The 230,686-nt window shown below is 57.4% G+C and carries 204 protein-coding genes and 7 pseudogenes (1 of these 211 only partly in view); 116 read left to right on the forward strand and 95 right to left on the reverse strand.

Annotated features, from left to right (window positions below; translation table 11 throughout):
- Window positions 1-265: 265 nt before the first annotated feature.
- From KQ933_RS31685 to KQ933_RS31780, 20 genes and pseudogenes are all read left to right on the forward strand, one after another.
- Window positions 266-597: pseudogene (locus tag KQ933_RS31685) on the forward strand (hypothetical protein).
- A 251-nt stretch (window positions 598-848) separates the two neighbouring features.
- Window positions 849-1,583, forward strand: coding sequence for a hypothetical protein (locus tag KQ933_RS31690; RefSeq protein WP_253958485.1), 735 nt, complete (start codon window positions 849-851; stop codon window positions 1,581-1,583).
- Window positions 1,584-1,594: 11 nt separating this feature from the next.
- Window positions 1,595-2,044 (forward strand): hypothetical protein, encoded by a 450-nt coding sequence (locus KQ933_RS31695; protein ID WP_216761202.1) that lies wholly within the window; start codon window positions 1,595-1,597, stop codon window positions 2,042-2,044.
- Between the two features lie 136 nt (window positions 2,045-2,180).
- On the forward strand, window positions 2,181-3,329 hold the full coding sequence (locus tag KQ933_RS31700) for a lytic transglycosylase domain-containing protein (RefSeq protein ID WP_216761203.1): 1,149 nt from the start codon (window positions 2,181-2,183) through the stop codon (window positions 3,327-3,329).
- Window positions 3,326-3,697 carry a TrbC/VirB2 family protein gene (locus tag KQ933_RS31705; RefSeq protein ID WP_112704615.1) on the forward strand — a complete coding sequence of 124 codons (372 nt, stop codon included), beginning with the start codon at window positions 3,326-3,328 and terminating at the stop codon, window positions 3,695-3,697. The genes KQ933_RS31700 and KQ933_RS31705 overlap by 4 nt, the downstream gene beginning before the upstream one ends.
- Window positions 3,698-3,699: 2 nt before the next feature.
- On the forward strand, window positions 3,700-4,023 hold the full coding sequence (locus KQ933_RS31710) for a VirB3 family type IV secretion system protein (protein ID WP_216761204.1): 324 nt from the start codon (window positions 3,700-3,702) through the stop codon (window positions 4,021-4,023).
- A 3-nt stretch (window positions 4,024-4,026) separates the two neighbouring features.
- Window positions 4,027-6,546: a VirB4 family type IV secretion/conjugal transfer ATPase gene (locus KQ933_RS31715; protein WP_216761205.1), complete on the forward strand. Its 2,520-nt coding sequence runs from the start codon at window positions 4,027-4,029 to the stop codon at window positions 6,544-6,546.
- Window positions 6,524-7,696: a lytic transglycosylase domain-containing protein gene (locus KQ933_RS31720; protein ID WP_216761206.1), complete on the forward strand. Its 1,173-nt coding sequence runs from the start codon at window positions 6,524-6,526 to the stop codon at window positions 7,694-7,696. Before KQ933_RS31715 ends, KQ933_RS31720 begins: the two co-directional genes overlap by 23 nt.
- A gap of 19 nt (window positions 7,697-7,715) precedes the next feature.
- A complete protein-coding gene (locus KQ933_RS31725; RefSeq protein ID WP_216761207.1) occupies window positions 7,716-8,507 on the forward strand; it encodes a conjugal transfer protein in 792 nt (263 codons plus the stop codon).
- A 214-nt stretch (window positions 8,508-8,721) separates the two neighbouring features.
- Window positions 8,722-9,795, forward strand: a complete 1,074-nt coding sequence (locus KQ933_RS31730) for a type IV secretion system protein (RefSeq protein WP_216761208.1) — start codon at window positions 8,722-8,724, stop codon at window positions 9,793-9,795.
- A 55-nt stretch (window positions 9,796-9,850) separates the two neighbouring features.
- The gene (locus tag KQ933_RS31735) at window positions 9,851-10,585 is read left to right on the forward strand and encodes a virB8 family protein (RefSeq protein ID WP_216761209.1); all 735 of its coding nucleotides are present in this window, start codon (window positions 9,851-9,853) and stop codon (window positions 10,583-10,585) included.
- Window positions 10,586-10,605: 20 nt separating this feature from the next.
- On the forward strand, window positions 10,606-11,415 hold the full coding sequence (locus KQ933_RS31740; RefSeq protein WP_253958486.1) for a TrbG/VirB9 family P-type conjugative transfer protein: 810 nt from the start codon (window positions 10,606-10,608) through the stop codon (window positions 11,413-11,415).
- 9 nt (window positions 11,416-11,424) lie between these two features.
- Window positions 11,425-12,762, forward strand: a complete 1,338-nt coding sequence (gene virB10 / locus KQ933_RS31745) for a type IV secretion system protein VirB10 (protein WP_216761211.1) — start codon at window positions 11,425-11,427, stop codon at window positions 12,760-12,762.
- Complete coding sequence (virB11, locus tag KQ933_RS31750; RefSeq protein WP_216761212.1) at window positions 12,759-13,808, forward strand: P-type DNA transfer ATPase VirB11; 1,050 nt, start codon at window positions 12,759-12,761, stop codon at window positions 13,806-13,808. The genes virB10 and virB11 overlap by 4 nt, the downstream gene beginning before the upstream one ends.
- Window positions 13,777-16,569 (forward strand): type IV secretory system conjugative DNA transfer family protein, encoded by a 2,793-nt coding sequence (locus KQ933_RS31755; protein WP_216761213.1) that lies wholly within the window; start codon window positions 13,777-13,779, stop codon window positions 16,567-16,569. Before virB11 ends, KQ933_RS31755 begins: the two co-directional genes overlap by 32 nt.
- A 1,299-nt stretch (window positions 16,570-17,868) precedes the next feature.
- Window positions 17,869-18,216 carry a hypothetical protein gene (locus KQ933_RS31760; RefSeq protein ID WP_216761214.1) on the forward strand — a complete coding sequence of 116 codons (348 nt, stop codon included), beginning with the start codon at window positions 17,869-17,871 and terminating at the stop codon, window positions 18,214-18,216.
- A 370-nt stretch (window positions 18,217-18,586) separates the two neighbouring features.
- Window positions 18,587-19,673 (forward strand): annotated as a pseudogene (locus KQ933_RS31765) (IS3 family transposase).
- Between the two features lie 1,599 nt (window positions 19,674-21,272).
- Entirely contained in the window at window positions 21,273-27,425 is a 6,153-nt protein-coding gene (locus KQ933_RS31770; protein WP_253958487.1) for a hypothetical protein, read from the forward strand.
- A gap of 153 nt (window positions 27,426-27,578) precedes the next feature.
- The gene (locus tag KQ933_RS31775; RefSeq protein ID WP_216761312.1) at window positions 27,579-29,702 is read left to right on the forward strand and encodes a type I secretion system permease/ATPase; all 2,124 of its coding nucleotides are present in this window, start codon (window positions 27,579-27,581) and stop codon (window positions 29,700-29,702) included.
- A complete protein-coding gene (locus KQ933_RS31780; RefSeq protein ID WP_216761216.1) occupies window positions 29,699-31,174 on the forward strand; it encodes an HlyD family type I secretion periplasmic adaptor subunit in 1,476 nt (491 codons plus the stop codon). The genes KQ933_RS31775 and KQ933_RS31780 overlap by 4 nt, the downstream gene beginning before the upstream one ends.
- 213 nt (window positions 31,175-31,387) lie before the next feature.
- On the opposite strand, the gene KQ933_RS31785 is transcribed toward KQ933_RS31780, so the two are convergent.
- Together KQ933_RS31785 and KQ933_RS31790 are read right to left on the reverse strand one after the other, a co-directional pair.
- Window positions 31,388-32,734 (reverse strand): hypothetical protein, encoded by a 1,347-nt coding sequence (locus KQ933_RS31785; protein WP_216761217.1) that lies wholly within the window; start codon window positions 32,732-32,734, stop codon window positions 31,388-31,390.
- A 9-nt stretch (window positions 32,735-32,743) separates the two neighbouring features.
- Entirely contained in the window at window positions 32,744-33,037 is a 294-nt protein-coding gene (locus tag KQ933_RS31790) for a hypothetical protein (protein ID WP_216761218.1), read from the reverse strand.
- A gap of 402 nt (window positions 33,038-33,439) precedes the next feature.
- On the opposite strand from KQ933_RS31790, the gene KQ933_RS31795 reads away from it, so the two are divergent.
- Window positions 33,440-33,781, forward strand: a complete 342-nt coding sequence (locus tag KQ933_RS31795) for a helix-turn-helix domain-containing protein (protein WP_216761219.1) — start codon at window positions 33,440-33,442, stop codon at window positions 33,779-33,781.
- A gap of 23 nt (window positions 33,782-33,804) precedes the next feature.
- Here the strand turns inward: KQ933_RS31795 and KQ933_RS31800 are convergent, their stop codons facing one another.
- The 6 genes from KQ933_RS31800 to KQ933_RS31825 are packed head-to-tail and all read right to left on the reverse strand — an operon-like array spanning window position 33,805 to window position 37,009.
- Window positions 33,805-34,350, reverse strand: a complete 546-nt coding sequence (locus KQ933_RS31800; protein ID WP_216761220.1) for a hypothetical protein — start codon at window positions 34,348-34,350, stop codon at window positions 33,805-33,807.
- Between the two features lie 20 nt (window positions 34,351-34,370).
- Window positions 34,371-34,742: a hypothetical protein gene (locus tag KQ933_RS31805; RefSeq protein ID WP_216761221.1), complete on the reverse strand. Its 372-nt coding sequence runs from the start codon at window positions 34,740-34,742 to the stop codon at window positions 34,371-34,373.
- 7 nt (window positions 34,743-34,749) lie between these two features.
- Complete coding sequence (locus KQ933_RS31810; protein WP_253958488.1) at window positions 34,750-35,061, reverse strand: hypothetical protein; 312 nt, start codon at window positions 35,059-35,061, stop codon at window positions 34,750-34,752.
- Complete coding sequence (locus KQ933_RS31815; protein WP_253958489.1) at window positions 35,062-35,667, reverse strand: thermonuclease family protein; 606 nt, start codon at window positions 35,665-35,667, stop codon at window positions 35,062-35,064.
- An 11-nt stretch (window positions 35,668-35,678) separates the two neighbouring features.
- Window positions 35,679-36,323, reverse strand: coding sequence for a thermonuclease family protein (locus KQ933_RS31820; protein WP_253958490.1), 645 nt, complete (start codon window positions 36,321-36,323; stop codon window positions 35,679-35,681).
- Between the two features lie 5 nt (window positions 36,324-36,328).
- Entirely contained in the window at window positions 36,329-37,009 is a 681-nt protein-coding gene (locus tag KQ933_RS31825) for a thermonuclease family protein (protein WP_216761223.1), read from the reverse strand.
- A gap of 128 nt (window positions 37,010-37,137) precedes the next feature.
- Between KQ933_RS31825 and KQ933_RS31830 the strand changes: the two genes are divergently transcribed.
- The 5 genes from KQ933_RS31830 (at window position 37,138) to KQ933_RS31850 (ending at window position 41,084) form a co-directional block, all read left to right on the forward strand.
- A complete protein-coding gene (locus KQ933_RS31830; protein WP_216761224.1) occupies window positions 37,138-37,536 on the forward strand; it encodes a hypothetical protein in 399 nt (132 codons plus the stop codon).
- A gap of 7 nt (window positions 37,537-37,543) precedes the next feature.
- Complete coding sequence (locus tag KQ933_RS31835; RefSeq protein WP_216761225.1) at window positions 37,544-38,293, forward strand: ParA family protein; 750 nt, start codon at window positions 37,544-37,546, stop codon at window positions 38,291-38,293.
- 101 nt (window positions 38,294-38,394) lie between these two features.
- Entirely contained in the window at window positions 38,395-38,697 is a 303-nt protein-coding gene (locus KQ933_RS31840; RefSeq protein ID WP_253958491.1) for a hypothetical protein, read from the forward strand.
- Window positions 38,698-38,701: 4 nt separating this feature from the next.
- A complete protein-coding gene (locus KQ933_RS31845) occupies window positions 38,702-39,094 on the forward strand; it encodes a hypothetical protein (protein WP_113414333.1) in 393 nt (130 codons plus the stop codon).
- Between the two features lie 106 nt (window positions 39,095-39,200).
- A complete protein-coding gene (locus KQ933_RS31850) occupies window positions 39,201-41,084 on the forward strand; it encodes a relaxase/mobilization nuclease domain-containing protein (RefSeq protein ID WP_253958492.1) in 1,884 nt (627 codons plus the stop codon).
- A gap of 33 nt (window positions 41,085-41,117) precedes the next feature.
- On the opposite strand, the gene KQ933_RS31855 is transcribed toward KQ933_RS31850, so the two are convergent.
- Window positions 41,118-41,651: an HAD hydrolase-like protein gene (locus tag KQ933_RS31855; protein WP_216761227.1), complete on the reverse strand. Its 534-nt coding sequence runs from the start codon at window positions 41,649-41,651 to the stop codon at window positions 41,118-41,120.
- Between the two features lie 282 nt (window positions 41,652-41,933).
- The gene (locus KQ933_RS31860) at window positions 41,934-42,932 is read right to left on the reverse strand and encodes a class I SAM-dependent methyltransferase (RefSeq protein ID WP_216761228.1); all 999 of its coding nucleotides are present in this window, start codon (window positions 42,930-42,932) and stop codon (window positions 41,934-41,936) included.
- 289 nt (window positions 42,933-43,221) lie between these two features.
- On the opposite strand from KQ933_RS31860, the gene KQ933_RS31865 reads away from it, so the two are divergent.
- The 3 genes from KQ933_RS31865 to KQ933_RS31875 all read left to right on the forward strand — a co-directional run bounded on the left by KQ933_RS31865 (window position 43,222) and on the right by KQ933_RS31875 (window position 46,806).
- Entirely contained in the window at window positions 43,222-44,073 is an 852-nt protein-coding gene (locus KQ933_RS31865; RefSeq protein ID WP_216761229.1) for a helix-turn-helix domain-containing protein, read from the forward strand.
- Window positions 44,074-44,185: 112 nt separating this feature from the next.
- On the forward strand, window positions 44,186-45,400 hold the full coding sequence (locus KQ933_RS31870; protein WP_253958493.1) for an MFS transporter: 1,215 nt from the start codon (window positions 44,186-44,188) through the stop codon (window positions 45,398-45,400).
- Window positions 45,397-46,806: a hypothetical protein gene (locus KQ933_RS31875; RefSeq protein WP_216761231.1), complete on the forward strand. Its 1,410-nt coding sequence runs from the start codon at window positions 45,397-45,399 to the stop codon at window positions 46,804-46,806. Before KQ933_RS31870 ends, KQ933_RS31875 begins: the two co-directional genes overlap by 4 nt.
- Window positions 46,807-46,829: 23 nt before the next feature.
- On the opposite strand, the pseudogene KQ933_RS31880 reads toward KQ933_RS31875, so the two are convergent.
- Window positions 46,830-47,053: pseudogene (locus KQ933_RS31880) on the reverse strand (helix-turn-helix domain-containing protein).
- 114 nt (window positions 47,054-47,167) lie between these two features.
- On the opposite strand from KQ933_RS31880, the gene KQ933_RS31885 reads away from it, so the two are divergent.
- Entirely contained in the window at window positions 47,168-47,686 is a 519-nt protein-coding gene (locus KQ933_RS31885; protein ID WP_216761232.1) for a helix-turn-helix domain-containing protein, read from the forward strand.
- On the opposite strand, the gene KQ933_RS31890 is transcribed toward KQ933_RS31885, so the two are convergent.
- The 4 genes from KQ933_RS31890 to KQ933_RS31905 form a co-directional block, all read right to left on the reverse strand.
- Window positions 47,683-48,960, reverse strand: a complete 1,278-nt coding sequence (locus tag KQ933_RS31890; RefSeq protein WP_216761233.1) for a CapA family protein — start codon at window positions 48,958-48,960, stop codon at window positions 47,683-47,685. The genes KQ933_RS31885 and KQ933_RS31890 overlap by 4 nt on opposite strands.
- Before the next feature lie 70 nt (window positions 48,961-49,030).
- The gene (locus KQ933_RS31895; protein ID WP_253958501.1) at window positions 49,031-49,828 is read right to left on the reverse strand and encodes a transporter substrate-binding domain-containing protein; all 798 of its coding nucleotides are present in this window, start codon (window positions 49,826-49,828) and stop codon (window positions 49,031-49,033) included.
- A 65-nt stretch (window positions 49,829-49,893) separates the two neighbouring features.
- Window positions 49,894-50,673 carry an ABC transporter permease gene (locus KQ933_RS31900; protein ID WP_216761234.1) on the reverse strand — a complete coding sequence of 260 codons (780 nt, stop codon included), beginning with the start codon at window positions 50,671-50,673 and terminating at the stop codon, window positions 49,894-49,896.
- Between the two features lie 3 nt (window positions 50,674-50,676).
- Window positions 50,677-51,357 (reverse strand): ABC transporter permease, encoded by a 681-nt coding sequence (locus KQ933_RS31905; RefSeq protein WP_216761235.1) that lies wholly within the window; start codon window positions 51,355-51,357, stop codon window positions 50,677-50,679.
- 223 nt (window positions 51,358-51,580) lie between these two features.
- On the opposite strand from KQ933_RS31905, the gene KQ933_RS31910 reads away from it, so the two are divergent.
- Together KQ933_RS31910 and KQ933_RS31915 are read left to right on the forward strand one after the other, a co-directional pair.
- Window positions 51,581-52,513 (forward strand): LysR family transcriptional regulator, encoded by a 933-nt coding sequence (locus KQ933_RS31910; RefSeq protein ID WP_216761236.1) that lies wholly within the window; start codon window positions 51,581-51,583, stop codon window positions 52,511-52,513.
- Between the two features lie 472 nt (window positions 52,514-52,985).
- Window positions 52,986-53,594 carry a hypothetical protein gene (locus tag KQ933_RS31915; protein WP_216761237.1) on the forward strand — a complete coding sequence of 203 codons (609 nt, stop codon included), beginning with the start codon at window positions 52,986-52,988 and terminating at the stop codon, window positions 53,592-53,594.
- Between the two features lie 1,435 nt (window positions 53,595-55,029).
- Here KQ933_RS31915 and KQ933_RS31920 read toward each other — a convergent pair.
- The 4 genes from KQ933_RS31920 to KQ933_RS31935 form a co-directional block, all read right to left on the reverse strand.
- Window positions 55,030-55,164, reverse strand: a complete 135-nt coding sequence (locus KQ933_RS31920; protein ID WP_216761238.1) for a DUF2474 domain-containing protein — start codon at window positions 55,162-55,164, stop codon at window positions 55,030-55,032.
- A complete protein-coding gene (cydB, locus tag KQ933_RS31925; protein ID WP_216761239.1) occupies window positions 55,164-56,174 on the reverse strand; it encodes a cytochrome d ubiquinol oxidase subunit II in 1,011 nt (336 codons plus the stop codon). The genes KQ933_RS31920 and cydB overlap by 1 nt, the downstream gene beginning before the upstream one ends.
- A gap of 12 nt (window positions 56,175-56,186) precedes the next feature.
- Window positions 56,187-57,614: a cytochrome ubiquinol oxidase subunit I gene (locus KQ933_RS31930; RefSeq protein WP_216761240.1), complete on the reverse strand. Its 1,428-nt coding sequence runs from the start codon at window positions 57,612-57,614 to the stop codon at window positions 56,187-56,189.
- A 375-nt stretch (window positions 57,615-57,989) separates the two neighbouring features.
- Window positions 57,990-58,646 carry a hypothetical protein gene (locus tag KQ933_RS31935; protein WP_216761241.1) on the reverse strand — a complete coding sequence of 219 codons (657 nt, stop codon included), beginning with the start codon at window positions 58,644-58,646 and terminating at the stop codon, window positions 57,990-57,992.
- 310 nt (window positions 58,647-58,956) lie between these two features.
- On the opposite strand from KQ933_RS31935, the gene KQ933_RS31940 reads away from it, so the two are divergent.
- Window positions 58,957-60,405 carry a threonine/serine exporter ThrE family protein gene (locus KQ933_RS31940; RefSeq protein WP_216761242.1) on the forward strand — a complete coding sequence of 483 codons (1,449 nt, stop codon included), beginning with the start codon at window positions 58,957-58,959 and terminating at the stop codon, window positions 60,403-60,405.
- A complete protein-coding gene (gene fumC / locus KQ933_RS31945; RefSeq protein WP_216761243.1) occupies window positions 60,395-61,855 on the forward strand; it encodes a class II fumarate hydratase in 1,461 nt (486 codons plus the stop codon). Before KQ933_RS31940 ends, fumC begins: the two co-directional genes overlap by 11 nt.
- A gap of 338 nt (window positions 61,856-62,193) precedes the next feature.
- Here the strand turns inward: fumC and KQ933_RS31950 are convergent, their stop codons facing one another.
- A complete protein-coding gene (locus tag KQ933_RS31950) occupies window positions 62,194-62,781 on the reverse strand; it encodes a response regulator transcription factor (protein WP_216761244.1) in 588 nt (195 codons plus the stop codon).
- Between the two features lie 616 nt (window positions 62,782-63,397).
- On the opposite strand from KQ933_RS31950, the gene KQ933_RS31955 reads away from it, so the two are divergent.
- From KQ933_RS31955 to KQ933_RS31970, 4 genes are all read left to right on the forward strand, one after another.
- Window positions 63,398-63,781: a hypothetical protein gene (locus KQ933_RS31955; protein WP_216761245.1), complete on the forward strand. Its 384-nt coding sequence runs from the start codon at window positions 63,398-63,400 to the stop codon at window positions 63,779-63,781.
- Between the two features lie 1,247 nt (window positions 63,782-65,028).
- Window positions 65,029-65,841, forward strand: a complete 813-nt coding sequence (locus KQ933_RS31960; RefSeq protein ID WP_216761246.1) for an SDR family NAD(P)-dependent oxidoreductase — start codon at window positions 65,029-65,031, stop codon at window positions 65,839-65,841.
- Between the two features lie 29 nt (window positions 65,842-65,870).
- Window positions 65,871-67,079, forward strand: coding sequence for an FAD-dependent monooxygenase (locus KQ933_RS31965; protein ID WP_216761247.1), 1,209 nt, complete (start codon window positions 65,871-65,873; stop codon window positions 67,077-67,079).
- A 90-nt stretch (window positions 67,080-67,169) separates the two neighbouring features.
- On the forward strand, window positions 67,170-68,201 hold the full coding sequence (locus KQ933_RS31970) for a glutathione S-transferase family protein (protein WP_216761248.1): 1,032 nt from the start codon (window positions 67,170-67,172) through the stop codon (window positions 68,199-68,201).
- On the opposite strand, the gene KQ933_RS31975 is transcribed toward KQ933_RS31970, so the two are convergent.
- The 15 genes from KQ933_RS31975 to KQ933_RS32045 form a co-directional block, all read right to left on the reverse strand.
- Window positions 68,198-68,626 carry a hypothetical protein gene (locus KQ933_RS31975; protein ID WP_216761249.1) on the reverse strand — a complete coding sequence of 143 codons (429 nt, stop codon included), beginning with the start codon at window positions 68,624-68,626 and terminating at the stop codon, window positions 68,198-68,200. The genes KQ933_RS31970 and KQ933_RS31975 overlap by 4 nt on opposite strands.
- A 224-nt stretch (window positions 68,627-68,850) precedes the next feature.
- Complete coding sequence (locus KQ933_RS31980; RefSeq protein WP_216761250.1) at window positions 68,851-69,732, reverse strand: VOC family protein; 882 nt, start codon at window positions 69,730-69,732, stop codon at window positions 68,851-68,853.
- Window positions 69,733-69,806: 74 nt separating this feature from the next.
- Complete coding sequence (locus KQ933_RS31985) at window positions 69,807-70,505, reverse strand: ABC transporter ATP-binding protein (protein ID WP_216761251.1); 699 nt, start codon at window positions 70,503-70,505, stop codon at window positions 69,807-69,809.
- A complete protein-coding gene (locus KQ933_RS31990; RefSeq protein WP_216761252.1) occupies window positions 70,498-71,277 on the reverse strand; it encodes an ABC transporter ATP-binding protein in 780 nt (259 codons plus the stop codon). Before KQ933_RS31990 ends, KQ933_RS31985 begins: the two co-directional genes overlap by 8 nt.
- The gene (locus tag KQ933_RS31995; protein ID WP_253958494.1) at window positions 71,274-72,296 is read right to left on the reverse strand and encodes a branched-chain amino acid ABC transporter permease; all 1,023 of its coding nucleotides are present in this window, start codon (window positions 72,294-72,296) and stop codon (window positions 71,274-71,276) included. The genes KQ933_RS31990 and KQ933_RS31995 overlap by 4 nt, the downstream gene beginning before the upstream one ends.
- A complete protein-coding gene (locus KQ933_RS32000) occupies window positions 72,293-73,171 on the reverse strand; it encodes a branched-chain amino acid ABC transporter permease (protein ID WP_216761253.1) in 879 nt (292 codons plus the stop codon). Before KQ933_RS32000 ends, KQ933_RS31995 begins: the two co-directional genes overlap by 4 nt.
- A 52-nt stretch (window positions 73,172-73,223) precedes the next feature.
- Window positions 73,224-74,399, reverse strand: a complete 1,176-nt coding sequence (locus tag KQ933_RS32005) for an ABC transporter substrate-binding protein (protein ID WP_216761254.1) — start codon at window positions 74,397-74,399, stop codon at window positions 73,224-73,226.
- Between the two features lie 80 nt (window positions 74,400-74,479).
- Window positions 74,480-75,160, reverse strand: coding sequence for a DUF1330 domain-containing protein (locus tag KQ933_RS32010; RefSeq protein ID WP_216761255.1), 681 nt, complete (start codon window positions 75,158-75,160; stop codon window positions 74,480-74,482).
- Window positions 75,161-75,215: 55 nt separating this feature from the next.
- A complete protein-coding gene (locus KQ933_RS32015) occupies window positions 75,216-75,944 on the reverse strand; it encodes a GntR family transcriptional regulator (protein ID WP_216761256.1) in 729 nt (242 codons plus the stop codon).
- Between the two features lie 27 nt (window positions 75,945-75,971).
- A complete protein-coding gene (locus KQ933_RS32020; protein ID WP_216761257.1) occupies window positions 75,972-77,000 on the reverse strand; it encodes a zinc-binding dehydrogenase in 1,029 nt (342 codons plus the stop codon).
- Window positions 77,001-77,019: 19 nt separating this feature from the next.
- Window positions 77,020-77,970, reverse strand: a complete 951-nt coding sequence (locus KQ933_RS32025; protein WP_216761258.1) for a fumarylacetoacetate hydrolase family protein — start codon at window positions 77,968-77,970, stop codon at window positions 77,020-77,022.
- Window positions 77,970-78,452, reverse strand: coding sequence for an SRPBCC family protein (locus tag KQ933_RS32030; protein ID WP_216761259.1), 483 nt, complete (start codon window positions 78,450-78,452; stop codon window positions 77,970-77,972). The genes KQ933_RS32025 and KQ933_RS32030 overlap by 1 nt, the downstream gene beginning before the upstream one ends.
- An 84-nt stretch (window positions 78,453-78,536) precedes the next feature.
- The gene (locus KQ933_RS32035) at window positions 78,537-79,304 is read right to left on the reverse strand and encodes an SDR family NAD(P)-dependent oxidoreductase (protein WP_367882562.1); all 768 of its coding nucleotides are present in this window, start codon (window positions 79,302-79,304) and stop codon (window positions 78,537-78,539) included.
- Window positions 79,295-79,537 (reverse strand): tautomerase family protein, encoded by a 243-nt coding sequence (locus KQ933_RS32040; protein ID WP_216761261.1) that lies wholly within the window; start codon window positions 79,535-79,537, stop codon window positions 79,295-79,297. Before KQ933_RS32040 ends, KQ933_RS32035 begins: the two co-directional genes overlap by 10 nt.
- A gap of 9 nt (window positions 79,538-79,546) precedes the next feature.
- Complete coding sequence (locus tag KQ933_RS32045) at window positions 79,547-80,344, reverse strand: SDR family NAD(P)-dependent oxidoreductase (protein WP_216761262.1); 798 nt, start codon at window positions 80,342-80,344, stop codon at window positions 79,547-79,549.
- 134 nt (window positions 80,345-80,478) lie between these two features.
- Between KQ933_RS32045 and KQ933_RS32050 the strand changes: the two genes are divergently transcribed.
- From KQ933_RS32050 to KQ933_RS32080, 7 genes are all read left to right on the forward strand, one after another.
- Entirely contained in the window at window positions 80,479-81,573 is a 1,095-nt protein-coding gene (locus KQ933_RS32050; protein ID WP_216761316.1) for a cupin domain-containing protein, read from the forward strand.
- Window positions 81,574-81,593: 20 nt separating this feature from the next.
- Window positions 81,594-82,391 (forward strand): maleylpyruvate isomerase family mycothiol-dependent enzyme, encoded by a 798-nt coding sequence (locus KQ933_RS32055; RefSeq protein WP_216761317.1) that lies wholly within the window; start codon window positions 81,594-81,596, stop codon window positions 82,389-82,391.
- 32 nt (window positions 82,392-82,423) lie between these two features.
- Entirely contained in the window at window positions 82,424-83,125 is a 702-nt protein-coding gene (locus KQ933_RS32060; RefSeq protein WP_216761263.1) for a fumarylacetoacetate hydrolase family protein, read from the forward strand.
- The gene (gene maiA, locus KQ933_RS32065) at window positions 83,125-83,772 is read left to right on the forward strand and encodes a maleylacetoacetate isomerase (protein ID WP_216761318.1); all 648 of its coding nucleotides are present in this window, start codon (window positions 83,125-83,127) and stop codon (window positions 83,770-83,772) included. Before KQ933_RS32060 ends, maiA begins: the two co-directional genes overlap by 1 nt.
- A 548-nt stretch (window positions 83,773-84,320) precedes the next feature.
- Window positions 84,321-85,340, forward strand: coding sequence for a CE1758 family FMN-dependent luciferase-like monooxygenase (locus tag KQ933_RS32070; RefSeq protein ID WP_216761264.1), 1,020 nt, complete (start codon window positions 84,321-84,323; stop codon window positions 85,338-85,340).
- Window positions 85,341-85,801: 461 nt separating this feature from the next.
- Window positions 85,802-86,149: a hypothetical protein gene (locus KQ933_RS32075; protein ID WP_253958495.1), complete on the forward strand. Its 348-nt coding sequence runs from the start codon at window positions 85,802-85,804 to the stop codon at window positions 86,147-86,149.
- A 777-nt stretch (window positions 86,150-86,926) separates the two neighbouring features.
- Complete coding sequence (locus KQ933_RS32080; protein WP_216761265.1) at window positions 86,927-87,736, forward strand: NAD(P)/FAD-dependent oxidoreductase; 810 nt, start codon at window positions 86,927-86,929, stop codon at window positions 87,734-87,736.
- A 350-nt stretch (window positions 87,737-88,086) separates the two neighbouring features.
- Here the strand turns inward: KQ933_RS32080 and KQ933_RS32085 are convergent, their stop codons facing one another.
- The 3 genes from KQ933_RS32085 to KQ933_RS32095 form a co-directional block, all read right to left on the reverse strand.
- Entirely contained in the window at window positions 88,087-89,265 is a 1,179-nt protein-coding gene (locus tag KQ933_RS32085) for an ABC transporter substrate-binding protein (RefSeq protein ID WP_216761266.1), read from the reverse strand.
- Window positions 89,266-89,398: 133 nt separating this feature from the next.
- Complete coding sequence (locus KQ933_RS32090) at window positions 89,399-90,499, reverse strand: zinc-binding dehydrogenase (protein WP_253958496.1); 1,101 nt, start codon at window positions 90,497-90,499, stop codon at window positions 89,399-89,401.
- 2 nt (window positions 90,500-90,501) lie between these two features.
- Complete coding sequence (locus KQ933_RS32095) at window positions 90,502-91,521, reverse strand: amidohydrolase family protein (RefSeq protein ID WP_216761267.1); 1,020 nt, start codon at window positions 91,519-91,521, stop codon at window positions 90,502-90,504.
- Window positions 91,522-91,622: 101 nt separating this feature from the next.
- On the opposite strand from KQ933_RS32095, the gene KQ933_RS32100 reads away from it, so the two are divergent.
- The 5 genes from KQ933_RS32100 (at window position 91,623) to KQ933_RS32120 (ending at window position 98,865) form a co-directional block, all read left to right on the forward strand.
- Window positions 91,623-92,549 (forward strand): LysR family transcriptional regulator, encoded by a 927-nt coding sequence (locus KQ933_RS32100; protein WP_216761268.1) that lies wholly within the window; start codon window positions 91,623-91,625, stop codon window positions 92,547-92,549.
- 208 nt (window positions 92,550-92,757) lie between these two features.
- Window positions 92,758-93,477 carry a protocatechuate 3,4-dioxygenase subunit beta gene (gene pcaH / locus KQ933_RS32105; RefSeq protein WP_216761269.1) on the forward strand — a complete coding sequence of 240 codons (720 nt, stop codon included), beginning with the start codon at window positions 92,758-92,760 and terminating at the stop codon, window positions 93,475-93,477.
- A complete protein-coding gene (gene pcaG, locus KQ933_RS32110) occupies window positions 93,467-94,165 on the forward strand; it encodes a protocatechuate 3,4-dioxygenase subunit alpha (protein WP_216761270.1) in 699 nt (232 codons plus the stop codon). The genes pcaH and pcaG overlap by 11 nt, the downstream gene beginning before the upstream one ends.
- 1,361 nt (window positions 94,166-95,526) lie before the next feature.
- Window positions 95,527-97,254, forward strand: a complete 1,728-nt coding sequence (gene poxB / locus KQ933_RS32115) for a ubiquinone-dependent pyruvate dehydrogenase (protein ID WP_216761271.1) — start codon at window positions 95,527-95,529, stop codon at window positions 97,252-97,254.
- 285 nt (window positions 97,255-97,539) lie between these two features.
- The gene (locus KQ933_RS32120; RefSeq protein WP_216761272.1) at window positions 97,540-98,865 is read left to right on the forward strand and encodes a chloride channel protein; all 1,326 of its coding nucleotides are present in this window, start codon (window positions 97,540-97,542) and stop codon (window positions 98,863-98,865) included.
- A gap of 887 nt (window positions 98,866-99,752) precedes the next feature.
- Here the strand turns inward: KQ933_RS32120 and KQ933_RS32125 are convergent.
- The 4 genes from KQ933_RS32125 to KQ933_RS32140 form a co-directional block, all read right to left on the reverse strand.
- The gene (locus tag KQ933_RS32125; RefSeq protein ID WP_216761273.1) at window positions 99,753-100,706 is read right to left on the reverse strand and encodes an AEC family transporter; all 954 of its coding nucleotides are present in this window, start codon (window positions 100,704-100,706) and stop codon (window positions 99,753-99,755) included.
- A complete protein-coding gene (locus tag KQ933_RS32130) occupies window positions 100,703-102,430 on the reverse strand; it encodes an NAD-dependent malic enzyme (protein ID WP_216761274.1) in 1,728 nt (575 codons plus the stop codon). Before KQ933_RS32130 ends, KQ933_RS32125 begins: the two co-directional genes overlap by 4 nt.
- 588 nt (window positions 102,431-103,018) lie before the next feature.
- Window positions 103,019-104,401: an FAD-dependent oxidoreductase gene (locus tag KQ933_RS32135; protein ID WP_216761275.1), complete on the reverse strand. Its 1,383-nt coding sequence runs from the start codon at window positions 104,399-104,401 to the stop codon at window positions 103,019-103,021.
- Between the two features lie 32 nt (window positions 104,402-104,433).
- Entirely contained in the window at window positions 104,434-104,841 is a 408-nt protein-coding gene (locus KQ933_RS32140; protein ID WP_216761276.1) for a hypothetical protein, read from the reverse strand.
- Between the two features lie 470 nt (window positions 104,842-105,311).
- Here KQ933_RS32140 and KQ933_RS32145 point away from each other — a divergent pair, with 470 nt between their 5' ends.
- The 3 genes from KQ933_RS32145 to KQ933_RS32155 all read left to right on the forward strand — a co-directional run bounded on the left by KQ933_RS32145 (window position 105,312) and on the right by KQ933_RS32155 (window position 108,577).
- Window positions 105,312-106,310, forward strand: coding sequence for an NADPH:quinone reductase (locus KQ933_RS32145; RefSeq protein ID WP_216761277.1), 999 nt, complete (start codon window positions 105,312-105,314; stop codon window positions 106,308-106,310).
- Between the two features lie 439 nt (window positions 106,311-106,749).
- Window positions 106,750-107,109: a hypothetical protein gene (locus tag KQ933_RS32150; RefSeq protein WP_216761278.1), complete on the forward strand. Its 360-nt coding sequence runs from the start codon at window positions 106,750-106,752 to the stop codon at window positions 107,107-107,109.
- 571 nt (window positions 107,110-107,680) lie between these two features.
- Window positions 107,681-108,577 (forward strand): LysR family transcriptional regulator, encoded by an 897-nt coding sequence (locus tag KQ933_RS32155; protein ID WP_216761279.1) that lies wholly within the window; start codon window positions 107,681-107,683, stop codon window positions 108,575-108,577.
- A 16-nt stretch (window positions 108,578-108,593) separates the two neighbouring features.
- Here KQ933_RS32155 and KQ933_RS32160 read toward each other — a convergent pair whose 3' ends face one another.
- Both KQ933_RS32160 and KQ933_RS32165 read right to left on the reverse strand, forming a co-directional pair.
- On the reverse strand, window positions 108,594-108,920 hold the full coding sequence (locus tag KQ933_RS32160) for a hypothetical protein (RefSeq protein WP_216761280.1): 327 nt from the start codon (window positions 108,918-108,920) through the stop codon (window positions 108,594-108,596).
- Window positions 108,921-109,208: 288 nt separating this feature from the next.
- The gene (locus KQ933_RS32165; RefSeq protein WP_216761281.1) at window positions 109,209-110,090 is read right to left on the reverse strand and encodes a LysR family transcriptional regulator; all 882 of its coding nucleotides are present in this window, start codon (window positions 110,088-110,090) and stop codon (window positions 109,209-109,211) included.
- Window positions 110,091-110,272: 182 nt separating this feature from the next.
- Here KQ933_RS32165 and KQ933_RS32170 point away from each other — a divergent pair, with 182 nt between their 5' ends.
- Window positions 110,273-111,346: an alkene reductase gene (locus KQ933_RS32170; protein ID WP_216761282.1), complete on the forward strand. Its 1,074-nt coding sequence runs from the start codon at window positions 110,273-110,275 to the stop codon at window positions 111,344-111,346.
- Window positions 111,347-111,691: 345 nt separating this feature from the next.
- On the opposite strand, the gene KQ933_RS32175 is transcribed toward KQ933_RS32170, so the two are convergent.
- Complete coding sequence (locus KQ933_RS32175) at window positions 111,692-112,597, reverse strand: LysR substrate-binding domain-containing protein (protein WP_216761283.1); 906 nt, start codon at window positions 112,595-112,597, stop codon at window positions 111,692-111,694.
- Between the two features lie 655 nt (window positions 112,598-113,252).
- Here KQ933_RS32175 and KQ933_RS32180 point away from each other — a divergent pair.
- The 9 genes and pseudogenes from KQ933_RS32180 to KQ933_RS32220 all read left to right on the forward strand — a co-directional run bounded on the left by KQ933_RS32180 (window position 113,253) and on the right by KQ933_RS32220 (window position 121,936).
- Window positions 113,253-113,828: an isochorismatase family protein gene (locus KQ933_RS32180; RefSeq protein ID WP_216761284.1), complete on the forward strand. Its 576-nt coding sequence runs from the start codon at window positions 113,253-113,255 to the stop codon at window positions 113,826-113,828.
- 112 nt (window positions 113,829-113,940) lie between these two features.
- The gene (locus tag KQ933_RS32185) at window positions 113,941-116,253 is read left to right on the forward strand and encodes an FdhF/YdeP family oxidoreductase (RefSeq protein ID WP_216761285.1); all 2,313 of its coding nucleotides are present in this window, start codon (window positions 113,941-113,943) and stop codon (window positions 116,251-116,253) included.
- Window positions 116,254-116,602: 349 nt separating this feature from the next.
- The gene (locus KQ933_RS33680) at window positions 116,603-116,806 is read left to right on the forward strand and encodes a hypothetical protein (RefSeq protein ID WP_253958497.1); all 204 of its coding nucleotides are present in this window, start codon (window positions 116,603-116,605) and stop codon (window positions 116,804-116,806) included.
- Window positions 116,803-117,153, forward strand: a complete 351-nt coding sequence (gene tnpB, locus KQ933_RS32195) for an IS66 family insertion sequence element accessory protein TnpB (RefSeq protein ID WP_216761287.1) — start codon at window positions 116,803-116,805, stop codon at window positions 117,151-117,153. Before KQ933_RS33680 ends, tnpB begins: the two co-directional genes overlap by 4 nt.
- 418 nt (window positions 117,154-117,571) lie before the next feature.
- Window positions 117,572-118,718: pseudogene (locus tag KQ933_RS32200) on the forward strand (IS66 family transposase); the annotation flags it as partial.
- 112 nt (window positions 118,719-118,830) lie between these two features.
- On the forward strand, window positions 118,831-119,016 hold the full coding sequence (locus tag KQ933_RS32205) for a hypothetical protein (protein ID WP_216761347.1): 186 nt from the start codon (window positions 118,831-118,833) through the stop codon (window positions 119,014-119,016).
- Window positions 119,017-119,344: 328 nt separating this feature from the next.
- Window positions 119,345-120,358, forward strand: coding sequence for a ketopantoate reductase family protein (locus KQ933_RS32210; RefSeq protein ID WP_216761288.1), 1,014 nt, complete (start codon window positions 119,345-119,347; stop codon window positions 120,356-120,358).
- Window positions 120,359-120,392: 34 nt separating this feature from the next.
- The gene (locus tag KQ933_RS32215; RefSeq protein WP_216761289.1) at window positions 120,393-121,277 is read left to right on the forward strand and encodes an alpha/beta fold hydrolase; all 885 of its coding nucleotides are present in this window, start codon (window positions 120,393-120,395) and stop codon (window positions 121,275-121,277) included.
- Window positions 121,278-121,300: 23 nt separating this feature from the next.
- Window positions 121,301-121,936 (forward strand): hypothetical protein, encoded by a 636-nt coding sequence (locus tag KQ933_RS32220; RefSeq protein WP_216761290.1) that lies wholly within the window; start codon window positions 121,301-121,303, stop codon window positions 121,934-121,936.
- Between the two features lie 416 nt (window positions 121,937-122,352).
- On the opposite strand, the gene KQ933_RS32225 is transcribed toward KQ933_RS32220, so the two are convergent.
- A complete protein-coding gene (locus KQ933_RS32225; RefSeq protein WP_216761291.1) occupies window positions 122,353-122,586 on the reverse strand; it encodes a hypothetical protein in 234 nt (77 codons plus the stop codon).
- Between the two features lie 738 nt (window positions 122,587-123,324).
- Here KQ933_RS32225 and KQ933_RS32230 point away from each other — a divergent pair.
- Window positions 123,325-124,911: a GMC family oxidoreductase gene (locus KQ933_RS32230; protein ID WP_216761292.1), complete on the forward strand. Its 1,587-nt coding sequence runs from the start codon at window positions 123,325-123,327 to the stop codon at window positions 124,909-124,911.
- Window positions 124,912-125,206: 295 nt separating this feature from the next.
- Here KQ933_RS32230 and KQ933_RS32235 read toward each other — a convergent pair whose 3' ends face one another.
- From KQ933_RS32235 to KQ933_RS32255, 5 genes are all read right to left on the reverse strand, one after another.
- Window positions 125,207-126,145, reverse strand: coding sequence for a LysR family transcriptional regulator (locus tag KQ933_RS32235; RefSeq protein ID WP_216761293.1), 939 nt, complete (start codon window positions 126,143-126,145; stop codon window positions 125,207-125,209).
- Between the two features lie 298 nt (window positions 126,146-126,443).
- Window positions 126,444-127,328: an ABC transporter permease gene (locus KQ933_RS32240; RefSeq protein WP_253958498.1), complete on the reverse strand. Its 885-nt coding sequence runs from the start codon at window positions 127,326-127,328 to the stop codon at window positions 126,444-126,446.
- 8 nt (window positions 127,329-127,336) lie between these two features.
- On the reverse strand, window positions 127,337-128,350 hold the full coding sequence (locus KQ933_RS32245) for an ABC transporter permease (protein ID WP_253958499.1): 1,014 nt from the start codon (window positions 128,348-128,350) through the stop codon (window positions 127,337-127,339).
- Window positions 128,347-129,942 (reverse strand): ABC transporter substrate-binding protein, encoded by a 1,596-nt coding sequence (locus KQ933_RS32250; RefSeq protein WP_253958500.1) that lies wholly within the window; start codon window positions 129,940-129,942, stop codon window positions 128,347-128,349. The genes KQ933_RS32245 and KQ933_RS32250 overlap by 4 nt, the downstream gene beginning before the upstream one ends.
- Window positions 129,943-129,995: 53 nt before the next feature.
- Complete coding sequence (locus KQ933_RS32255; protein WP_216761295.1) at window positions 129,996-132,863, reverse strand: winged helix-turn-helix domain-containing protein; 2,868 nt, start codon at window positions 132,861-132,863, stop codon at window positions 129,996-129,998.
- 492 nt (window positions 132,864-133,355) lie between these two features.
- Between KQ933_RS32255 and KQ933_RS32260 the strand changes: the two genes are divergently transcribed.
- Both KQ933_RS32260 and KQ933_RS32265 read left to right on the forward strand, forming a co-directional pair.
- Window positions 133,356-134,153: a helix-turn-helix domain-containing protein gene (locus KQ933_RS32260; RefSeq protein WP_216761296.1), complete on the forward strand. Its 798-nt coding sequence runs from the start codon at window positions 133,356-133,358 to the stop codon at window positions 134,151-134,153.
- A gap of 14 nt (window positions 134,154-134,167) precedes the next feature.
- Window positions 134,168-135,010, forward strand: coding sequence for a helix-turn-helix domain-containing protein (locus KQ933_RS32265; protein WP_216761297.1), 843 nt, complete (start codon window positions 134,168-134,170; stop codon window positions 135,008-135,010).
- 55 nt (window positions 135,011-135,065) lie between these two features.
- Here the strand turns inward: KQ933_RS32265 and KQ933_RS32270 are convergent, their stop codons facing one another.
- Both KQ933_RS32270 and KQ933_RS32275 read right to left on the reverse strand, forming a co-directional pair.
- Window positions 135,066-135,455, reverse strand: coding sequence for a response regulator transcription factor (locus KQ933_RS32270; protein WP_216761298.1), 390 nt, complete (start codon window positions 135,453-135,455; stop codon window positions 135,066-135,068).
- Window positions 135,456-135,757: 302 nt separating this feature from the next.
- Window positions 135,758-136,366 (reverse strand): response regulator transcription factor, encoded by a 609-nt coding sequence (locus tag KQ933_RS32275; RefSeq protein ID WP_216761299.1) that lies wholly within the window; start codon window positions 136,364-136,366, stop codon window positions 135,758-135,760.
- 374 nt (window positions 136,367-136,740) lie between these two features.
- Between KQ933_RS32275 and KQ933_RS32280 the strand changes: the two genes are divergently transcribed.
- Entirely contained in the window at window positions 136,741-138,312 is a 1,572-nt protein-coding gene (locus KQ933_RS32280) for an ATP-binding protein (RefSeq protein WP_216761300.1), read from the forward strand.
- A gap of 446 nt (window positions 138,313-138,758) precedes the next feature.
- Entirely contained in the window at window positions 138,759-139,166 is a 408-nt protein-coding gene (locus tag KQ933_RS32285; RefSeq protein WP_216761301.1) for a hypothetical protein, read from the forward strand.
- A 177-nt stretch (window positions 139,167-139,343) separates the two neighbouring features.
- On the opposite strand, the gene KQ933_RS32290 is transcribed toward KQ933_RS32285, so the two are convergent.
- The 3 genes from KQ933_RS32290 to KQ933_RS32300 form a co-directional block, all read right to left on the reverse strand.
- Window positions 139,344-139,769, reverse strand: a complete 426-nt coding sequence (locus tag KQ933_RS32290) for a cupin domain-containing protein (RefSeq protein WP_216761302.1) — start codon at window positions 139,767-139,769, stop codon at window positions 139,344-139,346.
- 782 nt (window positions 139,770-140,551) lie between these two features.
- Entirely contained in the window at window positions 140,552-143,749 is a 3,198-nt protein-coding gene (locus KQ933_RS32295; protein ID WP_216761303.1) for an efflux RND transporter permease subunit, read from the reverse strand.
- A gap of 119 nt (window positions 143,750-143,868) precedes the next feature.
- Window positions 143,869-145,059: an efflux RND transporter periplasmic adaptor subunit gene (locus tag KQ933_RS32300; protein WP_216761304.1), complete on the reverse strand. Its 1,191-nt coding sequence runs from the start codon at window positions 145,057-145,059 to the stop codon at window positions 143,869-143,871.
- 470 nt (window positions 145,060-145,529) lie between these two features.
- Between KQ933_RS32300 and KQ933_RS32305 the strand changes: the two genes are divergently transcribed.
- Together KQ933_RS32305 and KQ933_RS32310 are read left to right on the forward strand one after the other, a co-directional pair.
- A complete protein-coding gene (locus tag KQ933_RS32305; protein WP_216761305.1) occupies window positions 145,530-145,784 on the forward strand; it encodes a hypothetical protein in 255 nt (84 codons plus the stop codon).
- Window positions 145,785-145,857: 73 nt separating this feature from the next.
- The gene (locus tag KQ933_RS32310; RefSeq protein ID WP_216761306.1) at window positions 145,858-146,679 is read left to right on the forward strand and encodes a hypothetical protein; all 822 of its coding nucleotides are present in this window, start codon (window positions 145,858-145,860) and stop codon (window positions 146,677-146,679) included.
- A gap of 770 nt (window positions 146,680-147,449) precedes the next feature.
- On the opposite strand, the gene ilvC is transcribed toward KQ933_RS32310, so the two are convergent.
- From ilvC to KQ933_RS32330, 4 genes are all read right to left on the reverse strand, one after another.
- The gene (ilvC, locus tag KQ933_RS32315) at window positions 147,450-148,469 is read right to left on the reverse strand and encodes a ketol-acid reductoisomerase (protein WP_216760944.1); all 1,020 of its coding nucleotides are present in this window, start codon (window positions 148,467-148,469) and stop codon (window positions 147,450-147,452) included.
- A 46-nt stretch (window positions 148,470-148,515) separates the two neighbouring features.
- Window positions 148,516-149,181: a TetR/AcrR family transcriptional regulator gene (locus tag KQ933_RS32320; RefSeq protein WP_216760946.1), complete on the reverse strand. Its 666-nt coding sequence runs from the start codon at window positions 149,179-149,181 to the stop codon at window positions 148,516-148,518.
- A 225-nt stretch (window positions 149,182-149,406) separates the two neighbouring features.
- Entirely contained in the window at window positions 149,407-149,913 is a 507-nt protein-coding gene (locus KQ933_RS32325; RefSeq protein ID WP_216760947.1) for a hypothetical protein, read from the reverse strand.
- A gap of 91 nt (window positions 149,914-150,004) precedes the next feature.
- A complete protein-coding gene (locus KQ933_RS32330) occupies window positions 150,005-150,457 on the reverse strand; it encodes a transposase (protein WP_253958464.1) in 453 nt (150 codons plus the stop codon).
- A gap of 516 nt (window positions 150,458-150,973) precedes the next feature.
- Between KQ933_RS32330 and KQ933_RS32335 the strand changes: the two genes are divergently transcribed.
- Window positions 150,974-151,987: a methyltransferase gene (locus KQ933_RS32335; RefSeq protein ID WP_216760949.1), complete on the forward strand. Its 1,014-nt coding sequence runs from the start codon at window positions 150,974-150,976 to the stop codon at window positions 151,985-151,987.
- Window positions 151,988-152,696: 709 nt separating this feature from the next.
- Here the strand turns inward: KQ933_RS32335 and KQ933_RS32340 are convergent.
- From KQ933_RS32340 to KQ933_RS32350, 3 genes are all read right to left on the reverse strand, one after another.
- The gene (locus KQ933_RS32340; protein WP_253958465.1) at window positions 152,697-153,200 is read right to left on the reverse strand and encodes a DUF992 domain-containing protein; all 504 of its coding nucleotides are present in this window, start codon (window positions 153,198-153,200) and stop codon (window positions 152,697-152,699) included.
- A gap of 366 nt (window positions 153,201-153,566) precedes the next feature.
- Window positions 153,567-154,517: an amidohydrolase family protein gene (locus tag KQ933_RS32345; protein WP_216760951.1), complete on the reverse strand. Its 951-nt coding sequence runs from the start codon at window positions 154,515-154,517 to the stop codon at window positions 153,567-153,569.
- A 54-nt stretch (window positions 154,518-154,571) separates the two neighbouring features.
- Window positions 154,572-156,074, reverse strand: a complete 1,503-nt coding sequence (locus KQ933_RS32350; protein WP_216760952.1) for an aldehyde dehydrogenase family protein — start codon at window positions 156,072-156,074, stop codon at window positions 154,572-154,574.
- Window positions 156,075-156,346: 272 nt separating this feature from the next.
- Between KQ933_RS32350 and KQ933_RS32355 the strand changes: the two genes are divergently transcribed.
- Genes KQ933_RS32355 through KQ933_RS32365 form a run of 3 tightly spaced genes read left to right on the forward strand, consistent with a single transcriptional unit; the run spans window position 156,347 to window position 160,017 of the window.
- Complete coding sequence (locus KQ933_RS32355; protein WP_253958503.1) at window positions 156,347-157,501, forward strand: VOC family protein; 1,155 nt, start codon at window positions 156,347-156,349, stop codon at window positions 157,499-157,501.
- A gap of 39 nt (window positions 157,502-157,540) precedes the next feature.
- Window positions 157,541-158,659, forward strand: a complete 1,119-nt coding sequence (locus KQ933_RS32360; RefSeq protein ID WP_216761325.1) for an iron-containing alcohol dehydrogenase — start codon at window positions 157,541-157,543, stop codon at window positions 158,657-158,659.
- Window positions 158,659-160,017 carry an amidase gene (locus KQ933_RS32365; protein ID WP_253958466.1) on the forward strand — a complete coding sequence of 453 codons (1,359 nt, stop codon included), beginning with the start codon at window positions 158,659-158,661 and terminating at the stop codon, window positions 160,015-160,017. Before KQ933_RS32360 ends, KQ933_RS32365 begins: the two co-directional genes overlap by 1 nt.
- Window positions 160,018-160,034: 17 nt before the next feature.
- Here KQ933_RS32365 and KQ933_RS32370 read toward each other — a convergent pair whose 3' ends face one another.
- On the reverse strand, window positions 160,035-160,949 hold the full coding sequence (locus KQ933_RS32370; RefSeq protein ID WP_216760956.1) for a LysR substrate-binding domain-containing protein: 915 nt from the start codon (window positions 160,947-160,949) through the stop codon (window positions 160,035-160,037).
- A gap of 106 nt (window positions 160,950-161,055) precedes the next feature.
- Between KQ933_RS32370 and KQ933_RS32375 the strand changes: the two genes are divergently transcribed.
- Together KQ933_RS32375 and KQ933_RS32380 are read left to right on the forward strand one after the other, a co-directional pair.
- The gene (locus KQ933_RS32375) at window positions 161,056-161,793 is read left to right on the forward strand and encodes a TetR/AcrR family transcriptional regulator (RefSeq protein ID WP_216760958.1); all 738 of its coding nucleotides are present in this window, start codon (window positions 161,056-161,058) and stop codon (window positions 161,791-161,793) included.
- A 290-nt stretch (window positions 161,794-162,083) separates the two neighbouring features.
- Window positions 162,084-163,316, forward strand: a complete 1,233-nt coding sequence (locus KQ933_RS32380) for an MFS transporter (protein ID WP_216760959.1) — start codon at window positions 162,084-162,086, stop codon at window positions 163,314-163,316.
- A gap of 322 nt (window positions 163,317-163,638) precedes the next feature.
- Here KQ933_RS32380 and KQ933_RS32385 read toward each other — a convergent pair whose 3' ends face one another.
- Window positions 163,639-164,115, reverse strand: a complete 477-nt coding sequence (locus KQ933_RS32385) for a cupin domain-containing protein (protein ID WP_216760961.1) — start codon at window positions 164,113-164,115, stop codon at window positions 163,639-163,641.
- Window positions 164,116-164,243: 128 nt separating this feature from the next.
- On the reverse strand, window positions 164,244-164,507 hold the full coding sequence (locus tag KQ933_RS32390) for a hypothetical protein (RefSeq protein ID WP_216760963.1): 264 nt from the start codon (window positions 164,505-164,507) through the stop codon (window positions 164,244-164,246).
- A 368-nt stretch (window positions 164,508-164,875) separates the two neighbouring features.
- Between KQ933_RS32390 and KQ933_RS32395 the strand changes: the two genes are divergently transcribed.
- The 7 genes from KQ933_RS32395 (at window position 164,876) to KQ933_RS32425 (ending at window position 168,895) form a co-directional block, all read left to right on the forward strand.
- Entirely contained in the window at window positions 164,876-165,340 is a 465-nt protein-coding gene (locus KQ933_RS32395) for a DUF1348 family protein (RefSeq protein WP_216760965.1), read from the forward strand.
- Between the two features lie 430 nt (window positions 165,341-165,770).
- Window positions 165,771-166,055, forward strand: a complete 285-nt coding sequence (locus KQ933_RS32400) for an SH3-like domain-containing protein (RefSeq protein WP_216760967.1) — start codon at window positions 165,771-165,773, stop codon at window positions 166,053-166,055.
- 1 nt (window position 166,056) lies between these two features.
- Window positions 166,057-166,716, forward strand: coding sequence for a nitrile hydratase subunit alpha (gene nthA / locus KQ933_RS32405; RefSeq protein WP_216760969.1), 660 nt, complete (start codon window positions 166,057-166,059; stop codon window positions 166,714-166,716).
- Complete coding sequence (locus KQ933_RS32410; protein ID WP_216760971.1) at window positions 166,716-167,057, forward strand: SH3-like domain-containing protein; 342 nt, start codon at window positions 166,716-166,718, stop codon at window positions 167,055-167,057. The genes nthA and KQ933_RS32410 overlap by 1 nt, the downstream gene beginning before the upstream one ends.
- The gene (locus KQ933_RS32415) at window positions 167,050-167,814 is read left to right on the forward strand and encodes an aquaporin (RefSeq protein ID WP_216760972.1); all 765 of its coding nucleotides are present in this window, start codon (window positions 167,050-167,052) and stop codon (window positions 167,812-167,814) included. The genes KQ933_RS32410 and KQ933_RS32415 overlap by 8 nt, the downstream gene beginning before the upstream one ends.
- Window positions 167,815-168,007: 193 nt before the next feature.
- Window positions 168,008-168,190 (forward strand): CbtB domain-containing protein, encoded by a 183-nt coding sequence (locus KQ933_RS32420; protein ID WP_216760973.1) that lies wholly within the window; start codon window positions 168,008-168,010, stop codon window positions 168,188-168,190.
- A 9-nt stretch (window positions 168,191-168,199) separates the two neighbouring features.
- Window positions 168,200-168,895, forward strand: a complete 696-nt coding sequence (locus KQ933_RS32425) for a CbtA family protein (protein ID WP_216760975.1) — start codon at window positions 168,200-168,202, stop codon at window positions 168,893-168,895.
- Window positions 168,896-168,974: 79 nt separating this feature from the next.
- Here KQ933_RS32425 and KQ933_RS32430 read toward each other — a convergent pair whose 3' ends face one another.
- The 3 genes from KQ933_RS32430 to KQ933_RS32440 form a co-directional block, all read right to left on the reverse strand.
- Complete coding sequence (locus KQ933_RS32430; RefSeq protein WP_216761327.1) at window positions 168,975-169,520, reverse strand: TetR/AcrR family transcriptional regulator; 546 nt, start codon at window positions 169,518-169,520, stop codon at window positions 168,975-168,977.
- Between the two features lie 343 nt (window positions 169,521-169,863).
- Window positions 169,864-171,936 carry a pyridoxamine 5'-phosphate oxidase family protein gene (locus KQ933_RS32435; RefSeq protein WP_216760976.1) on the reverse strand — a complete coding sequence of 691 codons (2,073 nt, stop codon included), beginning with the start codon at window positions 171,934-171,936 and terminating at the stop codon, window positions 169,864-169,866.
- A gap of 25 nt (window positions 171,937-171,961) precedes the next feature.
- Window positions 171,962-172,573, reverse strand: coding sequence for a glutathione S-transferase family protein (locus KQ933_RS32440; RefSeq protein WP_216761328.1), 612 nt, complete (start codon window positions 172,571-172,573; stop codon window positions 171,962-171,964).
- Between the two features lie 261 nt (window positions 172,574-172,834).
- On the opposite strand from KQ933_RS32440, the gene KQ933_RS32445 reads away from it, so the two are divergent.
- The gene (locus tag KQ933_RS32445) at window positions 172,835-173,026 is read left to right on the forward strand and encodes a hypothetical protein (RefSeq protein ID WP_216760978.1); all 192 of its coding nucleotides are present in this window, start codon (window positions 172,835-172,837) and stop codon (window positions 173,024-173,026) included.
- 179 nt (window positions 173,027-173,205) lie between these two features.
- Here KQ933_RS32445 and KQ933_RS33885 read toward each other — a convergent pair whose 3' ends face one another.
- The 3 genes from KQ933_RS33885 to KQ933_RS32460 form a co-directional block, all read right to left on the reverse strand.
- Complete coding sequence (locus KQ933_RS33885) at window positions 173,206-173,592, reverse strand: hypothetical protein (RefSeq protein ID WP_367882554.1); 387 nt, start codon at window positions 173,590-173,592, stop codon at window positions 173,206-173,208.
- A gap of 277 nt (window positions 173,593-173,869) precedes the next feature.
- A complete protein-coding gene (locus tag KQ933_RS32455; RefSeq protein ID WP_216760979.1) occupies window positions 173,870-174,019 on the reverse strand; it encodes a hypothetical protein in 150 nt (49 codons plus the stop codon).
- A gap of 202 nt (window positions 174,020-174,221) precedes the next feature.
- Window positions 174,222-175,184: an alpha/beta fold hydrolase gene (locus KQ933_RS32460; RefSeq protein ID WP_216760980.1), complete on the reverse strand. Its 963-nt coding sequence runs from the start codon at window positions 175,182-175,184 to the stop codon at window positions 174,222-174,224.
- A gap of 522 nt (window positions 175,185-175,706) precedes the next feature.
- Between KQ933_RS32460 and KQ933_RS32465 the strand changes: the two genes are divergently transcribed.
- The 6 genes from KQ933_RS32465 to KQ933_RS32490 all read left to right on the forward strand — a co-directional run bounded on the left by KQ933_RS32465 (window position 175,707) and on the right by KQ933_RS32490 (window position 184,172).
- Window positions 175,707-176,660 carry an MBL fold metallo-hydrolase gene (locus KQ933_RS32465; protein ID WP_216760982.1) on the forward strand — a complete coding sequence of 318 codons (954 nt, stop codon included), beginning with the start codon at window positions 175,707-175,709 and terminating at the stop codon, window positions 176,658-176,660.
- A 65-nt stretch (window positions 176,661-176,725) separates the two neighbouring features.
- Window positions 176,726-177,703, forward strand: coding sequence for an alpha/beta fold hydrolase (locus KQ933_RS32470; protein WP_216760984.1), 978 nt, complete (start codon window positions 176,726-176,728; stop codon window positions 177,701-177,703).
- Window positions 177,704-178,216: 513 nt separating this feature from the next.
- A complete protein-coding gene (locus tag KQ933_RS32475) occupies window positions 178,217-179,278 on the forward strand; it encodes an alpha/beta fold hydrolase (RefSeq protein WP_253958469.1) in 1,062 nt (353 codons plus the stop codon).
- A gap of 628 nt (window positions 179,279-179,906) precedes the next feature.
- Window positions 179,907-180,632, forward strand: coding sequence for a winged helix-turn-helix domain-containing protein (locus tag KQ933_RS32480; RefSeq protein ID WP_216760986.1), 726 nt, complete (start codon window positions 179,907-179,909; stop codon window positions 180,630-180,632).
- 95 nt (window positions 180,633-180,727) lie between these two features.
- The gene (locus tag KQ933_RS32485; RefSeq protein WP_253958470.1) at window positions 180,728-181,669 is read left to right on the forward strand and encodes a cytochrome-c peroxidase; all 942 of its coding nucleotides are present in this window, start codon (window positions 180,728-180,730) and stop codon (window positions 181,667-181,669) included.
- Window positions 181,629-184,172 carry a two-component system VirA-like sensor kinase gene (locus KQ933_RS32490; protein WP_216760988.1) on the forward strand — a complete coding sequence of 848 codons (2,544 nt, stop codon included), beginning with the start codon at window positions 181,629-181,631 and terminating at the stop codon, window positions 184,170-184,172. The genes KQ933_RS32485 and KQ933_RS32490 overlap by 41 nt, the downstream gene beginning before the upstream one ends.
- On the opposite strand, the gene KQ933_RS32495 is transcribed toward KQ933_RS32490, so the two are convergent.
- Window positions 184,162-185,454: an MFS transporter gene (locus KQ933_RS32495; RefSeq protein WP_253958471.1), complete on the reverse strand. Its 1,293-nt coding sequence runs from the start codon at window positions 185,452-185,454 to the stop codon at window positions 184,162-184,164. The genes KQ933_RS32490 and KQ933_RS32495 overlap by 11 nt on opposite strands.
- A gap of 399 nt (window positions 185,455-185,853) precedes the next feature.
- Here KQ933_RS32495 and def point away from each other — a divergent pair, with 399 nt between their 5' ends.
- Complete coding sequence (gene def / locus KQ933_RS32500) at window positions 185,854-186,363, forward strand: peptide deformylase (RefSeq protein ID WP_253958472.1); 510 nt, start codon at window positions 185,854-185,856, stop codon at window positions 186,361-186,363.
- Between the two features lie 40 nt (window positions 186,364-186,403).
- On the opposite strand, the gene KQ933_RS32505 is transcribed toward def, so the two are convergent.
- The 5 genes from KQ933_RS32505 to KQ933_RS32525 all read right to left on the reverse strand — a co-directional run bounded on the left by KQ933_RS32505 (window position 186,404) and on the right by KQ933_RS32525 (window position 193,639).
- Complete coding sequence (locus tag KQ933_RS32505; RefSeq protein WP_216760992.1) at window positions 186,404-187,369, reverse strand: SDR family NAD(P)-dependent oxidoreductase; 966 nt, start codon at window positions 187,367-187,369, stop codon at window positions 186,404-186,406.
- A 789-nt stretch (window positions 187,370-188,158) separates the two neighbouring features.
- On the reverse strand, window positions 188,159-189,175 hold the full coding sequence (locus KQ933_RS32510; RefSeq protein ID WP_216760993.1) for a ketopantoate reductase family protein: 1,017 nt from the start codon (window positions 189,173-189,175) through the stop codon (window positions 188,159-188,161).
- 130 nt (window positions 189,176-189,305) lie between these two features.
- The gene (locus KQ933_RS32515; RefSeq protein WP_216760995.1) at window positions 189,306-190,547 is read right to left on the reverse strand and encodes a hypothetical protein; all 1,242 of its coding nucleotides are present in this window, start codon (window positions 190,545-190,547) and stop codon (window positions 189,306-189,308) included.
- 406 nt (window positions 190,548-190,953) lie between these two features.
- Window positions 190,954-192,438 carry an aldehyde dehydrogenase family protein gene (locus KQ933_RS32520; protein WP_216760997.1) on the reverse strand — a complete coding sequence of 495 codons (1,485 nt, stop codon included), beginning with the start codon at window positions 192,436-192,438 and terminating at the stop codon, window positions 190,954-190,956.
- A 529-nt stretch (window positions 192,439-192,967) separates the two neighbouring features.
- Complete coding sequence (locus KQ933_RS32525) at window positions 192,968-193,639, reverse strand: peroxiredoxin (protein WP_216760998.1); 672 nt, start codon at window positions 193,637-193,639, stop codon at window positions 192,968-192,970.
- A gap of 272 nt (window positions 193,640-193,911) precedes the next feature.
- On the opposite strand from KQ933_RS32525, the gene KQ933_RS32530 reads away from it, so the two are divergent.
- A complete protein-coding gene (locus KQ933_RS32530; RefSeq protein WP_216761000.1) occupies window positions 193,912-194,835 on the forward strand; it encodes an MBL fold metallo-hydrolase in 924 nt (307 codons plus the stop codon).
- Between the two features lie 113 nt (window positions 194,836-194,948).
- Here the strand turns inward: KQ933_RS32530 and KQ933_RS32535 are convergent, their stop codons facing one another.
- The 6 genes from KQ933_RS32535 to KQ933_RS32560 are packed head-to-tail and all read right to left on the reverse strand — an operon-like array spanning window position 194,949 to window position 200,174.
- Complete coding sequence (locus KQ933_RS32535) at window positions 194,949-195,956, reverse strand: succinylglutamate desuccinylase/aspartoacylase family protein (RefSeq protein ID WP_216761001.1); 1,008 nt, start codon at window positions 195,954-195,956, stop codon at window positions 194,949-194,951.
- A 28-nt stretch (window positions 195,957-195,984) separates the two neighbouring features.
- Window positions 195,985-196,725, reverse strand: coding sequence for an amino acid ABC transporter ATP-binding protein (locus tag KQ933_RS32540; protein ID WP_216761003.1), 741 nt, complete (start codon window positions 196,723-196,725; stop codon window positions 195,985-195,987).
- Between the two features lie 8 nt (window positions 196,726-196,733).
- Entirely contained in the window at window positions 196,734-197,393 is a 660-nt protein-coding gene (ehuD, locus tag KQ933_RS32545; protein ID WP_216761005.1) for an ectoine/hydroxyectoine ABC transporter permease subunit EhuD, read from the reverse strand.
- On the reverse strand, window positions 197,383-198,042 hold the full coding sequence (locus KQ933_RS32550; RefSeq protein ID WP_216761006.1) for an amino acid ABC transporter permease: 660 nt from the start codon (window positions 198,040-198,042) through the stop codon (window positions 197,383-197,385). The genes ehuD and KQ933_RS32550 overlap by 11 nt, the downstream gene beginning before the upstream one ends.
- Window positions 198,043-198,067: 25 nt before the next feature.
- On the reverse strand, window positions 198,068-198,940 hold the full coding sequence (gene ehuB / locus KQ933_RS32555; RefSeq protein WP_216761008.1) for an ectoine/hydroxyectoine ABC transporter substrate-binding protein EhuB: 873 nt from the start codon (window positions 198,938-198,940) through the stop codon (window positions 198,068-198,070).
- A 37-nt stretch (window positions 198,941-198,977) separates the two neighbouring features.
- Complete coding sequence (locus KQ933_RS32560; RefSeq protein ID WP_216761010.1) at window positions 198,978-200,174, reverse strand: PLP-dependent aspartate aminotransferase family protein; 1,197 nt, start codon at window positions 200,172-200,174, stop codon at window positions 198,978-198,980.
- 154 nt (window positions 200,175-200,328) lie between these two features.
- Here KQ933_RS32560 and KQ933_RS32565 point away from each other — a divergent pair, with 154 nt between their 5' ends.
- Entirely contained in the window at window positions 200,329-201,180 is an 852-nt protein-coding gene (locus KQ933_RS32565; RefSeq protein WP_253958473.1) for a LysR substrate-binding domain-containing protein, read from the forward strand.
- 98 nt (window positions 201,181-201,278) lie between these two features.
- Here the strand turns inward: KQ933_RS32565 and KQ933_RS32570 are convergent, their stop codons facing one another.
- From KQ933_RS32570 to KQ933_RS32580, 3 genes are all read right to left on the reverse strand, one after another.
- Window positions 201,279-202,100, reverse strand: coding sequence for a hypothetical protein (locus KQ933_RS32570; RefSeq protein WP_216761011.1), 822 nt, complete (start codon window positions 202,098-202,100; stop codon window positions 201,279-201,281).
- Between the two features lie 132 nt (window positions 202,101-202,232).
- The gene (locus KQ933_RS32575) at window positions 202,233-202,400 is read right to left on the reverse strand and encodes a hypothetical protein (RefSeq protein ID WP_216761013.1); all 168 of its coding nucleotides are present in this window, start codon (window positions 202,398-202,400) and stop codon (window positions 202,233-202,235) included.
- A gap of 281 nt (window positions 202,401-202,681) precedes the next feature.
- Window positions 202,682-203,911 (reverse strand): FAD-dependent monooxygenase, encoded by a 1,230-nt coding sequence (locus KQ933_RS32580; RefSeq protein WP_253958474.1) that lies wholly within the window; start codon window positions 203,909-203,911, stop codon window positions 202,682-202,684.
- Between the two features lie 238 nt (window positions 203,912-204,149).
- Between KQ933_RS32580 and KQ933_RS32585 the strand changes: the two genes are divergently transcribed.
- The gene (locus KQ933_RS32585) at window positions 204,150-204,338 is read left to right on the forward strand and encodes a hypothetical protein (protein WP_216761014.1); all 189 of its coding nucleotides are present in this window, start codon (window positions 204,150-204,152) and stop codon (window positions 204,336-204,338) included.
- 824 nt (window positions 204,339-205,162) lie between these two features.
- Here the strand turns inward: KQ933_RS32585 and KQ933_RS32590 are convergent.
- Entirely contained in the window at window positions 205,163-205,474 is a 312-nt protein-coding gene (locus tag KQ933_RS32590) for a hypothetical protein (protein WP_216761334.1), read from the reverse strand.
- Window positions 205,475-205,754: 280 nt separating this feature from the next.
- Between KQ933_RS32590 and KQ933_RS32595 the strand changes: the two genes are divergently transcribed.
- Window positions 205,755-205,958 carry a hypothetical protein gene (locus tag KQ933_RS32595; protein WP_216761016.1) on the forward strand — a complete coding sequence of 68 codons (204 nt, stop codon included), beginning with the start codon at window positions 205,755-205,757 and terminating at the stop codon, window positions 205,956-205,958.
- Window positions 205,959-206,383: 425 nt separating this feature from the next.
- Window positions 206,384-206,713: a helix-turn-helix transcriptional regulator gene (locus tag KQ933_RS32600; RefSeq protein WP_216761017.1), complete on the forward strand. Its 330-nt coding sequence runs from the start codon at window positions 206,384-206,386 to the stop codon at window positions 206,711-206,713.
- A gap of 69 nt (window positions 206,714-206,782) precedes the next feature.
- Here KQ933_RS32600 and KQ933_RS32605 read toward each other — a convergent pair whose 3' ends face one another.
- On the reverse strand, window positions 206,783-207,055 hold the full coding sequence (locus KQ933_RS32605; protein ID WP_216755658.1) for a LexA family transcriptional regulator: 273 nt from the start codon (window positions 207,053-207,055) through the stop codon (window positions 206,783-206,785).
- 40 nt (window positions 207,056-207,095) lie between these two features.
- Between KQ933_RS32605 and KQ933_RS32610 the strand changes: the two genes are divergently transcribed.
- The 5 genes and pseudogenes from KQ933_RS32610 to KQ933_RS32630 all read left to right on the forward strand — a co-directional run bounded on the left by KQ933_RS32610 (window position 207,096) and on the right by KQ933_RS32630 (window position 209,682).
- Window positions 207,096-208,211 carry an IS630 family transposase gene (locus KQ933_RS32610; RefSeq protein WP_216755657.1) on the forward strand — a complete coding sequence of 372 codons (1,116 nt, stop codon included), beginning with the start codon at window positions 207,096-207,098 and terminating at the stop codon, window positions 208,209-208,211.
- Between the two features lie 64 nt (window positions 208,212-208,275).
- On the forward strand, window positions 208,276-208,449 hold the full coding sequence (locus KQ933_RS32615; protein WP_253958475.1) for a hypothetical protein: 174 nt from the start codon (window positions 208,276-208,278) through the stop codon (window positions 208,447-208,449).
- A 6-nt stretch (window positions 208,450-208,455) separates the two neighbouring features.
- Window positions 208,456-208,745 (forward strand): annotated as a pseudogene (locus tag KQ933_RS32620) (CopG family transcriptional regulator).
- 269 nt (window positions 208,746-209,014) lie between these two features.
- Window positions 209,015-209,278, forward strand: a complete 264-nt coding sequence (locus KQ933_RS32625; protein WP_216761020.1) for a DUF982 domain-containing protein — start codon at window positions 209,015-209,017, stop codon at window positions 209,276-209,278.
- Between the two features lie 20 nt (window positions 209,279-209,298).
- Entirely contained in the window at window positions 209,299-209,682 is a 384-nt protein-coding gene (locus tag KQ933_RS32630; RefSeq protein WP_253958476.1) for a DUF982 domain-containing protein, read from the forward strand.
- A gap of 542 nt (window positions 209,683-210,224) precedes the next feature.
- Here KQ933_RS32630 and KQ933_RS32635 read toward each other — a convergent pair.
- A pseudogene (locus KQ933_RS32635) lies at window positions 210,225-211,432 on the reverse strand (IS256 family transposase).
- A gap of 913 nt (window positions 211,433-212,345) precedes the next feature.
- Between KQ933_RS32635 and repA the strand changes: the two are divergent.
- The 3 genes from repA to repC all read left to right on the forward strand — a co-directional run bounded on the left by repA (window position 212,346) and on the right by repC (window position 216,019).
- The gene (repA, locus tag KQ933_RS32640; protein ID WP_216761022.1) at window positions 212,346-213,554 is read left to right on the forward strand and encodes a plasmid partitioning protein RepA; all 1,209 of its coding nucleotides are present in this window, start codon (window positions 212,346-212,348) and stop codon (window positions 213,552-213,554) included.
- Between the two features lie 73 nt (window positions 213,555-213,627).
- A complete protein-coding gene (gene repB, locus KQ933_RS32645) occupies window positions 213,628-214,626 on the forward strand; it encodes a plasmid partitioning protein RepB (RefSeq protein ID WP_216761023.1) in 999 nt (332 codons plus the stop codon).
- 175 nt (window positions 214,627-214,801) lie between these two features.
- Window positions 214,802-216,019 carry a plasmid replication protein RepC gene (gene repC / locus KQ933_RS32650; protein WP_216761025.1) on the forward strand — a complete coding sequence of 406 codons (1,218 nt, stop codon included), beginning with the start codon at window positions 214,802-214,804 and terminating at the stop codon, window positions 216,017-216,019.
- Between the two features lie 2,188 nt (window positions 216,020-218,207).
- Here the strand turns inward: repC and KQ933_RS32655 are convergent.
- A complete protein-coding gene (locus KQ933_RS32655) occupies window positions 218,208-219,125 on the reverse strand; it encodes a recombinase family protein (protein ID WP_216761027.1) in 918 nt (305 codons plus the stop codon).
- Between the two features lie 308 nt (window positions 219,126-219,433).
- Between KQ933_RS32655 and KQ933_RS32660 the strand changes: the two genes are divergently transcribed.
- Both KQ933_RS32660 and KQ933_RS32665 read left to right on the forward strand, forming a co-directional pair.
- Entirely contained in the window at window positions 219,434-219,730 is a 297-nt protein-coding gene (locus KQ933_RS32660; RefSeq protein WP_216761028.1) for a type II toxin-antitoxin system VapB family antitoxin, read from the forward strand.
- Window positions 219,678-220,079: pseudogene (locus KQ933_RS32665) on the forward strand (PIN domain-containing protein). Before KQ933_RS32660 ends, KQ933_RS32665 begins: the two are co-directional and overlap by 53 nt.
- A gap of 81 nt (window positions 220,080-220,160) precedes the next feature.
- Here the strand turns inward: KQ933_RS32665 and KQ933_RS32670 are convergent.
- The 4 genes from KQ933_RS32670 to KQ933_RS32685 form a co-directional block, all read right to left on the reverse strand.
- Window positions 220,161-221,321, reverse strand: coding sequence for a site-specific integrase (locus KQ933_RS32670; RefSeq protein ID WP_216761030.1), 1,161 nt, complete (start codon window positions 221,319-221,321; stop codon window positions 220,161-220,163).
- Window positions 221,318-221,485 (reverse strand): hypothetical protein, encoded by a 168-nt coding sequence (locus KQ933_RS32675; protein WP_367882555.1) that lies wholly within the window; start codon window positions 221,483-221,485, stop codon window positions 221,318-221,320. Before KQ933_RS32675 ends, KQ933_RS32670 begins: the two co-directional genes overlap by 4 nt.
- A 61-nt stretch (window positions 221,486-221,546) precedes the next feature.
- Entirely contained in the window at window positions 221,547-221,948 is a 402-nt protein-coding gene (locus KQ933_RS32680) for a type II toxin-antitoxin system VapC family toxin (RefSeq protein ID WP_216761032.1), read from the reverse strand.
- On the reverse strand, window positions 221,945-222,202 hold the full coding sequence (locus KQ933_RS32685; protein WP_113182465.1) for a type II toxin-antitoxin system VapB family antitoxin: 258 nt from the start codon (window positions 222,200-222,202) through the stop codon (window positions 221,945-221,947). Before KQ933_RS32685 ends, KQ933_RS32680 begins: the two co-directional genes overlap by 4 nt.
- A 184-nt stretch (window positions 222,203-222,386) precedes the next feature.
- On the opposite strand from KQ933_RS32685, the gene KQ933_RS32690 reads away from it, so the two are divergent.
- The 10 genes from KQ933_RS32690 to KQ933_RS32735 form a co-directional block, all read left to right on the forward strand.
- Entirely contained in the window at window positions 222,387-223,532 is a 1,146-nt protein-coding gene (locus KQ933_RS32690) for an RHE_PE00001 family protein (RefSeq protein ID WP_216761034.1), read from the forward strand.
- Window positions 223,533-223,648: 116 nt separating this feature from the next.
- A complete protein-coding gene (locus tag KQ933_RS32695) occupies window positions 223,649-224,266 on the forward strand; it encodes a hypothetical protein (RefSeq protein ID WP_216761035.1) in 618 nt (205 codons plus the stop codon).
- A gap of 269 nt (window positions 224,267-224,535) precedes the next feature.
- Window positions 224,536-224,973, forward strand: coding sequence for a hypothetical protein (locus tag KQ933_RS32700; protein WP_216761037.1), 438 nt, complete (start codon window positions 224,536-224,538; stop codon window positions 224,971-224,973).
- Window positions 224,970-226,412, forward strand: coding sequence for a helix-turn-helix transcriptional regulator (locus KQ933_RS32705; RefSeq protein WP_216761039.1), 1,443 nt, complete (start codon window positions 224,970-224,972; stop codon window positions 226,410-226,412). The genes KQ933_RS32700 and KQ933_RS32705 overlap by 4 nt, the downstream gene beginning before the upstream one ends.
- A gap of 10 nt (window positions 226,413-226,422) precedes the next feature.
- Complete coding sequence (locus KQ933_RS32710) at window positions 226,423-227,025, forward strand: DUF4186 family protein (RefSeq protein ID WP_216761040.1); 603 nt, start codon at window positions 226,423-226,425, stop codon at window positions 227,023-227,025.
- Window positions 227,022-228,062 (forward strand): hypothetical protein, encoded by a 1,041-nt coding sequence (locus KQ933_RS32715; RefSeq protein WP_216761042.1) that lies wholly within the window; start codon window positions 227,022-227,024, stop codon window positions 228,060-228,062. Before KQ933_RS32710 ends, KQ933_RS32715 begins: the two co-directional genes overlap by 4 nt.
- 2 nt (window positions 228,063-228,064) lie before the next feature.
- Complete coding sequence (locus KQ933_RS32720; protein ID WP_216761043.1) at window positions 228,065-229,399, forward strand: hypothetical protein; 1,335 nt, start codon at window positions 228,065-228,067, stop codon at window positions 229,397-229,399.
- The gene (locus KQ933_RS32725) at window positions 229,396-229,830 is read left to right on the forward strand and encodes an ASCH domain-containing protein (protein ID WP_216761045.1); all 435 of its coding nucleotides are present in this window, start codon (window positions 229,396-229,398) and stop codon (window positions 229,828-229,830) included. The genes KQ933_RS32720 and KQ933_RS32725 overlap by 4 nt, the downstream gene beginning before the upstream one ends.
- Window positions 229,830-230,372 carry an AAA family ATPase gene (locus KQ933_RS32730; RefSeq protein ID WP_216761047.1) on the forward strand — a complete coding sequence of 181 codons (543 nt, stop codon included), beginning with the start codon at window positions 229,830-229,832 and terminating at the stop codon, window positions 230,370-230,372. Before KQ933_RS32725 ends, KQ933_RS32730 begins: the two co-directional genes overlap by 1 nt.
- Window positions 230,369-230,686 carry the 5' end (the start) of a DUF763 domain-containing protein gene (locus KQ933_RS32735; protein WP_216761049.1) on the forward strand. The gene runs 945 nt beyond the window's last position, so only the first 318 of its 1,263 coding nucleotides appear in the window; the start codon lies at window positions 230,369-230,371; its stop codon lies off the right edge, out of view. The genes KQ933_RS32730 and KQ933_RS32735 overlap by 4 nt, the downstream gene beginning before the upstream one ends.

Raw genomic sequence — 230,686 nt, forward strand, 5'->3', positions numbered from 1 at the left:
AGGGGAATGCCCGAATGAGAGAATAGGTGCCATGACTAACGGGAGATATAGCGCATCGGCAGACTGGTTGTTGGCGAGTTTTTAAGTCGATCACGTTCGAAAGGTGACACGTTCGGTTTCGCAAATGGGTCCGCTCTGGAAAACAATGTCTGCCGTTGTTTTGGATAGCAGCATCATCCCCTTGTTCGCGGAGATTTCGATAAGCGAGATCGCCAGACATTCTTCCTTCATTTACACTGCCGCCTTCAACCACGAGGGCCTCTTAATGAAATCCTTCAGCTTTGCGGTGGCGCCAGGGAAGCTTTGGCAAGCCATCAATCCGTGGACGTTCTACCAGCAGGGAGCGCAGTCCGGGTTCATCAACATCGATCTCGGATCGACGCCCGCGCCTCAGACAGAGCAGACCATTCTAGACGAGGTCGGCAGCTATGGCAGGCAGATCGGGCGGCTTGGCGATGCGCTGGAGGTGCTACTCCGCCATGTTCCTTTGGAGAATTTGTCGAAAGACGAGATGCGCTCGATGTCCTCAAGGGCCAGCTCGCCGAGATACGTCAGATCAAGGAGAGAGAGGGACGCAAGCAGTCCCCGCATCCTTGACCATCAACTCTATGATTCATCCCCAAGACGATCGATGTAAAGCATCCGAAATTCTGTAACGACCCACGCTCCAACGAGCTCCGCATGTTTCAATTTTCCCGCTTGAGCGAAACGTGAGGCGCTGATACTTATACTGAAGTATAATTTTCTTCTTCGAGCACTGCGGTCGGTCGGGCGATAGACCATTAAATCAAGAAGCGGGTTTGACTCTGATACACGTTCGATCCCTCCTGACGAAAGAATGGTACAGCGTGCCATTCTCTGCAGACTGCCCCGGCTGTGGTGCGCAGACAAGGTCCGCCGCTATCGTCGTTGGCCCTTCGAGCCTGGTCGGGGACCCAGGGTCCGCATCAGGAACCGATATACTCGCGAAGCCTCGCAAAACGCTTGATGCGTTCGCTTTCGTCGAGGCGCTAGGAGGCGAGACAGAACATATTGAGCGATTCATCGTCAACCGCTTCCACAGCACCTTTGCCTTTCTCGATGGCCAACTGACATCGATCTGCGAACACTGTGCTGAAAACCTTCCGCCCGCAGCAATCCGCTCCGCTGTCATGAACGGCTTTGTTCGGCTTGGCCAGAAGCGCCTTTTGGTGAACGAGCGCTTGCTCTTATTTGCCTCTGACGTGGTGCTGACGGAATTTCGTGGGGAGACGTCGATAGAGGAGAGCGCGATGTGCGATCCGGATTACGCACTCCTGCTCATCTGCGACACCGAGAACGCAATCGGCGAAACCGGCACGATCGAGCTCTGGCATAGCATTGCACGAGACGACTACGCCATCGTGGTCAAAGGGCACGATGGTCGCGAGATGTTGCGGGACGCCTTGAACGATGACTTGAAGGACGTGGTGACAACCATTTTCGATCTTGGACTGGTGCTTACCCAGCTTCACCTAGCTCGGGCATCCTCACCCTATTGTGGGCTTGCCCGCGATCTTTTTCTCGAAGCCCTCGAACATGCCGGTTATCGGCAGGCAAGCTAGAAAGCAACACCATGCGGATTTTCACGAAGCTCTTCGGATCTCTGGCCACGATGATGGTGCTGGCCGGATGTGGTCATCAGAATGAGCGACCACAGCCGCCAGCGCCGTTCGTGTATCTCAGCCTCCCAGCTTGCAAAGCCTATCGGGACAACATCGCCGAGTGCCAGCTGGAGTATGGCACCGAATTCGGACGCCAGCGGCTTGGTCCCGTCCAGGAGAGAGGCCTGTCGATTGCCGGCGGCGGCCAACCCTACCAAGTCGAGTCCTGCTATCAGGTGACGAGGATACAACCGGAATTGCCCAATTTCGTTTGCCGAATCTCGGTTGGCCGCTCGGGCGCTGATGCAGGTTCGGTATTGGTTAAGGGCGGTACCGCCGTGCAGCTCGCACGCATTTTAGGTGACCACGAACAGCTCCGGTATCGCTGGACTTCAGACAAGTGGTCGCGCCTACGCGATTGATTTTTAACGCGAAACGATCCGCCTTAAGTTCTGCTGCGAGCGCATAATTATACTAAAGCTAAAGTTTTGGGTTGATTTCCGTAAAGGAATGCAGTTCAAATTCTTATACCGCAGTATAATTTGCACTGGTTCAGCCATGGATCGCGTCCCGCTTTCGCCTGAAAACAGACAGCACAACACATGGTCGCGAAGCGCATTGTGGATCGCCGGATCGTCCGCCTTATTGCTCACGGGTTTTGCTTCCGGACCAGACGGCGGCGGCGGTGACCTCACTTCGGAAATACCGGCACAGGTCGATCATCGTTCCAGCGGCCTTGAGCCGAAGGCAAACAAAGTTGCGCTCGTACCGCGGGCAAATCCGGCGCCATCTGGCTTCGTTCCTTCGACGCACGATGTGCCGACGATCGATTCCGCCAACTTCGACGAGCGGTTTGGCGGATCAATCGCTGAAGATCCGCTCCGCGCTAGCTCCTCCTCGTTAGATGCGATCAAGAGGTGGGAGAGGGCTGGACGTTCATCCGGAGATGCGGCTGACAACACGAATGCACGGCGCGACAGCGCGGTGCATTCGCTTATCAGCGTATACTCGCATGATCAGAAGTCTGGTCTTCCGGCCAGCGTTTCGGCAACCCAGCCTCATATCGATGTCAGCGCGCCGCCTACCTTGGCCCGTCCTAGTCTTCTATCCGGAATTCCCGAAGCCTATTCCAAGCTCGCATTGGTGATCGCCGGCGACGAGAAGGTTGACCCGAATTGGGTGCTGTCGGTCATGCGAGCTGAGAATGCCAGTTTCGATCCACGCCTCGTTAGTCCCGCTGGCGCCGTCGGCCTGATGCAGGTTATGCCGCGGATTGGTGATGCTTTCGGTGCGAACGATCTGACCGATCCCGAACAGAACATCCGCGCTGGCACGCGTTTTCTTCGCATTCTGATCGCCAAGTACAGAAATCCTGTGCTGGTCGCCGCCGCCTATAATGCGGGTGAGCCCAACGTGGACCTTCGCCATTCTCTGCCGTTGATCCGCGAAACCGCAGACTACGTCACTCGTGTCGTCGGATACTACACTGGCACGGCGGCCGGTCCGACCGTCCCAATAGCCGGCTCTTCGTCAGTGTTCGCGCCCAGTTCCAGGCGCCACACCGGACCTGCAGAGCGGGCCAAATCCCCCATGCTTGTTTTCTCAGTCGCAGCGCCGATCCCGCCAGACGTTCGTCCTCAGAATGAGGAGAAGCGGAAGAACACCGGCGGGCCGCTCAAAATTGTGAAGGAAGAGGTGTCTCAATGAATCCGATCGCTTTGGCACTCCACACGGCCATTCTCTATAGCAGCGTTGCATGGTCCTCGATGGCCCGTCGAAAATGGCTTGGTAACGCGGCTATCGTGCTTGCCGCGAGCCTGATCTTGCTCGTCAGTCAATATGAGCCGGCGGCCGCCCAAAACCTGGATCGTCTCCAGCAGGCCGCTGATCGCCTCGTGCAATTCTTTACTGGGCCCTTCGGTCGATCTGTCGGAGCCATCGCATTCATCGGCATGTTCCTGGCTGCTGCTTTCGGATACTGGTCCTGGGGCGCTCTCCTGCGCGTCGCCGGTTGCCTAGCCGGCATGTTCGCGGCAGCCGAGCTCGTCGACTTCCTCGCCGGTGGGGGAGCGTGACCATGGCGGTAGGCAACGACGCTGACGGTGGCGACGACTATATCGAATCCTATCCAGTCATCCTCGCGTTGACCCGTCCGCCTACGGTCATGGGGATTCCCTATACCTATTTCCTGGCCGAGTGCTTCGTCTCGCTGATGGCCTTCATGATTCTTGGGTCCATCCTCTGGTTCCCGGTCTCGTTCGTCGTCCTGCACGGCATTCTCTACGTTCTGACTGTCAAGCTCGACCTCTGGTTCTTCGAGATTGTGGGACGCCTTAGCATGTGCGGCGTCAACCCTCTTGGTCGCAAGCTCGGTGGCGGCGTCAGAACCTACGGAGTGTAAGCGATGAACACGATGGCGAGATCGCTGAAGGGAAGTCTCACGAAGGGATGGGAAATTTTCGCCGATCGCCGCGTCGCAACGCACGTCCCTTTCTATGTTCCAATCGAAAACGGCATCATCCGCCTGAAGAACGACTGCCTCGTCTCGACGCTGAAGCTCACCGGCTTTTCCTTCGAGACGGCCGATATCGAAACGATCAATATGCTTCAGCGGCAGCGCAACGCCGCCTTCCGTGCGATCTCCTCGATCGGTAGCTTCGCACTCTATTCCCATGTGATCAGACGTAAGGTTGCGCCATCGTTGCCGTCAGTCTTCGCCGATCCCTTCATGGAGCGCCTCGATCACGTCTACCAGTCAAGCATCTCGAAGAACGAGATGTTCGTGAACGACACTTATGTTTCTCTCGTCGTGCGCCCCATGTTCCGAAAGGGATCGGCGCTGTCCCGCCTCATGGGCGCAGGCGGTACGATCGTGCGCAAGGAGCAGTTCCGCGCGATGCGCGACAAGCTGGTCGAGGCAACACGAGCACTTGAGAAATCGCTTTCTGTCTATGGGCCGAAGGTCCTCCGCGACGTCCAACGCGTTCAAGCTGGCCTCGGCGACAACAGAAAAGTCTTCCGCGATGTCTCTGAAGATATGGCCGTCGACGAAGCCGCGCGGAAAATTTGGTTCTCCGAACAATGCGAGTTCTTCTACACACTGCTGAATGGCGGACGCGTCCGGCCGATCCGTCTTGGTAACATTCCGATTGACGAGATGCTGCCGGCGCGCCGAACGTCGATCGGCAACCGTATCATTCACCTGCAGGGCGATAGATCGGACGATGATCGCTACGCAGCGATGGTCTCCTTGAAGGAATATCCGCCAGAGACCGGGGCGGGCATGTTCGACTATATCCTCAAACTGCCATTTGAGCTGGTGCTGACACAGTCGATGTCCTTTGTCGACGATATGGCGGCGCGCAGTCGGATCGAACGGCTGGACCGACAGATGTCGAAGGCCGACGAAGGCGGATCGAGTGTCCAGGCCAATCTCGATATCGCTCGGGACGAACTCGCCCGCAAACGGGTAGCCTTCACCGAGCATCATCTCACGGTGATGCCGGTTGCGAAAACCACTGCCCAGCTTGACGATGCGGTGGCGCTGATCGGCAATGAACTTGGCGCACTCGGCGCCTCCTATGTCCGCGAGGACCTGAATGCGGAGCCTGCTTATTGGGCGCAACTGCCGGGCAACCAGGCTTATATCGCACGCCGCGCACTAATCTCGACACTCAACTGCGCCGGTTTGAGCAGCTTTCACGCCTATCCCTACGGCAAACCTGACGGCAACCACTGGGGGCCGGCGATCACGATCTTCGAAACGACCTCAGGCACGCCCTTCTTCTTCAACTTCCACCAAGGTGACGTCGGGCATACGACCGTCTTCGGTCCCACCGGGTCCGGCAAGACTGTGATCATGGCCTTCCTGATCCTGCAAGCCTATCGCGTCAGTCCGCGCCTGAAGACGATCGTCTTCGACAAGGACCGTGGTCTCGATATCATGGTACGAGCGGCGGGCGGAACCTACATGTCGCTGGAGCCCGGCCAGCCGTCAGGATGGAATCCACTGCTGCTCGACGACAATGAGGAGAACCGAGTCTTCCTCTACGGGCTCCTGAGCTTCATGCTAAAGCCTGCGAAGGAAGGCGAAAGCCTGACGCCGCAGGAAGAGACGATCATCCGCAATGCGATCAAATCCGTTCTCAAAACGAAGGACAGGTCGTATCGCCGCCTCTCGTCGCTCAGGGCACTGCTCGCGGGGAGCGAGCGGACCGAGGGCAGCCTGATCGCCCGGCTCGACAAATGGGTCGACAAGGGACCGTACGCCTGGCTGTTCGATAACGCGGATGACAATCTCGACATCTCCAGGCCGATGATCGGCTTCGACATGACGTCGATCCTGGATGATCCTACGGTGCGCACCGCAGCCCTTCTCTACATGTTTCACCGGCTGGACGCGATCTACGACGGCAAGGCGCCAATCATCAACCTGATGGACGAAGCCTGGAAGCTGCTCGACGACGACGAATTCAAGCGCACCATGAAGGACTATTTTAAGACCATCCGAAAAAGGAACGGTCTGGTTATCTTCGGCACGCAGTCAGCCGACGATGTAGTGCGATCGAACGTCAGCCGCACGATTATCGAACAGACGTCAACGAACATCTTCTTCGCAAATCCAAAGGCTGACGAAAGCTCCTACATGGAGCATTTCGGCCTATCGCGAGCGGAGTTCGAATGGGTCAAGAACGGCGATCCAAGCTCCCGTTTCATGCTGATCAAACAGGCAAAGAACAGCGTGATTGCTCGCGTCGACATGTCCCACATGCCGGAGTTCATCAAGGTGCTTTCTGGCCGCGAGGAGACTGTGCGCGAAGTCGAGATGTTGCTCGACGAGTATGGCGAGGATCCAAAGAACTGGCTCTCGAAATTCTGCGACTGGGATGGGGTGACGGTCGATGAAAAACGCAAAGCGTCTTGAGAAAACCGCAGCCGGCGTCTTGGCCCTCGCTCTCGTCTTCCCCGTCGGCACAAGCCATGCCCAGGTCCCGGTCATTGACCAGGCGCGCCAGAAGATCCAGCAGGAGACCCAGAACTGGCATCAGTCCTATCAGGCCGATACTCGGAAGGTCAAAGGCGCTTCGGGCGGAACGACCGATAGCGTTGCGCCCGGTGGGGGTTCGGGCTCGCCGGCCGATTGCTCCGCCGATGGCATGGGAGGAGGAACCGCGCCGGCAGCGCCATCGTCTCGGACGCCAAGCCAGCAGGAAATTGCCAGCATGGTCCAACAGGAGGCGATCCGGCAGGGCGTCGATCCGAACTTTGCGATGGCGATCGCCGAGCAGGAGTCGCGGTTCCGCCAGTCGGCGCGCTCCGCGGTCGGCGCCACCGGCGTCATGCAATTGATGCCGGGCACCCTCGCACAGCTCGGCGTCAACCCTTATGACACGCGCGACAATATTCGTGGCGGCGTCAAATACATCAAGCAGCTCCAGGGGATGTTCGGAGACCGCTATGATCTCATCGCCGCCGGCTACAATGCCGGTCCGTATCGGCAGTCACTGCAGAACGGTCAGATTCCCAACATTCCGGAGACGCAGGACTACGTCAAAAAGGTCTCGGCCTACTATGCCCGTAACAAGGCCCAGAACGGTGATAACACACCGGCGGAGGGTACAGCCGAGCCGGAAACTGCGAGCTACAGAAACGGCTGCGGCGAGCAGCTGAAGAAGGCGGTCGACCGTAACACGCAGGCACAGATCGAACGAGGTTCGGTTTGGAACGAGCTGCTTGGAAAGTCGCTCGCTGCGAACCAGCAGTATCTGCAGCGCCTTCAGTCTGGCCTGCAATCCTCGTCCGCAAGTCTTCGGGGCAGTGGTGGCGGAAATTCTAAAGACCATGACGGGTCACTTGTCATGGCCGAGATCCGGTGCCCGACCAACATCATCGACACCGGCGGCACGCGCTGCTTCGCTGTTCCGTCCAACGCCACCACAGAACAGATCCAGCACTGGCTGTCCGACCTGCAGGACGAGGCACGTGCAAATGGCGCGGTCGCGACCTTCACGGCGTTGCAGGATCCCGCACTCGGCCTCGTCACGGTCGTTGATTCCAGGCCGACGGAGAATTAGCACAGGAGAGGTTAGGCACATGAAGACAGCAGTGATCGCAGCGGCCGTTGCCATCGTTTTCGTCCCTCAGGCTTATGCCCAAGTTCCGGTCAAGGACGCAGACAATATCGCGGTAAGCAAGGAGATCGAAAAGCTTTCAAACAGCATCCGGGACGACACATCGATCGTCAAGGACAACACCACGAAGACCTTGGCGGCGATCACTGGCGACCGAACGCAGGATGCGAGCCAATTTGCCAAGCTCGCCACCGGCAATGGCTTCACCATGGGACAGGCTCCGGATTTCAACTCGGTGCTCTCCAGCAACGCGGCGGTGTTCGGAGGCATCGGTGGCCAGTTCCAGAATACCGCAGCCAAGCTGATCAATGGCCTCAACCTCGTGAAAATGGTGGTTGATACTGTCAAGGGCGGTGAGCTCTCGGGCGCCAATCAAGCCTATTCCCAAGGAATCAACGCGCTGACGACGCTGACGGCCCTGACCGACGCGATGAACAGCGCCACCAAGGACCGGCAGAATTCATTCATGCAGGCCACACAGCAGATCGGAACGGCGAAGGACCTGAAAGGGGCGCTGGAGCAGAACACCCAAATGGTGTTGCAGGGCAACCAAACTGCCAACGAAGCCGTCGGCTCGCTCAACAACCAGGTCATGCTCCTGAACCAGCAATATAAAGCCGCCCTCGCTACCTCATCGCAGAACCTCAAAACCTTTGCGCCCCTACCCGACAGCGTCATGCGTGACGGCGGAACAGAGCCGCAGGGCGCTTCCGTTCGCGATCAGTTGAAGGCCTTCGAGGATCAGAACCAGTGAGGGCGGTTCTCGTGTTGATGCTCAGCTGCGCGGCGCTTGCCGGTTGCGCCGGGAAATACGAACAGCTGGCAAAATGCTCGGCCGACGAAAATCCGGTGCCGGCCCTTGGTTTCGTATCCGAGCCCGCGACCACGGCCGCTGAGAACGCGCTGGCGGGTCCCGTCAAGGACGATTGCGGCCCGATGCGACCGGTCAATAATTTTCAGGATGACACATGGATCCCGTCAGCTACGCGATAAACTTTTATGGCGACGCGCTTCGATATTTCGACAAGATCAACGAGGCGTCGCTGGAACGCGCCTGGGGGCTGTTTGCCGAAAACAGAAACCTTGTTTCCGCCATCCTGGCGATCTTCCTGATCCTCTACTTCCTTTGGGGCGCGCTCGGGCTATCGAGCGTTTCCCTTCAGGACATGGCGATCACCGCCTTCAAGATCACGCTTGCCTATACTCTCATCATGTCCTGGGCGCTGTTCTACGACAATATCGGCCAGTTCGTGCTGTCGGCGCCGCAGGATCTGGGATCGGCCATATCCTCGGCGATGGGCGGTCAATCGGCTGGTGCGGACATCGCCCAGCAAGTCGCCAGCATGGCCCGCAAGGTCTACGACTTTGCCATGCAGCTCTTCAATTCTTACGAATCCGGGTGGCTGCCGAATGTGACCGGCGCCGTGGTTGTCTTTATCGTGCTGGTGTTCGGCCTCCTGCCGATGCTGCTGATCCTCACCGGCGTCACGCTCTTTGCCAAGATGATCACCGCCGTCATGTTGGCCATCGGTCCGATCGCCATCCTCTGCTATTTCTTCGGCATCAGCCGTTTCGTCTTCGACGCCTGGGTGAGGGGCGTTGCCTACGGCATGTTCATGCTGCTCTTCACTTACATCATGGCCGGACTGTCCTTCGGTTTTCTCATCGGCATGATGGACACGATCAACGGCGATATGGCGATCAAGGAGAACGCACTGGCGATCGTGCTGGCGATGGTGCTCTATCTCGCGCTGATCTCCTATTTCATCTTCCAGGTGCCGGATTTCGCGCGCAGCTTTGCCTACGGGGCAGCCTTCTCTGGCGTCCCGGGCGGCGGTGGCGTGGACACCGCCTACAACACCGCACGCCGGCGCCTCTCTTCGAGCAATTCCCGCGCCGGGCAGGCCGCGGCCATAGCGCTTAGCACGCTGGCCGGACCGAGGGGCGCCGTCACGGCTGCAGCGCTTGCGGGCCGCAGCAGTGTCGCTGGCGTCGGTGCGCTTGGTCGGATGCTCACCAATCGTCGGCGCAACAGCGAATGACGCGGAGGCGGCAAGGATCTCCGATTTTACTCATTGCGAATTCGAGGTTTGAAACTTGGCATTGTTCAAAAGGCAATTAAAGGCGGCGCCGGCCGATCGTGCGCCAGGACCACAAGAGATCTACGATCAGCACCTCTCCTGGGGCGAGAAGAACCGGTCGCTGCGGACTCTGATCGGTCTCATCCTGCTCGTCTTTGCGGTAGCGGGATGGATGGTTGCCGGCGTCCTGTCCTTTTCTGTCGCGCAGCTCTTTCCGCTGGTGCGCACCGAGGTCGTGCCGCTCATCGTCGACAAGAACACGGGCTACATGGAGACGGTGACGACACTCGACAAGGACCGGTCTAACGTTTCGGAAATCCAGGCCGTCCGCGCCTCGTTCGTCGGTAACTACGTCATACGTCGTGAAACCTATGATCCCCGTTATCTGTCGGAGAACTTCGACATGATCGCTCTTTGGTCGGACCCCGATTCGCCAGCCTTCAAGGACTATTCGGAGTGGATGAACCCTTCCAATCCAAGAGGTCCGGTCAAGACCATGGGAACGACGGGCGAGATCCGACCCGAAATCCTGTCCGTCAATCCGCTCAATGCCACCACAATGTCGGTCCGCTTCGAGACGCGCGAGCGACGCCGCGGCGGCGATGTCGTCAATCGCTGGTCGGCGACAATCCGCTACCGCCAGATCAATCTCCCCGCCAGCAACCGGGTCCGGCTTTATAACCCCCTCGGCTTTGTCGTCACTGAATACGTCAAGGTTCCCGAGACCATGCCTTCGGGGCTCACTCCATGAGGCGAGCGAGTGTCGGAATAATGCTGTCACTGCTGCTGACGGCCTCTTCGGTTCATGCGGAATTGACTGCCCGGCCCGGCAGGCTCGATCCGCGCGTACGCACCTTGCCCTATTCTGCCGAACAGGTCTTCGTCGTCACCGGGACTTACGGAATGGTGACGACCATCCTCTTCGGTGCCGACGAAGAGGTTACCCAGGTGGTCGCAGGTGACACGGTTTCCTGGCAGATCCTGACATCGGCCGACCGGCGCTCACTCACGCTGAAGCCGATGGAAAAAGACGCGCCGACAAACCTCTCCGTGGTGACGACAAAACGGACCTACTCATTCGATCTTGAGGTCAACGACAGCAAGTTGATCCAGAACCAGACCTTCAAGCTGCGCTTCATTTATCCGGAAGACGCCGGGCTGAAGGGCACGGCCGAACTGTGGAAGCAGGCGCAGGATGCAGAGCGCAATCCCAACATCAAGAACATCCGCCGCGACAAGGTCAACTATGACTATGGCTTCAAAGGAAGCGATGCCGCCAAGCCCTTGTGGGTGTTCGATGACGGTTTGAAGACCTTCATGAAGTTCACCGGCGACGTGCCGGCGATCTTCATTGTCGATAACAAGCGGCGCGAGAGCCTCGTCAATTATCGCCGTGAGGCCGACTACATTGTCATCGACACCGTCTCGCGGCAGTGGACGCTTCGTTACGGCACCGAGAACGAGACCTGCCTGTTCAATCTGAGGACCGCTCCAGCCGATGTGCCGGCGCCAATCGAGGGTGCTGTGGCGCCGAAGCGGCTCGGTTCGTCAGGTGCTGGCGCACCATCAAAATCACGATAGGGAGGCACGATGTCTGATCCGAACTATCATTCGATAGACAACGACACCGCGATCGGCGGTCAGGTAAGGCGCTCCGGGGTTGGGTTGATGCGGCCAATCGCCGTGGTGGCGGCAATCGCCGGCATTGCTGTGTTCCTCTATCTCCTTCTCTCCGGCGGCGAGCGGGAACCGGCGATCGACAATACGCCGCACGAAGAGTTCCGCCCCGTGCAGGCGCCTAGAAACGAAGGCTTCAATCCGCCAGCGCCGCCACCGTTGCCGACGGTGCAGGTGCCGGAGGCACCACCCCCTCCGCCACCCCCGCCACCGGCGCCCGTCATCCCGGCGCCTGCCCAGGTCGCGCCGCTGGCCGATGTCGACTGCTCGAGGGGTAAAAATCCTGACGATCCCAAATGCATCGAGCTTGCGAGGCAGGCTAAGCTGCTTGAGCGCGTGCGCTCCACCGCTGTCGTTTTCGATCAATCGGAACGCGCAGGCGGGGCGGCAAGCGCTTCGTCAGACGCCACGGGAGCCGGCTTGTTCGGTGCGAACGGCTCAACCGCCACGCCCGCCGGCGCACCGTCGGACGCGGGCGGTGCTGTGGATGGCGATCGTGCCTTCCTGAAGGCCATGGGAGGGCAGGGGGTACAGGTGTCGGTTGCTGCCGAGAACCGCCGTATCGATGCCTGGATCCCACAGGGCACGATGATCCGCGGCACATTGGAAACGGCCATCAATTCCGACCTCGCCGGCATGGTGAAGGCGATTGTCCGGGAGGATGTCTACTCCTTCGATGGCCGGCGCATCCTGATACCCGCCGGCTCCTCGCTGATCGGCGATTATAAATCCGGCGTCGAACGCGGTCAGGAGCGCCTGTTCATCGTCTGGACGCGGATGATCCGGGGCGACGGTGTTTCGGTCCAGCTCGGCTCCTACGGCACGGATCGTCTCGGCCGTTCCGGCATGACGGGTGCGGTCGACCGGAAATATTGGGAACGGTTCGGGCCGCCGGCGCTGATGACGATGATCGGCGGTGTCACGCAATACGTTGCTCAGCTCGGCCAGAAACAGGATCGCAACATCACGATCGTCAACACGGATGGGACGGTGACCAGCATTCCGCAGGATAACGGCACTACGTCACAGGATCGCGCGCGCGAGATTGCCGCCGAGACGATCGCATCGGGTATTCAGCAACTTGCGACCGAGGCCTTCCAGGACACGCGCAATATCCGGCCTACGATCCACATCGCTCAAGGCTCTGACATCACTGTCTTTGTCACCAGGGACCTCGATTTCTCGGACCTTTATCCTGACCCGGTACGCGAGGCTTTCGAACGTCTACGACGAAAGAAGGCGGGCAAATGAACGCGCACCCCTCGATCTCCGCCGAGCAGCATTTCCTGTCCGAGGCGCTTGATCCCATCAGGCAGTTTCTCGACGATCCCGCCGTGGTCGAGATTTCCTGCCAGCGCAGCAACGAGATCTGGCTCGAGCGGATCGGCCAGCTCAACATGATCAGGCAAGAAGTCGATGGGCTCGATCAGGAGGCGATCCGCCATATGGCGTCGCGCGCGGCCTCGTTCACGAAGCAGACCATCAACGCTGAAAATCCGCTGCTCTCGGCAACGCTCACCAACGGCGAGCGCGTCCAGTTCGTGCTCAATCCGACCTCCGCCACGGGCCATGCGTTTTCGATCCGCAAGCAGTTCATCCGGCGCTTCGATCTCGATGACTATGAGAAAGCCGGCGCCTTCCGCTTCACCAAGGTCACGGGTGACGACTATATCGATGATGTCGACATTGAGCTGTCTCGCCTACTGCGGATTGGGAAGGCGCGCGCGTTTCTGGAGCTCGCGGCGATCAACCATCGCAGCATGTTGATCTCGGGCGGAACGTCCACCGGCAAAACGACCTTCCTCAATACGATGCTGACGGCGATCCCGGACCATGAGCGTTTCATCCTGATGCAGGACACGGCCGAGCTGGAGCCGCGCCAGGAAAACGTCGTCTCGCTGCTGGTCTCAAAGGGTGCCCAGGGCGAGGCGCGAGTGACGATGACCGACCTTCTGGCCTCCGCACTGCGCCTCAGACCGGATCGGATATTCATGGGCGAACTTCGTGGGAACGAGGCATTCGACTTCCTGAATGCAATCAACACCGGTCATCCGGGGTCGATGTCGACGATTCACGCAAACTCGCCGCATCACGCTTTCAACCGGCTCTCGACGCTGGTGCTGAACAGCAATGTCCGCATGGAGCGCGACGATATCATCCGCTACATCCGCTCGATCATCCCGATCGTGGTCCAATTAAAAAAAAGCGATGCCGCCGGCGGCCGCGGTGTCAGCGAAATCTATTTTGCCGACGAGGTGGACGAAGATGGCAAGCGTATCCACGGACACAGAGGCTGAGCGCCCCAAGTGGACGAAGCTTCAGGAGGTCTCGGCCTTTACCTTCCCAGTCGTCGTTCTCGGCGCCGTGCTGGTGTGGCTGCTGTTCTTCACGCTGATCTACGACGCCTATGTCACATCCTTCGGGTCGACCTCCTATTACGACTATGTCGGGCAGGCGCCTATTCCAGATGGCATGGCCTACACATGGTCGATCATTCGCACGCGGAACACCATCGGGCTCTCAATCCTGGCGTTTGCTCTGGCATCGCCGTTTCTCTTTTTCCTGCTGAGCCTCTGGATGCTGAAAGCGGGCAGGGCGCTATCGCGCAAAATCCTCTATCTCCTGCATGTCAGGTCGATGTTCACCCTTGTCGCGCATACGGCACTGATATTCGCTGCCGCCTATGCCGCTGTCATTGTGTACGGAACGGTCTTTTATCTCGTTGCAAGCAAGGCCGGTGGGTTAGCCGGAGTTGCGGACTATTATGGCGCTCATCTTGCGGCGATGTATCAGGCACCCTTTGGAGCCACCGACGCGGCCGGTACGTTTCTGCGGCCCTCACGGCAGACTGTGTTCGCCGCTCTCGCCGGTCTGGCGGCGGCCGGAGCCCTCGTTGGATTTCCGATCGGTGCGGCGATCCAGAAGCGCCAACGCATGGTCATGGGCAAGGCACGGCTGGCAACCCTGAAAGATGCCGCCGATTTCCGGCTGCGCGATAAGCACGGCATCGTTCTCGGCCTCAAACAGGGCCTTCTTCTGCGCAATGACGGCGATCAGCATGTGATGGTCATCGGCTCGCCGGGGCAGGGCAAGTCGCGCGGCTTCGTCATCCCGACGATGATGAGTTTTAAGGGATCGCAGGTGGTCCTCGACATGAGCGGCGAGCTCTTCGAGGAAACCTCGGGATATCTGAAGGATAAGGGTTACGAGATTTTCCTGCTGGCGGCAGGCTCCAGATTTACGGACGGCTATAATCCACTTGACCTCATCAGCGCTGACCCGAACCAGCGGATCACCGACCTGCAGAAGTTGACGCAGATGCTGTTGCCCGAGCGTCTGCGCTCTGATTCATCGGATTTCTGGGAGGAGAGCGCCAGAATCCTTCTGACGGCTATGCTTGGCTTCGTGCTCGAATGCCCTGATACCCGCAAGTCGCTGAGCGAACTCTATCGCATCCTCAATTCGATGTCGGACGAGCGCAAGGCGATTATCCAGCTCTTGGAGAACTACGAAGCCGTTCTTTCCGATCAGACCCGCATGCAGCTCACCAAATTCGCGGGCCGGCACGAAAAGCTCGGAGAGGGGATCGCGGCGGAGATCGTCGCCAAGCTCAATTTTTTGCAGAACCCTCTGGTGGAGGCGCTGACCTCCATCACAACGATCCCGATCGACACGATCAGAAAGCGGAAATTGGTGATCTTCGTTCAGGCCGACTGGAATGCGATGCAGATCTACGAGCGGCTGATTTCGATGTTCATCCAGCAGATGGCCGACAAGCTCGTGCAGATGGGACCGTTGCGCAACGGAGAGCACGAAGTGCTGATGATGCTCGACGAGTTTGGTAATGGTGGGCGAATAGATACCGTCCTGACGCTTGCGCCATTGATCCGCAAGAACGGTGTTCGCTTTGTCTTTATCCTGCAGGATGGCGCGCAGCTCGAACGACTGTATCAGCGATCCGGGCAGAAGATCCTGATGGGCGCGTCCACGATCAAGCTGTTCATGAACTTCCAGAACCAGGAAGACGCAGCCGCCGTCTCTGCCGCAGCCGGCAGGACGACCGAGTGGGTCGAGCAGTCCTCTTACTCCCATCGCCATGGTCGGCGGCAACGATCCATCTCGAAGGTGCCGGTGTCCGTGGACCTGCTTCCCGTCAACACGCTGATGATGATGAAGCCGGAGGAGGCGATCCTCCAGGTTACGGGCATGCCGCTCATGCGCATCATGAAGCTCGATTCCGGCGGCGAACGGATGTTTTCGAAAGTGCGGAAGTTCAAGCCGATAACCAAGCCCTGCATGGAGCCGGTCGAGTGGACGATTGGCGATAGTGAGGCTCTCTCGCCGGGCGCGGCGGCACCTGAAACGACCGCGTTCTCAAGAATGGCGAGCCAAATGCAGGGCACTGCAATGGACGTCAATTTAGCTACCGTTGAGCGACTCCGGCAGCCGCAGAGCGTGCGCTTTACCGTCAAGGAGGGCGTACGTCACGTCTATATCTCCTCGCTCGACGAACTGCGACAGCGTCTGGATCTCGATGAAACGCGCGAAGTCAGCGTTTCAGAGGACCAGCCTCGGGAGGAAGACCAGGTTGCGCAGAAAAAGCAATACGGTGCGACGGTCAATACCCAAGCAAAGCGCCCAGCGGCGCGCGCTTCCGGCCCCATTGAGGCCGAGGACGTCCATATCGAGATAGATCAGGCGAAGCTGGATCGTAATGTCTATCAGGGGTCTCCACGACCGCGACGTCGGCTTGATCGCCCTTCGGATCTCCAGCACGAAGCTGGAATTCCCCCTAACTCGGCCATCCTGCGGCGACAGGATGTTCGTGACGCATTCGGAGAGGACATCAAGGCCTTGAACGACGCAATTTTTGACCACGCTGATGCGGTCCCGTTCGACCCGATGGAGTTGAACGCAGATGTCGATGTCTTGATCGAGACCCTCTCGAAGCGCCTGACAGAGGATAGTTCGAAGGCCATCCTGCGCGAATTTGCCGATCTTGCTCGAGATCCGCTCGGCGAAGACAGGGCGAAACACGACGCCGTCCGGGTCGAATAGGCGGTAAGGATGTGCCGAAAAGCGTCATACCGCGCGAGATTAGGAAGCGACATTTGCAAGATCTAATTGCGGCTGACGGAAGGAGATGATGCCATGGGACCTCGCAAAAGGCGTCGTGCGAGCCGGTCACTCACAAAAGTGCCGCTGAGCCCAGAAAGCCAAGATGCTACTTGAGATCGATCAACGCAAGCTCATAGACGACGCGTGCGTGCAGCGCGACTTGCCCGGCAGGCGCCGATCGCAAAATGAGTGCTAGCGGTCACACCGTCCGTCTGGGCCATGAGCGTGCCCGGATGTGCGTTCTCAATTGATCATTCCTAAAACAGCTCTTGCTCAGCGCTTACAGAGATCTTGCGGTCTCGCGGCAATGCAATCTGAAGCGATGCAAAGATCAGTCGCACAATCCCGCCATTTGCTTGTTGTTCAACTCCTAGAAGTTCCAGTTTACTCCGCAGGGGAAGATTATTCTGCTTGAGGCTTGCATTACCCAAATAAGCTATGGAGATCATGTCTCCATATTTCAAACCTCCTCAGATTGTAGAAAAATATTTTTTTGTTTCGAATCTACCATCCGCTGGTTGACATTCTCAACCCAAACTAGCAGTTTTAATAAAAATACAGAACTGGTTTGTTCTTCGATATGAATTTTTAGAAGATGCCTCTTTGGCGAATGAACCTGAAACGGCTGCAGATAGACAAAATGATCTCAAAGTTAGAAGAACGCGATATGCCCATGGTAGGCAAGATCATGTCTCAGCGCCATGCGGCGACAGTTTTTCGCGCTCAAGTTTTCTGGCTTTGGTTGCGGCAGTCAGCAGTGGGCTCATTCATTGAATGTCGGCTGTAGTTTCATCCGCATGATCATCTGTTCGAACATTGAGGCGACGCATCGGCTTATGCTGCTGGGACGAAGTATGTCAGGGGCGCATATGTGTTGGCATGAACGCCTGCGGCGGCGCGTCCTCTCCATTTCGACTAAAATGGTCACTGGCTTTGTCGTCGGAGCATTTTGCTGCTGCTCGGAGACGCACGCAGCGAGTACCTCAAATCTCAGCAACGTCGTTACTGCTGACAAAATCCTCGACTCATACGTCTTGCGCGCCGCAAAGAAAGGTTCATTTGAAGCCGTCCTATCGGTTACGCTTGGCATCGCAAGTATCACGTCGAACCGCGGCAAGCTTCTGTGGGTATCGGGACAGTGGGCTGATTCTACTAGTCAGTTGATGAAGGCCGGCCGCCCTGCTCGCGCAGGCAGCACCTGTTAAACAAATATTTCCTGACAACTTCGAGATCTCAAGCATGTACCAGTCAAGCAACGGCTCATTTATCCCACGCTTTAAAAAGAGCGTTATCACCGAAAGCGGCTTGGTGGAGATGGAAATATCACCCGAAGATCTCGATTCCATAATAAATCACTTCGCCAAAAACGAAGAACTTATCTCTATTATGCGTAGCTATATAGAGTTAACCAGGAAAACAGTAACATCTTCCCTCTCGGAAGCTGAAGAAATCGCAATGGGGAAAAAGATATTTCCAATATTTCACGATTTTTTATTCGTGAGAGGTCTTGCGGTGTTCGCTCCGGACGTCGCGGAGGAGATGTTTCAGCGTATTGAAAAAGGTCTTATTGGGGGCAGCAATGGATAATGCACTAGCGCTTCATTACTATAAATCACTTCTTGTTGATACCAACGTTGTCGTGAACATGATGCGTTCTGACCCGACGGGCCTAACGCTAAATGACTTAATTACCTCGCACGCGACCCTCTACGTAACAGACACAATAGACAACGAGCTTCGGAACAACCTTACTGGGAGGAATTATGCAACATTCTCAAACTGGTTTTATAGCAACTATGCGACAGGACGGGTGGCGGCTCTCGAAACGGGCGTCCCCGCTGGCAGAAATTTAGGAGAGGAAAGTATTCGTACGGCGTTGAGGAAGGGGTAATCCCCCCGCCAATTAACGGGCTTCAAAAGTAGAATTTTCTCGGGCTTTATGAACGAGGAGATTTTGATGAAGACGAGCAGATTTAGCGAACCCCAAATCCTTGCCATCCTGCGCCAGGCAGAAGGCGGCGTTGCGGTGCCGGAGTTATGCCGGGAACATGGAATGAGCACCGCCTCCTTTTACAAGTGGCGTTCGAAGTATGGCGGTATGGACGCCTCTATGATCAGCCAGATGAAGGCTCTGGAGGATGAGAACCGTCGGCTGAAGAAGATGTATGCGGAGATGAGCATGCAGGCGGAACTGCTGAAGGAGGCTTTGGGAAAAAAATGACACGGCCATCTCAACGCCGAGAGATGGCCGGGAAAGCTGTGGCGTTGCGCGGGGTGAGCATTGCACTTGCCTGCCGCACCTTCGAGGTCAGCGAGACCTGCTATCGTTACAGCGCCAAGCTGAACTACGAGAACGAGCAGATCGCCGATCTCCTGATCGGGCTGACGCGGGCAAAGAAGACCTGGGGCTTTGGCCTGTGCTTTCTATACCTGCGGAATGTCCGAGGACATCGCTGGAACCACAAGCGCGTCTACCGCATCTACCGCGAGCTGGAGTTAAACCTCAGGATCAAGCCACGCAAGCGTTTGAGGCGGGACAAACCCGACGCTCTGACTGTGCCGGATGCGCCTAACCTGGTCTGGTCAATGGATTTCATGGCGGATCGTTTGGAGGATGGTCGGCAATTCCGACTGTTGAATGTCCTGGACGACTTCAACCGCGAGGGACTGGGCATCGAGGTGGACTTTTCGCTGCCTGCTGAACGCGTCATCCGCAGCCTGAACCAGATCATCGAATGGCGAGGCAGACCATTCGCCATTCGTGTGGATAACGGACCTGAGTATGTCAGCGGCAAACTGATGGAATGGGCCGAAAAGCAAGGAATTGCCTTGAGCCACATTCAGCCCGGAAAGCCGCAACAGAATGCCTATGTCGAGCGCTACAACCGCACCGTCCGACATGAATGGCTTGATCAACACATCATCGAAAGCATTGAGGAGGCGCAGGAATTCGCCACGCAGTGGCTATGGACTACAACAACGAACGGCCCAATATGGGCATCGGCGGCATCACACCCGCCCAGAAACTGAAAATGGCCGCGTGAATTCTACTGCGAAGCCCCGTTCAAAACGGGGGGATTACCAAGGGGCTTACACCCGGACCTAGCCTTGTACTGTCAGGTGAAACTGGCGAATTTCCTTCCTCTGATGTTATCGATTCAATTGGCTTTGCGAATTCTCTACTTCTTAGTGGAGAAATATCGTACGCAAGGTATCTCGCACTGTCAGGACAACTGGGAATTGTTGCTCCGAAAGAGCTCCTCACTGCGGATGGGACGGCAAGAACTCTGTTGCCTGGCTCGAGTTATCTAGTCAATGGGGTAATGATTGAGATCAGGCCGAACGGTTTGCGCGTTAACAATACATTTGTAAGCATATTTCAGAGATTTGAGATTGATCCCGCTACAAATGTTGTCACAGTTTTGGGCGCACAATGCTTTCCCTCTGACACCCTTATACAAACGACTATTGCCGGCAGGAAACCTATATCTGAAATCAGAGTGGGTGACACCGTTATGGCTTTCGACCCTGATACCGACGCCGGTCGCGGGCTTCTAATCCCGCGACGTGTTACGCGTCTGTTTCGAAATGTGACGACAGAATGGTACAGGCTTAAGTGGAACGCGGCTGGCGAACAGCGTGAACTTGTATGCACACCCGGCCATCATTTCTTGAATGAATTCGGCTACTTCCCTCCTATTGAAGAGATGGTCCGCGCCGGTAGGGCAAAAGTGGTGTTGGCGTCGGGCGACTTTGCAGAAGTTGCTGTTGAGCGAATTATTTATTCGCCCGAGACCGCAGACCTGTTTGAGCGGGCCGAAGTTCATGCGGCGGTTTCAGGAAATGCCGCGCTCAAACCTGTCTGCGTCGACGCCTGGGCAACATACAACTTCGAGGTCGAAGATCTACATACCTATGTCGCGGGAGGTGTTAGAGTTCATAACATGTCCGACCCAATCGCCCACAATGGTATGGGCGTAGACTATGGCATAGGGGTCGCTGTTGCGTTCGATGTCCCAGGTTATGGAACTCGAGCCTTTAGTGGAGCTGCGCTGGACTATTATTACGATTCACTGGGTGGTGCGAATGGTTTTGCGGGCACGGCGCTCGGCTGGGGCTTGACTGCAGCGGCTGCGGCTAACCTCAGCGGCGCCAGTGGATTTTTAACTCAGGCAATCTTCAGCACGGCTTACGCGGAGAACGCAGGGCCATATAGTAACCCTGCAACTGAGCGGTACCTTAGATACAGTGCTACGCAATATGTGCAAACCGTGGAGGCCGCACATGGAAGGGTATCGGAGCATGGCTTTTACGAATCTCTTGGTCCCGCCAGATATGGTGAACAGATAGGCTCCCCTGAGCATGTCGCAGATCGCGCTTTTGCGCGTGGTTACAGCTTTTTAGACGTGTACTCGGCTCAGGCCGGGCTTTCTCGTTATTCCCCAGAAGTCTATGACGCTGTGGATAAACACCGCGCGCAGAACGCGGCAAGATTAGCCGGTTCCTCAAGCTTCTCTTCGACCAACAGTTCGAAGTCCCCGCCACGCAACAGCTCTCGTAGTAGCAGCGATTATGGCCCAAGCCCCAGCGGCAGCTGGAGCTCCTCGACGAGGCCGGTTCTCCTCGATTTGAGCGGCAACGGCTTGAGCGTCGAAACCTTATCGACATCATCCAAATTCCTGGATCTCGACGGCGACGGCTATCAGCATCGAACCGCCTGGGCGGGAGCAGGCACGGGTGTTCTCATCATTGACGCTGACGGAGACGGCAAGATAACTCGGTCGAGCGAGTTTGCTTTCACCGAATGGGATTCCGCTGCAACAAGCGACCTTGAGGCACTGAGGCATATCTTCGACACCAATGGCAACGGCAAACTCGACGCGGGCGATGCCCAATGGTCGAAGTTCCGGGTGGAGCTAAACGGCCAGTTGGTGACCCTGGACAGCCTCGGGATCACTTCGATCGACCTGACGCCGAAGGGCAGCGGTCAGACCTTCGAGGATGGCTCTGCGATTACCGGAACGACTACTTTTACTCGCGCCGATGGCACGACGGGAACTGTCGGGGACGCCAAGCTTGCAAACGATGACGATGCCTATATCGTCAAGACGACCAGTACGACCAAGGCCGACAACTCGGTCGAGAAGACGATCCTTGCCTACAACGCCGACGGTAGCCTTGCCTTCCGCAATGTGGTGACGACCAGCGCCGACGGCCGCAGCATCCAGACGCAGTTCGACGACGACGGCAACGGCACGTTCGATCGCTCGCAGACCAATGTGCTCACTGTCGACGCAACCGGTGTTCAGACGAAGACCGTTTCGAACTTCAACGCCGACGGATCGCTTGCGGATCGCACCTCGACGGTCACCAGTGCCGATCATCTGACGGTGACGACAACGCTCGACCAGGATGGCGACGGCATCATCGACCAGAGGCAAACCTACGTCCAGAACGCCGATGGATCGAATACGACGACCACGGAGCAGCTCAGCATCAACGGGACGCTCCTGACAAGGACGATGGTTGAATCGTCTGCCGACGGACTGATAAAGACGACCCGGTTCGACCTGGACGGCAACGGCGTCTACGAGCATAACGCCACCGCGACTACCACGATCGCGACGGACGGCAAACGCACCACGCAGACCATCGATCGCGCCTCGAATAATACAGTCCTCAACGCCATCGACCAGACAATCAGTGGTGATGGTCGCACCATCACCGTAGGAGTCGACGCTGACGGTAACGGACCCCGCGAAACCAAAACCGTCACAGCATCCTCGACGGCCGCGAACGGCGACGTGACGCTGGTGAGCTCGGTCTACAATACGAACGCGTCCTCCATTCTGCGTTCGAAGACGACGACTGTCACTAGCGCCAACGGCTTGTCGAAGACCACGACGAGCGACGTGGACGGCAATAACGTCATTGATTTTACCGATACTGATGTTACTGTCATCGACGCCACCAACCGGACCCAAACGGTTCAGCATCGCACCAAGACCGGTACCACCGGTACTCTGCTGTCGCAGACGGTCACCACGACCAGCCTCGACGGCAAGTCGATCACCATCGTCGAGGACGCCAACGGCGACACCAAGACCGACACACTGACCACGATCGTGGTCGGCGCCGACGGGACGACGACCAATACGGTCAGCACGCTCAACGCCGACGGCTCGCTGGTCAAAAAGACGGTCAGCGTCACATCGGCTGACGGCCTGTCGAAGACGACGAGCACCGATTTAAATGGCGATGGCGTTAACGATCTCGTGGAGACGGATGTCATCACCGGCAATTCCAGCGGCATGCGCTTCGAAGCCGTAACGACCAAGAGCGCCAACGGGACGCTGATAGCAAAGACTTACACGACCACAACCGCCGACAGCCTGACCCAGACCGTCACGACCGATGCCAACGGCGACGGCGTCGTCGATGATACGACGAAGAGCTACATCATCCTTGACGCCACCGGCAAGCGAACGCAAACGGTGAGGAGCACGAGCGCCGATGGAACGCTGAAGTCCCAGGTCGTCACCGAAGTCAGCGCCGATCGCCACAACACCACCGTCGTGACGGATGCGGATGGCGACGGCCAGACCGATACCCGGCGCGTCGAGACGATCACGGCCAATGGCGATGTGACGACGTGGGAGCGACAATACGCTGCAGATCTATCGACGATCAGCACGACCACGACCACCGCCAGCGGCAATGGCCTGACAAAGAGCGTATCGGCGGACTTGAATCACGACGGCGTCGCCGACCGGATCACGAGCGCCCAGACGGTGCTCAATGCCGACGGAAGCAAAACGCAGACGATATCTTTGACGAGCAGCGATGCCACCCGCCTCGACAAGAAGACCATCGTCACCAGCGGCAATGGCAAGTCGATCACGACCAGCGAGTACATCAACGCCGACGAGGTGGTCGACACCAAGACCACGGATGTGACGACGTTCGACACCTACGGGCTGCAGTTCCAGACCGTCTCGAATTTCCGGGGAACGACGCTTGCAAATTCGACGAAGGTGACGACCAGCCTCAATGGTCTCAACGGGCAGACCGATTACGATTTGGACGGCGACGGCACGATCGACAAGACCTCGTGGTGGAGAAAAACGCCGCTCGACCCGGCCGGATCGGTCACCGCCACTCAAACGGTCAAGGCGACCGACGCGACGCTGATCTCGCAGACGATCACCACCGTCAGCGCCGACCAGAAAACCACCACGATAAGCTCCAAGATCGACAGCGACGCAGTTGTCGATCGCCTGGAAACGATCACCATCGACAATGCCGGAACGCAAAAGGACGACATCAAGCAGTACAATGCTTCCGCCGCCCTCGAAAGCCAGGCCATCGTCATCACCTCCGATGACGGGCTGTCGAAGACGTCAAGCTCCGACCTTGACGGCAACGGCATTTTTGAACTGGTCACCACCGATGTCACGGTGCTGAATGCGGACGGCAGCCGCACGCAGACGATCTCGAAGAAGGGCATCGGCGACGCGCTGATCTCCCGGACGACCGCCAATGTCAACGCCAACGGGTTGAGCAAGACGACGAGCTTTGCCGATGCCAGCGGGGCGACGGTTCGCTCGATGAGCGATGTCACCGTTCTCAACGCCGATGGCGGCACCACGGAAACGTTGTCCTACTTCAAGTCGGATGGGACGACGCTGGAAAGCAAGACCGTAACTGCGGTCGCAGCTCATGGCCTGACGACCACGGTGACCGTGGATGTTGACGGTGATGGCAATGTCGACAAGAAATCGGTCACGGCAAAGCAGACCAACGGCTCGACAATCCAGACCCTCAGCGACTTCGGTGCCGGCAATATTCTGAAGGATGCGAAGACCGTCACAACCTCTGCCGACGGCCTGAAGCAGACGATCGATTATGACAGCGACGGCAATGGCACGGTCGACAAGACGACGACCAGCACGACCGTTCTGAAGGCCAACGGCTACAAGACGACCACGACGAAGGATGTCATCGCAGGCGTCACCAAGAGCATCACGCTGACCGATGTATCGGGAGACGGCCTGACCGTGACCACGAAGTGGGACACGGCCGGCACCGGTGGCGGCACGACGTTCGACAGGAGCCGTACCGATGTCACCGTCCTCAACGCCAATGGTTCGAAGACGCAGACGATCAGCTATCTGACCGGCACGACGCTGACCAGCCGCACTCTCGTCACCACTAGCGCCAACGGTCTGTCCGTCACCACCCAGATCGATCCGACGGGTGCCGGCTCCTATGGTCAGACGGCAACCGATGTCACGGTCTTGAATGCCAATGGCACGAAGACGAGGACGGTGGAAAGCAAGAAGGCCGATGGTTCGCTGATCTCCAGGTCCATCACCACGACCAGTGCCAACGGCCTGGTAGTTACATCCAGCCAGGAGCGTCCGGGCTTCACCAACCAGACCGTCACTGACACGACCACGGTCCTGGCCGACGGTGCCATTCGCGAAACCGTCGCGACGACCGACGGCGCCGGAGCCCTGATCGGCGAGATTGTCACGCTGACCAGCGCCGACAAGACGACCGTCACGATCGACCGCGACGGCAACGGCGACGGCATTGTCGACCAGCACCAGGAGACGGTCACCGCTAATTCCGGTATCCAGACATCGATAATGACGGACTTCAATGCCGACGGAACGGTCAAGGAAAAGTCGACCATCGTCGTCTCCGCCGACGGGCGCCAGACGACCACCACCTGGGATCGCGACGGCAACGGCACGATTGATCGTCAGCGGGTGACGAACGTGACCGCCAATGCGGATGGCAGCAGCACGACCGTCATCTCGGATACCGATCTGCCGGCCAGCACGCTGTCCGCCAAGACGACGATCCAGACGTCCGCTGATGGCAGGCTGAAGACGACCTCGAAGGATATCAACGGTGACGATACAGTCGATCAGGTCGAAACGGTCACCGTCGATCCGACAGGCGCCTCGGTCTCCGTGGTCACCAATAATGCGACGGCGCAAAAGATCTCCAACCTGACGGCGGGTGTCGTTTATTGGAGCCAGGCGATCGCCGCCAGGATCGAGACCACCACGTCGTCCGATGGCCGCTCCAAGGTCGCCAAATACGACTTTGACGGCAGCGGTGTGTTCGAGACCGTCATGCAGTCTACCATCCAGGTCGATGGTTCCGTTGTGACGACGGTGACGGAGAACAACGCCAACGGCACGGTCAAGGCAAAGGGTACGATCGCAACCAGCGCCGACGGCCAGATCACCACGCTGTCCAAGGATGCCGACAATAATGGCACCTTTGATCACACAGAGACGGCGGTGACACACGCGGACGGCTCGATCACACTGACCAAGGCCGATCTCAACGCGAGCGGAGCAATCACGCAGACGATCGTTGATCAGGTCAATGCGTTCGGCTCGCTGTCCTCCAGAACCACGACAGACTCGGCCGGCAGCAGGGTCTCGCAGACCATCTTCACCGCTGACGGAAGCTCGGTGACGACGGATGGGCTCGGCCGCAAGACCGCGCAGACCGTCGTCGCGGCAGACGGTAGCTCTGTGACGACGACCTACGATGGGCCGAGTGGCCAGCAGCTGAGCGTCAGCAACACAACCAAGGCCGGGTTGCTGACGTCAGCTACATTCTACGATCCGCTCAATGCGCAGACGTATACGAAGCTCGAGCAGCAGTATGACACTGCCGGACGGTTGACGTCCGTGAATCAGACCAATGACAACGGCACGCGCTACGCCGTGACTTATGATCCAGCGAACGCCACCGAGTGGACGAATATCCAGTATTCCTATGACACTGCCGGGCGTCTCACCAATCAGACCATCCAGTACGACAGTGGGGAAACGCGCTACTACGTCTACGACGCAACGAATGCGGCGTCCTGGTCCTATTACCTGGTCGTCAATGACAATACCGGAGCGACAACACAGCAGATCAATTACTACGACAACGGTGGATACGACGTCTACACTTATGATCCACACAATACCGCTCCCTACAGCTATACTATAAGTTCATACTATTACAACGGTGCACTTATGTATTGGTCGGATTATAGAGACGACAGTAAGAAATCAATTTATAGCTTCAACGAATACGACTATCTCCAACAATACAACTGGAATAGAATTGTTACGAATTATGATCCATATGGTAAAGTGCGTTCCCGTACCATTTATTACGACAATGGATCTCAGGGCAGCCTTCCAGTATTGCTTGACCTGGACGGTGACGGCCATATCGATCTTCGCCCATTGGATCTGACAGCCAGCAACCCCACCCCGACGTTCGACTGGGACGCTGACGGCGTTCGGGATAAGACCGCTTGGGTCGGCCCGAACGACGGCTTCCTGGCGATCGATCTCGGTGCTGATGGCTCTGCCGGACCTGACGGGGTCATCGATCAGGCGCGTGAATTGGCGTTCTCAATGTGGCCGGAGAATGACGCCACGTCCGACATCTCCGACCTCGAAGGCCTCCGTCTCGTCTTCGACACGAACCACGACAATGTTCTCGACGCAAACGACGCCCGCTGGAACGAATTCCGGATTTGGAGGGACAGCAACCAGAACGGCATCAGCGATGCCGGCGAACTGCTGACTATGTCGGAGGCCGGGATCAAGCTCGTCAACCTGATCCCCAACCCAGGCGGTGCTCAGGCATTTGACGACGGTTCAGCGATCACCGGTACGAGCAGCTACGAGACGACGAACGGTCAGACCCATCTCGTCGCGGACGCAAGCCTTGCATGGCAGAAGAACACCAGCGGTGTCGCTGCGTGAGCCTTGCGATGACCACTCGCAGCATGGCGACGCATCTCCATCAGAGGTGCGTCGTTTCGCCTGACGGCGCACAGGACGGCGTCTGTGAACGTCACCGCTGATCCGGCCGTCGCCGAAACAAACAAAACCGTAGAGCCAGAACCCGCTGCCGAAATCGTCGACAGCGGGCTTGCAGCTCTGTGTGCGATTGCTGGCTATTTCCGGATCGCGGCGCAGCCGTCAACTCTTGCCCGAGACCTGGCCGTCGTGGGCTCTTGCGGATCGAATGATCTGCTGCGTGCTGCCAAGAGCCTCGGTCTCAAGGCTCGCGTTGTGCAGGTGCGCGATGAAGCCAAACTTGCGACACTTCCCGCTCCATCGATCGCGATGCTCGCCGATGGCTCCTTTGGCGTCTTCGGCGGCCCGATGGGGGATGGAACATTCCGGCTTGTCGATCCGGTTGCCTTTTCGGCGCGGAGCGTTTCGGCGGAGGAACTGCTGGCCGAGACCGGCGGGCGATTCATCCTCGTGCAGCGCCGCTTTTCGGGACCAGGCGCATCGCCAAAAAGCTTCGGGCTGCGCTGGTTCCTGCCGGCGATCTGGCGCTACCGGCATGCCTTCGGCCATGTCCTGATCGCCTCGCTGATCGTGCAGATCTTTGCGCTGATTACGCCGCTGTTCTTCCAGGTCGTCGTCGACAAGGTTCTCGCCCATCGCAGCTATTCGACCCTGATCGTGCTCGTGGTGGGGCTCGCCGCCGTCGGTCTCTTCGACGTCGTGCTGCAATATCTCAGAACCTACGCGCTGTCGCATACGACGAACAGGATCGACGTCGAACTTGGGCGGCGGCTGTTCCGCCATCTGCTCAATCTGCCGCTGAGCTATTTCGAGACCCGGGCGACCGGACAAACGATCGCCCGGGTGCGCGAGCTTGAGACGATCCGTGCCTTCCTGACCGGCCAAGGGCTGTTCTCAGGCCTCGACCTCATCTTCACCATCGTCTTCGTCGCGGTTCTGTTTTCCTATTCGTCGAAGCTCGCCTGGATCGTGGTTGCCTCGATCCCGGTCTATATCGCAATCGGCGTGCTGATCCGGCCGCTGCTGAAGGACCGCATCGACGAGAAGTTCGAGCGCGGTGCCTACAGCCAGCAGATGCTCGTCGAAACGGTGGTCGGCATCCAGACGATGAAGGCCGCCGCGGTCGAGCCGGTCGTGGCCGCCCAATGGGAGGAGCGGCTGGCCGCCTATGTTCAGTCCTCGTTTGCCGCGACCATGCTCGCGGCCAAGGGCCAGAACGCCATCCAGTACGTCAACAAGATCACTTCGGCAGCGCTTCTCTTCCTCGGTGCACAGGCCGTCATCGATGGCGAGCTGACGGTTGGCGCACTCGTCGCCTTCAACATGATCGCAGGCCAGGTTTCCCAGCCGATCCTCAGATTGTCGCAGCTTTGGCAGGACGTGCAGCAGGTTCAGGTTTCGATCGACCGGCTATCCGATATTTTGAACGCACCGGCCGAACCGCGTCCTGCCGTTGCCATCAGCCTGCCGAAGCCGAGAGGTGCCATCGCCTTCAAGGGGGTCAACTTTCGCTATACGCCGGAGGGACAGGACGTTCTGAAGAACATCAATTTTGCCGTCCGGCCCGGCGAAGTGATCGGCATCGTCGGACCGTCCGGATCGGGCAAATCGACGCTCACCAAGCTGGTGCAGCGCTTCTACATTCCAAACAGCGGTCAAGTTTTTGTCGACGGCCAGGATATCGCCCAGGTCGATCCTGCCTGGCTGCGATCGAATATCGGCGTGGTTCTTCAGGAGAACATGCTGTTCAACCGGACGATCCACGACAATATCTGCCTCGTCAATCCGGCGATGTCACGGGCGGCCGCCATGCAGATGGCGCGGCTTTCCGGTGCCGACGAGTTCATATCAAAGCTGCCGCGCGGTTATGACACCATCATCGAGGAACGCGGCGCCAATCTGTCCGGCGGCCAACGGCAGCGATTGGCAATTGCCAGAGCGCTCGCCACCAACCCACCCATCCTCATTCTCGACGAGGCGACCAGCGCGCTCGACTATGAAAGCGAGCGGATCATCCTTGCCAATATGCGAGAGATCGTGCGTGGGCGCACCGTCATCATCATCGCCCACCGGCTGGCGACGGTACGCCATTGCGACCGGATCATTGGCATGAAGGATGGCCGCATCGTTGAAGAAGGCACGCATGAGACTTTGCTTGCCCGTGAGAACGGCCTCTATGCCCATCTCTGGCAATTGCAGACGGCACCGGTCCAGCCATGAACCAGACCGTCCGTCCGCCCAAGGTGACAAAGAAGCCGCCGCGTAAGCCGCGCGATCACACCGCGTTCCTGCCGGCCGCACTTGAGATCCTCGAAACGCCGGCCTCGCCGATCAGGGCTGCCCTGATCTGGTTCATCTCCGTCTTCGTCATCCTGGCGATCATCTGGAGTTACTTCGGCCGGTTCGACATCGTCGCAACCGCCCAGGGCAAACTGCAGCCGACGGGACGGGTGAAAGTCATTCAGTCGCTGGAAACCGGCAAGACCGCCTCGATCCCCGTGACCAACGGTTCGAAGGTCAAGGCAGGCGAGGTTGTCGTTGAACTGGATCCGACGGAGACCAGGGCAGAAGTTAATGCGCTGCTGGCAAGCCTTCGATCGCTTCGCGCCGAGGTCATCAGGCGAACCACGGCAAGGACGCAAGTCGAGATCTGGCAGCGCAACGGCATCTGGAACAATCCATCGGCTATCTCCGTGCCGCTTGTCTTCGACATCGATATTCCTCCGTCCATCAGAAGCCGGGAGGAGGCCCAGTTTCGATCCTCGCTGGAGCAACTGGCCTCGTCGCTTGCCAATCTCTCCTCGCAGAGAGAGCAGCAGCTCGCCTCGCTCGGCCGATTCAACCGGATGGTCGCCGCCCAGAAGAACTTGATCGCGACAATGGACGATCGCGTGGCGATGCGATCGCAGCTGATGGAATCGAGCGCCGGTCCGCGCGCCAGCGTCATCGATGCTATGGAAGCCAAGCAGCGCGCGGAAGCGGATCTCGCCGAGCAGATCGGTCAGGCCGATGAAGCGGCGGCTTCCCTTGCGGTTGCGACCAGCGAAGGCGAGAAGGCGATCAAGACGTTCATCGCCGAAAACGTTGAAAAGCAGACTGAGGCAGAGCGGCAGATCGACGAACAGGAACAGCAGCTCATCCGAGCACAGAAAAAGCTGGATGCCATGACGATCAAAAGCCCGATCAGCGGAACGGTGCAGACATCCGCGATTACGACCGTCGGTCAGGTTGTCATGGCCGGCTCGGAGCTGATGCGGATCGTGCCGGAAAACGCCGCATTGGAGATCGAAGCCTATCTGCCGAACCAGGATATCGGCTTCGTCGCGCCGGGGCAGCCGGCGGTGATCAAGGTTCAGGCCTTCCCGTTCACGCGCTATGGGGTGATCGAAGGGGAGGTCACGCGCGTTGCGACGGACGCCATTCCCGAACCGGATGCACAACAGCTCGAGGGCCAGCCGGACAAGCAGTTGCAGAGCACCATGCCGATCGGCAATTCTCAGAGGGTTCAGAACCTGGTGTTTCCGATCACCGTGGTGCCTGACGTCAACAGGATAGATGTGGATGGCACCTCCGTCGCGCTGTCTCCCGGCATGGCAGTCTCCGTCGAGATTAAGACGGGAAGCCGGCGCATTCTCGAATACCTGTTCTCGCCCGTCGCCGAGGTGTCGTCCGAGGCGATGAAGGAGCGGTAAAAGCAATCGGATCCGGCCCGAAGCACAACCAATGAAGCCGGGAGAGGCTTGGTCGCCTCAAGGTCGCGTGCCTTTCTCTCATCGTGTCTGGCGATGAGCCTTTGCTGAACGGGGCAATCTCATGTTCGACCAAGCGGCCGCCCACGTCACCGTAGTACCGGCCGCCGAGGCTATCTCCGGCGTCCGTCATCTACCGGCAATCGCGCCGCAGTTTCAGCCGTCTCGTAATTTGTCGACGACCCACGTCTGCAGCCGGCGCCCAGTGCCTTTAGAATTCGTTTCGGTAAGATCCTCCGGAAAAATCCCGAAGATCGGCCCGAGGTGCTTCATTCGCGGGATGGTTTTTTCCTTGGCCTCCCGATATTCCTCCGTTTCCATCCCGAAGGCCTCAACGAGCAGTCGACGCGGTGGGTGATCTCTAAAGGCAATCTCCAAAATGAAGTCTGGTCGGCAAAGACCGATGGGTGTCTCCGACGCGAAGAGCGGTTTGGTCATCTTTATCCTGAGCTCTGGTGCAGCGTCGAATAGAGATCGCTGTAGCCAGAATAATAAATGGGATACATCCCGCTCAAACCCCGATTCGACGGGGAAGAGCGTATCGCCGTTGTAGACCGGCTGGGCGTAGGCTTGCACTGCTCGAACCGGTCCTTCGTCGTCTTCCTGAAAATCCACGTTCAAAAGGGTCAGAAATGGCCCTCGACTTGCCGGATCGCCCCGCAGCGGCTGGCGCACCTTGGCGAGGATGTCGATTGTTCGCGAGGACGATGCCGGCATGATCGCCTGTGTGGATATGCTGGTCGAAAACAGCAGCATGAACCCGGTACGCCGAAGTCCCTCCGGCCAGTCCGTGCGGGAGGTCGCAAGCAACCGTTGCCAACGGCTGTCCGGATTCCAATAGTCCGCAGCCCAAGTCGATAGAAGCGCATTCAGTGTCCAGGTCCTGAGCACCCTGAGCTCACGGGCGGCCGAGCGCAGCCGGGCGAGTTGATTGGCGAGTGTGAGATCGGGATCGTCCTGCAGCGGCGGGATCACGTTCGTGCCCGCCTTCTCGAGCATCCGCCACAGGACGCCTCCGAGTCTTGATGGCCGGTCGCTTCGTTCCGTCGAGCGGGAGGGATCTTGGCCTGAGACATCGGCGAGGCGGGTGGGAATGGCCGGCAGTGCGTCGATGTAGGTGCGATCAGATCTCGGCAGTGGCCGAAGATGAAAGCCACGATCGAAGAGGGCGGGGTCGGCATTCCTGTCGACATGGAATGGACAGGATGGCGCGTGATTTGGTCTTTCGTCATGTTGACCGGGATCAGCATCCTTCGGCGTCAGCCGCCGCAGGGTAAAAGTGCGTTCCTGCTGGATCGGGGCGAGCAATGGCTGGTGCTGACTGTGCAGGCAGTCGCATTCGATCCAGCCATTCATCACCTTGACGCGTCGAATAACCGTAAGCGCGATTGCCTCATCGTGGCTGGAGGCTGCGTTTCCGTACCAGGCCCGTAACGCCACGGCCTCGCGGTCGCTCAGTTCAGCCAACGCATGGGTCGGGCTGTTGCGGACCACGATACGCATGGCTCGGCGTCAGTACCCGATCGACCAAAGGCTGAAGCCGAGATATCCGACAGCCACGGAGCCACCGACAGCGATGGCCGTCTCCGCCCAACCGCGGATGTCCCAAAAACTGCCTTTCCCGGTCCGAGCACCTTCAATCGCGACCGAGAGGAAGAGATAGGACGGGATGACCATCGCATAGCCCAGGGTCAGACTATCTCTAAAGGCCACCCGAGCAGCGACGAATGCGAGCGCGAGGAATAGGGCCGCTATGCCTAACCGCCGCATGTCAAACCGATAGCCAAACCGTTTGTGCCATCCCATCAGTTTTCTCCGTCACATAGAGCAGATCGAAAATTTAACCGCAGTTAAAGTTTGGCGCAATTGGAGATTGATGTGCAAACCTCGAGGACACATCAATTTCGTCAACAAGGGGAAGCAAGCCCTGAATTGAGGATCCGTCTCGGAGGCCGCAAGCGGTCCCTTGCACGGGCTGTCGGCTGCGGTGTATTGAGGCGTAATGGACTTATGAACAGTCGCATGCAAAAGATGAACAACAAAGCGTTTACGCTTACCTTCTTGGTCTCTGAATAACTCCATGCTTCGAATGAGCGGTAGACCTTTGAAACATTCACACAGCCGTCGCCGGCGCGCCCTTGTGCCGGGTTGTCGGCGTCTACGGATCGGCGATCGGGTCAGAGGATCTCCTGATAAGGATAACATTCGATGCCGAGGCTGAAGGACGATGCGCCAGATGAGCGATCAGACGTCACGGACCTGACGTCGCTCTCCTTCCAGGAGAGACTTGCTATCGGGCTTGACCGCCTGAAGTCCGAGCGAAAACTGACGAACAAGGAATTGGGCGAGCAGCTCGGCGTGTCGGAAGCTTATATGTCGCAAGTGACCCGCGGAATGCGGGACGTGAAGCTGACAACACTCGACAAGATGACACGCATCTGGGATGTCTCGATCGAGGATCTGTTCACGGTCACCGAAGACGACCTTGCCCGGATAGCGGCGAAAAAAGCACGCCGCCGGAAGAGGAAGGCTGCCAAGCCGTCGTCCTGAGCATTTCAGCATCCGTTCCGTGGTTAGTGGTTCAGGTTGAACCAGAACCGTTGCTTCACACCTTGTTCGTCAGGGATATCGAAGAAGTAGGGATCCGCGCGACGCGGCCGTGGCGTTGCGATCTGCGCAATACAACTATCGCCTCGGTCGCCGAAGTTCCGCCGTATGACGGCACCCTTTAGCCCGGCATCGGAAGCGCGCTGACCTGGAGACCGGCAAACATCGACCGTCTTGACGCATTGGTCAGGCTCGCCCCTCCATCCATTCTCCCCTTGCGAGCTGTAGCCGACAGTGGTCCCAGCAGGGCAGTCGTCGTAGGACTCGTGCCCTGGCTTGCCGGCATTAGCCTCGTGGCAGATTGGCCAGGAAAACCCCGGCTCCTTGATGGCCGCAATGAGTTTTGTCATGGGCGGAACGCAGTAGGGAACACCGTGCCAGGACGGGTTCTGTGACGCGGCGCAAAGCAGAACCTGGCATCCCCAGGATGCATCCTCGGCATTCGCCGGAGTCACCGATGGCGCAGAGGCCGAACCAACCATGATTGCGGCCAATATCAAGGTCGATCTCATTGTTCGCTCCTTCAAATTGGTCATTGGATTTGCGCCCAGGCGCCGTCAATTTTCGCGAAGGAGAGCACGCCTGGTTGCCTGGCCCCGGCAAACGAGCCTTTGACCGTTGTAATGATGCCTGTGCAGGTCACACCCGGCACGGCCTGACGCGGTTTGCATTCAGAAATCCGCATTGACCGGTCCGACTTCGCAATTGCGGCGCTAGCCTCCTCGTCGTTGGGAGCGTCAGCGCTCGTCTTCTGTCGCGCTTGGTCCTTCAGCCGAGAGATCTCCTGTTTGAGATCGATCTCCTGGTTGCTCTTGCTCACGTCGTTGATCGCATAGCCGCCGAATGCGCCTACCAGGAAGGCGATCGCCGTTGCTAAGACCGCGCCACCGGAGAGCTTGTTCATCACCACCTCAGTATCCCTCAATCCCAAGGCGTTTCAGGACGGCGGCCGGATTGGTGTCGCAGTCTCTCTTCCAGTCGGGATGCTTGGCGCAGGCATAGGCGTATTGGCTAAGATCGGCTGACGAGAGATCGGCGAGCCTGTTGCCGACTGCCTTCCACCGTTGCACCTCGGCAGGATCGCAACCCGCGCCTCCGGCCCCGCAAAAGTCCGGATCGCGCTGCTCTATCTGCTTCTGTGTGGCGCCGTCCTGTCCGATCGCGACTGAAGCGGATCCGGACAGCAATATGAACACCACAGCGATTCCAGTAATGCGTTTCATTCAACCTCCATGCACTTCGTTGGGGTTCAGTGTCTTCGGACCGACAGGCAAAGGCAGGGGCAGGCCGCTGTCGGGTTCTAGTGAAGAGGCCCTCGCTTTGTCCCCGTTCGCCGTCGAGGCGGTATAGAGCCAGGGAGGAAGAAGATCCGGCGACGACCAGACGCCGTATCCGAGGCCGCGGGCCTTTCGCTCGATATCAAAATAGGCAGAGACCTGGGGTTCGTCGCGGTAGTTGAACGCGTAGCCAATGCCTTCCGCGATCGCCGTGGCGGCGAGGTTCGTCTCACCAACAAAGCAATGGGCGAGGATTACACCGTTGGCGTCACGAGCAATGGGTGCGCAGTTTACGTTCTGTCCAAGGGTACGGAGGATCATCCAGGCCCGCGAAACCTGACCCGCAGGCCAGTCGATGCCATCGCTCGTTGCTGTCTGTTCGAGGCGAGGGGCTTCGTATCCTGCAAGTCGCACGGTCTGCCCGCTCTTCCTGAACTCGAAGGTTGTGGCATCCACGACCTGAACTTTTCCGAAGATCTGCCGGGGAATATCAGCCGGTCGGTTTTGCGCGGGCGCGGCCGTCGCCGTCATCAGCAGCAGCAGTATCGACAATGAAACAACTCTCATTGCTGTGCTCCCGCTTGGCCGGTCAGCACTGCGACGGGATGGGGCATGTCTGAGTAGGCCCACAAGCCGGCTCGTGCCGCTCGCGCACTTTCTTCTGCTACCCTGTAGCCGGGAACGATCAAATGGCCGCTGGTGTCGACGGCGGCGAAGCCCCATCCTTCGGCGATCATATAGGTCGCCAGATCATAGCGCCGCTGGCCTGATGTCGTTTGGCAGGCGACCACAGCATTGTTCTGATCGAGATCCTTGATGGTTGTGCAGACGGGCTTCGTGTCCTTGATCAACGCCTGCGCCATGATCAGGTTGAGCTCTCCGCAGTCCCTCATAACGCCAGGAGAGATCGTGACAGAGGTGCCGCGGAGACACGCTTGCAGGCCGTAGAGACGATATCGCCGCCCGCCGGAAAGCCAGGTGTCACCTGTTTCGAATTGCGCCTGCACCGGAAACGGAACGAATTGGGTTTGATCGCTTTCCTGGTTGTCTGCGGTGGTACCTTCGTTCTTAAGCGCCTGAACAGGGATGATGGGAGCCTGCAGGCGAGCAGGTTGTGGGTGGCTCGGTCCGGCGAGCATCGGCATGATCGATATGCCTGCAAACAGGCCGGAAGCTGCAAGCGTAGACATCAACATCAGCAACCTCATCGCGATCAGTTCATGGAAGGGTTGGCGCGATAGCGCTCACCGTAGGGGTGCGTGAAGTGGGCGTTCGCCCAGATCCCAGTCCTCGTCCTCTTGGCGCTTTCCTCTGCCTGTGCATATTCCGGGAATATCGCGCGGCCGGAATGATCACGGGCAGCAAACGCCAATCCCTTGGCGATAAGCACCTCCGAAAGCGATTGAGCGTGGCCGTCTTTCACGAAAAAGCATTCCGCAAAGCGCACGGTGGGCGTGCCCGTGTTTTGACCAAGGAAATGACACGGAAATGCATTGCCAGCGGCCGCCTTTGCCTCATCGAGCGTGGAGGTCAAGCCAGCGAGTGAAAGCATAGCGCATGTCGTCCGCATGCCAGCGAATTCCACCTGCTCGACCGACAGACAGCCTTGGGCACCCACTAGTTTGACGGTGGTCCCATCGGAAGCAAGAAATGCACTCCCGATCAGGGCGCCTCCCGGCATGACTGTTTGCAGATCGAGCCGCTCGGCTATCGATGACGTATCAAGGATTATGTCGGGAGCGGGAATCAGGTCGCGGCCCTCTGCGTAAGCCTTCTGATAGTAGCTGACGATTCTCGAGGCGGCATCGTCCTCTCCGGCGAGCGCCAGGGCGTTGACCGTGCATGCAATGGTGCAAAAGAGGAGGCGAGTAAGCCGCCGCGCGCCTGGGTTCATGCTTGAATCCGTCATCAATTGGCTGTCGCAAAGCATGCACAAAATTATACTGCAGTGCAAGTCTGGAAAAGCAGGAAAGATTGCGTTATGTCTGGTCTGACACCGAAATGTGCGCACGGAGAAGGTAGATGTCAGCACATCGAAAGGCCGTCAGGATCGTGACTTTCCCCTTCAGGGCAATGTGGTTTCTGGTTTTACTCGCCAACTTTCTTGTCGTCGCGATTGTGTGCGCGGTGATCATCGCTTTCGTCGCCTACGGCCTCGCTCTGACGCTGTCATACCTGTTGCTTCCGACGGAATGGACGCGGGCGCTCTGGCAATGGGCGGCGGACCTATACGCGCACTCCCACTGGTTCAAAGGGGTAACAGTCACCATCTTCGTGATCCTTTTCCTTTCGATCCTGAAGGTTTGGCCGGGGAGCGATCCCAAGGCAGATGCGGCTCGCGAGCGCGAAGCGAAGAGGCTCAACGATGACCTGGTCGCGGCCCGCCAACAGGCGCAAGCCCAAGCGAAACTTCGAGGCTGAGGGATCCATGACAGGCAAACCACTTTCGCTCGCGATCTCGACCTTCAAGGGTGGGGCCGGGAAATCAACCCTGAACGTCAACCTTGCAGCAGAATTCGCCCAGCAAGGACACAGGACACTGCTCATCGATTGCGACGAGCAGGAATCGTCAACCCGGTGGTACAACGTCTCCATGAAACGGGGATTGCTCCCGACCGACGGCACGCTGCTGCATCTGCGGGTCGCACCGGATGACCGGTTTGCTGATCGCCTCGCGGAGGCGCCTGCAGCCGATATCCGGATCTACGATGTCGGCGGATACGTTCACCAACGGGCAATCGAGGTCTATCACGAGTGCGATGCAGTCCTGATCCCGATCATTCCCGAACCGACGGCTGCGACCTCCGCCATCAAGGTGGCGACGATCCTGAAAGAGATCTCCAGGAAGCGAGCACGAGGTCCGATCCCGTATGCGGCCATCTGGAATTACGTGGACATGATCGCGCTTAAACACAATCGCTCTCTTCCGGAGGTCCATGCCATCTTGACGAGCGGCCGAATTCCGATGGTGGACACGGTCATCCGCAAGAGCAACCACTTCAGCGACGTCGGCGCCGGCTTCGGATCGCTCTATTCCAAGCTCGCCAGCATCGAGAGTAATCCAGCGCTAACACCGTCGGCCAAGCGGCGCGCCTCAGAAAGCGTGCTTGACGCGATTGATCTCATAAAAAAGATCAACAACGAGTTTATCGGCCTGCTGCAGGCGGAGGCTGCCTGAGCGCGATGTCGAGGGAAAGGACGCCGGCTGGCAACATTCTCGCTCTTGCCCGATCGAGAGAAGACAAGGCGAGGGACGTGGAGGCGGATGCGACGTCCTACATGCCGACCAGCCTCGATCTCGACAAGCTCATGCCGGAGGATCCTCTCCAGGTGCAGGAGCCCCGCGCCGATCGGGAAACAAGGTCAAAGGTCCGCCGTCCTCCAGACAAAAGCGAAGCTCGAGAAGAGCTGGCGACAAAAGCGGATGATATTGGGGAGTCTGTGAAGAGGAAGCGCATTTCTCTCTACCTCGACGACGACGTGTTGACGAAGATTTTCCGCGTATCGCTGGAACGGCATGAACAGCTCTCGTCGGCGACCCACAGGCTGATCCTCGAAGCGTTGAAGGCGAGGGGTCTGTAGGCAGATGCGCGAGCCGGCCGTCATGTTTCGTCTACCGGCCCATGTCTTAAGCAACGTCGAGCTGCTTGCCAGCCGGCTCGATATTTCCGTCAATCTTGTCGCAAAGCTCATCGTCACCAGGGAGATCATGCACATTCCTGCGATCTTGGAAGAGCATGACCGGCAGCTGGGAAACATGCACCAGTTCCTCCGCGAGCTCGCCTTTCGAAACGAGGAGTTTCTATCGGAAGAGCGCGACCAAGCCATCCTCGCCGCGGCCATCATGACCAAGCTGGATGAGGTGATGGCCGCTCTGGACTCAATCCGCGATGCGGCTTTTGTGAGACCATCCACCTTTATCGCCGACCTGATCAGGAAACACGATGAACGACCTCTCCAGAAGTCGCTTGGGGTCTAGGCCTGAAGGCCGTAGGCTACCGAGCTATTTCGAGCTCATCGAGGATGAGCTTCGACGGCGTGGCGGCGGTGGGGGCGGATCGAAAAAGACGCCGCCGAGGACAAAGTTGAGCGTCGCCTCGACAGGGCGCAACGCCGGCGCGGCGACAGCATTCAGCCGGGCAAGTGGAAATAACGCTGTTGTCGTCAAGGTGTTGTCCTATGGAGCAGGCGCGGCCTCGGTTCGCAACGTGCTTGCTTACCAAAGCAAGGAAGAAAAAGCACACGATCAGGATGGTCGCGAAGTTACCGATCTCAATGCAGAAGTCCGATCGTGGGAGCGGGAGTTCGGAAATCGAAAAGGAAGTAAGGACGTTTTACGGTTGACCTATGAGCTCGAGAGCACCGACCGGGAACATGTTGGCCGCGCATTGAGCGCGCTTGCATCCGACGGGTTCCGCGATGTTGGTGATTCCGATCGGACCTACGCATTCAGTGTCAGCGAGGGCGTAAAGGGACAAACTCGTCTAAACCTGGCGCTGATCATCGCGCATGAGAAGAGGGACCGATCCGATCGGCGCAGCCAGAATCGTATAGCTGCCGACATAGATGACGTGCATGCGATCGACGCGCGCGTGGACAGAGCATTGCGAATGGGGGGGCTGACCCCAGTCTCGCGCTATCCAGCGGAGTTTTCGAGCGGTCCGAAAGGGCTGGCTGCGACACTCCATGCGATGCAGCGGCATGGCGCAGAGGTGACGCTTTCGACGAAGACCCATATCGAAGAGCGCCCGGGCAAGAGCGGTCGCTATTACCAAGCCTCGGACCGGCGCGAGTTGACGACAAGCGATCACAAGCAACTCACGGCGGAGGCCAAGATCGTCGGGGCGCTCATGCAGACGCGCCAGCCTCGCGATTTCATGCACCTGTTGTTGTCGGGGCCTGCCAATGTCGACCGTGGCCGATTTCTCCTGGCCGGCCGCGACTTTCTAAAGGAGCAGTTCTCCGGCCACCGATATGCCTATGCTGTTCACAATCGAAACGACCTTGAGAAGCATCCGCATCTGCATGTGATCGTTGCGTTGCGTAACAGCAGCGACAAGACGCTCAATCCCAATATCCGCGACTTCACCGAATGGCGGGTCCGCTTCGCTGATAAGGCGCGGGAGCGCGGAATAGCTATCGATCGTCAAAAGCGCGTCGAACGTGCCGGTCCACCGCCAGTCAAACGATGGGAATGGGAGATGTTCCGCCGGATGGGCGCAACGGCGCCTGCCAATGTCGTCGAAAAGGTGATCTCAAAGCTTCGTGATACGCCGACCGCGCCGAGGCTTGAAGAGGCAAGAAAGCGGCTCGATCAGAGCCGGCACTCAGTTGGGCGCGTCATTGAAATGCTGGAAAGCATTGCGAAGGACCGAACCGCACCCAGCACGGCACGGGAACTGAGCTACGATCTATCGAACGGCCTGCAGCGCGAGTACCGTCGGTTGGAAATTGCCGTGCGCGAAGGACGTGATCCCACACGAGAGAAAGGTGAAGAACACATGCTGCGATCCACACCCATCAGTGCCGCTCAGGCGAAAGCGGCGAAGGAGACGCTGGCGACCACCGCGATCAGCGTTGCGGCGAAGATTGCCAATCCCTCTGACCGCCTGATCTTTGAACAGGCGACGAAGATCATCGGCAAGGTCGTCGGGCTGCAACTCGACTCACGCGTTGCCAAGAACCGGGATCGCAACGTGATTGGCAGGGAAAAAGGTACCTCGGACAGCCTGGAAACGAAGTCAGCGGCCGGTCGCGACCACCTCGCGGAGCAGGGAATCGTCAACAAGAGTTCCAGTAACCGCCCCGTCGATGCATCGCGCATCGCCCGGTCCAACGCCGAGCATTCTGGGCCGGAAATGGACCGATCGGATCGCGAACGCCAGAAAGCCCACCAGCGCGATCGCGAGATACCAAAGTCGATCAAGCTACGTCCGCCCGAAGAGAAGGACCGGGACCGGAGCCGCTGAATCACCAGCCGCCGTCCTTGATGCTCCACGATGCTAGGCCGTCCGGCGACGATCCAGCTCTAAAATCTGTTCGATCGTGGCGCGAAGCCGTTGGACGTCTGTTATCTCAGGCGAAGAAGTTAGCCGGCGGGCTTCCATTTCCAGACCTTTCGCGGGAGTTTCATTGCTTCGCCAGCCGGAATAGTGGATGCCCATGACACCCGCGTCGTTTGCCGCGAGGATACTTGTCACGGAGGTGCCGACGAATACGGCGTTATCCCTCTCGACCCCGTACCGCTCTATCGCATGTAAGATCATCCCGGTGCCTGGCTTATGCCGCGGATCGTTCCGATATTGAGATTCGGCGCCGGTGCCTAGCGGGAGCTCACTCCATGCCATCCAGAAATCCGGCATTCCACCTCGAATTCTCAGCAGCTCATCGAGTACCCTGATCAGGGCAGCAGATTCTGATCTGCCATGGGAACTAGCGTCCATTCCCCTTTGGTTCGAGATGAAACCGAAGTGAACATTGAATTCTCGCAACTGTTTCAACATTTTGACGAATGCGTCGTTGATATCCCCCAGCATAACATCCCTCGAGGGACGCTTTTGCCTCAGGAGGAGGCCATCTCTCTCGAAAATGACAAGACCCGTAGAACCAATTTTCCGAAATATGCCGTGGACATCGTGCCCGGGACTATTCATAAGCCGACAATCAAAGCTGAAACCAGCTTTGCCTCATATTGCAGATCAAGACCTCGACGTAACACCCGCAGCTGTGAAAGCGTCTCAGCCCCGCACCTGGATTCGGTGTTGTCTCTCGCCGAAACTATGGAGAAACCTTTGGCAAAAGCGAGTAAGCGCGCCTGTTCAGCGTGCTGGCTCCGGCGCCTGCCCTTGAGAGATAAGCTCGCTGGGCAACTCCGCGTAGATATATTCCTTCGGTAGAGCCGGTCCTGCCAATCTGCTCATGAAATTCTGAAGGTTGCCGCGGCTGTTGCTGGCTATCAGGGTGTAGAAATTGCCGCTGTTCCATGTGACGAAGCAGCTTTCGAAAAAGCGCTTCAATACCTGGCCCATGTCCGCCAGGGTGACCTCGTTCTTATCCATCCGCGTCAAAACCGCATCCTCTTTGGACTGGATGTCGGCGCCGGTGAAATAGCGCGCTTTGAATCCGAAGTCCTTCTGTTGTTCTCGAAGCCGGTATTCTGTCTCGTCCTCATGAAGGAATTTCTCGACGAAAACGAAAATCCCGTCATGGCGCAAATGCTGGATAACAAACCGAATCTGGTCGAAGCGGTTTGGCGAGTACATCTGGAATGTCGTGTCTTCCAGGATGAGGTCAAAGCCATCCGCAAACATCCCAAGGTCTTCGGTGTTGCGTATGTGTTCAGGCGTGAGATGGTGGAAAGGACCATGGAAGAAATGCGCGTGTGGCGGGACGCCATACGCATAGAAACTTCTCTGGTTTTCGACATTGGGGCTGCAGGACAGGCTTTCGATCCTGCCATCACCGATTTCTGAAACCGTTCGAGCCATCGTGCCTTCCGCTGTGCCGAGCGAATATAGTTTCAGCGGCTTTCGTCTGCTTCTCGCGTATTTGAGAATAGCGCAACCGAGGCGGCATTCTTCCTCAAGGCGATAGGGGATGCTGCTGAGATAATGCTGATCGAACGGGCCTTGACGCAGCCCATGGATTGCAACGAACTTTTTAAGCGTGGCGTCTCGCGGCAATAACCGCAGATCTAATGAAGGGCGGCGTAAGGGCATGCCCGAACGGCCTGCTGCTGTCGCTGAGAAGAATGGCGCCAGTTCGTTCAGGCGAGGCGCCCGCTCACATTCTTCAAAAAAAGCAGAAAAATCTTGCATGTAGAATCAATCTCCGTCGCACGCATCATCGCGGACCCTGCTTGTCGCGGGTGCGGTGGATCTTGCCGGTGGTTTCGGTGCGGTCGGCGCCTTCAACGGCATTGTGATGATGCAGCCACAACGTCAGCGATCACGCCCGCCTCCCGCATCCATGATCTTGACGGGCTTTCAGAAAATTGATCGAAAATTCGCCTATGGGTTAACCGGAGTTTGATTCGCAACTTTGGGTGAATTAAATAAGGTGGAGATATCAGCCACGTGTGGATACGGGTTCAGCATTGGCCGCGAAATGAATGATTCAGGTAGTCGAGTTCTGCTGCGCAAAGAGGCAAATTGGAGCGGCGTACGAGCCGAACTCGTTCGTCGTGCCGACCTCAAGCGGCAGGAGATCGACTTCCATGCCGACGGCCATTCCATCTTCCTCAATATCCAGGGTGCCGCCCGGCATGGAGAAAGCTATCTGGACGGTCGCCGTATCGGTTTCGTGGCTCGTCCCGAAGGCTCTTTGTCTTATGTGCCGCCAGACTGCACTTGGAGCGGATGGGACGTAGGCGACGCGCTCGCCAGTTACTTGCTGGTTTCAGTGGAGAAGAGCTTTGCGGAGAATCTCTTCGGCGGCCTTGCGGGCACCGAGCGCCCGCTGCCGGAGATCGGCTTCAAGGATTTGTCGATCCAATTTGCGACACGGAAGATTGCCTCAGAGCTCCGCCATGACGATCGCATCAGCGGCCTTATGGTCGAGGGCTACATCACGACGATTTTCGGTCATTTGTTTCGACGGGGACGATCCGTGCGCAGATCGCCAACCGGTGGATTAGCGCCGAGAGCGTTACGGACTGCCATGGATGCAATTGAAGCATCGCTCGATCAAAAGCTTACTCTCTCTGAGCTTGCGCGGGATATCGGGGTGAGTGTTGGGCACCTTTGCCGGGCGTTCAAGCAGTCGACGGGTCTTTCGCCACACGCGTACCTCAATCGGCAACGATTGCAGCGGGCGAGCGATCTTCTTCGAGGGACATCCATGTCGATAACGGAGATCGCCTTTACTTGCGGCTATTCAAGCGCAAGCCATCTATCTTCCAGTTTCCGGTTGGCGATCGGTGTGCCGCCGAAAGAATACAGATCCATCTGGTGCGAATAAAGACCGGCGGAAGCAAAGAAGACATCAATATTGTGAAAGCGGCAGTTTCCTCGACGATCTAGCATCTACCCAGCCAGGCTAGTCAACCGGCGGCAAAGGCATGGATCAACGAATGCGAACACCGAATTTGGCGACGGGCAGCTTGTATATGTCATGCGTGGCGGCGAGCGCGGCCGGCCGCAATGCTTATTACATCATCGCGGCTTGGGCGGCTTTGATCGCGAGCGATACCGCGGCCTTAGTTGCCATTCTACTGGGCGCGGGGAGCATCGCGGAGGTCTTGACGACAAACTTCGGCGGCTCCCTTGTGGACCGGTTTGATCGGAGGATTGTCTGCATCATTTGCGATGCACTCCGGTTGCTTGTCGTGGTCGCAACCGGCGTTGGCATAGCGCTGGGGTGTACGATTCCGGTTCTGCTGACGTCGTGGATCGCCTACTCGGTCATCGATCGTACTTACCTGACCTGCCTGCAGGCATTGATCCCTTCGGTGGCGCGGACTGAGCGGTTGCGTGCCTTCAATTCGCTGTCTTACATGGTGATGCAGGTAGCCAACTTCGTTTCCGCCTTTGTTGCTGGACTGCTCTTGAGTTCGGCGGCTGAAAAATTCTGTTTTCTGCTTCCCGTAGGCTGTTTTGCAGCGTCCCTCTGTCTGATGGCGCAGTTCCGTCATGCACCACCTGAGCCAGGGTCGGGAGAGGAAAGAAAGTGCGACGGGCTAGGAACGGCAGCGATGCTGCCTACGTTGTTGCCGCTCGAACGGCTGAGGAAAAGCGCGGTCGTCTATGCTCTGATTTATACGATGGGAATGCTGGTCACTGTCTTGGCTTCCGCCTTGGTGCGCCAAGAGCTGCACGGACCTGCTCTGCAGTTCGGCTATATCGAGGCTGCCTGGGCCGCCGGCTCCGTGGTCGGCTGTGCATTTCTGCTTTGTCACGGCGGAGATGCCAGACGTACAGACGTAGTGCTTCATCTCGCGCTCAGTGGGCTTGTGCTTAGTGGCTTTCTTATATGGCAGGATATCATTGTCGCACTGATCCAAATGTTTGTCCTGGGTTTCAGCTACAATGCCGCACGAATTCTCATCGACGTGGAAACTCAGCTTGCCGTACCAAGCTCGCAACTGGGACGCACACGGAGCCAGATCCATACGGTCTGCGTCGCAGCCGGCCTTTTCGCCTACAGCCTCATTGCCTTTCTCGGAAGCAGCGTCCTTCCTTCCGTAGTTTTTGGCACTTTCGGTATTCTCATGTTGGCCGTTGCCGGTGGATTGCTCTTCTGGCCTCCCGAGCGCGCAGAACCGATTGAGGGGCTCAGTGAGACATGATCGATAAACTCGCCCCTTCGGTTCACCTACCCAAAGCCGATGTACTCGCCCTGTTATTCCGGCTGTTTCCATGGTCTCAGCGATTTGAAGACGCTCCGGTTCGAGACTACGCAGCAGCTTTGTTCGATGCAGTGCCGCAGAAGGCACGATCCGAATCCCGTGAACATGGGATGTCAGTCTTGCAATCTTGGGTCGGACAAACGGCGAGACGACGAGGGTATGACGACGCTCTTGCGGCAATGTTCGAAAGAGAAATCCAATCGTTCCCGGTAATGCAGATGGGACCTCACCTCCATCTGTTGATTGAACCCGATGCCTTTTATACGCATCTCTTTAGCATCATGGGCCTCTCGGCGCTCGGTAGACGGACATATCTTTCCTACGCATGCTCGACGGTCAAATTCGTCGAGCGAGGCCGCAAGGGACCGGGCTGGCTGAAGCTTGAGGGCCAGTCGATCAATACCTTCGGCTTGAGCCGAAGCAGGATGATCCCCTACAGCGTCCTCGCCGCGAACGATCAGTACGCCTTTCGACTGGTCAATGTCGATAACCCAGGTCATGAGCCGGAAACGATGGCGCGCCTGCGGGCCATACTGCCGTCAGGCCAATTCTCTTCTGCGGCGGAGGCGATCAAGAGCGGGAACGACTGTCTTTGGCGGCACGTCTTTGATCAGAAATTGAGCTTCATGCAGGTGGATGATGCAGATGTCGTCCACCTGCTTATCACACATCTGAGCGACGAGAATTCCTGGATAAAGAAACGGTTGTTCAAGGATTGCTCTTTGGCATGCGAAATCATCGCAGCCATCGAAAAACTGGATGACACCCCCTGGCGAGGTTGGCTTAGAAATACGACCCATTTTTTCTGGGGTTGCTGCGACGGACAGCTCTTTCCGCTCCGGCTACAGGGCGGCAACCTGCGCAGCGGCGGAAAACACGAGTTGACCGTCGACTTTTCACCGTCGAGCATCATCGACGCGCTTGCCGCAGGCCTAATTATACCGAACCTCTTGCTTATGTTCATTGCAACGACAATGATCCCGGGTGTTCGCTCATTGGGGGGCAGCAGGCACACCATCTACTATCCCCTGATGCGCCACGCAGTTTGCACTGCTTTGCGCAGCGTTGAGCCGGAAGACGATTTGCTAGCGGATCTCATCAAAGATCGACGGCCGTCCGCCTGGGGGCACCGCGTTATAATGCGTGATTGGGAGCCATGCTCGCTATCGCTAGAAAGCGGTAGGATCGCCGCTTTGCTTGAGAGCCTGGGAAACGCGACGCTCATCGAAGCGCCGGGACCTCTTTCCGCATTCACAGAGGACATCTTCTGGCGCGAATTGGTCAGGGCATTCGCACTGGGGGAGGCGTCGCTGTCTTCGCCCCAGGGTTTTAGTTTTGGCGCGTAATCGTCTTCTGTTGTCTTACCTGTCTATTTGACGTCTTCAGCGCTATCGAGCACCAGATCGACGTGGCTTACGTTGAGCGCCTGCGCAAGCTCGAAGAGAGTCACATCGTTGGATTACGGCGCCCGCTCTCTAACCCGCTGATATATTGTTGACTAAAGCCAGAGCGCGCCGCCACCTCTTCCTGCGTCAGCCCTCTTTCGTGACGCAGTCGCGCAAAGTTCTTTCCGACCAAGCGACGCATATCCATACGTGATGGATGGCAGTTTGCAGGCTCGGAGTTTATCAACTATAGTATGTAAGCGAGGCTTGGCTGCAGTGGGTCCCGCATCAGGCGGAGCCCCTATATCTTCAAGGTCTGAGTATGGACTATCAACCCAAGGCGCGCCGATCGGAGCTTTCAAAGCGAAGACAGGGAAGAGAAACGTCCCCTAGAGAATCCCATCACCCAGTTGACATGCATGTTGGCCAGCAAATCCGCATTCGCCGGATCCAGTCCAATGTCTCTCAGAGCGATCTGGCCGCCGGGATAGGTGTCAGCTTTCAACAGGTCCAGAAATATGAAAACGGCAGGAACCGGGTCAGCGCCTCGATGCTCTACGAGGTCGCCAGTTGCCTGAAAATGCCGGTGGCAAAGTTCTTCGAGGGCCTGCCGGAGCCATACGCGGAGAACGACAGGCCGATCGTGGCCGATATCGACGAGCGAATTGCCTATATTTCGACAGCGGAAGGCCGCCGGCTGATCGAGGATATTCTTTCCCTTTCGCCTCGGGTCAGAAGCCGGGTCGTGGCCCTTGTGAATTCCCTTGCTGACGAGGATGAGAAAGGGGCCGAGACGAACGCGACGGTTGACGAGACGACCGGTTCATTACGCGAACCTTAGTCGCTCGCTCGTAGCCAATCTGTGTCGTCGCGCCGCATCCCAGGCAAGATAGCGCCGAGGGCGCCTCGGAAAACCAGTTCTGTGCCGAACAGCTCACACCGAAGCGCAAGCCCATCAAGGATGCGATGGGCCGCCTCACCCGGCGCAGGCACCGGAAAGGGAAGGCGGGTGCATTGCGGATTCTCCAAGGCGTCGATACCGCCGACGATGATCGGCGTCAGATCGATTCCCAGAAGTTCGAAGTTGGTGTCGAAAGCACAAGATGCGATGACGCTTTCCCAGACCGCGCGCGGCGACCATTCCTTCTCGTCATCGTCGGTATGGAATATGAAATTCCCAAGACCATAGAAAATCGGCGCACGACGATAGATCTCGATGCCTTGAAGAACCGGTGCCCCATGGCTTACGAACATGCGCGCTCCTGCGTCGATGCAATGGTGCGCGAAGTCGCGGACCCATTCCGGGGCTTCATGCCAATCGGGTTCCCAGTGGTGGTGGTGAAGGTATGCAATCACGAAGCTTTCACTGGCAGCAGCTTTCCTGATTGCGTCCAGTTGAATGTCCGCGCTTCGGGCTTCAACCAAAATCTTCTTTGCGGTCCGATCCGAGCGCCTGAACACCGTTCCGTAGAAATCGAGTTCGTGCGTGCCATTGAGGACCGGCACGTCGTTTGGCTGGGCGTAGTTCGCGCGCTCGAGCGCTGTGCTTTTTAAGCTCCTCTGCAGTTCCTGCAGCCGATCGAAGGCGGGCATCTCCAGCTCGAAGATCCTCGATACATCGAGACGGTTCACGCCAGGTCGCTGAGGTCGGGCATTCCCGTCGTCATCCGCGTACATGAAAGCAGGCCCGGGACCGGCGTCCATTGCGCTCAGGCCAACCTTCCAACGTCCCAAATGTTTTTCGCCGACCCGTGCAGCATCGCGCCTGTTCAGACCGACTCCGGCATACAGAAAATCTTCTGCGGCTGCTTCCTCCATCGTGGACAAAACCCCTGATGGCCCGAGGTCAAAGGCATGGTTGTTCGCCAGCGAAAGTGCGTTAAAGCCCACGTGTTTGAGCGCGGCCATGACCGACGGCGGCGCACATCCGAAGTAGGTTCCTTTGAGCGGCCAACCGCCATGCGGGCCATAGATGGTGGACTCGAAGTTCGTGAAGGCAATGTCAGCAGCTTGGATGAGCCTGATTACTTCTTGGAAGCGATCGTCCAAAACATCGCGAAGGTCATGGCGAATGAGCGACTGGCCGGTCACAGCCACCGTAAGAGTAGAAGCCATTTTTGATCCTGTCAGATTTACTGGTTCGGACGCAGGCCCGAGTGGCCTGCGATCCTTCAGATGTGAACCTTCAGTTTGCTGCCGATGGCGACACGTCGATGCCGAACCAGTGGAGGCTCAGCTTTTTGAGCGTGCCGTCATTTGTTGCGGCTTTAATGGCTTCGTCGAATGCCGCAACGAGGCTTTGGTCATTCTGGCGGATGCCGACGCCGACCCCCGGTCCCCACGGCCCACCCGAAAGCGCCGGTCCGTAGAAGGCGGCGATTTCCCCATCCTTGCTGTCGAGAAATGTTTTCCAGGTGAAGTAATCGGCAAGGCCGCCATCGATTCTGCCGGCGTTGAGATCAAGGTGCATGTTGTCCTGTGAATCGTAGCTTCTGATCGTCGCGACGGAACCGAACAATTCCGTCAGCACGACCTCCGAATTGGAAGATCTCAAAACGCCGAGCGTCTTGCCTGACAGCGCGGTCTTCAGCTGATCCAGAGTCCGTTGTTCGGGCGCGTCGATTGTCGTCAGATCGAGCTTCTGGGAGGTTTCGGTCGGGGGAAGATTGAGGTCCTTTCGGACAACGAGCTGATTGAAGCCGCCGGCGTAGGGTTGAGAAAACGAGACCGACTTCTTCCGCTTCTCGGTGATCGCCATGCCCGACATGATGGCGTCGAATTTGCCGACGGTGAGGGCGGGAATGATGCCGTCCCAGTCCTGGGGTACAAAGCGGCATTCGATGTTCATCCGCCGGCAAAGTTCGCGACCGACGTCCACATCAAATCCGACGAGAGCGCCGGATCCATCGATTGAATTCCATGGCGGCGACGCGCCCTCCGACGCGATCGTGATGGACGTTCGATCCTGTCCGGCTGACGGCATATAACTCGTGGCCACGCAAATGGCGGCCACCAAGAATGCTGCTTTTTTCATTTCTATTCGCCTTTCTAAGTGTGGTTTGAATGGTTCATCGCGGTCGATCTGTGGACTGGGAGATCGACCGGGGCGTAAGCGATGCTCGATGCAACAGCAGCACCGGTGCCGGCGGGCGCACTTTGCCGGTTCCACCGTCTTTCGAGGCGGGCAGACAGATTGGCGATGGCGTAGGTGAGGGCGAGATAGAGCGCGCCGGCCACCAGAAAGACCTCGTAAGGAGCGAAGGTCGCCGAAACGAGCTTGCGTGCCAGCCCGGTGATCTCGAGCAGTGTTATCGTGCTGGCAAGCGAACTCCCTTTCAGCATTCCGATCATTTCGTTCGTATAGGCGGGCAGGCTGATACGCATCATCAACGGAAACGTGATCAGTCCGAAGGTCTGCCTGCGAGACAGCCCCAGTGATTTCCCGGCTTCGATGAGGCCGCACGGGATGGCCTGGATCCCGCCACGAAATACTTCGGTGGTGTGGGCCGTGCTGTTGAGGGTGAACGCCACCAGGGCACACCAAACCGGCTCCCGCAGGATTGGCCACAGGAAACTTTGCCGGATGAGCGGGATCTGTCCGACGCCATAATAAATGATGAAGAGTTGGACGAGGAGCGGCGTGCCCCGGAAAACATAGGTATAGACCAGCACCGCTGTCGACATAGCCCGATTGGGGGCGGCACGCAGCACGGCTAGCGGCACGGAGATGAAAAAGCTCAGGAGGAGAGAACTTGCCGTAAGGCCTATTGTGAGGACCAGTCCCATCGGGAGCGTCGTCAAGGCTTCAACAACCACGGAGCCGTTCATCGCTCATCGACCTCCATATGGAATGGCAAGGCGCCGCTCGATGATGCGGAAGAAGACCAACGCGATGCTCGTAAGCCCGAGGTAGATGGCTGATGCCGCCAGATAGAAGGAGAGCGGTTGGCGCATGGAGCCTGCCCCGATATAGGCAACGCGCATCACGTCCGTCAGGCCGACAACCGAAATCAACGCCGTGTCTTTGATCAATGAAATGCAGAGATTTCCGTACGCGGGCAGGGCAGGTGGGACCATCTGCGGAATGATCACGAAAACCCATGATTGCCAACGAGCGAGCCCCAGGGACTTCGCCGCTTCCACCTGTCCGACTGGAACAGCCTTTATGGCCCCACGGAAGATCTCGGCGGCATAGCCACCGAAGACGAGGGTCAATGCGATCACTCCGGCAGCAAAGGCGTTTATCTCAACATATTGCCCCGAGAGTGCACTCAGGGCCGCCGTGCCCCCGAAATAGGCGATCAGGATGATCAGCAACTCCGGCACGCCGCGGACCGTATTGGTATAAGCCGTGGCGATACGCGAGCCTCTCGCATCCTGTGACACGTTTATGATTGCTACAGTTAGCCCAGCTATGGTTCCAAGAACAACGCTGCAAAAGAATATAGATATCGTGTTCAGCGTGCCGTATATGAACTGACGGTAGAATTCATAGAGATTTGAATCGAACATAGTCGCCCTATAAGGTTCGAAGGTACGCGGACCGAATTATATAGTCCGATATAATAGTTGTTTTATAACCCCAGGATGCATTTATATACGCTGATAACCGCAAGTTAATTCGTCGATAATTCAAAAATATACTTGATCGATGGCGGGTCAATTTATAAGAAAGAAAAAATCGTAATAGGCTCAGCTTATAGTCCCGGCTGTGCCCGATAACGCAGACGGTGAAATGATCATCAGTGCATCAAACGCCACGATCCGGCAGCTGCAGATTCTGCGCGAGGTATTGCGGAGCGGCTCCGAGCGTCAGGCAGCCCGGGCTCTGTGCATCAGCCAGCCGGCTGTCAGCCAGAATGTGAAACAGCTGGAAGCCGCGATCGGTCTCATCCTGTTTAAGCGCGAGACCAATCGCCTCGTGCCGACAGACGCGGCGTGGGAACTCCTGCAGAGCATTGAGCTTGCTTTCGCCGGATTTGACCAGATCGGTAAGTCCATCGCCTTCCTGAAGAACAACGACACGCGTGTCGTTAGCATCGCTGCGCCAGGGGTTTTTTCATTGAAGCTTATCCCGGAGGCGGTCCGGAGGATACGCGAACTCAACGGGTCATATTCTATAAAGCTGAGAACGGGCAGTTATCAGGAAATCTGCGACCACATCCTTCATGGCAGGGCCGACATTGGAATTTCGCGGCTGCCGTTGGATGACAGGATATTCGAGTGGAGGCCGGTCGGCAGCGCTGTCAACGTGTGCCTGTTTCCAAGGGAGCATCGGTTTTCCGAAAAAGAGGTCGTTACGCCTGAAGATCTTGTCGGGGAGGCACTGGTTGATATCGACCCGCAATATGCCGCTCACCAGATGAACGTGAACGCTTTGCGATACATGGGCGTTCAGCCCGATATTGCCGTGGAGTATGATGCGCATGGACACGACGCCGGCTTTGTCGCGGCAGGCGTGGGAGTGTCGATTACAAACGAAATCCTTGCGAGGGAATATGAAAGCTTCGGGCTTGGCTGTCGGCGGTTTGAGCCAGGAGCCACCTATCACTACGTCGTTTTCTGGCAGAAGGATCGGGCGCTAACGGGAGGGCAGAAGCTAGTGATGGAGCAGCTTGTGTCTGCGTTTCGCGGGTCAGAACGGCTTAGTTCCGCAGTTGTTGTATAGGCCTGTGGATTAGAAGAGCGAATTCACCGAAAGATCGCGATCCCAAGGCGCTCATCCGACCCATCAAAATCATAGGTTTGCTCCTATTCAAGTCGAACGGCTCACAGTGGCCGATCGGATATTCTGACGTGGGCAGTTTTGCAGGACGATCCGCAGCTGAGGCCGGATGCGAGTTCGGAGACGGCGTCATCTCGCGTGAAGGAGCGTGGCTTAAGGACGAGACCTTCGTTCGTTTGACCGAAATGGTTGATCTGCTAAACTTCAGGATCGGCAAACGCTTCTTCGGACCTAGATGTGCTCGCCAAGGGAGCGGGAGATACAGCGTCAGCTTTTTCCGGTTATGGGCAGTTGGTAGATCAGTACTGGGGCAGCACAACAATCTAAATACGCAGTATGCAATTTATAGTTGTAAATCGCATAACATGTATTATGGAACTAGAGGAGCCGGGTTATCCCGGTCTTCTTTTTTGTCATGTTAGCGATCTTTTTGCTGCGCCGCATCGACGCGCGGCTTTGCATCATGATGGGACTCACCGCGATTGCCGTTGGGGCCTTCCTGGGGTCACATGTGACTGCGGCTTGGGGGCCATGGAATTTTTTGCCGGTCGTTCTGTTGCAGACTGCTGGCCAGTCGTTCGCATTCCTTGCTACTATTGTCTACTCCATAGCAAATTCCGATCCGAAACGCTCGACTGCTGTCTCAGCCTATATCCAGGTCATCCGGCTCGGAAGTGCTGAGCTTGCTCAGAGCCTTATGAATACATGGCTTCGACAGCGCGAGCAGTATAATTCTAACATCTTGACCGGTCTAATCTCCAACTCCTCGGAGGCGCTCCACCAGCAAACAAACAAACTTCAAGAAGTGTTCGGCGCGAGCCATCGCGGCAACCTTGATGCTCTGGCCGCAATCGCGGCTAGAGTACGCGCCCAGGCGACGGTACTAGCCTACTCTGACATCTTCATCTTATCACTGTGTTTCGCTTTGGCGGCTCTTTGCTTGCTGGCGTTCCTAGGATCCATGCCCTTTGGCCCGTTGCATCCTCGGTTTGCCAAAAACCCGCGTCCAACCGTGACCGATTGATCGTTGTGATCCCGGCCAAGGATGTGTCTGGGATGTCCTCGCCCCGGCCCTGGGGCGTGGTTAATCGAAAGGATCCAAAATGTTATCGCTGCAGCTTGAAGCTTGAGCTTGTAACTTGACGCCGAGTTTGTATTTCGTCCCTAAGACCACGTAATAACTGTCGCTGTTTTTTACCCGACGGCCCTGCAGACACACTGTGCCAGGGTGGTGGTTTACACAGGGACGCCCAAGTTGGGTAGGTTCGAGGCGACGGTGCGACCCGCTACGACATCTTCTTCAATCCCAACGAGACCGAAGCAACCGTCAACGAAGAATTCCTGGATCCTGCGGCGCGACTGGAGCATCTGGCAAATATCGGCGAAAATGCAGCCTGAATGCTCGCGACCGTCGACAGCAAGCGGAGGTCTAGTCTCAATCGGGCTCCCGCAGCTGCGGGGATCAAAATTGGATGATACATAGTTATGGCTGCAGGGGTTTAGCCATGGACTCTCCAAGAGCATTAACCAAACTTCAATCGCCTGCTCGGCTTAGACATTTCGAAACAAATGAGCCGATAAAGCGTGGAGACGAAACATAGGGCTCCCACTCGACGCGCCAACGGCCTTACTATGATGTGATATGTGTAACATCTTCGGTTGATTCTGAAACAGTGCCGTAACGAAACCCTGCGAATGGAACGGCAGGTGCCATCGATGGACATCGGAGAAAGTCTGAAGATCAGGCTTTCATTTTCCAATCCAAGTTCAGCCAGTGTCTATGAAACGACGTTCGCCAAATCCCTACGTTCTTCGGCTTGTCGCCCGTGATGGCCGCTTGGTTGATTCAGAAAAGAACTTAACAGCCGCAGGTACCAGTGACCCGAGCTCGGTGACAAGTCACTTCGATCAACAAGACCATCCGGCCGATAGCCTAAGCAATCGGATGTTGTCAGCTCCCACTTTAATCGACGTCGCGTGTGCCTTCTGGGCTCTCGGCATAATTTTGGCTTTCGGTTGCGGCTATACTCTTGTTATCTCTGGGCTATTGCCACGCCTATGGTACGGACTTCTGCGTTATCTTGAGAATTGAAGACAAACCCGTGCTCTCCTGTTAGTAAGCCCGCTTCGGTGAGTTTGGTGCCAGTTGGGCAAGCTGATTGCACCAGCCCGCGTTAGGAGTTCGTCCTCTTGTCCGATGGGCGCAGCGCTTCTTCAGTTCCGAAGGCCCAACAGAGAGCCCGTCGTTTAACCCCGGTCGTGTCGGAGATATCGGAGTGGAAGCGCGGCCTCGTCCCCTTCTTCTAAAAGACTCCACGGGCTAGCTTCCAGCACTTCTTCGACGTCAAATACAGGCTGTCGTACCATCTTTGATTATCGCCTGCTGCTACCTCGGTGCATGTCTATTGCGACATCGCTCTGGAGCAGAAAGGCTAACCCAGATTTTATGCTGAGCTGGCTTAAGCCATCAGGCCCGCCCACAACATTAGAAGACGGAAGGCCGAGGCGACGACGGCTAATGCAAGTACCGACATGCACCAGATGAATAGCATCCAGCCAAAGCGTTTGATGGCAAGGGATAGGCGTGTGACCATCAATGATACCCCTCGCCGGAAACCGGCTTTCCCCTGAAGACATAATAGGACCACGACGTGTATGCGAGGATGACGGGAATGATGAATAGCGTGCCGACCAGGGCAAACCCCATGCTCTGCGGCGGCGATGCGGCTTGCCAGAGGGATAGCGAGGGCTGCACAACATTCGGCCACATGCTGATTGCCAGTCCTGTATAACCGACAAAAATCAAAAGTAGCGACAGCAGGAAGGGAGCGAGTTGCGACTTCGTCCGCCTCAACGCTAAGAGTTGCAGCCAGACAACCGCGACGACCAGCAGAGGCACTGGCGCAAAGATAAAGAGGTTGGGGAGGCTAAACCACCGTATTGCAACCGTCGAATGTACCAACGGCGTCCATATGCTGACGATCGCGATGATAATAAACAAAGCGACCGACATCATGCGGGCAAAGGAACGCATACGGTACTGAAGGTCGTCCGTGGTCTTCAGGATCAGCCACGTGGAGCCAAGAAGAGCATAGGTGAAGAGAAGAGCGAAACCCGTAAAGAGACTAAAGGGGGTGATGCAGTCGACAGCGGTGCCGACGAACGTGGTACCTTGCAGATCAAATCCGTTGATAAAGGAGCCGAGGATAACACCTTGGGAGTAGGTCGCTACGTAAGACCCCCATGCAAACGCCTTGTCCCAGAACGGTTTTCGGGTCTCATCCGCCTTGAAGCGAAATTCAAATGATACACCCCTCCAAATTAGCCCGACCAACATAGACGCCAGCGGCAAATACAGTGCGCTGAGCAGCAGCCCGTAGGCGACGGGAAAGGCCGCAAATAATGCTGCCCCACCCAGCACCAGCCACGTCTCATTGCCATCCCAGACAGGCGCGACGGTGCTGACCATGATATCTTTGTGACGGCGATCTGCGATGAAGGGAAAGAGGATGCCGATACCTAGGTCGAAGCCATCCATGACAACATACATCATCACGCCGAACGCAATAATGATCCCCCAAATCAGGGGTAGATCAATGCCCATGTGAGATCTCCTTCAAGCTTGATGTTCATGGGGACGGTCAACGTCATCAGGCGTCGCCGATAGCGGCCGCGAAGCACGGCGAACTTGTCCGGAGGTCGGAGGCAACTGCGATATTCCGTACTTGTCCGGTCCATTTGCTACGATCTTCAGCATGAAGCGAATGCCGGCACCGAAGACCAAAAAATAAACGACGATAAACGTGAGCAGCGTCGCACTTAAGGCGAGTGATGAATGGTTTGTCACCGCGTCTTTCGTCCTCAGGACCCCATAGACGACCCAGGGCTGTCGCCCGATCTCGGTGGTGAACCAGCCTGCGAGGACTGCCAGCAATCCGCTTGGCCCCATGCAGAGCGCGAAGAAAAGAAATATCTTCGTGTTGTATAATTTTCCTCGCCAGCGCTGGACTGCGCCCCAAACGCCCAACACAAGCATGGCGATGCCGAGCCCCACCATGATACGAAACGTAAAGAAAATGATAGTGGAATTTGGCCTGTCTTCCGGGGAGAAATCTTTCAATCCAGGAATCTTGCCATGGAGCGAATGGGTAAGAATAAGACTGCCGAGATAAGGTATCTCGATTGCGTATTTAGTTTGCTCCGTTGCCATATCGGGAATTCCAAAGGCGATAAGCGGCAGGCTTTGGGCGTTCGGATCATTTTGCCAATGTCCCTCAATCGCAGCGATTTTGGCGGGCTGGTGTTCCAGCGTGTTAAGGCCGTGCGCATCTCCCACAATCATCTGTAGCGGCGCCACGAGAAGCAACATCCACAGGGCCATCGAAAACATTTTGCGGATCGCAGGCGTGGAGTGACCGCGCAGCAGATGCCAGGCGGCCGACGCGCCGACGAAAAGTGCGGTCGAGAGATAGGCCGCAAGCGTCATGTGCGCGAGGCGGAATGGGAATGACGGGTTGAAGATGACCGCCAGCCAATCGGTAGGAACCACCCGGCCATCGACAATAGAAAAGCCTTGCGGCGTCTGCATCCAGCTGTTCGACGCCAGGATCCACGTCGTCGATATCAAAGTTCCGGTCGCGACCATAGTCGTAGCGAACATATGGAGCGCTGGACCAACCTTATTCCATCCGAAAAGCATGACCCCGAGAAAGCCCGCTTCAAGGAAGAACGCGGTCAGAACCTCATAAAGAAGAAGAGGCCCTGTGATGCCTCCCGCAAACTGCGAGAAGCCACTCCAGTTGGTGCCGAATTCATAGGCCATGACCAGTCCCGAGACCACGCCCATTCCGAAGTTCAGGGCGAAGACTTTCGACCAGAAATGGTAGAGGGTCTGGTAGACCGAATCACGTTTCAATAACCACATGCCTTCGAGTACGGCCAAAAAGCTCGCCAGACCTATCGTGATGGCGGGGAAGATGATGTGGAAGGATATGGTGAAGGCGAACTGGAAGCGCGCAAGCTCGAGTGCACTGAAGCCGAACATAGAGATTGTCCTTCACGTGGATGGGTGATCAGGTCGGCATGGCAGCCGCGCTTGGGGTCATCGGAACCTTGGCTGCTGGATTATTCCGTAGCAATCCTACGCAAGTATAGGGAGTATGACCCTAATGCGTGATCGATGCGGCCGAGGCGGGGCGTCGGAGCCCCTATGCCGCTGCTCGGCATCCTATTCACTGCTGTCCGGCCGCTATCGGGCGTGCACCTACGCAAGGCAGGCCCCACCATCTTGGGCATTTCGAGCCGGAACCATCGAACACCTTATAGCTCTTCGACCGAAACCGGCTGGACCGTTTTCGGTAACAAGTCGCAGGTTTCAAATCAAATGATGACAGGCTATGGCGGTGTCATCGCCGATCAATCACTGTCCGACCGAGTGAAGCTTGCTCGCCAGAAAACTTTTCACATCGGGCGCACGGGACATTCGAGCGTCGAGATCTTCCATCAGCCAGATCGACCGTTTTGAATGCGCGATAATGTGCGCCAAAGATTCTCGAGCACGATCGACATCGGGTTGTGAGCGATTAAGCCATCGTAGGCCCGCATGGGCATGTATCTCAGCAGCCGACAACGGTTGCCGGATCTGGTAAACGACCGCAGTGTCAAGGTCCCGCCCGGGCCTATATCGGGCCACGACCTGGCAGGGTTTTTTGCCCGCTTGAGCGCCGGGCATGATGATCGATGTGCTGACGGGCGGCTGCAGGCGCCGTGGAGTGCTGACGAGCCAGGTCGTTGTTGCGATCGCCAGCATGATTACCGCAAACTCCCCAATCGCAGCACCATCGGAACTGGGTGCGGCTCCCAACAGGAATGATGTAGCACAGAGCCCCCCGCTGATCAGCCCGACGCAGAGGATGCCCGCCTTGGTTAGAAATCGAGCGCAGTAGACGACCACGGGCACGTAGAGGACATTAAGCACGACATCAAATGACCCGGCCAGCTCAAGCGTGAAAATCACGAGAAGGACAAAAAGGACGAGACCATAGATGAGGTACTGCGAGCGTTCAGCGATTTGCATTTTCCATCTCCTCTTCCTGTCGATGTTGGGGTCAGCGCGTGCCATCGATCAATTCTTCTCGATCACCGCCCTCTCTGTGACGATCGAAAATCTACTAGTATGTATCTGTCAAAAATCGCCCCCTGGATTCCAAAAACGCATGGCTTCCTTTGACCGGGGAGTGTGATTCTGGAGAAAGCGAAGGCAATACCATCTCTGCGCGCGCTACTTGTTGGGTAAGGCTGGCGGAAACCGTCGCAAGCCCTCGACGTAATCCTGACCCCGTTCCCGCCATCTTTGGCTCTTCCCAAGATTCGAGTTCAATCTTTGCGTGGGCCCAACCTATACCCAAGCGTTATTGAAAGAATGGCCGATCAAAGTAGATTTTCGGCGTATGCTGCCTGGGAAGGCGGGCAGAGATGATCCCTTCATCAACATATTGGCTTCAGATATGGGCGACAATGGCATGGCCGGCATTTCTGACGCCATTCACGAGCAGTCGTCGTCAGCAAATATGACTGCAGCTCAAGCGGCACATTTGATTGCCCGGCTCGGCCGGCTTCTTCTTCTCAGTGGGGCCGACACGGCTCACACCGTCATGAGTGTCACTAATATTGCCCGTAGGGTCGGACATAACGCCCGGGTGCTTGTTACGCCGCAGGCAATGCTTGTGATGGTGGGCGCCCATGACCGGTACCTCACAAAAGTTGGCCAGAAGGTAGGCGCACCAGGCGTCGACATGGGACGCCTGTTCGCGCTTGAGCGGGTCATCGATGAAGTTGAAATTGACACACTCGATGCGGCCGCGATCGACCGCCGGATCGACGCTGTTGAAACCAGCGGCGGGGATTATCCGCTCGTCGTGGTCACTTTTGGCCTAGCGACCACGACCGGATGCCTTTCAATCCTGTTCGGATCGTCCGCGCCTGTAGCTGCCGCGGCATTCGTGGCGGGGATGGTCAGCGCTTGGTTGCGCAAGCGGCTGCTGGCTTTCGTCGCGAGCCCATTCGTCGTCACTTTTACCGTCGCGGTCATCAGTGGTCTGATAGCAGTAATATCATTGCGACTAACGAGCACCCAATCCCCGATACTCGCTCTGACCGCCGCAGGGATGATCCTCGTTCCGGGCGTGCCCCTTATCAACGCGATCCGCGAAATCGCTTCTGGCCACGCCGACAATGGCATCGCGCGGCTGGCTAACGCTACGGGCTTGATCCTGCTGATCGCTTTCGCACTCTACATTGTCGGGATAATCACTGGCGCTGAGCTGCCTGTCGATAATGGACCGGGCGCCCTGCCTGTTGGTGTTGATGCGTTCTTCGCGGGTCTTGCCGCGGCGGGTTTCGCTCTTCTGTTCAACGTCCCACCGCGAGCGATTATCTTCTGTATCGTAGCCGGGGCGGTCGGCCACGGACTGAGAACGGCGTTACAACAGCTGGACGTTCCCCTCCCCCTGTCATCCTTTGTCGGCGCACTCATGGCTGCAGTCGTTGCACTGCTGGCCGGCAGGTTTCATCGGGTCCCACCGGTGGTGTTTGCCTTTCCGGGCGTGGTCGCGATGATTCCGGGATCCTATGGCTTCCGGGCAGGGATTGCCGGACTGCAGGTCATGGAGCTGGGAAGCGCTGCTTCTGCGACGCTCGTTGCTACGACCCTCGGACTGGCTATTACCACGGCGGTCACGACGATTGCCATCGGTCTTGGCTTGGCGCTCCCGCTTTCAGGTTCCTGGAAGGCAACTTGGTTCAAAAATTCAAGAGGACGAGAGAATGACAGTTGATGGTCAACCTTACCCCACGCTTAAGAATGTGCCAGTCGGTCTTGACGACCGTGGAAATCGAACCGAATTCGACAGCATGGGCAAAGTTCAGGTTCCAGCAGATAAATATTGGGGTGCGCAGACGCAACGGTCGCTTTTGCACTTCTCGATCGGCAGCGACAGGATGCCCAAAGCAGTCTATCGCGCCTATGGCGTGGTGAAAAAAGCGGCGGCGATCGTCAATGGGCAGATGGATCGGCTCCCCCAATGGAAGGTTGATGCAATCGTCATGGCAGCGGATGAAGCCATCGAAGGCAAGCTGGATGACCATTTTCCGCTATTTGTATGGCAGACCGGTTCAGGAACTCAATCGAACATGAACGTTAACGAAGTGCTGTCAAATAGGGCGATTCAGCTCTTGGGGGGCGAACTTGGTTCGCAGCATCCGATCGGCCCCAATGACGACGTCAATATGGGCCAATCCTCCAACGATAGCTTTCCAACGGCCATGCATATTGCAGCTATCTCCATCATCGACGAGAGACTGGTGCCTGAGCTCGAAAAGCTGGCATCGACCATCGAAACCAAGGCCCGGGGATGGATGGACGTCGTCAAGGTTGGCCGGACGCATCTGGAAGACGCTACACCATTGTCTGTAGGGCAGGAATGGTCGGGCTGGGCAGCGCAGATCCGCGCGGTCGTCGCCGAGATAAAGCGCTCGCGCATAGGCCTTCTCGAACTTGCTCTTGGTGGAACTGCCGTCGGCACTGGCCTCAATGCACCGCAGGGGTTCTCAACGCAGGTGGCCGCCAAGATTGCCGACATCACCGGCAAAGACTTTGTCACCGCCCAAAATAAGTTCATGGCGCAAGGCACACTCGACGCGATGGTACGAGCCTCGGCGGCGTTGCGCGGTGCGGCCGTGGCTTTGATGAAGATTGCCAACGACATGCGTTGGCTTGCGTCTGGCCCGCGCTGCGGCCTCGGTGAACTCAATCTGCCTGCAAATGAGCCGGGCTCGTCGATCATGCCTGGAAAGGTCAACCCTACCCAATGCGAAGCTATCGTCATGATTGCCATACAGGTCATCGGCGATGACACGGCAACGGCATTCGCCGGTAGTCAAGGAAATTTCGAGCTGAACGCCATGCGTCCGATCATTATTAACAACTTCCTGCATTCTGCAACCGTCCTCTCCGACGGCTGTGAAAAGTTCAGGGTGTATTCGGTGGAAGGAACGGACATCAACCGGGAACGCATCCGCAGCTACCTTGATAATAATCTCATGCTCGTTACCGCGCTTTCTCCCATTATCGGCTATCAGAAAGCCGCACACATCGCCGAAGACGCAATGGCGACCGGATCCACTTTGAAGGCTGCAGCGCTTGCATCAGGCGCCGTCACGGAAGAGCAGTATGACGCGATCATCGTCCCGAAGAACATGATTGGGGAGGGTCTCGCGGGAGCCTGAACCGACCTTTACACCCCCACAAGATAGTTGAATGAACAGCAAAGCGTCGACATCGTCCGAAGTGTTGGCGCTTTCACCGTACGTTCCGTTGTGGTCGGCAGGGGAACGACCATTTCACGTCATGCTTCAGCAGCGATCTATGGCGCACACGATGACTTTGTTAACGAGAAACAGACGCATCACCACGCGCTTGTCGCTTTGTGTCGTTCGCGGACAGAAAGGCTTCGGGTGCCAAAGACTGGCCCGCGCGGAGCGGCGAGCAGTCGCGCATTGCAACTGGTTGTGCGCACAAATTGGTTCTTGGCGGCCGGACTATCTGCCAGCGGCGATTGTTGCCTCTACAGCCTCGCTATCGGTCCTTCAGGGCGGCTACCCATCAGCTCCGGCTCCTTCTTGATCATTTTCTGAAGGGTGCGCCGATGCATCGAGAGCAGTTTTGCCGTGCGCGCGATATTTGACCCGCACGCGAAGTAAACATCCCGTATATGCTGGCGTTTGAGGCGCTTTGGTGCGGGGAAGGACGACCAATGCGCACTGGCCAGATCATCATCAAACAGGAGTGCGAGGAGATATCGAAAATCGGTTGGTTTCGGCAGTATATCCGCAACACCTAATCTCGACAAAGCAACCGCGACGGGGACGTTGCAAAAGCGGCTGTGGACAATCGTGCGGCATCCATAATGGCGAGACGCGACTTCTCTAACGAATTCAAACGCATCTCCATCCGAGAATTTGAGTTCCATCACCATGAAAGAGATCTCTCGTTCCACCATTATGCCTCTTGCCACCTCCAGACTATCGGCCACCAAGCTCTCGTGGGCGCGCTGCGACAGAAGTCCAAGCAGTTGGGAGTCTGCCGCGAGCTCTGGATCAACCACGAGGACGGTCGGCCGTTTGAGGGAAGATCTTACGTTGTCAGAAGTCATTCATATCTCCTCGACGGCAAGATAGAAGATCTCCTCTTCCTTAGAACCTATACCTGAGGATGAGCCCGCCTATGGCGAATTCCACGTCCTCAAGCCAACCTTCTTTGATGACAACGCGCGTTGCCGGGATCCCGTGCGCAAGTAATGGACGTTGAAAGTTCATGAGCGGCAAAACCAAAGTATGACTGGTTCAGCGTATCTCCAGCAGTAGGATCTGTTCCTGGATATATTAGAGGCGAGGATATGGACGTTCGAAAGGCAAGGTGCAGATCGATGCGAGAAGCCAGTCATCTTATAATGACGGTTTTTGCCGTCGGCCTTTGCCTATTTCTATCGTCCGCCTTTCTTTCCCCTGACGGTGGCGTCCCTAGCGAGCCTCCGACATTGCGTATGATCGCCCGGACGGCCGTCGAGCTGCCGTTTCAAAATGGCTACTGAAATCCCTTGCGAAGACGCCCCGCCAGAAAGGAACAATATCGTGGCCCCAGCCAGTTACACAAAATACGTACTCGCCCTTCGGTCAACGATCATGGAACAACGCAGCGCCCCTCGGGCCAGCGCCAAGCTTCAAGTTGCATTGTGCCGAAATGGTTACGGGTATCGGCGGACAGAAGTCATGGGCAAGGCGTCGATGGTACAATGCTGGCGAGGTCCCCTCACCGCCGATCGTTGGGATTACGACGATGGTGGGCTCACACTTCTGGAGATGGAACGGTTCTTTTCGCTGCCGGAAATTCTCGCTTACTCGGAAGCGGCTCTCGAACGGCCACGCAATCCGATTTCGACGATTCATTGGGACGCAACGGTGGCATTAATCGAGATGTCATTTCGCGAAGGCGGGTGCGTGCGTCACCAGCGGATGATGTTTGCAGGCTTCGCGGATCCGCTCCACGCTGAATTCTCGATCGCCATGGATCGTGACATTATAGTGCGCGAACCTCAGACCGGCGACCAGTTCTTCGAATGGCGGACGCTGTCCCAGCAGACCCCGCAGAGCTGAGGAACTCTCAAGACGTCATCGTCATCCTGAAAGTGGCGTGTCGGGGCTGATTGTCGCTGCCGGTTGCGCGCAGCGAGTCGCCGTTCATATCCTGTTTCCGAGAAACCGACTTCACCCGACATGATAATAGACCTACGAGAGCGCGTTGGGGCGGCGCGCCCAATCGTGCTATGTCTCGTCCTGCGCAGAGCCTATTCGCTTTCGATTCCGTCCAGGGATGTCTGCAGATGCTGACCAGGCCAATCTGCGCGGATTCGCCCTGCGCATACAGCGGACTGAGGATACCTGCAAGCATGCATAGCAGAAGAAGGAGCATAAGAGCTCGCATGAAGTCGATCGTCGCTGTTTGCCCCGAATTCTGGATATACCGGCCCATCCGGGGATACTAATCCCGAAGGCTCTACTGGCCACGGGTAGTGGTGATGTTGAAGGCGGGCGCGAGGCCGGCTTTGCAGCATCCTTGCTCGATGCCCATGTGCGTGACGATCCTATTTATCGAGCAGCCGCTTTGCGAGTTATAGTCGCAGGCAACAATCATATACGATCGTGTGAGCGATCTCAGTTCATCGAGGTTGCCTGGCCACCATCTCGCCTAACTACATCACGATATCGCAGTGCGAATTTTCAACAAAGCGCCACTCGGGATGGCGCTCATTTTGCAGCGCAAGGATTTGCGCGAAGAGTGTGTCCCTGCCCAGTTTTATGCCGGCTACAGCGCCTGTCATAAAACCGTGACGCTAAACACTCCGATGTCGACTGGCAGCTTGGCGAACAAAAAGCCAGGGTTTAGCCGCAATGCTTGTTCGGTTTCCCGCGAGTGCCTCGGTCGAGGCTTGCTGTTCTCCGAGGTCGTCCGTAACGGGCCGACACTCGTCGAATGCGCGACGTTGATCAAGAGATCGCGCAGGGTGCTCAAGCGAAGTCAGCGTCGAGCGGCCTCGGCAGACCCGTAAGCAGGGCTTTGCCGATAAGAAGATCCTTTGGTCGAGATGATGCCGAGGTCTGTCATCATGGCAGCTCTGACAGGGTCAACCGCAGCATCTAGCGGCCAGATGACCGTGCGCTGTGCGGGCACCGTGCCATCGGGGACGCGCTTGCGAGGGCCACCCCTGTCGAGCGCGAGCTTCTTGAACCAACCGAACCTCCAGGCGGAGCCCACAATCTGCGCTCTGTGCATAAAAAAAGGTTGTTTGCATAAAAAGGCTATTCGTGTATATTTGTTGGTGCGCAAGGATGGAGGCTGCTAGATGTCTGACGTCGAACTTGATGGCATTGACTTCGAACGACTAGGGGCCACCCGCGGTTCTCGCCTCTTGATTGTCGGCGGTCACGGAGGAATCGGGCACGCGCTTGCCTTGCGAAGCATCGAGGCGGGCATGGAGGTCATCACTCTGGATATGGCGGAGGCCATCGAGCAGAACCCCCTTCCGGATATTGCAGTCTCCATCGCCCTCAACGTGCTTGACCCAAAACAAGTGGCAGACGCGGTTACCGAGGTGCGCAGCAAATGGGGCAAGACGGTCAACGGTCTGATCTATCTGAGCGGTGTCGGGGAGCGCCCGACCCCGGTTTCAGAGTTCGGCATCGAACAATGGGATCTTGCTCAAGACGTCAATCTTCGTGGCGCATTTGTCGTCTCAAAAGCCTTCCTTCCCTTGATGAGACCGGGCTCCGCATCAATGGTGTTCATCTCGTCCGGCCTTGCGGTAAATGTCGAGCCGGGCTTTGGTGCCTACAGTGCCTCTAAAGCGGGCCTTATTGCTTATGCCAAGGTTCTGGCAAAAGAACTTGCTCCAGGCATCCGCGTCAATGTTGTCGCACCTGGGCTTGTGCAGACCGCCTTCCTGGGTGGCGGGACAGGGCGTGCAGCCGCGGGTAAGGCCACGCTGGAACAGTGGTTCGGGGATGATGGCGCAAAGGCGATGCGCGCAGCGATACCTCTTGGCCGAGTCGCAGTGCCGGACGACATTGTTGCTCCTATCCTGTTCCTGCTCGGCTCGGGCGCGCGGTTCATCACAGGGCAGACCCTTCACGTAAACGGTGGGCGCTACCTTCCATAGTGAGAGCAAATACTGGTCAGGAGAAGAGCATGCAAAAAGAAAAAGTTGTCATCGTTGGCGCCGGACTGGGCGGCATTGCACTCGCCATCGCCTTGCGTCAGAAAGGTTTTCATGTCGACGTTTACGAACAGGCGCCAGCACTTGGTGAGATTGGCGCCGGCATTCAGGTCAGCCCGAACGCATGCCGGGTCCTGACCGCGCTCGGCGCGTTTGATGAGGTGAAGGCGTTGTCGGCGAGCCCGACGGAATATCGGTTCAGGTTGTTTGAAGACGGCGAAATATTGCAAAACATACCGCTCGGCGACAGCTTTCTGGAACGCCATGGTTTCCCCTATCTGACGATTCACCGCGCCGACCTGCACCGGGCTCTCACGAACAGGCTGACTGCCATTGCCCCTGGCGCGCTCCATCTCAATGCAAAGGCGACAGGCTTTACATCGAGCGCGCAGGCCGTGACCGTCGAGTTTGAAGGAGGGCATGTTGCCGTTGGGGATCTCGTCGTGGGCGCTGACGGGATTAAATCAGTCATAAGGCGGCAAATTCTCGGCCTGACTCCCGCCACCTACACAGGCGACCAGGCCTGGCGCGTCATGGTCGATGCCAATTTGCTCCCTGAAAAGTTCAGGCCAGACACCGTCGACATCTGGGTTGGGCCGGGCCGTCACGCCGTTATCTACCCGCTGCGCGGCGGTGAGATCATAAATTTTGTTGGCTTGGTAGAAGATGACAGTTGGGAAGACGAGTCCTGGGCAGCAAAGCGGCCGTGGGAAGACCTCAAGAAGGACTTCAGCGGATGGAGCGATGAAATCCAGGCGATCATCGACGTTGCAAATCGCGACGAGTGTTATCGCTGGGCACTCAACATCCGTCAACCGGTGCGAGGATGGTGTTCCCAACGCGCAGTCCTCTTGGGGGATTCTGCACATGCGACTCTGCCCTACATGGCCCAAGGTGCGGCAATGGCACTTGAAGACGCAATCGTCTTGGCTCGTGCGCTTGACGCAGGTGGCGATATTGCGGATCGTCTCCATGCTTTCGAAGCTGATCGCTTCGACCGCACATCAAGGGTCGTGCTGGAATCGACGGCTAACCGAACAATGTTTCACCTTCCAACTGCCGAACAGTTGCGCGAAGCATTCATGGGCCGCAATGTCGGCGCTGAAAGAAACGCCTGGCTGTATTCCTATGACGCAACCAACGCGCCGCGGGCCGCAGCGTCACCCGAACCTGCAGAATGAGATGCGGCGATGAGGCATCAACCTGTTTGAATGCGAGCTGACAGTCTCGCTTGGTTGCAGGAATGAATCCAGAAATTCTGGACGAGCCTAATGGAAAGTGTGTTTCGTCTAAAACCCAACCCACCTTCTCCAGCGTCCTCCCCTTTTGCTGGCGCGAGCCTGATGCCCGTAGTGCGCTTGAGCAGGATGAGTTGGGCTCGCATCGCTGTGCTTGTGATCGGCATCATGTTCGATCGGGGTGGGTGCGAAGAATGGACGGAGGCGTCGTTAAAGACGTTCCCTTTCGACAGCCGCAAGGGTCCGCAAGCACCTCCCAGTGTAACGGATGCAGAGCGACGGAGCATTTTGGCAGGGAAAAGTTGCGGCGCCTTTCCTTGCTCGTGGACTGCGCAGTTCATTGGAGGTGACATGATCGACCTGTATGGCTCCGGGAGCCCAAACGTAGCGCGCATTTTCATCGCGCTGGAAGAATTGGGCCTCCCCTACCAGGCCCATGCTGTCGATGTCTTCGCCGGCCAACAGTTCGAGGCTTGGTTCGGAGATCTCAATCCCAATCGGAAAGTGCCAGTTATCGTCGATCATGACGGTGCATGCGGGGACTGCACCATTTTCGAATCCGCCGCAATCCTTCTTTATCTTGCCGAGAAGACTGGCGCCCTCCTCCCTTCCCACCCGTCTGCTCGCTACGAGGTCATACAGTGGATGATGGTTCAAGTTACGACCGTCGGACCTATGATGGGTCAGCTCGTTCACTTCACGCGATATGCGCCCGATGGAATTTCCAGCTATTCGCGGGATCGCTATCATGTTCAGGTAGCCCGCGTGTTCGATGTGATCGACAGGAAGCTGACTGGTAGCGAATTTCTTGCAGGGGACATGTTTACGATTGCCGACGTAGCGCTTTTTCCTTGGACGGTTAGGCTGTCGACCTACCTCGGGGACGAACAGGAAGAGAGGCTCGTGAACCTTGCGAGGTGGCGGCACAATGTATCGTTGCGGCCAGCGGTCGGGCGTGCCTTGAGGGCTCAGGATATCCTTCGTCAGCAATCGACGAAACCGGAAGACGCCGATCCCGGCACGCTCGACCGGCTATTCGGGCGTGACGGAGCGAGGAGGACTTAGCGATCGTCCCGTTGCAAGTTTGCAACAATGCTGGTGCAACCCGCGACGTTGCCAATAAGCTTGCTCTCGACGATGATCGATCGCCTATCTGAGGTGAGCTCGACGTAGCAGACGTGCCGATGCTCTTTCAGCTTCACCCCCATGGTCTCCGAAAGAACGGCAGTTCCATCGGCTTTGTCAACGATACGCTTGTTGCTGACACCGACATATTGCTCCACCTCGCTCATTGGCCAGTAGGACACGGTGAACCCGTTCTCAATCGTTGTCCGTCGGGGAAGACCAAAGGCACTTACGGCTCTATCCCGCGGCTCGCCTTCCAAGGATTTGGCAGCGCGCAGTACTGCCTCTTCGTGAGGAGACACGCAGCCTGACAGGATGGCAAGCGTGCTCGCAAGCATTACTCTTGCTGCAGTATTCGGTATCATTGTCGCTCATTATCGCTTCCAGGTAAAATCAACGCTTGGCCGACTGTCGCCTCGCTCTGGTCCAACACCGAATGGCGAGCAATAGCCCGCCACTCGGGTTCCAGCAGTCAGTTAGACCAATGGGCAGAGGCCTGCACCACCACGAATGCCGCACCATTTGCGGCGGTTCGACGTCGACGAAAGCAAGCCAGGTTTGAGGACGTCGACCTTAAACCTGGCTGGTCTCAGTCACGAAAACGATCCGGTGTCGGAATCCCCCACTGGTTCGACGCCGCAATGCCTGGCTCCCACGTCTTTGGACGTTGCGGCTTATCCTTGTGCCACGGCCGCGGCTCGAAATAGCCGAGTTCCTCATTCATCATCTGGTCGAGTTCGGCGTAAAGTTCCATGATCTGACCGTCTGGTGTCAGGTGATAAATGAAAATGTTATGTCCAATGCCGTGCCGTCCCGGTCCCCAGATAAGCGGATAGCCAAGGTCGCTCAGAATGTCGCAAGCCTCTTTGATGTGATCCCAGCCTCGAGTTTCGAAAGCAACGTGATGCATCTTGCGACGCTGTCCGCGCAACAGGTTTATTGTGTGATGATCCGTCCCGCAACGTAGGAAGGCGAAGAAGTCTCCCATCCAGTCAGACACTTTGAAATCAAGCACGTCGACGAAGAACTTCGTAGCCAACTGCGGATCCAGCACATTGAAAGCAATATGGCCGAGGCGATTGGGGATGATCCCGCCGGTCTGCGCGGCGTCGCTGCCCCTGGCGGCAGCGTGAGTGATTTCGATTTGGATATCCTCTGGCCCGTCAACAAGCACCAGATCGGCAGTCCCCGGCGCCGAGTAAGACTTCCGGCCAGCTCTCAGTCCCTTAGCGGTCAGCTCCTTCAAAACGTCGCCAAGGTCGGTCTCGTCGGAGACATTGAGGGAAAGGGCTTTGCAAGCCGCTTCGCCTCGCCGCAAAATTACGGAATGACGGTCCTGCGGGCAAGCCAGGAAAACTGCCCCGTCCGCCCGATCCACCACTTTGATGCCCATCACGTTTTCATAGTATTCGATCGAGCGCTCGATGTCCGGCGTATCGAAAACGACGTGTCCGATGCTTGTGACTTTCATATTATTCTCCCTGTTGACGGCGCGCGCAAGGCTACCTTCCAGGCCAGTCAATGCGTCGCGATTAAGATTTGAAGTCAATGAACATTCAGGCCGATCAGCTCACCGATCTTGGCGTCGTTGCCAACTAAAGCGTGACTTTTGCCTTCGTTGACGATCTTCCCTCGCTCGACGACTACGTAACGATCGGATAGCTCGAGACCGATGTCCGCCCTCTGCTCTACCAGAATGGTCGAGAGCGAACCTGACGTTGTTAGCTCCCTTACAGCTGCCACGAGTTGTTCGACAACAACAGGCGCCAGGCCTTCGGATGGCTCATCCATCAAAAGCAATTTCGGATTGCCGGCCAAAGCGCGCGCTATCGATAACATCTGTTGCTCGCCTCCTGATAGTTGGCTCGCGTAGTTGGCGGAGCGCCTGCCAAGTGATGGGAATAGCTCCAGCAGACGCGTTTCGGTCCAGAAGCCTGGTCGCGTTGCCACCTTCAGGTTCTCACGCACCGTCAAGCTTGGAAAGACCTCTCGTGTCTGCGGCACATAACCTATTCCGAGGTGAGCGCGCCGCTGCGTCTGCCAGGTCGAAATATCCGTCCCACTGAAAATTACCGCGCCCGAATGGCGTCGGCATCGACCGGTAACGAGCTCTAGCAAAGTCGTCTTGCCGACACCGTTGCGACCGAGAATGGCCACGGTCTCCTTCTCTTCAACGGAAATCGACAAATCGTCGATGACAGTGGTCTCGCCCCAACCTCCCTTCAGGCCGATGATCTCAAGCATGCTGAAGTTCTCCAAAGCGCTGCTGGCCAGAGCGGCCGAGATAAACAGTCCTCACCCGTTCAGAGGACATAACGTTCTCAGGTGGACCATTTTCGATAACCTCCCCCTCTGCCATAACAGTCACAGAACGGGCGAAGCGTTTGACGATCTGCATGTCGTGCTCGATCATTAGAACCGCAATTGCGTCATCGAGTTTGTCAATCGCGTTCAGCAGGATCGGGACTTCAGCTCCCGGAATGCCGGCCGCCGGCTCATCAAGCAGCAATACCTTTGGTTCGAGTACCAGCGCGATGGCGATTTCCACCAAGCGCTGGCGACCATAGGCAATCTCGTTGATATGGCGCGCGGCGTCGGAAGACAGGCCAAGCATGTCGAGCACGCGCCAGACCTCGTCTATCGCATCTCTGTGTCGGCCAATCGAGGTCAAAAGGTGCCGGCTGATTGCCCTGTGTTCGCTGATGGCGAGAAACACGTTTTGAAATACCGTCAACTCGCGAAACAGTGAGTTGACCTGAAAAGTTCGGCCGAGCCCTCTTTTAACGCGCGATGCGGGTCCAAGCCCGGTGACATCACTACCGAGAAGAAAGATAGAACCCGAACTTGGCGCGATTGTCCCTGAAAGTAGGCCTATTAGGGTTGTCTTTCCGGCTCCGTTCGGCCCGATCAACGCATGACGTGCGCCGATTGGCAACGCGAGCGTGACATCCCTTGTGACACGCAGGCCCCCGTAGTTCTTGCAGAGGTTCTTTGCCTCGAGTGCCAATTTGCTCACGTCGCTTGCCTCCGTGATACCATCCGTTGCGTCCCGGGAAGAGAGATCAGAAACGCCTTGGGCAGGATGCGCTGCCCAAGTCCGATTAGACCGTTCCTGCCGAACAGCACTACCAAGATGAGGAATAGCCCGATGGCCGCCATCCAATTATAGGGATCCCAGTTCGCCGCAAAGTCCTTGAGAACCATGTACACTGCCGCGCCAAGCGGGCCGCCATAGATACTCCCGACGCCTCCAAGAACCAGCATGATGATGCCGTTGATGGACAGTTCGATCGCGAGAACATCCAGTCCGACAAAGCCCGTAACTTGTGCCGACAGGCTGCCCGCGACACCGGCCATAAACGCGCTGATCGCGTAGACCTTAATCAGGTGGGCAGATACAGGAGCGCCGACCAGACGCATTCGAAGCGCGTTTTCCCGCACGCCTTGCAGCGCCAATCCAAAAGGCGAGCTCACCAGCGACCGGAAAATTGCAAACATCACGAACAGCCAGGCGAGACAGTAGAGATAGCTTGTTTGTCCGAAAACCGACCATGGGAACAGATTCAACACGGGTGCGAACTCGATGCCGCTGAGCCCGTTTTCGCCGCCGGTCAACCAGCCGAATTTATTGGCGGCTTCAAACAGGACAGCGCCGATCGCCAATGTCATCATCATCAGCGGCAAGCCACTTAGACGCAGGACGATCGGGCCCACGACCAAAGCGAGCGCTGCCGCAGCCGCACCGCCCGCAAACGTGGCCGTAATGGGCTCATGCCATCCCGCAAGGGCAATCCAGCCGGTGCTATAGGCTCCAATGCCAAAGAAGGCGGCATGCCCGAGGGTTACAATGCCCGCAAATCCAAGAATCAGTCCCAAAGACATCGCGTAAAGCGCCATAATCAGCACTTGGGCGCCGAAAGACAGATTGTCGGGGAAAACAAAAAACGCAACGCCTGGAAGAGCCCAGAAAACAATTTCCATAAGGCCAACACCGTTGCTGGCTGCCGGATTGTAAAACGATGATTGAGGGTTCATGCGCTTTTCCTCTTGAAGCCGCCTTCGATGCGGAGCAGCAAATAGACGATGAGGAACCCGTAGACGACGAAAGCGCCGTAGGTCGGGAAGAAGTAGCGACCCGCCGTATCCACAATCCCAACAAGAACCGAAACAATTGCGGCGCCCTTCATGTTGCCGAATCCTGACAACGCGACGACGATCATTATGATCGTTAGGTATTTGAACGGATAAAGGGGCTCGATCGGGAGCATCCCGTAGCCTACCGCCCCGCCGAACGCCGCAAGCCCGCTACCGAGAACGAAAGCTTTGGAATAAAGGCTTGCGACGTCAATTCCGATCGCCTGCGCCATAGGCCTGTTGTCCACAGCTGCGCGCAACCGGGCGCCAAAGCTGGTGTTCTCAAAGAGGAACCAAAGGCCTGCCACGACGACAGCGCCAATTGCGACAATAAACAGTCTGTAGACTTGCACGCTTCTGCCAAGAAGATCGATATTGGCTTCCAATGTCGGCGATAGTCGAGATGGCTGCACATTTGGCCCGAACAGGAAATTTAAACCGGCGACGGCAACAAACATCAGACCGATCGTCAAAAGGACTTGATCGAGCTCAGTCGCCTTGTAAATCCTTGTATATATGGCTTTTTCCATTCCAAGACTGATGATTGCGACGGCCGCTGTCGCAAATATGACGGCTGCGAAGAAGGGCACTGAGTGAGTGGTGACGAGATAGGTGCAGAAATATCCGCCGAGTGCCGCAAACGCGCCATGCGCCAAATTTACGACGCGCATCAGACCCATGGTTATCACGAGACCGATGGATATCAGGAAAATCACCATTCCATATGAAATTCCGTAGATGGCGATGAATGTTATTGATCGAGCAACATATTCCATGGTTGCCTCCCGCTTTTCGTGTTGGCCTTCGCGCTTATCGATGGCCCCGACCTTATTCGGGGTGAGCGTCGGCCCAGGGATTTCCGACCATCTCGTAGGTTTTGACGACGACGTTTTGCAGTTTGCCGTCGATTTCCTGAACCTGGCGGATATAGATGTTGTGGTTCATCTCGCGCGTCAGCGGATCTATGCGCTTTGGCCCGCTCGGACTTTTCCATTCATAGCCTTTTATGGCTGCCATCGCCCGGTCGGGATCGAAGTCACCCTTACCCTGCGCCTCTACCATTTTATAGATCAGCGTTACGGCGTCATAGGGCGACGCATTGTTGACACCGACACGATGATCCGCGCCGAATCTTTCTTTCATGACCTGCTTGAAGGCAGCGTTTTGCGGATTGTCTAGGGAGCCCGTATAAAAGATGGCTGAATAGACGCCAACGATGTTCGGGCCAAACAGATGGAGATCCGGATCGTCGGTTTCTGCCACGGCGATGACAGTCGCGCTCTTGTTTACACCTCTGGCCGCCAAGGCATTGAAGAATGAAACGGAAGGTGCCCCGTTTGGCAGGAAAGTGACTACCACATCCGGGTTCGCGTTGGCGATCCGCTCAGCAAACGCAGCGAAATCAACTGTGCTGAGGGGCATTCGATCCTCACCGACAATCTCGCCGCCTTTTTCCTTAAATCGCCGGGTAAAAGCCTCCTGCACTTCGTGACCAGGCGCATAGTCGGCGACCGCTATATAGGCGCGCTTCTTGCCGCTGTCGGCGGCGAAATCGGCCTGCGCGTAAGCTGGCTGCCAGATGTTCTGACCCGCCCGTACAAAATAGGGTGACATCCGCAGAATCTGTGGCGCCGAGGATACGCTCAAGACGGACGGGGTTTTCGTTTCATTGATGACCGGAGCCACCGCGGCGGCCTCAGGCGACAGGAAGAAGCCGGTCAATATCGACACCTTATCCTTGACGATCAACTGTTCGGCGAGGCTCTTTGCGAGCGCCGGATTGGAGCCGCCAATGTCCTTATAGACGAACGTGATGTCATCATTGCCGGCCTTCGTCCCATGTTGGGCGACATAGACATCTATCGATTCTCGCAGCTGCTGACCCGCAAGAGCATAGGGTCCGGAAAACTGGCCGATGACGCCGACCTTGATCTCGCCTGCTAGGGTTTGACACGCCCCAAGGACGATCGCGGCAGCGAATGCCGCTCGCTTCAATACTGACATCTATCTATCCTCCCTTAGATCTCGATAATCCGTAGGAGATATTATGCACAAAATGACCTTTCGTGCAAATAAAAACTTCATTAGGCTCTGTGCAGATGTTCGTATCCGGGCGCGACCACATCGACGATCAGCGCTCGGTTCGTAACGCCTGCGCGCCGGATTTCGATCGCCTGGCGATATTCCGGCGATGCAAACCAAGCAGCTGCCTGGGTTCGCGAACGAAATCCGATAATGCTGATCATGTTTGGCCCTTTGCCAATATCGGGACCTTCGATGATCGTGTTCAGGAAACTGACCGTTTGATAGCGGCCTCCGTATTTTGCCACGCTCGCAGCGGCGACCTTGCGATATTCCGGAACAAAATCCAGATTTCGCTCTTCCAAGCGCTCGAACACGACCCAAGCTGGCGGCTGGCATTGGTTGTCCATGCCGCTATCTTCATGTTCGTGAGCATAGGCTGGAGGCGTGACGTCAATGATCATGGCCCGGTTGGTAACGCCTCTTTCGCGGATCTTCCGCGCCAGCCGATATTCGTCGGATTCAAACCAGCGATGCGCTATCTCCCGCGAGGCAAATTCCTTAATCGCGATCATCCGGGGACCAGAGGCCGGGCCAGGGCCTTCAACCACCGGATTCTCAAAGCTGACGGTCAAGTACCTTCCTTGGTGGAGTGCAACGCTCGCAGCCGCAGCTTCCCGGTAGTCATCGACAAAATCGAGATTACGTTCCTCCAGTCTTTCAAAAATCACCCAGGCCTTCATCCGCGTCCCCTTCCAAAATAAGTACATTGCACCTGCAGGAGCGGATCATCGGCCCCTAGCGACCAGCCTTGGGCAATTGGATTTCAAGAACGTTTTGCGCGGTCAACTGTATATGCTCTTTAAGAAGGGCTGCAGCCAATTCGGCTTGCCGTCCGACAGCTGCCTCCATAAGCTGGCGATGCTCCGCAGCCGTATTGCGTGGCTTAGTACGGTTCATCAGCGAAAACCGACGATATCGCTCGGCATGATCGAAAAGACTTGAGCAGGCAGCCACGATACGCGAAGAAGACGCGGCCGAAACGAGCGCCATGTGGAAGTCCTTGTGTCGTTGCGTCCACTCGTCATTCATCTCGTTCTGGTTTTGGGCGACCTTGGCATCGACCCGCTCTAGCCGATGAAACGCGGCCACAACATGGCCCTCCCACTCGTCAGTTCCGTTGACCACTGATTGCGCGACGGCTGCAGGCTCGATCACCAGACGATAGCTCGTGATGTCGTTGAGATCGGAAGCCGACATATTGGCGGCGCGAAATCCACGGTGGTCGTCAGATGTAACAAGACCTTCTGCCACCAGTCGGTTTAATGCTTCGCGCAGGGGGCTGCTCGACAGTGAGTGTTCTCTTTGCAGCACCTCGATGCGCAACTTTTCCCCTGGAGCGATTTCACCCCGCAGGATCTTCTGGCGTATGGTCCGAAAGGCTATCTCGGAAAGGGGAACCGAACGGTCCGCAGTCTCGGCGTCCGATACAGCGACTTTCAAGTTTTTCTTATCCACAATGCCCATCCGATGTTTCTGTGCACAAAACGACTGCTATCGGTCATACTTGTTACGTTGCGTGACAGTCAACACTATCTTCCCAGTCACCTCTCCCGCCTCCAGCATGCGATGGGCCTCTGCACAGGCTTCCAAGGGCATTGTCGCATGAATGTCAGCGACGATGTGCCCTTGTGCGGCGGCTATCAGGCTTCGCTCCATATCGGAGGGCGTCTGGCCGGTAGAGCCGATCACTGCCAGCTGTTTCATGTAAAGACGGCTGACATCAAGGGGAACCGTGCCTCCTCCATGAGAGCCGGCCGTCACCAAACGTCCGCCTCTTGCCAAGCTCGCAAAGGCTCTCGGAAACAGACGGGCGTCGGAAACGTTTTCATAGACGACGTCGACGCCATGGCCCTGCGTGATGCGCATGACCTCGGCCTCTAGATCGTCTCTTTGGTAGTTTACGCCGTAGTCTGCTCCCAGGGATAGAGCGCGTGCAACTCTTTCGTCGCTGCCGGCACCGGCGATGACCGTGGCTCCGAGCATTTTTGCAACCTGAACTCCGACCCCCCCGAGCCCGCCGGACGCTCCCATCACGAGCACCCACTGCCCCCTCGTCAGGCGGGCTTTTTCGTCCAGGAGGTGAAACGCCATCGGCGCATGGCGCGACACAACAGTTGCTTGTGGAAACTCTAGCCCCGGGGGGATCAAGAACGTGGCCTCCTGCGGCACGGTGACAAATTCGGCGTAACCGCCCCAGCCCTGCACGCCCAGCAAGCGCGTGCCCTCGCCCTGCGTAGTTGGCTTCAAAAACGGCGAGGTGACCACCCGGTCTCCGATTCGCCGTCTGGTCACACCAGCACCCAGCGCGACGATTACGCCGGATGGATCTGCGCCCAACACATGCGGCAACTCAACGGGTCTCGCATATCGGCCCGCTCGCACCGCAAGATCAAGCGTTCGATTGACAGATACAGCATGGACGGCAATCGTCACCCAGCCGGCGCCCGGCTCTGGGGTCGGGACGGTCTCGAGCCTAAGCACCTCAGGACCGCCGAACTCGCGAATGACGATTGCACGCATGCCTCCCCCTTGATCCAGTTCATACCATCGTCGCGCGGAGCTCACCGAGCCCATCGATACGCGCAGACACGACATCTCCCGCCTTCAGGAACTCGCCGCGGCTCGTCCCTACGCCAGCAGGCGTTCCAGTCAATATGACGTCGCCTGGCCAAAGTGTTATCTGCTTGGAAAGATCCCTTATCTGTTCGGCCAGCGAGAAGATCATTTCAGCTGTTGTGGATTTCTGCTTGAGTTCGCCGTTCACCGATAGTTCGATGCCCAGATCCTGAGGGTTGCCGACTTCGCTCGCCGGAACGATAAACGGCCCAATGGGGCAGGAGCCATCGAAGTTCTTATGCGACATCCAGTCCATCTTGAATGGCGATCCATCAGCAACATCCTGACGCCGGCTCAAGTCGCGCGCAGAGAGGTCGATAGCGACCGCGTATCCAGCAACGTAGTCGAGGGCGTGCTCCAGATCCACGTTCTTGCACTTGCGGCCGATAATGGCAGCAAGCTCAACCTCCCAATCGATCTTCGAGGAGTTCGGCGGTAGCTCGACGGACGCATTGGGTCCGACCACCGCCCGCGAGCTCTTGAGAAAATGCCAAGAGCGATCCGACTTTGGGCGGATCTGCGTACCGTTCGCCTTCGCCATTTCGGCGGCATGATCTGCGTAATTGGCACCGGCACAGTAAATCGAACCAGGAGCAGTGATGGGCGCCATGAGTTCGGCACCATGTACGGGCGTGTGCCCGTTCGAAAGACGGGAACGAAGCGCATCTGAGAGGCGAACCACTGCATTGTCCCAGTCAGTCAGAATAGACATGACCGAAAGATCGCGTTGGTCGCCGGTCAAACCAGCAGCATCATAAACCTGGTTTCCCAACAGCAACCCGGCGCGCTCACCGCGATCTGCCTTATAGGTTACGATCCGGATGCCTTCAGCTTTTGCTTTCAATACATTCGTTGGGCTCTGCTGGTCAGCCATCACGCAGCTCCCTCTTGCGCAAAGATTTCTCCACTCTGAACGCGGCGACGAGTCTCGTCGATCGTTCCCTGAATGGCGACGATGTAGCTTGCTTTGACCTCTTCGCCCCGTTTCTTTTCCTCGGCCGAGCCCGCCGCGACGCCCGGAAAGGTAAGGGCGAACGTAAAGGTCAGCAAAAGTCCCTTTTCCGACTCGCTTATTACGTTAGTGATCCAGCCACCGTCGGCCGGATCGATGCGCTCAAAATAAACTTCGACGTCCGGCGTAAAGACAATCCTCTCGCGCATGACAGTACCGCGCAGCTTAATCTCTCTAATAAAACCTCCCTCGAAGCGCTCGATGATGCGGCAATCTTCCATGGCCGGAACGAAGGGAACGGCGTATTCGGCTTTGGACACCAAACCCTGCCACATGGCTTCACGAGAGATTTCGACAGTCGTTCCTGCGGGGTTGACCTCAAACGTTGCTGAAATCGCGAACATAACGCACTCCTTTTGTGCCTAAATACATTTTTTGTGCATAATATGTCACTCGGCTTGATTGTCAAGTTGGCGATCGTGTCAGTGTCAGACATTCTCGCGCACCAGGCCAGCTACCGAAAAGCCGCCGTCAACGGGAAGGACCACGCCGGTGATAAAAGTCGCTTCGTCGCTGGCCAGAAATGCGATCGCGCTTGCAACCTCTTCCGCGGAGCCAGCGCGCCTGAGCGCAGACCGGTCCACCAAATTAGCGGTAAGCCAAGGATCGGCTCTCATACGGTCGGCAGTTCGCGCGGTTTCGATGAGCCCCGGAGCAACCCCGACAACCCTGATCCCCTTCGGGCCATAATCGGTGGCGAGCTGCCGGGTCATACCGCTCACGGCTGCTTTCGATATGGAGTATGCGGCCATGGCAGATGCCCCGGTGTGCCCAAACATTGAACCGACATTGATGATAACGCCGCCATTGACCATGTGAGAAATCGCAAGACGGCACAGCCTGAACTGTGCAACCACATTGACATCCAGAAACTCGGAGAGATCCGCATCGGACGTATCTTCTGCGAGTTTTCCGCCACCTTTCGCCGCGCAGTTGACAAGAATATCGATCCGTGTGGACGCACCAAGCGCGAGCTCGATCTCGGTCGTCACGTTTGCGTCGGCAATGTTGGCGACAAGCGGCTCGATCTCTTCGGCATTGTCGCAGCAAAGCGCATCGAGCAAAGCTTGGTCACGATCGACGGACAAGACCCTTGCACCCTCCGATGCCAATCGCAACGATGTCGCGCGACCGATGCCGGACGCGCCCCCCGTTACGACAGCGGTCTTCCCCGAAATACCCTTCATCATGCGCATTCCTTGGTGGACGCGGCTCGCGCTTTCCGCCTGGCCCTGACCTCCTCTATGGTCAATGGCGTTCCGCCCGTCGCCCAAAGGCCACTTGCGATTTCAGTGATGGTCATGTGTACGGCAGGCCTGATCCCCTCGCCGCCCTGACGCACGAATGCCTCTGTAATGTCGGCGATTAGTGCCCGCTGCTGCTCGCTGGTAAAGGCACCTGCCAAATGTTGAACGCTGATGAATGGCATGTCTTCCTCCTACTCCATGACCGTGAACGAAATGCCGCGAAGCCCGCCATCGATCAGCAGATCTGTCGCGTTGATATAGCTGGCACGCTCAGAGGCCAAAAACACTGCAGCCTCGGCTACCTCTTCCGGCTCGCCCGCCCTGCCGCTCGGGACCTTGGCGATCATAGCCGCTCCAAGCGCCCGCTGCTCGTTGGTTCCCGACCAAAACCGCTGAGTTGCAGGTGTCCGTGTAACGCCTGGACTGAGACTGAGTGCGCGGATACCATGCTCGGCACCTTCGGCCGCCAGCATCCTTGTCAGCCCTATTACGCCTGCCTTGGCTGCACCGTGGGCGGCACTTCGCAGCGGAAAAAGCTCGACGTGTCCCGACACAGACGCGGTATTCAAAATGACACCACCGCCCCGACTTACCAGATGCGTCCAGGCTGCGCGGCATGCCACGTAGACAATGGTCAATTCATCTCGGATAGTACGGTCCCATTGTTCCAGGGTCGAGTCCTCGAACGGCCCGCGCGCATGGAGGGCACCGGCATTGTTGTAAAGAATATCGATGCCACCAAATGCCCTAACTGCCGAATCGACCCAGCGTCCGGCATCGGTTGGGTCTGCTAGGTCGAGCGGCTGCAGCGATATCATCTGCCCCCCTTGCTCCTCGACGAGGCGCACCGTCTCGTTTGCGGCTTCCTCATCCACGTCGCAGCCAACAACGCGCGCGCCCTCCCGGGCGAACGCCAAAGCTGCCGCTCTCCCCTGGCCGCCTCCGGTCCCCGAGATCAGCGCCACCTTGCCGTCAAGAAGCCCCTCCATTTCATATTCCTCCGTTTCCCGTTTAATTATGCACAAAAAAAGCTATTGTGCAATCTTTGTATCGCTGCCATAGTCTTCGGATAGCGCCGGTGACGTACATGTCAGCTCTCACCGAGGCGACGGAGGCAATCTTCATGACGACACACGCTCATCTGCAGGCAATAACACCCGACGAAGAGGCTGCTCTGCAAACGCTCTATGACGATTTCAAGAGCGAGCATTTGATGCCGTTGTGGACGCAGATAGACGACCTTATGCCGAAACATCCTTCGCCCAAGGCAGTCGCCCATGTCTGGAAATGGTCCAAGCTGTATCCCCTGGCCAAGCGATCGGGCGATCTGGTGCCGGTGGGACGTGGCGGCGAGCGACGTGCTATCGGACTTGGCAATCCCGGCCTCGGCGGTCGAGCCTATATCAGCCCAACACTATGGGCTGCCATCCAGTATCTCGGCCCAAAGGAAACGGCACCAGAGCACAGGCACTCGCAAAACGCCTTCCGCTTTGTCGTCGAGGGCGAGGGAGTATGGACTGTCGTCAACGGCGACCCCGTTCGCATGAGCCGTGGCGATCTACTTCTAACGCCAGGATGGAACTTTCACGGCCACCATAACGAAACCGACATGCCCATGGCCTGGATCGACGGTCTGGATATCCCATTCTCCTACCACAATGACGTTGGCTTTTTCGAATTCGGCTCGGAGCGTGTAACCGATTATGCGACCCCGCGTTTTTCGCGATCCGAACGTCTTTGGGCCCATCCCGGCCTGCGTCCGTTGTCGGGACTTCAAGAGGCTGTTAGTTCGCCGATCGCAGCTTACCGGTGGGAGCACACCGACCGCGCGCTTGCCGAACAACTTCTTCTTGAGGATGAGGGGCAGCCTGCGACAGTGGAACAAGGCCATGCGGCAATTCGATATATAAACCCGACCAATGGTGGAGACGTCATGCCGACCATTCGAGCTGAATTCCATCGTTTGCGCCCGGGAACGGCCACGCCTTCTCGCCGCGAAGTCGGCTCAAGCGTATTTCAGGTGTTTGAGGGGGCAGGCGCCGTTCTGCTGGATGGCCGCGAGTACCCTCTCGACGTCGGCGATCTGTTCGTGGTCCCGTCCTGGGTCTCCTGGTCACTGCAAGCTGAAAGCCAGTTCGATCTGTTCCGGTTCTCAGACGCCCCGATCATGGAACGTTTGGGGTTTGCCAGGACCCACGTCGACAATGCTCTTCGCTGACGGAGGCGATCGCGGTGACGATGGACTATTACAATGCGACGGTGCAAGCGCTGAGAGAGCGGCAGGGAAAGGGCGCACGATATGATTCCCCTGCCGCTCCGGCCGAGGAGTTGGCCATGGCCCGGCTGGGCACGGCCTATTTCGCACGTGTGCTCAACGCGATCCCGGACGAGGATCTGGACCAAAGCTCCCTGATCTCAGGATGGAGTCGCCGTCACGTCGTAGCCTATGTAGCCTACCAGGCGCGCGCGCTCGCCCTTTCAGTTGACAGCGTGCATGATGGCGCTGCGCCCGTGTCTTTCGACGACCGCGCGATGATCGACCTTGTGGAACAGGGTTCGACCCTGCCTGCTCGGGCGCTTCGCAATCTCGTCAACCACGCCGAGGTCCACCTGAATGTCGGGTGGCGCGATCTCTCTGCCCCGGCGTGGGACAACGTCATCCGTTGGGAAGGCGCATCAACAGGGCTTCGGCAGACGCCGTGGATCAGGGCTCGCGCGGTCTGGATTCACGCTGTCGATCTTGCCAGCCAGGGTTCTTTCCTTGACTTTCCGCCACCCTTATTGACAGCGATGATCGAAGATCTGCAAGAAACAGCAGGTATAGGTCAGTTGTCGATCAGCAGGCACAGTCCTTCGACATGGACAGTAACGGGCAACGAAAAGCGGTTACTGGCCTCAGGCGCGCCCGCAGACATTCTACGTTGGCTGAGCGGGCGCGGAGCAAGAAGGCTGCAGCAAGCCGCCCCACAACTCCCGGCATTTGACCCGAGGCGATGGCCGTCCCTGCCCGGGAGCAATCGTCAGGCACCATTGTGAATATCGACCACCCCCACTCAAGGATCAATTTAATGACTTCAGTCGTACTCTTCGACATTCCTGCGCCACCAACCATCGCCGTTCAAGGAACGCTTACGCGCTTTCCCGTGAACCGGATTTTCTGTGTCGGGAGGAACTATGCAGAGCATGCCAAGGAAATGGGCGTCGAGGTTGACAGAGAGACACCGTTTTATTTTTTAAAATCGCCGCACGCTATTGTCGAAAGCGGCGCCACGGTTGCCTATCCACCCGGCACCGCAAATTATCACTACGAGATGGAGTTCGTCGTCGCCGTCGGCCAGCCTGGCTTCAAGATCGACGCTGCAAAAGCACTCGACCATGTTTACGGCTACGCTACCGGTCTCGACATGACGCGACGGGATCTCCAACTTGAAGCCCGTGCTAAGGGCAGGCCTTGGGATTTGGGGAAGGATTTCGAGCAATCCGCCGTCATCTCCAGGATTGTCAGGAAAGAAGAGTTTGGTGAAATTGGTCAACAAAGGATCTGGCTCGAAGTGGGCGGCAAAACCCAACAGGACGCACGCTTGTCGGACCTTGTCTGGAAAGTTCCAGAACTGATCAGCCACCTGTCGCAATTCTATCACTTATCGCCAGGCGACCTCATTTTTACAGGCACGCCAGCGGGCGTCGGCGCTGTCGTGGCGGGCAATGGAATGCGCGGCGCAGTCGATGGCCTCCCCGAAGTGCTCCTGACCATCGGACAGCCATCGTGATCAAGTTTTATGGCTATTTCCGGAGCTCGTCGGCTTATCGCTGCCGGATCGCTTTCAATCTAAAAGGCGTCCAAACGGATTTTGCGTCCGTCCACCTACGTCGGGAGGGAGGGCAGCAAAAGCACCCTGACTACCGCTCCATTAACCCGCAGGCGCTTGTGCCGGCTGTCAAGGATGGAGATTTTGTTCTGACGCAGTCCCTGGCAATCATCGAATGGCTGGACGAAATCCACCCTCATCCTCCGCTCCTGCCATCGAATGTTGACGAGCGCGCCTGGGTGCGCGCCTTTGCACAATCGATCGCATGCGACATCCATCCGCTGCAGAACCTGCGTGTTCTGGATTATCTTAAAACAGAGCTCGGCCAAGACCAACACGCCGCAGACCTTTGGTGCCGACGTTGGATTGGTGATGGCCTAAAAGCCTGCGAAGCGCTGCTCGAGCGTCGGCCGTTCAAAGGCCCGTTTGCCAACGGCGACAGACCGGGTCTGGCAGACATCTGCTTGATACCGCAGTTGTTTTCGGCCGACCGGTTTGGGGTCGAGATTTCGGAACTGAAACACCTAAACGCAGTACGTGCTGCTTGCGAGGAGCTCGAAGCATTTGCGGCGGCGCATCCTTCAAGACAGCCTGACAGCGAAGCGTGACCGACCAGGCGCATTTCATTGACCCCATCAAAGCGACTGCACCGAGAGAAGGGAATGGCAGGTCTGCAACCTGCAACAAAGAGGCAGGGGCCGAAGCTGACGGGAAAAACACTTGGAACTACGATCGTACCGCTCTTCCCGCCACATGATTTTAAGATGATCGAGCAGGGCTGCTTCAGGTGCGAGCGTGTCTGCCATCGGCAGGCCTCGCGTCGATACACGGTGTTAGACGTTGACGCATAGTCGATAATGAACCAAGTGCCTAAGATCGCGCAGCTCCGTCGGCAACTGATGAGACCGGAATCCGGCCCATTGCGGCAGTGAAGGTGTGTCGCCATCGTTCCGCTTTGCGCAACGATGCGTTCTCTCGTGTGCTGCTAGTGGTGCAGCGTTCCAGGTGCCATATAGCCTCAGATATGTGCGGTACGGAAATGAGCGGGCCTCGCTGCACCCGCTTCTTGTACAAGCGGTTGTAATGTGTCCCAGACCCAACTGGTTGCCGCAATCATGCCTCAAGAACGTTTGTGATAACAACGATAAGGTTGACAATGCAAGTAGGAATTTTCAGCGTTGGCGAAATATCGGCCGACCCAACAAACGCAACGCGGCCAACGGAACATGATAAGCTACAGTCGATGGTCACGATGGCAGTCCACGCAGATCAAGCAGGTCTCGATGTGTTCGCGATCGGCGAACATCACAACCCGCCATTTGTGCCAAGCTCCCCAACCACGATACTCGGCTATATGGCCGCGTTGACCAAACGCATCACGTTGTCGACGTCAACGACGCTGATCACCACCAACGATCCCGTCAAGATCGCGGAGGATTTCGGCACCCTCCACCAACTTTCCTCAGGGCGGGTCGATCTGATGCTGGGCCGCGGAAACACCGCTGCCGTGTACCCTTGGTTTGGCAAGAACATTGAGGATTCCGTTGAATTGACAATCGAGAACTACGGTCTGCTCCACAAGCTGTGGCGGGAGGAGAACGTGGACTGGGACGGCAAGCACCGGGCACCCTTGCGTCGTTTTACGTCAACGCCTCGGCCCTTCCAGGGCAAGCCTCCCTTCGTATGGCATGGTTCGGTCTCCAACCCTGATGTGGCAGAAATTGCGGCTTATTATGGAGATGGATTCTTCACAAACAACTTGTTTGGGCCGGTTAGCCACTTTGGGAAGCTGGTCAATCTTTATCGCGAGCGTTTCGCTCACTATGGGCACGGCAAGCCACAAGATGCGATTGTCGGTGCTGGCGGCCAGATATTCATGCGCGCAAACTCGCAGGATGCGTTGCGCGAATACCGTCCGTTTTTCGCAAACTCAAGAATTTATCGCGGCGCAGGTTCTGTTGAGAATGTTATGGAAAATACGTCGCTCACTGTTGGCAGTCCCCAGCAGGTCATCGACAAGACGCTGGCTTTTCGGGAACATTTCGGAAATTACGATCGGCAGCTCTTCACGCTAGAAATGGGCGGCGTTCCGCTAAAGACCGTTCTTGAACAAATCGATCTACTTGCTGAAAGGGTAGCACCCGTCCTGCGTAAAGAGGTTGCTAGCGGCGGATGAGCAATCGGTAACGCAAGCTGAAAGGCGGTGGCCCTGTGCTCAACATTCGAAAATATGACTCGCCCAAATATCGTCCAGGCGCGAACACCGCGAATGGCGTCTGGTGCGGGTGAAGCCTATTTTAAAGCACTCGCCCCTGTTTCGATGACGGCGTTTCGCGTTGGTTGACCTGGACATTCTTCCGCTTCGCAGCCGTCAGCATTGCGAAAGGTCAGCCGGAGCGGCCAGCGGCGATTAACCCGTCCGCATGCCTGTCTCTCAGCGGGACGGGGATAGACAATGCCAAGCCGTGGTACATTAAAGCGGTGACGCGTCTATCCTCGACAATGCAAGTTGGATCAGGTCCGCACCGGAATACACTCGAAAGCGTGATGCCAAAGTCATGCAGTTCACTGGTAGCCGTGCGCAGACCGGAAAGCTGGCGGCGATGACCGTCCGGATACTAAACCGCGCACGGCTGCATGGCCAATTCAATAATGCCTTATGTTTCGAGAGATGTCTCTTCAAAAATTCTGCCTGACATGCCACACTGGGCCGTTCCAAGAACCTTTGATCGCCAGCGTCCGCCGCTAAGTATGCCTAGATTTTACTTCCATATCCGGACACGAGAAAGCTTCGACCCTGACTATGATGGGGTTGAAATCCGTGCGGATGACGGAATTGCCGAAGCCATTGCGATCGCACGTAGGATGGTTTTTGAACTCGTTACAAACAACGAACCTATTGACGGTCTATGGTTCGAAATCACGAATTGCCACGGCCTTTTGGTAGCTGAACTACCGTTCCGTTCCTGTGCTCAGTTGCAATAATCGTGGCAGCTTGGTTGTTGTTCCCAGGTCCGAATAATTCGCGTGACCGACAGCCCGAAGCCGCGCGGTTTTGCAACATCATCTGGAAGCTCCGCGGACCGGTAGGAACAGGTATAATGTCTCAAGGGAGCAGCTATGCGCATCGGGCCGAATAGTCAAGCCGAAGCGTGGGGGTGGCGATCGCTAGCGTCTTGGTGTTCTTCGTGTTTACCCAAACGGGTTGGTCTGAGGTGCCCGTCTAGTTGCAAGCGCGCCTCTTCAGCCGGACGCGTAACGGCTGCTGCGATAGCTATACACGCGAATAGGTCGGGCAACGACCGCATGAGTTTGGTGAAACCTTCGTATAAGGGGTCTCGCCTTAAAACAACGGCTATGTTGGCATTGTATTGCTGTTTTAATCGTTGATCGCACAAGAATTCGCCGCGGAACAAGGAGGGGCTGATGTCGGCAAGCTTACGACTATGTGGAGCGAAAGTGTGACCGAGATATGCCCCATCTTCCGCCATTGGGCTTGGCGAGCACGCTGTTTGGAGGCGAAACGCGACAGCCTGCTTCCGTCGCCGCACCCTCGACCGTTTCGGCGCACTTCGAGCTTGCATGACATCGGCTGTGGCACGCGAGCCGCACAGTTCCTCAGGTTTCGATCACCGATAGATCAATGCGAGCGGGTTCTGCAAACGGTGTGATACCCGCTCGGTGTTCCGCCCCCTCGCAGAAGATTAAGCACGCACCGAGCACTTCAATTGCAACGTCCAGATTTGCATGGAAGGAATAGTTATGGACCACCCCTTGAAGCAATCCCAAACCGGACGCTTGCGCGTCGTCGTCATCGGCGCCGGCTTTGGTGGTATTGCGGTGGGCCGATCGCTGCGGAGACTGCCCGTTGACCTTACCATTGTCGACCGCCGCAACTTCCATCTTTTCCAACCGCTGCTTTACCAGGTTGCCACCGCCGCACTTTCGCCGGGTGACATCTCATGGCCGATAAGAAGCATCTTTTCCCGACAGGAGAACGCTCGTGTGGTGATGATGAACGTCAGCTCGGTTGATACGCGGGCGAGGACGATATCGGACGGAGTTGAGGCTCTGGGCTACGATATCTTAGTTCTCGCGACCGGCGCCACCCACGCCTATTTTGGTCATGAGGATTGGGAAAAATTTGCTCCGGGGCTGAAAACGGTCGACGATGCTCGGGCAATTCGAGAGCACATCCTATACGCACTGGAGATGGCCGAAAGAACCAACAATCCTGACGAGCGCCACAAATTCATGTCTGTGGTGATCGTTGGCGGTGGCGCGACTGGAGTAGAGATGGCTGGAGCCGTTGCAGAACTGGCGCACCGAACGCTGGTCGGGCAATTTCGGAACATCGATACTCGTGAGATTCGTATAGTTCTTATGGAGGCAGGGCCGCGCTTGCTGCCTGCTTTCCCCTGCGAGTTATCCGATAAAGCGGAAACCTCACTGACAAGGATGGGCATAGAAGTCCGCACGCGAACACCGGTCGTCGATTGCCACGCGAACGGCGTCTCAGTCGCAGGCGAAAACAAACCCCGACTTCGTCGATCGACTGAGGCGCGGAAGTAGCATGAATTCCCCTGATCGAGCGACATACTACGGCGGTGACGCCCGAGGATATACCGACTGTCCGGCACTAGAGGAGGCTTCAGTCAGTTGAACTAGTTTCGCGTTGATAGGCGCCCCGTGTTTTGCGCCAAGTTCATCCTTGTTGCAGACATCGGGTCGACTGGAAAGCGGGACGTAAGCCTATGTGAATGCCTCCATCTAACTCAACTGTTCTCCTTGACATCCGCCGCTCGCTGTTCGTTCCGTTCGACGTAATGGAATGTCAATGAGTACGGGAAAGACGGCCTCGTGTCTTTTGCGGTGGCAGCCATGCCACTGCAAAAAATTGCGGACAACCCATGTCACGGCCATTATTGCGGGTGGGCTTCGGCCCAAGGATTTCCCACCATTTCATACGTCTTGACCACCACGTTCTGAAGTCTTCCGTTCACATTCTGAACCTGGCGGATGTACATGTTGTGATTCATCTCACGGGTCTGTGGATCGATGCGCTTGGGACCACTCGGGCTGTTCCAAGCAAAGCCCTTGACCGCTGCCATTGCCGTGTCAGGGTTGAAGGGCCCGTCCGTTTGCGCTTCGACCATACGGTAGATCAGGTGGATGCCGTCATAAGGAGATATGTTGTTGTTTCCAACGCGGTAGTCGGCGCCAAACTTCTCGGTAACGACTTTCGTGAAGGCCTCATTTTCAGGATTCTTGAGGGAGGCCGCATAAAAGATCGCGGAATAGACACCTGCGATATCTGGCCCGTAAAGGTGGAGATCAGGATCGTCGGTCTCAGCGATGCCAATTATCATCGTTGACTTTGTCAGACCATGTGCAGCCAATGCGTTGAAGAAGCCGACCGATGGTGCGCCGTTCGGAAGAAAGGTGATAATGACGTCCGGTGCAGCGTTGGCGATCCGCTCCGCAAAGGCTGCAAAATCAACAGTGTTCAGCGGTATCCTATCCTCGCCTACGATCGAGCCGCCTTTCTCCGTAAAGCGCCGCGTGAACGCTTCCTGGACTTCATGTCCGGGAGCGTAGTCTGCGACCGCAATATAAGCCTTCCTCTTGCCGCTTTCGCTCGCGAAATCTGCCTGTGCATAGGCCGGTTGCCAGATGTTTTCGCCTGCACGCACGAAGTACGGAGACATTCGCATCAATTGCGGCGCCGAGGACACGCTGAGAACAGATGGCGTTTTGGTTTCGTTAATTACCGATGCAACAGCTGTCGCTTCAGGAGATAGGTAAAAACCGGTGAGGATCGATACACGGTCCTTCACGATCAGCTGTTCGGCAAGGCTTTTCGCCAGCGCCGGATTAGACCCTCCTATATCCTTATAGACGAATTCAATATCGTGCGATCCTGCTTTTGCCCCATGCTGGGCGACATAGACCTCGATCGATTCCCGAAGTTGCTTGCCAGCCTGCGCGTAGGGACCGGAAAACTGTCCAATCACACCGACCTTGACAGTATCCGCTTTGACGCCACCAGCAGCAAAACCGAACAGCACGGCGGCAACGGCGAATTGCTTGAGTACCCGCATCCCATCCTCCTTGAGTATTCTCAAATGTGAGTAATGCACAATTCATTATTTTGTGCAAATAAATTGTGCTTGTGCGGCGCGACTTCAGACGCGTGACGACGCGCTGTCATCTTTCGGAAGGGCCGATTTGCTTTCAACGAACTGCTGGCAATTGCTCGGCGTCTACTACCAGAACAATTTTGCCGGTCACTTCCCCGGTTTCCAGCAGTTGATGGGCCTCGGCGGCCGCTTCCAGGGGCAACATCAAGGCGATATCAGCCTTGATTCGCCCCTCTGCCGCTGCAGCAAGGCTACGTTCGGTATCGATAGGCCTTTGACCGGTGGATCCGATCACCGTTAACTGGCGCATATAAAGCCGGCTTACATCAAGGGGAACCACGCCGCCGCCGTGTGATCCGGCAGTTACAAGCCGGCCGCCCCTAGCCAGGCAAGCAAGTGCCTTTGGGAAAAGCACGGGATCGGACACGTTTTCGAAGACGACGTCGACGCCGCGTCCATTGGTCAGTTTCATAACTTCGACCTCGAGGTCGTCTTCCCTGTAGTTGACGCCGAAATCAGCGCCACTTTTCACTGCAGACGTCACCCGGGCGTTGCTGCCGGCTCCTGCAATGACGCTTGCTCCCAGTAGCTTGGCAACCTGTACGCCAGCTGATCCCAGTCCGCCTGAGGCACCCATCACAAGAACCGTCTGTCCCTCGTCAAGTTGCGCCTTGTCCGCCAGCAGGTGGAATGCCATGGGAGCGTGGCGCGCAATGACAACCGCCTCCGCCAATCCGAGATTGCCGGGAACGAGGTGGGTCGCCTCTTCGGGCACTGTCACAAATTGCGCATACCCTCCCCACGACTGAACGCCAAGCAATGTTGGCCCTTGCGACCCGGCGGCAGGCTTCAAGATCGGATAGGTAACAACACGATCTCCAACCTTCCTTGACCCGACACCATCACCGACCGCGACTATCACGCCAGCCGGGTCGACGCCAAGCACGTGCGGCAGCGCGATCGGGCGAGGATATCTCCCTGCCCTCACAGCCAGATCCAATGTGCGGTTGACAGACACTGCGGCGACGGCAATCACCACCCAGCCCGGCCGGGGCTCCGGGCGCTCCACCTCCTCCATTGCAAGATTATCAGGTGGACCGAACTCCCTAAGCACCATCGCTTTCATGCGGCGTCCCTCCATTTCACCGTTCAGGCTGTAGCAGGCATTACGCGATGCCTGCAATTTAACCAGCAATGTCAGTCTGCTGGATTCAAGCCAAATAGTTTTTCCGCATTGCGGTAGCAGATTTTTTCCATGTCCTGTTTTGCAAGGTCGAGCGAACCGAGAACCTCAAGCGTGTCGCGTATATATCCAGGTCCCTTTTCGGGATCAAAGGGGGAATCGGACGCGAATAGCACCCGATCGCTTCCATAAAAATCCAAGCCGCAAAGGGTTGCAGGCCTAGACCCGAAAACGGCTGTGTCGGCATAGAAGTCCTTGAAGTAGTCGAGCGGCCGACGTTTCAGTCGCTTGAGGACGAGGGACAGGTCTTCGTCCGTCGTGCGTTTGCCCAGTTGGTCCCAACCAGGGCCTACGCGACCTTCAAAGTATGGGACCATCGCACCCATGTGATGGGCAAGTATCTTCAGATCGGGGAGCTTGTCCATCATACCCGAAAATACTAATCGAGCCATTGCAGCGCTTGTTTCGTAAGGCCAGCCGAAAGTCCACCAGATCTCGTATTTTGACTTATCTTCCGTGGCATAATCCGTCATTGAGGCTGTCCTGGACGGATGAAGCAGCACCGGCTTGCCGTGCTTGGCAGCCATTTCGAATATCGGAAAAAACCGGTCATCGTCGAGTGGCGCACCATTGATGTTCGTATGGATCTGGAGACCGTTTGCACCGAGCTCGGTAAAGGCACGCTCAGCCTCACGTGCCGCTTCTTCGGGTGCGTTCATCGCAAGAGACGCGACGAAGCCCGCAAATCGGTCTGGATGTCTCTCGACAAGCTCTGCCTGGCCGTCATTGCCGATACGCGCGAGCTCGCTCGAAACGGCGCCGCTGCCCATCGCCTCGAGCGGTGGCATGCCGAGCGACAGAACTTGTTGGTAATCGGCGAACTCGTCCATGACCTTAAAACGGGTATCGAGATCGTAAATGCACGGAATACCCTGCATGCGCCGGCCGATATCCTTGCCGGCGCCGTCCAGTTTCTGGACGCGCTCCCAGAGCGCGTGAGGGAAGAAATGGTTGAATGCGTCTATGTATCTCACGGCTGATCCTCCTGTGTGCGACGAGGCTAGACGCGACATGACAGGCCGACAAATACCGTTTACCTTGACGAGCCATAACCAAAACTTAGAGCGAAACGACAATGAAACTCCCGCAGCTCCGTTACTTCGTCGCGGCAGCAAGCCTCGGCAGCCTCACGGCCGCAGCCCGCATACACAACGTTTCGCAGCCCGCACTCGGTTATCAGTTGAAGGAACTTGAAGAAGAAGCTGGCGTTCCACTGTTGCTGCGCCACTCGCGCGGGGTGCGCCTTACCGAGGCTGGGCAGCTCTTCTTCAAAACAGGATCGGCCGCCTTGGAAGCATTTGCCGCGGCCGAGCGTTCACTCCGAGATCTGGCTAAGGATCAAAAACGCCGCCTGCGCCTCGGTGTCGCCTCGACACCCGGCAAGGTGCTGCTACCAGAAATTATGTCGCTGCTGGCCACATCCTCTGCGAACTTGCATGTCTCGGTCAGACAGGGATTAAGCGGCGATTTGGCCACGGGTCTAGAGAGAGGCGATTTCGATGTCGTCATTGGCTACGACCTCGTGCCGGAGGATGGGCTTACCATCATTGAACTCTACCGCGAAGATCTCTATCTGGTGGGCCGTCGCGACGTGATGACGGAGATAACGGACCCGGTTGCAGCCACTGTCCTGGCACAGCTGCCCTTGGTGCTCGATGGGCCAGATCGACCATTTCGTCGGGCAATCGATGCAGTCCTCGCCAAGACCGGTCGCACGCTTGACCTGGTTGAAGTTGAGGCGGTGAATGTCAAGCGCGAGATTATGCTGCGCCATGGGCGCGCAGCTGTCGTCCCGCTTGGGCTCTTCATTGAAGAAATTGAAGACAGCCGATTTGCAGCAAGGAAAATCGACGGACCGGTCATTGAGACTACGGTTTCGCTCGCGATTAGTAACGCCGGATCCGTCGATGCGGTCGCGGTGTTTCGGAACCTGCTCGAACCCTTGATCTCTCGGCTTGTTGAAGCTGGCTCAGTTAAGCCCGCAGCCGGTGAAGACGAATAATGTCGAATCGACCCCGGTCGCTTTCATTGGTTAGAACGATCGATTGATCTGTAACAGGACCGCAAGCGCAGTCTGTCGGAGACATAGATGGACTTGCCATAACGCATTTTTATGCATAAAAATCTACATAATGCACGATAACGTGGCGCCTGCTCTTCGTGTAAAGGGGCTAACGAGACCGTCTGCGAACCTTGAAAGGTATCGGTTTATGAACATCATTTCACCTTATCGGGGCGATGATCCGGCCGCGCCGCGACTGCTCCATCCGGATTACCGTGCGACCATCACGCGGGCGCCGAGCCGCCCGCCTTTGCTCATCCCGCAAACGCTAACGGAGATGACCGGACCGGCGGCCTCGTGGGAGCGATTGATGGGGCCATCGCTCGCAGATCTGACAAGCCAACATCGTTCGCCTCCGCTGGGACAAAGGATCGTTGTATCGGGAAAGGTACTCGATGACAGAAGGCGACCTGTGCCAAACACGGTAATCGAAATCTGGCAAGCCAATGCCGCCGGACGCTATATCCACGCAAAAGATGACTGGGATGCGCCGATCGACGAAAACTTCACCGGCGCGGGGCGGGTAATCACCGATGACGAGGGCCATTACCGCTTTGTCACGATCCGACCGGGGGCCTATCCCTGGGGCAATCACAAGAATGCGTGGCGCCCTGCTCATATACACTTATCGCTGCTCGGACCTGCGTTTGCGACAAGACTGGTGACCCAGTTTTATTTTCCGGACGACCCGCTGATCGAAATCGATCCGATCGCCAATTCTGTGCCGCGAATGTACCGAGAAAGAATGGTTTCACGCTTCGATATGGAAACTACCGTCGCCAACTGGGCACTCGGTTACATATTTGACATCATTTTGAAGGGGCGCGGAGCAACCCCTTTCGAGGAACATGACGATCATGACCACTGAGCTCGAGAGCCGCCGTCCCGCCCTTCGCCTTGACAACAGCCATCCCGACATGTTTGGACAGACGCCGTCCCAGACCGTTGGACCCTACTTCCACTACGGTCTTCCCTGGAAAGGCGGCGCCGATTTGACGGGGCAGCTCGAGATCGGAGCCCGGCCAGATCTTTATCCTGTCAGCCATTACGTCCTGAGAAGCCCCGGCAGCGCCTCCGAAATGCCCATGGGGGAGGTCATCGACATAATCGGGTGTGTGCTGGACGGACGCGGCGACCCAGTGCCCGACGCGATGATCGAGATCTGGCAGGCAAACAGTGTCGGCCGATATTACAGCACGGATGACACGCGGAAGGATCCTCCCATGGACCCTCACTTCATCGGATTCGGTAGGGCTGCGACCGCGGAGGATGGAAGCTATCGATTTCGAACCATATATCCCGGCCGCGTACCGGGAGGGGGAAACATCCTGCAGGCGCCCCACATTGCGGTATCCGTCTTTGCGCGGGGCCTCCTCAACCGTCTGGTAACCAGGATTTACTTCGATGGCGCGGAGGGCAACGGTGAAGATCCGATCTTGAACCTTGTTGAAGAGGAACGTCGCAGCACTTTGCTTGCGGTTCGCTCTGCACCGGACCGATGGAGCTTTGACATTGTGCTTCAGGGAGACAACGAGACGGTGTTTTTCACGATCTAGGCTGGCGGTCGTGCCGCCTTTGGTCTGGTGGTCAAACGGGTGGACATCGCCACTCCGACAGGCGCAGGCGGCACGGCCATGAGGCCGGGGAAACATAGCGATTGTCGGCCGCAGCTAAAAGCCGACATTGATCGACGCCAGACGAGAGAACCCAGGTCGCATCCAGCCAGACGGAAGCCCCCGGCTCGAAGTTGGACGCGTTTCGGGACCGGGTTAACTGGTTAGGCTTTGAATTGCCGGGTCGATCGACGGCTTCGAAAATGCGTATCGTTATGCGGCAGAGCGACAATTTGAAGCGCCAACACAACGGAAACAATCCGCGGACGCCATTTCGCGCGACGTCATGATCGAGACCGGCTTCCAGGACGCTCAAGATGGCGAAGAAACCGGTACAAAGCAACGATTTCAACGACGACAGAGGATCTTGGTGGCTTGATGATAGTCTGAAGGCTTTGGCTGATGGGCACATCCTTGCAGAGCGTCGTAAGATGTCAAATCGAAATTACTCGAGATTAATCTATCGGGATCTCCCAGGGATCGCTGAATTGTGCAATTTTTCAAAGAGCGTCACTCTGTGGTCAAAAGCCTTAGCATAGGGGTGGTTGCCTAAAGAACACCCAATGTCCTGGAATTTTGAGCCCTATCTCCAGTGCCGCTACATGTCGGATCGGAATATACGAGACATGGCGAATGTCTTGCCGGTCGCCATGCGATGAGGGTGAAGAATATAGGGACGCCGAGGGTCTGCGCCCATTATCCTGGATCAAGCTCATGGCCGTAGCGATGGAACTGAATGGGTGCCGTTGAGGATTCCCGCCAACCCGACCTCAAAGTGAGGGTCCTCCAGCGCCGGAATGGCCCGTCCCAGCTGTGTAGGTTTTACCGGAAGATCCGCGAGGATTTCTTTTCTTCACAAACGTTCCGAGCCGGTTCGACAGTCGAGTACATGGCTGAGGAAGAGTAAACGCCCGCGGTAGAGTTTGGTGGCGAATGTAAAGCTGCGGCTAGCAACGGCGACGCCTTCTGGCTCGAGCTCCGACAACGGTTCGATGTGTCGACCTATACTCTCGTACGATTTCAATCTGGGCTCAGGTTTGTAGTTTACCAGTAAGAAGATTGTCAGTTCTAACCGGCCCATTCATGCAAGCCGAAATCACGCGAGTGATCTGCCGTGGTCGATAGCGCCGATAAGGGCGGCGCGATCGATCGCACGATACTCAATCGGGGATACCCTGCAATTTGGTTCCGGTCAAAGATCGGGATGCTTGCCGCTGAAACGAAAGTGTCCCGGAAATGCGCAGCAGCAATAAACACCCATTGTTTCAGGCTCAATCAAATAGCGTCGATCCAGGAGGAATATTATGAAGCCAAACGTCGCCGACATGCTGACCGAAGTTCTTTATGCCGCCGGAGTAAAACGCATCTACGGCGTGGTGGGTGACAGCCTGAATGGCTTAACCGAGGCATTGCGCAAACGCGGCGACATTGAATGGGTCCATACTCGACACGAAGAAAGCGCGGCATTTGCGGCGGGGGCAGAAGCCCACCTCACGGGACAGCTGTCGGTATGTGCCGGCAGCTGTGGGCCTGGTAACATGCATCTGATCAACGGCCTTTTTGACTGCCACCGCTCCGGGGTGCCAGTATTGGCGATTGCTGCCCAGATACCGTCGGCTGAGATAGGAAGGGGCTATTTTCAGGAAACCCACCCCGACCAGCTTTTCAAGGAATGTAGCCATTACTGCGAGCTTGTCAGCCATCCTGAACAGTTACCGGCAGTTATCGAGTCAGCAATCAGGGCAGCCATCGGCAGGCGCGGCGTCGCTGTCGTTGTCATTCCAGGCGACATCGCGCTTATGGAGCACGCTGGCAAGATTTCAAAGGCTGTTAGTCTTTCCCTTGCCCCCCCCAAGGTCATCCCATCCGATGATCAGCTAACCCAGTTGGTCAAACTCCTTGACGCAAGCCCGAAGGTCACTCTCTTGTGTGGGCGCGGTTGCCAGGGTGCTCACGAAGAACTCATTGCATTTGCTGGCAAGCTGAAGGCGCCGATTGTCCACGCGCTCGGTGGCAAGGAACATGTGGAGTGGGACAATCCCTTCGACGTGGGCATGACAGGCCTTATCGGCTTCTCGTCTGGATACAAGGCCATGCTGGACTGCGATACTCTCGTGATGTTGGGAACGGACTTTCCGTATCGGCAGTTTTACCCGACAGACGCAACGATCGCGCAGGTTGATATCCGGCCGGAAAACCTCGGACGCCGCGTAGCCCTCGATCTCGCTGTGGTCGGGGACGTGAAATCAACTCTTGCAGCGGTTTTACCAATGTTGACCGAACGAGCCGACGACAGTCATCTCCAAAAATGTCTGTCGTCTTATAAGAAGGCCCGCGAGGGGCTCGACGATCTAGCAACCGGCAAGCAAGGCAGAAGAATTCATCCTCAATATCTCGCCCACCTCCTTAGCAAATACGCAGCAGAAGATGCTGTCTTCACATTCGACGTTGGGACGCCAACAATTTGGGCAGCACGATATCTGAAAATGAACGGCAAAAGACGCCTGATCGGTTCCTTGGCACACGGGTCGATGGCCAATGCCTTACCGCAGGCGATAGGCGCCCAGGCCGCATTCCCAGGCAGACAGGTTATCAGCATGTCCGGCGATGGGGGGTTCACCATGTTGATGGGAGATTTCCTGACGTTGGTTCAGGAGAACCTGGCGGTAAAGGTGGTGATCTTCAATAATTCCAGTCTCGGCTTTGTTGCGATGGAAATGAAGGCGGCGGGCTATCTCGAAACGAGTACCGGATTGCAGAACCCTGATTTTGCCGCCGTTGCGAAGGCTGCAGGTGTCCACGCGATGCGTGTTGAAGATCCAGCAGATCTTGAGGGTGCGGTTCGAGACTTTCTAATCCGCCCCGGTCCGGCTCTCCTAGACGTGGTGACAAATACTCAAGAGCTGTCGATGCCCCCCAAGATTGAAGCTGCGCAGGTCAAGGGCTTTGGGATGTGGGCTATCCGCGCGGTTATGAATGGTCGTGGGGACGACCTCATTGATCTCACCGTGTCAAACTTCATGGCGCGCTGACGGACGTTACTTGCTACTGCTCGGTGGCCCCTGACGGGGCGGAAACGTGATCGCTGGTGACAAACACTGGCGACCGCCAGACTCTGAAGACAGAAAGCCAGAGCAAGTGGAAGCAGGCTTATATCAAATCGCTCTGGTCGCTCGACATATTTCTTGGCATCCTGATCGATCCGAGTTGCACGTGCGGCTTGAACCGAAACCTGCGGATAGTCTTTGCACTTAAGCGTGTAGCTCCACCTGTGGTTCGTTCGGGGCACGGTATAAAAAACCATCGAGGCGCAGCCCGTGATCATCACCCGTTCCCTAAAGGCAATCGCCGAGGCTGGCGATGATTCAGCCAAACCGAGCTCGCTGCTAGATCTGGCAAAGAGTGGCATGAAGTTACTTACGCTTGCTCTGCTAGCGGGCGGCCTCGCCGGTCTTGGAGGCATGATGCTTGCCCTGCTTCTCCATTGGGTGCAACACCTCGCCTACGGATATGGCCTCGGCGGAATCATCGGACCCGAAACATTCCTCCAGGGAGTATCGGACGCATCTCCGTATCGCCGGCTCACCGTCGTGGCCCTATGTGGAATGGTGGCAGGGATCGGTTGGGCAGGTTTGAGCAGGTTCGGGAGGCCTCTGGTTTCAATAAACAAGGCGATCGCGCACGAGCCGGCTCTTATGCCATTTAGCGAAACAGTTCTTCACGGCTTGCTGCAAATCGTCACCGTTGCCCTTGGCTCACCACTTGGCAGAGAGGTCGCGCCACGCGAGTACGGGGCGCTATTAACGCAGAGGCTTTGCAAGGGACTGGATTGCACAACCGATCAATTACGTATTCTCACTGCATGCGGTGCCGGCGCCGGGTTAGCAGCAGTCTACGATGTGCCATTCGCTGCGACGGTTTTCATCATGGAGGTGCTCCTGAAGCGAGTTGGAGCAACAGTTTGTCTGGCTGCCCTCCTCAGCTGCTTTGTTGCCGCCCGCGTGGCTGCTTTCGGTCTCGGAACTGAAACTCAGTACTCCCTTCCGATGACAATCGCGCAGAATAGTCTTCTGGTTCTCGCGTCGATCACAGGCCCGCTTATCGGCGCTTGTGGGCTTCTTTTTAAGCGTTGGACCGATAGGTGCTCATCCCGGGCCGCCTCCGGCTTTCGCCAGATGATCTATTCGTTGATCGCGTTTTCAAGTGTGGGAGCTTTATCCATGGCTCTTCCGCAATTGCTCGGCAACGGCAAGGGCCCAGCTGAGCTTGCTTTCAGCGACGATCTCACTATCAGTCTTGCGCTAATATTAATCGCCACCAAGATCGTAAGCATTACGATCGTGTTGCGAGCCGGTGCCAGGGGCGGCCTGTTGACCCCGGGCTTCTCGTTAGGATCGCTTCTGGCGATTATCGTCGGCTATCTTTGGAATCTTGTGCTTCCTGTCGTCGATCTTAGCGCCGTGGCGGTGGTCAGGGCAGCGGCGTTTCTCTCATGTTCTATGGCGATGCCGCTGACCGCGATCCTGATTACGATCGAATTCACGGGCGCGTCAGCAAATCTTGTACCCTCCGTTCTGCTCGCGGTGCTGACGGCGTCGGGCATGCGACTCGCAATCGACAGGCGCGAATTACGTATTGTGTGAAATGGTTGCGTGTGCGAGGCATATAATGCCGACGCTTGTCGATCGGAGCGCATCGTTCTGTCGAGAGCCCAAACGGGCATGAAGGAGCCTTGAACACGGGACTGAGCCGCTTCCGACCCATAGCCCACCTGTATGCCGATTTTGGCAACGGACTTCCTTTAGCTGTCGATAGCTGGCTGGCAATAGACATGCTGGCAGCGTTGGCGAATCTCGGGAACAACTAGCTCTCGACATTGCTGAGGTCGGCGACCCAGTCAATCGTCCAGCTGTTGGCTGGAGCGCCTATCACCGCTGCAATCGATGGAGCAAATCGCGATTTGGCCAGCAACGCGAGCATGAATGGCGCTTCAATCGGCCCGGGGCACCTGGCGCGTATGGCAAGGGCAAAATTGCCTGGCAGATAGTGTTTGCAACGGTTGCCTCCCTGAAGACCTGCCGCCGCCTCCTCTTGCGGCAGCCCGATCAGCAGTTTTAGTCTTTCATTGCAAAGCACCGTACTCAACGAGACGTGAAACAAACGGGAAGTAGGGACAGTCGCGACGATCCCGGCGACACATTGAAGTGCCCGCACTGGAGGTCGGACTCCCGTGCGTGGCCCTGATGACATGAGCTTGGCAGCGCCACAGGATCGAAAAATCACCTGCGCTCAGATTTACCGTGTCTGGCCATAAAACGGAACGACATCGCAGTAAGTGGCGCATTGTTTGATAGCGCGAGTTCCTGACAACCGACACCGCCTGTCAAGCTTTGGATATAAACCGGCGAGTTCGATCATGTGACTGATGAGATCCATGACAGGTCCTTAACCGGTGCGTAAAGGCTTCGCGATTCGTCAAGGATTGTATCGCCCGCACCTGGAGCAGGGCTTTCGGAGCCAGGTCGCGCGATCACTTTAACAACCCAAGGGCCGCGATCAATCCTGCAGTGGTGAAGACGCCGACAATTGTGCCTACCAAAATGGTCGCGGTGGCGTCCTTGGTGTATGTCCTTGTTTTAAGGGCAAACATTGCAGCAGCGGTCGCAGTCGGAACTGCACCCGTGATAACGGCTTCACGCGCTGCCATCGGGGTCAAGCTCAACATAATGACACCTATGCCCATCAGGAGCGGCTGAAGGAAATTCTTGATAGCAATATTTGTGACCACGTTCGCATTGAATCGAAACTTCTCGCCATACAACATCAGTCCTAGTGCAAACAGCGATGTTCCTCCTGCTGCTGAGCCAACTATGTGGACTGCAGCAATGATCGGCCCCGGCATGGAAACGCGAAGTGCGCTCTGGACAACACCGAGGAGAGGAACCCAGACAATGGGGTTCGTTGCGGCGCTTGCGAGCGCTCCACCGACCACAGAAACAGCAGACGACGTGTCGCTTTGAGGCTCCGCGCCATCCGGCAGGTGCGTCAGGAAAAGGGTAAGCGGGATCATTATGACACTGGTCACGAGGTTCCCGATCAGCACGGGGAGGAATCCGGCTGGCCCGATCACCGCAATAAGGATTGGAGCGCCAAAATACGCCATATCGGGATAACCGCAGACGAGCGCTTGCATCGTTGCGGTTCGCAGATCGTGCTTGAATATCAGACGCCCCGCTGCGAGCGCGATCAGATAACTTCCCATCAAGCCGAACGTTAGACAGGCCGCAAGCCTGAAGTCGAGGACCTTCTCGATCGGCGTCGTGGCAGCTCCTTCAAAAAGCGCAAGGGGCAAAGCGCAGCGGATAACGAAGGTGGCAAGCACCTCCGCGTCTCCGTGACTGAGAAGTTTCGCCCGCCCTGCCTGCAACCCCAACGCGATCGCGAATACGACAGGAAGCAGCCCGTTTAGGATTGTGACGATCACTGACCCGCCCCGCCCACCAGATCCTGGATTTCCCGCGTGTATGTCACGTAGGCCGGGGTCCAGATTAGTTCGTCGATCTTGCGCCTAATCGCCTCATCATCGAGATGCTGTGCGAGGCCTTCCTCTACCGCTTGCCGCGCAACAGCTTGAGCTACGGCAATGGAGGCCTCCCTCAACGCCGTGACGGGCGGCAGAAGATTGTCCTTCGGATCAAGCGCCGAAGGCGACATTGACGCCAGGGCTTTCGCGGCCGCCATCATCATGCCGTCGGAGACCCGGCGCGACTTCACTGCGATAGTTCCGAGGCCGACACCCGGAAAAATATAGGAATTGTTTGTCTGATCCACTTTGCGGGCTATGCCCTGCCGGACAATTGCCGGGAACGGGCTCCCGGTACCCACGATCGCTTTACCTTGGCTCCATTTTTCAATGTCCTGCGGCGTAGCCTCCGCTCGCGAGGTTGGATTGGACAGAGGAAAAATGATTGGCCTTTCGCTTGCTGCGGACATAGCCTCCACGACAGCCTTGTCGAATGCACCGAATTGACCCGATACGCCAATAAGAACGTTTGGCTTGACGTTTTTGATTACCTCGAGAAGACCGATCGGGTTATTTCTGTCGTTTGACCAGTTTTCGATCGCGTTGGCGGGCTGGGCGAACGGCATCTGGAACGAGGCCAGATCTTTCATCCCTTGAAGAAGAAGGCCGTTCCGGTCGACGAGATAGAATTGCCCGCGGGCCTGATCCTCGGGGAGGCCCGCCTCGATCATTGAACGGCAAATGAGGTCAGCAATCCCGCATCCCGCTGACCCCGCCCCAAGGACTACGATCTTCTGCTTGATCAACGGGCTTCTCGTAACAGCCACAGCCGCCAGAAGCGTGCCGGTCGCGACAGCCGCCGTTCCTTGAATGTCGTCATTGAACGTGCACAAACGGTCGCGATATCGCTCAAGCAGCCTGTTGGCATTGCCTTTTGCAAAATCTTCCCATTGCAGAAGGACGTGGGGCCAGCGCTCAGACACTGCAGCAACAAACTCTTCGATAAAGTCATCATACTCGGTACCGCGAACACGCGCATGTCTCCAGCCGAGGTAGAGAGGGTCCTCCAAACGCTCCTGATTATCCGTACCGAGGTCAAGGACGATTGGTAACGTGGTGGCGGGATGAAGGCCACCGCAGGCGACATACAGAGAGAGTTTACCGATGGGGATGCCCATCCCACCTGCGCCCTGGTCGCCAAGGCCGAGAATGCGCTCACCGTCGGTAACAACGATCGCCTCAACCCCATCAAATCGGTCGTTCGCGAGAATCGACGCAATGCGTCCCTTGTTCGCCAGGCTAAGGAACAAGCCGCGTGGTTTCTTGTAGAGGTGGCTGAATTGCTGGCAGCCTTGCCCGACAGTAGGCGTGTAGACGATCGGCAAGAATTCCTCTAGGTGGCGAATGAGAAGAGCGTAGAAAAGCGTCTCGTTAGTATCCTGAAGATCCCTGAGGAAGGCGTAGCGTTCGATATCAGTCTCGAAAGAACGAAGGACTTCAAGCCGTCTGGCAATCTGCTCGTCGAGAGTGCCGATTGAGGGAGGAAGCAGCCCGTGCAGTTCGAACAGGTCACGCTCTTCTTCGGTAAACGCTGTGCCCTTGTTGAGAAGTGGGTCGGTCAATAGCCGAAAACCTGACAGCTGATTGACTGTGATGCCTACGATTGGTTTGTCAGATAAGCTCATACGATTGCTCCTGGGGTACAACAGGCCGTTAGATTTGCAGTTTGCCGACTCTGAGGAGGCTGGGAAATTATACGGTAGTATGCTCACCGTAGACTTTTGCTTGGCCCAAGTTGGGTTTCCTCGTCTCATGAGCAAAGATCGTAATCGGGCCGTCTCTTGTCACGGCTACCTGGCTTTGCGCGGAGGAGCTGTACTTGCGAGCTGCACATTTCGGTTTGGCGAGCGCTCTACGGCAGGTTTGGACTGGATGTTGTTCACAAATTCGAGTTCATTCTCGGCGCGTGCTTGTTCTTTGGATATCACATCGAGCTCTCTTGGCGACGTCTTCGTGGCAGCGACCTCAACCTGGTGCCTCGCCTCGTAAGTCATGAAAACCTTCATCTGATAATCGGCTATGAGACGAAGTACCGGCCTGAACCCGAATAGCCAGATGAATCGGCGCTGCAGCAGCATTAGAAGTTGTTCGGCTATGTGCCTCCTCTGCGTTCCATGCTGCTGCACAGTCTTATCGTGATTGACGCTCATCTTGATTGTTGTGCTGCACGTGCCAGATGCATGTTGGGAAGGTGCCGATCACCGCGTCTGTAATCAGGCGTTGTCAGGAGGAGGCACTTGCAGGAGAAGCGTATTCAGTCCCTCCGAGATGAGCGGATGAGCAATAATTGCGTCGCGCACACCGGTATAGGGCAATCCGGCTAGCATTGCCATTTGAACCACCGTTGTGACCTCGCCCGCACTGGCTCCCAGCATCGTGAACCCGAGGATCTTATCGGAACTGGCATCGATCAACATTTTCATGAAGCCGCGCGTCGTACCGTTGGTTCGCGCCCTTGGCACCGCAAGCATAGGCATTTTGACCACTCGCACCTTTATCCCCAGTTGAACCGCCTCCGTCTCATTCAGGCCGATCCGCCCGAGCTCGGGATCAATGAACATAGCGTACGGCACGAGGCGATCGTGAGTGGTCTGAGATCCACCCGTCAGTTGCGACTTCAACACACGATAGTCATCGTATGAGGCATGGGTGAACATTGGCGTACCGGCAACTTCGCCAATTGCAAACGTGTCCGCGGCAGTTGTTGCCAGACGTTCGTCAACTTTGATCATCCCACGCTCGTCCAGCTCAACGCCTGCCACGTCCAGGCCCAGCCCAGCAGTGACAGGGATGCGGCCGGCTGCCACCAGAATGTGAGAGCCATTCAACGTATCGCCGTTGTCAAGGGTAACGGCGACCGATTGGCCTGATAGTCCCTCGATTTTCCGTGCCTTCACGTTCGTCAGTACTGTGATCCCATCTTCTTTGAAGGCCATTTCTATTGTCTCTGAAACGTCTCGATCCTCCTTGTCGGCGAGATGAGGCATCTGCTGAACAATAGTGACGGCGCTTCCCAATCGATGGAAGGCCTGTGCCATTTCGAGGCCAACATACCCGCCTCCTATGACAATCAGCTTTTCGGGTATTTGATCCGTTTGTAGTGCCTCGACATGAGTAAGTGGATTGGCAGCCCTTAGTCCGGGTATGTCAGGTACGGATGCTGTTGTACCGGTGTTGATGAAGACGCGGTCCCCTTCCAGCATTCGTCGGCCGCCGCCATTTAGCTCGACCTCTATACGGCGTGGAGCAACGAAGCTTCCCCTGCCGAGAACCAGATCGACGTGAGCCCTGGTGAACCCCTGCATATTGATGTCTACCATCTCTGAGACGACCTGCCGTACCCGCTTCTGTACGGCAGCCATGTCGATGACCCCCGGGGTCATGGAAGAAGACATCGCCCTCGCCGCCTGGATATTGCGCGCACCTTGGATGAGCGTCTTGCTCGGTATACAGGCGATATTGATGCATGAGCCACCGATCAAACCCTTTTCAACCACTGCGACCCGCTTTCCGGCGCGGCCAAGATCCATCGCGAGTGTCTTGCCCCCTTTACCGCCGCCAAGAAACAAGTATTCGTAGCGCTCAATCTCAGTCATCTTGGACTCCTTCGTCGTGTTAAGAACGTGGTTCAATTGCCGTTCAGTAATTCAATTTGGCCATTGGTCTTCGCTTGTGAATGATTGAAGTGCTCAAAATGATGTTCAGCGTATCGAGCCTTGTCGCCTTCGGCGGTTGCTGACTTGCTTGGTAGGATCATCTGGCAGCGCTGCATTGAAAATGATGACAACCCAACCAGGCAACAGTGCTCCAAGAGGGCATTTGGCCGTGCGGGGCATCCAACCAAACTCAATTTATGATGGCTTTGAACGAGCGTACCTAAATATCGCGGACACTCGTCGCGAGTAGCCAGCCTCGCGCAACGAAATGACAAAATATCATCGAAGGCGCTTCTTTCACGGTCGATGGACCCCGTCATGCTGAACGTGGACGTCCCGCTACCACTCGCCCAGCAGCGCATTCCTTCAACAGCTGACATTGCACTCACACTTTCTCGCTGCAGCGAATTTGGTATCGACATTGGCCTCGGCTTCGCACTCGACCGCAAAAAGAGAGCCGTCTCGCGGCGACAAGACGGCTCAATACGCGGACAAAATCCGCCACGCCTGGACACAAAGCATTCAGGCCGTCGTCAGTTGGGAGGATCTGACACAAGGTATCGTGGTCCATTTCCATTCTCTCGGCCAGTTATACGCGGGTATGACGGAGCCCATCGATCCCAGGTGTTTGTCCCATCGTTCCTTACCGTTTTGGAAAGCCGCTGACCTTGTGCTATCTGATTTAGTTTCTCCAACGATGTCTGCACTCTTAAAGGATTGGCAGCGACGCGAAGTCATCACGTCAACGCGCCAATAGTATAATCTTTCTTCCTATGCGCAGAAATTTTGCTTACTTGCGAGGGCGCCTACGCCAGCGATAAGACGGATCGATTTTCATAGGAGACCCACCATGAGAGCTGCATTTTTTGATCGTCAAGGCGCTGCCCAAGAGGTGCTTCAGGTCGGAGCAATGGCTGATCCGGAACCTCGATGCGGCGAGGTTCGTGTAAAGGTCGTGGTATCCGGCCTCAATCCTTCGGACATGAAGACACGCACGGGATTCGCAGGCGCTCCAATGTCCTTTGAACGAATCATTCCACATCAGGACGGGGCCGGCATTATCGACCGTGTTGGACCAGGCGTTCCGAGCAACCGCCTCGGGGAGCGGGTCTGGGTCTATATGGCGCAATTTGGAAGACCGTTTGGCTCCGCCGCCGAGTACGTCGTCGTGCCGTCGGTGCAGGCCGTTCCGCTCGCGGATAGCGTCAGTTTCGAGACTGGTGCGACAATAGGCGTAGCTGGAATGACGGCGCATCGTTGCTTGTTTGCAGATGGAGACATTCGCGGCAAGCGCGTTCTCATACAAGGGGGCGCCGGTGCCGTCGGAAACGCGGCCATTCTCCTTGCAAAATGGGCTGGGGCTTGGGTTGCTGCAACGGTTTCGCGCTCAGAGCAAGCCGAGGTCGCCCGCGCGGCCGGTGCGGATCTTGTGATCAACCGCCACGAGGAAGATGTGGCCCAAAGGCTCAAAGAAGCAACGGCAGGGCGCGGTGTGGACCGCATCGTCGATGTGAACCTGACCACCAACATTGAGGTCGCGATGGGCAGTTTGGCACCCGACGGCGTCGCTGTCGCATACTCTTCCGAGGATCCAACAGGAATGCTGCAGATCCCGTTCATCCCCGCTCTTTTCGGCGGCTTTGCCTTCCGTTTCGTTTACGTTTACAGGATGCCCCAGGCGAGCCTGCTGCTGGCGGCAAACGACATTTCAGCTTGTGCAGCCTCAGGAGCTTACCGTCCCGCGATCGCACTGAGACTGCCTCTTGACCGTATCGTTGAGGCGCATGAAGCACAAGAAAGCGGCAAGATGATCGGCAAGATTTTGCTGGAGGTCCAACCCTGCAAGTGAGACCGGCGAGCTGATGCATCCGTGGCCGGTAGCAAGCGTCAGCCGGGTGATCGAAAGCTCCGCGATTGGCCAGCTCTGAGATGCAGAAGCTCGCGCACCTAGCGAAATGGTTGGCACCCCACTCTGTTGTGCGTTTCATTACTGTCTTCTGAGCATCTGTGCCACGTTCCCGCCCAGGCGAAGCAGGCTTCAGGTGCGCTGTTAAGAGGGCGAGGCGAGCAGGACGCACTGTGAGAGGTGGTTGAACTTGCGTCGGATCCGTCTGGGAATTTCGTCGGCCGGAACAAGTAATCCAAACGTTTAGCTGACCCTACGAGCGTATGATTTCGTTTTTGGCCGATGCCTTTATGCTGCCAACGCGTCCCGAAAGCGGATGCATAAGATCCCCTATCGTCGGCGCTGACAGCGCTTCGTATCTACACCATAAAAAGGACTGACCATGTCTCGTCTCGTAACTCTTGCATTTTTTGCCGCCGTGTCCACGATTTCGCTTGCAGGCTCCGGTCACGCTGACAGCTTGATCATGAACACCGCACCCGAAATCGAAAAGACACTGTCCAACTACAATCGTCCATTCGCTGTTCGTTATCTCGAAGACTACGATAATTCGAAGTTCGACAATACCACTGGCATTGACGCTGAGGCAGCTCGCAGCAACGAGGGCGTTAAGCACATCCGCGCGTCGATTAAGGCGAACAAGCGACTGGCGGAAAAGCTGAAGTCTCGCGGTGTCGACGTAAAGGATATCGTTGATGCGGAGCAAGCAGCCGATGGCAGCATCATCTTCTCCGTAAACTGATCGAGCAATCGTCACCGGGCGCGCGGATGAACGCCATCCCCCGCCTGGGGACAGCCCGGCCCAAACAAAACAAGGAGTATCGCCTGGCCTTCGCGAGCGTCGAAGAAAGCCCCGGATTCACACCGCAGCACATTATGTGGTTTCAAATGTCACGATTTCGATGATGCAGACACGGGCACCTTGCCTCTGAAACTGATAATATGCGGGCGCCTCCGTAATTGGCCATGGATATCCTCGATCGTTCATTTTAATGAAAGCATCTTTCAGAAATGACGCTTTCGTAACGACCGTATCTAAAACACAATGTCCTCCCACCCAACTCCAGGAGCGAGATCGATGCAGGCATCGTTGTTGAATTTTGAGGAAGTCGTAGCTGAGCTTGCTGACACGGTTATTTTCTGCCCTGGACACCGGACTTCTCTCTCAAGCGGCTATCGAGTCGGCCATGCGCGAATGGCACCACATTTGCGCGGCAAGCGCGGCTTGGCGAAGAACGATATCGAGCAGCGACCCGTTGACAAAGGAAAGGATGCATACGGCAGGAGCACAGGCTCGAAGGGACACTGAACTCATGGATCGCTGGCAAGCTATGAAGGTCTTCGTCAAGGTTGCAGAAGCCGAGAGTTTCGCTGATGCAGGCCGCCAGCTGCATATGAGTCCACCGGCGGTAACGCGCATTGTTTCTGCACTGGAGGAGACCATCGGGACGCGTCTACTGACGAGGACAACACGCTCGGTCAAGCTGACGGAAGCTGGAGCGCGGTATGTTTCGGACTGCCAACGGCTTCTTGGTGAGTTGGCAGAGGCGGAAGCTGCCGCAGCCGGTGCATATGCGAAACCCACCGGTACGCTGACCGTGACCGCATCGGTGATGTTTGGTACAGCGTTTATCCTTCCGATCATCACCGAGTACCTGGACAACTATCCCGGGGTCGTGGCCCGCGGGTTGTTTGTCGATCGTGTCGTCAACATAGTCGACGAAGGCGTTGATGTAGCCATTCGGATCGGCCACCTGCCTGATTCAGGTTTTACGGCAATTCGCGTTGGCCAGGTCAAGAGAGTGATCTGTGGCGCGCCAGCCTATTTCGAGGAGTTTGGGGTTCCCACCGCGCCCGCCGACTTGTCTCGGCATCGCATTGTTGCCACGACAAGCGCTTGGACATCTCTGGAATGGCGGTTCGGCTCCGGACAGAAATCATCAATTTCCGTCAATCCGCGTCTATCGACAAGCACCAATGAGGCCGCCATATCAGCAGCAGAGAATGGTTGGGGCTTGACAAGGGTTTTATCCTATCAGATCGCACCACAACTTGAGACTGGTCTGTTGCAGACGGTATTGTCTGATCATGAGGAAGAGCCTTTGCCTATTCATGTCGTCCATACCGATGGTCGCCACGCCTCCGCAAAGGTTCGCAGTTTTATTGACTTTGCGGTAGCAAGGCTGCGTTCCAACAGGCATTTCAACTGATGGCGAGGACGATGATCTAGGCTAGGCCGGTCAGGTGCATGTTGTTGACGATGATGGCAAGTTCTGCAACCGCAAGCGACATCCCGAACGATATCAGACGTTCCTCTGAGACGTTTGCAGTGTCCGAATCCCTGGTTTCCAGCCCGACAGCGTATTTTACCATGGCGTCCGCGATAACATTGAAGCTTGCGCCCCGCTTAGCTGCGTCAATCTCTGCGCCAGTGAGGCCCAGCGCCCCGGCTTTCTCTTCGAGCAGCGACAGCCGCACGGGATCTTGTCGGAAGGACGCGAGCGCAATTTCTACTTGAACGCGCATGACAGTTGTGAGGGTACTTCTCGTCATATTGGCTCCTTTATCCGCTCTTTGTCGGCAGTTCGGCCTCGATCCGTCCAGGAGTCACATTGGTAGACTGGCCGGTGTAAGAACAACATATCTCCACCGCGCATAATGTTTAACGAAGCTTATCGGAAATTCTTTCTTCCCCAACCCGCAACAATGTCGTTGTTGCTTGACAAAACCACGAGGCCCAATCTCCATGGGGATTAGAGACGTTCGTCCCGGTCGGCATGCCATGAAGGTCTTACAGACTGACCCCGAATGGATACTAAGGAGGCATGTGGCAGGAGTTATTTATTCGCAGTCCCTGAGGCCCTCCCTCAAGAACTCGATAAATTTCTGAGTCTTTGCTGGAAGTAACCGCGTCGCTGTGACAACATAAACCAGTCCAGGCTCGCCGATCCAATCGGGCAAAACAGGCATCAATGTGCCAGCCATGAGTTCCTCGGCAACGATCCGTTCAGGGACAAAAGCGAGCCCCTCTCCAAGGACAGCTAACCGCCGGATCATCGCTATGCTGTTCATGCGATACCGGCTCGCGGGCTTTACGATTTCTGTCTTACCAGCCTTGTTGAGAATCCAGCGGGGCGTCGTTGCCATCGCCAGACACTGATGCGAACCCAGTTCTCGAGGATGGGAAAGCTCTCCGACATGTTCAAGATATGTCGGCGAAGCGTAGAGGCGAGGTAGGTATCGAGCAATCACACGAGTAATCAAGCCCGGCGCATCCGGCGCACCCATTCGCACCGCGAGATCAAAAGGCTCGTTGATGAGGTCCACGTTGCGAGGCGTCAAATCAAGCTCGAGGGACAGGCCAGGATGTTGTTTCAGGAAATTTTGCAGTAACGGCGCAAGATACGTGATTCCAAATTCTGCGGAAAGCGACATTTTCAACACGCCCGTCATTTGGCTCGCCAGATCACCGAATTCCTCGTGAACCAGTTGCGCTTCCTCCACGATCGATTTGCTGCGTTCAAAATACCTCCGGCCCGCTTCCGTAAGATTGACCTGTCGTGTGGTGCGGTGGAGCAAGCGCAACCCGATCGATTTTTCAAGTGCATCGATCCGCCTGGATAAAGTTGAGCTCGGGATACCGAGCTTGGCGCCTGCGCCGCGAAAACTGTTGGCTTTCACAACCGCCACAAATAGCGCCATGTCATTGAGGTCGTTCGTCATGGTTCTTAATTGTCCCGTTAATGCATCGGTGTGCTGCAATTGTATATCTACTTAATCAACGAAACGACATCTACATTGAGCACAACAATCAGTTTTCGAACGGAAATTGATTTCGGCCAGAGTTATAGTGGCAGGGGCGCGCCTGCGATATTGTGCGTAATCCTGTAAAAGGAGCAAAAGTTATGTCTTCCATTTGGACGCCAGCTAGATTGGGTGAAATCGAGCTCGCAAATCGCCTCGTCATGGCGCCGATGACGCGCAGTCGGGCTCTGCCGAACGGGGTGCCTGGCCCATTGGCGGCCGAATACTATTCTCAACGTGCCGCCGTGGGGCTGATAGTCAGTGAAGGAACCCAACCGTCTGATGACGGCCAAGGATATGCGCTGACGCCTGGGGTGTACACCGACGCCCACGTGGCGGGATGGAAGAAGATTACGGACGCAGTTCATGAGAAAGGCTCACGAATCTTCGTACAGCTCATGCATGTCGGGCGGCTTTCTCATCCGGACAACACCCCGCACCATCGACAGGCGCTCGCTCCCTCAGCAATCGCTCCGAACGAAAAAATCTTCACCCTTACAGGACTTCAGACGGTTCCGGAGCCGCGGGCAATGACGGCGCAGGATATCCGGCAGACGATTGCCGACTTCGCCAACGCAGCAAAGCGCGCGGTTGAGGCTGGCGCTGATGGTGTCGAAATACATGGGGCGAACGGATATCTTGTCCAGCAGTTCATCGCCCCGAACGCCAATCAACGCACCGACGAGTATGGCGGCAGCGTCGAAAACCGCGCACGCTTTGCCATTGAGACAGCCCGTGCGGTTGCAGATGCGATCGGCGCAAATCGTACGGGCATCCGCATCTCGCCTCACGCGACGCTTGGAGGTCTTCAGGAGGGACCGGAGGGACCGGACCTTTATCGCTACCTCGTCGGCGAGCTCGACAGGGCCAAGCTCGCATACCTTCATGTGATGCAGCTGGGTGATGAAGCACTTCTCGGCGATCTTCGCAAACTCTGGCATCAGTCCCTGATAGTCAACCGACCCGGTCGGGCAGTAGAAGACATCGGCGCCGATGTTGCCAAGGGGAACGCGGATCTCGAGTCGTTCGGACAACTGGTGCTTTGCAACCCCGATTTCGTTGAGCGAGTGAGAAGCGGACAGCCCATGAACACAGCCGACCGCTCGACTTTTTATGGGGGCGGCGAGAAGGGGTATATCGATTATCCATCTGCCCGGGTCGCCGCCGCTCAGTAATCCGCTAATAGCCACTCAAGCTGATGCACTCGACGACGGCTTAGGAAGGGTCGTCGTCCTTGCGTTTGCTTCGGTCGTTGCGGACAACACTGGATTATCGCGGTGTGTAAGCAGCGCGATAATCCTTGCGATCGTCTCCGTCCCCGCATGATCTAGTCGCGGCTGATTTTTTACGGGGCAATGGGACAGCCTTCGATGCTCACGGGCGAACTGTGCGACAGCCCGCGCCATTTGCCTGCATGGGCGACCACCCGCTCGACCTCGTCTACGTAGACCCGGCTGCTTCTACGTCTTGCCCCCACAGACCAGACCGATCAAGCCGCTACGAGATCGCGGATTTATCCGCTACTTGACCGCGCTCGGAAATGACCCAGCCAGATGATCAACAAAGGCCCTCACGGCTGCCCCCATTCCCCGCCCTGTCGACATAAGAGCGGTGATGGTTGTCTCCGCCGCGATCCAGCCTGGCAGGACGTTTTTCAGTTTTCCGCACTCAACTTGTTGCTTGCACACGTAAAACGGAAGCGCGGCAATTCCGAGCCCGTCTTCAGCGGCTATCCGGATCGTGTCCATGCATGCCCCGGCGAGACGAGGGGACAACTCAACATCCTGTTCCCTGCCTGAGGGTAAGTGCCGCAATCTCCAACCCAGACCACCTTTTTCTCGGCGGAAGAACAGGCTCTGATGCCGGGAAAGATCGGCCGGCTTTATAGGTTCTCCTTTTTCGATAAGATAGGATGGTGCTGCAAACAAGCCCCAGGTGACCTTGGCAAGCGGCCGTTGGACAAGCCGTGAATTCGGTAAATCACCGCCATGCGCTCGAATCGCAACGTCATAATTCTCCGCGATGATGTCGACGAAATGGTTGACTGCGTGTTGGACAAGGCTGATCTTCGGATGGTTGACAAGGAAGGAGTTTATCATTGCCGGCATAGCATGCTGGGCGATCGCAGTGGCAGTCGTGTAACGCACCACTCCCGCCGGATCGGTTAGGCGAGATTTCATCGCTATCTCTGCAACATTGGCGCTTTCGACGGTCTCAACGGCGTGGCGGTAGAATTCCAATCCAGCCTCTGTCAAAGAGATCTGCCTGGACGACCGACGAAGCAATGTCACTCCCAGCTGTTGCTCAAGCTGCTTGATCCTGACGCTCAGGGTCGACGTCGGCAAGTCCATGATACGGCCTGCCGCTGTAAAGCCGCCGTTGTCGACGATGGTAACGAAATAACGGAAATCGTTCATGTCGATCATGACTGTGTCCCCTTTCCATCAGGCGCCGAAGCGGACCGGCTGCCCATGACTATGGCAACCCAAGCTCTGCATCGCGTATCCGTTCACCGTAGTCCGAAGCCCAGACACCTCTCGCGCAGCGGTTCTCCCTTCTGCCATCTCAATACAATTCAAACCGACAGGCTGCCCTTCGTGCGCCACAAGCCTGTAGCGTTTCCGACATCGTCGATGGCCGTTTCTCGAACAAGGTCCTGTCGCCCTTGATGGCTAAATACGCGTGTGATTTCATCGCGCTCTTGCGCAGATTAATAGCAAAAGGCGCATCACCAGGGAGCCATGGCCTGCCCTGAAACGAAAGATGTTCCGGACGGGACCACATTCTCCATGAGCCTGTTTGGGTGGTCCGACGGTTTAGCCTTCGTGGCCCCTCAAACTACCAGGATGAAATTCGAAGTTCATACCATTCAATCCTGTGCTTGTTCAGTTTAAACCTTTGCCAACAGCGCTTGCGCTTGCCCTCTGCCTTTGATTGACCGCCAGCGCGAACTCCGAACCAATCGTTGTTCCGCAAAAAGTAATGGTGCCTTTCCCGTTTTGTCGATTAACGCTTGGAAGCTTTTAGGGAAACCTGTGGGAACGGGAGCACAACCCGAGTTGATCATTTTATGGAGCCAAGATGCATAACAAAGCGTTCACCCCGGAGAATTCCGCCTTGTTGCTGATCGATCATCAACTTGGGACGATGTCGTGGACACATTCTCATGACATCAATCTCGTCAAGGCTGCGGCAATCAAACTTGCTCGAATCGCAAAGGCTGCAGGACTACCAACAGTCTTCACGTCAAGCATGGAAGATCACGCACAAGGTCCTCTTTTGCCGGAACTGCGGGAGATACTGCCGGAGGCATTCGATGCACGTATCAAGCGGCCCGGCGTCGTAAACGCCATGCATTATGAAGCTTTCAATCGTGCGGTGCGAGCGACCGGTCGCAACAAGCTGTACGTGGCAGGCATCACCACGGAGATCTGTGTTCTTTTCCCGGTCCTGCAGATGCTTGATGAAGGCTACGAGGTGCAGGTTGCCGCAGACGCGTCGGCTTCCTACACCAAATTTGGTGACGATCTTGCGCTTCGCCGTATGGAAAAGGCAGGAGCAATCATCACAACGCACGATCAGATCGTCTCCGAACTGGCAGTTGACTGGACGACGCCAATTGGTCATGCATTATCGGGTATCCTCGCCTATCACTGAGCAATCACCTGCAGGTATTGCCCGAATTAATGGCGTGCGCTTGTCATGACGAGATCTGCGTCACTCGGGCACGTCTGGCATTAAGCGATCACGACCAAACGAGGACATTGGGATGAGCAGCGATACACCCCCGGGTATTGAACCGTATGAGGCTTCTGCGGGTGGTTGGGGTGCATTGCGCGCGGTCGCACGAACACTAAAGGAGCAGCAGGTCGTCTTCAAAGGCGCCGCTACTCTGTTGAAGGCCAATCAGCCGGACGGGTTTGATTGCCCAGGATGTGCGTGGCCGGACCCGGACCATACGTCAGCATTCGAATTTTGTGAGAACGGCGCGAAAGCGATAACCTGGGAATCGACAAAGAAGCGCGCCGGGCCTGACTTTTTTGCCCACTATCCTGTCTCCCAGCTCTGGACCTGGAGTGATCATCAGCTTGAGGACGCAGGGCGTCTGACTCACCCGATGATTTACGATCATGACAGCGATCGTTTCATCGCAATTGCCTGGGACGATGCGTTTTCGAAGATCGCTTCCGAGTTGCGCGCACTTGCAGATCCAAACTTCGCGGAATTCTATACGTCAGGACGAGCGTCCAACGAAGCTGCTTTCCTTTACCAGCTTTTCGTCCGCGCATATGGGACCAACAATTTCCCCGACTGCTCCAACATGTGCCATGAAGCAACATCCGTCGGCCTTCCGAAATCGATCGGGGTCGGCAAGGGAACGGTCGAACTTGTCGATTTCAATCATTGCGATTTGATCATTTCGATCGGACACAACCCCGGAACCAATCACCCGCGCATGATGACCACGCTGCACGATGCGTCGCGTCGCGGCGTACCGATTCTTGTGTTCAACCCGTTGCGGGAGCGCGCACTCGAACGCTTCACGGCCCCGCAGAATCCGATTGAGATGTTGACCAATTCAGCTACTCCAATCGCGGCTGCCTACCATCAGGTCAAACCGGGTGGCGACGTCGCACTCCTCAAGGGCCTAATGAAGCTAATCTTTGAACGAGACGAGCAGGCTGTCAGCGAGGGGCGCAGCAGCGTGCTGGACCAAGATTTCATCATCGAGCACACGCTGGGCATAGACGCGCTGCGCGCCGACGCTGCCGAGACGGACTGGTCCTTCATTTATCAAAAGTCCGGCCTTGCACCCAATGAGTTCGAGTCCGCGGTTGATGCCTATTTGCGCGCAGAACGGGTGATCATCTGTTACGGGATGGGCATAACGCAACATGCGACAGGAACGGAGATCGTCCAACAGCTCGCCAATCTGTTGATGCTCCGGGGCAACATCGGCAAGCAGGGCGCTGGATTGTGCCCGCTTCGAGGTCATTCGAACGTGCAGGGCGATCGCACGGTCGGGATCACGGAAATTCCTAACGCGGCGTTGCTCGACGGCATGGAGGCTGCTTTTGGCTTCCGGCCCCCTTCGGAAAAGGGACATAATGCGGTAGAGGCGATCGAAGCGATTCGCCTTGGCAAATCCAAGGCTTTAATTTGCCTTGGGGGTAACCTGGCAGTCGCAATGTCTGATCCTGATGTGACATTCCCCGCGATGCGCAAGCTGGACCTTGCCGTGCATCTTGCTACCAAGCCTAACCGCTCTCACCTTCTTACCGCAAGGACGACGATCCTGTTGCCGGTTCTCGGCCGCACGGATCGGGATGTTCAGGAGGCGGGGGTTCAATCCGTCACCGTCGAGGATTCTATGTCCATGATACATGCCTCCAAAGGCTTTCTTGAACCACCCAGCAAGGAGCTGAAGTCGGAGCCTGCCATCATTGCTGGCATGGCCAAAGCAACGTTGGGGGACCGTTACGACATCGATTGGGATGGGCTCGTAGCCGATTATGACCGGATCCGTGAGAAGATCGAAGTTGTTTTCCCCGATTTTCACGACTTCAATATACGCGTGCGCAAGCCAGGCGGATTTCGCCTGGATATCCCAGCGTCACGGCGCGAATGGAGCACGCCTTCAGGGAAGGCTAACTTCATTGTCGCGCGCAATTATGCTGACCCGCGCATGAATGTCGCAGGAGCCCTTGTGCTGACGACATTGCGTAGCCACGGCCAGTACAACACCACGATCTATAACCTGGATGACCGTTATCGAGGTGTGTTTGGCCGCCGGGACGTGCTGATGATGAACAAGAGTGACATGGGGTCACGCGGCATATCGCATGGCGACAGGGTCGTGATCACTTCGATCGCCGAGAATGATGTCGACGAGCAGAAGATTATCGAAGGCTTCATCGCCATCGAGTACAATATTCCAGTAGGCTCGGTTGCCGGATATTATCCCGAGATGAACCGGGTCATTGCACTGTCTGACTTTGATCCGCAATCTGGTACGCCATCTTACAAGGGTGTGCCGGTAACCGTCAGATCAATGTCTACAAGTGCAAATGTCAGCGCTTAGGCTGATCAAAAACGTTGCACGTCCGCCAGATCGGCTGTCAATCTCCGCCTGGAGCGGCAACCTGGAACGCAGAAATCGGCTCAAAGACGCCAGTTCGAGCGGATGATAGGCCTTTTCTCTATGCGCTGCGCTCATGAGGAGTTTGCCGTTGCAGATGCGGAAATATTATGTATCTCTCCGGCAAAGGCCATCTGCCGTGATTTGCTGATTGGCTTTAAGTCCATGCCTTATGTCATGCGCTACGGTGATTTCCCCGATTGAACTCTTGTCCGCCGACGATCTTGGCCGGCGCTATGGAGTGTCTCGATCATTGTTGACGACTTGGCGTCGTCAATATCGAAGCGGTCTTTTGAGCGTTTCTGCATCGACGAGCTTCGTGCCGCTTTCGATTTCGCCGCCGCCGGCGGCGTTCCCCGAGATGACCGCTCCGCTCCGGTCGGAGGGCGACAAGATGATTGAGATCGGCCTGCCGGATGGTCGTCGCCTGACGATCCCGTCCTCGCTTGATCCCACCATCCTCGCCCGTCTTCTACCGGTTCTGGATGCGTCATGATCGCCTTTCCAGCTGGGGTGAAGGTATGGATTGCAGGCGGCGTGACGGACATGCGTTGTGGCATGAACAGCCTGGCGCTGAAGGTGCAACAAGGCCTTGGTCGCGATCCTCATGGCTGTGAGGTCTTCTGCTTCCGGGGGCGCAAAGGTGATCTGATTAAGGTCCTGTGGCATGACGGGATCGACATGTCGCTTTACCTGAAGCGGCTGGAAGCTGGGAAGTTCGTCTGGCCGGTCAGCCAGAGCGGATCGGCCGCCGCGGTTTCGGCAGCACAGCTCGGCTATCTCCTGGAAGGGATCGACTGGCGCAACCCGCGCTGGGCGCAGCGGCCTTCGAAGGCAGGCTGATCGCTTTCATTATACTGTTTTTGTTGGGCGTTCGGCACGCGGCATGGTAGCTTTCGGCCGTGGATGACGCACTTTGGAAATATGCTGTTCATGGAATTGTAATCGAAGGAGCAAAGCTGAAGGTGGCTTGACCGACGAAAAACATACCAATCTCCCGCATTGGTGCTGGCAGATCCAGACAGGACAAACCGAAGGCTGAATTTGGCATTATTCGCCGACGAGAAGAATGGTTTTGTCCTACCGAGCCTCCGCCAACGAAAGCGGGATTTTGGTGCTGCCGATGCGAAGAGCGGCGACCGTATGTGAGTTTGGGCTGGTGGAAGCGACCAGTCAGATATTGAGCTCAAGCCTGGATACTGAAACGAAGGGAGCACTAAACATGCCTATTTGAAACCGCTTTACGTTAATGGGCCCATGTGAGTTCACCTGCCGGGACTGCGAGAGGATTAGCCAGCCGCCGGCTCCCTTCCATGCCACACCGCTCGGATGGGCAGGACCGAACCTGCTGGCGACGATCCTGTTCGAGAAGTTCGGCCAGCATCAGCCGTTGAACCGCCAAGCCGAGCGCTGTGCCCGGGAAGGTGTCGACCTCAGTCTTTCCACGCTGGCCGATCAGATCGGGGCCTGCGCGACGGCGTTGCAACCGATCCCATGACCTGAATCCGTGCTCATGTGCTGGCCGCCGAACGGCTGCATGGCGACGACACCACCGTTCCATTCCTGGCCAGGGGCGCAACAAAGCAGGCAAGGTTATGGACCTACGTTCGCGACGACCGCCCCTTCGCAGGTGTCGCGCCTCCCGCAGCACTCTTCCACTTCTCTCCCGATCGCGAGAAGACCCATCCAAATCGACATCTCGCCGGATGGCATGGCACACTGCAAGCCGATGTCTATGGCGGCTACAACGATCTCTATCGTACCGACCGCAGCCCCGCGCCGGTGCTCAGCGCGCTCTGCTGGAGCCATGCGCGGCGCAAGTTCTTCGAACTCGCTGACATCGCCGGCAACGTGCGCAAGGGCAAACCTGCTCACGAGATATCGCCGGTCGCGCTTGAGGCTGTCGCCCGCATCGACGCACTCTTCGACATTGAGCGCGGTATAAACGGGACGTCCGCCGAGGAGCGACTGGCAGCGAGGCAGTTGCATGCTCGTCCGCTCGTCGAAGAACTGCACGACTGGCTCATGGCCCAGCGCGCTCAGATGTCGAAGCACAATCCCGTCGCCAAGCGATCAACTACATGTTCGAGAAAGAGGGCCGCTGGGAAGCCTTCATCCGGTTCCTCGATGACGGCAAGCTTTGCATCTCGAACAATGCGGCAGAGCGCGCCCTGCGCGGAATCGCTCTGGGAAGAAAGGCCTGGCTATTCGCCGGTTCCCAGCGCGGCGGAGAGCGCGCTGCCTTCATGTATTCCCTGATCGTCACAGCCAAAATGAGTGATATCGATCCGCAGGCTTGGCTAGCCGATATCCTCGCCCGCATGCCCAACCTGCCCGTATCACGGCTGCCGGAACTGTTGCCTTGGAACTGGTCCGCCGTGGGCAGCGCCCGGCAGAGAGCAGCTTGATGGCGCGCCCGACGGATGTCTACACGATCGTTTATGTGCTTCGCTGATCGGCGAGAACCTCGAACTCCTCCAGGAGATCGCCAGCAACTCAGACAACATCGATTACGGCGAGATGATCCATGCCCATGACGGCAGCGAAGAGGGCATCACGATCTTCACCGACCGGGGCATCGAGAGCTTAAAGGAATTCTTCGCCGATATCCGCACCTGCGAGGGCGGTGTCCGGCAATTCCTCGTCGATGAGCAATGTGATCCCGAAAGGGTCGAACGCATCATGGCAGACGAGCCGAGATCATAAACCCGCGGCCTACGCCGGATGGATACTTCCTTCCAACCGACGGCACAAAACATAGCGCTTGGCTGGTTTCCAAAGTTCAAGAGCCGTCGATTTTAGCGGCACCTTGCTCCTTGCCGGAAGGCGTTCAATGATTCCGATTTCTTCTCTCGCTAGTCAGAACGGCGTCCGTCCGCTCCAATCGACGTCCGGGAACACCTGATGCGAGAGCACCTCCCAATGTTACATGGACCAATCGTCTTATTGCGTTTGTGATGATGATGCCTCTCCGCGCAATGACACCGAAATAGGCGGAGCGAAAAATTCCCACGCAAAAGCATGTGGGATATCAATGATCAGAACTATCGAAGGCGATCATGCTAGGAGAAAGCTGGTTGTCGCAGGGGCCGGCGCCATTGGACTGACGCTTGCAGCCCGTCTTGGGCTATCCCGACAAGATGTCCATTTGATTGCCCGGGGCAGCAGTCTGGACACCATACGGCGAGATGGAATCCGCCTTATCGATATGGAAGGACTCCATCACGTCGCGATCAAAACGACGTCGGCCGAGGATGGCGATGCTGCCGAATTCTTGTTCCTGTGCTCGAAGTCGCAGGATCTTCCTGCACTTGCAGCAAGCGTCGCTCATCTTGTAACGCCTGCAACCGCGGTCGTGCGAGTGATCAACGGCATGCCCTGGTGGTATTTTGAAAGATTGGCGGGCAGTTGGGAGGGCATGCAGATCAGGAGCGTCGACCCGGCCGGGGTGCTCAAAGCCTGCATACCCTCCCACAATATCATCGGCACAACGACGATGGTCACGGCCGAGCGCAAAGAACCCGGTGTGGCGCTCACGTTCAACCCACTCCAGATGACGTTGGGCGAGAACAACGACATATTATCGGAAAGAGTCGATCAGCTTGGCTCCATTCTCGAGGGTGCTGGTTTCAACGTGAGCAAGACGGCGCGTATCCGCGACGCAGTCTGGACAAAAGTCGTCCGCAATCTCATCTCAAACCCGGTGACAGCCATTACCGGCGCGACACTGCGTCAGAACTTTGGAGATGCCCACCTCGTCGCCATTAGTCGGCAGATGCTAGACGAGGCGTTGCCGTTAATAGCAGCCTATGAATCCCGCGTTGAGGTCGAACCAGCACAGATCATTGAGAGCGGCCGAAGGCTTGGCGATGTGAAAACATCGATGTTGCAGGATCTGGAACGCGGGAACGAGCTTGAACTCGCTTCGATTTGCGATGCTGTTCTTGAGCTCGCAGACCTTCGTGGCATCCCGATGCCAGTCACTCGAGCGGTAAGCGACCTCGCGCATTTCAAAAGTAATCGAAGCGCAGGCGTGGTCGCGGCGTGAGAACACCCTTAGTGGCAGATAAGGAAGACGAAAAGTGTACGCATCCATCAACGGGACTGAGATTTTCTTCGACATAGAAGGCGGCGGGCTCCGTGAAATCGACGGCAGGCTTTATGAGCATCCGACGATTTTCGTCCTTCATGGGGGGTTAGGCTTCGACCACGGCTATCTTCGTGATGGTCTAAGTCGCCTAAGCGACATAGCTCAGATAGTCTACGTCGACCTACGGGGACAGGGCAGATCCGGTCGCCCCCCTCTTGCAACTTCGACTTTGGAGGCCATGGCGGACGACGTGGCTGAACTGATCAGGTACCTCGGCGTGCGGAAGCCATACCTGTTCGGCCATTCCGCTGGCGGTTTCGTTGCGATGTTGCTTGCATTGCGGAACCCTGGACTTATTGGTGGGCTGATTTTGTCGGGGACGTCGCCCACGGTCGCGCCGGTCCGGGATGAAAGCGGCGAACCTGCTCCCTCTCTCGCCGACAGGGCCTCTCCTGATGCACTAGCGGCGGCCGCAAAAGTCTTCTCCGGAGAGATCACTATGGATACCGTAGCGACGTTCTTCGACAAAGTTGGACCCTACTATGCCGGACCGGACCATCCCGAATTGACCGCGCGTTTGATGCGTCCCACGACACAGAACGTGGATATGATGCGTCATTTCATGACCAAGCTTGCGCCGACCTACGACCTCATGGAGCGGCTTTCGGAAATAGCTCCGCCTGTGCTCGTGCTCGTAGGCGCTTATGACTGGGTCTGCCCGCCACGAGCGGGCCGGGCGATCGCAAACGGCGTACAACACGGCAAGCTGGTCGAATTCCAACATTCCGGGCATTTCGTGTTTTCTGAAGAACCATCAAAGTTCCGATCTGAAATCGAGGACTTTTTCGCAAGCAGCACCGCGCCCGGCTGGTATTAGTCGTCGCGGAAGTGCGCCTGCACTTGCGGGAACGTGACGACCAAAAGGCGGACCGCGTCAGCGACCCGGTCCGCCTCTTGCGTATTTCGAAGATATCGAACTCCATCGAAACGATTCGTCCGACCGTTCGATCTGATAGCCGCGGATGTGGCGACCGTGATAAGCCCGTTACCAAGAGGGATCCAGGGACTCTCACCGGTCACGTTTGCTGGGGATGCAATCCGCTTCGTTATGGATCGCCATCGGTCCAGGCTCGCGTCCTCAAGCTTAGCTGCGAGCCGTTGCTCGAAAAGTTCAACGCGTTCGGCTTCATCTTAATCGTCAAGGATTGCGCCGTCGATCCATTATTCGAACAGATTCATGGCGACGTCGTAAATTCGGCTGTCTTGCACAGTTCGTGGGAACAGTTCGTCCTGATGCGACGCTATGTAATTCGAAAATTTCTCTGCGTATTCGTCAAGCTGCCCGCACGCCGTGTTTCCGAGTTCCGCCCTGAACGACTTGATGATCACCTCCCATGGTACATTATGGATATCACCGGAGTCGAAAATCACGAGACCGACTGGATGGTGGTTCGACAACTGGAAAATCTTGTTATCGCCGGTGAAGTGGCGTTCTTCCCGCCTCCCATCGTAGACACCGGTAGCAGTCGTGGCTGAATCTGCGGCAAGCACGACGGCTAGCCGATTCATGATGCAAATTTCCGATGTCATGCAACCCTCCGGTCAATAACGGGAAGCGCGATTCTAAGTTCGCTTGCAAGTAGTATGAACAACAGATTCAGTCTCGACTGTCCGTCGTTAGTAGCCGTAAGTTCAAACCCATTTTCAAGGTTTGATCGTTTCATCTAAGGAAGAGTCCTGAGCGCGCCATCAGGACCATGAGAAGAAAACCATCCACTACGCTCTACTGTGGCGGGGATGCAAACCCATCTGGATCGCCCACTTCTGAAGAAACGGATTTGATGAGGCTATCCAGCGCTCTCCTGACTCCAGCATTCTTCACCCGAGCGAGGTCGCCGGAGGGGTACATAACGTCTGATCGGCGCCATTTTCAAAAACTCAATCCTCCCTCCTTAATCGACGGGCGGGCCGTCGGGGCTAGTTTCGATAGCGAAGCTCGAAGTCTGCGCGCCTGGTCCGAAGAGCATAAGCCTGTGGATTGCCGACCTGACCTCATCGCACGAACCGAAATGTTGATTGTCCAGATCGTGCACGTGGAACTTCACCGCAATGAACCTCAAACGGTTGTCGTTTGGCACGACGATGCCGACGGGCTCTCCCGCATACTCAATCACTTCTTTCTTCATTAGGACTCCAGCTTGCCAGGGGGCAGGCGATTGATTTGTAAAGGGCTCATCGTCATTGGGTGCTCCTGCCGGATCTCCCCGCCCAATGCAGACGGAGCGTCTGGCACGGGCATGTCGAATACCTGAGGCATAGGCATCCGAGCGTCGAACACATTCTGATTAAGCATTGCGCCGTCGAAAGGGCAGCCGCAATGTTGGCAACTGGACGGCAGACTTGGTCCATCACCGGCTTGACGTCATCTACCATCGATGATGGGCAGCCACCGCTGCCTTTAGACAAGCAGCAAAGCCGAGCCGCCCATCATCGGAAATCTCTGGAACATTGCTCCGGCCGAAATCCACTCAAGGACGCACCCTAAGGATCTGCCGGTGGCTCGAAAATGGTCATAGTTGGCAATGGATCATTGAATTTAAAGGAACGGTCGCGGGCTTTACGCCGGCGATACTCACCTCATATCAACAGGAGAGCTTTGTTCCGCTGGCAGTCCTCCGTTGCCGGTTGGAAAGACAAACGATCGCCCGTCATGGATAACGCGCCAATGACAGGATTAACCCAATTTGGCGGAAATGTCATGGGCCGGAAATGTGCCGTGGCGACTATGGAACATTCCGCGTGGGGTAGCGAACGAGCCGAAGATGACCGCCTCTGTGCCTCGACGGTATCAGACCCGCAAGTGGGCGGGTCAACTTTGTAAGCTCAGAGTCCACATACAGTAACTTCGATTAGAGGTGTCAAACATGACTGAAACGACCGCTACGTTCAAGGCCGGAGACCAGGAGCTTAAGCTAGAGCCTCGGTACGATTTTATCGTTTGCGGCTCAGGGTCTTCTGGATCGGCGCTCGCAGGAAGGCTGGCTGAGAACGGCAATGCAAGCGTTCTAGTCCTGGAGGCAGGCGGCGGCGACAATGTCGACGATATCATGAACCCGGCAGCATGGCCCAAGCTTAGAGGCGGGACCCATGAATGGGGCTACAAGGCTTTGGCCAATCCCGCGCTCCACGGGCGCACGATCCCCATGGCTATGGGCAAGGTCCTTGGCGGTGGTTCCAGCATCAATGTGATGGTGTGGTCGCGTGGACACAAGCAAGACTGGGATCATTTCGCATCAGAAGCCGACGACCCCTCTTGGAGTTATCAGGCAATCCTTCGTCTTTATAAACGGATCGAAGATTGGCACGGGGCGGCTGATGCATCTCGCCGTGGTACATCAGGCCCCGTCTATCTGGGTTCTTCCAAAGCTCCAGCACCGCTGGCACAAGCTGCAACCGAGGCATTTGTCTCGGCAGGCTTGACCCAGTACGACGATGCCAATGGAATTATGATGGAAAAGGAAGGTGGCATAGCACCGACGAATACCATTATTCGCAATGGCAAGCGGCAATCGATATTCCGCAGCTATCTTTATCCGATCCGTGATCAAGCCAATCTTACCTTAGTCACAGGGGCCTTGATGACCAAGGTTGTCATAGACGGGAGGAAAGCCACTGCGGTGGAGTTCCTGCTGAACGGTGACCTGCATCGAGTGGAAGCCAATTGCGAAATTATCCTTTCGCTTGGTGCGATCAACACACCGAAGATCCTTATGCTTTCTGGCGTCGGGAATACGGATCATCTTAAAGCCATCGGGATCGTAGCAAAACAGCACCTTCCTGGCGTCGGAGAGAACTTCCAAGACCATTTCATGGCGCCCTGCGTCTGGCAAGCTCCTGAAGCCCTCGCCTGGAGTGATAGTCTTACCGACGCAACAGCGATCTGGAAAAGTGATCCAAAGCTGGACAGGCCAGATTTCCAGTCATTTGTCGTAACCGCCGGGTATGCAAGTCCTCAAGCCGCGGCTCAGCCGCTCCCCCCGAATTGCTGGTCTTTGACCACAGCGATCCTGCGAACGGCGAGCCCAGGTAGGCTGCGCCTTCAGGCAGAAGATCCCTTCCGGCCGCCTGATATCGACACGCATTTTCTGGCGAGCGACGAGGACAAGCGCCGCCTACGAATGTGCATCGAGTTCTGTAGAGATGTCGGGAACGACCCGGCGCTTGCACCGTTCAGACAGAGAGAAATTCTTCCAGGTTCTTCGGCGGCTGAGGCGGTAGACAACCTGATGCGCAACGGTACGGTCAGCCACTCGCACCAGAGTTGCACCGCGAAGATGGGTCGCGATGATATGTCTGTCGTGGATGGACAGCTGCGCGTGTATGGAATTGACAACCTCCGCGTAGCCGATGCGTCAATCATGCCTCGCATCACCACCGGAAATACGATGGCACCGTGTGTAGTCATAGGAGAACGCGCGGCTGAGATTCTCCAGGCACGTTACTCGATCTAGCAGCAACCGACGGTACCATCAGACGCGTGGCTAGACGGTCAGGCGACCCCGAAAAGCGCATCAATGGATCCGGCCCATTCTCGTGCTGCGACACTATGTGCCCTCAGATGGGAGTGCGCCGCATTCGGGCGGCGCCACGTTGTCATTCGATGACATGTCCGAGATGATGGGTATGACGGTCCCGCCCGTTCGAGCAGGCTGACGCTGTCCGTCAAAGTGCTCGGATCTCGCCACGACAATCGACCATGCAGTTGCCAATCAGTTGCTGCTGGATGGACAGGTCGAAAACGCATGCTCATCCCGAGCATGCCCGAACTGATCTGCATGCGCAAAATCCGTCGTTTGCGCGAGGTCGCCCTTTCGCCGCAAGCGACCAATCCTGCATGCGCATGATTTTCACGAACGATTCCAATGCAGGGGAGTATTTGCGGCCTTGGACAACGAGCAGCCTGACCTGCCGCGTAATCGGATCTGCTTCCAGAGGTACAGAAACGAGCTCGGACAGTCGAGGCATGTGCTCTGGCGCCAAGATTATTCCAAAGCCTGCCGCCGCCAAGTGCTGGAGATGGCTTTCTTGAGGACTGCTTGTAGTTCGGTCCGCAGTGTTGAAGAAAGCTTGGTCATCTTGCGAATCCAAGTCGCAATGCGCCCGGCGGAGTATGGCTGTCGATTGCAAATCTGTCGCGGTGAGTTTGGGTCTGTTGGCCAGGCCGTGATTTGCGGAAAGCACTGCGACGTAACGCTCCTCGAAAAGGACCCACTCGTCGATGCGCGATGGCTTGACCTCCAGCCCCCCGACCAGCGCAGCATGAATATCACCGCGTAGAAGCATGTCCAAAAGAGCGGCACAACGCGCCTCAAGCAACTCCACCTGCAAGCTGGGAAATTGTGAGTTGAGCGTTCGCAGGGGGCCGACGAGAAGCGAGGCGGAAACGCTGGGCACGAGACCGATTTTCAGTTGAGCGATCTCTCTTTGCGTGAATTCGCGGGCACGACCTTGGATCAAGGTTTGTGAGGCGAGCATATCCTCGAACATTGGCAACAGCTCCCTGCCCAGATCTGTCAGGTGCGTCAGCTGTCGCTCTCTATAGATCAGGGGACTGCCAAGCTCCTGTTCCAGTCTCTGGACGCCCTTCGTCAAGGCTGGCTGAGAGACTGAACAGGCTTCTGCTGCGCGTGTAAAATTAAGCGACCTCGCCAGCGCGACGAAATATTTGACCTGGTGCAATTCCATGAAGGCTACAATTCCCTAACTCTACCCGCTGCGGCTTTTCGTCCAGTGATCGATCCAGCATAAGCCTCCGATTGGTATGTTAGAGCCATCAGGACCCATTCAGCTGAGTGACCAGTTCAAGCCCTTCATGAGCAGCAGGTCAGGTCACCGGCTTCAGGCCCCTTATAATGGGTTCACGATACTTGCAGTTAAGTCCCGATCCTTTGCCAAGTTCAAGCCCAAATGCGAGCGTTGGCGACCCAATTTTGGTTGTTCTTCCTCCCCTCACGTCGGTCCACGCATGGAGCAGCCGAGACCGTCATCGCTGCGTTGGGTCGAGAAGGTCTCGCAACGCCTCCCCGAGTTGGTTGAAACCAGCTGAAGCAAGACAGATTGCAATTCCAGGAGCGATTGGAACCCACCACTGTTGAAGAAGCGCACCACGCGATGCTGACACCATTGTACCCCATTCCGGCACGGGTGGCTGCACGCCCACGCCGACGAAACCAAGTGTCGCGACAGTGAGAATTATCCCGCCGGCATCCAGGCTAAAACGGATAACGATGTTTGAAATGCACATTGGCACGACATGACGAAGCACCACTCTACCTGGACCAGCTCCAAGGAGACGGACAGCCGCAATATAGTCCGTTCTTCTGACGGCCCTTGCGTCCGCCCGAGCCATGCGCGCATAGATGGGCCATGTGGTAACGGAGATGGCAATGATCGCGGCTTCTATCCCGGGATTCATCACTGATACAAGAGCCAGGACCAAAGCCAGACGGGGAAACGACATGATCACGTCGGTTGCCCGCATTAGGATCGCGTCCAGAAGACCTCCGATATATCCCGCAAGTGCCCCAACCAACAATCCGGTCGTACATGCAAAGATGCCGACCGTGGCCAGAATCGTGAACGTTATTCGGCCTCCATACAGCAGTCGCGATAATACGTCGCGCCCCAGTTCATCTGTCCCCAGCCAATGCGACGTCGAGGGATATGCAAGCCGCTGGGACAAATTTTGAGCTTCCGGATCGAGGGATACCAGGAGAGGTGCAGCAATCGAGGCGCCTATCATTGTCATGACTAACAGGCTTGCCACAACGCCGGCCCGATTGCGGATGAAGTGAAGGAAAGACTGATGCAGAAAGATAACGTGCGCTTGCGTTCTTGAAGACGGGGGTTCCGCGCGCAGCCAGTTCACAGGACTCTTCAACGCAACCTCGGGTCTACAAGAGCGCCACAGACGTCCGCTGCGCGATTAAGGGCAAGATAGAAGAGTCCTATGACTAATGTTGTTCCAAGAACAGCGTTCATGTCGGCATTCAAAAGGGATGTCGTCAAATATTTGCCAATCCCGGGCCAACTGAAGAGGGTCTCCGTCACCAGCGCACCCTCTAGCAGATTGGCGTAGGCAATGACGATCATGGCGATAAGTTTGCCGGCGACATTTGGAAGCCCGTGTCGCGTGACAGCCTGGACCGGGGACAGGCCCTTCGCAAGTGCTGCCGTCATATACTCGGTGCTCAAAGTTTCCAGGATGAAGGCCCTGATCATCGGAGCAAGCACGGACAGGGCCATGAATGCGAGGAGCGAGGCTGGTAAAGCAATATGGGCCGCACTGTCCAAAAATGCAGCCCAATTGCGCTCCAACAGCGTGTCCACCATCAACAAGCCGGTCACCGGCTCAACCACGCCATCAAACATCACCCCTGATCTTCCCGATCCCGGTGCAATCCCCAATCTGACGTAGAAGAAGAGCAGAAAAAGCATTCCCAGGAAAAAAGCAGGAAAAGACTGACCGATCAGGCATACGGCCCGAAAAGCCCTGTCCCAAGTCGATCGTTGCTGCAATGCCGCCCAGATTCCCGCCGGGACAGCGATCGCGGTCGCGATCAAAAGTGCAGTCGTTGCGAGTTCGAAGGTCGCAGGAAAAAACCTAGCAAGGTCTTCCAATACCGGACGAGACGTCATGACAGACGAGCCGAAATCCCCCCTCCCGATTTTGCCCAGATAACTCATGAATTGCCAGGCCAGCGGCTGATCGAGGCCCAGTTGCTCGCGTATCGCGGCGACAGCGGAAGCGGAAGCGTGGTCTCCCGCGATCGCCAGGGCCGGATCGATCGGCATGATACGGCCGATAAAGAACGTCACGAGAAGGAGACCGAGTATTGTACCGGCGATCGTGGTGAGTGCGTTTGCGGCCGCTACCGCGAATCGTTTCACGTTTTTCGCAAGCCTTCATATCGCGTATAGGCAGGCATCGGACCGAGAACCATTCCACTCGTCTCTTCTCGAACCATAGCGACGGCCTTGCGTTGCAACAAGAATGCGAATGGCGCCCGCTCCCAAAAGAGCCGCTGCATCGACTGATAGCGTTCAATCCGAGCCGCTGCGTCTACTTCCCTTGCGGCAATCTCGACTGATGCGCTCAATTCCGCGTCTTGAAAGTGACTCCGCCAGGCGATCATCTTGAAGGCGCTTTCATCGCGATCATCCGTGTTCTGGCAAAATGCCTGGGCATTCGAATGCGGATCGAAATAATCGGCATTCCAGACGAGGAGCGCGAGTTGATGATTTCGGGCTCGTGTTTTCGTCACGACCTGTTTCTGCTCGCCTGGCAAAAGCGAGACGGTAATGCCAATCTCCCTGAGATTTTGCTGAACGGCCTGGGCGATTTCGGCATAGGGAGACGCGGCATAATGATCCATCGCGATGGAAAAACCTTCGGCCAGTCCAGCTTCCGCCAACAAGGCCTTTGCTTTTGCGACGTCGCGCCTGAAAGGGGTCTCGTTCAACGCACCTGCCACACCGCTCGGAAGGAATGACTGGGAAACATCCCACACGAGCGGCGTGAGATTTTGAGCGATCCCCTCGTAGTCGATTGCCCATTTGACGGCCTGCTGGACGGCGTTCTTCGCGAATTCCGGAACAGAGACGTTCATCGCGATATAAAGGGATGTGAGCTGCGTCTGCGAGACGGCGTGAAATTGGGTTGACGATGTCAAGGATCTCAACCTGTCAGAACCGAGGTCTCTCGCAATATCAACGTCGCCTTGCTGCAGAGCGAGATATTGAGCCTCAGGATCTTTGATGTGGCGCACCACCAGCCTCTTGACGGCGAGGGAGCCAGCAAAATGGGGATTGGCTTCCAAGATAACCCGATCGCTGGCCGTCCACGAAACGAGCCTGAAAGGCCCAGCCCCTGCGGAATTGGTTTTCAGCCATCCATTGCCCAGATCGCCGCCCTGCTGGTTTGCCAAGGCCCGCTCCTTTTCCACGATAGCACATGGATTAGACGTCAAACATGACAGGACGAAACTTGGTGCCTGAGGACTCGGCAGCGTGATCTCGAGAGTATGATCGTCCTTTGCAACAATGAGTTCTTCTACATTAGCGGCGGTGAAGCCGAATTGAGCGATGATGAAGGCAGGCGATTTGTTCAGTACGATCAGTCTTTTGAGAGAGAACACCGCGTCATGGGCCGTCAAAGCTCGGCCGCTATCAAAAAGGCAGTCTTTTCGGAGATTGAAAGTCAACACACGCCCGTCGGGGCTGATTGACCAACTTTCTGCGACATCACCGACGATCTCGCTCGGATTTACCACGTCGGGACGGACAAGTTTGCAATAGCAGTTTCCTTCAAGTTCGTTGGCCGAGGCTTCGAAAGATTCTCCAGGATCGAAGGAAATCATATCGTCAATTTGTTGTGCGATGACGACGACATCGGTCAATGCCTCAGCGTTCGCCCGAGCCAAAAGCGAATATGTAAATGGCAAGGCAGCAGCCGTACCCAGCAGTGTTCGGCGCGAAAGCATGAAATCCCCTCTTCTACTAGCTATTAGTCGATAATCAGATCTGGCCGCACCAATCACGTTTCGGCTGGCGCTAGCTCTTGTATCTGTTTGCGCGCCTTCACCAGCGTCGGGCAATCAAACCCTTCGGCAAAACGTGCATAGGTATCCGATAAGATCGTAAAAGCTTCACCGGATCGGCCCCGGGCAGCGAGAAACTCCGCAAGACAACATGACGTGCGCAATCGGAAGGAGAGTGCGCCAAGTTCATCGGCCAATGCCAAACTATGCGTCAAGGCGGCTTCGATGCCGACATCGTCGCTTCCGGCGGCCCAGAGCAGTTCTCCACGAACCCGAAAAAGCTCAGGAAGAAACCATTGCTCCCCCGTTCCCTCCAACCGTTGGAGTACCTCGTCGACCGCCGCCATACCGCCGGACGGATCTCCAGCCTTCCCCAGCGCCAATGCATGTTCGGCAAAGATGTTCATGTATCTTGTGTTTGCGCGATCGCCAGCGCGGCTCACTGCCGTGGCTAGCTTCACGAGGCCTTGATCCGGAAACCCTTCGCGTATCAACACGATGCCGTCCAGGCCAAGCCCAAAATTCTCCCATCGCTTGAGCCCCAGGCCGCCGGACTGTTCTTTCAGGACCTCGACCCAAGCCCGAGCCTCTCCTATTTCGCCCGTTGAAATAGCGTTGGCAATACTGGTCGTAGCCAGAACACCGCAGATGGTCATGGCGTGTTTTGAATCGATTGCCTCTTGCGCGCTCTGACGGGTCGCCACCATGGCACGCCCATAAAGACCTTGGTAGCAAAGATGCTGGGCGAGCAATCCGCGACCACTCGCAAGCTGGCCAAAGCCGAACCGGGTCATGTGCCCTTCGTGCGAAGTTGCGCTGTATCCAGCTACCATAATCTCCATGTGCTTGCGGCCGCTGGCGACATCACCCAGGTAGAAATGTGATGAACCCAGCATGCGATGCCCGACCAGGACGTCGGCATGCCCAAGCTTGATGGCGATGCTCATAAATTCCTGAGCCAATGCCAGGCTCTGACGCACTTCGCCGTTTGCAAAACAGCCGTTCCAGAGTGCAAGCAGCGCCCGAGCATGATGGCTGTGATCCCCCATCTGTTTTGCGATAACCAGCGCTTTCCGGCAAGCCTCGGTCCCTTCGGACGTCGGGCCGTAAAGATTCACCATCGCGTATGAAAGGGCGGCATAGAGCTTCATCGCCTCGGCGCTATCCGCCAAACCGCTGGCGTCAAGCTGCCCAATGGCGCGAGTGACGCTTTGCTGTAGCTCGTTCAGAAAAGACAGTTGTATCCACACAGGTACCGCGTAGGCGGTTAGGCGTATGGCGCCCGAAATGTCACCTCCAAAGCCAAACTTCCAGTCGAGGGCAGCGCGTATATCATCAATGTAGCGTGCATAGGAGCACATCCAGTCTGAAGGCGAAAGCGCTTCTGACTCCTCGTGCGCGCGCTCTGTTACCGCGATCAGATAAGCCCCATGCGCATGCCTGGTCGCCTCCAATCGCCCGTGATCTTGCGCCTTCTGCCGGGCATATTCGCGCATTGTTTCATACAGCCGATAGTAAGCAACATGGCCGGATAGGTCGACGGTCAAAAAAGATCGGTCGACCAGATCAGCGAGCGCCTCGATGATCTGCCCACGAGACATACCGATCGCGCCTGAAACGGCGACCGCGTCCTGCACACTGAACCTGCCCGTGAAAGCACTGACGTGGTGAAGAAAGCTCTGATCGCTGGCCGTCAGCATATCATAACTCCAGTCGAGCGCACCCGCGAGGGAGGCATGCCGCGCGAGCGAGGAAGCACGCGAGCGCCGCAAGGCGCGGAAGCGGTCCTCCAGCATCGCTGCGATATCGGCAACGCCGAACTTGTCCATTCGGCTCGCTGCTAGCTCGATGGCCAGGGCATGGCCGTCGAGCTGCGAACAAATATCTGCGACGATTGGCGCATTGGTTTCGTCAATGACGAAGCCATTAGCACTTGCTGCTGCTCTTTCCACGAAAAGTTCAACGGCCGAGTACCTTAATGCGCTGGCACCGGTTAGACCGTTGCTATCCGATGGTGATTCCAGGCTGGGCAGTCGATAAGTCCATTCATTCTCCAGCCGTAGCGGCTCGCGACTTGTCGCGAGGATCGTCAGCTTTGCGGCCGCAGACAAAGGACCAACGATGTTGGCAACGTACTCGACCAAATGTTCGCAGTTGTCGAGGATGAGCAACATGTCCCGGTTGATCAACAGCTCCGTCAACCTTGCGACCGACAAGTCGGCCGGACTGGCAACTCCAACAGCCGCAACGATAGCGTCAATCAGATGCCTTTCACTGGAAAGCGGAGCAAGATCGACAAATCGGACATCTTCCGAATACTGCTTCCTGACGTTGTGCGCCAGCGCAAGCGCGACAGTGGTCTTGCCGATCCCGCCAGCACCCACAATTGTGACGCACCTATCCGTCTTGAGACGGTCGCTCAACACGGCGATGTCATGCTCGCGCCCGATTATGCGCGATAATTTCGCCGGCAGCTTTCGGCTCTCTGGCTGAGAATCAATTGTCAGGCTGACGGGTAGGCTGCTGGATGTTGGGACAACCGGAGTGGTGAACTGGTAACCCCTCCCCGGAACATTTATAAAGTCACGGGCTTCGGGCCTACCATCGCCCAAGATCTTGCGCAAAGCTGTAAGGTGGACGCGAAGCGCCACCTCCTCAACATGCGTGTCCGGCCACACCCGGCCAATCAGCTCGTCCTTCGATATCAAGGCGCCGGGTCGCTCCAGCAGCACCGCGAGTATCGCCAACGCCCTTGAACCCAGACCAACCGGTTGGCCATCACGCAAGAGGCTCCGCTGAAGCGGATAAAACTCAAACGGGCCGAATGCCACTCCCGCGCTATGTTCGAACTTGAATTGGTTCACGGCTCTTCTCTAGGCTTTTACCTGCGTTGGCGCCAGAAACGTTTCGCTGGGCAAGGCAGCCCGAAGCGCCGACTTCGGTGCCGCATCGCGAGGTCGATGTCCCACCATGTCATGGTACAGATTACAACGCGATGTCGACCGAATACAGATGCAGGTGCCCAACCTTTGGTTATCGTTTCCATAACATGGGCTCTGGCCCCGAGCTGTTAAACCGCCCCGCCCCAAAGTTAACATCACTTAACAGGCGTTGTTTGGGAACCTGTGGCAAGGTGACCGTCATTAAGGTGAGCCCAACCATCCATGTCCAAGGGACGGTTTCACAGACATATCAGAAGGAGGACAGCCATGGATTGCGCAGCGAAGATTAGTTCGAGGGCCCAACGGATCAAGCCCAGCCCCCCAACCGGCGTTGTCGCAACCGAATCGAACTGGCTGGCGGCACCTTATGAACAAGCCTCCCGAGCCAAGATTACACGGTGGTCGAGAGCCAGCGTGGACCGCGCCTTCGAAATTCAAGCCAATCATGTCGAAAACTGCCATATTATCAGCTTCGGATTGCGCACCGCTCCCGGCACGCTCACGGTGGGAACACGGGAGGTTATCACCAAGGCACTACCACGCCACCGACCGCTGCTGCACGGTCCCACGACAAGCCGTCGATCTGTAGTCTTTAAGGGGCCGTTCGATACGCTGCGGATCTACCTGCCACAGGAGCTAATGAAGGAATGTTACGAGGCGATTTTGGGTAAGCCGGCCCCAACGCAGGTCGAGCTGTTCGATGCTCACTTTACGCGGGATGAACTCGTCGCCAATCTTGCGCATTCTCTGGTTCCCCTCATGGGGGATGATGGTCCCTTTGGACCTACCCTCGTTGATGCAGTGGGCCTGGCCCTTGGGGCACGGCTCGTGACCTTGGCGCACAAGCGCGTGCGTTCCGATTCGCAGACTGACTCAAAGCCACTGGCGACTTGGCGACTTCGCCGTGCACTCGATTATCTCGAGGCTCACCTCAAGGGCGTTCTCTATCTTGAAGATCTGGCAAAGGTTGCGGGTCTCAGCCGCATGCACTTCGCAGCGCAGTTTCGCGCTTCCACCGGGCTTTCACCGCATGCCTACATTTTGAAACGGCGGATCGAGGACGCGCAACATCTTTTGCTCGACGCCGCAAGATCGATTGCAGACATCGCGTTCGAAATGGGCTTCTCGAGTCAAGCTCATTTTACCGGCGCTTTTCGCAAGATCGTCGGTGTTCCTCCCGGGCGGTGGAGACAGAAGTTTCTGCCACGCTAGAATGTGAGGCAAAGATGAAAAAGAGCCGTTCCTCAAACTCGACTTCCTCGACGGCAATGCGCGCGCTAATGCAAGACAAAGGTTCGAGTGTTCGTGCCGTTGCCCGCGATCTGGGAGTTAGCCCGACAACCGTGCAAAAATGGAGACAGCGACAAAACCTCACCGACGCGCCTGCTGGTCCCAAGAGCCGGCAATTGGCCCTTACGCCGAAAGAAGAGGCGATCGTTATCCTCACTCGCTGGTTCGGGCTGTTTTCGCTGGATGACTGCCTGCTCGTGCTCGGTCAGTTTATACCTCGCCTCCGTCGATCAAGCCTGCATCGTTGTTTCCAACGACATGGCATTGCTCGTTCGCCCGACAAGGTCGCGGCAAGATTTCAACATGTCAGACCGGCACATTGTTTCCGCATCGCAGCCACGATGCTTGCCCACGACGGTCACGTTGTCTGGCTGTGTATCGCCATCGATGGGCGGAGCCGTTTCGCGCTGGTGGATTTTTGCGAAAGTCACATGCGTGTCGAAGGCATTCTGCATGAGCTCATCCGCCGCTTTCCGGCCAACCTGACGGGGGTCACCGTCCAGGCCGGTCCAAGCCGTGATGACAACAATATTGTCCAGTTCGACGTCTCCAGCTTTGGTAAGGCAACGGCCAAGCCGTTCAAACCGTGGAAGGGTGCCGACCTGGCGAAGCTGGAGATTGCCATCCAAGCCGGGCTTGGGCCTGTAGCGTGCCGCAACATTTCGACGCTTCGACGGGCAGCAAGACGATACTCACGCGGACTGAACCGAGGAGTGAGCCGGCAAAGCCGCCTCGGTTGCGTCGCCTTGGACACGGAGGAACCCAAATACAAGCCCTAACCCACGCGCATGCAGCTCCGCCAGTTTTTCTCTAGACGTGTTTTGACATAATTCTTTAGATTGGACTACTGGCGACCAAAGTTTCGATATGCGCAATGAGAGCTTCTGCGTTAAATGGTTTCTTGAGGAGGCAGATTGCACCCGCCGTCATCGCAGCATTTTCCATTTGGGTATCGGTGAAAGCGGACATGAGAATGGTGGGCGGGGGACTTGCGCCGCCCTCGACTGCCGAGTTTAAGCGGGCAACCAGATCAATACCAGACATACCGTCCATCCTCACATCGGAGATGATGCAGTCGCAAGTCCTCGCGAGCCGGGAAGTAAGAAATTCTTCTGCGGATGCAAAAATGGCGGTGCGATAGTCAAGGCTGCGGATGAGCGCGTCTATGGCCAGCCGCATCCCAAGATCATCATCGATGATAGCGACTAACGGTGAACCAGTCACAATACATCCCTTTCCCGTCATTCGAGGAACGCTTTTACGCCCTAAGCCTCAGATTGCCAATCATACTACGGGATGGATGTCCCCGTCTTGTCGTTCTAGCGACGTCAACTATTATGACCTCTCTGTCGGCATCCGGCTGCTGAAAGGTAAGTTCAAGCGATGAACTTGCTTCAAAGAGTTCGCTTTGTTGCCATCGCTTCTAGCCAGAGCTTGCCTCGCGACGAAAGCCTCGCGGACTGTTATCAAATTCTGTTCAAGGGCTAGCGCGAATGCGCTGCTACCCGGCGATCGTCAAGTGACAATTAGCTAACGGGCTGGAATGTCTGCGCTATCCTAATGAATTCCGCGAGATTGCGGGTCTCCAGCTTCCTCATGGCATTGCCACGGTGTATTTTTACGGTGATTTCACTGATCCCCAGAGCATGGGCTATCTGTTTGTTCAACAGGCCGCGGGCAACCTGGGCCATGACTTCACGCTCCCTCATCGACAAGCTCTCGTAGCGATCAAGGACCTGGCGTCTGTGACGTTGCGCTTGCCTTTCCACGAGGTCCTTTTCGAGGGCGGCGGCAACTGCGTCGAGCATGTCCTGCTCCCGAAAGGGCTTTGGCAGAAAGTCAATCGCGCCTGCCTTTATGCCTCGCACTGTCATCGGGATATCACCGTGGCCGGTCATGAATACGATTGGCATAGTTACTGCTGCATCCGACAGGTACTTTTGGAAATCCAGACCGTTCATGCCTGGCAGCCGAACGTCGAGCACAAGGCAGCCGGACGATAACGCCTTTCCAGCGTCAAGAAATTCGTGCGTGCTGGCAAACTTGTAGACCTCGTATCCGACGGACCGGAACAAGCTCTCAAGAGCGTCGCGTATGCCACAATCGTCGTCTATGACGTGAACGGCACCGTTCATCGGATTTCCCTTCTTTTATCGCGCACTTGGCGGACGCCAGCGATGGCTTTCTTGGAAGCGATTCCCGCGCAAGCGCGGCGGAGTCGGTTTGATGGACGTCTGTGTGATAGTCGAAGTCCGAAAGGAGAAAGTGACCATCACCATTTGTCACATTAGTATAGAGCAACTTTGTTGTTCTGTGAAGACAATCTGGCTAGTGTTGGACCCAATTGGGACTTGAGATCTCGCCGCAGTGGCGGGGTATGGAGGGCCGACTGGGATTGACCTTCGTGACCGCGATGCGGCGATCGCCAGCAGTTCGCGTGCACGCAGATGGGGACCGGTAGAACAACGGGCGGGTATGCCGCTCAAGCTCGATAGGATCGGATGGAGGCATGGCTTTGACGGATCAAGGCACGAGAGCAGGCTTTACGGGCAGACACATCGCGACGCTGTCGGCGCGTGACGTGCCGATCTTCATTTCCTTTTTCGACAAGTTTCATATCTGCCGCTTCGCCAATGAACATCTTTGTCGGTCCTATGGCAGAAGTCAAAAGGAGTTGGTCGGCCTCCATATGCGAGACTTGCTGGGTGCGGAGGTCTACGCGGCCCGTGGGCCTCACCTGGCAGAAGCTGAGTCAGGCAAGGAGGTTCTGTTCGAGGCGCATGTACCGTATCCGGACGGTCGCTCGCACGATGCAGAGATTCGCTACATCCCGCAAATGAGTGTGGATGGCTTTGAAGGGCTGCATATTCTCGTTGTCGATATAGAACGTCAAAAGCATCGATTTCGAAGTGTCTTCGATGGAACAGCGCTCGGTTTTTTCGAGATCGACCTTTTGAGTCTGCACGCGACCTTGCGCGAATTGCGAGCGACCGGGGTGTCAAATCTTGCAGAATTCGTTCGAGACAATTTACCTTTCATCCGGCAAGTTCTCGATGTGACGCGGGTCGTCGACTTGAATTCCAAGGCAATGGAAATGTTTGGTGTCAAGCGTGATGCAGCCGTTGGGAGAGCGCTCGGCGATTGGTGCCCCGATGCGGGGCTCGCCGTTTGGAACGAGGTGCTTGTTGCCTACCTCTCCGAGCTTGCGAGTTACGAAGGTGAGACCGTTATGACGCGAGAGGACGGAACAACCATCGACGTCCTGGTCAATTGCGCCTTCCCGAAACGCTTGGAGGGGCAGGTTATTGTTGTCGTTGGAGTGGTCGACATCAGCCGAAGACTCGAAAATGAGCGTGCTCTCGTCAAGGTCAGCCAGGATCTGGTCCATGCTGGCCGTATTGCAACCCTTGGGGAACTTACGGCCTCGATCGCGCATGAAGTTAATCAGCCGCTTGGCGCAATCGCGGCAAACGGCCATGCCGCGTTGCGGTGGCTCAACAGGCCGGTTGCAGATATCGAGCAATCGAGCTTGGCCATTCGAAGAATGATCGACGAAGCGACGCGCGCATCTGACATCATAACTCGAGTTCGCAAAATGGCTAAAAACAATACCAGCGAACGGTCTTCGTGTTCCGTCGAGAGCGTGATCAAGGAAGCTCTGGATATCGCGGGGCGTCAGTTGCATGCGCATGGTGCTTCAATCGTTCTCTCACTTTCGTTCGACCAGCCCAGCGTGTTTGCCGATCGGATACAGCTGCAGCAAGTGCTCATCAATCTCCTGATCAATGCCGCGCAAGCAATGTCGGACGCGCATGTGACTAAACGCACAATTTACCTGACCTCGCATCGCAAGCAATCGGTTGTCGAAATCGAGGTGGCCGATACTGGACCGGGCCTTGGTGATGACGCAGATCGCATTTTCAACGCCTTTTACACAACGAAGCCAGCCGGCATGGGACTCGGACTTTCAATATGCAAAACGATTGTCGAAGCCCATGACGGCACTATCATTGCCGGCAGCCACAAGGCCGGCGGTGCAGCGTTCACCTTCACCTTGCCCCTTTACAACCAGTCTCCTTGAACCCTTGGCGATCGCCGACCCTTAATCGTCACCTGCCCCGCGGGCTGATCACGATCGATACCGTGTTTGTAAGGGCAATACGGCGGCGCAGACCAACGATGCGACCGTGAATTCCATCGCTCGATTGCGCAGCGGGCCATGCCAAGGCCCGCAAGAGCATGATTGCTCATTCTGGCGAACTACTGCACCTCCCGTCCGACACGCCAGTTTTTCGCAAGGGCGCGAAACCACCATGGAACCACAGGGTGCGGTTCAAGTCTCGACGATGTGGGCGGAGATATGGCTGCAAGAAGCTCTCGGAAATTTGTAAATTGTGAAGGCGTCCTATTGGCTGTTGCCTGTTGAAAGAAACCTGCAGTCTTTCAGTTACGCGGGTATTTCAGGAGCGGGCGATCATATTAACGCCTGCCACGGCTGTGACGCCGCGATCAATTTTGCGACACGCAATGAGATATCTGCGCCAGCGTCGTTCTTCGCAAAATGAAATTTGTTACGCCTGCAATCAATGCAGGCTCCACCGAAATCAGTGTGCATCCGCTCGTCGTTATGAAGAACAGCACCTTTTGCCCACATGGAGCTTGAAATTGAAACGTCGGCCGAAAGAAATGGAACATCCCGCTCGCAAGGTTGTTCGGCTGGCAAGTGTCGATGGCACAGTGCTACCGGATTTCCTTGCAATGGCAGCAGCGCTGCAGGATGTCGAACGCAGAAAGCCGACATCATTTTTGCGCAAAATTGCTATGGACTTCGCGTTTGCGTGTGAGATGTTCTACCCGCTCAATCAGTTTGGCCGATGCCACCCAAGCCAGACGGATCATGAGTCGGCTTTGACATCCAATCCCAACAAGGAATGACTGGCGGTTGAGGCGTGTGACGGACGCGAGGCGTAATGGCTGCACCAGCCACTGATGCACAAGGCGCCCCCTGTCGGGAACGACATCAGCAGGCGCCGGTCAAGATATGAAAAGGCCGCCTGGTGGCGGCCCTTCCCTGCATCATATTGTCTCTATTACAATATACGTCTTGGACGATTAGTGATCTGTCGACCGCAGTTCCGTGTTGTTGGTGCCTGCGGGCGCCTGATCGATCACAAGAAGCTCAAGGGTGGTTTCTCCTGAGCTTTTCCCCTTGTGCCACTGTTGAACCGCCTCGGTTACAAATTCGCCCTTTCGGAAGGTCTTGCTCTTGTTCGTGACTTCGTTCGTCACAGTGAGTTCGCCTGCCAGGACGTAGCCATAGCGCGGATACTTGTGACGGTGAACCGGCAATTCCAGACCCGGCGGGATCGTGTAGAGACTTGCAGCAACCTCGACACTACCAGTCGGTAGGACGATCGGCTGGTCCGACATCGTGGTTGCAAAACGGCCGATCTCCTTAACGACTGGCTTACTGCCATCATTGGCCATTGCACCGAAACCCACCATCGCCATGCACACACCTAAAATTAAAGCTTTCAAGTCAACCTCCAGATCTTTGGCGTCGGTAAGCTAGGAAGGTTTGGCTACCAGATCATTTCAAACGCGACGAATAACCGTTGCAAGTGAAGCAAACCATTCCCCTCCACTTGCACCGACGGTAAAATACTTTGCAGCGAGAACCTGTTTGAGCGGTGCGTGGGTCCAATCCCTACGGCTGTTTTTAGTTGTAGCCTTTGTTCTTTCGGATTGCGAAAGTTGGAACGGCACAATTGTGGGGAGCGACGAAGTCCAACTGACGATTGGCAGATCGTACAGTTGGGTCTGACATCAAGGTCACGGGATGTCTCTGCGGCCCACCGTGCCATGTGTTAAAGTTTGGGCGTGAAATATATCCTCGTTGTCGACGATGGCAGCAAGCTCCATCAGAAGCCGACGCTAAGCTGTCGGCATGCGAATTAAAGCTATTAGTGGCATTTCTGAAGGTACCACGCGAGGGCGTCCGCAGGAGCAGCCGCTGGCGGCAGATGATGAAGGATACTCCGAGCGCAGCATAGCCGTACTCACCTTGAGTCTCTGACGAAAGGTGGAAGCAGGCACTTCGAGGCCGGTACTTATCCGCATGCCGCGCGCGGCGTGGGTTACAGATTGATGTTGAGGTAATGATTGAGGAACTGGGCGAGCTAGATCGTAATGTACACGCGATCCGGTTCGATTTCGCAGACCGCCGATGACGCGCTATGTTTTCCTGCGGCTGCGTTCCAATTGTGCAAGGGCACCATTACGCGGCCCTTGCGGCTTTGACGGATGAGACCGCATTGCGGTTACTCCGCAGCGACCTTCATATGGTCGTCTTCGTCCTGCGGATGATTGTCATTGTGCTGGATGAGCGGACGGTTGCCCGTCATCCGGCGCAGGAGCACATAGAACACCGGCGTCATGAAGATGCCAAAGAAGGTCACGCCGATCATACCCGAGAACACCGCGACACCCATGGCCGCACGCATTTCCGAACCGGCACCAGTCGAGGTTACGAGCGGCACGACGCCCATGATGAAGGCCATGGAGGTCATGAGGATCGGGCGCAGGCGCAGACGGCTTGCCTCGATTGCGGCTTCCCGCGGCGTCCTGCCTTCGAACTCCAGTTCGCGGGCAAATTCCACGATCAGGATCGCGTTCTTGGCCGATAGACCGACAAGGACGACGAGGCCGATCTGCGTGAAGATGTTGTTGTCTCCGCCGGTGAGCCAGACGCCGGTCAAGGCGGCAAGAACACCCATCGGTACGATCATGATGATCGCCAGTGGCAGCGTCAGGCTCTCATACTGGGCAGCGAGCACCAGGAAGACGAGCAGCAGGGCGAGCGGGAAGACGACGACGCTGGAGTTGCCGGCAAGGATCTGCTGGTAAGTCAGGTCGGTCCACTCGAAGTCGATGCCGGCAGGCAGCGTCTCATTCAGGATCTTTTCGATCGCAGCCTGTGCCTGCCCGGACGAGAAGCCCGGAGCCGGACCACCGTTGATATCGGCAGCGAGGAAGCCGTTATAACGGTTCGCACGCTCCGGACCCGTACTTGCATCCACCTTCAGGAGAGCTGCGAGCGGAATCATCTGGCCCGATGCCGAGCGAACCTTCAGCTGGCCGATATCTTCCGGCTGAGCACGGAACTTGGCATCGGCCTGTACACGAACGCTGTAGGTGCGGCCGAAAGCGTTGAAGTCGTTCACGTAGAGCGAACCGAGATAGATCTGCAGCGTCTGGAAGACGTCGGTGACGGAGACCCCAAGCTGTTCGGCCTTGGCACGGTCGAGATCGGCGTAGAGCTGCGGCACGTTGATCTGGAAGCTGGAGAACAGGCCGGCAAGTTCGGGCGTCTGGTAGGCCTTGGCAAGCACGGCCTTGGTTGCTTCGTCGAGCGCCTGGTTGCCCAAGCCTGCTCGATCCTCGATCTGCAGTTTGAAACCGCCCGTCGTGCCGAGACCGTTGACCGGCGGCGGCGGGAACATGGCGATGAAGGCATCCTGAATGGCACCGAACTTCTGGTTCAGGGCCATGGCAATCGCCCCGCCCGAAAGAGCGGGCGTCTTGCGTTCCTCGAAATCCTTCAGCGTCACGAAGACGATGCCGGCATTCGACGAGTTGGTGAAGCCGTTGATCGACAGGCCCGGGAAGGCGATCGCGTTGGCAACGCCCGGCTGCGCCAGAGCGATGTCGGTCATGCGCTTGATGACGTCTTCCGTGCGGTCGAGGCTTGCGGCATCCGGCAACTGGGCAAAGCCGATCAGATACTGCTTGTCCTGCGACGGCACGAAACCGCCCGGCACCGTATTGAAGATGCCGTAGGTCGCTCCGACCAGCGCAAGGTAGATCACCATGACGATGCTCTTGCGCGACACGAGACCACCGACGCCCTTGCCATAGGCGTTCGAACCGGCGCCGAAAGCGCGGTTGAAGCCGCGGAAGAACCAGCCGAAGATCGCATCCATGAACCGCGTCAGCCAGTCCTTCGGCGCATGATGCCCCTTCAGAAGAAGGGCAGCGAGCGCCGGAGACAGCGTCAGCGAGTTGAAGGCAGAAATGACGGTCGAGATCGCGATCGTCAGCGCGAACTGGCGATAGAACTGACCCGACAGGCCGGAGATGAAGGCGAGCGGCACGAAGACCGCGACGAGTACCAGCGCGATCGCGATGATCGGGCCGGAGACTTCCTTCATGGCCTTGTAGGTCGCCTGGCGCGGACTGAGCCCGGCCTCGATGTTGCGTTCGACGTTTTCAACGACGACGATCGCGTCGTCCACGACGATACCGATCGCCAGCACCAAGCCGAAAAGGCTGAGCGCATTGATCGAGAAGCCGAACATATACATGACCGCGAACGTACCGATGATCGATACCGGAACGGCAATCAGCGGAATGATCGAGGCACGCCATGTCTGCAGGAACAGGATAACGACGAGAACAACGAGCGCGATGGCTTCGAGCAAAGTGTCGATGACCTTCTCGATCGAGGCGCGAACGAACTTCGTCGTATCATAGACGATCTCGTACTTCACGCCTGTCGGCATGGCGAGCTGCAGCTCATCCATGGTCGCTCGGACATTGTCGGCGATCTCGATCGCGTTCGAACCCGGCGCCTGGAGAACGGCGACAGCGACAGCCGGCTTGCCGTCGAGCAGCGAACGCAGCGTGTAGTCGGCAGCACCGAGTTCGATCCGGGCCACGTCGCGCAGGCGGGTGATTTCGCCATTGGCGCCCGTCTTGACGATGATGTTGCCGAATTCCTCGGGCGTGCGCAGTCGGCCCTGGGCATTCACGTTGAGTTGGAGATCGACCCCCGGCTGGCTGGGAGAGGCGCCGATGATACCGGCAGCAGCCTGGACGTTCTGTGAGCTGATCGCGTTACTGATGTCGCTGGCGGCAAGATTATGCTCGGCAGCCTTCTGCGGATCGATCCACACGCGCATCGAATAGTCGCCAGCGCCGAAGACCTGCACCTGGCCGACGCCGGCGATGCGGGCGAGCCGGTCCTTGATGTTCAGCGTCGCATAATTGCGCAGATAGGTGATGTCATGGCTGTTCCCATCGGAAACGAGGTTGACGACCATGATGAAGTCCGGCGAGCTCTTGACCGTGGTAATGCCGAGCGCACGAACTTCGGCCGGCAGGCGGGGTTCGGCCTGCGACACGCGGTTCTGAACGAGCTGTTGCGCCTTGTCCGGGTCGGTGCCGAGCTTGAAGGTGACCGTGACGTTCAAAACGCCGTCCGATGTCGCCTGGCTGGACATATAGAGCATGCCCTCGACACCGTTGATCTGCTCTTCGAGCGGTGTGGCCACCGTTTCGGCAATGACGGTCGGGTTCGCGCCGGGATAGGTGGCGCGCACGACGACCGACGGCGGCACGACCTCGGGATATTCCGAGATCGGCAACGCCCTGAGGCCGATCAGGCCGGCGACCACGATGAGGACCGAAAGAACACCGGCAAACACCGGGCGGTCGACAAAGAATCTGGATATGTTCATTTTAAAGCCCTCTCCGGGGTGAACATGGATGCAAAATCCCTCCCCGGCGGCCTGAAGGCTCGCCGGCGGGTCATGTTATTTCGGCCAATGCCCCCCTCCCTGAGGGAGGGGACTGCATCTTACTGAGCGGTCGCGACCTTCTCTTCCATCTGCGGTGCGACGACTGCGCCCGGACGGATGCGCTGCAACCCATTGACGACGATCTTGTCGCCGACCTCGAGGCCGCCTTCGATCACGCGTTGGCCATCGAACAGCGAGCCGAGCTGGATCTGCCGGTAATTGACCTTGTTTTCACCGTCGACGACGAAGACAAACTTCTTATCCTGGTCGGTGCCGACGGCGCGGTCACTGATAACGATCTTGTTCTCGGCCTTCGGCTGGCCCATGCGCACCCGCACGAACTGGCCGGGGATCAGCCTGCCGCCGGGATTGTCGAAGACAGCCCGCACGGCAATGGTGCCGCTGGCAGCATCGACTTCGTTGTCGACGAGCTGAAGCTTGCCCTTGATCGGCGTTCCCTCATCGGCAAGCGTGCCGATTTCGACCGGGATCTGTTCAACCGCCGGCAATGCGGCGTCAGTTGCCGGAAGCTCCGAAAGAGCCTTCGTGACCATCTCTTCGCTCGCGTTGAAGCTTGCATAGATCGGATCGACGGAGACGAGCGTCGTCAGCTCAGGCGAAGCCGAACCGGCAGCGACAATGTTGCCGACCGTGACCTCGATCTTGCCGATGCGGCCGGAAACCGGAGCGCGCACCTGCGTGTAGTCGAGATCAAGCTGCGCGGACTGGAGGGCGGCCTGCGCCGAACGCAGGCTTGCCTGGGCTTCAGCCAGCGTGCTCTGGCGCTGGTCGAGATCGCTCTGTGAGATTGTGCGGTTGTCCGAGAGACGGCGGCCACGGTCGAGTTCGGTCTGCGCCAGGCTGACCTTGGCTTCGGCCGAAGCGACCTGGCCCTGCGCCTGAGAGACGGCCGCCTGATAGGGAGCCGGATCGATGGCGAACAGCAGGTCACCCTGCTTGACCAAGGCACCTTCACGGAAATGGACCGATTGGATGGCGCCCCCGACGCGGGGACGGATCTGCACACGGTCGATAGCCTCCAGACGACCGGAGAAGTTCTCCCAGTTCGTCACGTCGCGGCTGGCGACGACAGCAACCGTCACCGGCACGGCCGGAGGCTGCGCAGGTTCGGAGGCGGCCGTGGCGGTTGCGCTCATCGGCAGTTCGAAAAAGATGGCAGCGGCCGAAACGGACGCAGCAACACCCAGACCGGCGCCCACCAGGGCCCAGCGCTTATGATGGAAGCTCATGGAAAGTCTCCTGTTGTAAAATTTCACCCAGGCTCGCAACGCGTGCCACATGAGCTCGGACCAAACCGAATTTGCGGTTGCAGATTAAGAGCCTGGGCGCCTGAACAACGGATAGGCCAATGGCGGCGTAGTCGGTACTACCTCAATATACGATCAGCCCAACGGAAGAATAGACAACGGGCCTTGCCTGTCCTCCGTCCCATCCCATCCCGCCAGAAGGTCAAGGGGCTCCAATCCGTCGATGCACACCTCACTTGGCGAACCGAATCGGAATATGCTCTTGAGACGAGCGGTGATGAGCTTGGAACATATTTTCATAGCACGACGATAGAGGGGACACATTGCGTCGCGATTTCATTATCGGAGGCTCGTACTACTATTGTAGCACCCCGCTACGAACTTCCTCGGTCCACGACCGCTCCGGCGTAAACTCTTCGAGTTCACGTGCGGTTGATGGACCACGACTTTGAGTGAACCTCTTTGCCTTGCATGTCGCACCCACGGCAGCGTTAGACATCATGCGGAGCGGCGTGGCTAATGAAGCAGTTGAGCGCAATGCGACGCTCGCCTCGCAGAGTTCCGTCGGGCGCGCCTTGGAATCCAGTTACGCCCCCGTTGGGTTCTTCTTTGGCGTGACGGCTCGTGCTTTAGGATTGATCGCCTCCGATTGCGATTGCAACCTTTTTCCCGCCATTAAAAACGGGCTGTTGACGTTGTTGGGATAGGCCGAGTGCGCGCGCGGTGGCTAGAAGCGACACCTGCGGCACGCCCGAGTCGTCAAATAGTGAGAGGATTGCAATGAGTAACGGAACTGAGGAGCGGACAGAAAGGGCGAATTGGATACGTGAGATCGAGGCCAGGGCTTGGATTGACTTCGTCGCGGCAGCGCCCGCGCCGACTAGACAGGAGCTCGGTCTTTCCTACATCAGGAGCGATCATTGCGTATTGTTGGCTTGCCCTCGCATTCCAGCGGTCCCGTTCAACCGCGCCTTTGCCATTTCACCACGGTGGTACCGGGAGGCATCAGAAGTCAACGCAAACCTGCAGTGGCTTCGACAGCATGCCGCAGCTGGCTGGGTCGTACAGGTTGATGAAGACGATTTAGAACTAGCCTCCCCGCAACTGAAAAAACGCAATCTCTACGACACCAGCAGAGGGTGGATGAAGTTTTTGTCCACGACGCCATCAACTGGGCCGATGATATTCGAGATCAGACGATCCGAAGAAGACGGTGTTGATCTGGATTTCTCGCAGATCGTCCAGCAGGGGATGGGCTTTCCACCTGAGGTGAGGCCATGGCTCATGGCGCTCGCGGCACGGCAGGGATGGCATTGCTATGTCATCTACAAAGACGGGAGGCCTGCAGCGGCAGCAGCAATGTTTCGCCAAGCAACTGGGGCCTGGCTGGGCATCGATGTCACATTGCCGCCGTATCGTGGTCTGGGAATGCAGGCGGCATTGATCCAGAAACGGTTGAGTGACTTGGGGCCTGGCCGGGCAATGGCAGAAACTGGATTACCGGCTGCAACACATCAGGCAGCTGACGCAAGCTACCGCAATTACCAGCGCGGCGGTTTTATTGAAGCCTATCCATCCATCAATTTCGCTGCCTCGCGCTAGATTCAAAGAGGAATGGCACCGCCGCCTGCCTTCTTCATCTCTGTCGCCCTCGCGTCGGCTGGCCAAAGCCATTGATTGCGGCCCGGTGCGCATATGCGGCCTGGCTGCGCTCTCCGTCCGGAATCGATTCCCTTGCCGTTCGTCGGTGGCCATCGCAGCCTACACTCGCTCGCATTTAAAACGCAGCAGCTGGGCCGTATGTGAATCGCAGCTAGAATCGTTTTCATGGTTTTCGGCTATTGCGATCTGATGCTTGTCGCCCGCCGCGTCCTGTATCTCACGCCTATTTCGACTGGTGGCGCACAATGTCTACATCTGTGCTCGGGGTGCTCAATGAGGGTAAATAAGCCGACCATAATCTTTCCTCGCTGAGATAACGAAGCAAGGAAACCTGTCGCTCACAGAGCGTAAGCTGCATGGAGTTGTTGGCATCGTGCCTAGTCCCGGTACGATGCCAATGCCCGAGTGCGTCCTCATCAAGGACGGCAGTAGGCAGCCCGTGCCTGGAGTAAAGTCAATTCGGGAAGCCTGTGGTGCTATCGTGACGGGCCGTTAGCGAACCAGCATCCGCTTGTGTTGGGTGCGGTCGAGAGTTCAACAAGGAGTTTGTTGGATCTCGACAGGAAAAAGGTCGGCGGTCCTGCTTTACCCCCGGCCTCGCTTTGTTCAACGCTTCTCGGTTGACAGACTTGCCGACCCGTTTGCTATGCCAATACCCGCATCGCCACAGGCATGCAGCAAAAAGATGACCTGGATCGGCGGGCAGCGGCTTAGTTGACGGACTTGTCGACGAGCTTGTTCTTGCCGATCCAGGGCATCATGGCGCGGAGCTTGGTGCCGACTTCCTCGATCTGATGGCTGTCGTTCAGGCGGCGGATGCCCTTGAAACGCGAGCCGCCGGCGCGGTATTCCTGCATCCACTCGGAGGTGAACTTGCCGGTCTGGATGTCCTTCAGCACGCGCTTCATCTCTGCCTTGGTCTCGGCGGTGATGATGCGCGGGCCGGAGACGTATTCGCCCCATTCGGCCGTGTTGGAGATCGAGTAGTTCATGTTGGCGATGCCGCCTTCATAGATCAGGTCGACGATCAGCTTCACTTCGTGCAGGCATTCGAAATAGGCCATTTCCGGAGCGTAACCGGCTTCAACAAGCGTTTCGAAACCGGCGCGGATGAGCTCGACGAGACCGCCGCAGAGAACGACCTGTTCGCCGAAGAGGTCGGTTTCGCACTCTTCGCGGAAGTTGGTTTCGATGATGCCCGACCGGCCGCCGCCGACGCCGCAGGCGTAGGAGAGTGCAAGTTCAAGCGCATTGCCGGAAGCGTTCTGGTGAACGGCAACGAGGCAGGGAACGCCGCCGCCCTTCTGGTATTCGCCGCGAACCGTGTGGCCCGGACCCTTCGGGGCGATCATGACGACGTCGACCGAAGCCTTCGGCTCGATGAGGCCGAAGTGAACGTTGAGGCCGTGGGCAAACGCGATGGCAGCGCCGTCGCGGATGTTCGGAGCGATGTCGGCCTTGTAGATGTCGGCCTGCAGTTCGTCCGGGGTCGCCATCATCATCAGATCGGCCCAGGCGGCAGCTTCGGCCACCGTCATGACCTTGAAGCCGTCGGCTTCGGCCTTCTTGACGGTCGGCGAACCGGCCTTGAGCGCGATGACGACGTTCTGGGCGCCGGAATCCTTGAGGTTCAGCGCATGGGCACGACCCTGCGAACCATAGCCGATGACGGCGACCTTCTTCGACTTGATGAGGTTGAGATCGGCATCACGATCGTAATAGACGCGCATTTGAAGTTCCTTCCCTTTGCTTGTCTTGTTGACTGTATAAAACGGGTCAGCCGAGGATCGGCATCTCCGCCAGAACTTTCTCCGTGCCGTAGAGGCGCAGGAAGGCTGTCACCGCCTTCTCCGCCTGACGCGCGGTATCCTTCAGCCCCGGCTCGCCGAGCAGCATGCGCACGTGCAGATCGGAAACAACCAGGCCGTAAAGCGTATGGTAGGTTTCGTCCGCATCATGGAAGCGCAGCAGCCATGCCCTCTTGCCCGCATCGATCAGTGCCATGGCGCGACGGTCGATCTGCCGGCGGCCGCGTTCGAGCAAGAGCTTGCCGAGCTTGGAGCCGTCGCGATGCGAATCATGTGCACTGGCATGGCCGATCGCCAGCCGGTTGAGCGCCAGCGACACGTCGCCGGCCAAAACCTCGAGCAGGTCGCGGGCGAAGATCACGAGATGGTCGTGCAGGCTCGTATAGGTCAGCCGCTCGCCACTGCGCTCGAATGTGCGCACCTTGCTCGCCTGATAGGCGATCATCGCAGACAGCAGACCGTCCCGGTCGCCGAACCACTTGTAGAGGCTTTCCTTGGAGCAGTTGGCCGCGCGAGCCACACCCGAGGTCGTCAGCGCCTTCTCCCCGCCATCGGCGAGAAGCTGCAGCGCCTGCTCCAGAACGGCGTTCTGGCGCGGCGAAAACTTACTCGGCTCTGAGACATTTATCGGCACGTCTTACCGTATTCCCTTAAGGCAGCGTGACAAAATATAGATCCTGCGCGTCATGGCTCGCCGCTCCGATTGCTGGACCGCTATTAACAAGGGGGTCGTTACGCAATCATGTCGCGCCACGCCGATGCTGTTTCAGCTGAAACCAAGGGGCCGTGCCTCGGATGCGAGGTCACGACCCCACAGGGCAAACGGTCGGACGGCGCGATATCAGGGCCCGCGATTCTGTCAGCTATAGCGAGAAAGCATTGAGCGAAGGCGAACGTTCTCCTCACGAAGACGAACTCCCCAAAGGCTGCGAAGCCCCGCATTTTCCAGCTCGAGTTGGGCAATCTCGTCGGCCAATGCTCGGAAGCTCAGATCGGCAGACCCACCAAACTCCTCCGGACAATCCTGCAGAATGTGGTCTTTGCTTCCGTCCTGATCGATGTCTTCAATTTCAAACGCGTTCGTCGACCCAGGAACACGATCATCTTGAACGACATCAGCTTCCTTAGCTGGATCCTCGGCGGCGCTCGATCGTGACACAACACCATCATCAACCAACGGTGCGATGATGGTTTGAGCTATCTGCTCACGCGCATCATCAAATGCGAACAAATCGGGCTTGTCATCTTCGACTTGCCTGGTGAGTGCCTTGAAATCGGTGTCGCCCCAGATCGACTGCGCGACAGCCTTGCTTTGCCGGCGCCTGGATTTGATTTCGACCACAAATTTACGCTGCTGCGTCTTCATTCAATGTCGGCCTTCGATGATCTTCACGCAAACGCCCCGCGATAACCCAACGGCTATCGGCATGAAGCTCGTCATGGCGGTGTCTCGGTCGCTAGTCGCTGAGACCAAGCTTGCGCCGTAGCTCGGCATTCTCATGACGTAACTTTTCGGCGAGGCTATGGCGCAATCGCTGATTTTCCTCTTCGAGTTTAAGCAAGTCGCCAAACGCGTCGCTGAATCCAGATACCGAAGCTGGGTTTGCCGCCGCTGCCCTGGCCCGTTTCCACTTGTAGTAGGTCTCGTCGGAGATCCCTACTCGTTTAACCGCGTCCTTGAGCGTGCTTTTCCCGCCGGCGATTTGCTCTTCGATCACCTTTATTTTCGCTACCTTTTCTTCCTCACTGTGCTTTCTCAGCTTTGGCTTGTCCATCGCTGCTCGCGCGCCGGTGCGAGATCCAGGGCCTCGTGCTGCGTTGTGGCGTGGGGGCTTTCCAGGAAACGAGGATGCCGCTCGCCCGACACCGTCACCACTCAGCACCTGGTTTAGTTCACTTCCGTCGGTCATCGGTTCGCCTCTCGTGTTCGTCCCGGAGTTTTCACCTCACTGGGGAATGAAGTCAATATACTCCGGCCAGAACCAATTGCCATCCGAAGTTGGAACAATGAGATGCAGGCCGCATGAGGGGTCTCGTCATGGCATTCGAATGACCTCGGCCGAGGCCGGTCCTCGCATACCGGTTTCGTACGCTCATCTTCTCGCTTGGAGCCGAAGCTGTCGAGACAGCGCGGGTCCAGCGCTGACAGCTAAACACGATTATGGCGCACATAGTCCTAGCCGTCGTCGCGACGATAGCTTGCAGTCCGCATTTGCGCCAAGGATTCACGGTAGCGAAAATCCTACCGATCCGTGTCATGCTGCGATCAAAAAAGGTACGCCCAAGCTGTGGTCGTCCTCAAATTCAAAGCGCCGGCTTCCGTTGCAGATGAAAGCCCATGATGCGGTATGAAATCGTAGGGTAACAGCGCCGCACTAAAACCCAGTCGAGCCGACAAACTCACCAATCTGGAAGGATCAATCGATATGGCGGCAGATATACCTCCTCTCGACGACACACAACGGATGATTTCGATGATTACGGGCTTCTGGACGTCACAGCTTGTCCGTTCGGCTGCAGCCTTCTCTCTCGCACCCCGGTTGGCTGACGGCGGAAAGACCTCTGACGCCTTGGCCCAGGAGATCGGCCTGGATCCCTCCGCCACCTTCCGCTTTCTGCGTGCCTGCAGCTCTCTGGGCCTGACTGAGTACAGGAATGACAGGTTTTTCTCCACCCCATTACTGAAATTGTTGGATCGGGACGCGCCCAACTCCGTCTGGGGGTTGGCCATGGCCCTCAACATGCCGGCCCATTGGCTTTGCTGGGGTGAGTTGCCGGAGGCGATTCGTCAAGGCAGGTCAAGGGCAGAGGCGGTTCTGGGCGGCGACATCTGGTCATACTACAAACAAAATCCTGACGAAAGCGCGGCATTTATCCATGGCCTGACTCATTTTGAGGCGAGCATCGGAGAGGAGATTCTGCCCCTGCTAGAAGTCGGGCAGGCGTCGCTTGTTGTTGATCTCGGCGGCTCCGGAGGAGCCGTGCTTGCCGGTCTTCTCCGCAAGCACCCTGCCCTGTCTGGTATCGTCTTTGACCTGCCGGCCGTGGTCACGGAAACCGCACCGCGTTGGCCGACCGACCTGGCAGGGCGCTGCACGTTCGTTGGTGGTGATTTCTTCGAAAAAGTACCTGCTGCCGATCTCTATGTGCTGCGTCTCATTCTCCATGACTGGAACGATGAAGAATGTATTGCGATCCTTCGCAATTGCCGCAGTGCGATTACCCGGTCCGGCCGGCTCTTCATCATCGAACAGGTCCTCGACGATGCTGCAACATCCGGATTTGCCGCATTCATGGACATGAACATGCTGGCTGTGGCAAACGGACGGGAAAGATCAGGAGCCGAATACGGGCATCTTTTGGGGGCAGCCGGATTCAAGATCAACCGAATAATTCCGACTAAGACACCTGTATCCATCATAGAGGTCGTTCACGATTGATGTCACTCGCAGACCTGGCTCGGAAACTCAATCCATCAGGTTTATGACGTGGCTTCCGCCGCGCTCCCGGCTGGTGGGGTTCTCCGAGAAAAATGCGTCGGAGAACCCCACCAGCAATGAAAAAATCATACGGGCGGGTGACCAGCAGGGTGCATTTGCCAGATGCAGCAAGTAGACAGAGCCGCCCAGAACGGTTGGGCCATTCCACAATGTTGCATGAGCTTCGCCTGCGCGCCCACCGCCACCCTTGGGCGCGCAGACAGCATCAGCATGATCATCGTTTTGATCACCACAAAGATCAACCCGCCTCTGGCCCAGTAGCTGCTATCCATTGGCCAAATCGCAATTTCCCTTCCCTCATCGAAGGCATCTAGGAGCGGGGTGCGCTTCTGCCGGCGATTCTTTTAACGGCCGCTTCACCTCGCTCCGACAAGGTGGTCGCTGATACTGCCGATCGAGCGTGGGTTGGCGTGCCGGCGGGTCCAGCGGAATGGAAAACCCAGTTTGTTCGCCAAACCCGTGATATCGATCTGTGCCTGGCGGCATCCCCTGGAAACGGCCCGAGTTATCCATGTCGCCGAGAGACTGGGCCCCGGCCAGTAGGGGTGCAGCAATCACAAACGCCGCACCAAAGAGGGTTCTTCGCATAGGTTGCCCCCAAAAAGAATAAGTCATCCGATATCGATGGGTTTGAAGAGTCAAGCGACGCTTAAGGATTGCTCCGCAGTGTCAGGGCAGCCACACCAACCGCAAGATTTACGCCCTCCTGCCCCTGCACCGAAATTGGCTGCAGGGAAAGATTGTCACGTGCACCACCCATAAGTACCTTTGCCCCGACTCCAAGACCAATAGTGGCATCGGCTGCAACGCCGCGGTAGGTACCATCCAGCCGGTTCACATCTTCCGCAGTCAAATTATAAACCAACCAGATCATCCGCCCCTGCTCTATCCTGCCGATATCAAGTCCGAAATCGGTAATGGTTCCTGTGTAATGAGCATCCGGGCCTGAAGCCGATGGCTTGAAAACACAGTCCACCTCCTGCTTGGAACCAACGATTGCTCCGATGCCGACGGAGACGTTGCAATCAAGCGTGCCGACTTGAGCTTTTTCTGCCTTCGCGACGTCGGTCGTCGCGAAGGCAGCCAGGAGAAGGGTCGTGGAACACAGAGCCATTTTGCCCAATGTGCCAAGGTGTTTTGAAGTCAGAGACATCGAATGCATTTCCAATTCCCTTTGAGTTGAGGACGTGCAGCCATGCAGCCATCCCAGTTGCCAAACCCTATCCCTGTCGTTGAGAATCGAAAATCATACTCGCGTATGCCATATCTCATACAAAGGCATCGTCACGCTGAACGGGATGCCGGACGACAGACGAAGCGCGCCGAGCGAGGTCGCGGAGAATACTTGATGTGATCGACACCGTATTTGAACGCTCGATGAGCACAACGGGCAGCGATCTTAACCACAATGGTCATCGCCCCGGGGTCAATCCGTCGAGACAACCGCTCGACCTGCAGCCTCGTTGCTCGTCCTTAGCCCGAGCGTGCTCATTCAGGCGATGTTCGCATGGTCTCATATCTAAAGCCCCAGTCGCGCCGCAATTTTGGGAAACAAGGTTGCTGCATTGTGCGATCCAATCCGGACAAGATCGATCTTAGAGAAATCCGGGTACTCGAAGGCATCCTTCATCGATTCGGTGATCGAGCCGGTCGGCATGAAAGGGAAATCGCTGCCATAAAGGATGCGGTCGGTTCCAACCAGTGCGTTCAGCGCAGGCAGGTTGAAGCGGGCGTTTGTCATCGCTAGATCAAAGTAGAATTTGCCCAGTTCACCGACAATATCCTTCGGCGCCGCGGCCGCAAGAGACGCGGTAATCTGGGGACCGTAGCTTAATCGCTTCGCCAGGAACGGGACAGTGCCGCCGGCATGCGAGAGTATGAGCTTGAGATTTGGGAATTTGGCGAAGAGATTATTGTAGATGATGGCAGCAGCGACCCGTGTCGATTCAAACGTGTACTCATAGAGGGAGGGAGGAAGACCCAAATCCTGATCGGCGGTCAGGACCGGCGGTGTCGGATGGATATGCACGGGAAGCGAGCGTTCGTGCAACTGACCATAAAGCGGCTCGTAGTGCTGCGTTCCAAAGTAAGCGCCATAGTGGCTCAAGACCCCGACCCCATCAAGCTTCAACACATCGATTGCATAGCGCAGTTCTTCGAGCGAGGCATCCATGTGCGGCAGCGGCAGAGCCGCCATCGCCAGGAGCCTGGTTGGATAGCGATCAACAAAACCGGCCAGGGTCTCGTTAACACGTCGCGCAATGTCTCTCGCCTTAACCTTGTCGCCGAAGGGAATGCCGGGGGATGTCAGGGTCAAAGCGCCAACATCAATGCCGACTTTGTCCATGAAGGCGATACTGTCGTCAATTTTCCAAGGGGGTATATCGACCGAACCAAGTCTAACGGCGCCGGTGAGATCGGGAAGCAGCGCATGATGATGGATGTCGACAAGCAATGAGCCGTTTGGCATGGGTCTTCCATTTCGTTCTGGTGAAAATGAACTATCGATTTTTCGCAAAACCCTTCAGAACGGGTAATTGGGAGAAACGGAGTGGCGGGTGATCCACTTCATGTGGGTGAATTCATGTTCCCAGGCTGGCAGACCGGTACGGGCGCCGTTACCTGATGCGCCGATGCCGCCGATCGGACCATAAACCTCATGCACCACCGGCTGGTCATTGATGTGGACAATTCCCGTCGCGAGCTTCGATGAGATTGCTTCTGCACGCTGCTGCGAGGATGATTGTATCGCGGCGACGAGGCCGTATTCGGTGGCGTTCGCGAGCGCGATTGCCTGCTCATCATCGCGAACCGGCATGACTGCTGCGATCGGAGCGAAGATTTCCTCGTCGAACAATGGCATGCCTGGTTGCACCTCGACAACGGTTGGCTCGAAGAAAAGTCCGCAGCGCCGGCCGCCCGTCAGCACCCTGGCGCCCATCGCGACGCTGCGCTCAACAAGGTCTTGCGCCCTTGCCGCCTGTTTTTCATTGATCATCGGCCCAAGCTGGACCGCGTCTCGGAAGGGGTCGCCAACCTTGAGCCGGCCCGCGCGTTCGACAAGACGGTCGACATATCCCGCATAGACGGTTTCGCCTATCAGATGGCGACCAATGGTGAAACAAATCTGGCCCTGGTGAAAGAAGTTGCCAAAGGCGCCAGCCATCGCAGCCCGGTTGAGATCGGCGTCGTCGCAGACGATGAAGGCGTTTTTTCCGCCCAGTTCGAGCGAAACGCGCTTGAGCAAGCCGCCCGCAACGGCCCCGATATGCCTTCCGACCTGCGTGGAGCCGGTAAAGCAAATCATAGGGACGCCGGGATGGCGAACAAGCGCCTCGCCAACATCGGCTGCGCCAGGCAGCACGTGAAAGAGCCCATCCGGCAAGCCGGCTTCGTGCAGCAACTGTGCCAGCATGAAGCCGCCGGTCACAGGCGTCTGTGGATCGGGTTTGACGATCACCGCGTTCCCGAGCGCCAGCGCCGGAAGCACCGAGCGAACCGCCAGGATCATCGGCGAATTCCACGGCGTGATGACGCCGACCGTACCAACCGGCACCCGTTCAAAGCGGGACTCGCGCGCTCCATTGCGTGACAGGAGTTCGCCCAAGGGTTTGGTTGCAAGCGTGACCGCCTCCAAAGCTTCACGCGCCGACAGTTCGACCTCAAACACTCCCTTGCCCCGGATCGCGCCGGTCTCACGAACAACCCATTCGATGATCTCTTCAGCGTGCTGCTGACACAGGCTCGCAAAGCGCCGAAGGATGTCTCCCCGTTCGGGACCGGGTGTGGCGGCCCATTTGAGCTGGGCAATCTTGGCGCTTGATGCAGCGTCGTCCACATCGGCTGCGGTCGCCTGACCGGCTGCAAACAGTCTGGTACCCGTTGCTTTCTCCAGTACATCGAGCTGTCCCGCGATCGCCTGCCTGTAACGCCCTGTGACGTAGACCCGGCCCGCAATCGCCTGGGTATCGATCAGATTTGCAGGTATCTGCGGGCGCACAATGTCCTTTTCCTGTGATGTCAACATGTCGTCGATCCTCTGTCGTAAAGGCAGTCATGCTGCCGTTGTTGAGGATAAGCATGGCCGCGGCCGATGCGAGATCGGCGCGTTGGACTTATCGTCCGGTCCATTGAACCGCCCGCGCTCACTTTCTTCGGTGCATCGATCATGTCCAAATCATCGGACATTGGGTCCAAGATCGCGATCTTCTACCCGTCGCCATCTCTCTCTAGATATTGCGCCAAGGGCAGCACGGCGATGCCGCTTTCAAACATCAAGAGGAGAATTGCGTGAACCAGATGATCATCAGGGGTGTGAACAGTCAGACGTTCATCGCCGCAAATCTTGCCCGTGTTGAGCAGTTCTACCGCGACCACCTTGGGCTGCCGGTCGTCAAACGTTCGGTACACCATCTCGACGAGAAGTTGGCAACAATTACGTTCGGCTTTAATAGCTTCGCCGGCGCCGCCCCGCGCATGGAGACCATCACCTACATAGAGTGGAACCCGATCTTCTACATGGTCCCGGAAAGGGGCTTCATGGAAGAAGGCCAAACGAAACAGGACGTTGCCTCACCCCGCGCTGGAGATCCGAAAGGTCGCTGGGGTGCAGGAACCAATCATCATCTCGCCTTACACGTGCCGGACCGAAATGGACTGCTAAAATGGAAGCGGCGGCTCACTGATCTCGGCATTCACGTGACAGGGCCATATAACCGCAACTATTTCCACGCTATCTATCTGCGCGATCCGGACGGTGCCATTATCGAAATCGCTACATCCGAGCCGGGCTTTGGGCATGACGAGGCAGTTCTTGGTTCTGGGTTTCGCAAACAGCCAAAGGAGAACTTGATCGGCGGGCGTGACGAATTTGCCGTTGCCTTCGAGACATGGCCGCAGCCGATTGCGGCGATTACCGATGATTTCGCATTGCGCGGCTTCCACCATATCACATCGATTTCCAGCGATGCCGAGCGCACAGAGCGTTTCTACGTCGACACTATCGGACTGCCGCTGATCAAGAAGACAGATTATCTCGACGAAAAAGGTGGCACACATTTCTACTATGCCTGCCACGAGGACCTTATGCCGGGCTCTGTTTTGACCTTTTTGGGTCTGCCCAACTACAAGCCGGGGCGCCTGGGAACTGGTCTGGCGCACCACTTCACGCTCGAGGTCGAAAACGACGCTGCCCTTGATAACGAGCATCGCCGTCTTCAAAGGGCCGGCGTCCCGATTTCGCCGGTCCAGCACACGCGCTATACGAAACTGTTCCAGTTTCGCGACCCGGACGGTCACATCTGCGCGATATCGACTCCGAGCGACTTCACGGTTGATGAGCCTGCTTCAACGCTTGGCACCACACTTTGCCTGCCAGATCACCTCGAAGAACATCGGGTGCAGATCGAACGTCAGATTGCTTTCCGCCCGGCTCCGACCCCGCTACTCGATTGACGTTGCCATTTGCCGTAAGCGTCGCAATGGATATTGGCCATGGATAAGTTGAACCTGCTACCACAAAAAACCGTGCTTTGGGGGAAAGGCGTGGTACGCGACATAGCGCCCCGTCTGTCCGATTGGGGGCTCGAGAGACCCGTCATCTTTTCGGCTCCTGCACTCAAGGCGGCGGGCGAAACATCCTTCTGGCCATCACTTGCAGGGAGGGTCGGCACGATGTTGGACCTTCCTGCCCACGTGCCAGAAAGCGGGGTCGCTGCAGCATTGCGCTATTGTATCGGACGAGACGCAGGATCAATCGTGGCGCACGGTGGCGGCTCCGTGCTCGATGCGGCAAAAGCCGTTTCCTATCTGCATCATCAACAAACCGGGCGCTACCTGCCGATCGCGGCTGTTCCGACAACCTTGTCCGGCTCGGAATTCTCGCATTATTTCGGGATAACAGAAGATCGAGACAGCGAAAAGTTCAAGCGCAGTTATGCTATTGTTGAGACAGTGCCGACACTCGTCGTTCTTGACCCGACCATGCTCGTCGACACGCCGCGTTCGCTTTTGCTGTCATCGGCCATCAAGGCGATCGACCATGCTGTAGAAGGCATGCGCCAGGTCGGCTCCGATCATCCGCACGCAGTCCTGGCAGCCGATGGGGTGGGTCGGTTTTTTTCGGTGCTCGGCCGTTGGCCAGTGGCGATCGAAAGCAAGCGTGCCCTCGATGCCGGTCTGATTAGCCTCGACGACCTCTTGCAATTGCAGCTTGCTGCATGGCACTGCTATTTCTCACCTGCTTCCGTCGTCTATGGCCTCAGTCATCGCATCGGCCACATCCTTGGCGGGACATTCGGCCTGCCACACAGCGCAACCTCCTGTATCACGCTCGCGCCTGTTATCGAGGCGTGCTCGCTGTTTTATGGCGACAAGCTCGGCATATTCCTTGATGGGGAGCGATCACCCGACCCCGGTGCCCTCCTGGCCAAAAGGATCGGATCACTCGTGCGGGTTCTGGGACTTGCCGACCGCATTAGCGCTTTCGACATCGAGCCCGACGCGCGCCATCGGATCTCCGCGCTGCTCAGGGCGCACTATCCGAAAGAGGTGGCCGATCTTGGCACTCAAGCGGATGACAAACTGGACGCGCTCCTGGAGCGTATCTGGTGATGGGCGCGATGATCCGAGCGCCGGACCCGATCTGGCGAAACATGTCCTGTCAACAGGCGTTAAAAGGCTTCAAGGACGGCTCAAGGAACGCCGTCGATCTTGTCGAAGATACGCTCACCAGCATCGATCGGTGCCAACGCGAACTCAACGCATTCGCGACGATCGCCAGTGGCCAGGCACTTAGCGACGCGCGGGCAAGCGATAAGCGATACAGGCAAAGGAAGTCTCGCCCCCTCGAAGGCTTGCCGATTGCCGTGAAGGATATCGTTGATACGAAGGGCATTGAAACGCGCTATGGATCTCCCGCCTTTCTCGAGCATGTTCCGATACAAGATGCTGAGATCGTCCGCCGGCTGAGGAACGCTGGAGCGGTCATAGTCGGCAAAACCACTACGCATGAATTTGCGTGGGGTGTCACGACATCAAGTTCGGCCTTTGGAAACACACTTCACCCTCAACAAAAGCTGCGGATCCCGGGCGGCTCCAGTGGTGGTGGCGCTGCTGCTGTCGCCTATGGCGCGGTTCCCGCCAGCATTGGGACCGACACCGGCGGCTCGGTGCGCATCCCAGCTGCTTTGTGCGGAACGGTCGGATTCAAGCCAACCTTCAACCTCCTTCCATCCCACGGTATCTTCCCACTGGCCCCCAGTCTTGATCATCCGGGTATCGTGGCCCGTTCGGTCGAAGATGCAATGCTGGTGGCCGACGCTCTAGGAATCGGGGCCGACCGGGTCGATAGGCATCTCACCGCGGCAGTCATACGCACGATCGCCCCGGTGCCACTCGAGCAGGGCGTTGCTGACGCAGTTGATGCGGCGCTCGCCGCACTGTCAAAAGAACTAGACCTTTCCGAACCCGATACCAAGGGCGTGTTTGACGGTGCTTTCGAGGCCTTTTCCACGATCGTTTTGACTGAGGCAGGTATTGTTCATTTTTCGCGCAACAGTCAGGCGATCATCGATGCGCGCTACGGGGCAGAGACTGTCGAACGGCTGCGTCAGGCACGAAAGGTGACGATCGACGCTTATGCGCTCGCTCAATCAAACCGCAGGGCATTGACGTGCCGCCTCGAGCGCCTTCTGGAAGACTTCGACTTTCTTCTGCTCGCCACCTGTCCCTGTACGGCGCCCTTCGTCGGCCAGGAAGATGTCGAGATCGGCCACTGGAAAGGCAGCATCCGCGAGGCGCTGATGACCTATACCGCGCCCTTCAACCTTTCGGGACTGCCGGCAATTTCCATCCCGATTCCCCTGCAAGACGGCATGCCAGTGGGGTTGCAGATCGTCGCCCGCCGTGGTCGTGACGCATCACTGCTGAGATTTGCTCGCCATGCAAGCGACATCCTGGCTCTCGTATGATTGAGACATGGCAGCCGTCATAGGCTCGTAACCTTCGGAAGTTCGCGTGACAGCCAGTCTATGAAAACGCGCACCGACGGAAGCAATCCTCTTCTATCGCGAAAAAGTGCGGTCATTGTCGATTCATTGACAGTCCAGTCCGGCAGGATGCGGAGCAATTCCCGATTCGCAAGTTCCTCGCGGCAGACATAAGCAGGCAGGGCCACGATGCCCGCGCCTCCGCTCGCAGCTCGTTTCAACGCTACCATGTCATCGCTTTGAAAGCGCGGCTTTAGCTGTACGGTCGTCTGCTGCAAAGCGGTTTTATCGTGACGGCGGAATGTCCAGGAGGTTGCGACCTTTGTGCGCATCATGAAAAGAGAATCATGTTGCGAAAGTTCTTCTGGTGCTTCGGGAAGCCTGTGGCCGGGACGGTACTTGGCGCCTACGACGAGGATCCACGGGACCGAGGCAAGATGTTTCTGCACCAGGCTTGAATCCGGCAACGGACCCGAATGCGAGCGGATGGCAACGTCGAAATTATCGCCGACGATATCGACGAAGTCATCACTGACGTGCTGTACGAGGTTGACTTTCGGATAGGTGGCCATGAAATCCGCCAGCTTATCGCGCATGGCAAATTGCGCGGTCGCGGTTGCGGAGGTGAAACGAACGGTTCCTGCCGGTTCGGCAAGCCGTTGTCGCACTACGTTCTCGGCTTCTGTTGCCTGTTGCAACATGTCGACGGCATGCTGATAAAAATCCCTTCCGGCATCCGTCATGCTAAGACGTCTTGGGGTGCGCGCCAGCAATCGGACTCCGAGACTGTGCTCCAGTTGCTGCATTCGGTAGCTCAAGGTCGATTTTGGCACTTTCAGCGAGATGCCAGCTGCCGTGAAGCTGCCGCGCTCGACGATCTGCACGAAGTAGTGAAAGTCATTGAGATTTAACATGGCAGGGTGGCTCGCTCTTGCCTTCACTGATATTAAACTGTACCGTCCAGTTTAGTTTGTCAACTGCGCGCCTACTCAGATCCTTGAGGCGTCAAAGAGGTGACCGATGGAGAGTAGCGACGGGTTCGTTGCCGCACCGCACCGGGTCGATGTCGAGCCAGTTCGAGCGCCCCGCATGTCCAAGAAACGGATGGTCATCCTGGATGCCGCCCTCACAGTCCTGCTTGCGGAAGGCCCCGAAACCAATCTCGATCGCGTCGCCACGGTGGGGGGCATCTCGAAGGCAACCATCTACAATCACTTCAAGACCAAGGATTCCCTCCTCATCGAAGTCGTGCGGGCGGAGTTGCATCGCACGCTGCGCGAGGTCGAAGACGTCATCCATGCCACTATAAGTCCCGGAGTGGATGCGCGTACTGCGCTCTGCAAGATCAGCCATGCTTGGGTCAGCGCCTTACGCTCGGAGCCCCTGATGAAACTGCGTACCCTGGTTGCCGGCCATGCGCAGCGCTTGCCAGCACTTGGACTTGTTTGGCTCGAAGTTGGCCCAGCGCGCCTACACGACCACATTGGGGTCGCGCTGGTCAGCCTGAGCGCTCACTCCAACCTTCGCATCCCGGATGTCGAACTTGCCGTGCTGCAACTGGCTGGTCTCATCGTATCCCCGCACATCATGTACGGGCCATTCGGTGGCGGGCCTGATCCAAGCGCGACGCGAAAGCTTGTCGAGGCTGGGATAGACATGTTCCTGCACCAATATTCGAAGGGCGATGCATCGCCCGGAGCCACTATCGAGGAAGATGTCTGCTGGTCAAGTTCGCAAAACGCGAATGCAAACTCATAGCACCGGCCGCGTGCATCGCCAGCATCACAAGACCGGCCAACATCCTCGCCTTTTCTTCCCGCAGCGCTGATGTCAGCCAGTGACCGGCTCCCCTCATCCGCGCCACCGAAAAAGCCCCGTTTGGACTCGCAACTATACGATCGGATTATGGTAGCGGCTTGCCTGTATCGGCTATGGTCGGTTTCATAGTCTCGCCGCGGCCTATCGCATTATCGCGACCTTTGAAAAGGCTGCGGAGCGCACTGATGTCGCGACGGCTGACCTTCAGAAGCGTGAGGAGTGCTTACCACATGACCGATGCAATATCCGCCTCAACCCCGGCAGATACAGGCCAACGCGACTGGCTTCTTCCAGTCCTCGCCTTCACGACATTCGTCATCTTCTTCCAGGCCTATATGGTCGCCCCGACCATCCCGCTCCTGTCACAGGTCATGCACACATCGGAGAAAACCGCCGGGTTGGTTGTTCCGGCCTATCTGATTCCTTACGGTATTTCGACACTGCTATATGGGGTAATCGCGGACCGCTTCGGTGTCCATCGGGTCATGCTCGGCTCGCTCGCAGCGTTTTGCATATTTTCTTTCTTGACCGCAGCGGCTCAGACTGTTGAACAATTGATCGTTTTGCGCATCATGGCCGGCCTTGGCGCAAGCGGCATTGTTCCCCTCTGCTTGACGCTTGTGGGGCGGCTCTATCCCTACGAACAGCGAGGTCGGGCGCTCGGATGGTTGTTTGGAGCAATGGCGGGAGGCATGGCATTCGGCTCACCGCTCGGGGCAATCCTGGCATCGGCGATCGGCTGGCAAGGGCTGTTCATTTGTGTCGGTCTTGCGGGTCTCGTCCTGTGGGGTGTGATCTTGCGAAAGCGGACATTCATTCGCAGCACCGCCAGGCCCATGCCCAGCCGGATCCATGACATCTTGACAGGTTACAAGCTGTTGCTTGCCAATCCTCGTGGCGCGCGTACCTACCTCTATGTCCTTCTCAATGCGATGTTTCATTCCGGTGTTTTTACATGGCTCGGTCTGTACCTCGAACGCGAACAACATCTGGGATCGGTAGAAATTGGCCTTTCGCTCCTCGGTTACGGTATCCCAGGCTTCTTGCTTGGCCCCGCGATCGGCCGTCTTGCTGACAACATGGGGCGCGCCCGGCTCATACCCATGGGCTTGCTGTTCGGTTCGCTTGCCGCTTTTAGCCTTTGCTTTCATCCCCCCGTCGTTATCGTCCCGCTTATCGCGCTCGTCCTATCGCTCGGCTACGATATGACCCAACCACTCTTCGGCGGCATCGTCAGCGCGCTCGGTGGACAACGCGCCGGGCAGGCCATGGGGTTGAACGTTTTCACGCTGTTCGTCGGTCTGGGGTTGGGCAGCATGGCGTTCGGGATACTGATTCCTATGGGGTTTGCGATGGCTTTTGCTATATTCGCGGTGCTGGAATTGCTTCTCGCACTCGTTTCAATAAGCCTGTTTAGCTCGGAGCGGCCGGCGCAGACGGTTCGACCGGCAGCGCAGCAATAGCAGGATCGTTCGAGAGCTAGAGGCGCCACAATCGCAAGCGTTCGTTCGTGCTGTCACGGCGCGTGGGGAAAGTCCCGAAGCCTCTATCCTCGTTGAAAGCGAGGAAACCGCGTACCAAAAAGCCATTTCCGTTCCTGTTAGGAAGCCCAGCCACATCCGAAGAACCTGGATTCGGGTGCTCGCTGGCTACCGCATCCTGAGGGACCAGGGTTCACCAGTAAGCATGCTTTGTTCTGCACGCAGAATCTGTCTGCCATCGAAGTTGGGCGTCATGAAAGCGCCAAGGGAACGAGCGAGCGCGTTCTGCAGTCACTGCAGACATTTATTGGCTGGAATCGAGCGACAGGGGAGGCCCGAGAAACTCGACATTCCACTTCCGGCCGAACTCGTTCAACTTGTCTGCCGCCGGTCGCCCTTCCGCCATTAACTCGCCCAGGCCCTGGAAGAACGGCAATGCATCCATCGCTGGCGACATCATGATATAGAGGCAGGACATTTCAGAGGACACGTTTACGAATGTGTGGGCGCTTCGGGCGGGCGCGACGATGACATCGCCCTCATCAGCATAAAAACGCTTCTCATCCACCTCGAACAGATAGCGCCCTTTCAAAACGCGAAAGACTTCCGTCTCCAGGTGGGAATGAAGTGGAGGACCGAACCCTGGGCGGTGGCTTGTCTCGATGAATGAAAAGACGCCGTGCGACTGCGATGGCGGTACGCGCACGCGCAGATCAAGCCCGAGTGCCGGAATGCTGACGACATGGTCGCTGTCTTGATATTTTGACGTACTGGCAGTCATTGGTGTTCCTTTTAAGGGAGCTGCAAGTCCCTAGCGGTTGCGACCATCAATCGTCTGACATTCGCGCTGCTCTATGATGACGGGGAAAGCAAGTTGGCTTCATTTGAAATTTCGTGATCGCCCAAGATTCACGAACCGCTTTTCTCAGGATCTGTGGAAGTCGAAGACAATCTGCGTCGCCCGGCGGCACGCGAGATCTCGATGTCGTCGAGAAAAGCAAGAAGGATGTCGGCCACCATGCGCGATTGTCCGGAAAGGATTTCGCCACCAAACAGCACTGGCCCATCTGTCTCGCTATCCCAGACAGTCCAGCCGGTTGGATCCTCAAGAAGGCCATACCGGCTTGATGCCGACGGGCTATGAATAGGGCACGTTTTCCTCGTTTCGATCAACGGTTCCTCCTGTCGCTCTTAAATGTTCTGCCCTTTTTCTAGATGAACCATTGTTGGGTAAGGATTTCCACGAGTGCGAAAATGAAGACAATTGAAACTGGAATTCTCAGACGCCTCTGGCAGGGAGCAACCGGCACCGCGCGTCACTGGCTGCCTAGAGGCCATCGCGGGCAGCACAATGATCAATGAATGCACGCTGGCGCCCAGCGCGCCGAAACCCAGCATTATTCCACCAGGTGAAATGGTCCGTTTCCCTATTTTGCCATTCACCCCCAGTAATGGCGCTGCCATTATCAAACAACAGGACCGGCATCACGGGCTCGCCTCGCAAGATGCACCGACCTCTGAACACCGCTACGGAGAAGCGCATGTCTCGTCCCCCTCTGCCGCCTTTTACCAAACAAACTGCCATCGAGAAGGTGCGCCTGGCCGAAGACGGTTGGAACTCGCGCGATGCCGCCAAGGTTGCGCTCGCCTATTCAGTTGAGACGCGATGGCGCAACCGCGCAGAATTCGCCAATGGTCGGGCGGAGGCAGAGGCGTTTCTTACGCGCAAGTGGAACCGTGAACTCGACTACCGCCTGATCAAGGAGTTGTGGGCATTTACGGAAAACCGTATCGCTGTACGATTTGCTTATGAATACCATGATGACAGCGGGCAGTGGTTCCGCGCCTATGGCAACGAAAACTGGGAGTTCAATGAGGACGGACTGATGGGCGTTCGCCTCGCTTGCATCAACGAGCATCCCATCGCAGAATCCGAACGTAAGTTCCATTGGCCACTCGGTCGGCGTCCTGACGACGTTCCAAGCCTCAGCGATTTTGGTTTCTAACCAGTTTGATGGGTAGTTGGCATGATGTTTTGCTCCTTGGGAAGCCAACGCGACCTCGCTTCTGATGGGAGATGAAAGACGCCCGTCGGAGCAAGATGCGGGAGCACGTCGCTCTCGCATCCCGTCTTTCAACTATTGGCGATCGCCTGCCCAGTCCGCGAGCCCTACGGTGCAGTGGCTCTCCGCGGCAGTTCAAGAAGCTGCAATCGGCTCAGACGAGCGGGCTAAAATCTGGCCGCGGTTGTCACGACCGCCTCGTGCGACCAATGCGAACGGCGACTGCCAGGCAACGTTTGACCTGTCGAAAGCTGCTTCAAGAAAAGGCGCGTCAAATCAGATCCCTCAATCACAATCGTGACCCTGCAAAAATGGAGTGAGCGTGAACAGTCCACATCAGCACATCGAAGGGATCGTTCCAGCATTTGGAGAGATGCCGAAGTTCGCAAAGGGTGATGCGGTGAGTATTGCGGACCGCTCTCCGGTCGGACATTACCGCATGCCCACCTATCTGCGTGGCAAGCGCGGAACGATCGAACTCGTCATCGGCACGATGGCCGTCGACAATGAGGAGGAAGCCTTTGGCAGAAACGCTGGCTCCAAAGGTCACTACTATCGTGTCGCCATTCCCATGACTGAGATCTGGCCCGATTACGTCGGATCTCCGAACGATGGGTTGCGCATCGAAATTTTCGAAAACTGGCTTGAAAGGATTTGAGATGAGCGACGTCGATCCTCACGACCATCATCACCACGATCACGACCATGATCACGCTCCGATTTCCTCGGACCAGCCGCCCGGTTATTATGACATCATGGAAACGGCGGTGCGTGAACTGCTCATTGAACGCAAGCTCTTCGGTGCCGACGAGATACGCCGTCAGATCGAAGTTCTCGATTCCCGCACGCCCGCTCTCGGCGCCAAGGTTGTCGCAAGAGCATGGACCGATCCTGCATTCAAGGAGCGACTTCTGCATAATGGCAGAGCTGCCTGCGAAGAGCTCGGCATAACCTTCTACGACGATACTGAGCTCATCGTACTGGAGAATACGCCGCAGGTGCACAATCTCATCGTCTGCACACTGTGCTCCTGCTACCCGCGACCAGTTCTTGGTTTGCCGCCGGACTGGTACAAGCTTAAGCCTTACCGCGCCCGGGCTGTCTATGAACCGAGGGCGGTCCTGGCCGAATTCGGCACCACGATTGCCGAGGAGGTGGAAATACGCGTCAGCGACTCCACCGCCGTCGTGCGGTATCTCGTCCTGCCCATGCGGCCTGCCGGTACCGAAGACATGAACGAAGAACAGCTGGCGGACCTGGTCACGCGCGATGCCATGATAGGCGTCGTCCCGGTCGCCTACAACAGGGAAGCAGCATAATGGGATCGGAGCAACTCGTCAGGAGACTGCCCAACGATATCGGTGGTGACCCCGCCGGCAAGATCGAAATGATCGAGCACGAATTGCTGCCTTGGGAAAAGCGCTGCCACGCCCTTGCCGATGTGCTGGACTTTCACAAGATCATCAACACCGAAGAGAAGCGCCGCGGCGTCGAGGCGCTCGGGGGTGAGATGATCGGTAAACTGTCCTACTATGAGCGCTGGATTGTCGCCTTTTCCAACATTTTGTTTCAAAAGGGGGTCCTCACGCCGGGCGAACTCGCCGTGAAAATGAAGGAAGTCGAAGCCCGCTTCACGCCCAACGATGGCGGCCATGGCTAGGCCTTTTCAAAGCGCCGTCACCCGTTGTTTCTTTGAGATCAATCCTGCGCTTCCGCTGTTGCAGCGAGGATTTGTGGAGGCCGTCGGCGCTTGCCTTCTTTTGGTCGCAACAGCCGGATCAAGTCTGGCCGTGGCACCTCATGCAAAGCAGGAACCGCTGGTGGTATCGCTGCTGGTTGGCCTGTCGATTTCAGGCGCGCTCGTCGGTCTTATCGTCGCTCTCGGAAAGATATCAGGCGGACACTTCAATCCGTTGATCACCGTTTCGCAATGGCTGGCCGGCGAACGAAGCACCCTATGCACCATCGCCTATGTCGCCGGCCAGGTCACGGGCGGCATATGTGGGGTTTTGATTGCCAATGCCGTCGGGGTGGCGGCTGTGCCCAGCACTGTCGAAAACGTGCCAAGCGTTCCGTTGCTGGTCAGCGAAGTCGTTGCCTCGGCGGGTTTGATGACCGTCGTCTTCGGCTGCGCACGCAGCAGCCGGTGGGAGACGGGTCCATTTGCTGTCGGTGGTTGGCTTCTGGCTGCAATCATTGCCACACCGTCCGCATCCTATGCCAATCCGGCTGTCGCGCTCGCGGCTATTTTTGCCAAGGGTCCCGTCGCTCTGTCATCGGCGACCGGTTTTCAATATGTCGCCGCCCAGATCGTTGGAATGATCCTGGCAATCGCCGTCAACCGGCTTGCCTTTGCAGGGCTGCGCGATCGGCAAGAGGCGAATGCGGAAGAATCCCAGCACGAGGTTTCCAGATGACGGCATCCTTGGTTCAGCCCGACAATCGCGAAGGCGCTGAGGATATCGCACGTCGACAATGTCTGCTGGCCCGATATGGAGCCAATCCTCGAGTGTTCCATCTCGTCCGACGCGACATGATTGGTGTAGAGACCCGCAGCCTCCCACTTTGCAACCGGGACCAGAGCCGTCCCCTATTCAGGAGCCCAAACAAATGTCCAGTTCCGGAACCGTCGCCCAGCCAACGCAGATTTCCAATACCTCCAGAATGCGCGCGCTTTTCGGCGCCGCAATTCTCGGCTTTGTAATGATCGGTGGGGTCGGTTTCGCCGGTCTACCGGCTCTTCACGACGCAACCCATGATGTACGTCACGTCTTGAGCTTTCCGTGCCATTGAGGGTATCACATGTCGATCTTTCGTTTCCTTGTTTTCTCCGCGCTCGTTGCCGGGTGCCTTGTCGGCGCCGTCTCGTCAATCCTGCATTTGACGACGACAGTACCAATCGTTCTCGCAGCAGAAACCTATGAGAATACCGGCGGGCACAATCACGACGGCGGGCGGCCCCACGATCACGCGGTTGAAGAGGACGGCCATAGTGAAAAGGCCGGCCTGATGTCTAGCCGAAACATCCTCACCGTCATCGCAATGATCCTCGCCTATGTTGGCTTCGCTTTGCTTCTAAACGTTTACGCCGAAGCCTTCGGAACGCTGAACGACTGGCGCCAGGGCATCGCTTGTGGTCTTGCGGGTTTCGCAATCTTCAGCCTCGTTCCCGCAATCGGCCTCCCACCCGAGCTCCCCGGCATGCCGGCCGCCGAGCTGGCATCGCGTCAGATCTGGTGGACTGGTTCGGTTGTGTGTGCTGCGGGAGCGGTGGCCGCCTGGAAACTGATGAGCGGCAGGTACCGTTGGGTATTTGCTCTCTTTCTCGTCCTCTTGCCATTCGTTGTCGGCGCCCCACGACCTGAGACCGAACTGACTGCGGTTCCACATGCGCTTCACGTGCAGTTCATTGTGTTCACGCTTGTCGTCAGCCTCGTGTCATGGCAATTACTCGGAGCAAGCCTTGGCTGGCTGAGGTCGAAGCGCATTGCCTTCTAGCCCATTGTGCGATGCCTCTACGGCGGGGTGAGGTCCGGGTTATGGCGTCGACGACTTGTTCGGCAAACGCTGCACCGATTTAGTAGGCGGCGCGCAGACGCGCGAGCGTGCGCGTGAACATTGTCGGCTCATTGAGAGCGTGAGCGAGTAACAAAGCGCCTTGAATCTCGGAAACGATTGTCTCCGCGGAGCGTCTTGCCGCCGGTTTTGTGAGCCCGGTCCTCTCGATTGCAATGGCAAGCGCATCGATCCATCGGCGGAAATAGGACGTGATCGCCACGGCAAACTGATCGCGGCTGGAGACGATGCCAAAAATTGCAAACACGCAGGTGTTTTGACCAGATCTGTAATAGCGATCAATGGTTGACCACATCGTTGCGATGGCCGCTTCCGCCTCATCCTCGCGCAGCGACCGAAAGACGTTGCTTTCGAACCAAGCATCAATCTCGGCAAGTACCGCCATCGCCATTTCGTGCTTGCCTCCGGGAAAGAAGTGATAAAGGCTGCCTTTGGTGATGCCCGTGCGCTCGCCAATGCGTGCAAGCGTCGTGCCTTCATACCCGAAGTCGCGAAAGACGCTCGCAAGACGAGGAACGATGTCGGCTCGTTCGAGCAGTACTTTCAGCTCACCCTCCCATGCGCTACGAAGACCACCACTCGTGCACCAAGCAGCGGTGTTTGACAACCACCAAATACACGCTTGTCCAGGCCGCGATCTGCGCGCACGCGGTTTAGTCGTCAGAACGCATGTTTGGCCGAGTGCGCCACGCGCAGGGCGCGTAGCGTTGGAGACTGTGATTAACGCTTTATGTGGTGAAATTCGAAGAATTCTCTTACAGACTGCATCCGGCGGCGTCAGATGTCGTACACTGCACGGTTCGACGTCTGCTGAGACAGAGACAAGGTCGCCCGCGGCCGACTAGCCACGGAGACGATTTGACAACGGTAAAGCCCGCGGAAAAAGCTGGCTACAGCGACAGCTGCAATGCGCCGGGTCCGTGAGTGATTTCGTCGGCCGGATAGGCGCAGCAGATCAACACTTCACCATCTTCGATGGGTGCTGTCGGGGTAGATGTGTATGTGACCGAGCCCTTGTCAAGCTTGATTGCGCACGTGCCACATGTCCCGCTGCGGCAGCTGAAGGCGGGAGACAGGCCCCGCTCTTCGGCGAATTCCAGCAGCGTGCCGCTGCCGGGTGTCCAGCGAGCCTCCTTGGATGATCGTGTAAAAATGACATGTACCGACCGGGTCGATACCGGTGCCAGCGGCTCGGCTTGCTTTTCAGTATCAGCCATTCGCGCGATGCTAGCTGGCCCGAATGTTTCCGCGAAGATGCTTTCATCGGGGATACGAAGGGTCCGCAGGCCCGAATAGATGTCCTGCATGAAGGCCGGCGGTCCGCAGAGATAGAAGTCGAAACTATCAAATGGCAGCACTTTCTTGAGCAGGTCGATCGTGATACGGCCAGCTTCGTCGAAGTCGACGCCGGTGACCGCGCCTTCTGGATTGCTCAGCGTCCGCACGAGGCGTATTGCTCCGTTAGATGCCTCGACGAGTTCAGACAGTTCGCGTGAAAAGCCCTGATCGGAGACCGACCGCGCAGAATAGAATATCCATGTTCTGCGCATGCGCTGCTTGCGTCGGCCTTCGTAGACTATGTGGCGAAGCATCGCAATCATCGGTGTAATACCGACGCCGGCGGCCAACAGAACGACGGGACGAGGCTCGAGGGGATCGATGGTGAATAGCCCGGCCGGCGCCCGTGCTTCGATCACGCTGCCTTCCTGCAACTGGTGAAGGTAACTCGATACCGCTCCCTCCTTCTTGACGCTGATCCTATAGGCGTTGTCGGAGGGAGCGACCGAAAGGGTGTAATTGCGGATCACCTGATCAGCTGCGTCAGGCAGTCGGACGCGGATCGGCAAATGCTGACCAGCCCGGTGCGGAATGAGGCCGGCGCCATCCGACGGCGATAGGTAGAACGAGCGAACGTGAGAGTTTTCCTCGACGATACGCTCGATCCTGAAACTTCGCCAAGCTGTGGCCAGAGCCTTGGCTTTCAGCCGCTCCTCGGCCTGAGCCCAGTCGCCAGTCATGATGGAGTAAGGGCTCTCCCCTTCAGGTTGATCTGACCAGCGCAACGCAAGCGCGTCGCATCGTCTGACGATCCTCTCGGGGCGGAACGTCCATAGACGCTCGGCGCCCTGGAACGCCTCGATCTCCGGGGATTGCAGAACAACTTCAGCCGTGCCCGACAGCTGAAGAATGTCACCGGTGACGTAGTCGGCGAAAGTGAGGCCGGCTCGCCCATTCAACAAAATGTTGCCTAGCGTGTTGAAAAACAAGTTACCCGCGAAATCGGGGATCGTCAGCAACCCATCTTCCGCCACGCGAACGAAGCCGGGTCGTCCACCGCGATGGGAAACGTCCACCTGACGTTGCGCCTCGACCTCGGCGTAAGAGGCGACAAACAAGGTGTCTGATGCGCGGATCATGTTGGTGGCGCGTTCGTCCAGGCGATCAAGCAACTCGACCTGCCCGGAGAAGGGCAAAGTCGGATCGCGGACGAAACTAAAGTCTCTCAGCTGAATGTAGCGCGGGCAGTTGCCGTAACTTTGCACGACGTGCAGATCGAAACCGCTACCGTTAACCCTCTCGATGCGACCGTTCAGCCGGTTTCGCCTGCGTGTGTGAAGCTCTATCCCAAGAATCCCGACAGCCTCGTCTTGGACAAAGCCGGCGCTTGCCGGATCGCTTGCATCCAGGGGAGCAGCGACCGTGAATGTATGCTCGTCGCGTGCGCTCGAAAAGCCAGGGCGCCCACAGATGATGCTTGCCCAGGGATCGCCACGCCCGTCGACGCTGCCAACCACCAGGAAAGGCAACTGCGGATAAAATGCTCGATGTTGTTCGATAAGATGATCGCGTATGAACCGCCGGCCGATATCATCCATCTTGTCGACGACACCGACCGACCCCTGTATCTCCAGTTCACCCTGATGCCACGGCGATCTGCCGCTTGACGACATGGAAGGGTTCATCACCATGGCTCCCGGAAGACAATCGTCATGCGGCTAACCCGACCGGCGTGCTGACAAAGCCGACGAAGCCTGGCAATGCCTCGATACGCCCGAGCCAAGCCGTGACATTCGGGTAGGCCGACAGATCGACATTGCCTTCTGGCGCCCTTGCCGTGTAGCTGTAAATCGCAAGATCAGCAATTGTTGGATGGTCGCCAACGAGCCAGTTCCTCGCGGACAGTTCCTGCTCCAGAACCTTCAAAAGGGCATGGGCGCGGCCGATGACTTCCTCCGGATTAAACTTTGCGCCAAACACGGTGATCAGGCGCGCCGCGCCAGGTCCATAGGCCAGTTGTCCGGCCGCCACCGAGAGCCAGCGTTGCACGTTCGCCTCACCGATGGCGTCTTCTGGCAACCACTCCGTCTTTCCAAGCCGTTTGGCCAGGTAGACGAGAATTGCGTTGGAATCGGCAATCACGGTTTCGCCGTCCACGAGAACGGGGACTTGACCGAAGCTGTTGAGCCGCAGGAATTCGGGCTGCTTGTGTTCGCCCTTTGCCAGATCGACCTCGATCAGATCGAACTCTTGACCGGAAAGCGACAAGAACAGCTGTGCGCGGTGCGAGTGGCCTGATAGCGGATGCGAATAAAGTTTCATGATCGTTTCTCCAATGTGCAGCGCGACACGCGTGCCGGGCCGCCCTTCTGGGGCCAATTTGCTTGGAGACGATGCCGCTTGGAAGATCGATTCCAAGGAAGGCACTATTGCAAAAAACCGACGTAATTCGCGATGGTTGCCTTTGGGACAAAACCACTGACTTACGATAACGAACGCAATAGTGTCTTTCCTATTTTCAAGGTTAAGCCGCCCGAGCGTCTGTCCGAAAATTGGCAGATCTTAACAGCCGATGGATGTCCCATGTTTGATACGATCGCCATGGTCGAGTGGTTAGAGTCTGAAATCGCCGCGCAGAACCGTCTTTCCAGAGAGGAACCAAGCTTTTCGGATGACATTGGCATGTCGTCTCCATCGTCGCGCCGAGGCGACGTCGAAATCCGTCGCGCAAGTCTGCTTGATGTCTATGACCGGTTGACCATTTTATTATCTTGAGCATGGGTGACCTGCTGGTGCTAGAATGAAACGCACGAGAAAGGCGATAACAGAGGAGGCTCTTCTCCGCTGCCTCTCTCGGCATCGGTTCTTGTTACGCCCTGTTCCATTCGCCCGGACCTTAGCGGATCTCGCTGACAACGGCTGCGCGTGCGAAGCAGCCTGCCGTGCATGATCATTCAGACGGTTCGAAGCGCGATCCCGCCGACGATGAAGTTGGTGATCACGAAAGTTGCCGCCGCCAAGGCCAAAAACGAGGTGTCTGCGCCGTGGCCGGCCAGGCGGATTGCCGTGGTTGCGAGCCCCGTCAGTCCGAACGTCAAAGAGCAGTCGGACATTGAAAAGGGTTGAGTTGCGATCCATCTCCACGGAGCCGGTAGGACGGTCGACTGGAAAAGGGCGTATCCGAACATGGCGTGCACGAGCACACCAGGTGCATCACTCGCCACGCCGAGGTAGGCAACCGTGCCGACTGCTGGCGGCGCAGGCTGGATAGCCGGCGTTGGCCACGATTTTTCGGCGAGTGATGGTAGATGCAGCAATCGACCAAGTAGGACCGATGCCAATGCGAGCGCCGTGAAAAATCGCGCACCGAAGATAACGACTGATCGCCTCTTGGCCGAAGGCGCCGCAGGCGATGGTCGTCACGAATGAGGCTGCCACGACCGGCAGATAGAGCACAGCGGTCACGTTTTCGACGGTCCCACCGGCCTTCCACAAGCGTCCTGTGGGCCAGATAGCAAAGATGAACGAAAAGATGCAACCGGCCGCACACAGGACGATGGCAGAAGTTTCGGAAAAGTCGACCAACGATAGACCCCGCCAGCATCGCAGCGACGCCTATCAGACCCGTGAACAGCGTTGATCGGCATCATCGAGTTCCGCGCGCATCGTTTTGAGGATCGCCCACCACTGCCGTGCGTAGAGCAATGTCAGGATCGACCAGATCGCAACCGCCAGCAGCCCGATGGCCTCGCCGGGAGCATGCGGCATGCCCAATATCGATGCTGCCGGGCCAACTGCCCGCCAACCCACCAACACCGAAAATAATAAAAGAGACGGATGCGGGTATCGCAGGAGGCCGCATCAGTTCCCTTTCAACGCATATCATTCCAAGAGGTCATCGCCGATCTGCGCTGGCTTTTGGGGCAATGGGTAGTCTTGCGCGCTATCGCCGCGCAAGACTCACGCACTTTTACTTTGCGATCTTGCGGTCGAGGAAGTCGTGAATGAGCGGTGCCATCTCATCCAGCTTGTCTTCCAGGGCAAAATGGCCGGTGTCGAGGAGGTGCATTTCAGCGTCCGGCAGATCACGCAGGTAAGGATGCGCGCCTTCCTCCGGAAAGATCTTGTCGTTCTTGCCCCAGACGATCAGCGTCGGCGGCTTGCGTTCGCGGAAGAAAGCCTGGAATTGCGGGTAGAGCGGAACATTCGTGCCATAGTCGTGGAAGAGATCGAGCTGGATATCCTTGTTGCCGGGACGGTCGAGCAGCGCCTGATCGTGAACCCAGTTGTCGGGGCTGATGCGGGTGAGGTCCTTGACGCCGTCGGTGTACTGGAACTTGGTGGTTTCGAGGACGACGAGATTGGACAGGGCCTCGCGTTTCTCCTTTGAATCGTCGGCCCAGTAGGCCTTGATCGGATCCCAGAATTCGCGCAGGCCTTCTTCATAGGCATTGCCGTTCTGGACGATCAGCCCGCTTACCCGTTCCGGATGCTTGAGAGCCAGACGATAGCCAACCGGCGCGCCGTAATCCATGACATACATGGCGTAGGTCTTGGCGCCGAGCTCAGTCATGAGCGTATCGACCATGTCGGCATAATGGCCGAAAGTGTAGGCGAACTTCGTGTGATCGGGTGCATCGCTCTGACCGAAACCCGGATAGTCAGGTGCGATGACATGATAACGATCGGCAAGCAGCGGAATGAGGTTGCGGAACATGTGCGACGATGTCGGGAAGCCGTGCAGCAGCAGAACCACCGGCCCGTCTTTAGGACCAGCCTCACGATAGAAGACATCGAGGCCATCAATCTTGGCCGTGCGGTAATGAACCACGGCTGGCGCCGTTGCACTCACACTTGTTGGTTCGGCCGCCAAGGTATCAATCGCGGTAAGACTGACACTGGCGAGCAACAGGGAAAGAAATAGGGACTTCATCGCACTCTCCATCGGTTCGACGATTGGCCAGCGTTATCGCCGGCGGGCTGAAGATGGTCGATCGACGCCGAAACGATAACCGTCACAATCGACAACGGATCATTCCATCGGATGCAACAATGGACCCTGCGCCGTTCCGATTGCGCGACGAGCCCCGTCATTGGAGCCTGTGGGCGCTCATACTGCGAGATCGCTCACGCATCACAGGTGCCCATGGCACCGATCGATACGCAGCGGCACGCAAGCCGGCTGGTAATCGTGAAACAGAGCAGGCTCATGCGACTGAAGCATATGGTGCGCTGCTTATGCTGTCAAAATTGCCAACACTTGTGACATGGAGGCCCCGGTCCCAATCGCTACGCGGACACTATATGACGCGCAGCTGTTACGCGTCTTCAGCGTTCTGGCGAGCTAATCACCCTGATTGTTACGGTCACGGCAAGAGTGCGTTGTCTCTTTTGCCGCTTATCGGCAACCGGCCGGCCGCTATCCTAGAGGCAGTTTCAACGTTGGGGTTACATCATGACCAATTCACCGACACTGTCACGCCGCAACTTCTGCCTGTGCTGCCTGGCGTCCCTGACAACGGCATATGTCTCTCCGCGCCAAGCCTTTGCCGCAGCCAGGAACATCGTCGATTCACTGAAGGAAAGCGCTGGACTTGCAGAGATCACCACCTACAAACTTCGCAACAACGTCGCCCTTTTGGAAGGTTCGGGCGGTAACATCGCTGTTTATTGCGGGCGCGATGGAAAGGTCCTGATCGATGCCGGCATCTCAGCTTCACGGCCAAGACTCTCGCAGGCGCTTGCTGACCTCGGTAGCCAACCCGTTGCCAATCTGATCAACACACATTGGCATTTTGATCACACCGACGGCAACCAGTGGCTGCACTCTGAAGGCGCGAATATCATCGCTCACGAGAACACGACGCGGCACCTGCGCTCCGCCCAGCGCGTTGACGACTGGGATTTCAACTTTCCACCGTCCCCGCAGGGCGCCGTTCCGGCAACCTCGATCAACATGGATACAGTGGTGGAACTGGCCGGCACCCGGATGGCGATCGCCTGCTTCGCGCCAGCACATACCGACAGCGACGTCTCCGTTCACCTGGAAGATGCCAATGTACTCCACGTTGCCGACGTTTATTGGAACGGGCTCTATCCATTCATCGACTATTCCACCGGCGGCAGCATCGACGGTACTATCGCCGCTACCGAAAAGATAATCGCCACCGTTGACGCCGATACGATTATCGTACCCGGCCATGGACACCCGGTCAGCAATCTCGGCGAGCTCAAACAATACCGCGAGATGCTGGTGACAATCCGCGCGAATGTCGCCTCCTTAAAGGCAAAGGGCCTGTCGGCCGACCAGGTGGCTGACGCACGACCGACAGCAGCGTTCGACGACAAGTGGGGTAAGGCGATCATCAGTCCCGCGTTCTTTACCAGGCTCGTTTACAAGGGGGTCTGAACCGGTCGCGATAGCCTGGGCGTGACGTCCGGACCGCAGCCTTCCCGCAACCTCAAGAGGAAAAAATGGCAAACGACCTCTCTCTGTTTCTTTCGCGCCGAGACATGCTCGTTGGCGCGTCCGCGATGGCGCTCGCCAATGGCATTCCCGTCCTGGCCGGCGCCCAGCTTACCCACGAAACCATCAAAGGAGATCATCGGATGACTGAGACTTTCATCAAGACCAAGGACGGCGTGAATATCTTTTTCAAGGACTGGGGTCCGAAAGAGGCCCAGCCGATCGTCTTCCATCACGGGTGGCCGCTGTCTGCTGACGACTGGGACAACCAGATGCTGTTCTTCCTTTCAAAAGGCTATCGGGTCATCGCGCATGATCGACGTGGTCATGGGCGCTCCGCACAGGTAAGCGATGGCCATGACATGGACCACTATGCCGCCGATGCATCTGCGGTCTATGAGTATCTCGACATCAAGAACGCCGTTCATATCGGCCACTCGACGGGCGGCGGCGAGGTTGCACGCTATGTCGCCAAGTTCGGCGAGCCACAAAAGCGGGTCGCCAAAGCTGTTCTCGTCAGCGCCATCCCGCCGTTGATGCTCAAGACGGCAGCCAACCCCGGCGGCTCGCCGATCGAGGTCTTTGACGGGCTGCGCGCAGGTCTGGCAGCAAACCGAGCGCAGTTTTATCTCGATGTTGCGAGCGGACCGTTCTTCGGCTTCAATCGCGATGGCGCCAAAGTGTCCCAAGGCCTCATTCAAAACTGGTGGCGACAGGGTATGATCGGCAGCGCCAAGGCCCACTACGAGGGTATCAAGGCTTTCTCCGAGACCGATCAAACGGAAGATCTCAAGAAGATCTCAGTTCCAACATTGGTCATGCATGGCAGCGACGATCAGATTGTTCCGATTGACGATTCGGCGCGTCTTTCCGTCAAGCTTCTGAAGAATGGGACTTTGAAGGTCTACGAGGGCTATCCGCACGGCATGCTTGCGACCCATGCCGAAACAATCAACCCTGATCTTCTTGCGTTCATAAAGTCGTAACAGGCGCGCACGAGCAACGGGATTGGGGCAATGCTTTCGCCGCTCCAATCTCGCAGTGGCCCTCTGATCGGAAGGACAGTTGATAGATCCGAACCTCGGGAATGGCAGGGGTTATCCACCGGATAAACACCTGATATCGGAAGGGCTGATCCCAATGCGGCGACTTTTGCACCGACTTCTCTGGCCCAGGCTTTGGATCAGGTTGTCCGCCAACTGTCAGCACTTCGGGCGCGGTCCTCTGCATGGTGCGATGTCCTGCACTCTCCAACCGAGCCCACATCCCATACCCGAGCCCGTTTGCAGTCGTTATCCGAAGCAGGTCAGAGGAGATCATCGATCCCCTGCAGGGGATGAAGTGGGAGCATTCACGCGCACTGACGCGGGTGCAAACGTCGCTCGATGGAGACATTATTCCGTTCTCCGGAACTATGACTAGTCAAACCTACAATTCCCCTGCCTCGGGTCACCTGCGATCATGTTGACATCGACGTGCGAGACTTCAAGGAGATGGCCATGAGCACGCATACGCAACTGAAGAAGAAGGCCCGGCGCATGAAGGCGAAACCGCTCGTGGCTGCTGCCCTCTCAATGCCCCCTGGCACTGCCGGGGGTAAGAGTGCGCTCTCAACTGGCAACGAAAATTCCCCCGCTGAGCTTTCGTTGCGCTTGTCGTCCAAGCAAGCCTGGGCGCCGGTCGCCTATCGCAGCATCGTCATTGATGGCGTCAAGATTGCCTACCGTGAAGCCGGCGACGCCAACAAGCCTACGCTGCTTCTGCTGCACGGCGTACCAAGTTCATCGCGTATGTATGACGGGCTCATGCGGATGTTGGGCGAAACCTATCATTTGGTGGCGCTCGACTATCCCGGCTTCGGTAACAGCGACGCTCCTTACTCGTTTCGTTATGCCTATACGTTCGATCATCTTGCGGAAACGACCGGGATGTTCACGGATGCACTGGGGCTTCGAAACTATGTATTGTTCATGCAGGATTATGGCGCACCGGTCGGAATGCGGCTTGCGGCCGCGCGCGCTTTGGCAGTTAAGGGAATGATTTTTCAGAATGGTAATGTCTATGAAGAAGGCCTTGCCCCAATGTGGGACAAGCGCAAGGCCTTCTGGAGGGATCGATCCGCCCATGAGGCAACGGTGCGTTCCACCCACCTGTCGCTTGAGGCTACACGGGCGCGTCACCTCGGCAGCGATCCCAATGTCGAGGCCTATAACCCTGACCTCTGGATGGACGAGTTCGCCTATCTTAACCGACCCGGTCAAGGTGAGATCCAGGCTGACCTGATCTATGACTACCAGACCAACATCGCCGCCTACCCAGCTTGGCAGGAGTGGCTGCGTGAGAACCAACTGCCAACGCTGGTGGTTTGGGGACGCTACGACTTGGCCTTTACCGTTGATGGCGCAAAAGCCTTCCGGAAGGATCTTCCCCAAGCGACAATTGAAATCCTTGACGGCGGGCATTTCGTCATGGATACGCAGCTGGATGAGGTGGCAGCTCTGACGGCAGGTTTCATGCACGAGCACAGGTCAGATTTTGAACGCAGTTCGAGCAAGAATTGAAGTTCGGCGACGAACGGCTCCCTCAGTCAACAAAAGACCGATCGGAGGATCTCGGATGCGCCAATGCCAGTCTGGATTCTGGTGAGGCAGCACATCAATCTCAGGACGGCCCGACGCCTGCAAGCGCGCGTGGTCAGAACACGTGCTCCTTTTTCCAAACGGAACACCATTGCCGTCGTTCCCCGGGGTCCACATGACCTCTCGGGGGAGGTTGTTCCAACGAAGGCAGATGTGCGTTGCGTCTTTTGCGCATTAACGGGGGGACTTGCCGGGCGTGTGGCAAGCCCGGCTGGTCGAACATCGTTGTCGAGAACCGGCCGATCTCTGACCACCGCCTTGTTGGTATCATCCGCCTTAGCGCTAAGAATTGGACTTGTACCGATCAGTTTAATGCATACATATCGGTACAATCCGACACAGATGTTGGATTGCCCAATGATTTCGCTGTTTTTCAATTGTAGTCATTTTTTTCAACGCAACCCGCGCAAGAAAGACTTGGCTCCCCTATACGGAAAGCCCATGCCCAACTGAGAATCATCCTGCGGCAGCGAAGGTAGTTGGAGTTGATGCCTCGGTTGAAGGATCGGATCCTTCGCCAACACACGAATATTTGTCCGGAGTACCAGTCGTGAAACATATTCTTGTCGTCGATGATGACAGTAAGCTTCGCAACCTGCTCATCGATTATCTGTCTCAACATGCATTCCGTGTGAGCGGAGTGAAAGACAACTATCAGCTCCAACAGGTGCTGCAGACCGACCCTGTCGATCTGTTTATCGTCGATCTCAATCTTGGTCACGAAGATGGGTTGGAAATCGTCCGCACCTTGTCTGGAAAGTCCGACGCACCGATCATTATCATCAGCGGCGACCGCCAGGAAGAAACCGATAAGGTCGTTGGACTTGAACTGGGAGCCTGCGACTACGTCACCAAGCCCTTCGGATTGCGCGAGTTCCTTGCCAGGGTACGTGCCGCCCTGCGCACACGTCCCGCCACGGTCGATCGCAAGGACCGCAAGATTTACACCTTCGCTGGATGGACGCTGAGCGTCAAGAAACGGCAGTTGCTTAACGAAAACGAGGCGGAGGTCAGGCTCACGGCCGGGGAGTTCAATCTGTTGGTTGCTTTCTTGAAATCGCCCCGCGAGGTGCTTTCGCGCGAGCAGTTGTTGGCTGCCAGCAGGGTGCATGACGAAGAAATCTTCGACCGTAGCATCGACGTGCTGATCCTGCGCCTCAGACGCAAGCTTGAGGCCGATCCGTCGAACCCAGTCCTTATCCGCACCGAGCGCGGTGTGGGCTACATGTTCGACGCGCAAGTGACCGTTGAGGACAAGGGGCGGGCGAGGCCATGAGAGGCAGCCAGCTCTCCCACCTGCCAAAGGCGTCCTTTCCTCGCCGCCCAATCCTCGTCATGATTGCCTTCCTGGTGCCGCTTTCTTTTGGCGCCATGAAGGCCGGCGGCAGGGATGCCAACCCGCGCGAGCCCTTGGCGCCGCTGCAGGCGCCCGGTCCACTCGATCCGTCAAGGGTGGCTCTGGGTGAAGCGCTGTTTTCCGATCCTATCCTGTCCGGCAAGAACCAGCTGTCGTGCGCCAGCTGCCACGACCTTGGTGCGGGCGGTACGATCAACCGCGCGCGCACGATCGGCTACATGGGACGCGTGCATCGCTTCAATGCGCCGACGGTGTTCAACGTCGGCAACAATTACCGGCTCGGCTGGCGCGGAGATTTCACCTCGCTTGAGGCGCAAAACGAAAAGGTGCTGCTCGATGAAAACCTGATGGCGGCAACGTGGCCAACGCTGCTGCAGCGGCTACGCGACAACAACAGATACGCAATGCAGTTCGAGCGCGCCTACGGTGGGGTTCCCACGCGCGCGGCCCTTCTCGACGCTCTGGCCACATTCCAGCGGTCCTTGAGTACGCCCAATTCCGCCTTCGACCGCTACCTGGAGGGCAACAAGGCGGCGATGAATACTCAGGAGTTGGAGGGATACCGGATCTTCAAGGATTATGGTTGCGCCTCTTGTCACCAGGGTTCGAATATCGGCGGCAACATGTTCCAGAAGTTCGGGATCTTCTCCTCGGGATCGGCTGGCGACCGCGGAAGCGATAATGACGGTGACCTCGGACGGTTCACTCTGACGGGCCAAAAGCAGGATATCGGCGTCTTCAGAGTGCCGAGCCTGCGCAACGTGGCGGTGACAGCGCCCTACTTCCATGATGGCAGAATAGGCACGCTGCGGGATGCCGTATCACTGATGGCGCGCAGCCAACTCGGCAGAACCCTGACTGCCGAGGAAGTTGACGCCCTTGTGGCGTTCCTCAAAACACTGACGGGCGAATATCATGGACGAACGCTCAAAGCGGCCGCGACAATCCGCCATTGAGCTGTGGCGAATCCTGTTGCTTTTGGCGACCGCCTTTTCGCTCGCGGCCCTCGCGATCGGGCGGGTTCCATCTCGCGAAAATCACGAAGCGATCCTGACGAACCTTCGCGCCATCGATATCAATCATGCATCGTTGCAGCGCGACGTGCTTCAGGCCCGCGCCGGCCTGCTCAGGAACTACGATCCGCTCGTCAAGTCCATCGTCGACCTACACAGGACGATTGATGATTTGAGGCCGCTGTTTGTCGACAGCGGCGTAGAAACCTCCTCTGCGCTCGATGCGGAATTGTCGACGCTCGCCGCGTCGGTCGACATGGACGAACAACTGGTTGAAAGGTTTAAGACCGAAAATGCCCTGTTGCAGAATTCGCTCTCGCTTGCCAACCAGATGCTGAGCGATCTTAATGAAAGTAATGACCCGGTCGTCGTACAGAGTCTGGCCTCGTCGGGCGATCTCGGGAACCTGATGATGCGATTTTCGGCCGAGCCGGAACCGCAGATTGCAGCCCTGATCCGCAGTAAGCTTGCATCCCTGGTGCGCGCCGACGCGACGCGGGATCCGGACGTTTCGACCTTCGTGGCGCATGCCTCGTTGATCCTGACGATGCTGCCGTCGGTCGACGCAACGATTGAATCGATCCAGGCCTCCAGGACCTCTTCGGAAGCTCAGTTGCTGCAAACGAAATATCTTGATGCCTATGGCATCATCAGCAATCGCTCGGCATGGAGCCGAATGTTCCTTGCCTCCCTTTCGGTCATTCTTTGCCTTTATATTGCCGTGCTGATTTACCGGCTGCGCGCGCAGACGTTCCGGTTAACCCAGCAACTGGATTTCGAAAATCTCGCTGCCGCCATAAAGAAGCGCTTTGCCGACGACAACGCCTCAGCCCATTCCACCATGGTTGATGTCCTCGCCATGGTGGCGCGCTTCTTCGATGCAAGCCAATTCGCCTTCGCTGTTCTCGACATGGAAACCAAGGAGGTCCAGGAGCAATACGGTCAGTCCGACGAGGCGACGATTTCCCTGCTCATCGACCGCTTCTTCGAGACCCAGTCCAGCGTCTCCTTTGGCGAAAGCGGGCAATGGGAGCGTTTTTATCGCAATCTCCAGCAAAGCGAGATCCAGGCCTTTCCGGAAAGCGCGCTGAGTGCGGGGTCGGTTGCCGCCGCGCGTATCGATACCAATCATGCTGGTCTTATTCTGCTGGAACACGCGCAGGCGCGCATCAAGCCCAGCAACGACGAGGTGCGTCTACTCGCAAACACCATCGATGTAATCACCCAGGGTCTCAGGGCACAGCAGGAGCAGAAGGAAAAGGAAGCCTTGGAGGCTCGTCTCGAGCACGCACAGCGGCTGGAGGCGGTCGGGACCCTCGCAGGAGGTATTGCGCACGAATTCAACAACACGCTCGGAGCCATCATGGGCTATGGCGAACTTGCGCTCCAGCAGAGCCGCAATCCCAGCCGGACGCGCCAGTATGTACGCGAGATCCTATCGAGTGGACAGAGAGCCAAACATGTCATTGATCAGATCCTGACGCTCAGCCGTAAGCGCGAGCGTATCAGCAGGCCTTTTGATGTCCGAGAGGCCATTGACGACATTCTCCCACTCGTTCGCCTCTCCGTTCCCGGCGATATCGGCGTGTCTGCGACAATCGTTGACGGGCTGCCGGCGGTTTTCGGCAATCCGATCGAGCTGCAGCAGGTGATCATGAATTTATCCATGAATGCCGCACAGGCCTCCAGGAAAAGCGACCCCGTTGAGATCACCGTTGATCGGGTTGAAACGGCAGAAGAGCTCGTTCTTTCTCACGGCGAACTTCCTCCCGGTCGATATGTGCGGGTCAGCGTCGTCGACAGCGGATCGGGCATTGCGCCCAACGTCTTGCCACACATCTTCGAGCCCTTCTTCACCACCCGCGCGAAGGTGGGAGGCACCGGTCTCGGACTTGCCGCCGTCCATGGTTATGTCACGGGAATGAGCGGAATGATCGACGTGGAGAGCGAGCCGGGTCGCGGTACAAGCTTCAGGGTATACCTGCCGACCACTTGCTATGCTCCGGTGCCGCTCGCGGAATTTTTCAACGAGCGCAGCGTGCCAATCGGTCACGGACAACTCGTGGTTATTGGTCAACAGGATGCGAAGCTGCGCCCGATGTACGAGGAAAAGATTGCCGCCCTGGGTTATGAGCCGGTCGGCGTTTCCGATCTTGTCGCACTTGAAAAATGGCTGGACGGCAACGGCAGATCACCGGATCTGCTGGTGCTCGATCTAGACCTGTGGCCCACGTCGCCCGATCTCCACGCCATCGCCGACAAGTTCCGGCCGCTTAATATCCTGTTCCTGACAAACCCCACGCGGGACCTGATTGACGCCCGTGCCTTCCAAGACTTGTCGCTCCTGCGCCTGCCGGTAAGCTCCAACAACCTTGCGATCGGTCTGTCGAAAGCCATGGCCAACGTGTCGATCGCGGCTCGCAAAGCGCGGACCGCTAGCCTGTAGCGGCAGCCTTGGAAACAGGCCCCTCCGGGTCCCGCCGTTGAAATCTCAGCGCGCTTGGGACCGTCCAGAGGTAAAGCCCAAGGGCGGTCTCGAGAATGCTAACGAACAGCAGGTAGTAGATGTGTGACAAAGGATCGATCTGCAGGAATGCCGCGAGGCCAACGAGCGTCAGCCCTCCGCAGACCGCGTAAGATAGATTGTACGAGAACGACACGCCCGAAAAGCGAACCGGCGGTGGAAAGCAGGATATCATCACGACAGGCACGGCCGAGGCGACCGCACCCGAGAAGCCGACCACAGCACTGAGGAGGTAAAGGTGTTCGAGCCCTGGCTTTGCAAGCTCGAGAAAGGCCGCATCGCCGCAAGCAAACATCAGTCCGCCCAAGACCAGAACTCTTGCCGGCCCGATACGATCGAGGATGACGCCAGCAAGCACGACGCCGATCGTCAGCGATATCGTGCTGGTGCTGGCTGCGATCAAGGATTCCTCGCGGCTAATCGTGTGAGACTGCTCCAGCACTGTTGGCAGCATCAGCGTCAGCATAACGACGCTTGCGGTCAGGACCCATGTGCAAAGGACGGAGATCACGACGCCGGCGCGATAGTCCTTGACAACGACACGAAGCGGCATTTCCGGAACCAACAATTTGCGGGTCCGCATAGTAACGAAAACTGGTGTCTCCTGGAGCATCCGGCGCAGATAGACACCGATGGCGCCGAAAATCCCTCCGAGTAGAAATGGCAAACGCCATCCATAACGCAGGAAATGGTCGGTCGGCAACAAGGCCGTAATGGCTGTCGTGATGGTCGAGCCGACGAGGATCCCAATTGTAAGCCCGGCGCAGATCATGCCACAGGCAAACCCGACCCGGTTTGGTGCGACATGCTCCGATACGAAAGTCCAGGCACCGGGCACCTCGCCACCGATCGCTATGCCCTGCATGATCCGCAGTACCAAAAGCAACAAGGGGGCAGCGACTCCGATGCTGCGATAGCCGGGAAGAAATGCAATCGCGAGCGTGGAGCTCGCCATCAGCAGTATGGAGAAGGCAAAGACCTGCTTTCGGCCGAACAGGTCGCCGAAATGCGCCAGCACTATGCCACCGAGCGGTCGAAGAATGTAGCCGGCAGCGAAGATCCCGAGGGTTTCAACGGTCACCAGCCACTCGGGCAGATCCGGCGGAAAGAAAATCATGCCGATCGCATCCGCTAGAAAAATGAATATGACGAAGTCGTAGAATTCGAGCGCGCCCCCGACAGCAGCAAGCATGAGCATGCGCATGACCTCGCCCGTGCCATGCGAGGATGATATCGATGGTGCGTGCGTGTTGTTTGGGCGGGCCAATGTCGTGCCAATCGTGTCGCTGTCGGCAAACCATAATCACCTGTATAGGCGTCTCGTATGAGAAAAAACGCCAATTTCGTTACATTTGAAGCTAACGAACCGCTGCGGCTCTTTTTGGCCGGCCCTCGTCACGCTGTCCTTCACTTGAAATTCATATCCAGGATCTTGAAGCGCAGTTGCAATACTGGCGCGATAGCCGTGCAGGTCACGGAGCCAGTAAGCCTTGAGACCGATTGACGCTGCGCCGGACGTTTTGTTCAGGTTTGCCGCTCCGTCATCACCCACAGCGCCAACGGTCGACTCACCGAAGGAGGTAATGTGCCTGTACGAGACATCTTGACCATTCCCGACCCGCGTCTTCGCCGACGGTCCGCCACTGTTGCGTCCGTCGACGATGACATTCGCAAGCTCGCGGACGACATGCTGCACACGATTTATGATTGGCGCGCCGCAGGCCTTGCGGCCGTCCAGATCGGGGTGCCCAAGCGGGTCGTCGCCATCGACCTTTCGCGCGACGAGCACAACCGCACGCCTCTCGTTTTCGTCAACCCGGTGATTCTCGAAACCTCGTCCGACCAGACCCCGTTTCAGGAGGGCTGCTTGTCGGTCCCGGGCGTGCTGGCGAGCGTAAAACGACCCTCAAACGTGGTGGTGACCTTTACTGACCTAGAAGGTCGCACCCAAGTGATCCGAGCCGAAGGCCTGCTTGCGACCTGCCTCCAGCACGAGATCGACCATCTGGACGGCATTCTTTTCTTTGACCATCTGTCACCGAAAGACCGAGAGGACATTCTCGAGCGCGCCGCCAGGGTGCCGGCCGGCTGGCGCCCGCCCGGCGCGGAGTAATCGTCAAAGGAAGCGCCCCGTCGCCGGGGCGCGTTCTTGTTTACGGGACCAGGGTGACGCCTGTCAGCCTCTCGCTCTCTTGCCAGAGCCGTTCGGCGGTCATCGGATTGACAGCATAGGGACGCACGCCGAAATCTCCCTCGGACACCACTGGCGAAATGTCGCAATTCTCGCAATAGACACCGCCGAGATCGTTCAACAACGGGCTGGTGGCGCACCAGACCGTTGTTGCCGCCCCCTGGGGAAGCGTCTTCTTGTCGTTTTGCGGATCGATGACGGTCGTTCCGTCCTGCTCAATCGCGCCGAAAGCGACAAGCTCCTCTGTCGACATGAATTTGGCAAGCGGCCCGTAGATCAGACCGGGATGCAGTGCGAAGGCACGAATATCGTGCTCCCTGCCCCGAGCATCGGCGCTGACGGCAAACAGGACATTCGCCGTCTTGCTCTGGCCATAGGCGAGCCACCTGTCATAATCTCTGGCAACAAAGTTCAAATCGGTTAAATCGACATCACTGAGATGGTGCGCCCGCGACGACAAGGTTACGATGCGCGCGCCTCGCGCTGCCTTGAGCGCGGGCCAAAGGCGGCCCGTCAGCCTGAAATGGCCTAGGTGATTGGTCGACAGTTGTCCTTCGTTGCCATCCCCGTCGCGAAACAGTGGCGCAGCCATGATGCCGGCATTGAGGATCAGCCGGTCCACGGCGCGGCCCGATCGCAAAAACAGCGCTGCAAAGCGGTCGATCGAGGTCGGGTCGGTCAACTCCATCTGATAAACCTCGACATTGGCCAAGCCCGCCAACGCCGCTTGCGCCTTGGCGACGTCGCGAGTGGGAACGATGACTGTGGCGCCGATCCAGGTCAGGACCCGCGCTGTCTCAAGCCCGAGATGTGATCCTCCACCAGTCAGGATCACGATCTTTCCGGCAAAATCAACACCCTCCGCCACCTGTGCGGCGGTGGTAGCGGGGTTGAAACCGGTGCCAAGCGGCTGCTGTTTTTCACGCATGCACTGTCTCCTTGAGTTTTTTGGGCGGTACCCACCCGATGCCTGACGCGCATCAGAGAGGATCTGCTCTTCCTCATTAAGGTTGCGGGGTGTCTTTGCCCGTACCTCGTAAGGCGATCGGCGTCTCGACGCGGTTCCTATCGCTCCGGGACGTACGCATGGGGCTTGGCGCGGTATTCACCAAGCTATCCTTGGGTCTAGCCGACACGCTGTCGCCTTGGCTGCGAACCGCATCGCTGGGGCGGACACCGGTGAGGAACGCTGCGTCGCGTTTCTCTTGCCGACAGACATTTGTCCGGACAACCGCACGCCACCCGCTTTGCCCCCGGCTCATTCGACGAACCCGTCGATCCACCGGCACACGAACATGTAGCCGCTGTCGGAGTGTCCGTCCCAACCGGCAAGCAAATCCAACGGCTCGAGGTTGTCTGGATCCCCTCCTTGGGACGGTTCGCAACGAAAGAGACACGAGAGGCGATCTTTGATGGCGATGAACAAGCTTTTCATGCAACCATTCTGGCGCACCTGCATTTCACCGTGGTTTCACCCTACGGTTTTGTCGCTACCGTTGTAGCGATCTGCCCGAGCGCGAGGTCGGTGAGACCGAGACGAGTTCATATCCGGTCAAAGACAGCAATTCTTCGAGATCCCGCGTGGTCGCCGGATTACAGCACATGGCATCGCCGGTCGGACCAACCACGCAGGCAAAGATCCGTGTGCCAAGTGCCACTTCTCCGGAACTGTCGACCGCTGTTGCTACGATCCCGTCATTCGCGTGAGCCATTGGTCTCAAGCCGCTTTCGGCTGTCGCGTGGTGCCCACGCTCTTGAACCGCGCCAGGGCAGTGATCGCCTGTGTGACGGGCTGGGCGATATGATGCAGCCGACCGAGCTCAAGCACCGCATCGCAGATGGCTGCCAATTCGAGTGGAGAACCGCGCTCCAAATCCTGGAGCATCGATGTCTTGACATCACCCATCTTACGCCCCGAGCTCAAAATTGCGTCAGGGTCGACCTCGATGCGCGCACCGAATGCGGCAATGACCGGCAAGACCTCGAACAGCATTTGACGCGAGATGCCGGCAAGGTCTCCGTTGCCGAAGTTTTCGCGCAGTGTTGCTCCAGTTATAGCAGTGACAGGATTGGAGATGAGGTTTCTGACCACTTTCGTCCAAACCGCGTCGCGGATACGCGACGTCACACGCGTTTCGATACCCGAGAGTTTCAGAATATCGGCAAGGATCGTCACGCGTTCGGAAACCTGATCATCGAGCTCTCCGACCGTCATCTGCAGTGCGTTGATTGTCCTGGCCGTCCCGGGCTTCAGCCGCTCGGCGGTGATCATTGTGGTCGTTCCGATGATCTGTGCGGACGGCAGAAGCCCTTTCAAGACGTTGTCCGGATCCACAGCTTCGATCTGGCGACCTTCCCACGTACCTGCAAGCCTCTCGAAATACCACCATGGAATGCCGTTGATGACAGGAACGATCATTGTGTCGGGACCGATCAGCTGTTGAACGGATGATGCAAGCGTCGGCAAGTCCTGTGATTTTGGACACAGGAAGATGATGTCTTGCAGAGACAGATCATCAGCGTAACCCGCTTCCACCTGCACCTGGTGTTCCCCTTCCCTGTCAAAGAGACGGATACCCTCGTTCAAGATGGCGGTCAGGCTTGCGCCGCGCGCGACGATGCTGACGGCAAATCCGGCGAGTTTCAATCGTGCAGCCAAGGTCAGGCCGATGGCCCCAGCGCCCGCCACACAAATGCGTGGATGGCCGAAATCTGCGATGCTCTTGCGCTCCATTGTGCACTCCTGGATTAGCTTGCCAGATTAAGCATCGAAACTGTTTCGCCATGATTTCACGGCTGAGGTTGATTGCTACAGTTGTCACAGAAGTTGTGGTCCGTTGCTAACTGGTCATGAACGGCAATGGCTACCAGTTTCGCACGTGAGTTATGGCAAACAACCGGTCGACCAGCGCCTCGATCACTGTTTGCTTGTAGGACGGGATTGCCTCAAGCAACCGTAAAACACCGCCGTAGGTGACCACTCCGATGAAGCGTTCATCCGTCATCCTGGCCTGGCCTGCCGGTCCCCATACGCCTTCAATGTGGATATCGCCGATGCGCTGCGGTAGAGACGACACGCCGAGGTTCGAGACGACGGCATTGTTGTTCAGACTGCCGAGCAAACCCGCCGCGACCTGCGGATCGTCATCCGACCGCAAAAGCTCGTTGAGATTGCGGGTGCTTGCTTGGAACGCTTTCACGTTTCTGAAGGCATTGACTTGGGACGTATGGCGTCGGCAGGTTTCCCAGAATCTGTCCGTTCTCAAGTTTGAGATCGGGATCGGACTGGCATAGGCCCGCATCGCACATTCGTCCCCGTCGAAGCCGGCTGCCTGACGAAGATCAACCGGAGTGAGTATGGTATATTGACCCAGCCCCTCGCGTCGCCCGGCGACAATGGCAAGAGCCGTACAAATGACGCTGTTTATCGTCGTCTGCTCGCTGCGAGCACGATCGCGCAGTAGTTCGGTAAGATCTGCAGGTATCTCCGCCGAGGCAACACTTATCCTGTCGCCTTCAAAAGGTCGCCACAGCTGTTGCCCGGCGATGGCCCTCAGCATGTCTCTCCTTGCGGCCTGGGTTGCCGATTGATCAGCCTCGACCTGAGGCGGATCACCGATTCCGATACGTAAATCCGACCCATCAGGAACGTCGAGTGCGTCGACCGGATCGCCCGCCAGTGCTCGCAGGAGATCCCTCAAAACGATCAGGCCCGCATTGGCATCTGCGATGGCATGATGGAACGTAAAAATCACCATCGCCCGAGCGGGGCGGTGAAGAACCGTCGCCCGAAACAGGGGAGCACGAGGTTCGATATCGGTCTCGAGTTCCGACTGCACGAGGTTTTCCCACCGAATTTCCGGCCCCCAGGGAAGAACCGCCGGCTCTCGGCCAATGTCGCTGTCATAAAAGGCCGCTCGCTGGAGAGGGTCGCGAAGCACGATGGCACGAAGCAACGGATGGCGATGTTGCACTGAGCGGACGGCGTGTCGGAAATCATCTGGCGACCGCCTGGCTTTCAATTGCAGCGCTACGCAAAAATGCCGCGGATGAAGTTGCGAGTAATCGTACATCAACCGCTCGCTGATGCCGAGTGGTCGAAGCATGTGGCCGACGCCTGGAACCTGCATGATGTCTCCCGTGCCTGATATTGATGGGCGCAGTTTGGTCGACGCGCGTGGCAACACGGTTTCATTTTTTTCGGGTCCGCGTTTCAGGTGAAATCAGACATCGCGGGAGCATCATTTGATTAAAATCTCCGCCACGCTGCACTGGCCGGAGGCGCACGGTTGGAACGGGAACCCGGGTTGACCAGTCGCAGACAGTACGAAAGCGGTCAACGTGATCTCCTCCTCCGACTTCGCAGAGCCGTTCAGGCACAGGACGCCTCCGGATCGGTCGATGCAGGTTATCGTTGCGGCACCTGCCGCCCCAACATCGTGGCGCATTGGCAACAAGCAAAGACGCAGCCCGCAGGGACATGTCCGGCGCCCCCTGGCCGCGCCGTGTCGATTACGGCGTTAGCGTCACATTGACGTTCTTGACATCGGTGCAGTCGAGCAACTCCTCGATCGACTCCTCCCGGCCAATTCCCGAATGCTTCATGCCACCGAAAGGCGCGCCGGCAAAATGAGCGCTGCTGTTGTTAATCCAGATGAAGCCGGCCTGGATCCGTGCGGCTATCCGATGGGCGGTTGCAAGATCGGACGTCCATATCGCGGCCGTGAGGCCATATTCGACGGCGTTAACCGCCTCGATCAACTCTTCCTCCTCATGCCACTTCAAGATCGACAGGACCGGTCCAAATATCTCTTCCCTGGCGATCCTCATCTCAGGTGTGACATCACAGAAAACCGTCGGCAGGATATAAAACCCATGCGATAGGCCTGGATCGTCGGGTGCCCTTGCGCCGGTCACCAGGCGCGCCCCTTCCGACGATGCCGAATGAATAAAGGACCATACCCTTTCGCTGTGGCTCTCGCTGATCAGGCAACCCATTTCTGTGTCTTCATTGCTCGGCAAACCCGGCCGTATGCTCTCGACGCGATATCGCACGGCTTCCACGACCGCGTCATAAATCTCGGCGTGGACGAAGGCGCGGGACGTAGACCCACATGATTGGCCGCACCAAGCAAAGTTCATGCCCTTGACAATGCCGTCGGCCACCTTTGCGACATCAGTATCAGGGCAGGCGACGAAGGCATTTTTGCCACCAAGTTCCAAAGTTACCTTCTTGAGACCGTCAGCGGCCGCCCTGGCGATCGCCTTTCCTGTCGGGACCGATCCGATGAGGCCAACCTTGGAGACCAGCGGATGCCCGACGAGAGCGCCGCCGCATTCGCGCCCGCCGGAGAGGACCGAGAAAACGCCCGGCGCAAAAAGGCCAGACCACAGCTCCGCCAGCCGCAACGTCGAAAGAGGTGCCTGGTCCGGTGATTTCAGGATAACAGCATTGCCGGCCGCCAAGGGGGCGGCCATCTTCGTTGCAGCAAACAGCATCGGATGATTGAAGGCGCTGATACGGGCGATCACTCCCAAAGGCTCGCGCACCGTATAGTTCAAGATACCCTCCCCCATTGGCAATGTCTGCCCTTTTACCTCCGTCACCAGACCCGCAAAATAGTCGATTGACGATGCCGCCAAGTCGACATCTTTAACAAGCTCCCTGACCGGGTTTCCGCAATCGATGGCGTCGATAAGCGCCAGCTCGCGGCGATGGGAGCGTAGGATGGATGCCGCCTCGCGCAAAACCTTCCCGCGCTCGAGGGGCTTGGTCGCACGCCAAAACTTGAAGCCTTCATGGGCAGCGCGCACGGCAGCGTCGACGTCAAGTACGCCTGCCCAATGGACCGTTCCGAGGCTGGCCTGATTGGCGGGGCTGATAACGGGGCGCTGCTCGCCCGAAATCGCGGGGTTCCATCGCCCGCCGTAGAACAATTCCCTATTCTTCGGCAACATCTCCTCGATCTCGCGACTGTAAGTGTTCGTAACTGCCATGGCGTTCTCCTTCAACATCAAAGATTACTGTCCTTTGTGTTCGTCGCATTACCGATCACCGAATTTGGATCATAATCTTCAACTCTGCGTGGGCCGCCCGTGCCAGCGGCAGCGTTTGGAGGCCATCGACGCGCGTGGCGCGTAGGTGCGCCCTTGCGGATAGCGACATTGCCAGGCAAGTGCGACCCCCATTTGTGTCACAGACGACGACACAACGACAGGCAATTGGAAGCCACGCCCCAGACGGACCTTTTCCGCCCCAAGCTCGCGCCGATGCGCACTGCCCTTTGCCTGTCGCCCCAAATAAGCTCAAATTGCAGCCTTCTTGCCTGCAAGCGGTCCGGACCGGCCCCTTCAATCGAGATTTCACTATTGCACCGCACCGGTATCATAGCGACGCGGCGATCCAATCCAGGCTGCAATGGCTGCCATCGCGTGCTGCACCTGGGCCTTGTCCTGCAGCTCGCAAACCGTACCCGGCGAGCCAAGGGCTACCCCGCGAAACGATGGTTTGGCGGCCGTGAAGCGCTCAGCCCTGAGGGTCCTTTGGTTCCGGGACGATGCGCATATAAGGTTTTGGCGCTTTCCAACCCTGCGGATATTGCTCCCTTGCCGCCTCGTCGGAGACCGAACCGGCAATGAAGACGTCCTCACCCTTTTTCCAGTTCACCGGCGTTGCTACCTTATGCCTGGCCGAAAGCTGAAGGGAATCGATCACGCGCAGCACTTCATCGAAGTTGCGGCCTGTGGTCATCGGGTAGACCATGATCAGCTTGATTTTCTTGTCCGGTCCGATGACGAAGATGTTTCTGACCGTTTGATTGTCGGCCGCGCTCCGCGTCGTCGGATCGCCAGAGACCGCCGCGGGTAGCATGTTGTAGAGCTTCGAGACGGTGTAGTCGACATCCGCGATCATAGGATAATTCGGAATGAAGCCTTGCGTTTCGCCGATATCCTCGGCCCACTCAAAATGGCGTTCGAGCGGATCGACCGACAGACCGATGATCTTGACGCCGCGTTTGTCGAATTCGCCCTTGATACCTGCCATGTAACCCAATTCCGTGGTGCACACGGGCGTGAAATTCTTCGGATGGGAAAACAGGACCGCCCAGGAATCACCGATCCAGTCGTGAAAGCGAAGCTCGCCCTCCGTTGTCTGGACCGTGAAATCGGGCGCCGTATCGTTCAATGATAGGGTCAATGGGACCTCCGTTACTAATGCCTGTGATGTACCGGCGGCGTTATCGACCAAGGAGATGTTCGGATGATTTGGATTTCATCCCCGATTGTTACATCCGTCATCAACCCGCTCGAGAGGACTCGTTGGCGATGTTGTTACCGATGAAATGGAAGACTGCTCATAGGAAATCAGCTGTCGATATTCGTCGGGCATGATCGCGTCATGCTTGGCAGCCAGGAACCGCGCGCGGGAGTGCCGATCCAAGCAAAGTTGTACATTGAGCGGAGACGTCCATGAACAGGCCTGAAGTCGTCGGATTTTTCGATCGGCGCACCTCATCCATCCAATATGTCGTCATCGACACCGACAGCGCAAGCTGCGCCATCATCGATCCGGTGCTGGATTTTGATGCCAGGACAGGCAATGTGACCACCGAGAATGCCGACAAGCTGATCGAGTTCGTGTCCAGCCGCAATCTCAGTCTGCAATGGATACTCGATACCCACCCGCATGCAGATCATTTTACTGCCAGCCATTATCTGAAGGAAAAGACCGGGGCGATGACAGCAATCGGCGCCCATATTACGGATGTTCAAAGACTGTGGGCGGGTATCTATGCCTGGCCGGACTTTGTCTGTGATGGTTCCCAGTGGGATCGACTGTTTCGGGATGGCGAGGTCTTTTCAATCGGCACTCTTTCGGCCCGTGTGATGCATTCGCCTGGCCACACGCTTGCTTCGGTCACCTACCTGATCGACGACTGCGCGTTCGTGCATGATACGCTCTTCATGCCCGACAGCGGTACTGCGCGCGCTGATTTTCCAGGAGGCAGTGCCGAGGAACTCTGGGAGACCATCCAAAAAATCTTGGCGCTGCCGGACGAGACACGAGTTTTCGTGGGCCACGACTATCAGCCCGGCGGACGCGAGCCGCAATGGGAAACGACAGTGGCACGGGAGAAAGCCGGAAATATCCATCTTTTGCGCAGCGCCAGCGAAGGCGATTACGTTGCTTTGCGGCAGGCGCGCGACAAGACCCTGCCGATGCCGGAGCTCATCTTTCAAGCTCTGCAGGTCAACATTGCCGGTGGGCGATTGCCAGACGTTGACATGGACGGCAAGCGATATTTCAAGTTGGCGCTTAGCCGCTCCGCGGGCGACATGATCGCCGTACCCGGCTTTTCGCCTCGCAATGCATCGCCGCGACCCGGTTCATGACGGGTGCCGGGTCCGATCTCTTGGTGGCCGACCCAGACCGCATCGTTCGCTGAGCGCTTGCGGGCTTGACTGCTTGCGATAAGGATCTGTTCTGCCTCGACTGGAAAAGGCGTTCAGTCCTCGTCCACCATCAACAGGAACAGGCAGTCGCCACGCTCTGTCAATGTTGGAAAGCGCCGGCACAGGACGATCCCGTCAGTTCCAAAGACAAGGCTGGTCGGTTCGGCCAAGGGCGTGTCAAACGCATGCAGCAATCCCGCCTTTTGACCATTGAGAATAGGCTCGCCGCATTCCACATGAGGCTCGAATAGGCCAGTCTTCGGCGCATAGATGGAACCGCCGCGGCTCAGCGAGCGCATGAACCGTGTACCCGGCGAGGCCACCGCTTGGATCTTGGGGGTAATGCCATAGGCCTTGAGGACACGGCGAATGCCGTCTTCGGCGATCGACAGGCCCCGTGCGGAAAGTGTGCCACCGCTTCCCAGTTCAGTGGTCAGGGCCGGGATGCCGCGTTGTTCGGCCGCCGCATAAAGCGTAGTTCCAGCGCCGCCGCCTTCACCGGAGGTGACGACGCTGTAAGGGGCGCCGAAGGCTTCGAGCAGGGCGCGGTTTTTTGCCGCGCCGGCGGCATCGAGACCCGGGCGGGCGAGTGCCACCGGATAGTGATCGAGCGACTTGCCCCCCGAATGGAGATCAATGACGATATCGCAGAGGGGAAAGAGGACATTTTCGACATAGTGAGCGATCATTGCTGTTGGACCGCCGTTGGCCTCGCCCGGAAAGAGCCTGTTGAGATTGCCGTCATCGAGGGGCGAGACGCGGCGGCCGGTGACGACGGCGGGATAGTTGAGCGCGGGCAGGATGATGATGCGCCCCCGGACATCTTCGGGGGTGATCTGGCGGGCAAGATTGAGGAGGGCTATCTGACCTTCATATTCGTCACCGTGATTGCCGGCTGTCAGAAGAGCGGTTGGCCCATTTCCATTGCGGATGCAGATCATCGGTACCGGGATCCATCCATAGGCGGATTTGTCGGAAGAATAGGGGACACGCATATAATCGGACTGCTTGCCGTCCTGGTCGAAATCGATACTAGTCCAGATGCGGCTTGCGCTCGACATGGTGGCTTCCTTCCTGAGGATATTGAGATTAGAGGATCTTGCGAAGAAAGTTGCGGGTTCGCTCGTGACGCGGGTTCTCGAAGAAATCGTCGGGCGGCGCTTTTTCGACGATCATGCCGCCGTCCATGAAGATCACACGGTCTGCAACCTCCCGGGCGAAACCCATTTCGTGGGTAACGCAAACCATTGTCATGCCGTCTTCGGCAAGACCGGTCATGACATCGAGGACTTCCTTGATCATTTCGGGATCGAGGGCCGAGGTCGGCTCGTCGAAGAGCATGACCTTCGGACTCATGCAGAGCGCCCGTGCAATTGCCACGCGCTGCTGCTGGCCGCCGGAGAGCTGACCAGGGTATTTTTTCGCCTGTTCGCTGATGCGCACGCGTTCGATCAGGCCCATCGCAAGCTCTTCAGCCTCCCGTCGGGCGAGGCCCTTGGCTCGCGTCAGAGCAAGCGTGCAGTTTGCGAGCACCGTCAGGTGCGGAAAGAGGTTGAAGTTTTGGAAGACCATGCCTACGTCACGGCGCAGCTCGTGGAGGCGCGAGATCGAAGGACCGATCTCGCGACCGTTCACCTCGATGCGGCCGCTGTGGTGGGATTCCAGTTGGTTGATACAGCGGATGAGGGTTGATTTTCCCGAACCCGAGGGACCGCAGATGACGATCTGCTCGCCCGCCATGACTTCGAGATCGATGTCCTTGAGGACGTGGAAGTGGCCGTACCACTTGTTAAGGCCCTGGATGGATACGGCGGCTTGGGTCTGTGTCATTGGCGTCGTCACCGTCTGGAAGAAAGGAGTAACCGCTTTTCGAGCAGCCGCACGAACTGGGCGACGGACACGGCGAGCAGCAGGAACGTGATCCCGACGATTGCCATAGGTTCGCCATAGCGGAATGTGTCGGAGGCGACCTGCATGGAAGCGCCGAGCATTTCGTTAACCCCTATGACCGAGAGGTAGGGCGTCGACTTCAGGATCGAGACGAAGTAGTTGCCCATCGGGGCGGCGATATTGCGCAGCATCTGCGGAGCAATCACGAAGATGACCGTATCGATACGCTTGAGCCCGAGCGCCTTGCCAGCCTCGAACTGGCCTGCAGGAACTGCGTCGATCCCCGCCTTGAACACTTCGGCCAGGTAGCCGCTGTAATAGATGCTGAGGCCGATCATGCCGACGCCGAGCGCAGGCAGTGTTACCCCGTAAAATGGCAGGACGAAATAGAAGAAATAGATCTGCACCAGAACCGGGGTCGAGCGGATGAAATCGATCACGAAGCGGATGAAGATACCGAGATAGCGGTTCGACCGCCGCAACGTCTCCAGGAGGAAGCCGATGAGCGAAGCGCCGACGCACGCGACAAGCGCCACGAGGATCGTGACAGGCATAGCCTCGATCACCGTCGGCAGCATCGACGCGGCAAAATGGAGATCAAAGTTCACGGTTGCCCCTCCCCTGCGGAACTGTGCGCTTTTCAAGCCAACGGCCGAAGATCGTGGCCGGATAGCAGATCATGACATAGGCAATCAGCAGCGCGCTATAGATGCCGGCGGGATCGAAGGTCAGCTGGTTGATCTCCATGGCCCTGTGGGTCATGTCCGACAGCGTGATCAGCGATACGAGCGCCGTTCCCTTCACCAGCTGGATGAACTGGTTGACGAAGGTCGGTGTCATCGCGCCGAATGCCTGGGGCAGCTCTATGGACCACAGGATCTGGCGGCGCTTGAGGCCGAGCGCAAAACCGGCTTCAACCTGCCCCCGGTCGAGCGCCTGCAGGGCTGCACGCACCGACTGGCTGCCATAAGCGCCGATGTGAAGGCCGAGCGTCATGGCGCCGACCGTGATGCCGGACAGGGTGATGCCGAGCCCCGGCAGCGTGTAGTAGAAGACGAACATCAGAACCAGGATCGGCGTGCTGCGCCAGATTTCGATGATCGCCGTCACCAGCATGTTTCGCCAGCCGCGGGTGAAATATTGCAGGATACCGAACGCTAGCGCGAAGGGTACAGCGTAGAGCATGCCGAGCAGCGTCACCGTCGCGGTGACCCCGAAGCCTTCGAAGATGCCGGAAAGGATGGCCGTAAAACTCACGTCCCTGTTTCCTTTTGCGGCAGGATTACTTGGCGGCACAGATATCCGCAGTGGATTTGGCAGGCGCGGTGTCCGCGTCGGTGAAGCCGTATTTCGTCATCAGCTGCTTGACGGTTCCGTCCGACATCATGGTGGCAAGCTGCTTGTTATAGGCATCCTTCAGGTCGGTTTCGTCCGTGCGAAAAGCGATGGCCGTATACATGGCGGCCTCTGTCCCATCGGGTTTCTGCAGCCCCTTGAAAGGCATCGCCCGCTCCAGGCCGGACAGGTTGGGGTCCGTCAGCAGCGATTGCGCCGACGGGGCGGAAATGGTCGCCGCATCGGCGCGGCCCGATAGGATTGCAGCCAAGATTGCCTGCGCGTCCGTCAGCTGCAGCACCTGGCCGGGCGGCACGCCGGCATCGATAGCATTCTTGGTATTCAGCGAACCGCGGCCGCCGGCAAGCTTGATATCCGCATCGGCGACAATATCGGCATAGGAATGGATGTTCTTCGGGTTGCCCTTCTTGACGATGAGTCCATCGAGGACGGAGAGGTCCGGTTCACTGAAGGTGACTTGGCCGCAGCGCTCCGGCGTGATGGAAATGCCTGACGCGATCATGTCGAAGCGGTTGGCGTTAAGGCCAGGGATCAGCGCGCCGAAATCGGAGATCACAAAATCGATCTCCTTGATGCCGAGAGGCGCGAAGGCGGCACGCACGAGATCCGGATGGAAGCCGGTCACCTCTCCATCCGCGCCGCGAAAACCCCAGGGCACACGATTGTGGATGCCGACTGTCAGCTTGCCGTCGGAAAGGGCCTCCTGCAGCGTCTTTGCTTGAACAGGAAGGACGATGGCTGCCAGCAAAGCAGTCGACAGGGTAAGCGCGGTCGCCAGTCTTAAAATCGGATTGCTCATGGTATTCCCCTTTTCTTGGTTGGTTTTCGATTGTGGCTCAAGCCGGGTCACGTCCAGCTTGCGTGACGACGCGACTTGCGACTTCGTCGAAGAAGGCCTGGACGTCATTGGCGAGGTCTTCGGGATCTTCCAGACCGACGCTGATGCGAAGTACGAGATCCTCTCCCTGCCAGGCTGTCGCCGTGCGGTACGACTTGACGGGCATCGGTGCCATGAGGCTACGCGTTCCGCCCCACGACGCGCCAATTGCGAACGTCTTCAGCACGTCGAGCGCGGCGGCAACGTGCGGTACGGCCGCCGGCTTGAAGGTCACGCTGAAGACGCCACTCGACCCCAGGAAGTCCCGCTTCCAGATCGCATGGCCCGGAAAATCGGGCAGCGAAGGGTAAAGCACCTGTTCGACGAGTGGGTGCTTGGCGATCCAATCGATGAGCGAGTCCGCTCCTGAAGCGGCATGTTTCAACCGCACGCCGAGCGTTTCGAAGCCGCGCAGAACGAGGGATGCATCATCGGCAGAAACACCGATTCCAAAACGGCCGAGCACCGTACGGATCGGCACAATCAGGGCCTCGTCGCGGATCGTCAGCGAACCCAGCAGCACATCGGAATGACCGGATATGTATTTGGTCAATGCTTCGGTCACGATATCAGCGCCGAGCGTCAGCGGTTTGTAGTTCATGGGCGTCGCCCAGGTATTATCGCAGCCGACGAGCGCACCGCGGCGGTGGGCGATTGCAGCGATCTGGGGCAGATCCTGGATTTCCATCGTCGTGGATCCAGGGGATTCGCACCAGACGATCTTGGTGCGCTCGTCGATCTGCCGTTCAAGGTCGCCAAGGTCGACCGGATCGTAAAAGGCAGTCTCAATGCCCAGCCGGCCGAGGTCAAGATTGGCGAAGTCTCGCACCGGTGGATAGGCAGTATCGGCGATCAGGATTTTGTCGCCCGCCTTCACGAAGGGAAGCATCGCGAAACTGTTTGCCGCCTGACCCGATGGCAAAAGGAAGGTTCGTATCCCCTGCTCCAGCCGGGTGAGTTTTTCTTCCAAGGTGCGTGTCGTCGGTGTACCGTAAAGCCCATAGCTGTAACCGTCATGGCCGCGCTCTCCACGCCTTGCATAGGCTTCAGCATTCTCGAAAACGATGGTCGAGGCACGGTGGACGCCGACGCCGAGGGGATCGAACCCGTCCGTCTTGATTCTGGGAGTAACCACGCACCGTGTCAGATCTTTCATATCCGCTCTTTCTCTTGCGTCCTTGCGCTTCAAAGAAACACGTTGCCGCATATCACGTCCAATATTAAAAAGCGGGCAGGTTATTCCAGTAGGTTATAGGTGGCTTGCCCATATGGACATGAATATTCGTCATCTGGAGGTCTTCCATGCGGTCATGACCAATGGCACGGCATCGCGTGCAGGAGAAGTGCTGCGCGTCTCACAGCCTGCCGTCAGCAAGGCAATCCAGGAATTGGAGCGGATAATCGGCTTTGCCCTATTCGATCGGATAAAAGGGCGCATGCTGCCCACCGCCGAGGGTCGGCTTTTTTTCCGCGAAGTGTCCGGGGCATTCAGCGGATTGGTGCACCTGCGAAGCGCGGCAGCGCGCATCCGCGATTTCGGATCGGGCGAGATCCGCATCGCGAGCCTGTCGGCGCTAAGCACCAATATCGTGCCGAAAGCCTTGCGCGCCTTTCACGCACGTCATCCGGACGTGGCGATCACCTTGCAGGCGCGCATGTCTTCAGTCGTCAAAGATCTCGTTGCCGGAGGCCAGTTCGACGTCGGCCTGGCAGCTGACGAGATAGACGTCGCGGGCGTCGAATCGCGTCCCTTCGCGCAATACAGGGCTGCCGTGGCCATGCCGTCCGGCCATCGGCTCGCGGAGCGGCAGATGATTGAGCCGAAGGACCTGGACGGTCAGACCTTCATCGCCCTGTCGCCAGAAGACACGACGCGACGCCAGGCAGATCTCGTCTTTGCCGAACATGGCGCCAAGCCCAAGATCGTGCTGGAGACACCTTACTCGACAACGATCTGCGCGATGGTCCAGTCAGGACTGGGCGTGGGATTGATCCACCCGTTGACGGCAGATCCCTATCTTGGCCAGGCCCTGGTCACACGTCCCTTTAGCGCGCCCGTGCACTTCCGGACGCTGCTCCTTTTGCCGCCGGACCGCAGGCCATCAAGAATTGTTGCAGGCTTCATCGAGGAACTCATGAGACAGTCCCGCTTCGAAGACTGAGAGTGAGATCCGAGCGAGGTCGGCATGTTGTTGCCGGCGGCAGTCGACCGGTCCCATGCGGACATGTCGGCGCCCTCGGGGCGTCCAGACGATAACCGCTATTTTTGAGTACTCGAAGAGGTCGCTTCCTTCGTCGCCGCCGGCCAGGTCATGTAGTAATAGCGACCATCGAGCTCGGTAAACAGGGCATTTTCGCCCGTTGATTTGTCGATGTAATTGCCGTCTGTCGATCTGACGAATGCGCCGTCACTGCCCCGCTTGAGGTGCGCGTCCAGAAAGGCGCTCCAGTTGCTTTTTGTGGTTGTCTGCGCCTTTTGCGGATGTGAACCCTTCACGTCCGGATCCCAGGCGTCAATCGTCTTCCCCGTGACGGGATCAGTGACTGTCAAGGCGCCGTCGCTTAGGGCCTTGAGCATGTCTTGGGAACGAATGTAGGCCGTCGGATCGTCTTCGGGAGCCGTCAGCTTGGCCTTGAGCGCTTTCATGAAATCGTTCGACGAAATGTCGTCCGTCGCCTTCACCGTGGCGGCAGGCTTCTTGGTGCCGTTGGCGGCCAGCGCATCGATCAGGCTGGCAAGCGTTCGGTTGGACAGAGACGAACCGGAGGCGTCGTGGCCGAGGTTCCTGAGCGCATTCGCCACGGATGTTTGTGGCGACGTTTGCGCCGAAGAAGATGCCTGTCCGCGCAATGTTTGCAAGGCAGCCTGTGCATTGTGGAGTCGAAGTAGAGTGAGTGAGCTGACCATAATGGATCTTCCCGATTGGAAGGGTAAAGATAAACGAGTTTCAAGACGCTGGCCTGTCTCAACGCGCCAAGTTGGATTCACGCCATGCGCCTCCAATAGCCATCCAAGCTTGTCCCAATCTAAATGTTGGGCACCCAATTTAATCGTGGTGTAGCGGTTGCTCTGCCAACTCACGGCACATACGCGGCCCCCGCTCATAGAACGATGTCGTCTTGGCCGACATAAATCGCGATCGATCAAATTGATGATGCCGGATCTTGCGCCTGACGCCGCCTCGATCGTGAAGACATCGGGCGCAGCATCACGCTAACGTGCAGGCGAAGGATCTTTGCGATGGCCCTTGCCGGCGCGGCCGGGAGAAATCGGATCGCTTGCAGGAAATGTTTCTTCAAGCGCCTCTTCGAGATAGTCGTCCTGTTCCTGCGCCTCGACATCCTTGGTTGGCGTCGAGATTGGCTGCTTTTTCTTCGCCATGGTTATGGTCCTCGGTGTTATTCAGTTCTAACGTAGGTCAACCAATCACGATCGCAATGTGTTCTTTCGGCTTTCGAACTGTCGACTGGCGATCAGATCCGATCGAAGCGACCGTGAGAGCGGGAAAGGTCAGAGCTTTCACCTGCCCCTTTGTAGGGTCTGAGACCAGCCCAGCTTAAAGACTTGTCGGTCGCCTGGTTGACTGCCCGCAGTCGAGATTTGTGTATCGAAGGCGCAAGCTCGGTTTGGCAAACTTGCCCCGCAGGGCTGTCACACCAATTTCACAACGGCTCAAGCAGGCTGCGATAGGCCCGCCGATACAATCGTGTTCCGAAGTTAAGGAACAGGAAATTGCGAACAAAGTCGGGTGCCTTGCGTAACCTGTCACGCATGCGACCCTGCTTTTGAACCCATTCCACCCTGCGTCTGCGCATTTCACTGAACTTCGCCAGCGCGCGTTCTATCGCCTGGTCGTTTCGAAGGCATCGTGCAAGGACGATACCATCCTCGATCGCCAGGGCAGCGCCCTGTGCCATGTTCGGCGAGGAAGCATGGGCTGCGTCACCGATCAGGACGAGCCGGTCGCCGACATAATCCTGATTGGGCAAGTCCTCCAGAAAAGCAAGGTGGGCATCGACGTCCTCATCGAGGTCAGCGATGATATCGTCGAAGGGGTGGGCGAAATTTGCAAAAAGATGCTTCAAGGTCGCGATCGAACCATCGCCGAATTCATCTTGGGCACAGTCCGCATAAAGATAGAGTTGGGAATGCGGCAACGGCATGGCCAGGAGAGTGCGTCCCGCGCCCAGCATGGCGGTCCACCGATCGATACCGTAGTAGTTATCCGTTACAAACCGCCAGGCACCGAAGCCAATCAATCGGGGCGCTGTTTGGGGAAAATTGGCAGCTCGAATGGTCGATCTGACGCCGTCGGCACCGATCACGATGTCGTATTCCTCGACGCGCCCATCCAGAAAGTGAACGGCGCGGCGTCCGAGTCGCGACGTCGTGTGCACGACGGTGACACCGAAGTCAATCGACGTGCGCTCGAGTGATGCCTGCAGCATCTTGACAAGTGACTGGCGCGAGATCGCCACGCAGGGGCCACATCCAGCCCACTCGGTCTCGGTTTCCGTGTGATTCAAGACCCGACCGCGCGACGAGAGAATGGTTTGAGCCTTGATCGGAAACGACATACGCAGGACCTGCTCCAAAAGCCCAAGTTCGCCAAGCGCGCGCGTAGCGTTGCCAAGAAGGAAGACGCTCTTGCCAGCGGTTGGCGGCGCATTGCGACGCTCGACAATATCGGCACGCATGCCCCGCATTTCCAGTGCTCGCGCCGCAGCGAGACCCGCGACTCCTGCTCCAACAATGAGAATTTTCAATACCTGGCTCCCAAGACGGCCTTTGGCGCCGTCAGCGGGCATGCTCGTTAGTCCGCCATCATTGCGGCGCGGCTTCAGTTTCCGTTGAAATGGTTGCAAATGTAAAACAAGCGTCCTCGGGCGCATACTATTCTCCTGTTCAACGGCAGAGGAGATGCAGTGGCGATTAAGGCTCTACGGCGGAGGCCGAACGGTTGACTGACTGTTCACTGCAACCCAACTAGCCAGAGTTGCGACAGGGCTTATGTTGGCTCCTCCATAGCCCAGGACCATGGAAGCGGTTAGGCCTCCCCCGCGCGCGACGAAACATTAGCTGTGGCGAATTGTGGGTTCTCGCATGCCATCAAGGTGAAGATCTAGAGAGATGAAACTGGTTGTCGTTCGTTACATCATACGCCGGAGCCGCAATGGTTTGTGGACGGTGTTCGATGTGCTCTCCGGGTTTCCAGCGAGCATTGGGGGGAAAGGCTTGATTGGTCTGGAGGAAGCACGAGCGCGTGAGATGTCCGACGGGCTCAATGCCGAGACGCTGACAGACAGCGCAACGCATTGAGGCTGCGGCGACGGCCCGAGCAGCCAGTTTCAGAGATAAGCGCCTGTTTTCGTAGATCATTCTGAAGCAGCCGCTTTCTTCCCCCACTTTTGGAAACGCCTTTTCCACGGTTATACTCCTGTGGATAAGTCTCATTGGGTGGGATCTTCTGGCACGCTTTCGTTCATCACCGTACAATGCATTAGGTGTTCGTGGTGATTGGAAAACGATGAAGCCGGACAAACTCCGAAGCCTGCTAGAGGAAATGGATACTCGCGTCGGCCGGATGCAACGCGAAAGGAGGGATCACGTCACTACAAAACTGTCAGGGCAGATGGAGGTCAGGCGACTCTGTGCTGGCTAAGGAAGTCGTGAGCGAAAGCCGCAAGCTAGCAGCCAAAGCGATTGTCGGGACTTTACTGGCTGCGACCACCGTTGGCGCTTTCGTGGCCTTTGGCAAGGTGCCCGGAGCAGAGTGGATCGAGACGACCGCGGCGTATTTCAGATCTGCGATCGAAGCCGCCCCTGCCCTTCCTAGCCAGAAATCGGTAGTTCCAGAGCCCTTGCAATGATTCGCAAGAGGACTAAGGTACATTCATGAGATCGCCCTGCCGGTGACCACGGATGTACTGGCACTCAGCTGGTAGTGATCGAGGGAAGGTCGGCGCGAGCACTTGCCCGGCCTTTTTTCTTTGCCTCCACCAACGAAAAAGCCACGCCCGAAGGCGAGACTGACCGTGATCAAATCTTGGGAGGCAATATGATTTCCGCCCAACCCGTTCAGGCTGCGTGAAGCTTGACAGCATCCGCCAACTGGTGAGGCCGACGGGGCTTGTGGGGGGCGACTAAAAATCAAAATAGACGGTCACACCTGATCGACGACGATAGTGGTAATCGTCGCGGTAGCCATATCGGGGATAGCCGTAGTACCGCGGACGGTAACACGAGCCGTAATATCTGCAGTCGCGATAGGCGTACCGCCTGTTCTTATAGTGACCATACGCATACCCATTGCCATGGCCTTTGTGCTTGACCTGTTCTACGTCGGTCGCATGCACAGGGACTGCGTGTGGCACAACGAACGGCGCAGCGTTAAGCGGCAGGGCGAAAGATTCAGCAAGGATCATGGCGGCGATTGCGGGCAATAGCTTCTTCATCATCGGAACATCCTTTCAGGCTGCGAGTCTGGGTTAATGGGCATTAACCTCCGATGAACGGCTGCCAGGTGACAGAAAACACCGGCCGGCGCGCTGCTGGTGTAGGCGCAGGTGCTGATCGCGCCGGCCATCGGTTTTCATGCTGCCCTCCGCCGATGCGGCCCGGCGACGGGCAGCCCAGCCGGTCGCCTCCGGCTAGCCGCGAGGTGCGGTGCTTGCCGCCTCCTCAATCAATTCCCAGAGCTCCCCTCGCGTGTATGTCGTGTAAAGGAGCTAATCCATGCCGCCGCGCTCTTCGTTGCTGCGCTTGCAGGCTAAGGCGATGTTGTCCCGATTATTTCGGCTGCCTTCGGAGCTGTCGCAGGTGCTCAAGCGTCTCAGCGTTCGGCGGCTGTTTGTGTGGCTGTTTGTCGCTCAGCACCATGACGTAAAGACAGTAACAGCACCGACCATCCTGCTTCTCACGTATCTTATGCGGTTTTGAATGTGAGGGGTCACTGGACGGCTCAAGCGCGAGAGCAGTGCCGAGAATGTCGCGGAACTCGCGACCGTAATTTTCGCCGAGGGTGCGGACCGTATAGACTTCTCTGCCGAGCGCGGTGCGTCCTCTACCCTGAACAATGCCGGGCAGCATGCCGAGGAGTACCATCTGCCCAACGCTGAACCGCCGGGGGTTGGCGCGATAGACGCGCCGACGGCGTGGATGAGATGCAGACTCCAGCGGGGGAAGTACGTTGGAGTCTCGTCTTGCGATGAGACCGCGCGGCAGTAAAGTTCTGTCAGATGGATCCTCGTATGCATGGTCATTAGGACATCCTCGTTGCTAAGTTGCTGCGCATTTGTTACAACATGATACAAAATAACTAGAGTCGGCAACGCGCCGATACAAAATATTTGCGGTGATGCAAAATGACTATTTCTGGCGCCCAGTGCCGTGCCGCGAGGGGGCTTATAGGTTGGTCGCAGAGCGATCTTTGCGATGCTGCAAAGGTTGGTCGAGCTACGTTGGCAAATTTCGAGGCGGAAAAAACAACGCCTTATGATCGGACGCTGCGGGACATCGAGTCTGCGCTTGAAACGGCTGGCGTCCGCTTTATCGACGGAAACTATTCAGGATCTGGCGGCCCAGGCGTTCGGCTTGCTTCGCCAGTTGGCGCATCAATCGACGTCGATGAATTGAAGACCGTGCAATACGAGGAGCACTTAACGAACGATGCGCCTCCTGGCGCCGGCGGCTGAATTAGGGAACAACCCGTTGAACAGCATCCCCGACCTAGTAGCCCGCCACAGAGATTATGACGGTTTGTCTTATCGTAGAATGGGCAGGGCTTCTGGTGGGATGAGAAGTTGGATGCTGCGTGCGGCGCCTGGCACGCGGGATATAAAGCCCGCCTTCTCGAGGGTCAGCACCATCTGGTGAACAGACGGAGCCGTAACACCGAAGTGGCGCCGCATGTCGGCTTCGGCCGGAGGCTGTTTGAAGATGCGGCTGTAGGCGTAGATGAAGGCCAGGTACTGGCCTTGGATCTGCGTAAGGCGCCGTCTTGCCGTTGCGGCTTGCGGGTCAAGTGGGGGACTCATTTTGGGATTCATCTGCGTCTCCACGCTGAAGGAGGTGTCGATGAATATAAAGTTTCACATAGAGCTTAGCCAATCGGAACGTGACCAACTGGCCGCTTTGTTGAGCGGGGGGTGCCACAGGTCTCGCAAGATCAAGCGCGCCCAGATCCTGGTCGCAGCGGACGAAGGCTTCAGCGACGAGGTGATCGCGGCAACCTTGAACGTCAGCGGATCGACGATTTACCGGACCAAGCGCCGGTTTGTGGAAGCCAATCTGGAAGGGGCACTCAGCGAAGAACCGCGTCCGGGTGTTGAGCGCAAGCTATCGAGCAAGGAGGAGGCGCTGTTGGTAGCGACCGCTTGCTCAAAGCCGCCGCCCGGGCGAGCCCGCTGGACCCTGGAGCTTCTGGCCGATGAGATGATCCGGCTCACCGACCATGACGAGTTGTCCTCGGAGACCGTGCGTCGCCGGCTGGCTGAGAACCATCTCAAGCCTTGGCGCAAAGACATGTGGTGCATCCCAAAGATCGATGGGGAATACGTCGCGCGCATGGAGGATGTTCTCGACCTCTACGCAGAAACGCCTGATCCACAAAAGCCCGTGGTCTGCTTCGACGAGAGCCCGACCCAACTCATCGGCGAAGTGCGCGAACCCATTGCGGCCAAGCCTGGCCAGCTTGAACGCCACGACTGCGAGTATCGCCGAAACGGCACGGTCAATTTGTTTGTCTTCATGGACGCCCACCGGCCCTGGCGCAGGGTCAAGGTCACTGATCGGCGAACCAACCAAGACTTCGCCGAGTGCATGCGCGAACTGGTCGACGTCGATTATCCCGACGCCCCGATCATCCGCGTGGTGATGGACAACCTCTCCACCCATTCCGCCGGCGCGCTTTACGACGCATTTCCCGCCCCGGAGGCTCGAAGGGTGCTGAAGCGACTGGAGTTCCACCACACGCCCAAGCACGCCAGTTGGCTCAACATGGTCGAGATCGAGATCGGTGTCCTGCGTAGCCAATGCCTCGACCGTCGTATCGACAACAAAGAAACCATCATCGCCGAAGTCGCAGCCTGGGAGCAGCAACGCAACACCCATGGCGCAAAGATCCAATGGATGTTCACAACCGAAAATGCTCGCCAAAAGCTCCGCAAAGCTTACCCCGTCAAAGAGTCATAATCTCTGTGGTGTGGTACTAGTTGCATCCGCCAAAACCGTTCACGACCGTTACAAGGCCGGGCGAATGGAGCGCGAGACCGTGCGTGAATGGATCGGCAGGCTTGGCACCTACGAAGGTCCAGTCGGCGAGCGCGTGAGATCCGCCGCAGAGTGGTTTCGTGCTAACAAAACCGAACCAGTGCCGGATGAAATCATCCAGGGTGACCTCGACCGCATCGCTGCGATCTTCGGACCGTGACTGCCCATGACCAACGCCGACACCGCCACACTCCTTGAAGACGCCGCCAATCGCATTGCGGATATTTCCCGCGTGACCTTCAGATCATGTTGCGGCGAGCGGCCCGGAGACTGTGAAATGCCGCGCCGGTATCGATGGATGATAAGATCGACGAAACTTTGCGTGATCTTGCCGGCGAGCTCGGACTGACGCGCAATGACACTATCAGCTTTATCGTCCGCGCGTGGTTGGAGAAGAATACGTATCTGCCGGACCACATGCTAGATGAAGATGGCGAGATCGACGGGAACGCCTAGCGCGTCTTGACCGCTCCATTTCGCGGCAATATCGTTTAGTTCGCGGCCCACCAGGCAGGTAGCCGATCAGGCCCTGCAAATGATTTCCGCAGATCCCCGGTGTATCGACGGCGGCGTCCGGTGGGCATCGTTATTGTGCTCATGTCATCTGCCATCCTTGTCCTGCCCTGCCCTTTCGATGCCATGCCTGTCTTGCGATAAAACGAAGCGTGCAGTGGCACGCCTTTTGCTCGGTTACCGATGTGTTAGTTTGTCGGGAACCAAATGTAATGAAACGGGACACCTCGGCCGCATTTGACCCCGTCGTCCTTGTCTTCAAGGAGGGGAGCAAACGCGTGATTGTCCGAACGGTCGGAGAGGCCGCCAACGCCCTGATGAGGGACTGGCCCTCCGACGACGGAGACGAGTTTCTTGCTGCGGTGAAAGCCTGCATGGACGTCATGATTGGCAAAGCTGAACCCGAGCATATACGTCAGGCGATTATCCGAGCCGCAGACGAAGCTGGCGTAACGGCCATCGCCGTTCTTCATTGATAAGTTTTCGCCGACCAAGCATGGTTTTTGGCGCCGACGAGCACAGTTATATCTTTTGCGAGGTTCGGGCCATGAGCAAACGTCGATGGGAAGCGCCAGTGCTGATTGCCTGCAGGCGCAGCGGCCAGATCCTCATGGTAACGACAACCGAGGAAGCGATGAACACTCTGCTGAATGCCTGGCCAGTTTCAACGGGCAAGGCATTTCTCCGGGCATTACAAGTTTGCGCCGATGTAGAAGCCGGGCTGCGAACGCCGCACGAGGCTCGCGAATCTTTTATAGCAGCAGCACAGGAGGCCGATATCCCGATCGAAACTACCGCGCTTCCCTTCATGCATTCCACCTCGCCCATGAGCAATGGCGAGGCATATTCCGCGCCGGCGATTGACGATAAGGGCACATAAAGGTACTCGACCCGCCGCCACGCTCACCCTGACGAGGTGGTAACGGGGAGAGGCCGGTCACCACGAGGGATCGGCCTCTGCCTGCTTCTTTGACAGGCATCTTTTTGGCTCCCGCCGCTTCAGCACCCACGTGGCGTCCACGCAATCACTCCTTCGGTAGAGGGCGGAACCTTATGCAATGTATTCGGTTCTCCAGTGGACCGCTTGACGTTTGTTCCTCAACCTTAGATCAGATCGCCGGCGGTCTACCTTTCGCCCGCTTCGGCGGGCGTCCTTTTGCCCCGTGGTGGCGAGGACGCGTCCACTCGACACCAGCTCTGTATCCCGAGCGCTACATTTCTTATCTTCCGTCGCCTCCGCTGCAGTAATTGACCGCAATGCGGAAATCTCCCCTCCCCGGACATCCGGCCATCCATTTCATATCGTTGACTACATGACGATTCAGAGAGATTTCTGCGTTAACGAGGTAATCTACGATGATGTCCCGAGAGGTGGTGTAGCTCGTTCGATCGTCGAGCTTTCCGGGCAGGGCCGGGAACGCGTCAACTTGCGGCGGGCAAGTTGATGAGCGGATCATCACTCATTGTGGCGATCGTCTCAAGTGTCATGTAGCGCGAGCGCTGAACAGCCCACTCGTCATTTTGCTCCAGCAGGAGAGCGCCGACGAGTCTGACGATGGCATCGTCGTTTGGAAAGATGCCGACGACCTCTGTCCTTCGCTTGATTTCTCCATTCAATCGCTCAATCGGGTTCGTGCTGTGCAGCTTGCTGTGCAGCTTGGTCCAGTGCTGCTTGGGAAAGGCCATGTATGCGAGGACATCTTCCTCGGCGCTGTCCATAAGGCCGGCGAGTTTCGGCACTTTCGGCCTGATCTGATCGGCGACGTTGCGCCACTGTTGGCTGGCGGCTTCCGGCGTGTCTTGGGCTAAGGCCGTTGCAATGAAGGCCGAGACCACGCGTCGACCGCTCTTGCCGGCATGAGCCAATGCATTGCGCATGAAGTGGACCCTGCAGCGCTGCCAGGTTGCTGACAGAACCTTCGACACGGCGGCCTTGATGCCTTCGTGTGCGTCGGAGACGACCAGCTTGACGCCGCGCAGACCGCGCCTGGTCAGCTTGCGCAAGAACTCCGTCCAGATCGGCTCGGCTTCAGAGGTGCCGATTTCCATGCCAAGAACCTCGCGGCGACCGTCCGTGTTGACGCCCACAGCGATGATAACCGCGACAGACACAATACGGCCGCCCGCCGGACTTTAAGATAGGTCGCATCGATCCAAAGGTATGGCCAGTCGCCTTCAATCGGACGCTCAAGGAAGGCCTTCACCTTGTCGTCGATTTCTTCGCAAAGCCGAGATACCTGGCTCTTGGAGATACCACTCATGCCCATCGCCTTGACCAGATCGTCGACCGAGCGGGTCGAAACACCCTGGATATAGGCTTCCTGGATCACCGCGGTCAGTGCCTTCTCAGCCATGCGGCGCGGCTCCAGAAAGCTCGGGAAGTAGCTGCCAGTACGTAGCTTTGGAATTCGAAGTTCGACAGTTCCAGCGCGGGTCTCCCAGTCGCGATCGCGATATCCGTTACGCTGAGCAAGTCGAAAGTCATTCTTCTCGCCGTAGGCCGCACCGGTCTTCGCGCCCACCTCCAGCTCCATCAACTTCTCGGCCGCAAAGCCAATCATCTCGCGCAGCAAATCCGCATCAGCGCTCTTCTCAACAAGCGAGCGCAGGTCCATCATGTCATTGGTCATCGGTGGTCTTTCCAAAAGGTTGTGCTTGAACAACCCAACCCTACCGGAAAAAGCCGATGACCACCGCTATCCAGCTACACCACCTCTCGGGACATCATCTAATCTCCTACTTTGGCAGGAGGGCGCACGGAACCCTTACGGGCGCAGTGCGCATTCCGGCTCAGCCTACTCCAAGGTCTTTGTTTGTAGCCTTTGAACGGTATTTAAAGGCGGTTCAGCTACCGTGAAGGGAATCTGGGACAAACATCACAAATGGGCGGCTTTGCCGGCAACTCAGCCTCTTTGTGATTTGGACTGGCGAAGATGGTCACGCGGTTTCCCGCTCCGCTCCGGTTAACGGAATGATTTTGGGCGTCGTCGAGTACCATATCCGGATAATTCCACAGCTTCCCCCATATTCCGGACATTGGCGTCGGACCACAGCGCGCGCCTGCTCACCCACTCCCCGGCACTGATCAAGGGCCTCGGAAGACCGCTAATTGGCGTCCCTATTTTCCAAAAAGCGGCGGTGACCGATTTCAGAGGCTTTTGCACGTCCTGACGGAGGTGGCGCGTCCCGAACTTGTTGGGAATAGTGGCGGCGGCGCGGCGTCCTACGCCGGGGATCGGTACGTTTTCGCCGTGTGATTCTCACTGAGCTGTCTAGAAATCTGCTAGAGCGACACTTCCAGGACGAATGCTTGACTCGCATTTCTGTGAATAGACAGGGCAGCTGGAAAATAGGCTATTCCCGCTAGGACACGGAAGTTGCAAGGTTTTTCGCTCTTGCGCCTAACATGGCGCTCTCGCGAACCAATGACAGTAAGGTGTTGTTAACCCTATTTCTCTTGCGGCAGCTTTAGAATCATGGCTTAGCTTGAGACGGTAATAACGCGTCTGACGCCGATAAACCGTCTGGAATCTAGGGGCTCTTTTGAACGTGATCGACCGGCACATCAACCGAGCATCGACCTCGGCTCATATCACACAACGCGCCGAAGCGCTGTCGGCGCGGTTACGTGCTGTCGGCGAGCGCGCCTTTCCGCCCGTGGCGCAGAAATCGCTGCGCTCGTTCACCTCTGGGGAAGTCGCCGAAATCGTTGGGGTCTCGGACGGCTATCTCCGGCAATTGTCTCTCGATGGTCTGGGGCCAACCCCCGATCTTGGTGCCGCTGGCCGCCGGTCCTACACGCTACAACAGATCAACGAACTGCGCGAGTATCTCGCGGTCGCCCGTCCGAAGGAAGCGATCCGCTTTTGGCCCCGTCGGCGCGACGGCGAGAAGCTTCAGATCATCACCGTCGCCAACTTCAAGGGCGGATCGGCCAAAACTACCACAGCCCTCTATGTTGCCCAGGGGCTCGCCCTGCAAGGTCACCGTGTGTTGGCAATCGACCTCGATCCGCAGGCATCTCTTTCGGCCATGTTCGGCTATCAGCCGGAATTCGACGTTGCAGAAAACACCACGCTTTACGGCGCGATCCGTTATGACGAGGAACGCGTGCCAACGAAGGACGTGATCCGCCAGACCTATTTTACCGGGATCGACATCGTTCCCGGCAATCTTGAACTGATGGAGTTCGAGCATCAGACGCCGCGCTTCATGATGCAGAACCGTGATCGGCCTGAAGACCTTTTCTTCCGCCGCGTCGCCGGCGCCATCAACCAGGTGGAGCAGGATTACGACGTTGTGGTTGTCGACTGCCCGCCGCAGCTCGGCTTCCTGACCATGGGCGCGCTGAACGCGGCAACTGGCATGATCGTCACGGTTCATCCGCAAATGGTAGACGTCGCCTCCATGAGCCAGTTCCTGCTGATGACCTCGGACCTCGTCTCCGTCATCGAGGACGCTGGCGGCAAGCTCAATTATGACTTCCTGCGCTTCCTGGTTACCCGCCACGATCCCCGAGACGTGCCTGAACAAGAGATCGTCGCGCTGCTGCGCGATGTCTTTGGAACCGACGTCATGGCGGCATCGGCCTGGAAGTCGACGGCGATCGCCAATGCCGGCCTCACCAAGCAGTCGCTCTATGAGTTGTCGCGTGGTGCCGTCGGCCGGTCGACTTACGATCGTGCCATGGAATCGATCAACGCCGTGAATCAGGAAGTGATCGGTCAGTTGAATGGCGTCTGGGGTAGATAGAGATGGTGTCACAGGCGAATCAGATGCTTAGCGGGTTGTCAGTAGACAACCGAAAGCCCTTGAGGAGACGGTCATGAGCAAGCGCACGCAGTCGATCCGCTCGATGTTTGCCGGCGGCGATGACGCGCAGCCAAGAGATGGGCGTGCGCCGTTTCAGCGCGTCGCCTCCGGCGCGGTTCGGTCGCTGCAGGATACGTTCTCCGAAGTGGAGCGCGATTATGAGGCCCTGAAACAGCGCATCGCCGAAGGCGCCCTGCCCGTCGAGTTGAACACCGACCTCATCGACCCCTCCCCTTTTTCCGACCGGTTTTCCGATCAGGATACGGCCGCGATCGAAGCGCTGAAGGCTTCGATAGAGGAGCATGGTCAAGAAATTCCAATCCTCGTGCGTCCGCATCCCGCCTCGCCCGGCCGCTACCAGATCGCCTACGGTCACCGACGCCTTCGAGTTGCCAGCGAACTCGGCCGGCCTGTCAAGGCCTATGTCCGGAATCTGGATGACCAGCGTCTCGTCGTCGCGCAAGGCATCGAAAATTCGGCGCGCGAGGATCTGAGCTTTATCGAACGAGCAACCTTTGCCCAGCGTCTCGAAGGAGCGGGTTTCCAGCGCGCGCTCATCCAGGCGGCCCTGTCGGTCGACAAGGCCGAGGTCTCCAAGCTGATTGCTGTCGCGCAGGCCCTCCCCGACTGGATCGTCGCGGCGATCGGCCGTGGGCCGAAAATCGGCCGCGGCCGGTGGCAGGAACTGGCCGAGCTCGTCAAGCAACCCGGTTCAGAGGCCAAGGCGCGCAAGGCTATTGATCATAAGACGTTCGCGCACAAGGACGCCGAGGCGCGCCTAAAGGCGATCGTCCAGGCGCTCAAGGAAATTGAAAAGCCGAAGCGGACCGAAACTGCCGTGCCGGATGTGGCCAAGTCTGCCGACGGAACCGAGATTGCGAGGCTGTCGATTTCGGCGAGACACTGCAAGATCGAGATGAGCCGAGAGCGCGACGAGGCGTTCGCCGCCTTTCTGATGGCGCGCCTGCCCGATCTCTACGCAAGTTTCAAGAACGACAAAACCGTCAGCTGAAGAATAGTTGAAGAAGAGGACGCAAAAGAAAAAGGCCCCCAAACGTTGCCGTCATGGAAGCCTCTCTCAAAGGTCTAAGCAGCCTGAGAATCGCATTTCCATGAATCGCAGTCAAGAGTCTTTGGCATCATTTTTGGTGAGCGGATTTCTTTTGCCTTTCGAAAGGTGAAGGAAAATGCAGAGTGGACATGTGACGACGCCCTTTGGGCGACGGCCGATGACGCTTGCCCTGGTAAAACATCAGGTGCAGGCGGCCGATACTAAAACTGAGAAAAAAGCCGACAAGTGGAATGTCTTCCGGGACGTCTGCGAAGCGCGGGAGCGGCTGGGGCTGCAGGACCGCAGTCTCGCGGTGCTCGACGCGCTCTTGAGCTTTTACCCAACCAACGAGTTGTCCTCGGACGTGAAGATGGTGGTATTCCCGTCCAACGCCCAGCTATCGGTCCGCGCCCACGGGATTGCAGGCGCCACACTTCGTCGCCACATCGCATTTCTCGTCGAGGCGGGGCTTATCGTGCGCAAGGACAGCGCCAACGGCAAACGGTATGCGCGCAAAGACAAGACGGGCGAGATCGATACTGCCTTCGGGTTCGATCTTTCGCCGCTTTTGGCGCGGGCTGGCGAGCTTGCCAATTTGGCGCAGCAGGTCGTAGCCGATCGCGCGGTATTCCGACGCGCAAAAGAAGATCTGACCATCCTGCGAAGGGATGTTCGGAAGCTAATCACGGCAGCTATCGAGGAGGGCGCGCAAGGCGATTGGAGCGTCATCGAGGCGGCTTATATCGGGATTGTCGCCCGCATTCCGCGGTCGCCGGACAAGACGAGCATCGATGCAATTCTTGACGAAATGAGCCTCCTGCACGAGGAGATCGTTAAACGATTGGATATCCAAGGCGAATTGTTAAATATGAGCACCAATGATGCTCAGAACGAGCGGCACATACAGAATTCAAATACCGAATCCACAATTGAATATGAACCAAGCTCTGGAAATGAGCTGGGCGAAAGGCCGAGCGAGAAAAGCGGACGGATTGGCGAGCCACTGAAGTCCTATCCCTTGGGGCTGGTTCTAAGGGCGTGTCCGGAAATGGCCGGCTACGGGCAGGGCGGAGCGATTGCGAGCTGGCGCGAGCTGATGGCGGCCGCCGTTACCGTCCGTTCGATGCTGGGCGTCAGCCCATCGGCCTATCAGGACGCCTGCGACGCAATGGGGCCGGAAAATGCGGCTGTTGCGATCGCCTGCATCCTGGAGAGGGCAGGGCACATTAACTCGGCTGGTGGCTATCTAAGGGATCTGACGGCGAAGGCGTGGCGCGGCGAGTTTTCGCTGGGGCCGATGCTAATGGCGCTCCTAAGGGGCAGGAGTTCCGAAAAGTCCCACGCTGCAGGCTGACAGCCGGACAGTTTTTCATTGAAATGATGTTAGCTGCTGTTGTCTGCTGACAACGCGTTAAGCCATTGAAGTACCTGGTGTTGCTTCGAGGAGGAGACAGTGACGCTTGATCGGAACCCCATGGGGTTGGTCGACGAATCAGGGAGGAGATGCTGAAAAGTATCCGATATTCCAACAATGCGCGCACGCTCACTTTCCCGATTTTCGATCGGGCCGCCTGATGTCGGCTGGCGGCTATCACCTGATTGTCGCTGGCTCCAGCAAGCGTTGGTGCGATGGCACGTTCAAGGTCGCGCACTCTGGGTCGAAACCTATGCCTTCCGTCAACCCGTTTGATCTCGTCGACGCCGTGACCCGTGAAACTGGCACGGCGCGGTTATGTGAATGCCGTGGCCTCACCATTCGGTTTTCACATCTGGCATCCGCTTGGGCACGGTTTCGCGAGGCTGTAGTCTCTCGGGGCGTTGTTCGATGTCCACCGGTTGAGAAAGAGCGGGTCGAAAGTTGCGTTGGCCAGGCGGGATACCGCTCCTGAGTGTTTCGGAGCTGAGCAACGGAAGGCGCATTGTATGAAGGCGATGATCAATAACCCCCCGGGGAGCGCAAGATATCTTGCGTGCAATCGGCTAGGGCGGCTCTGGAGGCTCCCCGCTTGAGCCTCGCTTCATATTATCTCCGAAACTGCGCCCGTTCTGGTAGATGCCCCCTGCCCTCGAATGCTGGCAACGAGCCTGCGCGCAAGATGGACAAGCCTTCGCCTTGCCCGATAAACCGCTGACCGGAGAATTCAGGTATCCTCGATCTTGGATACGTTTTGACGAGGACGTTAACGGCGAGCAGCTCGACGCTGTTGAACTGGAAATCGGTATTTGCTGGAAACGGATATCTTACACCGCCAACACTCGACCGGCGTTGAAAGCTCTCAGACGCAAAGAGCAAATGCCGGACGACATTTCGGAACGCAAACCGCTGGTCGTACGGCGGTGGAGTCCGTCAGCAATCGAAAGTGTATGTCTCTTATTCCTGTGCCTTGTGCACTGCCGTAGAGCGAATCGACGGCAGCGGCTGGCAGACCGACCACTGTGAGCTGCAAAGACGAGTGCGCGAAATTGTCGATCAATACGACAATCTGATGTGAACGTGCGATGCCTCTGGGTCCAGCGTCGGAAGACGCCCGGTGCGGATTCTTGTGCTGCGGGATTTCGTATCTTCAAGGCTGCCATAAATGGATATGTCGAACGTTTTGCGCTGCGAGCTAGAGAGTTAACGTGGCTCGTTAAGGGCAGTCGTCAGGGGGTGAAGCCCACCGTTTCAGCGGAACGATCTTAGATGGCTGCGCCGCCAGCGCGCCTGGTAAGGCAGTTGGACTTGGAAAATCTCTCCGGTATCACGCGCTGGCAGACCGTCTCGGCTACGAGAGGCATGCCGACATCCGGCGACCACAGTGAAGCCGAGCCGCAGATCTCAAGAAAAATGCCCCGACTAAGATCGGCGTTGCTGTACGAGTGCGCTGGCCATATTCATCAGGTATGACAGAGGGGCATTTTTTACTTTTAGCCGGGTGGAACTGACGATGGGGGGCGGCCTGTCTCATGGGGCTCGCCAGTTCGATACTGGCGAGGAGTTTTCGGTCGGCCTCTCCTCGCGCGTGGCAACCCGGCGAAAGTACTTCAGTATCGTGAAGAAACGCTCGATGCTGCTCCGCTCGCTATGGAGCGTCAACGCGGCTTTGGCTCCGCGCTTATGGATCTAAAGCCTAGCTTCCAGCCTGACGTATATCGGCGCGCCTTAATAACCACGCCAGTTCGAGCTTCGTGTCGAAAGTTTTCTTGAGCCGAGTGCAAAGAGCCTCGGACATATCGCTATTCAAAGGCCAATGCTTCGTCGGGCATATACGACATGGGGATTGATCGCGAGTTTGGAATCGAACATCAAAGACAGGGCAATCGGTGCGTAGGTCATGTAACTCCGTCGAAAACCAGCAGCGCAGTTGAGGGTCAGCCGATCGGTCCAGGCCGCTATGCTTGGATTCTCTCCGGTTCCGCGTGTTAGCTCAATGAGATTTGTTGCAGCACTCCCAAACCACCAATGATGGATGGAAAGCCCGCTGGGAGATAGGGCCAGAAAGTTCCGCCGCCGTAAACAGGGCGCAAGAAACCGGGCATTCGCAAGTTGACGCTCCGTGCACTCAATGACGAATGAGACCAAACCGATGTGCCTCATCCAGCAGATGACGAACGGAGGATGGCTGCCATTTGCGCCCACCGCGCGCCGGTCGCTCACTCATCTGATCCAATTGGGCGGCAATGCCCCGTAGCGACAGGCCGGGATCGGCAATGGCAATCGCCGCGACGAGTTTCATCAGATGATCTTCTGGTGCACGGCGGGGCGAGCGAGCCAGCAGTTCGGGTTCGGCCAACTGCTCGCGGACCATACGATGCACGGCGCGGCGCAGTCGCTCCACCGTCCAGTCATGGCCCTGGCGGTTGAGCACCCTCACGACATTGTCCCAGCTATGCTGGGGGCGAAGTTGCCGAACGGTTGGCAGCCAGGTTTGGGCGGACGAGATTAGCTCGTTGAGATAGAGTTGGTCCCGCGCCTTCGACACTGCCTTGATCGCCTCTGGTCGTCGTTCTCGCAAGCCGGGATTTCCAGGAAGCTTCCCGCGCGCCTTGGCCGCCTTGATGCCGGCCCTCGTTCGTTCGGCAATCAGCGCCCGCTCGAGCTGGGAGACCGCGGCGAGAACCTGTAAGGAGAACATGCCCTGTGGAGTGGACGTGTCGATCGGATCGCGGATCGACCTGAAATGGACGCCGCGTTCTTCAAGGTTCTCAATCACCTGCAACAGATGGCTGACCGAACGGGCGAGGCGATCCAGGCGGACGACGACAAGCACGTCGCCGGCTGCGAGCTCGCCGAGCAGTCTCGTCAAAACCGGCCGCGCTGGTGATGCGCCAGATCCGTGCTCCTGAAAAATCCGCTCGCAGCCGGCGGCGCGCAATTCGTCCATCTGTGCCTCATGGACCTGATCGTCAGTCGAAACGCGTGCGTAGCCGATAAGGCGTCCCGGGGCTGGTTGCGGATTGGTGACTTGGCGTTTTGCCATGATTTCTCATGCGTTTTTTCAGGTGCTTTGTACAGATAAGGAATGCATGAGAAAAAGGTCAGTTGCAAGCGTGTTTTAGGCATTGAATAGCGGCCCGCCAGACTCAAATCGTCATCCGAGAGGAGCAACGGAGCGTCCGCAGTGGCAAAGCCGCGCCAGAGGCCTTCTGTGAGGGAATTTCCGAGAGATCGGTCGCGATTCGATGAATCCTGCCGAGACCGCAAAGTGGCACGCGCGATGGCAAGCCGGCATCCGCCATTTTGATGGCAGAGAACTATGAGCCTATATTTTCTGGAAAGGAGACTGCAATGGCCGCACCACAACTGTCTGTCCGAAGCTCCAAGGCAAAAGATCTGGCCCACAGGCTGGCTCGCCGTGAAAATCGTTCGATTGCCGAGGTGGTCGAACGTGCGCTTGAAGCCTATGAGACACGCGAGGCGGGTCGCGAGCCAGCGGCGAGTTTCTACCGGCGCGTCAACGCGCAAGCTGCCACGGATATCGACCTGGATTCCATCATCCGTGAAAGCCGTCGTCCTCACCGGGCATCGCGCTTTGATATTTCTCGATACGAACGTCGTCTCGGAGACGTTGCGGAAGGATCCTGACGAAGCCGTCATGGCTTGGCTGGTTCGGTTCGACGCCGAGTTGGCACTGCCCACCGTGACAATCGCCGAGATTGCTTTCGGCATTCAAGAGATCAGGCCGGACCAGCGGGCCGAGCGTTTGGAACAGGGCTGACGGAATGGCGTCGGCGGTTTGCCGATCGGATGTTTGGTCTTATAGAAGAAGCCGCGCTCGCTTATGGTGAAATCATGGGGCAGGCGGCACGCAATGTCAGCACCCGATGCAATGATCGCTGCAATCGCGCAGGTGAACGGCGGACGTCTGGCCACGAGCAATCTCGAGGATTTCGAAACGACGGGTCTCGGCCTCCTTAATCCATGGGATTTTTAACTCATTCGAGCGCGTGAGCGTTTGCTGGCCACATTTGCGACGCTGGCTCCTTCTGGAGAGCGAGCGCGGCGGAAAGGCGGTTCAAAGCATGCGGGCTGCCCGGCCACTGCGCCGGGTCGCGTCGTTGTAGTAGCTTGATGCCTGCTGGACGGAACGATGGCGCGATTGTTCCATGGCCTCGGGGAGGGGGATGCCGCGGTTTGCGGCCTCGGTCAGATACCCCGATCGTAGTCCGTGCGCGGAAAACTCCCCAACCTCCAGCCCAGCCATCGCCACACGCTGCTTGATGATCGCATTGACCGACTGCGGGTCAATCGCGCGACGTGACACGGTCCCCCAGCGTCCGATCGCCCGAAACACGCTCCCCTTGTCGATCTTGGCGGCCGTCATCCAGGCATTCAGCGCTTCCACCGGCCGGCCAGTCAGATAGACGACGTCATCTTGTTCGCCGGACGTGGTCTTGGTGCGTCCGAGATGGATGGCGAGAGAGGGGAGGGGAGGGCCGTCGGGCACTGCGACCGGCGGCTCGACGGACATCTGCTCACGGCGCAGTCCCGCGATCTCGCTACGCCTCCGGCCGCCGGAGGCGAAGGCGACCATCAGGATTGCCCGGTCCCTGACGTCGCGCAGGCTGTCGGTTGCGCAGGTCGCCAGCAGCTTGGCCAGCACGTCACCGGTCACCGCCTTGGCGCTCTTGCGGCGCCGCGTCCGCGGCGCGGCGCGCACGGCAAGGCGAATGGCGGACTTGAGGGCAGGGGAGGTGAAGGCCCCATTAAGGCCGCGCCACTTTGTCAGTGTCGACCAACTGGCCAGCCGGCGGCGCACCGTATCCGGTGCGTGCGGGCCGACCGATTTCAGGAAGCCTTGGCGCCTGAGGTTGCCGTCGACGTCATCCGGCATACCGTGATCCGGATCGGCCGCACGTCTTTCCGGATCCCAGAGATGATGGGCGACGAATTTCAGCAGCAGCGCCTCGGGCGCCGGCCAGGGCAGTGACTTTCCAGTCGCGGCCAGTCCCCAAGCTTCGAGATAGGCGAGGTCGGAGGTGAGAGCCCGCAGGGTATTGTCGCCCATGCCGCGTTCGACGAGATGCTTGAGGGTTTCGACATCCTGGTCAGTCAACAGCTCGGCGAGTTCGTCGCGCCGGTCGATCGGCAACACCGCGGCGATCGTGTCGAGCTGTTCTACCCGGCGTTCGATAGCCGACGACACAGGCCGCTGACCAGTCCGAGCGGCCATCATGCCGGCTCCGCCTGCGGCCGCCAACGGGCGATGATCTGTTCGATCTCGCTGCGATAGTCGTAGGGGTACACGACATCCTCCTCACGGGCGAGGAATGTAAAAATCGTCGCCATGTCCTCGCCGATGTGTGGGTCGACATTGGCGAGGTCGGCCGGTATCCTCATGGGCGACGTTGAGCAACTTTTCGAGGGCAAATCTCACCCGATCTTCCATAAAATACGTCCGTCACTGTGACGATGACGGATGAAGTTTCAGGTCCGTCCTTCCAAAATCCTGCCCCTTGAACAGGAGCGGGGCCTTGGCAATTGAAGCGATGGCGTACGAATAACAGTCGCCCATATTGAGGCCGGCTGCGTGGCGACCCTTACCGAACAGATCAAAAGCCTTCTCAGCGGCGTAATAGTGCCGCTCACCAAAAGCCACGGCGGTGACATTGGGCAATGCAATCAGCTGTGAAATGATGGTCGCGGCGTTGGGGAAGTTCTTACCGGCCAGCACCATACGCGCTTCAACCAAGGTCGGCCACCCGATAACAATCTCCTCGCGGGTAACAAGCGCATGAAACTGTTCGGCTTCGGGCTCACCCAGTGACGTGGCGACGATGACCGACGTATCGACGGCAATCATTTCGGCAACCCGTTTTCGTCGTATAGGTCATCGTGGGCGGAGGTCGTGCCGGGCGGCACAGACCGTCGGCCTTCGACCATCAGCTCCCAAAGCGCGTCAGCCGGCGTCTGTGTCGGTTTTTGCCGCAGCTCCTGGTCATAGTGCTCGAGCGCGATCTCGACGAGCTTGTTGATCGGCTGACCTGTGCGCTTGGCCAGCGCATGCGCCAGATCCCTGGCCTTGGTGCTGCGAACGGAAAGCTGTGGCTCGGACATCGGTTTTCCTCGATCGAAAATCCCGTAAAACATAGCGATGGAGGCGTCAGATGGCAAGGGAAACACGGCTGGATGGCTAACCATCGATAAGGGTTACTTATCGATGGTTATAACCTCAACGGGCAATCGTACCATGTGGCGAACCGCAATATTTTGATAGAGTTCGTTTAGCAAATCATTTACCATGATTTCAGTGACTTACGATCTCGCAAAAATCAGCATGACGACCTTGATGCGGCCGGCCTTCGACGCCGGCATCGCTCTGGTGCGCCTCGACGAGCGCATTGCCCGATCACCGGTCGGTCCGGGATGGCTCGAACGCCAAAATTTCGCGGATGCGTGTGCCTCGCTGTGGATCGACGGCGAGCTCGTCCATCTCGAAGACCTCGTCCTCCACGACGCCACCCGCGATATCCGCACACCCACCCACGAACTGACGATCGCCCGAGACGTCCTGCGCACCCGCCGACGGATTGCCGGTCAGGCACCGGACTGGCCGCTGTCGGCAGAAGGCATGCGAACCTTGCGACAGACCCAGGCGTGGCCTGGACCATCAGACGGCCCTGACAGCGCCGCGAATGACCGCAGAGTTGAACATGCACAGGTGGTCGAGCGGGAAGGGGAGGGGGATGATGGTGATGCCGCGGAGAACCTCCCCGGTATCGACTACGTCTTCATCGATGCTCTGCTCGCCCGCTCCGAGGCCGCGATTGAGCAAGCGAAGCGGCCAGGACGCGCCGACCACCGCGAACGCGACCCTCTCGTTTATGATCTCGACTGGGACGAAGATGCCCGGCTCGACGAATGGCGCAACGTTCTGCGCCAGACCGAACATCTGTCGGCGGTGCTGCAGGCGATCATCTTGCTCGATGCCTGGAACGAGCTTGCCGTCCTCCAGCACGCCCCCTGGCTTGGCCGGCTGTTTGCCGCGTCCATCCTACGGCAGGCCGGCATCACGTCCGGCGCTCACCTCGCCGCGATCAATCTCGGCCTCAAAACCATTCCCGTCGATCGGCGCCGGCATCGTGATCGCGAAACCCGGCTGCTCGCTATCGCGCACGGCCTGATCGCGACCGCCGAGATCGGCATGAAAGAGCATGACCGGCTGGTGTTGGCACGAACGCTGATGGAGCGGAAGCTGGAAGGGCGACGCGCCTCATCGAAGTTGCCGGAACTCGTTGAACTGGCGATGGCGAAGCCATTGGTGTCGGCCGGCATGGTGGCGAAAACGCTTGATGTCACGCCGCAGGCGGCGCGGCGGATTGTTTTGGAGCTCGGCTTGCGGGAGATGACGGGGAGGGGGAGGTTTCGGGCATGGGGGGTGGTGTAAGCACCAAGGACGCTGACCGTCTCTCGACGAGAGTTTCTTGCGTAGCGTGGAAGATAAATCAGCCAAACAAGCCGGAAAAGTTGTTGTTTGGTGAGAGCGCAATGGAGGGGATGAGAGTGGAACATTCGAATAAGGTTGCTGCCGTTGACCTGTGGAAACAGATGTTGGACCGGGCGCGGAAGAACGATTGGTCTGCATTTGATGATCCGGACTACTTACCGAGTGATACGGAGAGGGCAGCACGTGTGGAGGCCTTTCAAGCCGCCGGTTGGAGAGCCGACGAGATTGCAGCTATGCAAGGCCGGACGCACGAGCGTGCATTGGACGCCCCGGTCACCAGCCCCGGTGTAAGTCGGCATTCCGAGGTGATGTTGGCCCGCGTGGTGGATGCACTGCTCTCCGGGTTATCACCCGCGCAACATGCTGTCGCTCAAAGCGCACATTTTGTGGTGGAGCCTAAATCAGGACCGTTAATTTCTAAAATCAATGTGGTGATGACCGATCAATCCATAATTGCGATGGGTACGCATTTCACGCGGTTCTGCGGTCTGGTCGCGCGGGCATATGTGCGAACCTGCAACCTACTGCCGTTTGAGACGGGTATTGGCTTCAACGAGAACGGACTTCGACAGCAACTACGACGAAGGCCTGATCTGGTGAGATACTGGTGGCGAATCTTCACTTCGACTTGGGATTACACCAGTCGACGGTCGACTTTTGCAGTTCCGCTATAAATGTTCTCCGATGCGTAATGTTGGAATTGGAGCCGATCATGGAGGTTTGGCCGTTCCACGAATTCGCATCGCGGATGCCCGACGACTGGGAGATCGCCCAAGAGCGACCTTACTGATCTCGCGCGCCCTAAGCCGATTTTCGACACTCACCTCCTGTAACACGAGCGCCATACTAACGTTTTCGAGGATTTGTCTTCTCCCAACCTCGGCGGAGCCTTGTGGAGCTGACCCGGATTGACACATGAGCAACACAACGATATTGTTGTGTCATGTTTCCACCGCTTGACTCATCGACTGGCTATCTACCCCCAGGTGTTCACCAAGCCACCTGGCAGGAAGTGCAGCTCTGCTTCTCGGGCAATGAACAACGCCGCCGCCTTGTATCAGGCCTTGGTGCTGCGCTTACGAATTTGTCGACTGCTGGCTGCAGGACTGTGTTGTTAGACGGCAGCTTCATTTCGCAGAAGGAGCTTCCCAGTGACTATGACGGCGCTTGGGATACGACCGGCGTGAACCCCGATCTTCTCGATCCCGTCCTCCTGGACTTCAATAACCAACGGGCCGCGATGAAGTTCAAATATGGCGGCGAGCTCTTCCCGGCATCTTGGCAAGCAGCTCCAGGAATAACCTACAGGGAGTTTTTTCAGAGCGATCGCAATGGCGTGCCAAAGGGCGTGGTGGAATTGAATTTAAGGAGTCTGCCATGATCACCAACGAACGGCAGTTTAAGATTACCCGCTCGCAGGCCGAGAAGCTTAATAAGGCGCTGGCCGAGTTTTCGCTTCACGATAGACCGGGAGTCCATCCGCGCCTAGTACAAGCCGAACGAGACGCGCTTGAGAGCCAGATCGCCGATCTCGAACGGGAGCTAGATGAGTATGAGAGCCTGAAAGCTTCGGATCTTTCGATGATCACCCTCGATTCGTTTGAAGGCTTGGCCGAGGGCCTCATCAAAGCCCGTATTGCATCGGGCCTCAGCCAGAAGGACCTCGCTGATCGGCTCAATCTTAAGGAGCAGCAAATCCAACGTTATGAAGCGGATCGATACAGCTCGGCAAGTCTGCAGAGACTGCAGGAAGTCGCGAACGCAATTGGCGTGAGAATTCGCAATGATATCCTGTTGCCGTTGCCCGCGATGTCTATCGACAGCCTCTTTTCTAAATTGCGTCAGGTCGGTCTTGATCGCGATTTTGTCCTTACGCGGTTGCTGCCGCCGGCGGACAATGCCCGCTTGTCGGGAGAGGTTAGGGTTGAGGATCAAGGCCAAATCCTGCAGAAGGCCAGTGAAGTTCTGCAGCGGATATTCGGCTGGACACGCGAAAATCTGCTGGGGCCCTCTGCGCTACACGCGCCCCAACTTGCGGCCGCCCAGGCGCGCTTCAAGATGCCTGCAAACCGGTCTCAAAGAACGACGACAGCTTACGCTGCCTACGCACACTATCTTGCAGTGACAGTGATGCGTTCTTGTGCAGATCTTCCCCGTGGCCAGATTCCTCTGGACCCCGGCTTGTTTCGCGAATCAGTGATTAAGGCGTATGGCGAGTTCGGGCTTCGGTCTGCGCTTCACTATGCATGGGACCTTGGCGTCCCCGTGTTGCCGCTTCGCGACCGAGGTACATTTCACGGTGCATGCTGGCGCTACGATTACCGGAACGTCGTCGTCTTGAAGCAAACCTCTCGTCATGAGGCGCGCTGGCTCTTCGATCTCTTGCACGAACTCTTTCATGCTGGTCAGCAGCCCGATGCGCCCACTTTGGAAGTTATCGAGGCGGATGAGACGTCGACCGAACGACGAAACTCTGACGAGGAGATCGCTGCGAGCCAGTTTGCAGGTGACGCAAGCCTGAACAACCAAGCGGAAGAATTGGCGCAGGCTTGTGTCGAGGCAGCTCGTAATTCGGTACCGAGACTGAAGACGGTCGTTCCGGAGATCGCCGCGGAATACGATGTCAGTGTCGGCGTCTTGGCAAACTACCTGGCCTTTCGGCTTTCCTGGCAGGGTATCAACTGGTGGGGTGCTGCAGCCAATCTCCAGTCGGATGACAGTGATCCTTGGTTGATCGCGCGCGACGTCTTCCTTGAAAGATTCCCCGCCAAGGTTGAAAGTGAAATAGATCGCAATTTGCTTGAACGCATCCTGCATTGAGGAGTCTTCGATGAGCGAATTCAAGAAACCCGAGCCGCTTAAAATCAGCTGCACTGCCGTTGATTGCGACAACGACCTTCACTGCTTCAAGCAGCTTAAGAAAATGTCGGATGAGCAACGAGGAAAATGTCGAGCGTGCGAGGCCGATCTCGTCGATTGGTCGCGTTTGAAGCGGCGTGACCTTGGCGATGCGGCCCATACTTTCGAGGCACTGCAGCACGAGCTCATCCGACATCACTTCTTCCACAAGGAGATCGACGAGGGTGCTGATCGCCATGCTCGCAGGAAGGGGCGGCTGGCGTTGTTCGAGGCCGTTCGGGCGCGCCTCGAAAAGTATCTCGCTCCAGCAGAGCCCGCCCGAGATGGCCGTCAGACTCCGATGAGTGGGAACGCCATTTTTTACGCTCAACACGCTACGGCAACTTGCTGCCGGACATGCTTGGAATACTGGCATGCCATTCCCAAAGGTAGGCAGCTCACAGAAGAAGAACTTATCTATTGTCAGGCGCTCATCGAAATGTTTCTCAATAAGCGCCTGCCGGGGCTGAGCGCATCCCCAACGAAGGTGCCACCGCGGAGCCGGGCAACCGCGGAGGCAGCAGCCCTGCTATGACGCCAGCTCTTCCTGTTAAGCCGATCGACACCGAAAAATTCGCCGAGCGACTGCGTGCCCGCGCGATCAATGTTCAGGAACGAAAGATCCTGATTTCGCGCTTGTCCGGATCGGATCAGGAAGTTGATCTTACCGCGCCGACCAACTGCGACGGCTACGGCCGGATCCGCCACTTCAAGTTCAAGACGTCGGAGAATTGGCCACCAAATCCTCTGCCGATTATCCCGGCCTGCTCTGCGCTTGGTATCGTGGAGCCGCCGGCGATGATGACCGCTCAGGTCTTTCAGAACGCCGCATGCGCTTGGCGCTGTTGGTATTGCTTCGTTCCCGATGCACTCCTTAAAGCCGATCTCGCTCGCTCGTCATGGTTCTCAGCTGACGAGCTCGTCAAGCTTTACGCTGAAATTCCCGAACGGCCGGCCGTCATCGACCTCTCCGGAGGTTCACCAGACCTCGTTCCCGAGTGGACGCCGTGGATGATGAGGGCGCTAAAAGACCGCGGCCTTGATCAGTCAACCTACCTTTGGACCGACGACAATCTGAGCACGACATACCTTTTCGATAAGCTAACCAAAGATGAGCTATCACTGTTGAGGAGCTATCGAAATTACGGACGTGTCTGCTGCTTCAAGGGCTTCGATTCCTATTCGTTCGCGTTCAATACCAAAGCGGCCGAGAGTGATTTTGCCAATCAGTTTGTCATCATGCGGCGGCTGCTCGAGCTTGGCCTCGATCTCTATGGATACGTAACCCTAACCTCGCCTCGTGGTCAGGGTGTGGCGGCCGGAGTTCGTAGCCTCGTCGACCGGCTTCAGGAGCTCGACGCTTATCTGCCGCTCCGCATAATTCCACTCGAAATACGAGTTTTTTCGCCGGTCGGCGCGCGGCTCGCCGCAAATGACGAGCGGCAAATAAGTTTGGCTGTCCAGCAGTACGCGATCGCAGCATGGAATGAGGAAATAGAGAAGCGCTTCAATGCTGAGATGCGAGCGTTGCCGATTGCGTCTGTGCCCTTGGCGCTACGAGGAGTTCGCTGACAATGACGCGGGTTTGGGCAAGTGCTGACTTCGAACAGCGAATTGACGAGCAAGTACTTGCCCTATCGTGCCAGCCCGCGTTGACCTTTCACGCTTTGCTTCACGCGCTTCCAAGCGTCTATCCCACGGTGCTGCTTCAATCGATCAGCAGGCTATCCGAGAGCGGTCTGATTGACCCGAACATTGTAGGTGCCTTGCAGGCCCAGGCAGGTGTTCGGGACGATACCATGCGTGTCGCCCGCACGATGCTTCCCCTGCCACACCCGGTTGAATATGAATGGAGATTCTGTCCGGATACATCGCAGCATCTTCTGGAAGTCGCCGATGAAATGGCGTGGCCCGGAACTCCGATTATCTTGTTTGGGACACCTGGCGTTGCTGTCGAGGCGCTCCATCTTCCGATCAATCGCAGGCTCATTTTTATCGGTGAAAACAACTCTGTCACCCAGAGGCTCAAGGCATTGAATGATGCTGCGGAGCAGGCCTTGAATCTTCAATTTTGCGCGTCGCCCTATCCGCAAATGGGGGCAGGCGCCGTTATTGTGGATCCCCCTTGGTACTTGGATTTCGTCAAGCCGATGCTCGCGATCGCCGCCCATACAGTCGGAGTGGGTGGTCTCGTGTTCATCAGTTTGCCTCCGGAGGGTGTCAGACCCTCCGCAATCGAAGATCAGGCAACACTGATCCGACGCGCGGGTCGGCTTGGACTACGCTTGCATTCGGTGAAGCCGCTTTCCCTTCACTACGAAACACCATTCTTTGAGCAAAACGCTCTGTTTGCCGCCGGGATAGGTGCCTCGAGACGGTGGCGCCGCGGTGATCTCTTCATCTTCGAGAAGGTTCGGATAGCTACGACCGACTCCAGTCTTTTCGTCTCCCGCAAGCGTGAATGGAGTGAGTTCGCGATCGGCCGGATGCGTCTTTTTGTGCGGCGAAGCGCTCCGGCGCGCTGCTCCTCGGCTCTAAGTTCGCTGGTCGAGGGAGACATCTTGCCGACGGTTAGCCGACGAGATCCGCGGCGGCGAAATTCGTCGGTGGTCACGTCAGGAAATCGTTTCTTTGCGTCAAGCAATCCGGAGCTCGTCGCCGAGGCGGCTTTGTCACTGTGCAAAAGCGAATTTAACGGTGGTTCTCGACAGCCTTTGTGGAGTAACAACATCGAGGCTGCGGAGGTCGAGCGCATTGCGGACGTTCTGAAGATGCTTTCGGAACAGGAGGCAGCGGAAGAGCGCGCGACGTTGCCTTCGTCGCCTTTCTCCGAGGGCCTCACATGCAAATACGGTTCGACCAACTTCTCAAAAGGACTGCCGGAAGTTCGTTCTGGGCCGACTACATGAGGTCGGCGAGCAATGACCCATTTCTCTGCGGGGTTCATTTAGCCGTATTTTCTCAGCCTTATCTGGACTTGGTCCTGAACGGCGAAAAGAAGATCGAGTCCCGCTTCAGCCGCAATCGGTGTGCTCCGTTCGATGAGGTCCTGGAAGGCGATATCATCCTCCTCAAAGAGGTCGCTGGTCCAATATGCGGCGTCGCACTGGCGAGCCGCATCTGGTATTTCGATCTTGAGAACGAACCGATTGGCTCGATCAGGCAGACATACGGCAGCGCTATTCTCGCAGCTGACGAATTCTGGTCAGAGAAAGAGACATCGTCTTTTGCCACGCTCATCGAACTCGAAAATCCCTCGGCGATAGAGCCGCTCCCATTCGACAAGCGGGATCGCCGTGGCTGGGTCTCGCTTCGCCCCCGACAGCTGGAGCTATTTTGATGCCATTGATCGTCTGTTTCTCCGGCAAAATAGGAAGCGGAAAATCTTCGGTTATCGCGTCGGTCGGCGACAGACTTCAATGGAAACGAACAGGGTTCGGCCAATACCTCCGTGCGGAAATCATCAAAGTAGGCGGTGATCCAGAATCCCGGGAGGCGCTCCAAGAAATGGGACAGCGTCTCGTTGAATCAGATCCCGACGGCTTTTGTCGCGCGGTACTCGAGTTTGTCGACTACCGCGCCGGCGAGAATTTGCTCGTCGACGGCATACGCCATGTCGACATCTTCAATCGGCTAGAGCAGATTGTGTCGCCGGCTGCGATAAGGCTAATCCATCTGTCCGTGAGTGAGGATGTTCAGCGCCGCCGAGTGCAATCTCGCGCGGATGCTGCGGACCTGGACCGTGCAGGCGCCCATGTCGTCGAAGCAGATCTTGCGCAAAGCCTTCCGGATCGCGCTCATGCCGTCATCGACGCCGAGGCGCCATTCGATCAGGTGGCCGAAGCTTGCCTTAGCCAGATCAACGGCTGGATCGCATCATGACCCAACGGACGGGCAGCGCGGACCTGCCTCTCCACGGTGGTCGGGTTCCCGCATGGCTTGGCGAGAGGATGACCCGCCTTGGGACGATAATTGCGGAGGCTATTGTTCTCCACTACGGGCGCGACGAGTTTCTTCGCCGGCTTTCCCATCCGTTCTGGTTCCAATCATTCGGCGCTGTTATGGGTATGGACTGGCACTCCTCGGGGATAACGACGAGCGTTCTCGGAGCGCTGAAGCGAGGCTTGTCCGCTCGGGGAAACGACCTCGGCATATACGTCTGCGGTGGACGCGGCGCTCAGTCTCGAAAGACACCC

Origin of the sequence: Rhizobium sp. WYJ-E13 (genome assembly GCF_018987265.1) — a bacterium.
Classification (GTDB): domain Bacteria; phylum Pseudomonadota; class Alphaproteobacteria; order Rhizobiales; family Rhizobiaceae; genus Rhizobium.

Coding starts and splice junctions, on each gene's coding strand:
- KQ933_RS32175 (WP_216761283.1), bottom strand. CDS start 112,597: ATGATCGACATGAACGATTTCCGTTATTTCGTTACCATCGTCGACAAC.
- KQ933_RS32420 (WP_216760973.1), top strand. CDS start 168,008: ATGTCCAGTTCCGGAACCGTCGCCCAGCCAACGCAGATTTCCAATACC.
- KQ933_RS31825 (WP_216761223.1), bottom strand. CDS start 37,009: ATGAACCCAGGCGCGCGGCGGCTTACTCGCCTCCTCTTTTGCACCATT.
- KQ933_RS32605 (WP_216755658.1), bottom strand. CDS start 207,055: ATGAGTCCCCCACTTGACCCGCAAGCCGCAACGGCAAGACGGCGCCTT.
- KQ933_RS31975 (WP_216761249.1), bottom strand. CDS start 68,626: ATGATACCGAATACTGCAGCAAGAGTAATGCTTGCGAGCACGCTTGCC.
- KQ933_RS31790 (WP_216761218.1), bottom strand. CDS start 33,037: ATGGGATGGCACAAACGGTTTGGCTATCGGTTTGACATGCGGCGGTTA.
- KQ933_RS32030 (WP_216761259.1), bottom strand. CDS start 78,452: ATGTTCGCGATTTCAGCAACGTTTGAGGTCAACCCCGCAGGAACGACT.
- KQ933_RS32540 (WP_216761003.1), bottom strand. CDS start 196,725: ATGACACAGACCCAAGCCGCCGTATCCATCCAGGGCCTTAACAAGTGG.
- KQ933_RS32355 (WP_253958503.1), top strand. CDS start 156,347: ATGATCATCAGGGGTGTGAACAGTCAGACGTTCATCGCCGCAAATCTT.
- KQ933_RS32150 (WP_216761278.1), top strand. CDS start 106,750: ATGTCTCGTCTCGTAACTCTTGCATTTTTTGCCGCCGTGTCCACGATT.
- KQ933_RS31875 (WP_216761231.1), top strand. CDS start 45,397: ATGATCGATAAACTCGCCCCTTCGGTTCACCTACCCAAAGCCGATGTA.
- KQ933_RS31895 (WP_253958501.1), bottom strand. CDS start 49,828: ATGCCGTCAGCCGGACAGGATCGAACGTCCATCACGATCGCGTCGGAG.
- KQ933_RS32020 (WP_216761257.1), bottom strand. CDS start 77,000: ATGCGTGCAATCGTCATTCGCGAGTTCGGCGGTCCTGAGGTGCTTAGG.
- KQ933_RS31720 (WP_216761206.1), top strand. CDS start 6,524: ATGAAAAACGCAAAGCGTCTTGAGAAAACCGCAGCCGGCGTCTTGGCC.
- KQ933_RS32715 (WP_216761042.1), top strand. CDS start 227,022: ATGACGCCAGCTCTTCCTGTTAAGCCGATCGACACCGAAAAATTCGCC.
- KQ933_RS32280 (WP_216761300.1), top strand. CDS start 136,741: ATGGCTTTGACGGATCAAGGCACGAGAGCAGGCTTTACGGGCAGACAC.
- KQ933_RS32495 (WP_253958471.1), bottom strand. CDS start 185,454: ATGCGCATGCTCATGCTTGCTGCTGTCGGGGGCGCGCTCGAATTCTAC.
- KQ933_RS32040 (WP_216761261.1), bottom strand. CDS start 79,537: ATGCCATTCATCAGCGTTCAACATTTGGCAGGTGCCTTTACCAGCGAG.
- KQ933_RS32530 (WP_216761000.1), top strand. CDS start 193,912: ATGAACAGGCCTGAAGTCGTCGGATTTTTCGATCGGCGCACCTCATCC.
- KQ933_RS32720 (WP_216761043.1), top strand. CDS start 228,065: ATGACGCGGGTTTGGGCAAGTGCTGACTTCGAACAGCGAATTGACGAG.
- KQ933_RS31730 (WP_216761208.1), top strand. CDS start 8,722: ATGGATCCCGTCAGCTACGCGATAAACTTTTATGGCGACGCGCTTCGA.
- KQ933_RS31950 (WP_216761244.1), bottom strand. CDS start 62,781: ATGACTTCTGACAACGTAAGATCTTCCCTCAAACGGCCGACCGTCCTC.
- repB (WP_216761023.1), top strand. CDS start 213,628: ATGAGCAAGCGCACGCAGTCGATCCGCTCGATGTTTGCCGGCGGCGAT.
- KQ933_RS32535 (WP_216761001.1), bottom strand. CDS start 195,956: ATGTCGAGCGCAAGCCGCATCTGGACTAGTATCGATTTCGACCAGGAC.
- KQ933_RS32330 (WP_253958464.1), bottom strand. CDS start 150,457: ATGACCGACGGAAGTGAACTAAACCAGGTGCTGAGTGGTGACGGTGTC.
- KQ933_RS31820 (WP_253958490.1), bottom strand. CDS start 36,323: ATGAGGTTGCTGATGTTGATGTCTACGCTTGCAGCTTCCGGCCTGTTT.
- KQ933_RS32475 (WP_253958469.1), top strand. CDS start 178,217: ATGAGCACGCATACGCAACTGAAGAAGAAGGCCCGGCGCATGAAGGCG.
- KQ933_RS32575 (WP_216761013.1), bottom strand. CDS start 202,400: ATGGCGAAGAAAAAGCAGCCAATCTCGACGCCAACCAAGGATGTCGAG.
- KQ933_RS32145 (WP_216761277.1), top strand. CDS start 105,312: ATGAGAGCTGCATTTTTTGATCGTCAAGGCGCTGCCCAAGAGGTGCTT.
- KQ933_RS31830 (WP_216761224.1), top strand. CDS start 37,138: ATGTCAGCACATCGAAAGGCCGTCAGGATCGTGACTTTCCCCTTCAGG.
- KQ933_RS31845 (WP_113414333.1), top strand. CDS start 38,702: ATGCGCGAGCCGGCCGTCATGTTTCGTCTACCGGCCCATGTCTTAAGC.
- KQ933_RS31980 (WP_216761250.1), bottom strand. CDS start 69,732: ATGAAAGTCACAAGCATCGGACACGTCGTTTTCGATACGCCGGACATC.
- KQ933_RS31710 (WP_216761204.1), top strand. CDS start 3,700: ATGGCGGTAGGCAACGACGCTGACGGTGGCGACGACTATATCGAATCC.
- KQ933_RS31705 (WP_112704615.1), top strand. CDS start 3,326: ATGAATCCGATCGCTTTGGCACTCCACACGGCCATTCTCTATAGCAGC.
- KQ933_RS32325 (WP_216760947.1), bottom strand. CDS start 149,913: ATGAAGACGCAGCAGCGTAAATTTGTGGTCGAAATCAAATCCAGGCGC.
- KQ933_RS32085 (WP_216761266.1), bottom strand. CDS start 89,265: ATGCGGGTACTCAAGCAATTCGCCGTTGCCGCCGTGCTGTTCGGTTTT.
- KQ933_RS32435 (WP_216760976.1), bottom strand. CDS start 171,936: ATGAACCCTTCCATGTCGTCAAGCGGCAGATCGCCGTGGCATCAGGGT.
- KQ933_RS31755 (WP_216761213.1), top strand. CDS start 13,777: ATGGCAAGCGTATCCACGGACACAGAGGCTGAGCGCCCCAAGTGGACG.
- KQ933_RS32370 (WP_216760956.1), bottom strand. CDS start 160,949: ATGTTAAATCTCAATGACTTTCACTACTTCGTGCAGATCGTCGAGCGC.
- KQ933_RS32520 (WP_216760997.1), bottom strand. CDS start 192,438: ATGGCAGTTACGAACACTTACAGTCGCGAGATCGAGGAGATGTTGCCG.
- KQ933_RS31835 (WP_216761225.1), top strand. CDS start 37,544: ATGACAGGCAAACCACTTTCGCTCGCGATCTCGACCTTCAAGGGTGGG.
- poxB (WP_216761271.1), top strand. CDS start 95,527: ATGAAGCCAAACGTCGCCGACATGCTGACCGAAGTTCTTTATGCCGCC.
- KQ933_RS32300 (WP_216761304.1), bottom strand. CDS start 145,059: ATGAGCTTCCATCATAAGCGCTGGGCCCTGGTGGGCGCCGGTCTGGGT.
- KQ933_RS31860 (WP_216761228.1), bottom strand. CDS start 42,932: ATGCAAGATTTTTCTGCTTTTTTTGAAGAATGTGAGCGGGCGCCTCGC.
- KQ933_RS32335 (WP_216760949.1), top strand. CDS start 150,974: ATGGCGGCAGATATACCTCCTCTCGACGACACACAACGGATGATTTCG.
- KQ933_RS32205 (WP_216761347.1), top strand. CDS start 118,831: ATGATCCATGCCCATGACGGCAGCGAAGAGGGCATCACGATCTTCACC.
- KQ933_RS32440 (WP_216761328.1), bottom strand. CDS start 172,573: ATGAAACTTTATTCGCATCCGCTATCAGGCCACTCGCACCGCGCACAG.
- KQ933_RS32000 (WP_216761253.1), bottom strand. CDS start 73,171: ATGGAATATGTTGCTCGATCAATAACATTCATCGCCATCTACGGAATT.
- KQ933_RS32680 (WP_216761032.1), bottom strand. CDS start 221,948: ATGATTGCCGTCGATACGTCGGTCATCGTCGCCACGTCACTGGGTGAG.
- KQ933_RS32560 (WP_216761010.1), bottom strand. CDS start 200,174: ATGAAAGATCTGACACGGTGCGTGGTTACTCCCAGAATCAAGACGGAC.
- KQ933_RS32725 (WP_216761045.1), top strand. CDS start 229,396: ATGAGGTCGGCGAGCAATGACCCATTTCTCTGCGGGGTTCATTTAGCC.
- KQ933_RS32385 (WP_216760961.1), bottom strand. CDS start 164,115: ATGACTGCCAGTACGTCAAAATATCAAGACAGCGACCATGTCGTCAGC.
- nthA (WP_216760969.1), top strand. CDS start 166,057: ATGAGCGACGTCGATCCTCACGACCATCATCACCACGATCACGACCAT.
- pcaH (WP_216761269.1), top strand. CDS start 92,758: ATGAACATCATTTCACCTTATCGGGGCGATGATCCGGCCGCGCCGCGA.
- KQ933_RS31795 (WP_216761219.1), top strand. CDS start 33,440: ATGCCGAGGCTGAAGGACGATGCGCCAGATGAGCGATCAGACGTCACG.
- KQ933_RS31810 (WP_253958488.1), bottom strand. CDS start 35,061: ATGAAACGCATTACTGGAATCGCTGTGGTGTTCATATTGCTGTCCGGA.
- KQ933_RS32685 (WP_113182465.1), bottom strand. CDS start 222,202: ATGTCCGAGCCACAGCTTTCCGTTCGCAGCACCAAGGCCAGGGATCTG.
- KQ933_RS31985 (WP_216761251.1), bottom strand. CDS start 70,505: ATGCTTGAGATCATCGGCCTGAAGGGAGGTTGGGGCGAGACCACTGTC.
- KQ933_RS32515 (WP_216760995.1), bottom strand. CDS start 190,547: ATGCTTCGACCACTCGGCATCAGCGAGCGGTTGATGTACGATTACTCG.
- KQ933_RS31840 (WP_253958491.1), top strand. CDS start 38,395: ATGCCGACCAGCCTCGATCTCGACAAGCTCATGCCGGAGGATCCTCTC.
- repC (WP_216761025.1), top strand. CDS start 214,802: ATGCAGAGTGGACATGTGACGACGCCCTTTGGGCGACGGCCGATGACG.
- KQ933_RS32460 (WP_216760980.1), bottom strand. CDS start 175,184: ATGAAGTCCCTATTTCTTTCCCTGTTGCTCGCCAGTGTCAGTCTTACC.
- KQ933_RS32600 (WP_216761017.1), top strand. CDS start 206,384: ATGACTATTTCTGGCGCCCAGTGCCGTGCCGCGAGGGGGCTTATAGGT.
- KQ933_RS31870 (WP_253958493.1), top strand. CDS start 44,186: ATGCGAACACCGAATTTGGCGACGGGCAGCTTGTATATGTCATGCGTG.
- KQ933_RS32165 (WP_216761281.1), bottom strand. CDS start 110,090: ATGACGAACGACCTCAATGACATGGCGCTATTTGTGGCGGTTGTGAAA.
- KQ933_RS31970 (WP_216761248.1), top strand. CDS start 67,170: ATGGAAAGTGTGTTTCGTCTAAAACCCAACCCACCTTCTCCAGCGTCC.
- KQ933_RS32660 (WP_216761028.1), top strand. CDS start 219,434: ATGGCCGCACCACAACTGTCTGTCCGAAGCTCCAAGGCAAAAGATCTG.
- KQ933_RS32700 (WP_216761037.1), top strand. CDS start 224,536: ATGTTTCCACCGCTTGACTCATCGACTGGCTATCTACCCCCAGGTGTT.
- KQ933_RS32170 (WP_216761282.1), top strand. CDS start 110,273: ATGTCTTCCATTTGGACGCCAGCTAGATTGGGTGAAATCGAGCTCGCA.
- KQ933_RS32025 (WP_216761258.1), bottom strand. CDS start 77,970: ATGGCTGACCAGCAGAGCCCAACGAATGTATTGAAAGCAAAAGCTGAA.
- KQ933_RS32375 (WP_216760958.1), top strand. CDS start 161,056: ATGGAGAGTAGCGACGGGTTCGTTGCCGCACCGCACCGGGTCGATGTC.
- KQ933_RS32155 (WP_216761279.1), top strand. CDS start 107,681: ATGGATCGCTGGCAAGCTATGAAGGTCTTCGTCAAGGTTGCAGAAGCC.
- KQ933_RS32580 (WP_253958474.1), bottom strand. CDS start 203,911: ATGCGCCCGAGGACGCTTGTTTTACATTTGCAACCATTTCAACGGAAA.
- KQ933_RS32365 (WP_253958466.1), top strand. CDS start 158,659: ATGGGCGCGATGATCCGAGCGCCGGACCCGATCTGGCGAAACATGTCC.
- KQ933_RS32180 (WP_216761284.1), top strand. CDS start 113,253: ATGCATAACAAAGCGTTCACCCCGGAGAATTCCGCCTTGTTGCTGATC.
- KQ933_RS32140 (WP_216761276.1), bottom strand. CDS start 104,841: ATGTCAGCTGTTGAAGGAATGCGCTGCTGGGCGAGTGGTAGCGGGACG.
- KQ933_RS31800 (WP_216761220.1), bottom strand. CDS start 34,350: ATGAGATCGACCTTGATATTGGCCGCAATCATGGTTGGTTCGGCCTCT.
- KQ933_RS32045 (WP_216761262.1), bottom strand. CDS start 80,344: ATGGAGGGGCTTCTTGACGGCAAGGTGGCGCTGATCTCGGGGACCGGA.
- KQ933_RS31785 (WP_216761217.1), bottom strand. CDS start 32,734: ATGCGTATCGTGGTCCGCAACAGCCCGACCCATGCGTTGGCTGAACTG.
- KQ933_RS31805 (WP_216761221.1), bottom strand. CDS start 34,742: ATGAACAAGCTCTCCGGTGGCGCGGTCTTAGCAACGGCGATCGCCTTC.
- KQ933_RS31905 (WP_216761235.1), bottom strand. CDS start 51,357: ATGTTCGATTCAAATCTCTATGAATTCTACCGTCAGTTCATATACGGC.
- KQ933_RS32050 (WP_216761316.1), top strand. CDS start 80,479: ATGACGACACACGCTCATCTGCAGGCAATAACACCCGACGAAGAGGCT.
- KQ933_RS32630 (WP_253958476.1), top strand. CDS start 209,299: ATGGTTTTTGGCGCCGACGAGCACAGTTATATCTTTTGCGAGGTTCGG.
- KQ933_RS32675 (WP_367882555.1), bottom strand. CDS start 221,485: ATGAGGATACCGGCCGACCTCGCCAATGTCGACCCACACATCGGCGAG.
- KQ933_RS32075 (WP_253958495.1), top strand. CDS start 85,802: ATGGCCAATTCAATAATGCCTTATGTTTCGAGAGATGTCTCTTCAAAA.
- KQ933_RS32005 (WP_216761254.1), bottom strand. CDS start 74,399: ATGTCAGTATTGAAGCGAGCGGCATTCGCTGCCGCGATCGTCCTTGGG.
- KQ933_RS32625 (WP_216761020.1), top strand. CDS start 209,015: ATGAAACGGGACACCTCGGCCGCATTTGACCCCGTCGTCCTTGTCTTC.
- cydB (WP_216761239.1), bottom strand. CDS start 56,174: ATGGGCATTGATCTACCCCTGATTTGGGGGATCATTATTGCGTTCGGC.
- KQ933_RS32310 (WP_216761306.1), top strand. CDS start 145,858: ATGAGTAACGGAACTGAGGAGCGGACAGAAAGGGCGAATTGGATACGT.
- KQ933_RS31780 (WP_216761216.1), top strand. CDS start 29,699: ATGAACCAGACCGTCCGTCCGCCCAAGGTGACAAAGAAGCCGCCGCGT.
- KQ933_RS32350 (WP_216760952.1), bottom strand. CDS start 156,074: ATGTTGACATCACAGGAAAAGGACATTGTGCGCCCGCAGATACCTGCA.
- KQ933_RS32265 (WP_216761297.1), top strand. CDS start 134,168: ATGAAAAAGAGCCGTTCCTCAAACTCGACTTCCTCGACGGCAATGCGC.
- KQ933_RS32130 (WP_216761274.1), bottom strand. CDS start 102,430: ATGAGCTTATCTGACAAACCAATCGTAGGCATCACAGTCAATCAGCTG.
- KQ933_RS32295 (WP_216761303.1), bottom strand. CDS start 143,749: ATGAACATATCCAGATTCTTTGTCGACCGCCCGGTGTTTGCCGGTGTT.
- KQ933_RS31960 (WP_216761246.1), top strand. CDS start 65,029: ATGTCTGACGTCGAACTTGATGGCATTGACTTCGAACGACTAGGGGCC.
- KQ933_RS32730 (WP_216761047.1), top strand. CDS start 229,830: ATGCCATTGATCGTCTGTTTCTCCGGCAAAATAGGAAGCGGAAAATCT.
- KQ933_RS32380 (WP_216760959.1), top strand. CDS start 162,084: ATGACCGATGCAATATCCGCCTCAACCCCGGCAGATACAGGCCAACGC.
- KQ933_RS32470 (WP_216760984.1), top strand. CDS start 176,726: ATGGCAAACGACCTCTCTCTGTTTCTTTCGCGCCGAGACATGCTCGTT.
- KQ933_RS32395 (WP_216760965.1), top strand. CDS start 164,876: ATGTCTCGTCCCCCTCTGCCGCCTTTTACCAAACAAACTGCCATCGAG.
- tnpB (WP_216761287.1), top strand. CDS start 116,803: ATGATCGCCTTTCCAGCTGGGGTGAAGGTATGGATTGCAGGCGGCGTG.
- KQ933_RS31995 (WP_253958494.1), bottom strand. CDS start 72,296: ATGAACCCTCAATCATCGTTTTACAATCCGGCAGCCAGCAACGGTGTT.
- KQ933_RS32015 (WP_216761256.1), bottom strand. CDS start 75,944: ATGGGCATTGTGGATAAGAAAAACTTGAAAGTCGCTGTATCGGACGCC.
- KQ933_RS31700 (WP_216761203.1), top strand. CDS start 2,181: ATGGATCGCGTCCCGCTTTCGCCTGAAAACAGACAGCACAACACATGG.
- virB11 (WP_216761212.1), top strand. CDS start 12,759: ATGAACGCGCACCCCTCGATCTCCGCCGAGCAGCATTTCCTGTCCGAG.
- KQ933_RS32160 (WP_216761280.1), bottom strand. CDS start 108,920: ATGACGAGAAGTACCCTCACAACTGTCATGCGCGTTCAAGTAGAAATT.
- KQ933_RS32100 (WP_216761268.1), top strand. CDS start 91,623: ATGAAACTCCCGCAGCTCCGTTACTTCGTCGCGGCAGCAAGCCTCGGC.
- KQ933_RS32010 (WP_216761255.1), bottom strand. CDS start 75,160: ATGAAGGCCTGGGTGATTTTTGAAAGACTGGAGGAACGTAATCTCGAT.
- ehuB (WP_216761008.1), bottom strand. CDS start 198,940: ATGAGCAATCCGATTTTAAGACTGGCGACCGCGCTTACCCTGTCGACT.
- fumC (WP_216761243.1), top strand. CDS start 60,395: ATGACAGTTGATGGTCAACCTTACCCCACGCTTAAGAATGTGCCAGTC.
- KQ933_RS31920 (WP_216761238.1), bottom strand. CDS start 55,164: ATGGTCACACGCCTATCCCTTGCCATCAAACGCTTTGGCTGGATGCTA.
- KQ933_RS31740 (WP_253958486.1), top strand. CDS start 10,606: ATGCTGTCACTGCTGCTGACGGCCTCTTCGGTTCATGCGGAATTGACT.
- KQ933_RS31915 (WP_216761237.1), top strand. CDS start 52,986: ATGTTAGCGATCTTTTTGCTGCGCCGCATCGACGCGCGGCTTTGCATC.
- KQ933_RS32670 (WP_216761030.1), bottom strand. CDS start 221,321: ATGATGGCCGCTCGGACTGGTCAGCGGCCTGTGTCGTCGGCTATCGAA.
- KQ933_RS32490 (WP_216760988.1), top strand. CDS start 181,629: ATGGACGAACGCTCAAAGCGGCCGCGACAATCCGCCATTGAGCTGTGG.
- KQ933_RS32425 (WP_216760975.1), top strand. CDS start 168,200: ATGTCGATCTTTCGTTTCCTTGTTTTCTCCGCGCTCGTTGCCGGGTGC.
- KQ933_RS31865 (WP_216761229.1), top strand. CDS start 43,222: ATGAATGATTCAGGTAGTCGAGTTCTGCTGCGCAAAGAGGCAAATTGG.
- KQ933_RS32360 (WP_216761325.1), top strand. CDS start 157,541: ATGGATAAGTTGAACCTGCTACCACAAAAAACCGTGCTTTGGGGGAAA.
- KQ933_RS32415 (WP_216760972.1), top strand. CDS start 167,050: ATGGCTAGGCCTTTTCAAAGCGCCGTCACCCGTTGTTTCTTTGAGATC.
- KQ933_RS32080 (WP_216761265.1), top strand. CDS start 86,927: ATGGACCACCCCTTGAAGCAATCCCAAACCGGACGCTTGCGCGTCGTC.
- virB10 (WP_216761211.1), top strand. CDS start 11,425: ATGTCTGATCCGAACTATCATTCGATAGACAACGACACCGCGATCGGC.
- KQ933_RS32705 (WP_216761039.1), top strand. CDS start 224,970: ATGATCACCAACGAACGGCAGTTTAAGATTACCCGCTCGCAGGCCGAG.
- KQ933_RS32655 (WP_216761027.1), bottom strand. CDS start 219,125: ATGGCAAAACGCCAAGTCACCAATCCGCAACCAGCCCCGGGACGCCTT.
- KQ933_RS31715 (WP_216761205.1), top strand. CDS start 4,027: ATGAACACGATGGCGAGATCGCTGAAGGGAAGTCTCACGAAGGGATGG.
- KQ933_RS32035 (WP_367882562.1), bottom strand. CDS start 79,304: ATGCGCATGATGAAGGGTATTTCGGGGAAGACCGCTGTCGTAACGGGG.
- KQ933_RS31900 (WP_216761234.1), bottom strand. CDS start 50,673: ATGAACGGCTCCGTGGTTGTTGAAGCCTTGACGACGCTCCCGATGGGA.
- KQ933_RS32690 (WP_216761034.1), top strand. CDS start 222,387: ATGATTTCAGTGACTTACGATCTCGCAAAAATCAGCATGACGACCTTG.
- KQ933_RS31935 (WP_216761241.1), bottom strand. CDS start 58,646: ATGCAAATCGCTGAACGCTCGCAGTACCTCATCTATGGTCTCGTCCTT.
- KQ933_RS31890 (WP_216761233.1), bottom strand. CDS start 48,960: ATGGCTTCTACTCTTACGGTGGCTGTGACCGGCCAGTCGCTCATTCGC.
- KQ933_RS31885 (WP_216761232.1), top strand. CDS start 47,168: ATGGACTATCAACCCAAGGCGCGCCGATCGGAGCTTTCAAAGCGAAGA.
- KQ933_RS31760 (WP_216761214.1), top strand. CDS start 17,869: ATGTACCAGTCAAGCAACGGCTCATTTATCCCACGCTTTAAAAAGAGC.
- KQ933_RS32400 (WP_216760967.1), top strand. CDS start 165,771: ATGCCGAAGTTCGCAAAGGGTGATGCGGTGAGTATTGCGGACCGCTCT.
- KQ933_RS32565 (WP_253958473.1), top strand. CDS start 200,329: ATGACCAATGGCACGGCATCGCGTGCAGGAGAAGTGCTGCGCGTCTCA.
- KQ933_RS32595 (WP_216761016.1), top strand. CDS start 205,755: ATGCCGCCGCGCTCTTCGTTGCTGCGCTTGCAGGCTAAGGCGATGTTG.
- KQ933_RS32585 (WP_216761014.1), top strand. CDS start 204,150: ATGAAACTGGTTGTCGTTCGTTACATCATACGCCGGAGCCGCAATGGT.
- KQ933_RS32135 (WP_216761275.1), bottom strand. CDS start 104,401: ATGACTGAGATTGAGCGCTACGAATACTTGTTTCTTGGCGGCGGTAAA.
- KQ933_RS32340 (WP_253958465.1), bottom strand. CDS start 153,200: ATGTCTCTGACTTCAAAACACCTTGGCACATTGGGCAAAATGGCTCTG.
- KQ933_RS32070 (WP_216761264.1), top strand. CDS start 84,321: ATGCAAGTAGGAATTTTCAGCGTTGGCGAAATATCGGCCGACCCAACA.
- KQ933_RS31695 (WP_216761202.1), top strand. CDS start 1,595: ATGCGGATTTTCACGAAGCTCTTCGGATCTCTGGCCACGATGATGGTG.
- KQ933_RS32210 (WP_216761288.1), top strand. CDS start 119,345: ATGATCAGAACTATCGAAGGCGATCATGCTAGGAGAAAGCTGGTTGTC.
- KQ933_RS31955 (WP_216761245.1), top strand. CDS start 63,398: ATGGGCAAGGCGTCGATGGTACAATGCTGGCGAGGTCCCCTCACCGCC.
- KQ933_RS32445 (WP_216760978.1), top strand. CDS start 172,835: ATGTTTGATACGATCGCCATGGTCGAGTGGTTAGAGTCTGAAATCGCC.
- KQ933_RS31855 (WP_216761227.1), bottom strand. CDS start 41,651: ATGCTGGGGGATATCAACGACGCATTCGTCAAAATGTTGAAACAGTTG.
- KQ933_RS31725 (WP_216761207.1), top strand. CDS start 7,716: ATGAAGACAGCAGTGATCGCAGCGGCCGTTGCCATCGTTTTCGTCCCT.
- KQ933_RS32410 (WP_216760971.1), top strand. CDS start 166,716: ATGGGATCGGAGCAACTCGTCAGGAGACTGCCCAACGATATCGGTGGT.
- KQ933_RS32235 (WP_216761293.1), bottom strand. CDS start 126,145: ATGGAATTGCACCAGGTCAAATATTTCGTCGCGCTGGCGAGGTCGCTT.
- KQ933_RS32505 (WP_216760992.1), bottom strand. CDS start 187,369: ATGCGTGAAAAACAGCAGCCGCTTGGCACCGGTTTCAACCCCGCTACC.
- KQ933_RS32250 (WP_253958500.1), bottom strand. CDS start 129,942: ATGCTTTCGCGCCGAACACTGCTGGGTACGGCTGCTGCCTTGCCATTT.
- ilvC (WP_216760944.1), bottom strand. CDS start 148,469: ATGCGCGTCTATTACGATCGTGATGCCGATCTCAACCTCATCAAGTCG.
- KQ933_RS32185 (WP_216761285.1), top strand. CDS start 113,941: ATGAGCAGCGATACACCCCCGGGTATTGAACCGTATGAGGCTTCTGCG.
- KQ933_RS32710 (WP_216761040.1), top strand. CDS start 226,423: ATGAGCGAATTCAAGAAACCCGAGCCGCTTAAAATCAGCTGCACTGCC.
- KQ933_RS31965 (WP_216761247.1), top strand. CDS start 65,871: ATGCAAAAAGAAAAAGTTGTCATCGTTGGCGCCGGACTGGGCGGCATT.
- KQ933_RS32275 (WP_216761299.1), bottom strand. CDS start 136,366: ATGAACGGTGCCGTTCACGTCATAGACGACGATTGTGGCATACGCGAC.
- KQ933_RS32455 (WP_216760979.1), bottom strand. CDS start 174,019: ATGCCGCATGCTCCCGGCGAGGCCATCGGGCTGCTGGCGGTTGCGATC.
- KQ933_RS32610 (WP_216755657.1), top strand. CDS start 207,096: ATGAATATAAAGTTTCACATAGAGCTTAGCCAATCGGAACGTGACCAA.
- KQ933_RS31910 (WP_216761236.1), top strand. CDS start 51,581: ATGATCATCAGTGCATCAAACGCCACGATCCGGCAGCTGCAGATTCTG.
- KQ933_RS32055 (WP_216761317.1), top strand. CDS start 81,594: ATGGACTATTACAATGCGACGGTGCAAGCGCTGAGAGAGCGGCAGGGA.
- KQ933_RS32465 (WP_216760982.1), top strand. CDS start 175,707: ATGACCAATTCACCGACACTGTCACGCCGCAACTTCTGCCTGTGCTGC.
- KQ933_RS32230 (WP_216761292.1), top strand. CDS start 123,325: ATGACTGAAACGACCGCTACGTTCAAGGCCGGAGACCAGGAGCTTAAG.
- KQ933_RS32285 (WP_216761301.1), top strand. CDS start 138,759: ATGAGATATCTGCGCCAGCGTCGTTCTTCGCAAAATGAAATTTGTTAC.
- KQ933_RS32590 (WP_216761334.1), bottom strand. CDS start 205,474: ATGAAGAAGCTATTGCCCGCAATCGCCGCCATGATCCTTGCTGAATCT.
- KQ933_RS32225 (WP_216761291.1), bottom strand. CDS start 122,586: ATGAAGAAAGAAGTGATTGAGTATGCGGGAGAGCCCGTCGGCATCGTC.
- KQ933_RS31930 (WP_216761240.1), bottom strand. CDS start 57,614: ATGTTCGGCTTCAGTGCACTCGAGCTTGCGCGCTTCCAGTTCGCCTTC.
- KQ933_RS32615 (WP_253958475.1), top strand. CDS start 208,276: ATGGAGCGCGAGACCGTGCGTGAATGGATCGGCAGGCTTGGCACCTAC.
- KQ933_RS32485 (WP_253958470.1), top strand. CDS start 180,728: ATGAAGGCCGGCGGCAGGGATGCCAACCCGCGCGAGCCCTTGGCGCCG.
- KQ933_RS32060 (WP_216761263.1), top strand. CDS start 82,424: ATGACTTCAGTCGTACTCTTCGACATTCCTGCGCCACCAACCATCGCC.
- KQ933_RS32510 (WP_216760993.1), bottom strand. CDS start 189,175: ATGGAGCGCAAGAGCATCGCAGATTTCGGCCATCCACGCATTTGTGTG.
- KQ933_RS32345 (WP_216760951.1), bottom strand. CDS start 154,517: ATGCCAAACGGCTCATTGCTTGTCGACATCCATCATCATGCGCTGCTT.
- pcaG (WP_216761270.1), top strand. CDS start 93,467: ATGACCACTGAGCTCGAGAGCCGCCGTCCCGCCCTTCGCCTTGACAAC.